Origin of the sequence: Clostridium sp. AM46-21 (assembly GCF_003480025.1) — a bacterium.
GTDB lineage: Bacteria > Bacillota > Clostridia > Lachnospirales > Lachnospiraceae > Coprococcus > Coprococcus ammoniilyticus.
This window is the reverse complement of record NZ_QUIB01000005.1, coordinates 1-183,369: the sequence shown is the minus strand read 5'-3', so window position 1 is coordinate 183,369 and position 183,369 is coordinate 1. Positions and strand designations below refer to the sequence as shown.

The 183,369-nt window shown below is 41.6% G+C and carries 206 protein-coding genes, 7 tRNA genes, 1 rRNA gene, 8 pseudogenes and 2 riboswitches; of the genes and pseudogenes, 19 read left to right on the top strand and 203 right to left on the bottom strand.

Translation table 11 applies throughout. The annotated features are described in order from the left end of the window. Positions 1-125 precede the first annotated feature (125 nt). The 49 genes and pseudogenes from DW959_RS05240 to DW959_RS04995 all read right to left on the bottom strand — a co-directional run. Positions 126-446, bottom strand: coding sequence for a type II toxin-antitoxin system RelE/ParE family toxin (locus DW959_RS05240; protein ID WP_008402216.1), 321 nt, complete (start codon positions 444-446; stop codon positions 126-128). Beyond that, a complete protein-coding gene (locus DW959_RS05235; protein WP_172681925.1) occupies positions 446-748 on the bottom strand; it encodes a type II toxin-antitoxin system RelB/DinJ family antitoxin in 303 nt (100 codons plus the stop codon). The genes DW959_RS05240 and DW959_RS05235 overlap by 1 nt, the downstream gene beginning before the upstream one ends. A 54-nt stretch (positions 749-802) precedes the next feature. Further along, a pseudogene (locus DW959_RS05230) lies at positions 803-1,180 on the bottom strand (site-specific integrase); the annotation flags it as partial. Positions 1,181-1,298: 118 nt separating this feature from the next. Next, complete coding sequence (locus tag DW959_RS05225) at positions 1,299-2,033, bottom strand: MerR family transcriptional regulator (RefSeq protein ID WP_008402212.1); 735 nt, start codon at positions 2,031-2,033, stop codon at positions 1,299-1,301. 133 nt (positions 2,034-2,166) lie between these two features. Then, positions 2,167-2,460 carry a hypothetical protein gene (locus DW959_RS05220; RefSeq protein ID WP_004853536.1) on the bottom strand — a complete coding sequence of 98 codons (294 nt, stop codon included), beginning with the start codon at positions 2,458-2,460 and terminating at the stop codon, positions 2,167-2,169. A 221-nt stretch (positions 2,461-2,681) separates the two neighbouring features. After that, the gene (locus DW959_RS05215; protein WP_015567916.1) at positions 2,682-3,152 is read right to left on the bottom strand and encodes a hypothetical protein; all 471 of its coding nucleotides are present in this window, start codon (positions 3,150-3,152) and stop codon (positions 2,682-2,684) included. 276 nt (positions 3,153-3,428) lie between these two features. Beyond that, positions 3,429-4,664: a tyrosine-type recombinase/integrase gene (locus DW959_RS05210; protein WP_118615602.1), complete on the bottom strand. Its 1,236-nt coding sequence runs from the start codon at positions 4,662-4,664 to the stop codon at positions 3,429-3,431. Positions 4,665-4,696: 32 nt separating this feature from the next. After that, positions 4,697-4,873 (bottom strand): CopG family transcriptional regulator, encoded by a 177-nt coding sequence (locus DW959_RS05205; RefSeq protein WP_077326067.1) that lies wholly within the window; start codon positions 4,871-4,873, stop codon positions 4,697-4,699. Positions 4,874-5,007: 134 nt separating this feature from the next. Further along, complete coding sequence (locus DW959_RS05200) at positions 5,008-5,220, bottom strand: DUF6462 family protein (protein ID WP_004611639.1); 213 nt, start codon at positions 5,218-5,220, stop codon at positions 5,008-5,010. Next, complete coding sequence (locus DW959_RS05195) at positions 5,204-5,641, bottom strand: type II toxin-antitoxin system PemK/MazF family toxin (RefSeq protein WP_118615600.1); 438 nt, start codon at positions 5,639-5,641, stop codon at positions 5,204-5,206. The genes DW959_RS05200 and DW959_RS05195 overlap by 17 nt, the downstream gene beginning before the upstream one ends. A gap of 2 nt (positions 5,642-5,643) precedes the next feature. Next, positions 5,644-6,015, bottom strand: a complete 372-nt coding sequence (locus DW959_RS05190) for a recombinase family protein (protein WP_004611637.1) — start codon at positions 6,013-6,015, stop codon at positions 5,644-5,646. Between the two features lie 10 nt (positions 6,016-6,025). Continuing rightward, the gene (locus DW959_RS05185; RefSeq protein ID WP_004611636.1) at positions 6,026-6,346 is read right to left on the bottom strand and encodes a helix-turn-helix transcriptional regulator; all 321 of its coding nucleotides are present in this window, start codon (positions 6,344-6,346) and stop codon (positions 6,026-6,028) included. After that, on the bottom strand, positions 6,336-6,557 hold the full coding sequence (locus tag DW959_RS05180) for a hypothetical protein (RefSeq protein WP_004611635.1): 222 nt from the start codon (positions 6,555-6,557) through the stop codon (positions 6,336-6,338). Before DW959_RS05180 ends, DW959_RS05185 begins: the two co-directional genes overlap by 11 nt. Further along, positions 6,551-6,958 (bottom strand): recombinase family protein, encoded by a 408-nt coding sequence (locus DW959_RS05175; protein WP_077326070.1) that lies wholly within the window; start codon positions 6,956-6,958, stop codon positions 6,551-6,553. Before DW959_RS05175 ends, DW959_RS05180 begins: the two co-directional genes overlap by 7 nt. A gap of 154 nt (positions 6,959-7,112) precedes the next feature. After that, positions 7,113-7,418: a helix-turn-helix transcriptional regulator gene (locus DW959_RS05170; RefSeq protein ID WP_004611633.1), complete on the bottom strand. Its 306-nt coding sequence runs from the start codon at positions 7,416-7,418 to the stop codon at positions 7,113-7,115. Positions 7,419-7,538: 120 nt separating this feature from the next. After that, positions 7,539-7,907, bottom strand: a complete 369-nt coding sequence (locus DW959_RS05165; protein ID WP_147353066.1) for a hypothetical protein — start codon at positions 7,905-7,907, stop codon at positions 7,539-7,541. Positions 7,908-8,102: 195 nt separating this feature from the next. Beyond that, on the bottom strand, positions 8,103-9,380 hold the full coding sequence (locus tag DW959_RS05160) for a tyrosine-type recombinase/integrase (RefSeq protein WP_022364659.1): 1,278 nt from the start codon (positions 9,378-9,380) through the stop codon (positions 8,103-8,105). A 79-nt stretch (positions 9,381-9,459) separates the two neighbouring features. After that, entirely contained in the window at positions 9,460-9,663 is a 204-nt protein-coding gene (locus DW959_RS05155) for an excisionase (RefSeq protein WP_009296579.1), read from the bottom strand. A 433-nt stretch (positions 9,664-10,096) separates the two neighbouring features. Beyond that, positions 10,097-10,339 (bottom strand): helix-turn-helix domain-containing protein, encoded by a 243-nt coding sequence (locus DW959_RS05145; RefSeq protein WP_004611627.1) that lies wholly within the window; start codon positions 10,337-10,339, stop codon positions 10,097-10,099. A gap of 6 nt (positions 10,340-10,345) precedes the next feature. After that, complete coding sequence (locus DW959_RS05140; RefSeq protein ID WP_005947719.1) at positions 10,346-10,777, bottom strand: sigma-70 family RNA polymerase sigma factor; 432 nt, start codon at positions 10,775-10,777, stop codon at positions 10,346-10,348. A gap of 617 nt (positions 10,778-11,394) precedes the next feature. After that, the gene (locus DW959_RS05130; RefSeq protein ID WP_118615594.1) at positions 11,395-13,887 is read right to left on the bottom strand and encodes an ABC transporter permease; all 2,493 of its coding nucleotides are present in this window, start codon (positions 13,885-13,887) and stop codon (positions 11,395-11,397) included. Next, positions 13,884-14,558: an ABC transporter ATP-binding protein gene (locus DW959_RS05125; protein ID WP_118615592.1), complete on the bottom strand. Its 675-nt coding sequence runs from the start codon at positions 14,556-14,558 to the stop codon at positions 13,884-13,886. Before DW959_RS05125 ends, DW959_RS05130 begins: the two co-directional genes overlap by 4 nt. A 68-nt stretch (positions 14,559-14,626) precedes the next feature. Then, positions 14,627-15,727 carry a HAMP domain-containing sensor histidine kinase gene (locus tag DW959_RS05120; RefSeq protein WP_347475323.1) on the bottom strand — a complete coding sequence of 367 codons (1,101 nt, stop codon included), beginning with the start codon at positions 15,725-15,727 and terminating at the stop codon, positions 14,627-14,629. Then, complete coding sequence (locus DW959_RS05115) at positions 15,715-16,392, bottom strand: response regulator transcription factor (protein ID WP_118615590.1); 678 nt, start codon at positions 16,390-16,392, stop codon at positions 15,715-15,717. Before DW959_RS05115 ends, DW959_RS05120 begins: the two co-directional genes overlap by 13 nt. 166 nt (positions 16,393-16,558) lie before the next feature. Continuing rightward, positions 16,559-17,328: pseudogene (locus tag DW959_RS05110) on the bottom strand (response regulator). 186 nt (positions 17,329-17,514) lie between these two features. After that, positions 17,515-19,893 (bottom strand): FtsX-like permease family protein, encoded by a 2,379-nt coding sequence (locus DW959_RS05105; protein ID WP_118615588.1) that lies wholly within the window; start codon positions 19,891-19,893, stop codon positions 17,515-17,517. 14 nt (positions 19,894-19,907) lie between these two features. Next, a complete protein-coding gene (locus DW959_RS05100) occupies positions 19,908-20,573 on the bottom strand; it encodes an ABC transporter ATP-binding protein (protein WP_005362411.1) in 666 nt (221 codons plus the stop codon). A 5-nt stretch (positions 20,574-20,578) separates the two neighbouring features. Next, positions 20,579-20,839 (bottom strand): hypothetical protein, encoded by a 261-nt coding sequence (locus DW959_RS05095; RefSeq protein ID WP_117715724.1) that lies wholly within the window; start codon positions 20,837-20,839, stop codon positions 20,579-20,581. Positions 20,840-20,983: 144 nt separating this feature from the next. Then, positions 20,984-23,014 (bottom strand): FtsX-like permease family protein, encoded by a 2,031-nt coding sequence (locus DW959_RS05090; RefSeq protein ID WP_117715723.1) that lies wholly within the window; start codon positions 23,012-23,014, stop codon positions 20,984-20,986. 14 nt (positions 23,015-23,028) lie between these two features. Next, a complete protein-coding gene (locus DW959_RS05085; RefSeq protein WP_118615586.1) occupies positions 23,029-23,694 on the bottom strand; it encodes an ABC transporter ATP-binding protein in 666 nt (221 codons plus the stop codon). A gap of 176 nt (positions 23,695-23,870) precedes the next feature. Continuing rightward, positions 23,871-24,902 carry a HAMP domain-containing sensor histidine kinase gene (locus DW959_RS05080; protein WP_117715687.1) on the bottom strand — a complete coding sequence of 344 codons (1,032 nt, stop codon included), beginning with the start codon at positions 24,900-24,902 and terminating at the stop codon, positions 23,871-23,873. Beyond that, positions 24,899-25,595 (bottom strand): annotated as a pseudogene (locus tag DW959_RS05075) (response regulator transcription factor). The gene DW959_RS05080 and the pseudogene DW959_RS05075 overlap by 4 nt, the downstream one beginning before the upstream one ends. A gap of 4 nt (positions 25,596-25,599) precedes the next feature. Further along, a complete protein-coding gene (locus DW959_RS05070) occupies positions 25,600-28,191 on the bottom strand; it encodes an ABC transporter permease (protein WP_227085120.1) in 2,592 nt (863 codons plus the stop codon). A gap of 1 nt (position 28,192) precedes the next feature. After that, the gene (locus DW959_RS05065) at positions 28,193-28,855 is read right to left on the bottom strand and encodes an ABC transporter ATP-binding protein (protein WP_117715689.1); all 663 of its coding nucleotides are present in this window, start codon (positions 28,853-28,855) and stop codon (positions 28,193-28,195) included. A gap of 176 nt (positions 28,856-29,031) precedes the next feature. Continuing rightward, a complete protein-coding gene (locus DW959_RS05060) occupies positions 29,032-29,448 on the bottom strand; it encodes a hypothetical protein (protein ID WP_117715690.1) in 417 nt (138 codons plus the stop codon). A 27-nt stretch (positions 29,449-29,475) separates the two neighbouring features. Next, entirely contained in the window at positions 29,476-30,507 is a 1,032-nt protein-coding gene (locus tag DW959_RS05055; protein WP_117715691.1) for a HAMP domain-containing sensor histidine kinase, read from the bottom strand. Then, positions 30,504-31,196 (bottom strand): response regulator transcription factor, encoded by a 693-nt coding sequence (locus tag DW959_RS05050; RefSeq protein ID WP_118615584.1) that lies wholly within the window; start codon positions 31,194-31,196, stop codon positions 30,504-30,506. The genes DW959_RS05055 and DW959_RS05050 overlap by 4 nt, the downstream gene beginning before the upstream one ends. Before the next feature lie 162 nt (positions 31,197-31,358). Beyond that, on the bottom strand, positions 31,359-31,481 hold the full coding sequence (locus DW959_RS14830) for a hypothetical protein (protein WP_262348839.1): 123 nt from the start codon (positions 31,479-31,481) through the stop codon (positions 31,359-31,361). 9 nt (positions 31,482-31,490) lie between these two features. After that, positions 31,491-32,141: an ABC-2 transporter permease gene (locus tag DW959_RS05045; protein ID WP_015567057.1), complete on the bottom strand. Its 651-nt coding sequence runs from the start codon at positions 32,139-32,141 to the stop codon at positions 31,491-31,493. Beyond that, positions 32,134-32,994, bottom strand: coding sequence for an ABC transporter ATP-binding protein (locus DW959_RS05040; protein ID WP_117715733.1), 861 nt, complete (start codon positions 32,992-32,994; stop codon positions 32,134-32,136). The genes DW959_RS05045 and DW959_RS05040 overlap by 8 nt, the downstream gene beginning before the upstream one ends. Further along, positions 32,987-33,370 carry a GntR family transcriptional regulator gene (locus DW959_RS05035; RefSeq protein WP_002578893.1) on the bottom strand — a complete coding sequence of 128 codons (384 nt, stop codon included), beginning with the start codon at positions 33,368-33,370 and terminating at the stop codon, positions 32,987-32,989. The genes DW959_RS05040 and DW959_RS05035 overlap by 8 nt, the downstream gene beginning before the upstream one ends. 753 nt (positions 33,371-34,123) lie before the next feature. After that, entirely contained in the window at positions 34,124-34,609 is a 486-nt protein-coding gene (locus tag DW959_RS05025; RefSeq protein ID WP_223385983.1) for an NUDIX domain-containing protein, read from the bottom strand. Positions 34,610-34,611: 2 nt separating this feature from the next. Then, positions 34,612-35,268 carry an HAD family phosphatase gene (locus DW959_RS05020; RefSeq protein ID WP_004611585.1) on the bottom strand — a complete coding sequence of 219 codons (657 nt, stop codon included), beginning with the start codon at positions 35,266-35,268 and terminating at the stop codon, positions 34,612-34,614. Then, entirely contained in the window at positions 35,258-35,899 is a 642-nt protein-coding gene (gene thiE, locus DW959_RS05015; protein ID WP_117715675.1) for a thiamine phosphate synthase, read from the bottom strand. Before thiE ends, DW959_RS05020 begins: the two co-directional genes overlap by 11 nt. An 11-nt stretch (positions 35,900-35,910) precedes the next feature. Then, positions 35,911-36,714, bottom strand: a complete 804-nt coding sequence (thiD, locus tag DW959_RS05010; protein WP_055200142.1) for a bifunctional hydroxymethylpyrimidine kinase/phosphomethylpyrimidine kinase — start codon at positions 36,712-36,714, stop codon at positions 35,911-35,913. Then, positions 36,711-37,385: a TenA family protein gene (locus DW959_RS05005; RefSeq protein ID WP_118615582.1), complete on the bottom strand. Its 675-nt coding sequence runs from the start codon at positions 37,383-37,385 to the stop codon at positions 36,711-36,713. Before DW959_RS05005 ends, thiD begins: the two co-directional genes overlap by 4 nt. Before the next feature lie 66 nt (positions 37,386-37,451). Next, positions 37,452-37,549: riboswitch (TPP riboswitch) on the bottom strand. A 59-nt stretch (positions 37,550-37,608) separates the two neighbouring features. Further along, a riboswitch (TPP riboswitch) is annotated at positions 37,609-37,708 on the bottom strand. 57 nt (positions 37,709-37,765) lie between these two features. Further along, positions 37,766-38,083 (bottom strand): annotated as a pseudogene (locus DW959_RS14505) (relaxase); the annotation flags it as partial. A 7-nt stretch (positions 38,084-38,090) separates the two neighbouring features. Further along, the gene (locus tag DW959_RS14825) at positions 38,091-38,222 is read right to left on the bottom strand and encodes a hypothetical protein (protein ID WP_279220980.1); all 132 of its coding nucleotides are present in this window, start codon (positions 38,220-38,222) and stop codon (positions 38,091-38,093) included. A gap of 232 nt (positions 38,223-38,454) precedes the next feature. Beyond that, positions 38,455-39,037 (bottom strand): annotated as a pseudogene (locus tag DW959_RS04995) (AAA family ATPase); the annotation flags it as partial. A gap of 135 nt (positions 39,038-39,172) precedes the next feature. Between DW959_RS04995 and DW959_RS04990 the strand changes: the two are divergent. After that, entirely contained in the window at positions 39,173-39,652 is a 480-nt protein-coding gene (locus tag DW959_RS04990) for a hypothetical protein (RefSeq protein WP_004611577.1), read from the top strand. 192 nt (positions 39,653-39,844) lie between these two features. Here DW959_RS04990 and DW959_RS04985 read toward each other — a convergent pair whose 3' ends face one another. After that, the gene (locus tag DW959_RS04985; RefSeq protein ID WP_004611575.1) at positions 39,845-40,060 is read right to left on the bottom strand and encodes a helix-turn-helix transcriptional regulator; all 216 of its coding nucleotides are present in this window, start codon (positions 40,058-40,060) and stop codon (positions 39,845-39,847) included. A gap of 113 nt (positions 40,061-40,173) precedes the next feature. Between DW959_RS04985 and DW959_RS04980 the strand changes: the two genes are divergently transcribed. Then, complete coding sequence (locus tag DW959_RS04980; RefSeq protein WP_118615580.1) at positions 40,174-40,482, top strand: hypothetical protein; 309 nt, start codon at positions 40,174-40,176, stop codon at positions 40,480-40,482. 50 nt (positions 40,483-40,532) lie between these two features. On the opposite strand, the gene DW959_RS04975 is transcribed toward DW959_RS04980, so the two are convergent. The 7 genes from DW959_RS04975 to dinB all read right to left on the bottom strand — a co-directional run bounded on the left by DW959_RS04975 (position 40,533) and on the right by dinB (position 44,077). After that, entirely contained in the window at positions 40,533-40,838 is a 306-nt protein-coding gene (locus tag DW959_RS04975) for a hypothetical protein (protein ID WP_021425049.1), read from the bottom strand. A 259-nt stretch (positions 40,839-41,097) separates the two neighbouring features. After that, positions 41,098-41,280, bottom strand: a complete 183-nt coding sequence (locus DW959_RS04970; protein ID WP_004611572.1) for a hypothetical protein — start codon at positions 41,278-41,280, stop codon at positions 41,098-41,100. Further along, complete coding sequence (locus tag DW959_RS04965) at positions 41,277-41,609, bottom strand: helix-turn-helix transcriptional regulator (RefSeq protein WP_004611571.1); 333 nt, start codon at positions 41,607-41,609, stop codon at positions 41,277-41,279. Before DW959_RS04965 ends, DW959_RS04970 begins: the two co-directional genes overlap by 4 nt. A 284-nt stretch (positions 41,610-41,893) precedes the next feature. Continuing rightward, the gene (locus DW959_RS04960) at positions 41,894-42,103 is read right to left on the bottom strand and encodes a hypothetical protein (protein ID WP_052536457.1); all 210 of its coding nucleotides are present in this window, start codon (positions 42,101-42,103) and stop codon (positions 41,894-41,896) included. 178 nt (positions 42,104-42,281) lie between these two features. Beyond that, the gene (locus tag DW959_RS04955) at positions 42,282-42,536 is read right to left on the bottom strand and encodes a hypothetical protein (RefSeq protein ID WP_077326113.1); all 255 of its coding nucleotides are present in this window, start codon (positions 42,534-42,536) and stop codon (positions 42,282-42,284) included. 5 nt (positions 42,537-42,541) lie between these two features. Further along, positions 42,542-42,784: a LexA repressor gene (locus tag DW959_RS04950; RefSeq protein WP_077326115.1), complete on the bottom strand. Its 243-nt coding sequence runs from the start codon at positions 42,782-42,784 to the stop codon at positions 42,542-42,544. 42 nt (positions 42,785-42,826) lie between these two features. After that, positions 42,827-44,077 (bottom strand): DNA polymerase IV, encoded by a 1,251-nt coding sequence (gene dinB / locus DW959_RS04945; RefSeq protein WP_117570083.1) that lies wholly within the window; start codon positions 44,075-44,077, stop codon positions 42,827-42,829. A gap of 234 nt (positions 44,078-44,311) precedes the next feature. Here dinB and DW959_RS04940 point away from each other — a divergent pair, with 234 nt between their 5' ends. The 4 genes from DW959_RS04940 to DW959_RS04930 all read left to right on the top strand — a co-directional run bounded on the left by DW959_RS04940 (position 44,312) and on the right by DW959_RS04930 (position 46,325). Beyond that, entirely contained in the window at positions 44,312-44,983 is a 672-nt protein-coding gene (locus tag DW959_RS04940) for an XRE family transcriptional regulator (RefSeq protein WP_347475322.1), read from the top strand. After that, entirely contained in the window at positions 44,929-45,045 is a 117-nt protein-coding gene (locus DW959_RS15050; protein ID WP_347475325.1) for a hypothetical protein, read from the top strand. Before DW959_RS04940 ends, DW959_RS15050 begins: the two co-directional genes overlap by 55 nt. 84 nt (positions 45,046-45,129) lie before the next feature. Next, on the top strand, positions 45,130-45,330 hold the full coding sequence (locus DW959_RS04935) for a helix-turn-helix transcriptional regulator (protein ID WP_004611564.1): 201 nt from the start codon (positions 45,130-45,132) through the stop codon (positions 45,328-45,330). 149 nt (positions 45,331-45,479) lie between these two features. Beyond that, a complete protein-coding gene (locus DW959_RS04930; protein ID WP_118615578.1) occupies positions 45,480-46,325 on the top strand; it encodes a MerR family transcriptional regulator in 846 nt (281 codons plus the stop codon). Between the two features lie 249 nt (positions 46,326-46,574). Here the strand turns inward: DW959_RS04930 and DW959_RS04925 are convergent. The 56 genes and pseudogenes from DW959_RS04925 to tig form a co-directional block, all read right to left on the bottom strand. After that, positions 46,575-46,943 (bottom strand): annotated as a pseudogene (locus tag DW959_RS04925) (hypothetical protein); the annotation flags it as partial. A gap of 376 nt (positions 46,944-47,319) precedes the next feature. Beyond that, positions 47,320-47,502, bottom strand: a complete 183-nt coding sequence (locus tag DW959_RS04920) for a DNA-directed RNA polymerase subunit alpha C-terminal domain-containing protein (protein ID WP_004611560.1) — start codon at positions 47,500-47,502, stop codon at positions 47,320-47,322. Positions 47,503-47,522: 20 nt separating this feature from the next. Next, positions 47,523-47,699: a hypothetical protein gene (locus tag DW959_RS04915; RefSeq protein ID WP_347475324.1), complete on the bottom strand. Its 177-nt coding sequence runs from the start codon at positions 47,697-47,699 to the stop codon at positions 47,523-47,525. After that, entirely contained in the window at positions 47,636-47,866 is a 231-nt protein-coding gene (locus DW959_RS04910) for a helix-turn-helix transcriptional regulator (protein WP_004611559.1), read from the bottom strand. Before DW959_RS04910 ends, DW959_RS04915 begins: the two co-directional genes overlap by 64 nt. A 324-nt stretch (positions 47,867-48,190) precedes the next feature. Continuing rightward, positions 48,191-48,409 (bottom strand): annotated as a pseudogene (locus tag DW959_RS04905) (helix-turn-helix domain-containing protein); the annotation flags it as partial. Position 48,410: 1 nt separating this feature from the next. After that, complete coding sequence (locus DW959_RS04900; protein WP_004611557.1) at positions 48,411-49,067, bottom strand: ABC-2 transporter permease; 657 nt, start codon at positions 49,065-49,067, stop codon at positions 48,411-48,413. Next, a complete protein-coding gene (locus tag DW959_RS04895; protein WP_004611556.1) occupies positions 49,064-49,915 on the bottom strand; it encodes an ABC transporter ATP-binding protein in 852 nt (283 codons plus the stop codon). The genes DW959_RS04900 and DW959_RS04895 overlap by 4 nt, the downstream gene beginning before the upstream one ends. Positions 49,916-49,918: 3 nt before the next feature. Further along, on the bottom strand, positions 49,919-50,290 hold the full coding sequence (locus DW959_RS04890; protein WP_004611555.1) for a GntR family transcriptional regulator: 372 nt from the start codon (positions 50,288-50,290) through the stop codon (positions 49,919-49,921). Between the two features lie 192 nt (positions 50,291-50,482). Beyond that, a complete protein-coding gene (locus DW959_RS04885) occupies positions 50,483-50,629 on the bottom strand; it encodes a helix-turn-helix transcriptional regulator (RefSeq protein WP_004611554.1) in 147 nt (48 codons plus the stop codon). Positions 50,630-50,775: 146 nt separating this feature from the next. Beyond that, complete coding sequence (locus DW959_RS04880; RefSeq protein WP_004611553.1) at positions 50,776-51,462, bottom strand: PAS domain-containing protein; 687 nt, start codon at positions 51,460-51,462, stop codon at positions 50,776-50,778. 135 nt (positions 51,463-51,597) lie between these two features. Further along, positions 51,598-52,517: pseudogene (locus DW959_RS04875) on the bottom strand (DUF6674 family protein). Positions 52,518-52,577: 60 nt separating this feature from the next. After that, positions 52,578-53,267 (bottom strand): SpoVG family protein, encoded by a 690-nt coding sequence (locus tag DW959_RS04870; RefSeq protein WP_005340521.1) that lies wholly within the window; start codon positions 53,265-53,267, stop codon positions 52,578-52,580. A 3-nt stretch (positions 53,268-53,270) separates the two neighbouring features. After that, the gene (locus DW959_RS04865) at positions 53,271-53,669 is read right to left on the bottom strand and encodes a hypothetical protein (protein ID WP_004611550.1); all 399 of its coding nucleotides are present in this window, start codon (positions 53,667-53,669) and stop codon (positions 53,271-53,273) included. Then, complete coding sequence (locus tag DW959_RS04860; RefSeq protein WP_118615576.1) at positions 53,662-54,279, bottom strand: class D sortase; 618 nt, start codon at positions 54,277-54,279, stop codon at positions 53,662-53,664. The genes DW959_RS04865 and DW959_RS04860 overlap by 8 nt, the downstream gene beginning before the upstream one ends. Positions 54,280-54,292: 13 nt before the next feature. Beyond that, entirely contained in the window at positions 54,293-54,415 is a 123-nt protein-coding gene (locus DW959_RS14820) for a hypothetical protein (protein WP_279220979.1), read from the bottom strand. Next, positions 54,400-57,561: a helicase-related protein gene (locus tag DW959_RS14500; protein ID WP_243023342.1), complete on the bottom strand. Its 3,162-nt coding sequence runs from the start codon at positions 57,559-57,561 to the stop codon at positions 54,400-54,402. Before DW959_RS14500 ends, DW959_RS14820 begins: the two co-directional genes overlap by 16 nt. Further along, positions 57,531-61,994 carry a hypothetical protein gene (locus DW959_RS14495; RefSeq protein ID WP_347475321.1) on the bottom strand — a complete coding sequence of 1,488 codons (4,464 nt, stop codon included), beginning with the start codon at positions 61,992-61,994 and terminating at the stop codon, positions 57,531-57,533. Before DW959_RS14495 ends, DW959_RS14500 begins: the two co-directional genes overlap by 31 nt. A gap of 14 nt (positions 61,995-62,008) precedes the next feature. Then, complete coding sequence (locus DW959_RS04850) at positions 62,009-62,377, bottom strand: hypothetical protein (RefSeq protein WP_055062784.1); 369 nt, start codon at positions 62,375-62,377, stop codon at positions 62,009-62,011. Then, the gene (locus DW959_RS04845) at positions 62,374-62,592 is read right to left on the bottom strand and encodes a DpnD/PcfM family protein (RefSeq protein ID WP_004611546.1); all 219 of its coding nucleotides are present in this window, start codon (positions 62,590-62,592) and stop codon (positions 62,374-62,376) included. The genes DW959_RS04850 and DW959_RS04845 overlap by 4 nt, the downstream gene beginning before the upstream one ends. 27 nt (positions 62,593-62,619) lie before the next feature. Further along, positions 62,620-63,516: a hypothetical protein gene (locus DW959_RS04840; RefSeq protein ID WP_118615574.1), complete on the bottom strand. Its 897-nt coding sequence runs from the start codon at positions 63,514-63,516 to the stop codon at positions 62,620-62,622. Between the two features lie 50 nt (positions 63,517-63,566). Continuing rightward, entirely contained in the window at positions 63,567-65,543 is a 1,977-nt protein-coding gene (locus DW959_RS04835; protein WP_347475320.1) for an NlpC/P60 family protein, read from the bottom strand. An 80-nt stretch (positions 65,544-65,623) separates the two neighbouring features. Further along, positions 65,624-66,193: a PBECR4 domain-containing protein gene (locus tag DW959_RS04830; RefSeq protein WP_006859616.1), complete on the bottom strand. Its 570-nt coding sequence runs from the start codon at positions 66,191-66,193 to the stop codon at positions 65,624-65,626. 252 nt (positions 66,194-66,445) lie between these two features. Beyond that, positions 66,446-68,818, bottom strand: coding sequence for a VirB4-like conjugal transfer ATPase, CD1110 family (locus tag DW959_RS04825; RefSeq protein ID WP_118615572.1), 2,373 nt, complete (start codon positions 68,816-68,818; stop codon positions 66,446-66,448). Positions 68,819-68,910: 92 nt separating this feature from the next. Continuing rightward, on the bottom strand, positions 68,911-69,423 hold the full coding sequence (locus tag DW959_RS04820; RefSeq protein ID WP_118615570.1) for a PrgI family protein: 513 nt from the start codon (positions 69,421-69,423) through the stop codon (positions 68,911-68,913). A gap of 12 nt (positions 69,424-69,435) precedes the next feature. Beyond that, on the bottom strand, positions 69,436-69,846 hold the full coding sequence (locus DW959_RS04815) for a DUF4313 domain-containing protein (protein WP_117831121.1): 411 nt from the start codon (positions 69,844-69,846) through the stop codon (positions 69,436-69,438). 12 nt (positions 69,847-69,858) lie between these two features. Next, positions 69,859-70,701, bottom strand: coding sequence for a hypothetical protein (locus DW959_RS04810; protein ID WP_015560911.1), 843 nt, complete (start codon positions 70,699-70,701; stop codon positions 69,859-69,861). A 52-nt stretch (positions 70,702-70,753) separates the two neighbouring features. Then, positions 70,754-71,128 carry an electron transporter RnfA gene (locus tag DW959_RS04805; RefSeq protein WP_117482436.1) on the bottom strand — a complete coding sequence of 125 codons (375 nt, stop codon included), beginning with the start codon at positions 71,126-71,128 and terminating at the stop codon, positions 70,754-70,756. A 258-nt stretch (positions 71,129-71,386) separates the two neighbouring features. After that, positions 71,387-71,803 (bottom strand): YjdF family protein, encoded by a 417-nt coding sequence (locus DW959_RS04800; protein ID WP_055068871.1) that lies wholly within the window; start codon positions 71,801-71,803, stop codon positions 71,387-71,389. Between the two features lie 253 nt (positions 71,804-72,056). After that, positions 72,057-74,252 carry a VirD4-like conjugal transfer protein, CD1115 family gene (locus DW959_RS04795; protein ID WP_118615568.1) on the bottom strand — a complete coding sequence of 732 codons (2,196 nt, stop codon included), beginning with the start codon at positions 74,250-74,252 and terminating at the stop codon, positions 72,057-72,059. Between the two features lie 6 nt (positions 74,253-74,258). After that, positions 74,259-75,377, bottom strand: a complete 1,119-nt coding sequence (locus DW959_RS04790) for a PcfB family protein (RefSeq protein ID WP_117482434.1) — start codon at positions 75,375-75,377, stop codon at positions 74,259-74,261. Next, positions 75,377-75,781 (bottom strand): hypothetical protein, encoded by a 405-nt coding sequence (locus DW959_RS04785; protein ID WP_006858865.1) that lies wholly within the window; start codon positions 75,779-75,781, stop codon positions 75,377-75,379. The genes DW959_RS04790 and DW959_RS04785 overlap by 1 nt, the downstream gene beginning before the upstream one ends. A 9-nt stretch (positions 75,782-75,790) precedes the next feature. Beyond that, on the bottom strand, positions 75,791-76,975 hold the full coding sequence (locus DW959_RS04780; protein WP_118615566.1) for a hypothetical protein: 1,185 nt from the start codon (positions 76,973-76,975) through the stop codon (positions 75,791-75,793). 29 nt (positions 76,976-77,004) lie between these two features. After that, positions 77,005-77,319, bottom strand: a complete 315-nt coding sequence (locus tag DW959_RS14485; protein ID WP_242991790.1) for a hypothetical protein — start codon at positions 77,317-77,319, stop codon at positions 77,005-77,007. A 37-nt stretch (positions 77,320-77,356) separates the two neighbouring features. Continuing rightward, positions 77,357-78,451, bottom strand: a complete 1,095-nt coding sequence (locus tag DW959_RS04775; protein ID WP_242991789.1) for a relaxase/mobilization nuclease domain-containing protein — start codon at positions 78,449-78,451, stop codon at positions 77,357-77,359. Continuing rightward, positions 78,438-78,770, bottom strand: a complete 333-nt coding sequence (mobC, locus tag DW959_RS04770; protein WP_055273077.1) for a plasmid mobilization relaxosome protein MobC — start codon at positions 78,768-78,770, stop codon at positions 78,438-78,440. The genes DW959_RS04775 and mobC overlap by 14 nt, the downstream gene beginning before the upstream one ends. A gap of 4 nt (positions 78,771-78,774) precedes the next feature. Further along, positions 78,775-79,299 (bottom strand): multidrug transporter, encoded by a 525-nt coding sequence (locus tag DW959_RS04765; protein WP_118615564.1) that lies wholly within the window; start codon positions 79,297-79,299, stop codon positions 78,775-78,777. A gap of 391 nt (positions 79,300-79,690) precedes the next feature. After that, on the bottom strand, positions 79,691-80,668 hold the full coding sequence (locus DW959_RS04755; protein WP_118615562.1) for a DUF3991 and TOPRIM domain-containing protein: 978 nt from the start codon (positions 80,666-80,668) through the stop codon (positions 79,691-79,693). A 4-nt stretch (positions 80,669-80,672) separates the two neighbouring features. Further along, entirely contained in the window at positions 80,673-81,212 is a 540-nt protein-coding gene (locus DW959_RS04750; protein WP_004611525.1) for a JAB domain-containing protein, read from the bottom strand. A 109-nt stretch (positions 81,213-81,321) separates the two neighbouring features. After that, positions 81,322-82,317: a DUF5688 family protein gene (locus tag DW959_RS04745; protein WP_005340571.1), complete on the bottom strand. Its 996-nt coding sequence runs from the start codon at positions 82,315-82,317 to the stop codon at positions 81,322-81,324. Positions 82,318-82,390: 73 nt separating this feature from the next. After that, complete coding sequence (locus DW959_RS04740; protein WP_243023340.1) at positions 82,391-86,350, bottom strand: SpaA isopeptide-forming pilin-related protein; 3,960 nt, start codon at positions 86,348-86,350, stop codon at positions 82,391-82,393. Continuing rightward, on the bottom strand, positions 86,344-87,768 hold the full coding sequence (locus tag DW959_RS14480; RefSeq protein ID WP_243023339.1) for a SpaA isopeptide-forming pilin-related protein: 1,425 nt from the start codon (positions 87,766-87,768) through the stop codon (positions 86,344-86,346). Before DW959_RS14480 ends, DW959_RS04740 begins: the two co-directional genes overlap by 7 nt. 91 nt (positions 87,769-87,859) lie before the next feature. Next, on the bottom strand, positions 87,860-88,648 hold the full coding sequence (locus tag DW959_RS04735; RefSeq protein ID WP_243023338.1) for a hypothetical protein: 789 nt from the start codon (positions 88,646-88,648) through the stop codon (positions 87,860-87,862). Positions 88,649-88,883: 235 nt separating this feature from the next. Further along, positions 88,884-89,057 carry a hypothetical protein gene (locus DW959_RS04730; protein ID WP_015516967.1) on the bottom strand — a complete coding sequence of 58 codons (174 nt, stop codon included), beginning with the start codon at positions 89,055-89,057 and terminating at the stop codon, positions 88,884-88,886. A gap of 5 nt (positions 89,058-89,062) precedes the next feature. Beyond that, the gene (locus DW959_RS04725; protein WP_008395352.1) at positions 89,063-89,512 is read right to left on the bottom strand and encodes a hypothetical protein; all 450 of its coding nucleotides are present in this window, start codon (positions 89,510-89,512) and stop codon (positions 89,063-89,065) included. A gap of 8 nt (positions 89,513-89,520) precedes the next feature. Continuing rightward, positions 89,521-90,441 carry a ParM/StbA family protein gene (locus DW959_RS04720; protein WP_118332338.1) on the bottom strand — a complete coding sequence of 307 codons (921 nt, stop codon included), beginning with the start codon at positions 90,439-90,441 and terminating at the stop codon, positions 89,521-89,523. Between the two features lie 51 nt (positions 90,442-90,492). Next, entirely contained in the window at positions 90,493-90,747 is a 255-nt protein-coding gene (locus DW959_RS04715; RefSeq protein WP_077326156.1) for a hypothetical protein, read from the bottom strand. Next, positions 90,734-90,883 carry a hypothetical protein gene (locus tag DW959_RS04710; RefSeq protein WP_227081570.1) on the bottom strand — a complete coding sequence of 50 codons (150 nt, stop codon included), beginning with the start codon at positions 90,881-90,883 and terminating at the stop codon, positions 90,734-90,736. The genes DW959_RS04715 and DW959_RS04710 overlap by 14 nt, the downstream gene beginning before the upstream one ends. Positions 90,884-91,153: 270 nt before the next feature. Further along, entirely contained in the window at positions 91,154-91,276 is a 123-nt protein-coding gene (locus DW959_RS14815) for a hypothetical protein (RefSeq protein ID WP_004611516.1), read from the bottom strand. A gap of 153 nt (positions 91,277-91,429) precedes the next feature. Beyond that, entirely contained in the window at positions 91,430-91,714 is a 285-nt protein-coding gene (locus DW959_RS04705; RefSeq protein WP_005340582.1) for a DUF6462 family protein, read from the bottom strand. Between the two features lie 3 nt (positions 91,715-91,717). Beyond that, complete coding sequence (locus DW959_RS04700) at positions 91,718-92,176, bottom strand: DUF6462 family protein (protein WP_008395356.1); 459 nt, start codon at positions 92,174-92,176, stop codon at positions 91,718-91,720. An 8-nt stretch (positions 92,177-92,184) separates the two neighbouring features. Next, positions 92,185-92,406 carry a DUF6462 family protein gene (locus DW959_RS04695; RefSeq protein ID WP_008395358.1) on the bottom strand — a complete coding sequence of 74 codons (222 nt, stop codon included), beginning with the start codon at positions 92,404-92,406 and terminating at the stop codon, positions 92,185-92,187. 238 nt (positions 92,407-92,644) lie between these two features. Further along, positions 92,645-94,258 carry a lysine--tRNA ligase gene (gene lysS, locus DW959_RS04690; RefSeq protein WP_117823181.1) on the bottom strand — a complete coding sequence of 538 codons (1,614 nt, stop codon included), beginning with the start codon at positions 94,256-94,258 and terminating at the stop codon, positions 92,645-92,647. Between the two features lie 41 nt (positions 94,259-94,299). After that, positions 94,300-94,782, bottom strand: a complete 483-nt coding sequence (greA, locus tag DW959_RS04685) for a transcription elongation factor GreA (protein ID WP_117808639.1) — start codon at positions 94,780-94,782, stop codon at positions 94,300-94,302. A gap of 143 nt (positions 94,783-94,925) precedes the next feature. After that, a tRNA-Leu gene (locus DW959_RS04680) sits at positions 94,926-95,009 on the bottom strand. 88 nt (positions 95,010-95,097) lie between these two features. Next, on the bottom strand, positions 95,098-96,252 hold the full coding sequence (locus DW959_RS04675) for an FKBP-type peptidyl-prolyl cis-trans isomerase (protein ID WP_118615558.1): 1,155 nt from the start codon (positions 96,250-96,252) through the stop codon (positions 95,098-95,100). Positions 96,253-96,329: 77 nt separating this feature from the next. Continuing rightward, positions 96,330-97,556 carry a trigger factor gene (tig, locus tag DW959_RS04670; protein WP_117823185.1) on the bottom strand — a complete coding sequence of 409 codons (1,227 nt, stop codon included), beginning with the start codon at positions 97,554-97,556 and terminating at the stop codon, positions 96,330-96,332. A 500-nt stretch (positions 97,557-98,056) separates the two neighbouring features. Here tig and nrdD point away from each other — a divergent pair, with 500 nt between their 5' ends. The 3 genes from nrdD (at position 98,057) to dut (ending at position 101,429) form a co-directional block, all read left to right on the top strand. Continuing rightward, positions 98,057-100,183, top strand: coding sequence for an anaerobic ribonucleoside-triphosphate reductase (nrdD, locus tag DW959_RS04665; protein ID WP_117823187.1), 2,127 nt, complete (start codon positions 98,057-98,059; stop codon positions 100,181-100,183). Between the two features lie 263 nt (positions 100,184-100,446). Continuing rightward, entirely contained in the window at positions 100,447-100,983 is a 537-nt protein-coding gene (gene nrdG, locus DW959_RS04660) for an anaerobic ribonucleoside-triphosphate reductase activating protein (RefSeq protein ID WP_021943173.1), read from the top strand. Beyond that, a complete protein-coding gene (dut, locus tag DW959_RS04655; protein ID WP_118615556.1) occupies positions 100,983-101,429 on the top strand; it encodes a dUTP diphosphatase in 447 nt (148 codons plus the stop codon). Before nrdG ends, dut begins: the two co-directional genes overlap by 1 nt. A 61-nt stretch (positions 101,430-101,490) precedes the next feature. Here dut and DW959_RS04650 read toward each other — a convergent pair whose 3' ends face one another. The 8 genes from DW959_RS04650 to DW959_RS04615 form a co-directional block, all read right to left on the bottom strand. Continuing rightward, positions 101,491-102,531, bottom strand: coding sequence for a peptidylprolyl isomerase (locus DW959_RS04650; RefSeq protein WP_243023337.1), 1,041 nt, complete (start codon positions 102,529-102,531; stop codon positions 101,491-101,493). Positions 102,532-102,619: 88 nt separating this feature from the next. Continuing rightward, positions 102,620-106,144, bottom strand: coding sequence for a transcription-repair coupling factor (gene mfd, locus DW959_RS04645; RefSeq protein ID WP_118615552.1), 3,525 nt, complete (start codon positions 106,142-106,144; stop codon positions 102,620-102,622). A gap of 135 nt (positions 106,145-106,279) precedes the next feature. After that, positions 106,280-106,837 (bottom strand): aminoacyl-tRNA hydrolase, encoded by a 558-nt coding sequence (pth, locus tag DW959_RS04640; RefSeq protein ID WP_117823195.1) that lies wholly within the window; start codon positions 106,835-106,837, stop codon positions 106,280-106,282. A 1-nt stretch (position 106,838) separates the two neighbouring features. After that, the gene (locus DW959_RS04635; protein WP_117823197.1) at positions 106,839-107,597 is read right to left on the bottom strand and encodes a sugar phosphate nucleotidyltransferase; all 759 of its coding nucleotides are present in this window, start codon (positions 107,595-107,597) and stop codon (positions 106,839-106,841) included. 208 nt (positions 107,598-107,805) lie between these two features. Further along, positions 107,806-108,225: a hypothetical protein gene (locus DW959_RS04630; protein WP_008400198.1), complete on the bottom strand. Its 420-nt coding sequence runs from the start codon at positions 108,223-108,225 to the stop codon at positions 107,806-107,808. Between the two features lie 102 nt (positions 108,226-108,327). Then, the gene (gene spoVG / locus DW959_RS04625) at positions 108,328-108,588 is read right to left on the bottom strand and encodes a septation regulator SpoVG (RefSeq protein ID WP_008400199.1); all 261 of its coding nucleotides are present in this window, start codon (positions 108,586-108,588) and stop codon (positions 108,328-108,330) included. A 29-nt stretch (positions 108,589-108,617) separates the two neighbouring features. Continuing rightward, positions 108,618-109,742: a glucose-1-phosphate adenylyltransferase subunit GlgD gene (gene glgD / locus DW959_RS04620; RefSeq protein ID WP_117823199.1), complete on the bottom strand. Its 1,125-nt coding sequence runs from the start codon at positions 109,740-109,742 to the stop codon at positions 108,618-108,620. 2 nt (positions 109,743-109,744) lie between these two features. Next, positions 109,745-111,013: a glucose-1-phosphate adenylyltransferase gene (locus DW959_RS04615; protein ID WP_117823201.1), complete on the bottom strand. Its 1,269-nt coding sequence runs from the start codon at positions 111,011-111,013 to the stop codon at positions 109,745-109,747. Between the two features lie 356 nt (positions 111,014-111,369). Between DW959_RS04615 and DW959_RS04610 the strand changes: the two genes are divergently transcribed. Further along, positions 111,370-112,980 carry an asparaginase gene (locus DW959_RS04610; protein WP_118615550.1) on the top strand — a complete coding sequence of 537 codons (1,611 nt, stop codon included), beginning with the start codon at positions 111,370-111,372 and terminating at the stop codon, positions 112,978-112,980. Between the two features lie 409 nt (positions 112,981-113,389). Here DW959_RS04610 and DW959_RS04605 read toward each other — a convergent pair whose 3' ends face one another. Beyond that, on the bottom strand, positions 113,390-113,785 hold the full coding sequence (locus tag DW959_RS04605) for a transcriptional repressor (protein WP_118615548.1): 396 nt from the start codon (positions 113,783-113,785) through the stop codon (positions 113,390-113,392). A gap of 243 nt (positions 113,786-114,028) precedes the next feature. Between DW959_RS04605 and DW959_RS04600 the strand changes: the two genes are divergently transcribed. From DW959_RS04600 to DW959_RS04590, 3 genes are read left to right on the top strand one after another with little or no spacing between them, the layout of a single operon-like run. Further along, positions 114,029-114,385, top strand: coding sequence for a GntR family transcriptional regulator (locus tag DW959_RS04600; RefSeq protein WP_118615546.1), 357 nt, complete (start codon positions 114,029-114,031; stop codon positions 114,383-114,385). Positions 114,386-114,412: 27 nt separating this feature from the next. Continuing rightward, positions 114,413-115,099, top strand: coding sequence for an ABC transporter ATP-binding protein (locus DW959_RS04595; RefSeq protein ID WP_021943154.1), 687 nt, complete (start codon positions 114,413-114,415; stop codon positions 115,097-115,099). An 18-nt stretch (positions 115,100-115,117) separates the two neighbouring features. Continuing rightward, positions 115,118-115,888 carry an ABC transporter permease gene (locus tag DW959_RS04590; protein WP_118615544.1) on the top strand — a complete coding sequence of 257 codons (771 nt, stop codon included), beginning with the start codon at positions 115,118-115,120 and terminating at the stop codon, positions 115,886-115,888. 108 nt (positions 115,889-115,996) lie between these two features. Here DW959_RS04590 and DW959_RS04585 read toward each other — a convergent pair whose 3' ends face one another. From DW959_RS04585 to DW959_RS04565, 5 genes are all read right to left on the bottom strand, one after another. Then, positions 115,997-117,007, bottom strand: coding sequence for an alpha/beta fold hydrolase (locus DW959_RS04585; protein ID WP_117808649.1), 1,011 nt, complete (start codon positions 117,005-117,007; stop codon positions 115,997-115,999). 41 nt (positions 117,008-117,048) lie between these two features. Continuing rightward, on the bottom strand, positions 117,049-117,507 hold the full coding sequence (locus tag DW959_RS04580) for an Lrp/AsnC family transcriptional regulator (protein ID WP_044944768.1): 459 nt from the start codon (positions 117,505-117,507) through the stop codon (positions 117,049-117,051). Between the two features lie 244 nt (positions 117,508-117,751). Beyond that, a complete protein-coding gene (locus DW959_RS04575; RefSeq protein ID WP_118615542.1) occupies positions 117,752-119,008 on the bottom strand; it encodes a Glu/Leu/Phe/Val dehydrogenase in 1,257 nt (418 codons plus the stop codon). Positions 119,009-119,215: 207 nt separating this feature from the next. Beyond that, a complete protein-coding gene (locus tag DW959_RS04570; RefSeq protein ID WP_243023336.1) occupies positions 119,216-121,339 on the bottom strand; it encodes an AAA family ATPase in 2,124 nt (707 codons plus the stop codon). A gap of 69 nt (positions 121,340-121,408) precedes the next feature. After that, complete coding sequence (locus DW959_RS04565; RefSeq protein WP_118615540.1) at positions 121,409-124,024, bottom strand: S8 family serine peptidase; 2,616 nt, start codon at positions 124,022-124,024, stop codon at positions 121,409-121,411. Positions 124,025-124,289: 265 nt separating this feature from the next. On the opposite strand from DW959_RS04565, the gene DW959_RS14275 reads away from it, so the two are divergent. Beyond that, on the top strand, positions 124,290-124,715 hold the full coding sequence (locus DW959_RS14275; protein ID WP_207660247.1) for a hypothetical protein: 426 nt from the start codon (positions 124,290-124,292) through the stop codon (positions 124,713-124,715). 93 nt (positions 124,716-124,808) lie between these two features. Further along, positions 124,809-125,234, top strand: a complete 426-nt coding sequence (locus DW959_RS04555; protein ID WP_021943146.1) for a peptidylprolyl isomerase — start codon at positions 124,809-124,811, stop codon at positions 125,232-125,234. Between the two features lie 466 nt (positions 125,235-125,700). Here the strand turns inward: DW959_RS04555 and DW959_RS04550 are convergent, their stop codons facing one another. The 67 genes from DW959_RS04550 to DW959_RS04255 form a co-directional block, all read right to left on the bottom strand. Then, positions 125,701-127,026 carry a uracil-xanthine permease family protein gene (locus DW959_RS04550; protein ID WP_117823217.1) on the bottom strand — a complete coding sequence of 442 codons (1,326 nt, stop codon included), beginning with the start codon at positions 127,024-127,026 and terminating at the stop codon, positions 125,701-125,703. Between the two features lie 245 nt (positions 127,027-127,271). Continuing rightward, positions 127,272-129,527 carry an ABC transporter permease gene (locus DW959_RS04545; RefSeq protein WP_117823219.1) on the bottom strand — a complete coding sequence of 752 codons (2,256 nt, stop codon included), beginning with the start codon at positions 129,525-129,527 and terminating at the stop codon, positions 127,272-127,274. A gap of 36 nt (positions 129,528-129,563) precedes the next feature. Next, complete coding sequence (locus tag DW959_RS04540) at positions 129,564-130,274, bottom strand: ABC transporter ATP-binding protein (protein WP_008400229.1); 711 nt, start codon at positions 130,272-130,274, stop codon at positions 129,564-129,566. 295 nt (positions 130,275-130,569) lie between these two features. Continuing rightward, positions 130,570-131,112, bottom strand: a complete 543-nt coding sequence (locus DW959_RS04535) for a histidine phosphatase family protein (RefSeq protein ID WP_021943697.1) — start codon at positions 131,110-131,112, stop codon at positions 130,570-130,572. An 83-nt stretch (positions 131,113-131,195) separates the two neighbouring features. After that, a complete protein-coding gene (gene sdaAA / locus DW959_RS04530; protein ID WP_021943698.1) occupies positions 131,196-132,059 on the bottom strand; it encodes an L-serine ammonia-lyase, iron-sulfur-dependent, subunit alpha in 864 nt (287 codons plus the stop codon). A gap of 63 nt (positions 132,060-132,122) precedes the next feature. After that, the gene (gene sdaAB / locus DW959_RS04525) at positions 132,123-132,788 is read right to left on the bottom strand and encodes an L-serine ammonia-lyase, iron-sulfur-dependent subunit beta (protein ID WP_117808656.1); all 666 of its coding nucleotides are present in this window, start codon (positions 132,786-132,788) and stop codon (positions 132,123-132,125) included. A gap of 267 nt (positions 132,789-133,055) precedes the next feature. Then, the gene (locus DW959_RS14475; RefSeq protein ID WP_243023335.1) at positions 133,056-136,460 is read right to left on the bottom strand and encodes a leucine-rich repeat domain-containing protein; all 3,405 of its coding nucleotides are present in this window, start codon (positions 136,458-136,460) and stop codon (positions 133,056-133,058) included. Beyond that, complete coding sequence (locus tag DW959_RS04515; protein ID WP_118483502.1) at positions 136,400-137,713, bottom strand: putative Ig domain-containing protein; 1,314 nt, start codon at positions 137,711-137,713, stop codon at positions 136,400-136,402. The genes DW959_RS14475 and DW959_RS04515 overlap by 61 nt, the downstream gene beginning before the upstream one ends. Positions 137,714-137,724: 11 nt before the next feature. Further along, positions 137,725-138,453 (bottom strand): hypothetical protein, encoded by a 729-nt coding sequence (locus tag DW959_RS04510; RefSeq protein ID WP_118615538.1) that lies wholly within the window; start codon positions 138,451-138,453, stop codon positions 137,725-137,727. Next, positions 138,450-141,359 (bottom strand): hypothetical protein, encoded by a 2,910-nt coding sequence (locus tag DW959_RS04505; protein ID WP_118615536.1) that lies wholly within the window; start codon positions 141,357-141,359, stop codon positions 138,450-138,452. Before DW959_RS04505 ends, DW959_RS04510 begins: the two co-directional genes overlap by 4 nt. A gap of 524 nt (positions 141,360-141,883) precedes the next feature. Next, positions 141,884-142,582: a zinc metallopeptidase gene (locus DW959_RS04495; protein WP_347465505.1), complete on the bottom strand. Its 699-nt coding sequence runs from the start codon at positions 142,580-142,582 to the stop codon at positions 141,884-141,886. 78 nt (positions 142,583-142,660) lie between these two features. Continuing rightward, the gene (locus tag DW959_RS04490; RefSeq protein ID WP_021943702.1) at positions 142,661-143,128 is read right to left on the bottom strand and encodes a hypothetical protein; all 468 of its coding nucleotides are present in this window, start codon (positions 143,126-143,128) and stop codon (positions 142,661-142,663) included. 39 nt (positions 143,129-143,167) lie between these two features. Beyond that, positions 143,168-143,482: a YbjQ family protein gene (locus DW959_RS04485; RefSeq protein WP_021943703.1), complete on the bottom strand. Its 315-nt coding sequence runs from the start codon at positions 143,480-143,482 to the stop codon at positions 143,168-143,170. Between the two features lie 457 nt (positions 143,483-143,939). Continuing rightward, positions 143,940-144,266: a leucine-rich repeat protein gene (locus tag DW959_RS04480; protein ID WP_118483506.1), complete on the bottom strand. Its 327-nt coding sequence runs from the start codon at positions 144,264-144,266 to the stop codon at positions 143,940-143,942. Next, positions 144,158-145,969, bottom strand: coding sequence for a leucine-rich repeat domain-containing protein (locus tag DW959_RS04475; protein WP_118615532.1), 1,812 nt, complete (start codon positions 145,967-145,969; stop codon positions 144,158-144,160). Before DW959_RS04475 ends, DW959_RS04480 begins: the two co-directional genes overlap by 109 nt. Positions 145,970-146,059: 90 nt before the next feature. Then, positions 146,060-146,200: a hypothetical protein gene (locus DW959_RS14135; protein ID WP_181983923.1), complete on the bottom strand. Its 141-nt coding sequence runs from the start codon at positions 146,198-146,200 to the stop codon at positions 146,060-146,062. A 214-nt stretch (positions 146,201-146,414) separates the two neighbouring features. Further along, positions 146,415-146,858 carry a LysM peptidoglycan-binding domain-containing protein gene (locus DW959_RS14130; protein WP_182427450.1) on the bottom strand — a complete coding sequence of 148 codons (444 nt, stop codon included), beginning with the start codon at positions 146,856-146,858 and terminating at the stop codon, positions 146,415-146,417. An 80-nt stretch (positions 146,859-146,938) separates the two neighbouring features. Continuing rightward, positions 146,939-147,262, bottom strand: coding sequence for a hypothetical protein (locus DW959_RS14125; protein ID WP_182429565.1), 324 nt, complete (start codon positions 147,260-147,262; stop codon positions 146,939-146,941). A 3-nt stretch (positions 147,263-147,265) separates the two neighbouring features. After that, positions 147,266-147,685 carry a phage holin family protein gene (locus DW959_RS04465; protein ID WP_118483512.1) on the bottom strand — a complete coding sequence of 140 codons (420 nt, stop codon included), beginning with the start codon at positions 147,683-147,685 and terminating at the stop codon, positions 147,266-147,268. 16 nt (positions 147,686-147,701) lie between these two features. Then, on the bottom strand, positions 147,702-148,700 hold the full coding sequence (locus tag DW959_RS04460) for a hypothetical protein (RefSeq protein WP_118483514.1): 999 nt from the start codon (positions 148,698-148,700) through the stop codon (positions 147,702-147,704). A 3-nt stretch (positions 148,701-148,703) separates the two neighbouring features. Then, positions 148,704-149,669 carry a hypothetical protein gene (locus tag DW959_RS04455; RefSeq protein WP_118483516.1) on the bottom strand — a complete coding sequence of 322 codons (966 nt, stop codon included), beginning with the start codon at positions 149,667-149,669 and terminating at the stop codon, positions 148,704-148,706. Continuing rightward, complete coding sequence (locus tag DW959_RS04450; RefSeq protein ID WP_118483518.1) at positions 149,660-150,484, bottom strand: hypothetical protein; 825 nt, start codon at positions 150,482-150,484, stop codon at positions 149,660-149,662. The genes DW959_RS04455 and DW959_RS04450 overlap by 10 nt, the downstream gene beginning before the upstream one ends. Further along, positions 150,477-152,828: a hypothetical protein gene (locus tag DW959_RS04445; RefSeq protein WP_118615530.1), complete on the bottom strand. Its 2,352-nt coding sequence runs from the start codon at positions 152,826-152,828 to the stop codon at positions 150,477-150,479. The genes DW959_RS04450 and DW959_RS04445 overlap by 8 nt, the downstream gene beginning before the upstream one ends. A gap of 96 nt (positions 152,829-152,924) precedes the next feature. Next, entirely contained in the window at positions 152,925-153,185 is a 261-nt protein-coding gene (locus tag DW959_RS04440) for a hypothetical protein (protein WP_118615528.1), read from the bottom strand. 14 nt (positions 153,186-153,199) lie between these two features. Next, entirely contained in the window at positions 153,200-153,736 is a 537-nt protein-coding gene (locus DW959_RS04435) for a sigma-70 family RNA polymerase sigma factor (RefSeq protein WP_118615526.1), read from the bottom strand. Between the two features lie 25 nt (positions 153,737-153,761). Continuing rightward, positions 153,762-154,415 carry a hypothetical protein gene (locus DW959_RS04430; RefSeq protein ID WP_147353064.1) on the bottom strand — a complete coding sequence of 218 codons (654 nt, stop codon included), beginning with the start codon at positions 154,413-154,415 and terminating at the stop codon, positions 153,762-153,764. A gap of 7 nt (positions 154,416-154,422) precedes the next feature. Beyond that, complete coding sequence (locus tag DW959_RS04425; protein WP_118615522.1) at positions 154,423-154,797, bottom strand: hypothetical protein; 375 nt, start codon at positions 154,795-154,797, stop codon at positions 154,423-154,425. A 14-nt stretch (positions 154,798-154,811) separates the two neighbouring features. Next, a complete protein-coding gene (locus tag DW959_RS04420; protein WP_118615520.1) occupies positions 154,812-155,294 on the bottom strand; it encodes a hypothetical protein in 483 nt (160 codons plus the stop codon). After that, complete coding sequence (locus DW959_RS04415; protein WP_118615518.1) at positions 155,294-155,632, bottom strand: head-tail adaptor protein; 339 nt, start codon at positions 155,630-155,632, stop codon at positions 155,294-155,296. The genes DW959_RS04420 and DW959_RS04415 overlap by 1 nt, the downstream gene beginning before the upstream one ends. 2 nt (positions 155,633-155,634) lie before the next feature. Then, entirely contained in the window at positions 155,635-156,171 is a 537-nt protein-coding gene (locus DW959_RS04410; RefSeq protein ID WP_118615516.1) for a hypothetical protein, read from the bottom strand. Between the two features lie 12 nt (positions 156,172-156,183). Further along, positions 156,184-156,354 carry a hypothetical protein gene (locus DW959_RS14120; protein WP_173783895.1) on the bottom strand — a complete coding sequence of 57 codons (171 nt, stop codon included), beginning with the start codon at positions 156,352-156,354 and terminating at the stop codon, positions 156,184-156,186. Positions 156,355-156,380: 26 nt separating this feature from the next. Then, a complete protein-coding gene (locus DW959_RS04405; RefSeq protein WP_118483536.1) occupies positions 156,381-157,394 on the bottom strand; it encodes a major capsid protein in 1,014 nt (337 codons plus the stop codon). Further along, on the bottom strand, positions 157,369-158,061 hold the full coding sequence (locus DW959_RS04400; RefSeq protein ID WP_118615514.1) for a phage scaffolding protein: 693 nt from the start codon (positions 158,059-158,061) through the stop codon (positions 157,369-157,371). The genes DW959_RS04405 and DW959_RS04400 overlap by 26 nt, the downstream gene beginning before the upstream one ends. Positions 158,062-158,254: 193 nt before the next feature. Then, positions 158,255-158,503 (bottom strand): hypothetical protein, encoded by a 249-nt coding sequence (locus DW959_RS04395; protein WP_118483540.1) that lies wholly within the window; start codon positions 158,501-158,503, stop codon positions 158,255-158,257. Continuing rightward, the gene (locus tag DW959_RS04390; RefSeq protein WP_118615512.1) at positions 158,469-160,373 is read right to left on the bottom strand and encodes a phage minor head protein; all 1,905 of its coding nucleotides are present in this window, start codon (positions 160,371-160,373) and stop codon (positions 158,469-158,471) included. The genes DW959_RS04395 and DW959_RS04390 overlap by 35 nt, the downstream gene beginning before the upstream one ends. Before the next feature lies 1 nt (position 160,374). Further along, a complete protein-coding gene (locus DW959_RS04385) occupies positions 160,375-161,115 on the bottom strand; it encodes a hypothetical protein (protein ID WP_118615510.1) in 741 nt (246 codons plus the stop codon). Next, complete coding sequence (locus DW959_RS04380; protein ID WP_118483546.1) at positions 161,115-161,891, bottom strand: hypothetical protein; 777 nt, start codon at positions 161,889-161,891, stop codon at positions 161,115-161,117. The genes DW959_RS04385 and DW959_RS04380 overlap by 1 nt, the downstream gene beginning before the upstream one ends. 2 nt (positions 161,892-161,893) lie before the next feature. Then, complete coding sequence (locus tag DW959_RS04375) at positions 161,894-163,351, bottom strand: phage portal protein (protein ID WP_182430055.1); 1,458 nt, start codon at positions 163,349-163,351, stop codon at positions 161,894-161,896. A gap of 24 nt (positions 163,352-163,375) precedes the next feature. Beyond that, entirely contained in the window at positions 163,376-164,635 is a 1,260-nt protein-coding gene (locus DW959_RS04370) for a PBSX family phage terminase large subunit (protein WP_118615506.1), read from the bottom strand. Then, on the bottom strand, positions 164,632-165,126 hold the full coding sequence (locus DW959_RS04365) for a terminase small subunit (protein ID WP_226801075.1): 495 nt from the start codon (positions 165,124-165,126) through the stop codon (positions 164,632-164,634). The genes DW959_RS04370 and DW959_RS04365 overlap by 4 nt, the downstream gene beginning before the upstream one ends. Positions 165,127-165,146: 20 nt before the next feature. Then, positions 165,147-165,377 (bottom strand): hypothetical protein, encoded by a 231-nt coding sequence (locus DW959_RS04360; RefSeq protein ID WP_118483552.1) that lies wholly within the window; start codon positions 165,375-165,377, stop codon positions 165,147-165,149. Between the two features lie 211 nt (positions 165,378-165,588). Continuing rightward, positions 165,589-166,008: a hypothetical protein gene (locus tag DW959_RS04355; protein ID WP_118615504.1), complete on the bottom strand. Its 420-nt coding sequence runs from the start codon at positions 166,006-166,008 to the stop codon at positions 165,589-165,591. Positions 166,009-166,024: 16 nt separating this feature from the next. Beyond that, positions 166,025-166,411: a hypothetical protein gene (locus DW959_RS04350; RefSeq protein WP_118615502.1), complete on the bottom strand. Its 387-nt coding sequence runs from the start codon at positions 166,409-166,411 to the stop codon at positions 166,025-166,027. Positions 166,412-166,419: 8 nt separating this feature from the next. After that, positions 166,420-166,860 carry a hypothetical protein gene (locus DW959_RS04345; protein WP_118615500.1) on the bottom strand — a complete coding sequence of 147 codons (441 nt, stop codon included), beginning with the start codon at positions 166,858-166,860 and terminating at the stop codon, positions 166,420-166,422. Beyond that, the gene (locus DW959_RS04340; RefSeq protein ID WP_118615498.1) at positions 166,853-167,293 is read right to left on the bottom strand and encodes a hypothetical protein; all 441 of its coding nucleotides are present in this window, start codon (positions 167,291-167,293) and stop codon (positions 166,853-166,855) included. The genes DW959_RS04345 and DW959_RS04340 overlap by 8 nt, the downstream gene beginning before the upstream one ends. Before the next feature lies 1 nt (position 167,294). After that, positions 167,295-167,756: a YopX family protein gene (locus DW959_RS04335; RefSeq protein ID WP_243023334.1), complete on the bottom strand. Its 462-nt coding sequence runs from the start codon at positions 167,754-167,756 to the stop codon at positions 167,295-167,297. Further along, positions 167,743-167,991, bottom strand: coding sequence for a hypothetical protein (locus DW959_RS04330; protein WP_118615496.1), 249 nt, complete (start codon positions 167,989-167,991; stop codon positions 167,743-167,745). The genes DW959_RS04335 and DW959_RS04330 overlap by 14 nt, the downstream gene beginning before the upstream one ends. Beyond that, positions 167,978-168,274 (bottom strand): hypothetical protein, encoded by a 297-nt coding sequence (locus DW959_RS04325; protein WP_118615494.1) that lies wholly within the window; start codon positions 168,272-168,274, stop codon positions 167,978-167,980. The genes DW959_RS04330 and DW959_RS04325 overlap by 14 nt, the downstream gene beginning before the upstream one ends. Continuing rightward, positions 168,265-168,504 carry a hypothetical protein gene (locus DW959_RS04320; RefSeq protein WP_118615492.1) on the bottom strand — a complete coding sequence of 80 codons (240 nt, stop codon included), beginning with the start codon at positions 168,502-168,504 and terminating at the stop codon, positions 168,265-168,267. The genes DW959_RS04325 and DW959_RS04320 overlap by 10 nt, the downstream gene beginning before the upstream one ends. Before the next feature lie 14 nt (positions 168,505-168,518). Then, the gene (locus tag DW959_RS15045; protein WP_347475319.1) at positions 168,519-169,001 is read right to left on the bottom strand and encodes a DNA cytosine methyltransferase; all 483 of its coding nucleotides are present in this window, start codon (positions 168,999-169,001) and stop codon (positions 168,519-168,521) included. After that, positions 168,998-169,549: a hypothetical protein gene (locus tag DW959_RS15040; RefSeq protein WP_347475318.1), complete on the bottom strand. Its 552-nt coding sequence runs from the start codon at positions 169,547-169,549 to the stop codon at positions 168,998-169,000. Before DW959_RS15040 ends, DW959_RS15045 begins: the two co-directional genes overlap by 4 nt. Further along, the gene (locus DW959_RS15035; protein WP_347475317.1) at positions 169,492-170,115 is read right to left on the bottom strand and encodes a DNA cytosine methyltransferase; all 624 of its coding nucleotides are present in this window, start codon (positions 170,113-170,115) and stop codon (positions 169,492-169,494) included. The genes DW959_RS15040 and DW959_RS15035 overlap by 58 nt, the downstream gene beginning before the upstream one ends. Further along, a complete protein-coding gene (locus DW959_RS04310) occupies positions 170,112-171,380 on the bottom strand; it encodes a hypothetical protein (protein WP_243023333.1) in 1,269 nt (422 codons plus the stop codon). The genes DW959_RS15035 and DW959_RS04310 overlap by 4 nt, the downstream gene beginning before the upstream one ends. A 66-nt stretch (positions 171,381-171,446) precedes the next feature. Continuing rightward, complete coding sequence (locus DW959_RS14115; protein ID WP_182430054.1) at positions 171,447-171,602, bottom strand: hypothetical protein; 156 nt, start codon at positions 171,600-171,602, stop codon at positions 171,447-171,449. Continuing rightward, complete coding sequence (locus DW959_RS14110) at positions 171,589-171,747, bottom strand: hypothetical protein (RefSeq protein ID WP_182430053.1); 159 nt, start codon at positions 171,745-171,747, stop codon at positions 171,589-171,591. The genes DW959_RS14115 and DW959_RS14110 overlap by 14 nt, the downstream gene beginning before the upstream one ends. Then, positions 171,740-172,069 carry a hypothetical protein gene (locus DW959_RS04305; RefSeq protein ID WP_118615490.1) on the bottom strand — a complete coding sequence of 110 codons (330 nt, stop codon included), beginning with the start codon at positions 172,067-172,069 and terminating at the stop codon, positions 171,740-171,742. Before DW959_RS04305 ends, DW959_RS14110 begins: the two co-directional genes overlap by 8 nt. Continuing rightward, positions 172,066-172,599, bottom strand: a complete 534-nt coding sequence (locus tag DW959_RS04300) for a replicative helicase loader/inhibitor (protein WP_118615488.1) — start codon at positions 172,597-172,599, stop codon at positions 172,066-172,068. The genes DW959_RS04305 and DW959_RS04300 overlap by 4 nt, the downstream gene beginning before the upstream one ends. Positions 172,600-172,745: 146 nt before the next feature. Further along, entirely contained in the window at positions 172,746-173,597 is an 852-nt protein-coding gene (locus tag DW959_RS04295) for a DUF6291 domain-containing protein (RefSeq protein ID WP_118483566.1), read from the bottom strand. Between the two features lie 16 nt (positions 173,598-173,613). Further along, on the bottom strand, positions 173,614-173,955 hold the full coding sequence (locus DW959_RS04290; protein WP_118615486.1) for a hypothetical protein: 342 nt from the start codon (positions 173,953-173,955) through the stop codon (positions 173,614-173,616). A 5-nt stretch (positions 173,956-173,960) separates the two neighbouring features. Continuing rightward, positions 173,961-174,368 carry a DUF1064 domain-containing protein gene (locus tag DW959_RS04285; protein ID WP_118615484.1) on the bottom strand — a complete coding sequence of 136 codons (408 nt, stop codon included), beginning with the start codon at positions 174,366-174,368 and terminating at the stop codon, positions 173,961-173,963. A 99-nt stretch (positions 174,369-174,467) separates the two neighbouring features. Further along, the gene (locus tag DW959_RS04280; protein ID WP_118615482.1) at positions 174,468-175,460 is read right to left on the bottom strand and encodes a recombinase RecT; all 993 of its coding nucleotides are present in this window, start codon (positions 175,458-175,460) and stop codon (positions 174,468-174,470) included. Then, positions 175,460-175,720, bottom strand: a complete 261-nt coding sequence (locus tag DW959_RS04275; RefSeq protein ID WP_118615480.1) for a hypothetical protein — start codon at positions 175,718-175,720, stop codon at positions 175,460-175,462. Before DW959_RS04275 ends, DW959_RS04280 begins: the two co-directional genes overlap by 1 nt. Before the next feature lie 11 nt (positions 175,721-175,731). Then, the gene (locus tag DW959_RS04270) at positions 175,732-176,592 is read right to left on the bottom strand and encodes a DUF1351 domain-containing protein (RefSeq protein ID WP_182430052.1); all 861 of its coding nucleotides are present in this window, start codon (positions 176,590-176,592) and stop codon (positions 175,732-175,734) included. Further along, a complete protein-coding gene (locus DW959_RS14105) occupies positions 176,583-176,750 on the bottom strand; it encodes a hypothetical protein (RefSeq protein WP_182427455.1) in 168 nt (55 codons plus the stop codon). The genes DW959_RS04270 and DW959_RS14105 overlap by 10 nt, the downstream gene beginning before the upstream one ends. Before the next feature lie 18 nt (positions 176,751-176,768). Further along, positions 176,769-177,419: a YqaJ viral recombinase family protein gene (locus tag DW959_RS04265; protein WP_118615476.1), complete on the bottom strand. Its 651-nt coding sequence runs from the start codon at positions 177,417-177,419 to the stop codon at positions 176,769-176,771. Beyond that, positions 177,407-177,616: a hypothetical protein gene (locus tag DW959_RS04260; protein ID WP_118483580.1), complete on the bottom strand. Its 210-nt coding sequence runs from the start codon at positions 177,614-177,616 to the stop codon at positions 177,407-177,409. Before DW959_RS04260 ends, DW959_RS04265 begins: the two co-directional genes overlap by 13 nt. A gap of 18 nt (positions 177,617-177,634) precedes the next feature. Then, positions 177,635-177,940, bottom strand: coding sequence for a hypothetical protein (locus DW959_RS04255; RefSeq protein ID WP_118615474.1), 306 nt, complete (start codon positions 177,938-177,940; stop codon positions 177,635-177,637). 95 nt (positions 177,941-178,035) lie between these two features. Between DW959_RS04255 and DW959_RS14100 the strand changes: the two genes are divergently transcribed. Further along, positions 178,036-178,209 (top strand): hypothetical protein, encoded by a 174-nt coding sequence (locus DW959_RS14100; RefSeq protein ID WP_182427456.1) that lies wholly within the window; start codon positions 178,036-178,038, stop codon positions 178,207-178,209. On the opposite strand, the gene DW959_RS04250 is transcribed toward DW959_RS14100, so the two are convergent. Next, positions 178,206-178,484 carry a hypothetical protein gene (locus DW959_RS04250; RefSeq protein WP_118483584.1) on the bottom strand — a complete coding sequence of 93 codons (279 nt, stop codon included), beginning with the start codon at positions 178,482-178,484 and terminating at the stop codon, positions 178,206-178,208. The two genes, DW959_RS14100 and DW959_RS04250, sit on opposite strands and share 4 nt — an antisense overlap. A gap of 43 nt (positions 178,485-178,527) precedes the next feature. Beyond that, complete coding sequence (locus DW959_RS04245) at positions 178,528-178,734, bottom strand: DUF739 family protein (protein ID WP_118615472.1); 207 nt, start codon at positions 178,732-178,734, stop codon at positions 178,528-178,530. Between the two features lie 173 nt (positions 178,735-178,907). Between DW959_RS04245 and DW959_RS04240 the strand changes: the two genes are divergently transcribed. The 3 genes from DW959_RS04240 to DW959_RS04225 all read left to right on the top strand — a co-directional run bounded on the left by DW959_RS04240 (position 178,908) and on the right by DW959_RS04225 (position 182,474). Further along, positions 178,908-179,291, top strand: a complete 384-nt coding sequence (locus DW959_RS04240) for a helix-turn-helix transcriptional regulator (RefSeq protein WP_118615470.1) — start codon at positions 178,908-178,910, stop codon at positions 179,289-179,291. Between the two features lie 319 nt (positions 179,292-179,610). After that, complete coding sequence (locus tag DW959_RS14270; protein ID WP_243023332.1) at positions 179,611-181,179, top strand: GIY-YIG nuclease family protein; 1,569 nt, start codon at positions 179,611-179,613, stop codon at positions 181,177-181,179. Positions 181,180-181,349: 170 nt separating this feature from the next. After that, the gene (locus DW959_RS04225; protein WP_118615466.1) at positions 181,350-182,474 is read left to right on the top strand and encodes a site-specific integrase; all 1,125 of its coding nucleotides are present in this window, start codon (positions 181,350-181,352) and stop codon (positions 182,472-182,474) included. 101 nt (positions 182,475-182,575) lie between these two features. Here DW959_RS04225 and DW959_RS04220 read toward each other — a convergent pair. The 7 genes from DW959_RS04220 to DW959_RS04190 all read right to left on the bottom strand — a co-directional run. After that, positions 182,576-182,661 (bottom strand) — tRNA-Leu (locus DW959_RS04220). A gap of 15 nt (positions 182,662-182,676) precedes the next feature. After that, positions 182,677-182,749: transfer RNA gene (locus DW959_RS04215), tRNA-Val, on the bottom strand. A gap of 25 nt (positions 182,750-182,774) precedes the next feature. Then, positions 182,775-182,848 (bottom strand) — tRNA-Asp (locus DW959_RS04210). Between the two features lie 20 nt (positions 182,849-182,868). Continuing rightward, a tRNA-Ile gene (locus DW959_RS04205) sits at positions 182,869-182,942 on the bottom strand. 12 nt (positions 182,943-182,954) lie between these two features. Further along, positions 182,955-183,027 (bottom strand) — tRNA-Val (locus DW959_RS04200). 23 nt (positions 183,028-183,050) lie between these two features. Beyond that, positions 183,051-183,124 (bottom strand) — tRNA-Asp (locus tag DW959_RS04195). Between the two features lie 157 nt (positions 183,125-183,281). Continuing rightward, positions 183,282-183,369: ribosomal RNA gene (locus DW959_RS04190) — 23S ribosomal RNA — on the bottom strand; the annotation flags it as partial.

Genomic DNA, 183,369 nt, shown 5'->3' with positions numbered 1-183,369 from the left:
TATACTACGGTTACTACCGCAATACTTATGCTGAGTACCTTTATAATCAAACCATTCATTGTGTATCTCCCTATCACTAAAAATTGGAAATTAACAAGTCGACAAATTCAAATAAACGCGTGCTTTTATAGCTCGCCTCTCAAACGTGCTTCTATATCAGATGCCGTGTATAACACATCCGTTACAATTACCCTTTCGTCACGGATTGTGTAAAATACTGAATAATTATCGACGAGCATTCTACGCAACTCCATTCTCTTTTCCGGCTCAGAATCCATAATCCTAAATCGTTCCGGGAAAGTGTCTAATGTAAGTATTTCATCAGCAATGCGATTATATTGTCCCATTGCATTATCCGGAGCAAGCAAATCTATAGCAATATAATTGTATATATCTTCCATATCCTGCAAAGCTTCTTTTGTAATCTCTACCTTATAGTGCTTCATTAATGCCTCTCTCTAAATGCCACAAACGCACTAGCTGCATCCTCAACATTTCCTTTCTCTATATCGGCATATCCTTTTTCTAACTTTTGATGAATCTGTGTAACAGACATCATATCTGCATTCACTGAATTAGCCGCTTTTGGTAATACAACAGAAAAAGGAATTCCTCCTACTAATGATATTTGTTTTAAATACATATCTATAGCAGTAGCCATTGGTATCCCTAATTGTGCCAATACACTTTCTGCATTTTCTTTTACATCTGGATTTACTCTTATATTTAATGTTGCTGTTTTTCCCATAGAATACACCTCCATCTTTCTTTTATTGTAACGTCTTTTGCGTTACAAATCAATCTATGAAATATATTTTCGATGCGATAGCTTCACATTGTTTTGATTAACCATTGCATATCTGAGCGTTGTATCTATTTGCTCATGTCCCAGAATTTTCTGTACCTGTTCAATCGGCATACCTTTCTCAATTGCTCTGGTGGCCATAGTCCTTCTGAACTTATGTGGGTGTACCTTTTCTACACCTAACTTCTTCCCCATTTCTCGTAATCGTAACTCCACACCGCTTTCAGTAAGTCTACTGTATGGTTTGTTTAACGACACAAATAACGCTATATTATTATCTGTCCTTGATTCAATATAATTCAACAAATGAATTTTGGTCTTAGCATCAAAATATGCTTTCCTCTCTTTGTCTCCTTTGCCATCTGCGATGCATTTAATACTTCCGCCATGTCATTGATGATGTCATAAATTTCTCTACCCATAAGAGCACACTCCTTTTTGAAGGAGTATATCGTAGAAAAATCAGCGTATCAACAGAGCGTATTACTGGAATTTACCTTCCGCTCATATAAAATATATCAATAGCTTTACTTGCAAACTCTGCTGTGCCAACTCCTCCAACATCATCAATATTTTCCGTAAGTTCTCCTCCACCGGCATACATTCTTCCAAGACCGCATAAAATCTTATCAGAACATGTATAAAAATGATCTGTAATGTAATCCTGAAGTTTCCTTACCTGCAACTGCACCTGTTCATCTTCTGGGTCCATTTCTTTCATTTGTCCGAATTCAACAAATAATTGCATAAACTCATTTGCAACAGTAGCTTCATCATCTTTCGTCCAGTTCTTTGTTTTCTCTTCAAACTCCTTATACTCAGAGGTTTGTCCCCATTGTTCTTTTGCTCGTTTAGAATACTCATCAATCTTTGTTGTATCAAATACTTTAAAATCCATATATTTCACTCCTATTCCTTTTATTCCTCGAGCGAAACTAATAAGATTTTCAAGATGCTCTTTTTTCATAGTAAGCAATTCAATCTGCTGCTCTAATGCTTTATTCCTGTCAAAGTTAGGGGCATCAATTATCTTTTTAATCTCCTTAAGCGGAAATTCCAATTCTTTAAACAGTAAAATTTGTTGCAGCCTTTCCAAGGATGTATCGTCATACAGCCTATAACCTGACTCTGTATATTCAATAGGTTTTAAGAGACCAATGGTATCATAATACTGCAGAGTGCGTATACTCATTCCTGTTAATTTACTTACCTCATTCACTGTCATCATTGTCATTTCCTCCTCTCGATAAACATATCGTAAACTATTACGTTGCGTAGGAGTCAATAGATTTTCAAAGAAATTTTCAAAATTAACAGCTTGATAAATTCCGATTTTCTTGATTCTACAAACTGAAATTTGCTTATTTTAACCAAATCGGACCGACAATAAATATTCCCCAAAAGAGAACTGTAATAATGACTAAGGCTTCAGATACAGACCAGTAAATGATTTTATATTTTTTTACCGTAAGAGGATATATAAAATATATCAGTACAACTAATAGCTGTAAAATGATAAATAGTATTGTTTCCTCAACCGTTGCAGATATGAAAAAGTCAGCAGCGCCCTTTGCTACACCCTTACCTATAAGCCAGATATTGACTGCCAAAAAAGAAACGATTGAAAGAATTAGCTTTACACCAAATCTATTCATGTTATTCCCCTCCAAATTCCGATTTGTATTTCTGTTTGTTTTAAAATGGGCAACTCCGATTGGAATTGCCCACTCATTGCACTAATTATGCGATTTTTTCTTGCTTGCACCGATTTCTGCATCAAATGATGTAAGTTTGATGTAAATCGCTGTTTTTTCAGTTTTTTATCAAATGAAGTACGTCCCGTCTATTTGGTAAAACGGTACATCTTTACATCATCTTAATAGAGCTTTGCACCTGCCGGAATGTGGTCATCAACCATCAGAAGATGAAGCTTTTCTTCGCCTTCTTCTTCATGAATAGCACTGAGGAGCATACCGCAAGAGTCAATGCCCATCATAGCTCTCGGTGGAAGATTTGTGATAGCAATAAGAGTCTTTCCAACCAGTTCTTCCGGCTCATAAAAGCTATGAATACCGCTTAAAATGGTTCTGTCTGTGCCTGTTCCGTCATCAAGAGTAAACTGTAACAGTTTCTTTGACTTCGGTACTGCAACACACTCTTTAACCTTTACTGCACGGAAATCTGACTTGCTGAATGTATCAAAATCAACAAATTCCTCAAATAAAGGCTCTACCTTTACCTTAGAAAAATCAATCTTTTCAGACTCAGTTTTTACATTTTTTTCAGGTGCTTCAGAAGCTGTATTATTTACATCATTTTTCTTATTTACACCATCTAAGGACTTCATTGTCGGGAATTTTTTTGATTGCTAAGCTAACTCTTGTATATCCTTGTAAACCCTTGGAAAATGGGCTTTCCCGGATTCTATATACTTGGATACTCTTGGACGTTTTTTTGACTTTTGTGCGTCCAAAAGATGTCATTCGCCTTAAAATACGTCTTTTTATTTTATGCATGTACTGCTGTGTCAAACACAACAATACTTAGCAAGTATAACATATTTGCCACAGTATGAATAGGTATATTTTTCAATCTTCAAAGAGTTCAATCGCAGGACTCTTTTCTAAAAAATATCCATATTTTTTGATAATTTCTCAATTACTGATTTGGTAACATCTGGGTTTGCTTCTGCATATATGTTCATGGTAGTCGATACATCAGCATGTCCCATTACCTCTTGAATTACTTTGATGTTGGTTTCATTCTCGCAAAATCTTGATGCAAACGTATGTCTGAAGATATGGCAGGAGAATCTTGGAATCATAATAGGTTCTCTCTTCTCTTTTTTAGCAGCCACCTCTTCCTCAGAATTATGAGTATCTACAATTCTCTTAATTGCACGATTGACTGCGGCAGGATTGTGTGGCATTCCAAAACGATTTGTAAAAGCAAAATTGGTCATACCATCTACATTCTCTATGCAAAAGCCTTCTTGCTTCTGTCTCTCATATTCTTCCTGAAGCACATCATATACCTGCTGCATCATAGGTATTCTACGATTACCAGCTTCCGTCTTTGGCAAAGATACTCTAAACTCACATTTATATGAATCATCCGCTCTCTGGTAATAGGTTAAGCTATGATTGATATCAATGATTCGATTCTCCAAATCAATATCATCCCAGCGTATCCCAATTGCTTCTCCTATTCTGCATCCAGTTCCTAACAAAAATACAAAGAATGGATACCAGTGATAAAAGAACGGATTCTTTGCTACATACTCCATGAATTTTCTCTGCTGATCCACAGTCAACGCTCGCCTTGTTTTTCTGGCACCACCATTACGCTTCTTTACTTCACAGTATGCTCCGTCTACCGGATTCTTCCTTATGATATCATCTCTGACAGCAAGCTGAAATGTAGGTCTTAATACTGTGTTAATTGTCTCAAGCGTATTAATCTGTAATCCCTGATTATTAATCAAGTCTGTATAAAAGAATAACACGTCTGAGTATTTCACATCTCTTACTTTCTTCTTGCCAAATGTATCACGAATAAAATGATTCCATGTATACAAATAATTACTGTAAGTAGTGCTACGCAATTCTGTTTTAGTTGATATGTACCTGTCAAACAAAAAGTTTACATCAGCTTTTCCTGCGACATAGATATCAAGTCCATCCAACTGGTCTTTTTGTAACTGTTCTTCTCTTTCTCGAAGCTTTACCAAAGACTTTGCATAAATGGTTCTTTTCTTGCCTAATGGATCAATATATACATATGAGTATCTTCCGTCGCCTTTTCTGTAACCCTCACCCTTTCTTAATACTCTGCCTTTACCATCTTTTCTACAAGCCATTATTCTCTCCTTTCCGGAGAAAAGAGCCTGTTCTACTGATTAGCCTGCTGCTTCATTTGTAATTCAACACCCATTCTAATCAATTGCGAAATGGATAGATTATGAGTCTCAGCATACTCAACCATTATCTGGTATTCCTCTTCTTTGAATTTAACAGTTACCTTATGATCAAAAGGTTTATCTGCTTTTGGTCTTCCAGTTCTAACCATCTGTATGCCTCCTTCATATCTTAGTCATATTATACTTTCGGTCTGACCGAAAGTCAATACATTTTTTCTCTCTTGGCTCATTTTTCTCCATACTTGTTTGTATTTCTTCTATATCAATGCGTCATTTCTCATAATTACTTATAAAACTCGTCATCTACAATATGGAAAGTCTCCAGATATTCATCAATAATATCCAGATTAACCAACACCAGCTGATTCACTTTATAACATGCCTTTGCATCCTTCGCTAACTGCATAAACTTTGACACACTCATTGAATACATCTCTGCTCCTTCTGAATATCTGACAAATCTTTTATTATTAGTCTTTTTAGTTCTGCTGTCCATTTGCTAACTCCTCCATTACCATTTTGCGAGCTACAGGTAACAGATCAAACTGTCGTATCAAAGCTCTGTCTATTTCTTCTCTCACGCCGGAATCCTCAATGACAGTTCCACTTTTTGCTCTAATGCAGCCTTTTGAAATTGTCTGTGCATCTTCAGGCATAAAATCAGATATCTTACTTAATCCAAATCCACTCACATCCTTCGGATTTAAAATCACATGTACCGGAATATCCTTTAACTTACTGCTCAAAGGGACTACTGACACCTGTAGTGCACCATCATGATTACTGGCATCACATGAAATAATTATTCCTGGTCTGATTCCTCCCTGGATGCCATGTGGATTTTTTCCAAAATCTGCATACACGACATCAAATTTGTTATACTTACCATATCTTCTTTTTTCTGTTCGTCTGCTCATATCTATGCTCCCTTCTTGATGTGCATATCCAATCTGCCCTCATCTACAGTCACCACAATGCCGCCTGCTTCAATAACCAGTCCTACCTTAAAATAAGCATCCGCAACACTGCTGGATATAGCTGCCATATTCGCAACAACTACTCCACTGATTTGCTTTTTGCGGATCATATTCACAATCTGATTCCACTGGCGATCAACATCTCTCTGCGAAAAGCCATTGCGTCTTATCTTTCCCACGATTGAATATTCTTTTCTCTTTACAAATTCATGTATATATTTGCTCTGCTTGTCTTCAAGCATATTTACTTTTTCCAATGGAGCCTGCACTGAAAGATATTCTATGCAATCCATCTTTTTAATCTTTCTTCTCATTCTCTGCCTCCTATGCTGACTTCAAAGCCTGCTCTATCATAAAATCAAATGTCTTTTTCAAATAATCCTGCTTATCTGCAGGTAACCGCTTTAGCCTCGAATCTAATGAATCCGGTGTACAGTCTATTGCAAGTAAGCTATTTGCGTCTGTTTCATAAACTTCCATAAGCATATACAAATTTTTCATGCTCAAGTTTCTTCCTCCTTGCTCCACCTGTCCAAGTGTCGAAACACTTATTCCAGTTTTAGCAGCAACCTCTTCAATGAGAAGTCCTTTGTCCTTACGGATATCACGAATCACCGGACCAATTTTATATCCTTCATATTTCATCGTCGTACCCTCCAATGTCCTGTGCCATTTCCCTAATCATCTCTACAGCTGCATCTTCTGTCTCGTACTGACCAAGCCACTTCCCACTTGAATCATGTACAACTGTTCCGAATGCAGTCTGTGTAAATCTGCAATCCTTCACAGCCGGGACTTGTTTGTCCCGACCGGAATGATTTTCTGTTGTCGCTCTACCAAAGGACTCCGTTAGCATCCAAAATCCTCTGCATGAGATACAATAATTGGCACCGGACCGACTTCAAGAGAATAGAGCCATATGCCCATATCTGTGATGGTCTTAACAAATTCTTCCAGATCATAAATGTCATCTGTGATCTCATTCAGGCTTCTGACTACTACAACCTCAAAGTCTTCCTCTTTAAGTGTTGCAAAGAAAGCATTCAGACCTTCTCTGTCATAGTCCCTTGTCATTGAACGATCACAATACGCATCATTGATTATTACTCCATTAGGCATTGCCTGATCACGCATATTCTCGACCATCTGGACTACATTAAGTTCTGCTCTGCGTGACTTTACAAATGCAATACCCTTTGCAAGCTCCTGATTATCTGTACCTTCGTTTCCTACTACGTTAAAATCTCTTTTATTCATTTTGTTATCTCCTTTACGATTTCGTATTGGAGAGTTTTGGCGCCTCCACTCTCGTGGTGTGCTGTTCCTTAGCACATGATTATGATAGAATACTTTCACTTTTTATGATTTGCCTATAAAGCCTATCTTTTCATTGTTTGTAGTCTTTAAAAGACTATTTTGTAAATGTTTCTATTAAGACCTTAATGGAATCCGCCTGCTCCTGTGAAATAGTCAAGCACTGCTTCCCAAACAGGAGGTAATCAACAGAACAACCTAGAATCTGACTAATCACATATAACTGAGGCACAGTACAATTTGCACGTCCATTCTCAATCCTAGACATCTGATTACTCTGGATATCTAGCACAGCTGCTAAATCAACAGCGGCAATCTTTTTATCTATTCTCAACTTTTGAATTCTCTGACCAATCTGTAATTGTACGTCCGAACTATATTCTTTAAAATCAGTCCATGTCATTCTGTTCACCTCCTCTCATGCAAAATAAAAAGCAGTGGTAATATTTCCTACCACTGCAATTAAAACACATATTTTACATTGATTCGATTCCCCCAATTTTAATATTAAAAAGGGGTATTCTCATTGAGGCTTTTTACGTTGTGCCTCTAGCTGTTCAATAAACTCTTTTACTCTTAATCTTTCTTCATCCGTTATCATTCCCATTCTTTTTTCATATTCTCTTCTACTTTTATTATTATCACAATATGTTTTTAGTGCTTCTTGAAATACATTTTCACTGGTGTCCCTAAAACTAAAATCTATATCCTCATCTTCAGAATCCTTCAATACCACCTCTCCCCATAGTTTCTTTTGAGTTTCATTATCTATTTCCTGTAGTCTTTCACATATAGCCTCAAATCTTGGCTGTAATTTATTGATGAAGCCATTAGAACGCAATATTTCCTTTCTTTCTAATAATAAGTCCTTATATTCCTCATTCTTGTCCAATTCTTCTTGCAACTTATGCTAATCATTTAATAGATTTCTAATTATCTCTTTAGATGTTCTTATATGCCGGTATAGCCCGTTACTTCGGGCTTTTCCGGCACTTTTCATATAGGAAGAACCTCACAAATCTTTTTATTACCCCTCATGTTTTCGCTCTCAAAAGTAGTAAAAGCAGTAGTAAATTCTGCGTACTACTTATGCCGCCTTGGTTTCCTCGGCGCTTTCCGCCGCAGGCTCCGGCTTGGCCTCTGTGGTGGTTTTTGCCTTGGCTTGCAGCCGTTCCATTTCCTCCTGTGCGGAATGGAAAGTAGCGTGGGCGTAATAGTTCAGCGTCATTACGATGTTGGCGTGTCCCATGATGTACTGCAATGCCTTGGGGTTCATGCCCGCGTTTGCCATTCTGGTACAGAATGTATGCCGCATGGTGTGCGGCGTCATCACATCGGGCAGCGGCTCCTTGTGGCACTTGTTGTACTTCTTGGCAAGGCACTTGAACATGGCGTCATAGTTGACGGCGGTTTTGGGCAGGCCGTCCCGGTTCAGGAACAGGAAGTCCTTATAACCGTCAACCTCAATGCACCTGCCGTCCCTGCGCTTCTTCAACACGCGTTCAAACGCTTCATAGGCGGCTGCGCTCATAGGCACTTGACGGAATCCGCTTTCTGTTTTTGGCGCTTCGATATAGTAGCCGTCCTCGGTGCTTCTCAAAAGCTGGTGGTCTACATTCACAAAGCGCTTCTCAAAATTCAGGTCGGCGGGCGTCAGGCCGCAGAGTTCGGAAATACGAAGCCCGGTTTCCAGCAGGATCACCACCTCGTCATAATACTTGGCATAGACGGAATCGTTCTGCATGAAATCCAAAAGCTCGTTTTCCTGTGTAGGGGTAAGCGGCACCTTTGGTACGGTATCGTCGTTGATAACCTCATTGATCGGGAAGTCAAAGGGATTCTTGCGGAGACAGTCGTCCTGTACGGCCATATAAAAGATGGCTTTTAAGGAACGCTTGCTGTTGCAGATGGTGTTGTAGGCAACGCCCTTTTCCTGCATACGCAAGGCCCATTCTTTCGCGTCGGACAGCTTCACGCTGTCAATGCTGGCCGCGCCCAGCTTATCTTCGGACAGAAGTTTCATCAACTGCTGGCGGCTCTTTTGGGTTCCTTTCCGCACATTCCCGCGCTGCCGGGTGTACTTTTCATAAAGCTGGCATACGGTCATTTTCTTGCCGATGGTGTCTATCCCGTCGTCAAGGTCTTTCTGTATCTGCTTGATTTTCTCGCGCAGGGAAAGACAGGGCCGTTTCCCGGCAGGTACTTTGTCGGTAGGTACTAACTTCCATGAGTAAACAAACTGGGTTTCTCCAAAGGTGTCAATGTATTTGTAAGCGTATCTTCCATCTGATCGCTGGCTCTCTCCAGACTTCAAAAGGCGGCCTTTGTTGTCCCGTCTTTTTTCATCTCGTTCTTTTCTTGGCATTTCGTCATGCTCCTTTCCATGACGGAAAGAGCCTTGACACGCTTATAACCTATTATAACACGCGCAAGGCCCTTTTTCACTATATTGTGTCAAGGGAATCAATGATTTTTTCAAACTGCTTCCGCTTGATCTGGATGCGGTTGCCGTTCAGGATCACCCAGCCAGCGGTGGGGTTTTCCTCGGCAAGCCGACGCAGTTTGTTTTCCCCGATCCGAAAATATTTGGACGCTTCCTCAATGGTGAGCGTGTATTTTTCCCAAATAGGCACATCGTTATTACTCATAACATGGCCCCCTTTCTTTTCAAAACAAAGGTTGTTTTTTGCGAAAGTGGGCAGAAAATAACGGACGGCTGCTGGCACAGCTCCACGGGAATCTCACCCCCGCGTGGTTCTCACGCGGCCCTGCTCGTTGCCTGCGACGCTTCAAACGCTCGGACTACGACGACAAGGGCGTATCATTGTCCTGCCTGCGCGTCGTCGCCCGCAGGCTGCCACACCTGCTTTACGGCCCGGTAAAATCGCTCCGCTTACCCCAATGAGGGAAAGCCTCTTGGCGCACCTGCCGCCCGGCTCGGCACAGACAGAATGTATCCGTCTGCCCTATGACGCGCCGCCATTGTCCTGCGGGCGTATTTGTCAAGGAGCAAAGGGGCCGCCGGGAAACAGGCAGGCGGGGAAAGGGAAAGCCGCCTGTCTATGGCCGGGGCCTTAACCGTCAGTCGCCAATGGGACTAACGATGGAATGGATCAGCTTGATTTGCAATCGGCGCTTCATATACTCGTCAATGCAGATATGAGGCTGGCCGCTGCCGTCATAGAGTGTCCGGGTACACAGCTTATTGATATAGCCGTCATAATGCTGCAAGACACGCTCCACGGCTTCGGCGTTACCGGCGCAGGCCGCGTCGATCACAAAATCAGGTAGAGGGCTTTTGCCCTTGTAACTGGATTGCTTCATCCGCGTTTAACCTCCCTCCGGCATGAACGCCATCAATTTTATACGCAGGTCTTTCAGGGTGCTTGTCCTGTGGCGCTGTACTGCGCTGCGGGACATTCCCATCAGGCGGCCGATTTCTTCGTCAGTCAAATCCAGAACAAAGCGGAGAATCAAAATACTCTGCTCGTCTTTTGGCAGGCTGGCAAACGCTTCGGCCACAAGCTCGTTGTCGATATGTAGGTCATAGCCATGCGAACTGAATATAAAGCTGTCGCAGGAATACCGATCTACGGTCGAGAGCTTGTCCCAATCAGCCGGGGAAAGAGCGTCCAGCGACACTTCACGGTCGCGGCGGCACTTCATTTCCCGCAGATAATCTATCGCCTCATGGTACAGAACCAGCTTGCAGTAGCGGTCAAACTGGCCCCATTCACCGTATTTGCGGGGGATCGCTTCCATCTTCTCACCCCCTTTCTGTGGGGGATGTGGTGGTTCTCTCCCTTTCCGCCAATAGAGCGAATGGAATCTCTCTGGCTGCCCGCTAAACGCCTCCTTTTTTCACTTTTTTGAAATTTCTTTTTGCGCCAGATAGCAGACCGCAGGAAACAACAAAATTCGCCCGGCAGGTCAAAGACCCACAGGGCGAAACAAAAAGCGATATGTTCTTTTCCTACATGGTATAGTACATACGCACAGCCGCTTGTCCCCGCTGCCGGGGGACGGCTTTTTTTGACAGGCTAACCCCTGTCAGAATTTGTCGAAGCGGTTTTCGTTGCATAGCGGCTCCCTCCTAAAGCCGCCATGCCAGAACACGGTGTAGGGGTCGTCGAAGCAAAAAGAAACGGCGGCCTTGATCTACTCAAAACCGCCGTATCAGTCAGTGATACAGGAAAGCGCACGAAATCCTCTGCCCGTCAGCGGTTTTTTTCTTTTCCCCGCTGTGGAGGCAGATGTTTCTTATTGATTTACCACAAGCATAAACTACAAATGTTACACAAATGTCCGAGGTGTCTTTGGTTTCGACAGAAAAACAGGCTGAATTGTTACAACGCTCGGACATTTCAAAAAATAGTGTTCTACTCAACCGTTTCAATCGAATCCACAATATTCATTTTTGAAATTTTCCGTAGCGGAATTGCTGTTGCCAGCAAGCAAGCTCCTACTGCCAAGAGGGTTGCTTCAAGAATGGGCATGACAGGGATTGCAACAAGCTGGATGGTGTCGCTCGTGGCCGCCTCAATGAAGATCGTACAAACATATCCCAGTACGCTTCCGATCACAGAGGCAATGATTCCGTAATATGCACCTTCCCAAAGAAAAGTTTTATAAAGGCTACCAGCGCTCATTCCAATGGCCCGCTGCATACCGATTTCTGTTACTCTGGTGTGAATATTTGTGTAAACGGTATTGATGATATTAAGAATACCGATCAGTCCAACGAAAAGGATCAGCCCCCATGCCAGCATTTGAATCTGTGCAAAGCTCTCTTTCAGTTGCTGGTCGCTTTCTTCATACGACAAGAATGTTGTCCCCGGCGTCCTATCACAAAATGCCTCGATAAATGTATCAAAAATTTCCCTGTCTGCGCCCTCGTTCAGCGTAGGAAAAAACTCTGAATAGGTATCTTTTCCCGTCAGGTGTTCATAGATAGCATCATCAACGATCACCTGAACACCATTTGTGAAACCGCCATTTCCAATACCAAGATAACCGTCATAGCCATCCAAGGTTTTCAAAACATTCAGCTCCATTCCCGCAACACAGATGCTTTCTCCGGCCTCTATATTTGTAAATTCAAGAACATCTTCGCCGTAGCTCATGGGAATAGGATTCCTTACTATACAGGCGTTCCCTGATTTCAGTTGTCCAAGCTGTTCTTCTGGTAATTGATCCCCCATAAAATAATCCCAATATTCATCGTTCAATCCGACAACCTGAAAAGTTTCACCGGGTTTCAGTTGAAATTCAAGACTGATTTCGTCGAGCAGCCCATTTTCATTTTGTTCGTAAAGCGAAAATTGTATGGCGGCTACACTTTGCACAGCTTCATTTTTCCGCAAAGTGTTCAGATCATCTGTGGTAAATCCAACACTTTCATTTGTGATCTGATAATCTCCTAAATGGTTATCTTGCAGTGCGCTTGCAGCGTTCAGGAGAGAGGAAAACCCTTGCAGCGCTATAAAAACCGTGATACTCATAACAAGGGACAAAATTGTAATTGCAGTACGGCCTTTATTTCTCTTTAAGTTCAGACGGGCATAGTATGCTTCAAAATTATGGATTTTCTTTGTTTTACGCTTTCTGCGGCGAATTTTCAGATTTGTTCCAGACATCGCCATAATGGGGGATACCCTTGCGGCTGATCTGGCTGCTGGCAATGCTGCAAACAGCGCAAACGCCAAAGTGATTGCTCCGCTTAAAACCAGTAAGGTTCCATTCAAAGAACTGTTCTCTGCTATTAGAGTTTTCAATTCAGAAGCATCCTGAACCAAGAACAATTCAGGGGAAACCAAGCCGGTAGCTGCCTCTAAAATTCCTCTGGCACTCAAGAAGCCAAGAAGCATACCAATAGGAATCCCAATCAGGCACAATAGGATTACTTCAATTACAATGATCTGATAAAGCTGTCCTTTTTCGCCTCCAATAGCCCGAAGTGTTCCATATCCCTTTATCCGTTTTGATACAGATATTTTCAGAATGTTGTAAATCACAAGACCAGCAGCCAGCAAAATCAAAGTACCCACTAATATCCCTGCGACTGTCATAAAAGAGAATCCCTTATCATTAGCGCCCTCGGAATTTGCAGTATAGGAAATTCCCAAAGCGTTCAAATATACAATATTGTAGCTGGTATCAAGCTCATGGATGTTCAATTCCTTATTGATGTCATCGACAACTGCTTGAAAACTCTTTTTATCGGCAGTCTGAATATCCACATTGTAATAAATATAAGATTCCGGTAGAAGTTGTTCAGCAGTTCCTTCCCCTACAACTCCCGTAACAGTGCCGCTTGTATATCCTAAGTAGTTATTTTTCAATATCCCTGTAAGAACAAATTCTGCTGTATAGGAATAGCTGTCCGCAATGTTGTGGCGAAGATTTTTTTGCAGTGAAAGTGTAATCTTATCTCCAATACCGCCCTCAAAGCCAAGATATTTCAGAATATCTTCCGAAAGAGCTATTTCCATCGGGGCTTCCGGCAGACGACCTTCTTCTACACTGGTACTGGATGGATAGATAGCGGCAGTATCATCCAAATATTCCATCAAACCAAGGGTAAGAGATGGGGAGAGTTCTAAACTTCCCATATAAATAGATTTCCCTACATAGGAAAGACGCTCATCTTGTTCCAGTGCGTGAAGCTGATCTGCATTCATCTGCAAAAAAGTGGCATATCGGTTTCCTCCGATAGCGATGGCCTGCTGTTCCCGCATTGCACTAAGTACGCCAATGGATTGTCCTACAATGGTTGTCATCATAGTAGACAGCACAACGGCAATCAAAATAAGAATAGAAGTGACTTTTTGGGACAGCAGTTCTTTCAATGCTAATGTACGATAAGATTTCATTTCGCTGTCACCTCCGTAAGCACACCATCTACAATCTGAAGCTGCCGGTCTGCCATTCGTGCAATACGGCTGTCATGGGTAATGACAACGAGAGCTTTCCCCATCTTTTTCCATACATTTTGAAGCAGTTCCATGACTTCGCCGCCGCTTTTGCTGTCCAGATTTCCCGTAGGCTCATCCGCAAAAATTACATCCGGCTTTGCAATCAAAGCGCGGGCAATGGCTACACGCTGCTGCTGGCCGCCGGATAACTCATGGGGCAGATGTTCCAAGCGGCCCTGAATGCCAAGCAGTTCTGTAAGTTGTTTCAGGTATGCTTCATCCGGTTTTTGCTTATCCAGCAAAAGAGGCATGATAATATTTTCTTTCGCCGTCAGAACCGGAAGCAGATTGAATTGCTGAAAAATAAATCCAATCCGTTTCCGGCGGAATGCCGACAACTCCTTATCGCTGTAACTGTAAATATCTTTACCATCGTAGGTCAGCGAGCCGGAAGATGGCTTATCCAAGCCGGAAAGCAAATGCAACAGGGTACTTTTTCCGCTTCCCGATGGCCCCATGATGGAAATAAAATCGCTGGATACAATTTCGAGATTTGCACGATCCAAAGCCACCACTCGGTTTTCACCGTCACCATAAATCTTTGATAAATTCTTTGCCTCAATATTCATAAAAAACACTCTCCTTATTTGTGGTATAAGGAGAGTGTAAATGATAAATCTCAAAAATCGCTCAAGGATTACGCGAAATAAAAAATAGCCGTTGCGGATGCACCGCCCCCGGCCCGATTTTCCAAAATCAATCGGCCACCATGTTTTTCACATAAAATTCTGCTGCTGTAAAGCCCCATTCCAAAATGTGAGGAATTACTACTTGTCGTTTCAAAGGGGGTTGGCCCATTCTGCACGAGAGACAGCGGATAACCAGCACCATCATCTTCTACATTCAAGGTCATAGAATCATTTTGCAGCGTTATTTGAATAGAGATTGCTTTTTCTGCAAATCGCGCCGCATTTCCAATCAGATTTTCCGCTACGGTAAGAAATAGCCCGTGATCTATACAAACTGTTCCGCCTGATGGGACTAAAACAGAAACTTTTTTGGATAGCGCCAACAGTCGTGCTGTTTCCTGCAATTCACTCTGCAAAACGGATAGTCTGATTTCTTTTGGCTTAACAGAGAGTTGTTCCAACTTTTGAACACTGCTCATAGCTTCTACATACTGCTCGATCCGTAAAGTGTAACTTTCCAGCCGGTCTATGGTCTGTTCGTCCTGAATACCTTGCCGCAAAAGTTTTACACTTCCTTTTAATACCGTAATCGGGTTACGCAGATCATGGGAAAATGCGGCATTGAGCCGTTTGCGTTCCTCGGCCTGTTGCCACAACAGCCGATTCGATTTCAGAAGTTCACTCCGCATTTCTTCAAAGGCAGCACATAGTTGTCCCATTTCATCGTTAGACAAAATCGGCAGCGAAAAATCCAGATCATTATTCTGAATCCGCATAATGCCATTTTGCAGGCAGGAAATAGGCTGTTTCAATTTGAGATAATAAAAAAGAAAGACTGAAACAATCAATCCGCCTACTGGAAAAAGAATACAGGAAACCGTCTGCACAATGTTTAGGGTAGCCAAAATACGCTGTTGTGACACCGTAGGAGATGGCAAAGGTACAACAGAGCCATCCGACAAGATTTCTACACCACCTAAAGGATAATGGTTTTCAATGCCTCGGCATAGGAAGATAACTGCCCCAAGCAGGAGAAATGCCACTGCCAAACAGGAGAGGGATAATAGCAGGAAAGATTTCTTTAGTCCCATATTTTTTAGGCGTTCCACCGATAACCACACCCCCAAACCGTTTCAATGTAATTATGCAATGTATGTGCTGCAAATTTAGCGCGTATTTTCCGAATATGCTCCATAATTGTATCGCTGTTTCCGTCCCCATCCAAGCCCCACACAAGCTCATAAATTCGCTCACGGTCAAAAACCTGTCCTGCATTGAGGGATAAAAGTTCTACAATCTCAAACTCCCTCTTAGATAGCGGGATGTTCTGATTATTGATTGTAACTGTTCGGGCGGAATAATCCAGTATCAATTTACCAAAGAAGCGCACTGCCGAATTATTTTGGCGTCGCTGCTCCCGGCGCAGATGTGCGGCAATACGCGCTCCCAATTCATCCAAATCAAAGGGCTTGACGATATAATCATCCGCCCCAGCCTGAAATCCAATGATCTTATCGCTGGATTCAATACGAGCAGTCAAAAAAAGAATGGGACAGGCAATGTGTTCCCGTATCTGCTGGCATACAGTCAGACCATCCATTCCCGGCATATTGATGTCCAATAAAATTAAATCTGGTTTGCAAACTACTTTTTTGAGCGCTTCTTGTCCGCTATAAGCAGTCAGAATATCATATTGTGTTTGAAAATAACTCTGTATCATATCAACAATACCGCGTTCATCATCAACGATCAGTAATTTAGGATTCAAAATCATGCACCTCCGTTCTTTATATGATATATGGTAAATCTCAAAAATTCCTCAACTTTCTATGAAACCACAGCCGCTACCATACATTATACGATATTCAGAACAAGCATTGAAGATAAAAAGGATTAAAAATGGCGGCCTTGCTTGACAAAGCCGCCGAATAAAAAAAGTTTCATTCCACAAAGAACAGAACCCGGCGGATCAGCTCCGGGATATTTACCGGGGCGGTGATATAGTCGTTCACGCCCTCATGCCGGTATTCATATTCCGTGGCAAGGTCGTTGTTCTCGGTGAGGATAAAGAACGGCAGAAGCCGGACAGGGGGATTCTTCATTTGGAACATCCCCGCCACCCGCCGTAGCGTATGAAACAGCTCCATTGCTGTGCCGTCCGGCAGTTCCAGATCGCACAAGATCAGTTCTATTTCCTTATCCTCAAAAATCCGGCGCTTGGCTTCCCAAATCGAGGAAACCAGAATCAGGTCAAAGCCCTTTTGTAGCATAGCAGCCCGCAGCACTTCGGCGCTGGTATCTTCTGCATAGACAAAGAGCAGCTTGTGAAAAGTCGGGGCCTTTTCGCCGGATAACTGCCGGTAAGCGTATTCCACCAGCTTATCTTGCAGCAGCAGCCCTTTCATTTTGTCCATGCACAGCGTCGCGCCCCGGCGTATAGCCTCTTGTTCGTAGTCGTCCCTGTCATGGCAGGACGCCAGATAAAAGGCAGCTCCTTGTCTGCGGCCCGCACCTCGTCCAGAAAGTCCATGCCGGAACCGTCCGGCAGGTCGAGATCACAGCAGACCACCAGCGGCATTTCCTCTTGGATGGCGGCCCGCGCTTCTTTCAGAGTGGAAGCCGTTTTTACCGGGTAGCCCCGGTGCTGTAAGTATTTTCGCAGACACCATGTATAGGTGTCGCTGTCGTCGATCAGCAGTATCTTTTTCATGTGTCCTCACCCCCAATATTGATTTACCACAAGCATAAACTACAAATGTTACACAAATGTCCGAGGTGCCTTTGATTTCGACAAAAAAACAGGCTGAATTGTTACAAAGCTCGGACATTTCAAAAATTTTTTGAGAAATGGCGAAAAAAGCGGGGCAGCACACGCCGCCCCGCCGATCCCATACGGTTATTCCATCGCCCGCATTTGTTCGATCAGGGATTGCTTTTTCTGTCTGCGGATTGTCCATACAGACAAGATCAGTTCCATTCCGAACAATACCAGAATGAACAGTCCCATTTCCAAAACCGGGAATTTGTAAGGCACTACATTTCCGGCAAAAGCTCCTATACTCATTTTTCTGCAAGCAAAGATGGAAGCCGGAAGCCCAACGATCAGCGTCGCCAATGTTGCAAAGAGCGCATAGCACAGCCCCTCACAGATGTTCATTTTACATAGCTGTTTTTGTGTTAGGCCGATAGAACGCAGAATACTGTTTTCCTGCTTTCGGGCTATCTGGTTAGAGAGTGTCGTATTGATAAGGTTGATAACGCCAAAGAGAAATACCAACCATGAAAGTATCTCCATACTGCCAAACGCAAAAGAATTTGTCATTTCTTCATATTCAATCACTGTATTGATTTCATCTAAGGCAATATTACTATGGCTGGCAACAATATTTTTCAATTCAGCTCCCACATAGTCCGTTTTTTTAGGGTCATTTACAATGCTCCATGAATAGTCAAAAGAGGTGATTTCCGGGTGCAGTTCGTGGAACAACGCTTCTGGTGCGAAAAAGAGTACTCCATCGAGGGCCAGTTTTCCATGCCCGGAAGGCGTCTTGTTGGAATCAAACAATCCTGATACAGTGACGGAAACAGGCGGTTGCCCCTCTCCAAAATAAAAGTCAACTGTTGAACCAACACCCATATCCTCATTCTGCTTTAGCACATTATAGTCAATTACAATACTACGGGAATCTTTTGGCATCGTTCCTGCTGTCAGAGCCGCTTCAACTGTTGCATAATTCTGGTCGGTCAGCATATCACACATACCACCGCTTTGGTAAATGTCCGTCTTAAGGGTTGCATAGAGAGATTGTCTGCTTGGAATTATATCTGTAACACCATCAATAGATAAGATTTCCTGTTTTAATTCTTCATTCAACGGATTTCCCGCTGCCATAACCTTTTCTTCTGTCATTTCAGAATCCAAATAAATTTTATAGTCGCCGTCCGGGAAAAACCGTCTTGCAAGCGCCTCTGGAGAACGCAGCAAAACAATGGAGGATACCACAAGCAGAATAATTCCGCCCAAACTCAATGAGGCTACAATAGCAACGGTCTTTTTTCGGTCACGCTTAAAATTCGCAATTCCCATTGAAACAGGATTGAGCTTGATATTCTTTTTTCGGCTTCGGATGTCCTTTTGTGCCGGGGTAAAACGGACGGCTTCAATCGGGGAAATCCCTGCCGCAATTTTTATCGGCTTACGGATGGAAACAGATACCATGATCCAACTGCTTATGAGTGTCAAAATAATCGTTGCCACATAGGAAACAGCATTAAATCCCTTGGGAAACAAAAGAAAACCGCCGCATACACCCAGCACTGTACCAATCAAAATCCCGATACTGCCGAGTTTACGCCCCTCCCGCTTTACAATCCGCTTGATTTGCTTTGGCGTTGCACCAATCGTCCGAAGCTGCCCGTAGCTCTTGATTTTGTCATTGATGGAGATACGGAAGATACTCTGGATCACAATATAGCCGCCGATCAGAACAATGGCAATCACGCCAGCCATCAGTGCAAAATCAAAGGATTTAGAAGCATAGGCAAAATACTTGCTGTTCATTTTGGGCATAGGAAGCTGATATTCCTCCGCAATCTCCCTGCAATAAGAGGTCATCAGTTCTTCGCCCAACTGGTCGCTGTTTTTGAAATGGACATAGGCGCGATAGCCAGTCGGGTCAAACCCTTTCCATCCTGTCAGGGCAGCGTTGGAAAGAATGATAGCGCAGGTATTCGCTTCTTTTTCATTTACGCTGTCCATAATGCCGGTAACGACATAATCACCATGAAAACTCTCTGTATCTAAGGTCACAGTGTCCCCGATCTTGGCATTGTTTCCATAGGTGGAAAGAAAGTATTCGCTTACAACAACTTCATTTGCTTTTTCAGGAACCCGGCCCTCTAACAACTCCATCTGCGCCTTGGCAATCTCCATCATTTGCGCGTCGCAATACACATAGGACGCATGATAGCCCTGTTCTGAAAGCTCCTCACCCAGCATATAGTAGCCGCCTACGCGCTCAAACTCCGGCAGTCCTTTCAGGGTTTCAATGTCGTTTTCCTCTACGCCCAGCCAGACCGCCTCATAAGTATCGACAACCTGATTGCGCTGCATTTGTGTCAGGGAGGTAGACACAATTCCCGTAAAGCAGATCAGAAATGCCGCCAGCGCAACGGCAATCACCACCATCAGATTCCGGCGCTTCTCGCTTTGCAAACTTTTCTTTGCCAGCTTCTTTGTAATGGCGCTGGTATCATTCTCAAAAGGCCATGTCATAGCCTGCCACCTCCTTACTCCACAATCTTGCCGTCCTCAATGCGGACAATCCGATCTGCAAGACGGGCTATGTCGTCATTGTGGGTAATCATCACAACAGTTTGCCGGAACTCTGCACTGGTGCGCTTGATAAGCCCCAGCACCTCGGCGCTGGTCTTGCTGTCAAGGTTGCCGGTCGGCTCGTCGGCCAGCACAATAGCCGGTTTGGTAATCAGGGCGCGTGCGATAGCCACACGCTGCTGCTGGCCGCCGGAAAGATTGTTCGGCATATTTTTCAGTTTATCTTCCAGCCCCAGCAGGTGAACGATCTCGTCCAAAAACTTCTGATCCACCGTGTCCCCGTCTAACTCCACCGGCAGGACGATGTTCTCATACACATTCAGGATGGGAACAAGGTTATAGTTCTGGAAGATAAAGCCGATGTTGCGGCGGCGGAAGATGGTAAGCTGCTCGTCGTTCATTTTTGACAGCTCTTTGTCCCGGACAATGACATTGCCGGAAGTAGGGGTGTCCAGCCCGCCCATCATGTGAAGCAGGGTAGACTTGCCGCTGCCGGAGGTTCCCACAACAGCCACAAACTCGCCGTCCTCCACGGAGAAGTTCACGCCGTCAAGGGCGCGGGTGATGTTCGGCTCTGTGCCGTAATATTTTTTCAGGTCGATAGTCTGTAAAATGCTCATAAAATTCAATCCTTTCTTTGTTTGTTGTAAATGCGGAACGCTGCTGCGCCGGTGGCCACCAACTGTACCAGAATCAGCACAGCGAACAGGCCGAAGCTCTCATAGTAGAACAATTCATCCCAAAACAGGAGAACATCACAGAGAGCAGTCAAGGCAACCACCCAGCGGATGTGCCGGGCCAGCCATTGCCAGAACACCAGCACAAGGGTAACGGGCGGGACGATCAGCAGCACCAGATTCAAAATCAATGTCGGAGTCAATTCCATTGCGTCGCCTCCTTGCCTTTGTTGATAAGGGTATTGTAAAACCCAAATGTCCGCAAAATGTTACAGCGACTAAGAAATTTCAATGAAAATCGGGGTGAAATGTTACGATGCTCGGACATTTTTATATTAGTCGGGTCTACTTCATTAGTCTACAATCCGTAATCTCTCAACCAACGGAGTTTTTTGTAAACTGTAAAAAGCGGAAATAGTAATCGTCAAAATAATCAGAACTACCACAATGCAATATACAGTAAACAATGTTAATGGAAATGTATATGACAAATAGAAAATCCCTGCACTTATCAAGCCTTTTATCAATATCTGCCCTAAAATAATTCCCAATATCAGAGTAAGTATCAGGCTCCCTACAGCCAGTACACAACTTTCGCATAGTGCCATTTTTCCTGTTTGTTTCCAAGTCATACCGATGGATTGAAGCATAGCGTATTCTCGCTTTTTTGTTGCTATATTTGTAATAATTGTGCTTGCAAAAGTGATGATACTAAAAAGCAGCAAGAATAGTGTTACTCCTATGATAGATATTCCTACCTGCCTGATAGTAGCTTCTTTTGAAGCAATCGCTTCCTGCATAGTCGTCAGTGTTAATCCATCTGACATATCCACTAATTTCTCTAAAGATATTATGGTGTGCTCCAATCCGGTATCATTTGCCTTTACGATCAACCTGATAGAAACATCAAAAGAAGCCGAATTTTCTGTTATCAATTCAGCAGGCATTAAAAACCAGCCGCCATAAATTGCTGTATTTGAATACAGATCACCATCTAATACGCCTCCCACCGTATAAGTTTTTTGGGTGCCATCCCCAAATGTAAATTCTACTGTATCGCCTTTAGAAATACCTTCTACACCATTTACAGCAACGATCTGGTTAGATTGAACAAGCTGTTGATAATCCAAATCGCCTGATTCTCTGAATTGCTGAATAGAGGCAAAATCATTATCGGTAATAATAGAAAGTTGATCTTTGCCTGTGCTATTTTTCCCTGCCCAACTAATATCTGTTTCAACAACTTGCTTTATATTGCTAATGTTTGGAAGCTCCATTATCTTTTGTTTGAAGTTTTCAATTTCCGAAACTTTCTCACTGTATTTACCAGTAGTATCAATCACAAATTGTCCATACTGGTAGACATCTTTTTTTACAATAGATTCGGGATCAATGGAAGCGGTATATGTTGCAGCTAAGACAAATAAAAGCCCGCTTAGGCCCAAAGAAAGCACAGAAACTAAAATGCTTTTCCAGTGTGATGTTATGCTTATGATTGCCAGCCCCAAAGAAGATAATTTTCGTTTTTCTTTGTTAGTAACCTTACAATCAAAGCGTTCCATCATATATTTGCTGGAAAGGATCGGGGAAATGCTGAGGGCTATTTTTGTAGGTCTATTTAACGATACTTTTACAACGAAATTGATGATAACACTAATGATTATCCCCCAGACTACCGCAGCGATCCAATCCCAACCATCAGGTTGCAACAAATATCCAGCAAGGCCACCAATTAGTAGACCAATCGGAACCCCAATTCTACATAAAAATTTTCTTTCGTAGCGCATGATTTTCTTTGTTTGCTGCTGTGTCATTCCGACAGTACGAAGTTGCCCAAATTGCCGCACCTGATTTACAACAGATAAATAGAAAACATTGTAAATTACTAAAGCACTCACAATTATAATGAAGATTGCCACCCCCATAAGAACCATGTTTTTCTGATTTAATAGTCCTCCGTTGGGCAAACTATCCATGAATAAGTCGTTTCTTGTTACATGATGAATGTCATATTTTGAAGATATATTATCGACCGCAGAAGAAAAACCATATTGCGTCATTTTTGTGGCATCAACAATGGTAATTGAAGCATCATATCCATTTTCTGTTTCAGTTACTTTGATGGATTCGATATTTTCCTCCCAATACAACAACTCGATTTGCTGCTGGGAAAGATCATAAAAAACAACTTGTGGTTGCCCTTCTGCCATTCTATCTTTTGTAGTTTCATATCCGCTTTCAAACATAACCAACATCATGAGTAGTGCTGTTGCAAAGACTATCGTAGTAAGCGAGAAAACTTTTTTAACTCGGTTTTTATCTATATCGTTTTTAGCAATTTTTTTCGTGATCGCACTGGTGTCGTTCTCAAAAGGCCATGTCATAGCTTGCCACCTCCTTACTCCACAATCTTGCCGTCCTCAATGCGGACAATCCAATCTGCAAGGCGGGCAATGTCATCATTGTGGGTAATCATCACTACGGTTTGCCGGAACTCCGCACTGGTACGCTTGATAAGCCCCAGCACCTCGGCACTGGTCTTGCTGTCAAGGTTGCCGGTCGGCTCGTCGGCCAGCACAATAGCCGGTTTGGTAATCAAGGCGCGGGCAATCGCCACACGCTGCTGCTGTCCGCCGGAAAGATTGTTCGGCATATTTTTCAGTTTATCTTCCAGCCCCAGCAGATGAACGATCTCGTCCAAAAACTTCTGATCCACCGTGTCCCCGTCCAGCTCCACCGGCAGGACGATGTTCTCATACACATTCAAGATGGGAACAAGGTTATAGTTCTGAAAGATAAAACCGATGTTGCGGCGGCGGAAGATGGTAAGCTGTTCATCGTTCTTCTTTGCCAGTTCTTCGCCCCGGACGATCACGGTTCCGCTGGTGGGAGTGTCCAGCCCGCCCATCATGTGAAGCAGGGTGGACTTGCCGCTGCCAGAGGTTCCCACAACGGCCCCAAATTCACCGTCATTTACAGAGAAGTTCACACCGTCAAGGGCGGGGGTGATGTTCGGCTCTGTGCCGTAATACTTTTTCAGATCAATCGTCTGCAAAACGCTCATACTCAAAACTCCTTTCAAGGCTTTCTGCCTGTTGATAAGGCTATTGTAAAACCCAAATGTCCGCGAAATGTTACAGCGGCCAAAAAATTTCATTGAAAATCGAGGTGAAATGTTACAACGTTCGGACATTTCAAAAAATTTACGGCGGGCAGCCGGAAATGGCCGTCCGCCGCGTTCTATTTTGTCGGCAGCATAATGGAAAATTCTGAACCCTTGCCCGGCTCCGAAACCACTTTGATATAGCCGCCTTGCCGCGTTACGATCTCGCGGGCCAGATACAGGCCAATGCCCACGCCCTGCTGTTCGTGTACTTCTTCCTCACGATAGAAGCGCCGGAAGATGGCAGCCTGATTGCTTTCGGAAATGCCCTTGCCGGTGTCGGCTACTTTGATCTCCACATACATTTCCCACAACACCACCGACACAGCGATTTTCCCGCCTGCCGGGGTGTACTTCACCGCATTGTCCAGCAGGTTAAAGAGGGCTTCGGATGTCCACTTGCTGTCATGGGAAAAGGTCAAATCCTCCGGGCAGTCCACGGACACAGCGATTTCCTTTTTCTCCGCCGCATACACGATCCCACTCATGGCCTGCGCCACAGTATCAAAAAGACGGCCCAGCTTCTTATCCAACTGGATCACGCCTGTTTCCAGACGGGAGGTTTTCACAAGGGCCTGAAAGAGAAAGTCCAGCTTATCCGTCTGGCTGCGGATTCCCCGGATAAAGTCGGTGCGCTCCGCCTCGGTCATAGGCTTTTCCAGCAGGGTGTCCGTCGCCATTTTCAGATTGCTTACCGGCGTTTTCACCTGATGGGAAATATCCGATACAAGGGTCTGTAACTCCTGCCGTTCCTCGTCCACCCGGCGGCGGTTCTCCTGCATGATCTGGTAAAGCCTTGCCAGCCGGTGTCCGATTCTGGCAAGCTGGGTTTCGCTGTCCTCTGGCCGCTGGGGTGCTTCATTTCCGGCGATCATGTGGTCTAAAGTCTGGCACAGGTCAGCGGTAAACTGCGACAGCCGCTTTCCAAACGCCTGCGTCAGTACAATAATCCCCACAAGGGCGCACAGTAGCAGCGCCCCGCCAGTCAGCAGCACCGCCGTCTGTTTTGTCACAAGAAACAGGGCTATGGTGATCCCGGACATGGAAAGGACAAGTCCTATTGCCACCAGGCTAAACAGCCGCTTTACCGATAGGTTTTGAAACTTCATTTTGCCTCGCCTCCCGTCCATTGATAACCCATGCCGTAAACGGTCTTGATGTAGGGCGCGCCGCCGTCGGATTCGATCTTGCTGCGAATCCGGCTGATGGAGGGTGTCAGGGTGTGTTCGTCCACAAACCTTTCGTCTATATCCCACAGCTTTTCCAAAAGCTGCCCACGGGTCAGCACTTGCCGGGGATTTTTACGGAACAGGTTCAGCATTTTGTACTCCATCGGGGATAGGGTCAGGGGCTTGCCGTTTAGGGAGGCCGCCTGCTCCGAGAAGTCCAGAAACAGCCGCCCGTCGTCGTAAATGTCCTTGGCCGGTTTGTGGTGTTCCAGCATGGCGAACATGGCTTTGATTTTCCGCTGCAAGGCCCCGATCACAAAGGGCTTTGTGATGTATGTAGTCCACCGCGCCCGCCTCATAGCCCCGTATCTGGTCGCTCTCCTGATCGTTGGCGGTCAGGAAAATTACAATGGTGTCCGGGTGCTGGGGCTTTATCAGCTTGCACAGCTCAAAACCATTTCCATCCGGCAGGTTGATGTCCAGCAGCACTAAATCAAATTCCCGGTGGCGGATGGCGTCGGCTGCGGTTCTGGCATTTAGGGCAGAAGTCACGCCGTAGCCGTCTGCGGTCAGGTTATAGTCTAACATCTTATTCAAAAAACTGTCGTCCTCGACAATTAAAATCTGCTTCATATCCTCACTTCCTTTTCTTTTTTAGTTTTTTATAAATAATTCCTGGAAAAATAATGCTGAACAATAATAAAAATACCATCAACGCAATCATTTCTTTTACCGGATAGCGGAAAGCGAAATAGGAAATCTGCATTTTCATATACCACTGCATGATACCAATCCCTAAATTCCCAAAACTCATAAGCAATCCACATAACAGTAACCAATAGAAAAGGCCCTCTGTTACAAACATTCGATATTCTTGTTTTTTTGTCATCCCTACACGTTCCAGGATTTTACACTCCCATTGCCGAAGCATAATATCCGATATTCTTGTATTTGCGAAATTCATAATTCCTATAAATATTAAAATTCCACTAATACTCATAAGCAGCCATCTACTTGTCTGAATATAGTTCTGCTCCTTTAGCAAACGTTCTGATTTAGAATCTAAATAAAACAAGTTCAATTTATCAGCGTGTCCATATTTTGATTGAAATTCCATATTATAATTGCGAATCATCTGATTCAGTCTTTCTCGGATAACTGACTCCTGATTTTTGTCAACATTAAATTGTATTTCAAAAATTTGTGGTGTTAATTTTTCTACCAGCCAATCATATGTAGTCTCTGTTACCAATAGGATATTTATATTTTTACCATCCCAGCACAATTTCATCTCTGGGAAATCATCCTCTGTTATATCCAGATAACCACAATTTACTAATTTCTCAGGAACTAAACTGCTCATTTCCGTACCAACCGGAACCAGATCATAAAATTCCATCTCTGTTCCTATATAATCCTGCACTTCTCCTGCTATATAATCTGACATCCTATGATCATGTAGCACGATTGTTCCATGATTATTTTGAAACTGCTCCCAATTTACTAGCTTATCATTTTTCTGAATAAAGTCTTTTAGTTCTTCCTGCTCCCCGATACTAACTGTCTGAATTACCGTGGATATTTTATCTCCATCGATTAGAATCTTTATATTCTCCTTGCCATTTTTTCCGACGATCGGATAAAATCCTTTAATGTTTTCTACTGAATGAAGTTCGTTTCCTATGGTCGTTTCAATATCATTCATAAGGGACTTCGGAAAAAACTTCATATTCTTTGTGTCCGGTGATGATTCAATTAAATAATTGCAAGCTTCCTCTGTAATTCCTATTTGGAAGTCCGGCTCTTTACTATAATAATTCTGTAAATCCACTCCGTTCACAATTACCGCAGAACATAATGCCAATTCGCACCCAAGCCATAATGACAAACTTGTTATCCCAAATGTTTTTTTATTCCGAAATAAATATTTCTTTGCAAGATAAATTTCAGGATGTTTTCCCCAGCAGCGGAATTTCTTTATCTTCGGTTTCTTCCTGCTTTTATGATAAGTAACCGCCTCCGTATATTTCATACACTCCAACGGACTTAATTTTCTCATTTTTCTTTTCAGACATTCCACTGCCACTCCCAACGTGAAAATCACAAGAACAATCGCTAGGATAAGAAGTTTGGGTTGAAAGAAAACCATTCTTTCTAATTTCCATGTATTCTCTGCATACATTTTTTCTAATAACAATGGCATAATACCCCATATAAACATTCCCCCTAAAACTGCTCCAGCGATACTTCCCGTAAGTCCTATTTTTAGCATCTCACGATTCATAACTTTAATATTCTGCTTTTGTTCCACACCAATTACTTGTAAAAGGCCATAACGTTGTAAATCTTTTTCCAGCGAAATATTTAGGATATTGTAAATAAACAAAAACATAGAAAGTAAAACCATAACCGAAAAAAAGACTGCAAATCCATAACTTCCCATCATTTCACTTATTGCCCGATATTCTGCTGGGTTCATACTTACAATTCTCTGTCCCTCATTCAACTTTATGTTATTTGTCAGCATATGTTCTATTTGCGAACCACTGGAATATTTCTTTGTATGATCTATTAAAATCCTACATGGCTCCCATTGAAGCCCGTTCTTCTCCATTGATTTCTCTGATATAAAAGCCACAGAAGCACCGGAGGTTTGATTTTGATACTCTGTAAAATACCCAGAAAGTAAAAAGTTCTGCATACCGGTTCCACTGGTATTGAAAATGTCATTCCAATAAAAATCCAGTTCAATTTCCATGCCCACTTCGGGATTCTTGATTCCAAGATATTGCAGAGTTTTCGTAGAAAGCATAATTTCATTTTCTTTTTCTGGATAGGTCCCTACCACATTTGTAAATGCAGGACGTATCATTTTTTCAAATCCGGTCACATCTGTAATGACGCAATCACAATATTTTATGGAATCATCTAATAATTTTCCTGCAAACTTTTCTTTCCCAATGCTTTCTATGCATGGTAGCTGTGTAAGCTGTTGTGTCATATCCGCTGTACCATTTTCAATATAGGTCGATACAGCCATACCATCGGCTTTCATATTTTTCTGAATATCAATCTCCATCTTCCCATAGATTAAAGAGAACACACTAAAAATCACGCCTACAGTAATTGTAATTACGATAAACAGTAGACGATTTCTGTTTTGATTCTTTTTCCTGGAAGCATCCATAAGCACTCTTTCAGCCGACTGATTACAATCGTAATTCTCCATCCTATACAACCCTCCCATCTTTCATCTGAATAATCCGATCTGCCATAGCTGCTATTCTTTCATCATGTGTAACGATAATCATTGTCTGGCTATATTTTTTACACATCTTTTTCAAAAATTTCATAACGGATATACTGGTTGTAGAATCTAAATTTCCTGTCAACTCGTCTCCCAAAAGTATGGTAGGATGTGTATAAATAGCTCTGGCGATTGCGACCCGCTGCTGTTGTCCACCAGATAAAGTCATAGGATTTTGTAATAGTTTTTCCTCAATTTCCAGTTCTTCAGCTATCCGCATTACTTCTTTTTTACTGATATTTCTTTCCATAAGTTTGGCAGGTAAAACTATATTTTCAAATACATTCATCTCTGGGATTAAATTAAAATTTTGAAAAATAAACCCAATATGCCATCTTCTGAAGGAACTCCTTTCCTCCATAGATAACTGTGTAATATCTACATCATTGATATAGACACATCCGTGTGTGGGATTTTCCAAACCACCTAGTAAATTGAGCAACGTGGTCTTTCCGCAACCTGAACTTCCCATAATAGCTACAAATTCATTTTCTTCAACTGTGAAAGATATATCATCAACTGCTCTTAAATAGTGTTCTCCATTAGAATATTCTTTTGTTAAAGATACTGTCTTTACTGCTGCCATATCAATCCACCCTTATCTTTTTCAGATAGTATAACAGGCAAATGTCCGCGAAATGTTACAGCGGCTAAAAAATTTCATTGAAAATCGGGGTGAAATGTTACAACGCTCGGACATTTCAAAAAATTTACGGCGGGCAGCCGGAAATGGCCGTCCGCCGAAACATACTACACAATCTTTTAGATAGATTGATTGTGAAATAATTTCAATCCAATCACCACATCTATCATAAGTTCCACAATGAGAATTATACTAATGGCAACATTAAAATTACATAGGTTATATAATCCGATATAGATTTCACAAGTAAGAAATACAACTTGCAGACACAAATTTAAGTATGTCACTAAATGCTCGTTAGTTCTATTCCACAATCTAAACAGGAACATTGTAAAAATAGGTTTTCCCGCAAAAGCAAAAAGCACTGACAATACCGGAACCCAAAATACATAGTAAGAATCTACTGCATTGCTGGGGGATGTACCTACCCATTGAATTGCTATTTTATCAGGAACAACGAAAAATAAAACAATAGATAAAATAACATTGATTATTAAGATGATTGTTGTTGCTTTGCAAAAATTGATTTTTTTCATGGTGTTTTCTCCTGTTATAAGTGTGCTTTATTTAGTCGGCAACATAATGGAAAATTCCGAACCCTTGCCCGGCTCCGAAACCACTTTGATATAGCCGCCCTGTAGCGTTACGATCTCGCGAGTCAGATACAGGCCAATGCCCACGCCCTGCTGTTCGTGTACTTCTTCCTCACGATAGAAGCGCCGAAAGATGGCGGCCTGATTGCTTTCGGAAATGCCCTTGCCGGTGTCGACTACTTTGATTTCCACATACATTTCCCACAGTACCACCGACACAGCGATTTTCCCGCCCGCCGGGGTGTACTTCACCGCATTGTCCAGCAGATTAAAGAGGGCCTCGGATGTCCACTTGCTGTCATGGAAAACGGTCAAATCCTCCGGGCAGTCCACGGACACGGCGATTTCCTTTTTCTCTGCTGCATACACAATTCCACTCATGGCCTGTGCCACGGTATCAAAGAGGCGGCCCGGTTTCTTATCCAACTGGATCACGCCCGTTTCCAGCCGGGAGGTTTTTACAAGGGCCTGAAAGAGAAAGTCCAGCTTATCCGTCTGGCTGCGGATTCCCCGGATAAAGTCGGTGCGCTCCGCCTCGGTCATGGGCTTTTCCAGCAGGGTGTCCGTCGCCATTTTCAGATTGCTCACCGGCGTTTTCACCTGATGGGAAATATCCGATACAAGGGTTTGTAACTCCTGCCGTTCCTCGTCCACCCGGCGGCGGTTCTCCTGCATGATCTGGTAAAGCCTTGCCAGCCGGTGTCCGATTCTGGCAAGCTGGGTTTCGCTGTCCTCTGGCCGCTGGGGCGCTTCATTCCCGGCGATCATGTGGTCTAAGGTCTGGCACAGGTCAGCGGTAAACTGCGACAGCCGCTTTCCAAACGCCTGCGTCAGTACAAAAATCCCCACAAGGGCGCACAGCAGCAGCGTCCCGCCTGTCAGCAGCACCGCAATCTGTTTTGTCACAAGAAACAGGGCTATGGTGATCCCGGACATGGAGAGGACAAGCTCCATTGCCACCCGGCCAAACAGCCGCTTTACCGAGAGGTTTTGAAACTTCATTTTGCCTCGCCTCCCGTCCATTGATACCCCATGCCGTAAACGGTCTTGATGTAGGGTGCGCCGCCGTCGGCTTCAATCTTGCTGCGAATCCGGCTGATAGAAGTTGTCAGGGTGTGTTCGTCCACAAACCTCTCGTCTATATCCCACAGCTTTTCCAAAAGCTGCCCACGGGTCAGCACTTGCCGGGGATTTTTACGAAACAGATTCAGCATTTTGTACTCCATCGGGGATAGGGTCAGGGGCTTGCCGTTTAGGGAAGCCGTCTGCTCCGAGAAGTCCAGAAACAGCCGCCCGTCGTCGTAAATGTCCTTGGCCGGTTTGTGGTGTTCCAGCATGGCAAACATGGCTTTGATTTTCCGCTGCAAGGCCCCGATCACAAAGGGCTTTGTGATGTAGTCCACCGCGCCCACCTCATAGCCCCGTATCTGGTCGCTCTCCTGATCGTTGGCGGTCAGGAATATTACTATGGTGTCCGGGTGCTGGGGCTTGATCAGCTTGCACAGCTCAAAACCGTTCCCATCTGGCAGGTTAATGTCCAGCAGCACAAGATCAAATTCCCGCTGGCGGATAGCGTCGGCTGCGGTTCTGGCATTTAGGGAAGAAGTCACACCGTAGCCATCTGCGGTCAGGTTATAGGCCAACATCTTATTCAAAAAACTGTCGTCCTCGACAATTAAAATCTGCTTCATATCCTCACTTCCTTTGCTTTTTGCAGATAGTATAACAGGCAAATGTCCGCGAAATGTTACAGCGGACGGATTTTTTCAAAAAATCTATCAGCAAATTATAGCTCTATTAAAAAGCAGCACCAAAGAAGATATTTTCATATTCCTCCCGGTGCTGTTTATATATTATTTCAGCTTATCCTTATTATCTTCTTGTTTCTTTTTATCCCGATATTTCCGTATGAGTTTATTACGGATAGGAACGCCAACACCAATCAAAAGCACAACTGCCAAAATTGTGAAATCCATACAATCACCTCACATTTCCTTATTCTTCATAACCCGAATGGACAAGAAGATTGAAACCGCATACATCACGACAATAGCAAAAACCGCAAGCAAAACAAGAAGTATCGGAGAAGATTCAACGACTGAAATAATTGAGTTCCCGATAGCTGGCATTTTAGAGAGAAGAAGTAAAGTTACCAAAAAACCGGCCACTGGAATATACATAAATACCCGTCCTTTGATTGAGCCGTACTTGTAATATCCCGGAATCTGGAACACGGTATAGAGTGCAAATAAGAATACTCCTGCAATAGCGGCAGTTACAATATCAAATACGCCAACTGTTTCACCCAGCACTTTCAAGACAAGCGGCTGTGCAATCAAAGAAATAATCAAGGAAAGAAGCCCCATTGCAAGGACAAAAACATAGCGTCCGATCACAAGCTCGCTTTTACGAACAGGTAAAATACCAAACAGACGATCCATACTGTTTTTTTCTGTGATGGAAAAGGTATATCCCGTCGTCATGGCAATAAAGCACATAGCAAATGATACCCCTGTCAGCAAAGAACGATTGATTGCGGCAAACACAATCGGCAGAAGCAGGGTAAAGCAAATCGTCTTAAAATATGGTTTTACCAATGCAATATCTAATTTTGTAGATTTCAAAATATTACTCATAATCGTCACCTTTCTTGCTTGTAAACACTACAATCTCATCAATGGTGGCAGGATCAACGGTCAGGTTAGGGAAACCGCTAATATCTTCGGTTTTCATCAGAGCCTCAAATCCCGTAGGGAATGTACGAATACCAGCCGCCTTATTTTTCAGATCATCGGACAGTTCCTCAATTCCACCTTTTACAATGCGGAACATATCTACAAAATCATCTTTGCTGCCAGTAAAGTACAGCTCGCCATAACTGATGTAGGTAATATAATCGGCTGCACGCTCCAAATCGCCTGTGATATGGGTGGAGAACAAAACACTATGCTCGCCATCTTCAATATACTCTGAAAGAATTTTCAAAAGTTCATCTCTGGAAACCGGATCAAGTCCACTGGTCGGCTCGTCGAGGATCAGCAGTTTGGCGTCGTATGAAAACGCACAGGCAAGCATTAACTTCATCTGCATACCTTTGGAAAGTTCTTTTACCTTTTTGGTTGGTGCAATGTGAAATTTCCGTAACATATCCGCAAATTTCTGGCTGTCCCAATTTGGATAAAATACCGAAATGGATTTTTCAACCTGCGACACTTTCCAATCATCACTGAAATAATTTGTATCGAAAACAACGCCCAGCTCTGATTTTACTTTTTGTTCTTCTGCGATATTATCCAGCTCCATCACTTTGACTGTGCCACCGGTGCGCTTGAGCATATTCAAAATCAGTTTGATTGTCGTTGTTTTGCCAGAACCATTCGGGCCAATCAAGCCCATAATATATCCCTTTGGCAAAGTAAAGCTGATATTGTGAAGCTGAAAAGAATCAAAAGATTTTGAAAGATTCGTTACCTCTAAATAATTAGTCATCTGTTTTTACCTCCGTTAAAATGTCCAAAAGGCGATGTAATTCCTCTGTGGATAGATTTGCCATTCTTGCAGCTTTTATTGCTTCAGTGAGATTGTTTTCTACTTTGCAAATAAGCTGCTCCTTAATCAGTTCTGAACCAGACCCCATTACGAAACATCCGCGCCCCTGCACATTTTTGACAAAGCCCTCTTGCTCTAATTCTGTGTATGCCTTTGTCACTGTTAAGACGCTGATCTTTAAGTCTTTGGCAAGTGTTCTAAGGGAGGGCAAAGTTTCTTCGGCTTGAAGCTCGCCAGATAAAATAGCCGCCTTGATCTGCTGTTTAATCTGCTCGTATATGGGGACGCCAGATACATTTGAAATAATCAGTTTCATTGCTGCATCCTCCGTGTGTTTTAACTGTTATGCTGTTGTGTATAACAGTATAACACAAGTGAGGATAAGATGTCAATACATGGGGCTAAACTACTGGTAAACTACTGGCAAGCAATGCAATCTTACGTAAGATTGCGTATTTAGCAGAAATCCCGTTCCCGGAATTCCTGCTAAATGCTTGTTGGTGACATATCCCCAAACCCCTGAGATCATTGCCGGTGGCAATGGCTGCGCGTTCCGTTGGAACGCTGAAAACGAAAAGCAGACAACCTTATTGACGAGATTTTTCTGTGCTGCGCTGCGGTTGTGGCGGGGAAGAAATCTCTAATAGATATTCCACATTGGCCCGAACATTGTGAAGTTCTTTCATATCATTTCTGGCCTGCTTATAGGCAGAATAGGCTTTCCGTTTTTGTTCCAGAAGATCGGTATATTCCTCCCGGAGAGATTTGACAGAGGGGAGCTTTTTGATTCCCAGCTCGTCAAAATGATTCTTCGCTGTCTGGTGCAGTAAGATTTCCGCCTCATGTGCAACACGGAATTAAAAGGCTGAGCGCCAGCGGAAAAGATACCTCCTGTCTACGCATTTAGGGCGTTAAAAGTCCACGGAAATCAAGGGTTTTTCCGCATGGCCGGCAGGCAGGTGGATAAAGTTATCCTGTTCCCCGCAAAACGGGGTTCTAAATGCGGGAAAAAGGACAAAAAAGAAGCGCCAGATGCAGAGGCTTTGATACCTCTGCGCCCGGCGCTTTTTCAGCCTATTAGCTGATCTACATAGGTAATTAGAGGGTGTAGATGTTTCAGGCGAAACATCTCAAATAACTTATCTGGATTTACCCATTGAACATCCACAACTTCTGTTTCCTGTAAACGCATTTCTTCAATCTTTATATCCTTATGAAATAGCCAAACATCGTAAAAATCCTGCACATTTTCCCGTCTGCTCTGATAAATCAATTTTTCACTTCCGGGAGTAAGCAGTATTCCTAATTCTTCTTTTACCTCTCGGATTGCTCCTTGTAAACTGGTTTCCCCGGAAAGTACAGAACCACCCGTACATTCCCAATAAAGAGGGTATTGCTTTTTCGGATGCCGCTGTGATAAAAGATACTGCCCCTGCTGGTTGACGATCCATACACTCACAGATAAATGATACAGCCCTTTGGGTATGATTTCTCCACGGCACACTGTTATTCCAGACTTTTCCCGTTTTGCATTATATAAATCCCATTTTTCCATTTTCATACCTCTTTGTGTGGGATCGGTGCTTGCCGAAAATCAAGTAAGTAAATATCCGCAATCCTTTCTATTTCTGTACGCTGATCTGCGGAATACTTATCATAAATCCCGCCTGCTAACATACGGGCTGCCTTTGCGCTTTTAATTGCTGGAAGCACATCATCAAACACAATACAGTGTTCAGGTGCAACCCCTAATTTTCTTGCGGCCAATTCAAAGACATCCGAATATTCTTTTCCCCGCTGAACCTCATCTGTTGAACATAGAGCGTCAAATAATTCTAAAATAGAATTGTTCTTTAAGCATGGAATATAGAGCTTTTCCGGCAACCCCGTAGCAACTGCAAGTTTTATTCCATGTTCTTTTAAGCGCAGAAGATAATCAAGGGCATGGGGCAGCAGACCGACATGGTTACTGTATTCCTCGACCGCCATATTATTCCATTCCTCAATAATTCCCTCTACCGTTTCTTGCAATCCCAAAAGATCAATGGTATATTGTGCGGCTTCCTCAAAACTCCTTGCACATATTTCAGTTACATAATTTTCCGGGACAGGAAGATTTCTCTTTTTCAAAAACTGAATATCTATATGCTCCCATACATCCATTGAATCCAGAATTGTTCCATCTAAATCAAAGATTGCCGCATTAAAATCCATGTTTCTTTTCCTTTCCGCAAAATAAATCTTTCAGTTCCGCAGCAGCAGCTTTTATATCGGACTGCGCTATGATGGCAGATACAACAGCCAGCCCGTCAATTCCCATGGGCTTGAAACGCCCTGTATTTCCTTTATTGATACCGCCAATAACAACGATCGGCAAAGAAACGGCTGTGCGGATTTTCTGTAATTCCTCCATTGATACAGAATCAGCGTCGGTTTTAGTTCCAGTAGGGAACATTGCGCCAACTCCCAAATAATCTGCACCATCCTGTTGTGCCTGTATTGCTTCTGCAATGGAAGATGCAGATACTCCCAACAGCATATTTTCCCCAATTACTTTGCGGACGGCAGCCGCAGGTAAATCATGCTGTCCAATATGTACCCCCGTAGCCTGCACAGCCATTGCAATATCTATCCGGTCGTTTATGATAAGGGGAATATGGTATTTATCCGTAACCTGTTTCACGGCAACAGCCTGATTGTAAAATTCTAATGAGGACAATTCTTTTTCTCGGAGTTGTATCATTGTGCAGCCTCCTAAAATTGCCTGTTCTACCGCTTCTGTCATGCTATCGCAGCTCATTAGTTGACGATCAGTAACAAGATAAAGTGTATAATCAAAGTTCATTTTGCACCTGCCTATTCTTTAGATAAACCATGCTGATACAATTCGTAGAAATGGTGCGTCGGGCCACAGCCTTTTCCAATCGCAAGAGAGTGTTCGATTGCCATTGTGACATAAGCCTTTGCAGATTCGACTGCAAGCGGAACACTTTTTCCCTTTGCAAGCTGGGAAGCGATTGCAGAAGAAAAGGTACAGCCTGTCCCATGAGTATTTTTCGTATCAATGCGGGATGTTTCAAAATGGTAGAAATTTTCTCCATTAAATAGGACATCAACAGCATTTCCTATATGATGTCCACCCTTGACAACAATCGCCTTACAACCCATGGCATATATTTTTCTTGCGGCAGCCTCCATATCTGAAACTGTGGAAATCTGCATATCTGCTATTTTCTCTGCCTCTGGAATATTCGGAGTAAGTACATCGGCCAGTGGAATTACTGTGTCTATCAAGGTGGAAACCGCCGTAGGATTCATCAATGGGCAGCCATTTTTGGCATACATAACCGGGTCGATTACGACATTTTGGGGCTTATATTGTAATAGTTTCTTTGCCACCGCTTTCATACATTCTGGTGTAGAAAGCATACCGATTTTTACTGCGTCCACTTCAATATCTTCAAATACGGCGTCAATCTGTTTTTCAATCATATCCGGGGTAATATCTTGGATGTCGATAACACGGCTGGTGTTCTCTGCAACAACAGAAACAATAACACTCATTCCAAATACACCGTGAGCAGAAAAAGTTTTCAAATCAGCCTGAATACCTGCACCTCCGCTGCAATCTGATCCGGCAATGGACAATACTTTTTTCATTTTGCATTTTCCTCCATTCTCTCGTTCCGATAGGCCATCTTCCAAAAAGCAAGCTCTAACAAACTTGCTTTTTCAAAAATATCAGCCAGATACTTTTTATTTGCTACTGATAACCCGGCACATTTATGCTCTGCAAAAGCAGACCATTCTTTGCAGCTTTCTGCATATTGTTCATCCGCATAATCTTTGATAAAGTCCCAATATCTTGACTGTCTGCTTGTAGGAACAGCCGCCAATTTGCGGAATATATAGCTGTAACTTAGCATACAGGGAAGAACCGCCATTAAAATTTCTTCATTCTTTCCATGTGACGCAATCTCAAACATGAAATCAATGTAATTTTGATTTTCAGGCAGAGGAGCGATCAGTTCAATATCATTATCCGTCATGCAAAATTGCTTTAGATAATCCTGACGCACTTCTGATTCCGTATCATTTACAAAATTCAGCATGGAATAGTAAAGCTGAATTTCTCTTAATGTATCAGCATGAAAAATTGCCTTGCCGTATATACGGGCATAGTTTTTCAGATAGATACTATCCTGAATCATATATCTCTTGAACTTTTCAAGAGGTAGCTTTCCAGTTTGCACTTCCTGCACAAATGGGGTAGCTGCACATTCTTCCCAAATGGGGATGTTGCGGGTTAAAATGTCTTTCATAAATGCCATGTTTGTTCCTCCTAAAATAAAAAAATAGAGCCTCTAAAACAATTAGAAGCTCTTTCAGACGCAATACGAGCGTAAGAAATTGCTTCCCTACGCCGGTATTAGCCGACAGGTCCAGAGGTCAGGTCTTACCTTTTTCAACTTGTTCAGTTCCCTCGCAAACACATATCATATCTTATTCAATTAAAAAGGACATTCCCAAAACAGAGAATGTCCAAAAAATACGAATCTGTATTCTTTAGCTCCCTGCGTTGGTATTAGCCAACAGGTTCAAAGGGTCAGGTTTTAACCTTCTCAACTACAAGGTAGTCCCCCTGCTTGAGTATTATTATAGTTAAGAAGTCCCGGAAAGTCAAGGTCTATAGAATTCAAGTTAGCAAACCTTATTGACGGGATTTTTCTGTGCTGCGCTGCGGTTGTGGTGGGGAAGAAATCTCTAATAGGTATTCCACATTGGCCCGAACATTATGAAGTTCTTTCATATCATTTTTGGCCTGCTTATAGGCAGAATAGGCTTTCCGTTTTTGTTCCAGAAGATCGGTGTATTCCTCCCGGAGAGATTTGACAGAGGGGAGCTTTTTGATTCCCAGCTCGTCAAAATGATTCTTTGCCGCCTGGTGCAGCAGAATTTCAGCTTCATGTTCTGTTCGGAATTTTTTGCTGTACCCGGCTTTGCGATATTCTACATAGACAGCCCGCGAATTTCTGTTATTCTGTTTCCTGCTGCGGGCAATCGGGAACTGTCAGCAGCGAAGTATCGATAACAATATCCTCTGCTGGTTTCAAGAGCTCTGTCAAATCGTGCTGCCGTCCCACGTTGGTCACATCAATTTTATTCACGCATATTCCAATCCACGGAAACTGTCTGCTTAATTCATCCATCAAATCGTATATATCAGCAGTTGCATGAAGCGTTTTGTCAAGTGCTTTTTAGAGTTATTGACGCAACATAGGCTCTTTTTTCCACGATAAAGCCCCACGCGGTCATACATGGGGCTGTGGGATTATGATTGAAGTGGCGAAGTGGCAAAGTGGCAAGGTATCTGGGTTTTGCCACTTGGATTTTGCCAGTTCACTTTTTTAGGGCGTGATACCATGCTGCGCCGATACACTTTGAGGTAATGCGCCCGTCAAGGTTTTTCTTTGCCGCCCGGACAGTACGGGCAGAAATCCCCGCGTCGGCTGCGACTTTCTCTATGCCCTCGCTGGCAAGCTCTTTTCCGTCTGCCAGTAGGTCAAGTATCAGCTTTTCAGCCTGTTCGGTTTTGGTGGCGTTGTTGCCGCCCGCACCGGACAGCAGCTCGTCGGCGGTTATATCATATTCGCTATCCACTCAAAGCCTGTTTCCGGGTCAAGGCAAAAGGCAACGGGCTTTCCCTCCGGCGCAAGGGAAGATTTGTCGTGAATGATAACACGCACATTCGGCTCACGCTTCACGCGCCCGATTAAAAGAACGCTCCTTGCTGCGGCTCTAAAGTCGATAGAACCTAAGCCCCTGTATGCGCTCTGTCCTCCGGCAGCTTTGTTAAGGTGTCCGATAAGGATAACGGCGCACCCGGTACGCTCCGCAACTTCGGCAAGGCGGCGAAAAATGGGGCGCACCTCGTTTGCCTTGTTCATGTCGGCTTTATCGCCATATACGCCTGTATGGGGTCAAAGATACTGGTATCAGCAAAGGAGCGTTCAGTTCCTATCTTTCAGGACAGTACAATCCGAAAGCCGATAAAACGGAACTGATTGCCGACTCTTTAGATGTAGACTTACGTTGGCTTTACGGGGAAAATGTGCCTATGGAAAATACTCAAAAAGATGATACTGCCTTGCAATACGTCTTTTACAACAACTCCTGCTCCGAGTATCTTCTTGATGATTTAGATGATATGTATATCGCAATGAAAACACAGTATTCTGCCCTCATTCCACGTTTTTATGTTCTTGTCAACCGAAGCGGAAATGAAATACACATACTGCCATTATTTTTAAGGGAGGATAGTTCTGAATTTTATGATTGTCCGTCTGATTTTTTCCACGCAGACAGGCACAGCATTTTCACAAGAGATTTTGACAGTATCAACGTGAAACTTTCAACTGCTACGATTTACTATTATGGGATTTATACAAAAACTTATGAGCCGAAAGTTACCATGCTTTCCTACTCACAGGCTGATGATTGCTTTTATATCGACAACGGAATACAGGACGGTCACATAAAGGCATTTGAAAAGGAACTGATAAAAGAATCACTCTACTTAAAACACATTGCCCAGTAACAGCCAAGAGGACTTGCAAGGTTTCTGACCTTACAAGTCCTCTGCTGTATCATAGTGATGTTGGCTGTGTCCATTCCGTCAAGGACTGCCCTACGGCGTATCGGCTTCGCCTTGTTCCTTGACCTCACTACGTTTTCTTTTTTTCTTGACACAACAAAAGCACGCACGAATTTTCTTCAATCTTACAGGCTCTCATTCTTTCACATACTCTATCAATTCTTCTATTCCACAATCCAAGTAACTGCACAGTTTACAGATTAGTTGTGCGTCTAATCTCTGAAATTCATTTCTGCAATAACGATTAAAGTTAGACCTCGGTATATCCAATTCCTTACAAATGGTATTCTTACTAATTCCTTTTTCTTTCAGCAGTTCCTCTATGTGAAGTTCCAAATGTCCATACTTCATTGCCTCACCTCTACATAAAAGTATATTCAATAAATCTTTATGTAGTAATTCACTATATGGTGAGGTACTATATAGTTATCCCTATAACTATATAGAAACAGAGGTATGTCAAAATGAAAAAGAAATTATTATTTGCCACTATTATTCTAGTCTTGCTTGCAGGTGTTCTCTATTACATTAGCTTACCCGATTATCTTGTATTTAACAGTATGTCATTCAGCAATGGGGCTAATCGTGATACCGAATTGCAAGTTATCGTATATCAATACTGGAATACCGATGAAGTGGTAGCGGAAATCGAAGCAGAACATAATCAAATCAACGGAACTCCCACTATCCTTACAATCAATCTATACCACTCTAAATGGTCTTTTCACAATGGATATGAACCAATTTATACCACTACTATCAATTATAATTGAAAAGCAAAAGCAGACAGTCAATCAAAAAACTGTCTGCTACAAACTGGGATTTACGAAAATCTTTTTTGAATCTTATACAGCCATATACTACAAATAACAGCTATAAATAATATAAATATAACTGCAATAGAAATAGCATAATCTTTCGGTAATATAACTGCAATCACTCCAGAGAACAAAAGACAAATTCCTATCAATAAAACAGGCTTTCCTAATGCTTTTGCATATCCTTTTCTGTCGTTTGTGGTTTCAAATACTTTGCCATGAACAGAAGAATAATTTCCTTTTAATAGAGAAAAACTAACAAATATGAGAAGAGCAGAACAGAACCACATCATTATACTAAAGCCTATCATAATATATCCCTCCATCAATTCTAATTTGTTTGTTTTTCATAATATCATACTTTGTAATTATTTGCACCATTATAATTGCAAAATAACGCAGACAATATCTCTACTATCTGCGTCATTCCTTTCGTGTCTTCTTGAAATATTTACTCCATTTTCTTTCAATCTTTATTCCAAATTTACTCCATTTTAAAAATCCGTTACGATATTTTGTGGTATTCTACGATACCTTTTCTTTGAAGAAAAATGTCTGCAAACCTTGATTTTAAGCGAACTTTTCAATATTTCCAAGCACTTTATTCTGTTGTGAGAATTTCTTCTCAATTATTTCAAATATATTAAGATACTTCTCTCGTATTTTCTTTGTGTTAAATATTTCCTTTCCCTTTTCAACAGCATCCTGGGACACTTTCTTAACAAGATCTGATAGTGTTATGTATTCAATCATAATTTTTCCTTTCCGAACATGCTAATAAGACCATTTATCGCCTCAAACTGCTCTTTACTAATAGTTATGTTCTCTTCCTTCATTTCTCCAAACAATATATAATCCGCCGATACTCCAAGGATTTTACAAATTACAATCAACTTGTAAATATCAATCCCGGCACAACCTCTTTCAATCCTTGAGACTTGATTAGCTGTTATATTTAAATAGGTACTTAAATCTACTGCTGTAATTCCCTTCTCAATCCTTTTTTCTTGTATTCTCCATCCAATTTGTTTTCTTATATCATCTGTAATGTCTTCAACACTATTATAACTTATTTGCTGCAATTTCTCATCTATCCTTTCGCTTCCGTTGTGGCTAGAAACGTTTGAAGGTCTGGAAAAACTTCTCCAACATGAAATTTTTAGCAAATAAAAAAGGACACATGAAAAACAGTTCCAGTCCTCAAACTGGTTTCTAATTTTTCATGCGTCCTTAGGATGGCACCTTTGCGTATCATCAGCTTACGCTTATTGCAGGTGTCTCCCATATCATGATGACCACTAATTTAATTGTCTTGTCCTGTTGCGGTCAAATATCTGCCGCAGCATCTGATGTCTGACTGTATGTATCAGATATAATACTTATCCTGTTCTACTCTATCCAGCAGCTCACCCTCCTTGAAATTCTTCAAGGTCATTACTCTACCACAATGGTGACATTTCATCATAACTCTCGGCAGTACCGGATAATTCCTGTTACCTGTAACCATGTATGAAACTTTCATACTCTTTTTGCACTTCTTACAATAAAAATCTATAACTTTTAACTCTTTGTTCAATTCAGTTCGCTCCTTATTCATACAAAATCATCACTATCTACAACTTTGTACTCGTAAAGGAAAGGGAAATCACCTTTGCAAGCCTTTTGCCGGGAGTTCCGATGAATGTCTGCACATTCCCCGGCTTTGCTGATCTAAAGCCAACTGATATGAATTGTGCTGTCAGCACACAATCACATCAGGCTCCGGCTCTTTCCATAAACCACATATTGTTATCTTCATAGAAAAGGAATATTTCCTTTCCATCTACCACACAGGTATAACGCTCTCCAACTCCACCAGCCCTTGTACTGGCTGCTCTGCGCTTGTCTTTTACTCGTGTAATCTCATACTTTCTGCCATCTTCCCATGTTATCTCTTTTGGAATGAGCAGTCCGTCCCTTGAAAACTCTGCAAGTACATCAACATATACCTTATTGCTCAATGTAATCACCTTCCTTACAAGATTGCTATTGCTCTGGAAGCATCCATCTTCCTTGCTATATAGCCTTTTTCTTCTAATATTTTCAGATGTGCATAAACACTTGAAGTCGATGCCACCCCTACCATCTTGCATATCTCCCTGATAGTAGGAGCATAGCCATTCACACGCTGATATTGCATAATGCTTTCATACACATTCTGCTGCTTCTCCGTCAATGGTGCTCTGTCTACCAGATTAATTCTTGCTGCTTCGCTCATGTTCCGCCTCCCTCTTCTTTACTCTATTGGCACTTCTCGTTGCTAACCTGAAAAGTACCCATGTGGATGTACTGTGTGTTCTTCTTTTGCATTGACTGCCGATAGAATCCTGTCCCGGTACATGAGTCCCCTCTGGATACTGTAAAATCCAAATCTTCTGCGTATCTCATCCACCGCTGAATCCATCTTCATCTGCTTTTCACGCTTCTCCACACTTGAGAATAAATCAATCTGTTCCCAATAATTATCTGTTACTAAGTCTGCACCTCGGACACCAACACTGCGGATTGGCTTGCTCCAGTTATAGTTTTCCTTAAATATCTGATAAGCATATGCAGCTATCTCTCCGGTGATATTCGTTGCATGGTCAATCTTTTTCTGACGGGTAAAAGAGAATAACTCATTATCCCTGACACTTATCTCAACCACTCTGCACCGGAATCCATTCTCACGAAGTCTTGCTGCAACACTCTCAGCCAGAATATAAAGAACAATCTTTACATCCTCATCGCATACTAAATCCTTTGGCGTCGTTATGCTGTTTCCCACCGATTTGATTGGAGCGTGGGTATTCTCCAGCTTGACAGGTGAATCATCATAGCCATTAGCAAACGACCATAAGATACTGCCCCTCTTTCCAAGGTGACTGTTAAGCACATCTTCATCTGCCCTTGCAAGATCACCTATGGTTTTGATACCAAATAATGCAAGCTTTCTGTTCGTACTTTTGCCAACGTATAGAAGATCTGCCACCGGAAGTGACCATGCCTTCTGCTTAAACTCACCCTTATACATAGTTGTGATTGCATCCGGCTTCTTATAGTCTGAACCAAGCTTTGCAAATATCTTATTGAAAGAAACACCAACACTTACTGTGATGCCAAGCTCTGACTTCATTCTCCTGCTGATTTCCTGTGCAATGAGCAATCCATCCCCTTTAAGGGAGCTGCTCCCTGTAACATCAAGCCAGCACTCATCAATCCCATATGGCTCCTGTCTGTCCGTATATTCTGCATATATCTCATGCGCCATCCTTGAGAACCGAAGATATAAGTCCATTCTTGGTGAAACAAATGTTATGTCCGGACAGACTTGCTTTGCCTGCCAGAGTGCCATTCCTGTTTTCACACCGTACTTCTTGGCAATATAGTCAGCTGTTAAGACAATCCCATGTCTTGCCTCCGGGTCGCCGCCTACTGCCAATGGCTTTCCTGCAAGCTCAGGATGATGCAGATGTTCAATCGAAGCATAACAACAGTTGATATCTGAATGAAGTATTACCCTGTCTCCCATCTGCATCACCTCCTGCATTTAATCTGTCATTACCATAACTTTAGTCCAAGTATATGGGTAATGTTTCTTACAGGGCATAGTATAACCCCAAGAATAATCGACTGTCAACGGACACATGTGTCATTTTTCTCATTATATTGGATTTTTAGCTTGAATAATTGGTACTGTTGCTATATACTATGGAGTGAAAAGAGACATTAGAAATCAACAAAATGAAAGAAAAGAGGCATATGTATGTACTCAATCGGAGAAATCATTTCAACATATAGAAAAAAGAAAGGCTTGCTCCAGCAGGATCTCGCTGATGAACTGGCAAAGGAAGGCATTACCATTTCCTATAAAGCCATATCCAACTGGGAGAGAAATCTTGCTGAACCAAGCGTTACCATATTTTACAAAGTGTGTAGAATCCTTGGTATTACTAACATGTATGAGGCATATTTTGGAGTAAATCCTGCCGATCCTTTCTCATCACTAACTGATGAAGGCAGGGAAAAAGCTATGGATTATATCAATCTGCTCCACGCATCCGGAATGTATGAAAAGCAGACTGCTAAGATAATTCCATTCCGTAGCATTGATATTTTTGAAAATGCTGTATCAGCCGGAACCGGTAACTTCCTTGTAGATGGACCGAAAGAGACTGTACGCATAGATGAATCTATCCTGCCGGAAGATACTACTTTCGGTGTCCGTATTAGTGGTGACAGTATGGAACCAGAATTCCACGATGGTCAGATTGCATGGATATTACAGCAGGAATCTGTTGCTAATGGAGAAATCGGCATCTTCGCTCTAAACGGAGAAGCTATATTAAGAAATTACAAAACGATAAAGACGGAATTTTCCTTATCTCACTCAATGAAAAGTATGCACCTATCAGGGTTAGTGAAAATGACCGCTTAGACATATTTGGAAAAGTTCTTGGAAAATCTGATGCTTGTGCTATTACAGGACATTGCCGATAAAATTGCAAGTCCTTTTTATCGGACACATTATTTTGCATAATTGACAATAAGAAAATATCTATAGAACTTAAAGAAGGGATTTTTATGGCGGTTACCAATAATATCAGAGAAATCCGTGAACAGCGAGGCATTTACCAGGATGACCTTGCCGCTGCTATTGGATACAGCACCAAAACTGTCGGCAGGATAGAGCGTGGGGACAGCACCCCATCTGCCGAATTTATGCTGCGGATATCAAAGTACTTTAATATGCTGGTGGAAGATGTATTCCATGTGGAAGATTGAGTCGGAGCAGCAATCCGGTTCACCTTCTATTTTGGACAGCTTTTCATGTCCTTATCAACAACTATAGTTTTTTGATAAATGCTTGACTGTAAACCTTGTTTATAGCTTATTATTAAGTAAAATAGAGTTGCTCGAAAGGAGGGCATAATATGACTATAAAAGACGTAGAAGAGCGAACAGGTTTATCCCGTTCTAATATCCGTTTTTATGAAAAGGAAAAACTTATTGAGCCTTCGAGAAATGAAAGTAATGGTTATAGAGATTATTCTGAAAATGATGTGGAAAATATAAAGAAGATTGCATATCTACGTACATTGGGAATTTCTGTTGAAGATATACGAAATATTATATCCGAAAAAGTAACATTGCAGGAAATGCTTGAGAAGCAAAAGGAAGTATTAAAAAATCAGATTACTGATTTGAATAAGGCAAAACTCATGTGCGAAAAAATGCTGGATGAAGAAAGTATTAGTTATGAAAAATTACAGGTAGAACAGTATGTAACAGATTTTCATGACTATTGGAAAGATAATCGAACTGTTTTCAAACTGGATTCAGTCAGCTTTTTGTATATATGGGGAAGTATGCTTACCTGGACTATGATTACCGCACTATGCTTGATTATTGGGGCTTTGTCTTATTCTAAGTTGCCGACAGAAATTCCAGTACAATGGCGTAAAGGAGTGGCAACATCCCTAGTTAATAAAAACTGGATTTTTATTTGTCCTGTTATATGTATCATAATCCGTTATTTATTAAAACCTTTTATCTATGCGAAATTGCAGATGAACAATTATTATGGAGAAATTATAACAGAGTATTTGACAAATTATATGTGTTTTATTGTGTTGTCAGTGGAAATCTTCTCCATACTTTTTACTTTCGGAGTGGTAAAAAGTGTTGTTGTACTGTTATTTGTGGACACGGCAATTTTTATTGGATTGTTAGTAGTTGGTTTGGTAAAAATGGATTTGAGAGGGAAAGAAGTTTTATGATTCAAATTTTATATTTCAGAAATAATAATAAGATACTATTTTTCCCACGCCTACTATGAAAACGGCGGCTATGAGATAGAAATTGCATATACTGGCGAATAAAAGAACCGCTGTTGCATGGTTTATTGGCTTCCATGTAGCGATTGAGCTGGGCACATGATACCCAGCTCTTTTACTATCTACTTTCAACATAAATTTAAAAATCACATATAATTATCCATTAAGTTATATGTAATAACTGTGTAAATCCTAATACAATTTTGCACCTGCTGGGATTGCGTCATCTAACATTACCAGATTCAGTTTTTCTTCTCCATTTACATTGTGAATTGCAGAAAGAAGCATACCACATGAATCTATTCCCATCATAGAACGTGGTGGAAGATTTACGATTGCAAGTAAAGTTTTACCTACAAGTTCCTCCGGCTCGTAAAATGCATGTACTCCTGAAAGAATAGTCCTTTCATTCTCTGTACCATCATCAAGTGTAAATCTAAGAAGTTTCTTACTCTTAGGTACTGCCTCACAATTTTTTACCTTTACAACACGGAAGTCTGACTTTGAGAATGTATCAAAATCAACCTGCTCCTCAAATAAAGGCTCTATTTCAATACCTGTATTATTTTCAACAACTGCAGCCACTTCTTCTGTTACTACTTCATTGTTATCCATTTGATTGTAACTCCTTTGCATTAATTTCTCATAATAATATGTAATGTCGGTTGAAACTGCATTACTACAAGCTAGTATACCATAAATATATTGTTTTTAGGAAGAAATATCCTATTTCATCCATAAACAGTCTTCATTTTTTTAATCGAACAAAAAGTCTCTTGTCCTTCGGGCACATCTTTTCAAGTTCCTCAATACTGTATCTTCTCAAATCATCTTTGCTTTTTATTCCCATTCTAAACGCATCCATACATAGGAAATCATCAAATCTGACTCCATGCTCCCGATCATTCAGTTCTTCTACACTGCGCAGCTTTATGCCTTACTCTTCACAAATCTGATATAATTCCTGCAGTGTTGCCTGCCCCATATTACGAAACTTTATAAAATATTCCTTTGGATATTCTCTCACTCCTTCCAATGACTCAAATCCGTTCCTTCTTAGAACATTTCGTAACCTGCTCGACATTTCAATATCATCATAATCTGTTTTTTCAGCGTACATAAAAACTCCCTTTTGTCATTTTATTTGTTGTATATCTTATCAACCTCAGATTCATACACCGATTCAGTATGAGTATCAAATAGCACCCACTCCACCAGATCAAACCAATCCGGATTATCCTGCAAGAACCTATTTACTGTGTGTACTGCAATCTTTGCTGCCAACTCAACCGGAAAACTATATACTCCCGTTGATATAGAAGGAAATGCAATAGACCTGATTCCATACTGGCTTTTGTTTTTCCGTTTTCAATTTCATTTAAGTTCTGCCTGCTAATTTGCAATTCCTGTGCCAGTCGTGATTGAGAATAATCACAGGCATTTCTCTTTTGCTTTAATGTTTCAATAAATTCTATATCATTCATGCTTCATTCCTCCAATCAAAAAGGCATATACTCATAGGAGCATACACCTTGTATCTTATATTTATTTTCTATTGATATGCTGTTTTAGACCTGTCGGATAAAAAGAATATGGTGTGAAGTGAAATAAGTTCTTATAACCTTATAAATCGTTGCATATCAGCAGTTTTGTATTTATTTTTTCTCTTGTCTTTTGTAATAGTACCCCCCTGTTAGATAACGGGGGCTTTATGGCTCGCTGACGCTCGCCCCACCGTCAGAGTGAACCAGCCGTTTGCCAGCAAAACTGGCATGGCTTGATGTCTTACGACCGCCACCACATCTGGATCACTCCGGCGGTGTTGCTGTCTTGCCTACCATTTCCTCATTTTCCGTGTACTTATATCCAACACCTCTGACAGTGACGATATAGCGTGGTCTGTCCGGCTCCGGCTCAATCTTCTTTCTTAATTTCCGTATGAATGAAGTCAGATTATTAGGGTCTGCCGGATAGTCATATCCCCATACATTTTCATAAATCTGTTCTTTGGTAAAAACCTGCTCCTTTTTAAAATTCTTTTTTGTTCATAATTGACAAACTGATTTTCATTGAAACCAATAACATCAACAAAGCGATAATAATTGCAATAGCGATAAGAACTCCCATGCTTACAGTTGGCAAATTATCTAACAGACTAACTAAATCAATATTGAAAATGGCTTCTGCTCCTTTCACGATAACGAGAGTGATTACTGCCAGACCGCCAAATGCACCAATCATAGCAATTCTTCCTTTATCTCCACCGAATTTTAGCAGAAAAGGAAGCGTGATTGCTTGAACGACAATCATAATAGGTAAAATCATCAATGAACTCTGTACTAAGTCTGTAATAGGTAATGTATCTTTCAATACAGTTGTAATTATTCCTAAAACAGTTGCCAAAACCCAAGCCATACACCCCAATAATAGACCAAGAAAGTATTTTTCACTCACATAATGATTACGTGTAATAGGTAATGTAAACAGAAACGCATTTCCATTATCAAAATCATCATAACTGATTGTGCTTACTGTAAAAAGTGATACAATGAAACTCAGAAAACCTAATGGGAATATCACATCATCAGTAAATATCATCATTCCGATTACAATCGCCAAAATGAGCAACAGAAAATTTTTCTGTAACATCATCAATTTCAAATCTTTTACGAATAAACCTTTCATTGTTCTGTCCCCCTTATCATCATGGTAATGACTTCATCTATTGTACCTTTTTCAATGGCAATTTTAGGATAATTCTCCATATAATACTGTTTCTGATTTGTCAGACAGCTATATCCATATGTTTCTTTTTTGGAACGCAATATAAACTGTTTATCCAGCTTGCTGTATTGTTCTGCGTCTACTTTTAATAAAGCATAGTCACTAAGAAGAACGTCTGTATCTTCATGCAGAATAATTTTTCCGTCATGTATCATATAAAGGTCATCACATAGCGACTCCAAATCACTGGATATATGAGAGCTGATTAAAATGGAGCGTTCTTCATCTTTTTCCAGAAATTCTCTTAACATTTCCAGCAATTCGTCTCTTGCGATTACATCTAAACCTGCTGTCGGTTCGTCCAGTATCAGCAGTTTTGCATTGTGTGAAATTGCAACCAGCACTTTTAATTTTGCTTTCATTCCTGTTGAAAATTCTTTTATCTGTTTATTCATAGGTAGTTGAAATTTCTGTACCTGTTCTATAAATAGTGATTTGTCGAATTTTGAGTACATATTCTGCAATATAGGGATAATATCTTTTATCTTCAGATACCCACTAAAACCAGAATCCGACAATACTACACCCAATTCCTCTTTATCTTTTGCTGTGAAGTCTTTTCTGTCCTTTCCAAGTATGGTAATATTTCCGCCGTCAGTTGAAATCAAACCTAATATCGCCTTAAATGTTGTGCTTTTTCCAGCACCATTTTGTCCAATCAAGCCTGTTACACATCCAGACATAAGCTCTAATGAACAATCAAGAGAAAAATTATCATAATGCTTTTTCAAGTGTTCAATTTTTAACATACATCACCCCTCCAATATCAACTCAAATAAACTTTTTATATCTTCATCACTAATACCACATCGTCTGCCTTTTTGGATAGCCTGCTCCAAATCCGCTTCCAATTCTTTTTTCTGTTCTTCCAAAAGCAGTTCTGTATTTGTAGCCGCTACATAAGTGCCTTTTCCATGTACTGTAACCGTAAAACCCTCACTTTCCAAATTGTCGTAAGCTTTTTTTACAGTTAAAGCACTTATTTTTAGTTCCTTAGAAAGTGTACGGACAGATGGAAGATTGTCGTTTTCCTTTAGTTCCCCGTTGCGTATGAGCATTTTAATCTGGTCAACAATCTGTTCATATATGGGAACCATTAGGGAAGTATTGATTATAATTTTCATTCTTTATATCCTTCCTTCTTTTCTTGATAACAGTATATAACAGTTGCAAACTGTTGTCAAGTGTTATATAGTGTTTGTTTTAAATTTTCTTTTGAAATTAAAAACATGCAAATCAATATAGAAATGCATGTTAAAAAATATAGTATTCTATTGTAATTCCTTTAACGCAAGCAGGTGTTTCATGGATTGTTTCTAATATCCTTTTGTTGGGGAAACTCCACACTCCCATTTCGATATTGTTTTATCACTGATTCCCAACAATTCAGATAATTGTTTCTGTGTATACCCTTTTGCCTTTCTTTCATCAGAAATAAACTTTCCAATTTTTACCTGATCCATTGTTTTTCTCCTTTCTGACCACAGAATAGTATATAAAATAGATGTTTTACACCCACGGAACGTAGAGAATGGTGAATATATGCGGATTCTACGCTTCGTAGATTATAAAATATCTACTGATTTCCTGTTTAATCTATATCATAATATTACCATAAATCATATTGTTTCATAGTTTCTACATTTCGATATTCATGCTTCTCATAATATCCTATCAGCTTACCTTCATCTCTGAGTGCCACCATGTAAACATCTTTATTCAGTTTCTCATTGTGAAAAGTATAGACGAAATTATGGCTTTTATCTGCTGCAAACCAGTCCACAACTCGCTGTATTTTATCCCTGGATTCCGGATTATGACAATCTAACAGACTTCTTCCAATAAGTTTATCTCCACCTCGCTTCGCACAGCTGGTAACAGCTGCCGGATTCATGTAAATAATCTCATGTTTGAGATTGCATATAACAACGGATGCCCTGTCCTGATCAACAATACTTTTATAAAAGCTGACATAGGATTTAAACTTAATTACCTTTTCATTATCCAGCCGTCTTTGAAGTTGTGGTTTCTTTCTTCGATAATAATCGTATATCTCTCCTTCAGGTATCCAGATTTGTGCCTCATTTATCTTATCAATTACAACTTCAACAATCTGCTCATCTGCTAGTAAATCAGGTACTTTATCATACTCTGTTACATACTTTCTGTATTCTTCATACACCCAGCCTGTAATCTTATCCTTCTGTTTCATCTTGAGATCACTAAACTTTTTATTCAGCTGTAAAAGCTGACCATCTATCTTTTTATGTATTTTTGTTTTTTTACTTTTTGCCAAATTTCTCCCACCTTTATATAATTAACAACTTTTGCTAATATAACGCATGTTTCGCATTTATCTTTTCACATTATAACATCTATCATATTTATCCGCATTAAAAAAGGACGCAGAATCTCTCCCACGTCCTCAAATCTATCTGGCTTTATCTTCCCTTACCTTCGAAACTTCCTTATATGCCGCTTCCTGCTTCACCTCATCCGCATCTCTAGCCTCAAATGCATCTGCATTATACTGATACTCCTGCGGCTCAGCGACCATCGGTGAATATACAACCTCTGCTTCTACTCGCTCAGCTTCTGCCCTCTCCGGCTCTGTCTGTTCCTGTGCTTTCGCATTCTCCATATGCTTTTCCTTATCAAGCTGCACATTCATAGCCAGATTATCCAGCTTATCAATAGATGCATCCAAATGAAGTTCCATTGATACAAGCATCTTTTTCACTGCTTTCATCGGAGCAAGTACTGCCTTTGTAATGGGATGTTTCTGCTCTTTCTGAGAATAATCCACCTCCGGCTTGTCAGCAAAAGTGCGGAATGCATTGGCTACTGTCTGCCCTGCTTCACGAAATCCTTTTGCAAGAAGTGCTGTCTTTGCTATATCCTTATCTGTGGTCTTGATTGCACCTCTTACATTCTCTCGAATATCCAGAAATCTTTTCTTAATTCCTAAGAACTCAGATACCCTGTATAATGCAGCTCTTCCCTTTTCCTTTGCTTCTTCGACTATGCCCTTAGCAGTAGATTTGACCTGTTCTTTCACTTCTAATACCTGTGACTTTATCTGCTCACATCTGGTATTAAGTCGCTCCTGTGCTTCTGACAATGCCTTTTTGCATTATTGACAAGTGTATCTTCCTGCATTTCTTTGATCTGGTTCTGCATGTTGGTGAGTTCTTCCGTCATGGAATCAATCTTTTTCTCCAGTCCGTCCACATAGCTGCATATCTCAAATACATCGTTTGCCTTCTCTTTCATGGCATTTTTCTTTAGTAATTCGAGAAGTTCCCTTATAACCTCCTCATTGGTAAGTGTTTTTCCTGCTTCCATATCCATTCTGTTTCCTCCATTCTGTAAAAGGGGCAGCCTTGGCCGCCCCTGTACTCTGATTACTGATTATCGAAAGGGCGTCGCCTCTTTGTCCTTCTCTTTATCGGGATTGCCATGATGTTTCTCTGCACTTTCTCTTGCCTTTTCGTTGCTCTTATCCTTTGCTTTCTCATATTCAGAGATAATCTCATTATAGAGTTTTTCCCTGAAATCCTTTGTAACCGGATAGCAGACATCCTGATAGATTGGCTTGCCCTGCTCGTCCACCTGCTTTGTCTTATAAGAAGGCATTGATACAAATATTTTCTCTTTGCCCTGCACGATATTGATGTTATTTACAATGAAACTGTTTTCAAAGTAAATACGGGCAAGTCCCTTGATGTTACTGCCTTCCCTCTCATAAGGTGTCACAGTTACTGAAAACTCCGGCATTTCCTGTGTACGCTCCTGCTTCTGTGTCTCCTCTTTCTCCGGTTCCTTGATTCTTGCATAGGCATCAAGAATATTGGTATAGAGTTCCTCACGAAACTCTGCTGTAATAGGATTGCACACATCCTTATAGATCACACCGTTGCTTTCATCACGCTCATTGGAGCGGTATCTTGGCATTGATACGAAAAGCTCTCCCTTGTCCTTATTCTCAAGGATTGCAATATTGGTGATCTTAAATGAATCACCGAATACCACTGTTGCAAATCCTTTGATATTGCTGCCCTCTTTTGCCCTTACTTCGTTTACCTTAATTGAATACTTCATATGCTATTCCTCGCTTTCTTTTTGTTCTTTGTTTTGCTCCGGTATGATAAACTCACACCAAAGCTGTTCTATCTGTTCACAAGACAATCTGCCATTTAACCAGTTGCCAAGTGTAACGACCATTCCGTCCTGCTCATAGTAGAGCCACTCCTGTGTTTCAATGTTCCCCTCATACACGATGGTCACATCAAAATCAGGCATAAATAATCCTTCCTCTGCATCCCATACACAGGCTATTCCCTGTCTGAGTGTCAGATTCAGGCTTTCGACATACACAGACCAGCCGCTTACGACTATCTGAAAGTCATCATCAATCTCAGCAATATCATCCTCGATGTCAATTCGCTCTTCCATTTCTGCTACTGCCTCTTCTATCTCACCTAACCGGTATCTTTTATTCATCCACACCTGCCTCCTTATATCTGCATCTGACCACAAAACGCATAGTACCCTTCTGTGAACAGGTAAAAAGAGTTAATTCCTTTTCCTCTCCCTGTGTCTTAATGCTGTTGTCATAAGGATTTACCACCTCTGTGTCTGTTACTTCATAGATATGAGTCTGTCCGTTTTTGTCGATAATTGTCACACCATCTCCTATGGAAATCTGATTTAGTGGTGTAAAAAATGTGCCATATCTGCTGCCATTGTGACCGCATAACACACAGTTGCCACTTTCTCCGATTCCTGCAGTCTCTTCTATATGACCAATCCCGGCATTAAGCACTTTACTTGTGGTTCCTTCCATTACCGGATACCTGATATCTAAGCCCGGTATCTCAATGATGCCGATAACACCGCCTTCTTTAAGAATGGCTTCATCCTCTTTACTAATGGAGGTTTGCTCTTCCTCCACATCTGTTTCTTCATCGTAATCATCCTCCAATGTCTGCTCAAATTCACTTATGAGCTGTTCTGTCTGTTTTTCTCCGGTTGCCCGCCAGAAAAAAGGGACTGCCATAATGGCAATCCCTGCTGTAATCAGTAGTCCTGCGACCACTTTTCTTATGCTCATATTATTCACTCTCCTATCGTGTTCTGCCCTCTCTGTCCGCTTGATAAGCACCTTTATCCTCTGCTACAATTGCTGCAGATTCCATTCTGTCATCAGCTTCTCTTTCTTCCTCCGGTCCGCTCAGGTCTGCATCCACAGCCTTTGCGTTCTCAAGGTCAAGCTGGGCATCAGTTCACACTGCCTTGACAGCTTTTCTTCCAGTTCCTTGCTGTATGCAAATGGCTTGTCATACTCTGCCTTTGATGCTTCAAGGTCATTCTGGTACTGCTCAATCTTCTTTTCTAAGAAATCAATGTTCTCATGGAGTCCATTGAACAGGTTTTCCAGCTTTACCATGCTGCCGACCGGACTTGTGGAAAGTTCTGCCTTGTACTCAGTCTTTCCACGAAGCACCATATAATTGATACCAAGGAAGTTCTTTTCCACAAGCAGCTCAAATCCATGGAACTTGCCGATTGCAGTTGTCTCTCCGGTCTTACATTTGCTGATTGCTTCAAGCATCATCGTTCCTCCATCCACACGCTCTGTGTAGGTTGCTTTGCCTATGGTAATGGCAAATTCCGGATTATCAATCAGTTCTTTATCCCTTGCCTTTACATCTTCTCTTACATTGGCAAGCTTTTCTGTTGCTGTCTTAATAAGCTTCGGGTACTTAATCATAAAGTTATCCTGCAATCCATATCTCTGATTGTCATAGGATGCCTTTAAGAGCTTTAATCTCTGGACATCATTGTCAATCTCCATCTTTTCCTTGATTAAAGGATTGCCTGTGGCAACCGCTTTAATCTCTGCATAGGAAAGTGTTGCCTCATCGATATCCTCACAGCTTCGGCTTACAGCCTTGCTTGTCATGACCTGACTGATGAATCGCTGCTTATTTTCAACAAGCGACCAGTTGTATGCATCAAAAGTTCCTTTGGTGACATATCTATAGATTGCCACCTCTTCATTTTCGTTGCCCTGCCTGATGCCTCGTCCTTCCCTCTGTTCAATGGAGCTTGGCTTCCAAGGACAGTCCACATGATGCATTGCAACCAGATGTGTCTGAACATTAACGCCAGTACCACATTTATCTGTAGAACCTATAAGCACTTTTTTCTTACCTGTTCTCATTTCCTTAAATAGTGCATCCCTCTGTGCGTCGGTCTTTGCATCATGGATAAATGCTATCTCCTCTGCCGGAATACCATACTGTATCAGTGTTTCCTTCAGATAATCGTAGATGGTAAAATCCTTATCCGGTCCCGGTGTGCCGATATCCGAAAAAATAAGCTGGCAGCCTATATGACCGTTGGCATTTCCTTTCTCATATTCTTTCCATACATTCTCCGCTACCTTATTGAGCTTTCCATCTGGATTATTTGGTGCGTCCTTATCAATCAGCCTTGCATCTGTTCCGAGTAATCTTGCCTCATGAGTAATCTTTAGGAAGTTGTCCACACTTGGATCAACTCCACCACCTCTGATACGCTCTGCCCTCACAACAAAGTCTTCCATAACCTGCTTTACATACCAGTCAGGCTCTGACTCCACTATGATAGGCTTGCCGCCACGAAGAGCCGGCACATCAAGGTCAAGCATGTCTGCGGTCTGCACATCTGCTACTTCACGAAAGATATTCATAAGCTCCGGCAGATTCGTAAACTTATTGAATCTGCTTTTAAAACGGAAACCGCTTCCCTCTACAGTAAGCTCCAGTGCTGTTGTCACTTCACCAAAGTTCGCTGCCCAGGAATCAAAGTGATAAATCCCCATCTCTTCAAGTGCCGCTTTCTGTAAGTAAAGCTGCATGACATACATCTCACACATGGTATTGGATATTGGCGTACCTGTCGCAAACACAATGCCTCTGCCATCATTTATCTCAGACAAATACTGGCATTTAAGCTGCATATCCGTTGACTTCTTCGCTCCACTGCTGCTGATACCTGACACATTATTCATCTTGGAAAAAATCGCAAGGTTCTTAAAATTGTGCGCTTCGTCAACCATGATAGAGTCCACACCAAGTTCCTCAAAGGTTATAAGGTCATCCTTCCTGCTCTCATCTGATAAGGATTTCAGCTGCTCCTCCAGCTTTTTCTTCTGGCTTTCCATCTGTTTTACAGTCCAACGCTCCCCGTTACGCTCCTTCATCTCATCAATCGCATAGCTGATTTCATCAATCTGCTCATTGAGCATTCTTTCCTTTCTCTCTGCTGAGATCGGGATTTTTTCAAACTGCGAGTGCGACATGATGATACAGTCATAGTCACCTGTTGCAATCCTTGATACGAACTGCTTCCTGCGGCTCTTTTCAAAATCACGCTCTGTGGCAACCAGGATATTTGCTGACGGATAAAGCCTTAAAAACTCTGATGCCGTCTGACCGATAAGTGGCTTTGGAACAACCATGATCGTCTTATTGGCAAGTCCGAGTCTCTTCTGCTCCATACAGGCAGCCATCATCTCAAAGGACTTTCCGGCACCAACGCAGTGTGCCAACAGGGTGTTTCCTCCAAGAAGGATTCTTGCCACCGCATTCTTCTGATGTGGCTTTAACTCAATCGCCGGATTCATTCCCGGAAACTGTAAGTGACTTCCGTCATACTCACGCAGACGGATGTTATTGAATGTCTCGTTGTAATACTCCACATATTTCTGTCTTCGCTCCGGCTCTGCAAACAGCCATTCCTTGAACTTCTCCTTGATCATGTTCTGCTTTTCCCTTGCAAGCATTGTCTCGTTCTTATTGACTTCGTAATGATATTTGCCATCACCGTCATCAATCCTGTCCCTTACTGTTACAGTTTTAAGATTCAGCGTATCCTCAAAAATAGAATAAGCATCCATGCGGCTTGTACCATAAGTCTTAGTAGCTGCCACTGAATGCTTATCCATGCTCTTATTCTCGATGAACCATTCCATGCTCATCTTATTTAAGTGTACCTGAATGCCTGTATTGTAAAACTGGCTTCTGACTGCCCTTGCTCTTCTTGGTGTATTGAGAAGCTCATAGATAAACTGCTCATAATCAAGCGACTCAATCCATGTCGTACCAATCTTTACATCAATATCCGAGGCTTCAATCCATTCCGGCTGCACCTTTTCAAGTGCTGCCACATTTCCTGCAAATCTTTCTGCCTGCGGATTGTCTGTATCAGCCGCCATAGCCTTTGCTACACGAAGTTTGTCTCTCACATTTCCCGAAAGATACTCGTCTGCTGTCTCCCAGCCGATGTCGGGATTGTTCTCGTTGTAGCGGTCTGGATTTAGGAAAACCAGTCCGTCCAGCTCTTCCACAAGGACTGCCCTTCTAGCTCTGCTAATGCATCATCACTTAGCGTTATCTCATCCACTGTCTGTCCGGACTTTTCTGCAAGTTCTTCCTTTGCATTTGTAATATCCGGCTCATAGATAGAAAGCATATAGGCAAGATTTACATATCCAAATTCATTGACGGATACATTTAATGCTTCCACAGCGGTCTCCACTCTGTCTATGACTGTCTTTGCCTTAATCGTCTGCTTATAAAACATATCCGCTTTTTTCACCTCCCCATCTTCGTTTACTTCCTCAAGACTGCAAAGAAGTGGATAATCGCTGTCATCCCTGAATGCTATTCTGTTTGCTTTTGAAGTAATGGCTCCATACTGCTTTACGAAGGCATCATATTTTACATTAAGAAGTCTCTGCTTATCAGAAAGCTCCTCCTCGCTGCAGCCATCCATCTGGATATCAATCAGCTCTCTTGTTATCTGTCTGATTTCATCAAGGCATCGGATTCGCTCCTCGGCAGTCTGTGATACTTCTTTTTTTACCATCTCGGAATTTTCCCTGTAATAGAGTTTTCCTTCAAAAAATGTGTAAGTGTAGTTTCTCACATCCGGATCAGCCGGGATAACTTCCTCCGTCTGCTCCGCCTCATCTGCCACTCTCTCAAAATCTGTCATCTGGGCTTTGATATTACCGATAGCCTTATTGAGAGTCTCATACATATTGAAGTTCTCATCATTATTCACACAGACTGTATATCTGCTGTCCTGTCCGTAAATCCTTGTGTCATATTCCATAGATCCAAGCATCATCTCCGGATGCTCTGCAAAATAAGAGTTGACTGCAATGCCATTCTCAGTTACACCAAGGTGTACCCAGTCCGGCTCAATATCAATCTTTCTCTCCCTCTTCTGCAAAAACAGGATATCTGCTGTCACTTCGGTTCCTGCATTATCTTTAAATGCAGTATTCGGAAGTCTTACTGCTCCCACAAGCTCTGCTCTTTCAGCCAGATACTTTCGGATAGTAGGATTTGCCTTATCAAGTGTTCCCTTTGTGGTGATTACTGCAACCATGCCTCCCGGTCTTACCTGATCAAGTGCTTTTGCCAGAAAATAATCGTGGATACGGAAGTTATACTTGTTGTACTTTGAATCAAATACCTTATAATCACCAAATGGCACATTTCCGACAACCACATCAAAGAAGTTATCCGGATATGTGGTATTCTCAAATCCTGTGATACTGATATTGGCATTCTGATAAAGCTGCTTTGCAATTCTTCCTGAAATGCTGTCAAGCTCCACCCCATACAGCTTGCTTCTCTGCATTGGTGCCGGCATACTTCCAAAGAAGTTACCGATACCCATAGATGGCTCTAATACATTGCCGCCTCTGAAACCAAACTGGACAAGTGCCGAATTTATGCACATGGCAATCTCCGGTGAAGTATAAAAGGCGTTATTTACTGTTGCCCTTGCAGCACTGTATTCCTCATCAGATAAAAGGTCTTTCAGCTCTGCATATTCTTTGCTCCAGCCTGCGTTATTCTCATCAAATGCCTGTGACAGTCCGCCCCATCCGACAAACTTCGACAGAGTTTTCTGTTCCTCAGGTGTGGCAAGCCTGTTCTCTGATTCAATCTGCTTTAAAGTGCGGATTGCATCCATATTCCACTGGTATCTGGTCTTAGCACCGCCTTTTTCCATTTCCCAGAGGTTATAGTGGAAATTGTGTTTCGTCTGCCCGGCAACATTCTTCTCATTTTCAAGACTTTCTACTTGCTGTACTGGTTCCTGCTTTGGTGTAAAATCTACAGTTTCCTGTGATTCTGTATCAGCCTGAATATCATCCACAGATACTGATACTGCATCATCTGAAACCACATGTCCATTCTCATCAATCTTGGTTTCCCAGCCATTCGCTATTGCTCTTTCCCTGGTTTCAAGACGATTGGCTTTTACACTATCCTCGATATCAAAGAATCTCTTATAGACCGGATTCATCTTATCCCTGTCAGCCTTCTGCTTTGTCTCCTGATAATACTTCTTCTGGTCTTCTCCGCAGTAAAATGGCTGTTTTACCATATAAGATAAGATTTCATATAACTCACGCCAATCGAGAACACCTTCTTTACGCACACCATTCCTGTTCTTATAGCTGATCTTCACATATCCGCTTCTGATTGAGTACTCCACAAGACCATACTTATTGTTGGAATATGCTTTTCTTTCTGCATTATCTGTCCCTAATGCAATATCCCTGATAAGGTCAAGTTTATTGGGTATAAATGCAAAATCAGACTGCACCACATCCATAAGGAATGCCCTAAACGGAGTGTAGCAGCTGCAATCTGTTACAAGAATCTCCGCCGCATCACGCAGGTCTTCATCAAGCTCTGCAATACGCTTGGCATAATCAATCGGTGTAATATACTTAAGCTCTGATGGATCTTTTTCAGATGTTTCAGCTTCTATCTCGGCACCATATTCTGCCTGGGTTATCATGCGATCTTCATCGGCAGTTTCCTGTGGTGTCATGCCATATGCAGATACATATGCTTCATTACTTTCCTCATGTGCATCTTCATGCGAATTTGCTACTTTTACAGATCGGTTAGAAGCATAGCTCTCTGGCTCATCCGGTATTGCATAATCATCAATCTCTGATTCTGCCTCTTCCGGTTCCACTTCCCGATATTCGGCATCAATGACCTCATCATCCTCACGGAGTCCGTCCATCGCAAGCTCATCAATACGAGGTGTCTCAGGCTGGTATTCCCCTGTAAGAATAAGGACACCAAGCTCTTTTTCGATATCTTTCCATGAAACATATCCTTCAACCTCTCCATCCTCATCTCGCCACTGAAAACGCAGTCCGTTCCCATGAAATGTGTCATATCCGTGCAGTCCCAGTCCGTCAACCGGCCAGCCTGCACCTCCCTGACCATACTCTGCTTTGATACGCTTTGCTCTGGTTCCTGCATCAATCTCTGTTTCAAAAATCTTGCATACCCTGCCCTTACCACCGATAAAACCTGTACCTCTCATAAGCACCTGTTTGATATACTCACCTGGTACTGTTGCAGACTTTTTGGGATTCAGGTAATTGTATTTACCTGCTAATGCAGCTTTTCTGTCCTGCTCGAACTGACGCATAAACTGATTATTGTTTTCGTCCTCAGTATGAATGGTGCCAATGCTTGCCTGCCCATTCTGGTCGAAAAAAAAGGAAGCCTGTGTATATTCGGCTTCCTTACTAACACCCAATGAATTGATTTCATCAAGTTCCCTATTCAGTTCTGTATCATCTGATTCTAGTGGAATCGCATCACTATCTGATTCAGTACCACTTCCTCTGCCTGCATCTTCGCCTGCTCTCTTATCTTCCACATCTCCATTGTCGATGACGGATTCTGTGGCTTGTGCTTCGCCAGATACTGCATCTCCAGCTGGTCGTACAGCTGGTTCGCTTCCTCCTCTACCGCTGACATCTTCTCGTACATCTTCCCGAATCTCATCAGCGTCTTGTATCTTGCCGGCTCGTTCTCCTTTAGATAGTTCATCGCCATCCTTCCGTATTTGCCCAGCTTCGTGAGATCCTCCGTCTCGTCCGGCATCTCTATCTGCGGATAAAGCAGTCCGTCCACTTCCTTGTAAGTCATTTCTTCTAACATATCCAATTCTCCTTTCGCTCTCGATTGCCTTTAAGTTACGACTAAATTCTCTAAGAACACTACAGGAGACATCGCATACAATGGAACCAAGACGGTAAATGATCTCTTCGTCTTTGATATTTACGATCTGACTGAAATCCTGTTCTTGCACAGATAAGTCAAATCCGCATCTCGTCCCTACAGCATACATGACACTTGCATATACAAGCTGCTCCATGTCCATTTCCTGCTGTAAGCCATTGCGTTTCTTACTTTCTTCCTTTATCACACTACCTGATAGCTGCATGAGCTCGGTCATTCGGTCTCCGAACTCTTCTTTTATTATAAGCCAAACATCTGTTCCTGTAAACTGTTTTAATATATTTTTTAGAGACTCCCTGTTGCTGTTATCGTACTGCTCAATCTGACCTTCTGATACGAGAAAATCCACATAATCTTTAAGATTTTCTCCCTCAAGGTCCCATGTCAGCTTAACATTCTTCCCTCCGGTATCACTGATATCAAATATATACCTCATGCGTGGATTCAGTGCCCTTGACGGGAAGATAGCGCAGCCTTTCGCACCACGCTTTACATATCTTCCCACCTTTTTCCAGGTATCATAATCTGCCATGAGTGTGCTTTTTTCCGGAGGTCTCTGAGCTGTTATCATAACGATATTGTCAAATTCATAGCGGTATAACTGACCTGCGACCTTTAACACATCCTTCCAGTTCTTTTCTGATCTGGTGATGTTACCAATTTCAGAATCGTATATCGCTTTGACCTTCATATCAACGCCCATACCTTTGTCCTCCTCTACTTAAACATCTCTGCAAACAATCCCTTAAAGAGCTTTAACTCATCCTTATCCAGCTCGATTGCAAATTCATTGTCGATTGCCTGTTTTTCGCATTTATCCTTTTTCTTTGCAATCTTACGCACCACACGAAGAAGCACATAGCACTCCTTGGACTTTGCAATGCTCTGTTTAAAGGTCAGCTCATCCTCATCGACTGACTTCTGTGTCTGATAGATAATCTCTTTTAACTTATCATTGATACCATCTACTTCCTCAAGGGAAATAATAACGGATGCCTTAGAAGCACCCGATCTGTCCCACTCCTTATGAAGTTCCTTTACTAAAAACTCCATGTTCTTAATTACTGTTGTTGAATCACTTTTCATCTTGCTTTTCCTCCGTTTTCTTTTAATGAAGAAGGGAGCTGACCTTCGCTGATAGGCGCAAAATCAACTCCCTTCATGTCCTCTGCTCCAAGGACTATCTGCTCTGCATAATACATATCCATTGCCTTATTGATGGCATCGTCAAGCGACTCTGCCTTTACTTTCTGTACTCGTGAAAGCACTTCTTTTATCTCAACATCAAATTCCTGTTCCATATGATATCGCCTCCTGTAAAAATCTCATCACCGGCACTTTTCTTCCTTTACCTGTCTTTCCTTAAAGCCCTCATCGTACTTTCCATCTTCCAGCCTGTCGTAAAAACAGTCCTCTTCAATCGTTCCGAAATCCTCATACATCTGGTGAAGGAAATCATTCTGCAGTTTCTTTGGCACATCATCATCCTTTGACATATCCTGATAAAAATAGAACTTCTGCTTTAGCTTTGCCCTGTAATCATAGATATCCTCTATCTTTTCCGGTGTGCCATACTCCCTCTTGTATGCCTTGAAATTCGTGGTTGAGAGTGTGGAACCGAGATAAATGCCATGCTCCCACGATACTCCGATTGTGGTATTGTCCTTTGTAGGCTTCTCATCCTTCGGATAACGCTTATACTCTGTCGCACCAAGGGCGATTGTAAGAGAACCTGACTTCATATCCATCACCACGAGATTCCTTGGTGATAATGCTTCAAGCACCATGTAATCATGGTCATTGAAGTTATGGAATGTCTGTCCCCTTTCAAATGATCTGTCCACACTTTCATAATGCAGGTTAAAATCATCCACCCAGCCCTTATCGGTCATTCCAATCTCCTTAAGCTTTGCAACACATTCAGAAGAACTGGCTTCTTTATCAAACCGAAATTCTTTGGAATCGTTATAAAGTCCCTGAAGAAAGTGCCCCAGCTGAATATCATCCAGACAGAATCTCGCAGATACAGTTACATTTGCTGCCCTGTAATACTCTGCGAAGTTATCTGCTTCACCAAGTGTCCTTCCAAGCTGCAACAAATTGTCTGCAAGCTCTGACATGTCATCAACTGCTATAAAACTCTTATAATCATCCAGAATCATCAGCATATTTGTCTCTGTTCCCCTGTCGTTTTCTGTTACCAGTATCATATCTTTTAAATCCATTCTTACCTCCAGTCTCAGAGAGGGACTATGCCCTCTCTGCAAATTTCCTGTTATGGTCTTCCTATCACAACAATCTTTCCTGTGCTTGCCACATCCCTGTAGACCACACCAAGACTTTCATTAAGTGCCTCTACCACCTTGCCATTTCCGACATATACTGCCACATGGCTGATGTTCTTATATCTTCCGTTGCTTGTAAAACTGTAGAAGATAAGGTCTCCCGGCTGTAACTCATCAAAGGAGACAGTCTTTCCGGCTTCATCAAGTCCCTGTGCCTCCGCTGCCGCTGTGGTTGCACCGCCATAACTAATATCCACGCCTGCATCTTTCCATGAATAATAGGCTAAGGAACTGCAGTCATAATAGTTACCGCTGTCTCTTAAATCCTGACTATAAGGGAAGCCAACTCTGTGAAGTGCATAAGAGCAGACTGTTTTCTGCCTGCTGTCTGTAATTTCGTTTAGGATGGCATTGATTTCATCCTCAGTCATGGAGCTTACTCCCGGACTTCCGCCTCCGCCGCCACTTCCGCTTCCGGCATATCCAAGCTGTCCCATAAACTCCGGACTCATGATCTGCTCAAGCATTTCCACATGATCAGAGTTAAACCCATAGACCGAAATCATATCCCTGTACGATTTCAGCGTTACATTCACATACAGAACAGACTTCGTGACAGTAGTCACATTGCCGTCTGCATCCGTTTCTTCCACATCCTTTGTTCCGGTGCTTGTGGTGTATGAACACATATCATTTACAACTGCCTGCAGCCAGCCTTTAGAAGTATCATTCATGACTGTTGCAGTATCTCCGACACCATGCTTGACCATATAGACTGCCATGATGTCATAGTAATTACTTGGGTTTTCTTCCATACCTTCATAGTCCACATATACAAGCTCTCCAAGATCATATCCGGTATGCTCATTCACTTTCGTGTTCACATCCCGGTTAAACTCCTGCACATAGGCACTCGTTACTGTCTGCACGGTATCTCCTGATTCAAGTGGTGGCAGGAATAAAGCAAATGGTGAATTGTAAAGGATTGCTATCACCGCTATAACCGGAACCGCAATCATGGCAACTACAAGAACAAGTAATAAAAGCACCAGTCCGATAATCGGTGCCGCTGCCTTTACCCAGGTAATCGCTTTTCGCACAATCAGATCCTTTACCAGCTTTGCCACGCTGTCTGTCTGATTCTCCTGTGCTTTCATCTTATCCAGAAAGAATTTTATCTTCCTGCTCCGGTTGGTCATCTTTTCATCCTTGACCTCTATGGACGCACCTGCCGCATATCCGGCTGCCATGCCGATTGCCGTGCCTGCTCCCGGTGCAACCGCTGTTCCTGCCGCCGTAGCAGCTGCCTTTGTAGCAGTTTTCGTTGCAACCTTGGCAGTAGTCTTTGCTGTTTCTTTTGCCGTCTCTTTAGCTACAGTCTTGGCTGTATCTTTGGCAGCTTTCTTTGCTGTCTTTTTTGCCAGCTTCTTTCCTGCCTCTACCTTCTTGATACGCTTCTTTGCCTCGGCTGCCGCCTTTTTCCTGAAAAGTGCAGCACCCTTAGAAGCAGTTCCGGTAACAGGGCGGCTTGCTTCATATGCAAGATATGCTGCCTGCGATACCTCCTGCCCGCCCTCCACCTGCTCCGTTACTGCCCCAGCTGCAAGTGCTCCTGTTCTTCCTGCAATGTGAAGATTGGTGTTCTTGGTCTTGATGGAAGTTCCTGACTCTCTGATGTTACGCTTAAACCTAGAAAGACCTTTATCCTTAGCCTCCGATTGATGAATGGTACTCTTTCTATAAGTACGCTTTCCACCAGCACTTTTCTGAAGCATTAATTTTGCAGATGCTTTTTTATCCATTTCATTGGCTTTAGCATCATGCACTTTCGGACCTCTCTCTACTGTATAGATGTTGCTGCCTTTAATCTTGGCACCCTTTGGCTCGTGGGCATGAATCTTGGCTTTCTCCTTGGTGTGAATGACCATAGGCTTATCATCCACCTTTTTTATCTTCAATGTTCTCACCTTCTTTCTACATCCATTACCCAAAAATGGGTAAAAAAATAGCCATCTGGATGATTAGTCCAAATGGCTTATGTAAAAATCTATTTAATTCTATTGTAAAGAACTGTCTCTATTCTGGTTGATAAATCAATCTTTTTCTTATAAAGAAGTGTCCACGATGCTTGATTTTTTGAATAATCCATCTTTTCCTCTGGAAAAAATGAACGACAGAAATAATTATCTCCTTCATCATTAGATAAAAACAAAAATAGATTCCTGCTCTCCACGTTGTTTTCCATAAGATAATCAGCCTCAATCATTGAATACATATTTGCTTTCTTATTATACTTAAACACAGTATCATTACTATCAATCATTTGTTCAAGCAATGGCAGGAAATGAACTCTTTGCTCTATCTTATTATAAAAATCTGATGACTCTATTTTTTCAATTGTAATTGTTCCATCTGCTATCTCATCAAATACTCTGCCTCTGTCTCGGCTCAATTCAGGTCTGTCTACCAGATATTGTAATCCCATAAGATGAAAACAATCTTTTTTATCAAATGAAATTCTTAATGTAACTGAAACACCTTTTCTCCCTAGTACAAGCTCATATTCGGTTGATAATAGCGGAATAAATGCATTTATGCAATCTAAAACATTCCTCATTACAGTTCTCCACTACATCCTTGGATTAAGAAAGGCTCTGCATAAGCAGAGCCCTTCTAACATTTTCTTTCGAGGATTAACCTCTAGCCAGATTGTGGTAAATGTCAAACCCTTATAAAGCTCATAAGGCACTGCTCTCTGGCACAACACCTTACTTTGCCGCTTGGCAGACACTCAAGTTGCCTGTCTTTAATATTATATTACCTGTCATATGAAAATATGTCAATCCAAAATTCATGACTTCATAAAGAATTAACATTTTTCATTTGCATGCTTTTTCATCTCAATTATCTCGTGAATGTTGGTATTGTACAGCTTGTACAAATCCGTATCCTTACTTATCTGATTATCAAAAGGAATCACCACTGAACCACACTTGATAAGTCCCATTCCCGATGCAGTATTGGTTACGAATCTAAGCTGTGCTTCTGATACTCCGATAACCTCTGCCATCTTGGAACTATCCGTATTAGCCTGCTTTAAAAGTGCCACAAACTCTGAGTTTGCAAGCATTGTGGTTGCTGTGTAATTCTGCAACAGATCGATGACATTCTGCGTGATACCGGTACAAAGACCTCCCTGCTTTCTTACTTTCTTCCAGAGCTGCTGCAGGTATTTTGCAGAATACTCGGAATTAAGCAGGACATGGAACTCATCAATATAGAGCCATGTTGCCTTGCCTCTCTTGCCATTCTCAACAATCCTGTTCTGAATAGACTCCATCATGACAAGCATTGTGATAGGACTAAGCTCTGTACCTAAGTCCCTGATACCATATACTGTGAATCTGTTATCCACATCCACATTTGTCTGGTGATTGAAGATGTTAAGTGAACCATTTACAAAAAGCTCCAAAGACAATGCAATATCTTTTGCCTCGTCCTCCGGCTGTGCCATAAGGATATCGTAGAAATCACTCATCACCGGGATATACTTCTCTTTGCTTCTTGCAATGTCGATATACCGCTTTCTCACACAGCGGTCAATGATTGATTTCTGTCTTGAATTTAAGCTGTCTCCGATACACTGCTCACAAAGACCAAGCATGAACTCGCCCTTTTCTCTTACCATTCCCTTGGAATCATTTGGATCAAGGCTCCATACATCCATCTCCAGCGGATTTACATAGTTATCCGTATAAGTAGACATATTTACTACAGTTCCGCCATAGGTTTCTGCAATATCAAAGTACTCATTCATTGGATCTATGACGATTATCTCATCATCACCCGACAAGAATACGCTGCCCATTTCCATCTTACAGAAGAACGATTTACCGGAACCAGGCACTCCGAATACGAATCCATTTCCGTTGATGAGCTTCTTTCTGTTGCCGATATTCACATTCTTGCTGATCTGGTTGATGCCATAATAGTTTCCTGTGCTGTCATTTAATTCCTGCACATTAAATGGCATAAGCACCGCAAGTGACTGGGTAAGAAGGATACGCATTGTCTCCACCTGTCTTACACCAATCGGAAGTGCTGTGTTGAGTGCTTCCCTCTGCTTTAAGTAGTGTGTATCAATCGTGCAACTGTTACGCTTTCCGATAGTCTCCACAGTCTCACATACACTCTCAAGCTCCTTCTTGCTTTCTGCCATAAGAATAATGGTTACTCCCACAAAGAAAAGGCACTGGTCATTCTCACGGACATCATCCATGATTTCCTCAATCTCCTTTTTCTCCGTTCTCTTGGCATATGAGATTTCCGTAGAAAAATCGTTATTCTTATTACGGACTCTCTGCTGCTTAATGATATCCGACTCAATACCAAGGTATTTCTTCTGAAGCACCTTTGTTGTCAGATCCTTGGGAACAGGCACCACATCAATGCTCGTGATGGAATGAACCGGAAGGGAAGTAATCTCATTGATGAATCTGTCTGACAAACTGCTCGGATACTTTTTGATAAAAAGCGCCTTGCAGAATTTACTCTCATCCTCAAAATGGTCCGGGAAATATTTCACCATACCATTGCACAGATCATTTCTAAAATCTGCCCCGACCTTCTTTGCCTTTTTGATATCAAAATCAAAGCTGCCCTCATCTCCAAGATGATAATAGTCATAGAGCACTTTCAGTCTCTCATTGCCATTAAGTGGTACAATCTCCGCACCAAGCTCAATGAAAGCCTTGTGTATCGTTGCCTCAAGGGTTGCAAACTGTGCCTTCGCCTCCTCAAAGTTCTTCCTCTCAATCGTGATCGTCAGATATCTCTCCTGCTCAATCCCCTGTCTGCCCTCAATAATCTTCTCCTCAATGATGTCATTGTAGATACTTCTATAATTATTGAAGCCATCGTTTTTCTCAGCAATCAGAACCTTGTCACGGAGTTCATCCATGTTTTTGTTCTTATTGTTGATCGTAATCTTATAATTACAGTCCAGCGAATTTAAGAACTTACAGTATCTCTCGAAAATACCGATCTGCTCATCCTCGGTTGCTGTCGTGTAATTGATGTCCTGAAAGCGGTAGCATTTGGAATACTTATTTTTGCTTACTTCAAAAATGCCGTTTTCAGCCACCGCCATAATCTCTATGGTTTCCTGAATGGATTTAGGTGTCTTATACAAAGGCTCACTCGCCTTCTTTAATAACTTAAATCCGTCTGTAAATAAACCCATGTCTCTAACCTCGCTTTCTTATAATGAAAGCCCGCCGGGAACTTCACCCTGCGGGCTGTGTTCCCGACCTTGCGGTCAGATACTATTCGTTTCTAATGCATTGCCTTATATACTGCAATGCCTGCTACTGCCGCCACAATGACTGCGACAAGTCCAAACAGCATGTTTCTCGTCTTTTTCTTCATTGCTTCAAACTCCTCCTGCTTCTTTACAGCCGAATCAGCTGTTACAGTCTCCGGTTCAGCCTTTCTGCCTTCCTTCTTTACCTGTTCATTCTGTTCTGCTTCTAACTGCTTTATTGCAGGCTCTCCCTCTGTTGATACATAGGTAAGTGCCCTGTTACCAAACATAAAATGCAGTTTCTTTCCCATATACTCGTAGAAATTCATCCCGTTAAAGGAATAGAATCCGCCAAGAGCAATCGGTGCCACACATGGAATTGCCACATAAGCAGAACCCGTAAGACCGATATACTTGTAAAGAAGAAGGACGATACCGCCACCAACCACTACGCTTGCAATGGAAAATATAAGCTGCCTTGCAGTAAGTCCCATTGCAACCGATTCCTGATAGCGGTCAATATCCTTGTTTACTTCGATTACCATTGTCGCTTCCTCCTATCTTGATAAATCCTTTTTCTCCGGCTTTCTTGTCATTCCAATATTCGCCTCATACTTATCCATTCCATCCGGACACAGTTCCCTAAGCTTGTCTACATTGAACAGATAAAGAGGATATTCACAGAACCCGCTCCTTTGCGTGAATCCAGTAAACTCTCCAAGGTCGTTATCTGTAATAAACTTTTCAATATCCGGCATGTCATTCACATTCAGATATCCGCAGTAATTTGGTGCTGCAACCGACAAATTCACAGTCACATCCCCAAAAGGCTCCTCATATCCATCTTCATTACACATAAGACCGATAAACATTGCCCTGTTATTCATATACTGCTGGATATCAAATGTCACCTGCGTTTCTCCGGTTATGCTTGAATTATAAGTAACCTGTTTCTTTTCATTATCCATTTCTGCCTCCTTCTATAATCCAAATGCCTTGCTTGTAAGTGTCTGTGCACCCTTCACACTTCCAACAGTCATTGCTATCGTAAATGTCATTTCACACAAATAAATAAGCGTCTGTGCCCAGTCAGCGTAACTTCCTGTAAATGCCGGAAGTCCTGCATTGATAAATGCATTACATACCACAATCGCAAGTGCCATCGTTACTGCCTCAAATACACACGAAAGAAAATATTTGCAGTAGGTAGCCATTGTATGACTGACCATTCTGTTTCCTGCCATCGTGGAACAGGCAATCGCACCGAGCGGCACAATAATCAGGATTTTTAAGAACCTGAAATACACTGTGTAGATGATAAAGAATCCACAGATAATAATGATGATTGCAAGCAAAGCTGTGAGTATCAGCATTACCAGACTCTCACCAAATCCAAGTTCCTTAATGATATCTGCCTGTGTACTGTCAATAGCAAGCTGTGTCGTTGTCCCGGCAGATATAAGTCCTACCAGATTTCCTATGGAAGTAAAAAACGCTTTCATGATCGTGACATTATTTGCAACAAACCATTCTGCAAGTCCCAGTCGGATAAGCATACGAAATATAGACTCAAACCTCATTTCATCTTTTACATCTATGCTTTCCGAGCAGAAACCGATAACAAAGAACAGCACAACGAGGGATGAACCGACCGCTACAAAGACCGGCTCAATACCCTCAATAACTGCCCAAGGACCTCCGCCCTTGAAACTGACCGGTGACTGTCCAAGCATTGCAAAGACCAGGGATATCTGATTGTTCCAAAACCCAAACACCGCCTCAAGAAGTGCAAGGATCTTGTCTCCAAGCTTAAAAATATCCATACTTGTTATTCACCTCTTTCCTTTTACTAAAAGGGGAACTTTTTCCCCCATCTTAGAAGCCTAAGAATGTCAGTACTGTTGAAATACCAGCCATCATGACACCTGCTACAATTCCTTTCAGTGCAGAGTTCATGGTAGATGAATCCTGCTGCTGGTAGGCTTGTGCGAACTCCATAACATTCTTTGCAAGAATGATGACACCAACCGCACCAATGACTGCAATGATAAGTGTCTTTAAGTTCTCAAGCGGCTGTGTTACTGCGGAAGTATCTCCTGCCGCAAAACAGGTTGTGCTCATAAGCATTACTCCCATAAGTGCCCCGGATAATGCCGGAACGAATCTCTTCTTAAAGTGAATGAATCTGCTCTTCATGCCTTTCTCCTCCATCTGATTGTTGTTAGTTGTAATAATCTGTTCTTTTCTCATGTTGTCTCTCTCCTTTTTGTTAAAAAAATAAGCCAGCAGGGATAATCCCTAACTGGCTGTTAAAAGTTACTCTATATGATCAGGCAATGCCTGTTGTAATGATTAAATCGGGCTTTCCCCGATATGGTGTGCTTCAATCACCTCCTTTCAAGGCGCAAAAAAGCACCTTAACCTGATTGGCTAAAGTGCTTATATTGGTTTGATATAAAATTGTTGTGAGTCAGACACACTGAACTCTGAGCAAAAGCCCAAGGGACTTTAATGCCCCTTATGCTTTTCTCTTTTCTTTTGCTGTTTCAACTCAAACATTCGCTGTTCTTCCGCCTCTTTTTTCTTGCGGCTTCTCTCTTTACGCACCTGTTTGTTCTGTTCCTGCTGTAATTTCAATGCCTGCTGTGATTTTGTGCCGATGCCTGTTTCCATCGTCTGCTTTTTCGCTTCTCGCTGCATCCGTTTCGGATTTCTTTTTATATCCTTTACAACAGTTTCAACAGCCGGACTGAATTTCAAACTGAAATAGTATTTTTGAATATATTCCTGCACTTCGTAATCTTTTGGTTCTGCACCAAATGTTACCTTCGCCACAGATAGTTTGCCATCTTCAATACGTTCAAATACACCTACCCAAAATGGTTCTTCAAAATATACCGTCAGTTTTCCACTTGCTTTGTCCATAAGAATCCCTCCTAAAATGAATTGAACAAAGAATGGACAACCCGGAGGGGCAGGTTACTTACCCTATTTGCATAGGACGGCTGGGCTACCTACCAGCTCTAGTACATTTTCAATGTACATTGCGTTTTTATCTTTGTATTTATAATCAAGCCATATGGCACGATTAACTTATTCGGTCAATTCCGATTTGCAAAAAGCATTCTTTTTTACATAGGCACAGTATACCATAATCCCTGTGCCTATGCGATAACATTTACTGCTTCTTCCGATATGAACTCATCCTCTCCACAGTAACCTCCGGATAGAAGTAAGTAAGAATCGTTGCTTTCGGAACTCCTGCAGCCAATGCTTTTTTCACCTCTTCCTTCTGCTCCGGCGTATATGACCAGTGCAGCATTCTGTTTGTGATAGTATCTTCCCACTTAGGCTTTTCCCTCTCAGGATTCCTTACAGGCTTAGCAACAGTACTTCCATTAGATGCATTGGCACTGTCAGCAGCATCAGACTTCTGTGATTCATCAACATACTCAAGCTCATTTGCCTGTTCTCTGTCTATCTTTGCTTTCTGCTCTGCTTCATCCTGCATGGAGAATCTTCTGCTTAATTCCGCATCACCAAGCATCATAAACTGCTCATAGGTAAGAGTGTCTATATACACATTCTCGCCCTTATCCTTCAGTTTTTCATAATACTTAACTGCCTTGTCTGAAAGAATCTCAAATGGTGGACCGATGAGATTATCTGCTCCCCTTATCTGATGAACATAAGGCTCTCCCTTGCCATCTGCTGTCTGGTTAAACATCGGATGATTGAATGGTATGAACTTATTGTCCATGATTGGATCAAAGCCACGGATAAAGATAATGCACTTCTTGTTATCCAGCTTTCTGACTTCATCGGGTGTAAACAGTTCTCTTCCTAATACATCATAGTTTCTTGAAGAGCTTCCCTGTCTGCCCTTTGTCTCTCCGCTTGACTTCTTATCAATCGTACCTTTTCCAAGCAGCTCTGACACATACTTGTGCGTACTCTGCTCATTGCCACCAAGGTAGATAAAAGTATCACAGTTGCCGGGAATTGTCTCCCAGGTATCTTTGAAAAGTGCCTTTAACTGGGCAAAGTTCTGAATGATGATAATACTTGAAATCTCACGGCTTCGCATTGTCGATAACAGCGAACAGAAGTCATCTGGCAATGCGACATTCGCAAATTCATCTAACATAAATGTCACATGGATTGGCAGTCTGCCTCCGCAGTTAAAGTCTGCCTGATAGTACAATTCCTGAAATATCTGCGTATATAACATACCGATAATAAAGTTATAGGATTTATCACTATCCGGGATTACACAAAACAATGCTGTCTTTGTCTCACCATCCCCATTTACTCCAATACCGATATCGGACAGATTAAGCTCATCTTTTGAGAGTAGTCGTAATACCTGCTTATTCTCAAGAAATGCAAGTCTTGAGTTAGCACTGATTATGATGGAACGGACTGTATCTCCTGCACCTCTCATACATTTGTTGTACTGCTTTACTGCCGGATGATTGGCTCCAAGCGGAGAACTTTCCTCTAAAAACTTCATACGCACATCCAGCTTTGATGCCTTTCCCTGCTCTGTAACCTCTGCCTCTCCAAGAAGTTTCAGTACTGTCTCGAAGTTTCTCTTTGCCGGCTGTACCTCCAGCCACACATAATAAAAGATAGACTGTAAGAACAATCCTTCCGCTTTTTCCCAGAACGGATCACTTGGTGTTGCTCCCTTTGGTGTCGTATTGCTGATAAGGTTTGTAATCAGCTTGACCACATCTGTTTCCTCTCTGATATAGGAAAACGGATTGTAACAGTCTGATTTATCCATCTCTAACAGATTTATGACCTTCACATTGTATCCGTTATTCTTTAGCATCTGACCGCAGCTTCTAAGGATTTCTCCCTTTGGATCGGTACAGATAAAGGAACAGTTATGTGGCATCTGCATAAGATTCGGCTTTACTTCATAAAATGTTTTTCCTGCTCCGGAACCACCACAGATAAGGACATTTCCATTGAGCTTGAGTCTCCTAAAATCCAGCGACATCTTCACATTCTGGCTGAGTATCCGGTTGAAATTCTCATCCTTATCTGCAAGTATCTTGTTGACCTGCTTCGGATTTTCAAATCTTGCCGTACCAAATTCCTTACCGGGCATATAGTTTCTCTGACTGGTGTAATACATGACAATAGCCATCGCATAGATACCTAATGCAATGGCTACTGCTTTTACTGTATTGGAATTGTAATAGTTGGCAAAGGGAACCGCACATACTTCATTGAATCTGTCCATAAATTCATTAAATGCTATTCCCTCTATCCACGCACCATTTATCAGATAACCAAGATACCCGGCTAACACTGCACCCACAAGAATGAATATCAGTGACGGCTTTTTCTTTGTTGTCTGCATAAGCTGTTACCTCGCTTTCTTTGTGGTAACAGTTTTCTTCTGTGTGGTCTTTTTCTGCTGCTTCTGCACTTTCTCGTAACGCTCCCTGACAGATGACTCCACCTTGTCATAGTGAGTATAAAGCTCGGTTCCTTTCTGGGTTGTCACCACACGATTCTGCTCATCGTAAAGCTTATAATCCTTGGTGGAATCAAGGAAGGTAAGCATTGTCTTTCCACCATGAATCTCCATGATGTTTTCCTTACGGAGCCATACATATCTTGCCTCTTCTCCCCATGTGCCGGGAACTCTGGTCTTAACAGCATGGTCATTCTCTTCGATAATCAGCTTCTTACTGATAGTCACATCTGATAAGTTCGCATTCTTTGATGCCGCAACCGCCCTCATTCTCTCAGCAAGGTCCTGATAGCCTCTGACACGATTGATAAATGCATCCTTGTCCATCATGACTGTATGGGTGCCATCCTCATTCTTGCTGCCAAGCACACCGATTGTCTCAAGCTGTCTGATGACACTTTCAGCCTGCTCACCATTGATGCTGAAATTCTCCTTGACCTGATCCACACTGATAGCTTTCTTTTCCATTGCAAACATTCCGACTTTCTCAATCAGTCCGTCAATGGCGGAATTAATCTTATCCCCTTCTATCGTGTGGCTTTTCTCGTTTCCCTGCTGTTTCTTCAAAAAATCCATCAGCTTGCCAAGGGACTTTTCATCTCCATTCTTCAGATAATCGTCAAATGTGGCAATCTTACCAAACTTGAGCTTCTGTATCATCATATTCACACGGGGAACTGCCTCTGTATGAAAGATTACCTCACTCAATCCGTCTTTCCTGTTACAATCCGGAAGTACCGAATACAGGATTCCATACTTCTTTGCCATCTTTTCGACCTTTTTCATATCTTCGGTATTAAACTGCAATACCTGTAAATCGCCACCCTTTAAGAGCAGCTTTCTCATAGATGTCTTACCAAGAGACTTCTCATAATCAAGCATCCCTTTTAAGAAATCTATTGCCTTCTGCATGGCAGCAATGCCGCCGCTTCCTACCTTCATGGCAATCTCAATGCCATCATAAGCTACACGGATGATCTGCACCGCTTCCTGAATCTCTTCTGCCATTATCGCACCTCCACTTTCTCTCTGACTGTTGTTTTAAGTGTTTCTGTCTCTGTAGTACGGATTTCCTCGGCAGATACATCAATACCATAAGCAGTCAAAATATCTGCTAGATGATTGATTGCTTTCTCCTCCTCGATACGGTACATTTCAAGTGCCACAAGCAGGTTTTCCACCTGTTCCACCCATGCAGGCTTCATATCATATTTAGACCTGTATGTGACCATAATCTCGTCCGACTCAGCCTTATCCGCTGAATGTGCCAAAGCTTCAATTAGAGAAATCGTATCTTCCTTGCTGCCGCTTCTGAATGCGAACTGGACTACAAAGTTTTTCTCTTCCTCCGTAAACTGATGCTCCACACCATTCATCTCTGTTACTGCTTCATTTACTACTGCTAAATTCATAAGTTCCTCCTAATCTGCCATGCTGTTTTCAAGCACAGCAATCTCAATGATCTCCTTCATCTTTTCCGCTGAAATGTTGTTGTTTATAAGCTCTACAAGCTGTGACTCAGTAAGTCCCTTTTCTATTGCACTCTTAATCTGCACAAGCTGCGCCGGAACAAGGTCTCCCGATGCAACCAGCTTTACAATGTCAGCTCTTGATTTTTTCTTAAATGACAGTCTTGCAAAAAGGCTCGCCACTCCGCTGTTGCTGCTCTTTCTCACACTTCTCTCAATCGGAAGTCTCTTCACCACATTTCCAGTACCATCAACTACCGGAATCTGATAATAGACCGGTATCCCATTTGCCACAGCCTGCATATTCTGCGGAACTGCAACTGTATCTACCATCTTTTTATCTGCCTGTGATATGGACTGGCTTTCCTGCGGCTCTGCCTTACTTTCTGCCTCTTTCTTATTCTCTGTGGCAACACTTATGATCTTATCTTCCAATGACTCTATTCTGTCTCCCATACGCTTCATCTCCTTATCCTTTTTCTCAATATCATCCCTGAGTCTTGCAATCGTACTGCTTGCCTTATTCAGTTCATTCTGCTGACTGTTGATAAGAGCATCCTTATCCTGGTTCTCCTTGACCAGACGCTCCCTGACTTCCTCATCATCTTTGGAAGTCTCTATTTCAGAAAGCTTCTTATTCAGGGCATCATACCTTTCATTCTGGTGATTGATCTTTTCAACCACTTCATCCATCTGAGAAATGAGTGCTTTCACATACTCAGACTCTTCTGGAATCTGTTCCTTGACGTTATTCAGCTGTTCCAGAACTTCCTCATATAATCGGCGCATGGTAATAGGTTTTTCCCCTTTGTCCATGACCTCCTTAATTGTCTGAACAGGTACACCCTTTTCATAAAATTCGAGAGACACCTGCATCTGATGAACCGAATACTTGGTATTCTTGATAATATCAATCACATCTTTTGGAACATCCTTATGCAGACACTCCGATAAAATCTTCATCTGTTCAATGTCGTATGACTTATTGAGATAAAGGCTGATCTCCTCCTCTGTCAGTCCATATTCATAATCACTTTTTACAAGAGCAATCGTATCTTCACTAAAATGCTTATTTCGGAGAAGCTGCAATTTTTTCTCGATTGCTATCGCACTAAGCGGTTCTCTGTTTTCTTCCATATATGCCTCCTAACTACTAAAAAAACAGCCTAACGTTCTGGCTGCTCTTTCCTGTCTCGTATTGTCTCTTTGTTGTACTGTGCATCTTTTCCATCTGATACGCTGTCTGGAATAAGACTCTTCCATATAGATTTACCAATATTCAACTCTTTGAATACTGCTCTTTCTTTTGCACATGCTTTGGAATACTCCTCTTTATAATGTTTACGCAGTGCTTCCACCTCTTCTAGGCTATATCCCTGTGATAAAAGCTTCTGTTTCAAAGTTTCCCATTGCAGATGTTCATCCGTAAAAAATACATCTCCCTGAAGGAAAGACTTTTCAGCAGGTTCTAACTCTTTCATATCATCTGCTGTATCAAAAAGTTCTCGACTTCTCTCCCTACTTATAAATGCGGCTTTTCTCTGCTGAGACTTCTTTTCTTTTATCTGTCAATGAGCTGATTACACTGACAAGCTCCTCTGCCGAATGAATGTCATGATTGACAAGGAACAAATACTCCTCCTGCAGTTTATGCATCTTACGGATATCTTCCTTATACTTCCATACCTGACTGTATGGCTTCTTTTTCAGCTTTCCTATACGGTATAGCTTTGCATAGTATCTCTTTTGAAGCCCCGACATCTTTGCCCTTCTGTATCTTCTCACCTTACACTTACACAGAACCGGTTGTACCTCTTTCTGCTGTTCCCTGTAAAATGAAATATCCTCTTTTTCTATTCTTTCTCGGATTGCCTCATCAGAATACATGTCCCCTAATGTCTTACATCTGCGAAATCTCGTCATTCCTTGTGGCTTTACCGCCAGATACTTTCCCTGCTTGACCTCGTATCCTTTGTCAGATAACAGCTCCAGAAACTGCTCATAATTTCCTGCCTGCAGGATGCAGGAATCCAGGTCTCTCTTAATCATATCTGCCCACACAAAACTGCCTTCACGATATTCGCTCCAGTCCTTATAGCTTTCATGCTCTTTTTCCTTACTGCCATCATCGACATCAATGATTGAAAGACCATATTCCTGACACAGCTTATTCGTGATTGGCTGAATATACTTTGCCCAGTCTCCCTTTTCATAGCGGTACTTTTTCCCATCCACAAAACTCACACTGTTAAATACAATGTGTGAATGAACATGTGCTGTATTATCATGCACCACATATACTGCCTCATATGATTTTCCAAGATACTCTTCCACAAATCTGCGGGTTATCTCAAATGCCGTTTCAGGATTCACTTCATCTTCCTTAAACGAAAGAATGATATGATATCCCTGCCTTTTATCAACTTTTCCAAACTTCCGTTTGGTCGCTTTCATTTGTTCAAAAGCAGAATCGACCTGACAGTTGATTGCACCGACGAGCCTTCCATCCTGTGTTTTCTCCGGATTCATCACATAATCAAGAGATCTCTTCAGATGTTTTCCGTGAAAATGCCCACCACAATCCTTCATATTAAGGATCTTACTGATTGCCAATCTTTACCACCGCCTCATCTACCTTCTGATTCAGTTTTCGCATATAAGCAATCAGCTGTGTCTTATCTTCCTTGGAATACAGTCCGGCATTATTGTTAAATACTATCTGGTTGATATTTATTCCAATTCTGTTGACTTCATTAATGAGCTCCTTCAGAATCTTCCTTATTTCCGGATAATCATTTGGTTTCTGACTGATAAGAAGACGGATATACTCAGCCTCATTCATTCCATTATCACATGCCTTTTTTGCAAGCATCTTGGCTTCCTCTGGCATTAGTCTTAGTGTTTTCCTAATACAATGAACTTTATCTGCCATAGACTCACCTTCCTCTCTTACCCGTACTATAATCCTTAATTCCTTCTGCAACTGTCACCGCAGCTTTTTCCAAATCATCCCTGCTACTTAGATGACTAATGAATGATTCCACCAATGCAGCTGCCATTTCATCAATCTCCTTTGCATAACAGGTCTTTTCAAACAACCTGTCCAGCCTCCGTTCATCTGCCTTCAAACTGTCATACTTATCCTGAAACTCACTGTAATCTTTAAAATCCTTTGGATCATTCCTGTGTACATCAGCATCAAGTATCAGTTCATAGTTCCATTCACAGACAATATCTATAACATCATCTATCGGGTATGGTTCAATTTCACCATTCTCCTCAGCTACATCCTGTCTGTACATCTTCCCATCAGAATCTATGCCAATAGCATAATCATGACCTTCCATATAGTTAAGCAATATTGCAGCATCTTCTATCGAAGGGTTAAGTAAGATATCAAATGTGTCTGCCCAGGCAATCAGTTCTTCTGGTTTTGAAAATAGCGTAACTTCTGCATCCATTGCTTCCTTGCACCTCCTTATCCGTGTTTAGTAAATATTCACCAAAGCTCCAGTCTCCGGTTAGTCCCCGGCGACTGCTAGATACGCATTAGAGACATCTCTGTCCTAATGCCATCTAGTTAGGGAGAAAATCTCCCTAAAACCCTCTGTTTATGGAAGTGGGGGCGCTTTTTGCCCCCACTTTGCTACTTTGGGGGCGCTTTCTGCCCCCACTTTGTTATTTTGGGGGCACTTTCTGCCCCCACTTTTATACTGACTTTCATCCGGATTTTGTCGTGTCCGAATTGCGGGGGCGCTTTTTGCCCCCACTTTGACATTTTGGGGGCGCTTTCTGCCCCCACTTTGCTGTTTTGGGGGCACTTTCTGCCCCCACACATTAAAATCCAAGTTCTCATGCCCTGACCGGTTCATCTGCTCTCTGATTCATTTGATTCAGATTAAGCTTTGCCGCCACAAGCCACTCGTTGTAATCCTTATATCCGGCTGGAGGCGGACAGTCTTCTACCTCATATCCAAGCTCATAATACTTTCTCATAAGTTCAGCTGCTGCTTTTCTCCCCGGCTCATCTCTATCAAGGCAGAACCGGATGGAAGTAATCTGCGGATGTTCCCGAAGAAAAGTCTCAAGTGGTGCATCTGCAAGCATCCCAAGTGCCAGCTTATTTGATTCATAATCCGTGAAGATATCCACATAACTCATAAGGTCGATTGCAGCCTCAAATACCACAAGCTCTGTACTGTTTTCATTTACCACGTTAAATCCATAGTTCTTATTATTTCCTGTGACATCACACTTGAATGGCTTGCCCTGCTTATCAAACACTCCCCGCATACTTGCAAATCTTGTCACTCCATTTTTATCATTTCCTTTGAAAACAACATTGTGGTAATGCCTGCTCTCATAAATCAGTCCTTCTTTTAAAAACAGATCTATGACTGCTCTGCTGATTCCTCTCTCCTGGTTCAGATAGGAAATAAGATAGGAATTGTCTCCTGCCGGTTCCGGTAGGACAAATGGCTTTCTCTCCTCTGTCTGCCTCTGCGATACCTGATGAACAAGTGGCTGCTTTACAGGATTCTCGATTCTTCTGTATCCTGCAAAGTCCAGAAGCCAGAAAACAGCCTCTTTTACACTCATTCCGCAGAACACCCGTAAGAAATCTATCTGTGAGCCGCCATTATTACCTTTGTCAAACTGTCTTGACCACCTGTACCAATGACTCCTGTTATAGATACGGATGGAATCCATCTCCTTTAAAGTGTGATATTTTCCAATCCTCTTTACTGTATAACCAAGACTTTCTGCGACTGCACACAGGTCAACACTCTTTGCTATGGCAAGCTCTTCATCCGTAAATCTTCCATCCATGCTCTCACCTTGCCTTTCCCTGCTCTGCTACAAGTGGTGACTTGATATCAAGTGTCCGATAATCAGTGCTAAGTGTAATCTTAGGATTATCAATCATGCCTTTTTCCCTGAAACTGAAAAATTCACGATTGTCTCCACCGACTATGATATGGTCAATGAGTGGTATTCCCATCAGTTCACACAGCTTGTTCATGCGGTCTGTCATCATGGTATCAGCCTTACTTGGGAATACGTTCCCGGATGGGTGACAATGGATTAACATCATGCTAGCCGCATTGCTTAGGATGCTTGATTTAAACAGCTCTCTCGGATGTGCCATTGCCTCATTTAAAGAGCCAACACTTGCAAAATGCACATTGATAGGTTTTAAATCTGACCTTAGATTGACCACACACACTACTTCCCTGTCAAACTGGCACATACAGTCTCCCATGACAGCAGCTATATCCGCCGGATTGTTAAAGGTATGCTCCGAATAAATCGGAGCATCCTTTACAAGTCTTACCGAAACCACATCAAGCTTGAAGTCATTCTTCTTTGGCATCAGACACCGCCTCCTCTCCAAACTCGACACGGATAACAAAGTCACCTTTCTGGCTGTTTATGAGAGCAATGAGTTCTTCCATTGTAAGTTCCTGCTCCATAACTGCCTCCTATCTGGACTTTTCCTTCGCATCATATACAAGGGGAGGTTCTGCAACGATACCATCAAGTCTCTTGTTTGGTGTATCAGTTGCAAGTGTGAGTTTTCTTAAATCCTTATCATAGTGATATACCTGATTGGAAAGTCTCTCGTCCAAAGACACCTCCTGCATATTTACCTCGACTACCATCTGTGCAAGCATCTCAGGGCTTCCCATATCTGAAGATACTGCAATAACCTCATGCACGCTCGAAGGGAGAATATAAAGGTCACTCTCTAAACTCTCTGCCAGCTCATGAAGCTCATTCTCATAAAGCATGGATGCTGCACCATTGATACCCTTTTCATTGGAAATCACCCACATCGTCTGCTCCGGTGGAATCTCGGCTATCATCATCTCTGCGATCTCCTGTGGCATCCCATCCCTTGCGAACATTTCTTTCATAATGTCATTCATGCTTCGTACTACAGGTGGGAAGAGTCTTCTTGTGTTTTCCGCTGCACACTTAAAGAGCTGTTCCTCACTCATTCCAAGTCTTTTCGCAAATTCATTTGTAATTTTTGAACTCTGCACCGCATCCTTATCGGCACTGATTATTACCTTATACACAATAGAAAGATCCTGGAACTCCCTGTGAGGCACCTGTTCCAAAAATGTTTTATTCTGCTCTGTATTGATGAGCTGGAATACAATCTTCTCGTTAGCATCCCTCATAATGCTGTCCACATCAACAACCGGAGTCTGCTCATATGCCCTTTCCATAAAGTCACATGCAGCCATAAGTGTTTGCTCAAGATCGCCACATTCCTGATACTTCTTATACATGTCATTGATATAAATCGTAGGCGAAATGTTCCTGCCTTCTTCTCTTAAGATGATGCCATCAAGAGTCACATTCACCTTTTCCACTGGCTCTGCCACAAGCTCCATTCCTTTGAATTTCTCAGGCATATAATCCATAAACTTTTCTTTTACTACTTCCTTAAAAATCTCGTAATTCATCATATTACGGTTCCTCCTTAATCTAAAAAAGCAGGGAACATAAGTCACTGGCTTACATTCCCCGCAAGGTTAATTGTTACTGTTTATTCTTTTTCTTTCTTCCACGAAGTCCTACTCCGACACCAGTAATAAGTGCAAGTGCACCGATTCCAAGATAAAGAAGCGGATTTGCATTGTCGCCTGTCTGTGGAAGCTTAGGCTCTGTCGGTACATTGACAAGCTTAAGTGTTGTTACAACAACTTCCGGTGCATTGTCATCATATCGAAGAGTTACATCGTGAGCTGTTTCATCAAGGATATATCCGTCAGCTGCTTTTGTCTCAACTACTGTATAATGGATATCTTCCTTAAATGAACCATCCTCATTGTAAGTACAGATAGGAAGCTCCTTGCTCTCTGCATGACCATTCTTGTCAGTAGTGAGTGTATCAAGCACCTTTCCGTCCTTATCCCTTACTTCAAATACAACACCCTCGATCGGCTTTCCGGTTACTTTGTCAGTTTTCTCAATGACAATCTTACCGACTGCCTGTTCATCTTTCATGGATACCTTCTGGATTTCTGCTGTCTCCTTTACTTCAAAGGTTACATCACTTGCCACCTTATATCCATATGGTGCAGATTCCTCCCTGAGTGTGTACTTTCCGACAGGAAGTCTCTCAATCATATGAGTCTTTCCTGCCTCTGATGTCCAGCTCTCAACAAGCTTTCCATCAGCATCAATAACCGAAAGCTTTGCTCCAGGCAATTCTTTCTTGCCTGTGATATCAGTCTTTGAAATTTCTACCTTGATCGGTGCATTTTCAAATGCTGCCTTAAACTCGATAACCTTTACCTTATCTCCCTGATATGAAGCATCCACATCAAAAATCTTATCAGACTTCACATAGCCCTTTGGTGCCTCAATCTCTTTGACATAATACTGTCCAAGCGGAAGGTCAGAGGTAAATGTTACTTTGCCATCCTTTCCAGTAACACCTCTCTCAATCTGTGTATCTGCTTTGACAATGACTTTTCCATCTTTATTTACGATATCCTCTTTCGCAAATAAGCCGAATACTGCACCTTCAAGAGCATTCTTCGTCTCTGAATCAGTCTTTGTGACAGTAATCTGCACCTTCTGTCTCTCATTGGTTACATCCATTCCCGCAAATACAACCTTTGTATTCTGGTCGATATAAGAAAGGTCTGCATCAATCGGTGTATCATCCAGCACAAATCCATCTAATGTCTTTGTCTCTACAAGATAATACTTGCCAAGAGGAAGGTCATCAATTCTGGCAATGCCCTTATCGTTTGTTACGATAGTTGCTACCTTTTCCCCAGCTTTATGGTAAATGCTTCCAAGTCCGTCTGCACTCACGATATCCTCCTTTGCATATACATCAAAGGTTACTCCTGCAAGACTGTCCTTGAAGTAATTGAAAATGAAATCATACCAGTGTCCCTTCATAAGAGTGGTATCTGTTACAAACTCGCCATCCTTGTTGATCACGATAGAACCAGTCGGAACCTCATCCTTCATTTCTACATGCTGCACATCTCCTGTATCCTCTACAGTAAACTGAATATCTGTTGCCTTGAGATATCCGTAAGGAGCAAATTCCTCACGAAGAGTGTAAGTCTCTCCTACGACAAGTCTCTTGATCACATGTGCTTCCTTAGCATCAGATGTCCATGTGTCTACCACATTTCCATCCTTATCAAGTACAGTAAGTGTTGCACCTGTAAGCTCTGCACCGCTTGTGATATCTATCTTTGTAAACTCAAAGGTTGTCGGAGTGTTCTTATACTCGCTGTTATATACAGCAGTCTTAACATCCTGTCCCTGATATTTTGTATCAAAGTTTACTGCTTCCTCATTTGTCACATATCCGGCAGGCTTTACAAGCTCCCTTGCAACATATTTTGCAAATGGATAATCCTTAACAAAAGCAATCTTTCCATTCTCATCAGATGTTGTCTTCTCAAGAAGTGTGCCTTTCTCGATAATTACCTTGCCATCTACATTCTTGATATCCTCGTCTGCATAAAGACCAAATACTGCACCTGCAATCGGTGTATTATCTTCTGAATCAAGCTTAGTCACTGACATATCAAGCTTCTGTCTGTCATCTGAGAAAGTAAGGCTTTCCTTGATAACAGGTGTCTTATCATCCACATATGTGAATGTCACTTTCTGCTCATTCGGATTTAATACATATCCGTATGGAGCTTCCACTTCCACAACTCTGTACTGTCCAAGAGGAAGATTCTTAGCTGTTGCCTTTCCATCCTTGCCAGTTGTAAGAGTTGTCACAAGGTCTCCCTTGCTGTAATACTTAATGCGGTTTCCGTCTGCATCCTTCTGGTTGTCTGCTGTGTAAATATCCTCGGCAGCATAAACTTTGAATTTTGCTCCGGCAAGTGAGCCTTCCTTATAAACAAACTCTTTCTCATATGAGCTTGCAAGAAGTCCACCCTTGAATCCGTCAAGTACCTCTCCCTTCTTTTCTACAGTCAGCTCTCCGACTGCAGGGGCATCGGAATATTCCACAGTAATGATTGCATCATTTGTATCACCATCTGTCTCAAATGCTGTGTCAGTATCAACAGAGATGCTGACATACTTATCATTTACAACATAGCCAAATGGTGCAGACACTTCCTCAATGCGGTAGTTACCGATTTTCAGTGCCTCCGGTAAGATTAAATCTCCGTCCTCATCAGTAAAGAATGAAGTATGCTCTACCTTTGACGGATAAGTTGTGTACTGCTTTACATATTCGTTCTTATCAATATTAAAGATCTTAAACTCTGCGTTTGGTACAAGTACTGTCTGCTTTGTATCGGAATCCTTCTTGATTACACGAAGCTTTGCAGTAAACTCCCTGTCAAGAAATACTCTCCATGTCTGAGGCTCTGTTGGATGATTCTCCTTTATCTTTACCTCAAATGGCTTGATTGTTTTCATGTTATGCGGAGTCTTTGACTCAACTACCACATAGGTTCCATAAGGAATTGCAATAGAAACTGCATGTCCCTTGTCATCGGATGCGATTGTTGTTGCTCCGTTTTCCCCGATTACCACAGGAGTAGCCTTATCAAAGTCATAACTTCCATCTGCCTTTACGGATAAAGAAGATTTTAAGTATGCTGTGAACTCTGCACCTGCCAACAAGCCTGCTTCAGTATCATCGCCATTGTCAGATACCTTGATAAGCTGGAATGGCTGCTTGATGACCTGCTCTGCTGAGGTTGTGCTTCTTGATATCTCTGCTACAAGGTCTCCCTCATAGTCGCATACTACATCGTGCTCCTCTTCGTCTAAGAGATACCCCTCTGATGGAGTGATTTCTTTCACATAATAGTTTCCAAGGTAAAGGTTATTGACCTCTGCCTCGCCATTCTTATCTGTTGTAAGTGTTGCTACAAGGTCTCCTGCCTTGAATACGACTCCTGTTGCTCCGTCCGGATGCACGATATCGTTTCTCGCATAAAGACCATAAACTGCACCTTCAAGGCTTGCATCTCCCTGGGCTACTGCCTTGCCTGATTCCTTGTCTACCTTGTAGATATGAATCTTTGCTGTGGTTCTGTCATTTACAAATGTGTAACTGAATGATGCCTTTGCCTGTGTTTCAGGTAATACATTGAAATTGAAGCTGTAAACATCTTTACTGTTTCTGATATACGCATATGGTGCCTGTGTCTCTTGGATATAATATCCGTTAGAGATTGGCAGATCCACGCTGTAGCTTGCCTTTCCGTCCTCACCTGTAGTTACTGTCTCAAGAGCTGTACCCTTTGTGACAATAACCTGTCCGGCATAGTTTTTGATGTCATTTCCGGCATAAAGTGTGTACTTGCCACCATCAAGAGGGTTCTCTGTGTCAGAGTCCTTCTTTACGACAGATACATCCGCTTTCTGTCTTGTATTCTCAATCGTAGTTGATTCATACTGTACTGTCACAGTCTGGTCCTTATACTCAACTGCTACTGTCTGAGGTGTGGTATTGATTGTATACCCGTCAATGCTCTTAATCTCAGTTACCACATAAGTTCCAAGATGAGGTCAGATAATACCACCTGTCCGTCAGTTCCTGTTGTAAGGCTTTCTGCCACAACATCGCCAGCACTATACACCTTTGTACCATCTGCCTTATAGATATCTGCTCCGGCAGTTACCTTAAAGGTTGCTCCGGAAAGCTTCTTTTTCTCATAAGTGAAATTGCTTCCATTCCATGAGCTAAGCACCTCACCCTCTTTATAGATTGTGATTGCTCCAAGCTGCTCTTTATCTGTTGCAGAGATTCCCGTTGTCTGTCCTGCTTTTACAGTAAGTGTATGAACTGTACCGGAAAGGACATATCCCTTTGGTGCGGTAATCTCTTTTACATAATAAGTGCCTGCGACAAGTGCAGCTGACTTTGCATATCCGTTTCCATCTGTTGTCATGGTCTGTACTCTGTTTGTGCATCCGCTGTCAGAATAAATTCCATAGACTGCACCGGAAAGCTTCACTCCGCTTGACTCATCTGTCTTTGTAAGCTCACCATATCCGATGTTCTCTGTCTTGACCTTGATATAGGCTTTGACAGGATCTGCTGTCGGTCTTTCAGAAATAAACTCCTGATATCCGCTCTTTCCTGTAAGCCAGAATACACAGCTTGATGTTGTCTCAACCTTGCCAGCATTGGATGTGAATGTTCCTGTTGTAGCTGTGGTATTCACACTCGTTGAAGAGATTGTAATACTGTTGCCATTCTTATCAACAGAATATCCGCTGATGCCAAAATCAAAGTCTGATAAGACACCATTGCTGTCAGATAATGTTGCTTCAAATCTCTGACTTCCCTCATTCCACTTCAGCTCATAAGTTGGTGCCTCACTGGTTCTGCGTGATGCAAAACTTGGAAGTGTTGCATTGTAGGAGCTGCTGATATTGTCCCTAAGTCTCTCATAATAGCTGTATGAAGAATCAGGACTTGGTGCTGTGTTACAGAGCTTTCTTGCTGCTGAATCACCGCTTCCGGTTCCAAAGATATCTGCTACAATAACCCATACCATTGCCTGAGTTGCGATATACTCATCGCACTGACTGTTGCTTGGTGCCGCCTTTTGTGTACTGTTAAACCCATAATAAAGGCAGTAACTTAAAAGCTTTCTCTGCTGTGCTGACATTGATGTGCTCGCATCATCGTAGCTGTTCATAAGCTGACCGCCATCTGCTCTTAATCCGAAATTCATACAATATGCAGAATTTCCGTCAAGAATTGAATACAGAATCTTGCCATGATTATATCCGGGCTTCAGCTCACTTACTTCTCCGGAATTTTTGACTGACGCATTCCAGAACGCAATATTTGCCTGCGGACTGGCTGCAAATGCTGTTGTTCCATTCGTAAAGAGTGTTCCAACCAGTGTGAGCATAGCCATAAATCCTGCCATAAAACGCTTTAGTTTCTGTTTCATGTGCTCTTTCCTCCTTAATTTACGCATAAAAAAAGAAAGACATAAGTTTATAGCTTACATCTTTCTTCCTTCTGCTTCTATTCGTTTTTATTTATCTGTGACATCGAAACTCGTAATAGTTTGTACCGCCTGTCGTGTAAACTCCATCATAACTGATGTAGAATACCGGATCTGTTTCCAAAAGTAACATACTTGCAATATATCCTGCGATTGCATCCTCAGATGATAACCGCTGTCCATCAATGGTACTTGCTTTGTTGAGGTCTGTCTCTACAAACACACTATAATAAGAGCCTTCCATACCATCGTAAGGATAATACTCATTGTACTCTTCCTGCGTGATACTGCCGTCATTCAAATGATTCTGTAAATTCTGCTGTGTGGTAATCATCCCTCCTGCCTGACACTTTGCTGTTGCAAGTGACACAACATTCTGTGGACTGTATGCCACGGATGCAGGCTGTGTATTGCTCACATTGTCTTTCGGACTGTCTGTAGTCTGACCACCATTACCTGCATTACTCTGATTTCCGCCAGCTTCCTCATTATCATTTACTGAAGCTTTCTGTTCCGGCTCGTCATTCTGCTTTGGCTTTTCTTCCTGCCTTGAAGCAGTTTCATTATCAGCAGACCGGTTATCTTCCTTATCATTCTTCTCTTCTGAATCTTTAACCTCGGCAATATCTTTCTCTGTCTCTTCGCTTCCAGCTTCGGTTGTGACCTCTGTGACAGCTTCCGTTGCCATTTCTGCTTCTTCAGTTGGCTTTACGCTTTCCGTCTGTTTCTCTGTCTGATTATCAGCCTTTTCCTTACCACCATTACAGGCAGCCATTGAAAAGACCAGTACTGCGGATAATAAGATAATACTTATCTTCTTCATAGTAATCGCCCATCCCTTCTCCGCAAGAGGGACGGGCTTTGTGTTCCGTGCCATCCACCCTTGCGGTGAACTATTTATCTGTAATGCACGGGACACATAGGACTGTCCCGTATTCTGTGCATCTTAAACTCCTTTCATTATACCAGCTCTCTTATTCTAAAGAAATACTGCATAAGTCTTCTGTTTTTCTTGTAATTTAAGAATAAACCCTTTACCTGCATACGCTCACCTCCTCTCAGAATGTGCCCATTCTTACGAATGAAAGAAATATCCTTGCCACCATAGCGAATAGAAGAAGAATTATTCTGGCAAGTCCTAAGACCAGCTTCAACGCTCCAAGAATTATCCTTAATATCCACTTGAGTATCTCTAAAATCACTGTTCCTACGGCTCCCATAACTCTTCTCATAATAATCAGTCTCCTTTCGACATCCATCCCATTGCAAGACCTGCAACATCTGCATCGTCCATAACATCTTCTGTAAGTTCTTGTGCTTCACTATTGGCTGCCTGCATTATTACCGGCTGACCAACATTCATCCCGGATATCACTCCGCCTAACAGCTTTATTACCTCTTTTCTAGCCTCATTGGTTGCTGCTTCAATGACCTCTTCCTTAATGTCATCAATATCTTCTGACCGGATATATTCAGCCCTCTCTTTTTCCTTCTTCTTGATAACAAAAGTTTCTTTTCCATAATTATCAATGTAGAACTGAATCGCATCTATAATGAACTGGTTCTTAGATTTGAAAATCTTCGGATCAAGGTTCTGAATCACATCATTGATTTTCACATGCTGAGGATTGCTCATGTTGAGGCGGACAGAAGTTTTTACTTCATATTCAAGTCTTCTTCCCATCATCTGCCTCCTTATGATAATCGCTTAGTGCTTTTAAGTCCCATCGTGGCAAGCTGCTCATATCCTCTTGCATTTGCCTTTACATCAAGGTTATAGGAAATGTTCTTTGCATCGTGACTACCAAAATTCTTCATCACAACTGCCCCGCCACCGACAAATACAATCGGTGTAGTCTTTAAGTTATACCCAAACTCACGGATTGAGTTATATACCTTATCAACAAAATCCTCTATCTCTGCCTTGATAATGGCAAAGTATTCATCATCAATATCTGACCTGCCATATCGCATGATGTTCTGTATCTCTGACTCGTCTACCTCTCCGTTAAGTTGTCTTACACATTGTTCATTGATAGAACGCATACAGGTAATAAGACCTTTTGGTATCGTCACACACTTTGATTCATCCGGTGACTTGTTGATTACCGGCATAATGTCGATTGTCCAGCTACCGATATCTACTATCAGCGTTTTCTTTGCCATTGTAGGAATCTTATCCACTACTGCTGCATAACACTGAGGGAATACTGCCACATCATCAATTTCAATATGATATGACTCATTCTCATATTTGAAATTTACACGCTTATTCTTTGTCAGGTACTTGATAAAGTCATTCTTCTCAGCTCCAAATCTTGTAAGTGGTAGTCCTACGGCAAGGAATACCTTTGCCTCTGCAAGACCTCTTCTTTTAAGTTCCTTAGCAACTGCTGCAAGAGTGAGAAGATAAAAGCTGTCATCTTCGACCTTGGTATCCTTTACTTCCTGCCTCACAGTCCCAACCTTATAGAACTTTCCTTCATACTCAAGTACATCGCCGAAAAGTGCCGGAGTTGTTGTAATCTCCTTAACTCCTGTGACAAATACCTGAGAGATTGTTTTCATCATTGACCAGCCATGATCAATGCCGATTACTTCTAACTTGTTATTCATGTGTTTTGCACATCCTTTCTTCTTAAACAGCCACTTGAACATCTTAACCACCTACTTTCCTATCAGCTTTCGCATACAAGGAAAACAATAACCATTCCCTCGATAATATGGACATCCGACACATTCCGTCGGAAGTTTCTGTTCCTTTTTCTTAGATGGTTTACAACATGTTCCATTGGCACATCTGTTGTTATGTCCCCAGAAGAATCTACAATGCATACAATCTTTTAATTCTCTTTCAAGCTTTTCTTCTGGAGATACAAACCTGCGTTTCTTATGCTTATCTCTTTTTTCAACTGTTCCCACCAGAGCTCTCCTCCCTTCCAAGGAGTGATTGCTCTCTTATCTGTTCCATTGTCCTGTCCGACTCTCCTGCCGTCCTAGCTAACGAATACAATACGATAAGAACAATAATTATTAATGCTATGCTAAATCCCATCACCACTTTATCCTCCTTCAAATTAGTTGCCATATAGACAGAATTTGAATTTGGAAGTGATATAGTCTACATGGCTATGCTTAACGCTAAGCATGTAGGTACACGCCAGTCTTCTAGACTCCTATATCGCCCCGTGTACAAAGAGGTGTTCTCACCTCCGGGAGTTACAGACGAGCCACAAAATGTGTTTCACGACGCCCTTCTGAATTATCAGAAGCACTATCTCCTCTTTTAGCCTTTTGAGGATAAGGACGAACTTCTCGCCCTCTGTGGTTAATTATCCTTACGCAACATGCCTATTCCTTTTACCAGATTTCCATCCAGCTTCTCGCCCTTCATCTTTCGATCCATCAGACTACTAATATGATAGCTGTGACTTTCATCCTCCAGGTACATACCCCGTAAATTTACTACCTACAGATACTCTGCAGTGCAAACTACTTTGCAAATCTGTAACTGATTATTCAATTGTTATGTCCAATCTCTCTTGGACAATTGATATTCTACAATGCACTTTAATTTTACGGAAGTGACACCACTGGTGTATTTTTACGAATTTTCACCAGTTTTTGGTGTATTTGTCATTTCCTTTAATTTGTTCCATGTATGCTTAGGCAGTTCTCTTGCCGGCTCTCTGAATCGTTCAAGATATTTTTCAAATAATTCCGTATTGATTAATGCTGAATTACCGACTTTATAGACTGCTCCTGCCTCTCTCGCAATTACTATGATTCTAGATTTACTTATCCCATAAATAATCGCTCCTTCCTCTGCATTGACAAATTTTTTCATAAAATCCTTTGTATCTGAATAGCACTTATATGAGTAACTCATTCATCAGTCTCCTTTCACATTTGGCAATGGATGTTTCATTTCTGTTGGCGGTTCTCTGAATTGCTCCATATAATCATCAAAAATTTCCAAATTTATTAATATAGTATTTCCCTTAGCTGTTCCAATCTTATATACAGCACCCGCTGCTCTAGCCATTTCAATAAATCTATGATGCCCTATGCTATATGTCATTGAAGCTTCCCCAATTCTTACAAACTTCTTTTCTACGATTTTGTTTGAACTAGGCACTCTTGCAAAATGTTTCATAAATTTCATCAACCTTTCCTTATGTACTAATATAATCTTTGCAAGCTGATATCTTGCTCCAGCAGCTAATGCTATATCCATTGCCTCATCTCGTGTTACATCTAATAAAGCCATTACTTCATCAATACGAATAAATCTTGGTTTTACAATTTCTTTTCTATAGGCACTAACTGAACCACTCAATGTATTTACCATAACATCACCTACTTATAAAACTCAGAATCTGTAATATGAAAAGTTTCAAGATACTTATCCAATATTTCTGTATTAACAAGTACAAGCTGACCAATCTTATAACAAGCCTTGGCATCCTTAGCCACTTCTTGAAATTTTGTCATTCCCATACTGTACATCTTTGCACCATCTGAATATCTTACAAACTTTTTTGCATCCTCATATCTATCTTTTTTCTTTGATTCATCCATTGCTGTGCTCCTTTCACTTTGACTTCATAACAAATGACGTATTTTCTCCATAACGCAAAAAGAGGACATCTTCTAAATTTCTTTAGAAAATGTCCTCTTAGTAGTTCATATTCGATTGAGTCTTATTCTTTTCAGATTGTGTACTCTTTCATACTGATGTAAATGACTATGCCAAAATACGTCTTTTAATGCGTCCTTTGACGTACTCAAATGCCTCAATCCCGCATAAACACTAGGTTTATTTATCCAAGCTCTTCATCGTCGGGAAGAGGAGCACATCACGGATTGCCTGTGAATCAGTCAACAGCATAACCAGACGGTCGATACCATAACCGATACCGCCTGTAGGAGGCATACCGATCTCTAATGCATTTAAGAAATCCTCGTCTGTATGCTCTGCTTCATCATCACCGGCTGCTGCATTTGCATCCTGTGCTGCAAAACGCTCACGCTGATCGATTGGATCGTTCAGCTCGGAATATGCATTACACATCTCCCATGTGTTAATGAACAGCTCGAAACGCTCAACCTTACTTGGATCAGAAGGTTTCTTCTTGGTCAGTGGGGAGATCTCGATCGGATGATCCATGATAAATGTAGGCTGGATCAGTTTTTCTTCACAGAACTCCTCAAAGAACAGGTTAATGATATCACCCTTCTTGTGACGTTCTTCATATGCAATATTGTGTTCATCAGCCAGCTTCTTAGCTGCTGCATCATCTTCTACCTGATCGAAGTCGATTCCGGTATATTTCTTGATCGCATCATTCATGGTCAGGCGCTCAAATGGCTTACCAAAATCAAGCTCGATTCCATTATAGGAAATCTTTGTGCCTCCACAAACTTTCTCAGCAAGATAACGAAACATGGACTCTGTCAGTTCCATCATACCTTCATAGTCTGTGTATGCCTGATATAATTCCATCAGCGTAAATTCCGGATTGTGTCTTGTATCAACACCCTCGTTACGGAATACTCGTCCAATCTCGTAAACTCTTTCCAGTCCGCCTACGATCAGACGCTTCAGATATAATTCCAGAGAGATACGAAGTTTTACATCCTCATTTAATGCATTGTAATGTGTCTCAAATGGTCTTGCTGCCGCACCACCTGCATTTGCAACAAGCATAGGAGTCTCAACCTCCATGAAATCACGATCTGCAAGGAAGTTACGGATCTCTTTTAAAATCTGTGAACGCTTGATAAATACTGCCTTGCTCTCCTGATTCATGATAAGGTCTACATATCTCTGACGATATCTGACATCTGTATCTGTTAAGCCGTGGAACTTCTCCGGAAGGATCTGTAATGACTTGCTTAAAAGTGTCATTTCTTCTGCATGGATAGAAAGCTCTCCTGTCTTTGTACGGAAGGCCCATCCCTTTACACCATAGATATCACCGATATCAGATTTCTTGAAATCTGCATAAGCTTCTTCACCGATCTGATCTCTTGCAACATATACCTGAATGTTGCCCTTCAGATCCTGAATATTACAGAAGGATGCCTTACCCATAACACGCTTGAACATCATACGTCCTGCAATGCTTACATGGATCGGTGATGCATCCATGATTTCTCTTCTCTCGTTATAATCGTTGTTCAGCACTTCCTTCTTCTGTGCATCATCCAGCCCTTCTACATCCGGTTCCTGTCTGCCTGCGAGAAGCTCTGCTTCATGTGCTGTATATGCTTCCTTTACATCTGTGCTGTGATAAGTCACATCATACTTTGTAATCTCAAATGGATCCTTGCCAGCCGCCTGTAAATCTGCCAGTTTCTCGCGACGAACCTGTAACAGCTTATTTACATCCTGTGACTTAGCCTGATTGTTCTGCTTATTCTCTGCCATCTTTGTTTAATCTCTTTCTACTATATTGATCATTCTGTTTATTAGATTGCTCTCTTGATATCTAATATTCTGTATTTGAATTCTCCGTCCGGTGCTTCTACCGTTACTTCTTCACCAACGCGTGCACCCTTTAGTGCCATACCAACCGGTGATTCATCAGAGATCTTATTCTTCATGATATCTGCTTCTGTTGAACCAACGATATGGAACACAACTTCCTCGTCAAATTCATAATCATATACTGTTACGGTACGACCGATACCGACAACCTCTGTATCAACCTCGTCCTCGTCAACGACTTCTACATTTTTCAGGATAGCCTCTAACTGCTCGATTCTTGCCTCGATATCACGCTGCTCGTCCTTTGCTGCATCATACTCAGCATTCTCAGATAAGTCTCCCTGCTCTCTTGCTTCCTTGATCTTGGCAGCAATCTCTCTACGTTTATTTACCTTCAGATCCTGAAGTTCTTCTTCAATTTTTTTAAGTCCTGTATAGGTAACTACCTGTTTCTTTTCAGCCATCGCCGACTACCTCCTAAACAATATCTGTGTTTTCCGTTAAGTTCTCACAAGTATCCTACATTATATTCCAGTTTCCCTGTAATGTCAAACCTGTATATAGAAAAAAGAAGCCTTAAAACTAAGACTTCTTTTCCTTATATCAATGCAGTTGATGGGACTTGAACCCACACCCACGTAAGTGGACATGAACCTGAATCATGCGCGTATGCCAATTCCGCCACAACTGCATGAACGTGCTTTATCTCACGCACTCGTTTAATATAGCACGTCATCTGCTTCTTGTCAAAACAAATTTTGTAAAAACGTCAACTTTTTTTATTCTGCCTCTGAAGCTGCCTCTGTTGTTGACTCTGTGCGCTCTGCTTCAGTGGAACCATCTTCCGATGCATCTTCTGAACTTGCTTCAGTAGATTCAACCTGAACAGCTGTACCCATCAGATAATCAAGAACCTTTTCCTCTGTTGCATAGAATTTCAGATCGCTCGCTGAATATTTGGAGTTGATCGTATCCTCGTCTACCTCATTATCATCCATCAGCTTCTGCTTATATGCATCAGTCTCCTTATCATTTGCGATCAGATTTTTTTCTAACGCGATCGAGCTGACAACGATCTTCTCCTGCATTACAGATTCAACTGTGCTCTGAAGATAGGAAACAAATGCAGATTCATCTGTATATCCATAGAAATACTGTAAGAATGTTGGTACGCCGATTCCATACTGGGAGGCACTGGACTCGATATTATCCATAACACTCTTGACATAGGAATCAATTTCGCCTTCCGGATACTGATTAAATGTTGTTTTCTCTTTGATTGCCTTTAATACATTTGCACGATCTGTACTGTCTGCAGTTTTGTCTGTATCCTTCTGAAGCTCATCTGTCAGATACTTGGTATAATCCTCCGTCGTTGTATATTTACCATCCGTAGCCGACTTCACAAGGTCATCTGTATATTCCGGTGTCGTCGTTATCTTGATATAATTGATCTTTATATCAAATACAGCTTCCATTCCTGCTACTGTTGTATCAGAATAATCATCCGGATATGTGATCGTGATCTTCTTCTCTGTACCAGGCTTTAATCCGATCATCTGATCATCAAGTCCCGGTGCTAATGCATCCTTGCCTATAACAACACTGGTTCCGGCTTCATCATCATTCTTATTCTTTTCCTGACCATTGATCGTTTCTACATAATTGACGTTGACATCATCACCATCTTTAATGGCACTGTCATAATCCTTTGTCTCTATATTATTATCTGTACAGAATGAATCAATCTTCTCATCGATCTTATCCTGTGTTACCTCTCTGGATGCCGGAACATATTCAACGCCATCATAATCACTTACCTCTGCACATTTTGCATACTGCTTGAATTCACTCTTTGTGCTTCCACATCCGCTAAGCACTCCCATGCCGACAACGGTTGCCAGGCAAAGGGTCATTACCTTCTTCATTTTCATAATATAATCTTTCTCCTCAAGGCTTCATCTTATTATTTTATCATCCTCATTTTAAGGATCCTGTTTCAACATCCGCTTTAGTTTGCCTCTGTTGTTACTTCTGTGGTTTCTTCAGAAGCCGTTGTTGCTTCTGTTGCAGCTTCTGTACTCTCTACCTTCTTGCCATTATCAAGCAGGAAAGTCATAACCTTATCTGCAAGTGTATAATACATCAGATCTTCAGAAGAATACTGCTCTCTGATCTGATCCTCTGTTGTAGAATTATTGTCTGCCAGCTTCTTAATATATGCTGTTTCTTCATCTGCATCGATCGTAATATTCTCTGCTTTTGCAATCGCACAGACAGCCTTCTTTTCCTTTACGGACTCTTCACAGATCTGCTTTACATATTCTGCAAATGACTCCTCATCACTGTATCCATAGTAGTAATTGATAAATGTTGCATAATCGAAATTATAGGAGCTTGCCTGAGCTTTCAGGTTGTCAATAATTTCGCTTGCAAGACTTTCAACTTCATCTTCCGGTACATTCTCGATCTGTGCTTTATTAATAACACTTGTCATAACCACATTCTGTGCAGAAGTAAGTGCTGCAGTCTCATTGCTTGCTTCCAGTTCTGCTTTGATTGATGCTTCATATTCATCTACTGTTTTATAGGAAGTATTATTGGCAACAAGTTCATCGTTGTACTCTGGTTCAACCGGAATCTTAATGTAGTTTACAGTCGTCTTAAATACTGCATCCTTTCCATTCAGTTCTGTGTTTGTTGTACTGTAATCCTCCGGGAATGTTACATTTACATCAAATGTATCTCCGGCTTTATGACCTACGATCTGATCTTCAAAATCATCAATAAAAGATTTGCTTCCCAATGTCAGATCATAACCATTTCCATCAGAATTACCACCTTCAAATTCCTTACCATCTACAGTTCCGACAAAGTCGATATTTACAATATCACCCATCTTTGCTGCACTTGTCTTATCTTCATTATAAGTAGTGCAGGATGAAATAAAAGAATCTACCTTGCTCTGAATATCATCTGCAGTTACCGCTTCCGGTGCATATTCATATTCAATTCCTTTGTACTCTCCAAGCGTAACGCCATCTGCATATTTCTCGATATACTCATCGATCGTCAAATCTTCTGCTGCCTCTGTGCTGCTGTCTGATGAAGTCGCATCCGTTTGTGTTGCATTGTCAAGCTTACCGGTTGTATTCTTTTTATCGCCGCATCCCACAGCCATAGATAATGTCATTGCCATTGCAAGAGCAACCGCAAGTCCCTTTTTCAATTTCCTCATTGTACTTACCTCTATATTATTATAAAATTAGGTATCACCTATCATAGCTTTATATCACATTTCCAATTAAAAATAAAGCTATTTTAAGTAATTCATAGAAATGTCACAAACTATGCAACGTTATTGTTAAATGCCTGATTGTTCGCAATATTTCGACAGCATCCATACTTTCAGATACAATTTCCGACAATTTCACATAATGTCAATCGCCTCTCGAACAGCAAATCACATTTTCCCATGCAACACAATATCTAGTATTATTTCTTTGATTTTTTCTCAATATTTTGTACTGATTGATATAGACAAACCAAAATGGTGATGCTATAATGTGTAACTGTCGGGGACATAGAGTTACAAAATATTCCAAACGATTTTTTAGTCTCACAGATTTTAAATCGTTCATTTTTTTGTCTTTTTTTCACACACGACGCAATATGTTGGGGTTTGAGAAAATATCGCACTCAATATCTAGATAATCAATTTTGAAGGAGAATGTAAAAATGCAGGTAATCAAAAGAGACGGTCGAGCCGTATCCTATGATCGCAGCAAGATTATCGTTGCCATCCAGAAGGCAAATGCCGAAGTCGAAGACTGCGAAAAAATTTCTGAAGAAAAAATAGAAGAGATCATAGACGGTATCGAAGCAAAAAACAGAAAAAGAATGCTGGTCGAGGACATCCAGGATATCATCGAGCAGAAGATTATGGCAGAAGGGAAATTCGTCCTTGCCAAAACTTACATTATATATAGATACAGCCGTGAACTGATCCGTAAAGCAAATACAACTGACGATTCCATTCTCAGCTTGATCCAGAACAGAAACAAAGATGTTATGGAAGAGAATTCAAATAAAAACGCAACTGTTGCTTCCACTCAGCGAGATCTGATCGCCGGTGAGGTTTCAAAGGATCTCACCAAACGACTTCTGCTGCCTGAAAAGATTTCAAAAGCACATGAAGAAGGTGCGATCCATTTCCACGATGCTGATTATTTCTTACAGCCGATCTTCAACTGTTGTCTGATCAACATCGGAGATATGCTTGACAATGGCACCGTCATGAACGGCAAACTGATCGAGAGCCCTAAAAGTTTTCAGGTTGCGTGTACGATCGTTACACAGATCATTGCTGCCGTTGCCTCCAGCCAGTATGGTGGTCAGTCCGTTGATATCCGTCACCTTGGAAAATATCTGCGTAAGAGTTACAATAAATACAAAGCGTTATATCAGGAAGAATTTGGCGAGAGATTAGATGCTGATACATTAGAGGAGCTGGTAAAAGAAAGACTGAACGATGAACTCCGTTCCGGTGTTCAGACAATCCAGTACCAGATCAACACTCTGATGACTACAAATGGCCAGTCTCCATTTGTTACCTTATTCCTGAATCTCGATCCAAATGATGAATACATTGAAGAGAATGCCATGATCGTAGAAGAAATCCTCCGTCAGCGTTTAGAGGGTATTAAAAACGAAGTTGGTGTTTATGTAACACCTGCATTTCCAAAGCTGATCTACGTTCTGGATGAGCACAACTGCTTAAAGGGCGGCAAATATGATTACATCACCCGTCTTGCGATCAAGTGCTCCGCAAAGAGAATGTATCCGGATTACATCTCCGCTAAGAAGATGCGTGAGAACTATGAAGGTAATGTCTTCTCCTGTATGGGATGCCGTTCTTTCCTCTCTCCTTGGAAGGATGAAAATGGCAACTATAAGTGGGAAGGTCGTTTCAACCAGGGTGTTGTCAGCCTGAATCTTCCTCAGATCGGTATTCTGGCAAAGGGTGATGAAGATAAATTCTGGTCACTCCTAGATGAACGGCTTCAGTTATGTTACGATGCTCTGATGTGCCGTCATAGAGCGCTGGAAGGCGTAACTTCAGATGTCAGCCCGATTCACTGGCAATATGGCGCGATCGCACGATTAAAGAAGGGTGAGGTTATCGATCCATTACTTCACAACGGCTACTCTACTCTGTCGCTTGGATACATCGGATTGTATGAAACTTCTATCCTGATGAAGGGTGTCAGCCATACAGATCCGGTTGGTGAAGAATTTGCATTAAAGGTTATGAACAGAATGCGTGCAGCCTGTGATAAATGGAAGGCTGATACCGGACTTGGCTTCGGCTTATATGGAACACCTGCCGAAAGCTTATGTTACAGATTTGCCCGTATTGATAAAGAGCGTTTCGGTACGATCAAGGATGTTACAGATAAGGGCTACTACACGAACTCTTACCATGTTGATGTACGTGAGAAGATCGATGCATTCAGCAAGTTCAGATTTGAGAGTCAGTTCCAGACGATCTCATCCGGTGGTGCAATCTCCTATGTCGAGATACCAAATATGCGCAACAATCTGGATGCACTTGCAGAAGTGGTTCGTTACATTTATGAGAACATCCAGTATGCTGAATTCAATACAAAGTCTGACTATTGCCATGTATGTGGCTATGATGGCGAGATCATCATCAATGCAGATGGTGAATGGGAATGTCCTCAGTGTGGCAACAAAGACCATGCAAAAATGAACGTTACAAGAAGAACCTGTGGTTATCTCGGTGAGAACTTCTGGAACGTCGGCAAAACAAAAGAAATGGCTTCCAGAGTATTACACCTGTAGAATTCAGGTCTGATGCATGTGGTTCAGCCATACCACAGATAAAGACATATACCACATACGATCAGAATATACCGGAATTTTTATAAAAACACTTGCTATATTGAAAAAATTGGTTTATATTAAAGCTATGCATAAAGTATTTACTTGTATGAACAGTTTACATCCGATTTTTAACTAAGTGCATTAATAATTTCAATTTGTATGGTCTGCATGTCGTAGAGGGCAATGCGGGCCATACTTTTTGTATGGGAGAAATAATAATTATGAATTATATGGATATCAAACGGTGTGATATCGCAAACGGAACCGGAGTTCGAACCTCTCTGTTCGTATCCGGCTGCACACACCACTGTAAAGGTTGTTTTAATCAGGATACCTGGGATTTCAACGCAGGTAAGCCCTTTACTCAAAAAGAAATTGATACGATCATTGAACTCTGTAAGCCGGATCATATTGTAGGGCTTACCCTGCTTGGCGGCGAACCATTGGAATTCGTCAATCAACAGGGACTGCTTCCACTTCTGGAACAGTTCAAGGCTGCTTATCCGGATAAAACGATCTGGTGCTATACCGGCTATGATTTTGAAAAAGACGTTCTGGACAAGATGTATTTCCAGTGGGATTTCACTCACAAATTCCTGTCCTATCTGGATGTTTTAGTCGATGGAGAATTTGTTGAAGAAAAGAAAGTTCTGGATCTGCGATTCAGAGGTTCTACAAATCAGAGAATATTGGATGTTCCAAAATCATTAGCTGCCAAAAAAGCAGTCTTATGGGACGAGAAAGGAAGGTACTTCTAATGACCACATTTGATATTAACATTAAGAAATTGAATGAAAATGCGACAATTCCTTCTTATGGTTCTGAATTTGCTGCCGGCGCAGATCTGTATGCCTGCATGGATGAGCCGGTAACGATCGCTGCAGGAGAAACCCAGTTCATCCACACCGGACTGGCTATCGAGATTCCGGCCGGCTATGCCGGACTGGTCTATGCGAGAAGCGGTCTTGCCTGTAAACGTGGTCTTGCACCTGCCAACAAAGTAGGCGTTATCGATGCAGATTACCGTGGAGAGATCATGGTAGCACTCCACAACCACTCTAATGTCGATCAGACGATTGAAAGCGGCGAACGTATTGCGCAGCTTGTTATCACCCCATACATTACCGGATGTTTCCATACTGTAGATGAATTATCCGATACTGTACGCGGTAAGTGTGGATTTGGTTCAACCGGAAGAAAATAAACAGGCGAAATAAAAATGTCCATGGCACGAAATGTACCATGGACATTTTTATTCTATCCCACTAATTAAACGTGATCATACTATACACATCGGTATTTACACTCTTGGAATAAGTGTAATCTTTATCAATCTTCGATACCCAGTTCGTTAAAAGGTTATTAAAATAGGCATCATTTGCCGCTTTTGTCAGCTCCGCTTTATTCGTAGCGGTTGCCTTCTCATCCGTCAGATATGTCATCTGGAAGATATGATAGCCATTCTCAGTCTCGATAACCTGTGAGATATCTCCATCCTGCATATCATATAAAGTATCCAGCACCTCCTGTCCATAGCTTTCCAGGATCTGATCCTTACTCATGGTATGGCTTCCTGCATATTGCAGGTTATTTGTGTGACCAAGGAAAGTGATATTCAGGTTCGGATTGTCCGATAACTGCTGTTTGATCGAAGTATAAGCCTCGTCCGCTTTTTGTTTCTGTTCTGCAATCTTATCCTTACTGTATACTACGATATTCCCAAAATCATCCTCATAATAACACTCAAAGAACATATCGTAAAATGTCGTCATTCTTGCCTGCTCATCGGACACCTCAGCAGAGGAATCGCTCATGACATGATCGTAGATCTTCTTTGCGAGTGCATTCTCCTGAAGAACACGGGATGGTGTATCTGCCTCCATGCCGGTTTCTTTCAACTGCTCATCGGTCAGACTGTTATAGAAATCTTCCGCTTCCTGTTCTGCCTGTGCCTGTTCTTCCGCCGTCAGACTGATCTTATATTCATCCGCCTGTGCGATCAGCGCCTTGGTCTGGACAATATTAGAGATCACTTCACGTCTTGCCATTTCCTCGACGTTCATCTCGATGCCCCCATCCGTCTCGATCGTTTTTCCCCAGATATCGTTGCCGTATTCCTTTTCGTACTCATCAATGGTTGTCTGTGCATAGATATACACCTCGTCCAGATAAATGTTGTCATTTCCGAATTTGAATACGATATATTTTCCTGTATTATCCTGACTTTCTTCTCCGCACGCTGCAAGTGTAAGTAACATCACACATGTACAGATCAAAGAAATAGCCTTTAGAATTCTACGTTTCATCCACCAAACCTCCTGTTCTTCCAGCTCACCGATTCCGGCATCTGCATCATCCTGCAAACATTACAGATTTCGGTATGCTGATCATCCTTTATTCTTCTGCAAGCTCCGCAATATCAGCTACAACTGCTCTCGCCTGCTTCCAGATTTCTTTCTCTGTGATCGTCTTCATCTTAAGCACAAAAGATGGACTGTTGCCGATCACAAATTTCATGCTTCCTCTATATTTATCTAATAACGAATCAATCTTTGCTGTGTCGATCTTCGCCTGTTTAAACATCGAAAACCGTAGCTCCGCCCCCGCCAGCATAATGCTGGTTATATAGGCACGATTTGCCTTTGCCTTTAATAAAGATACATCAAGCAGGTTCAGAACCTCTGTCGGCATCTCTCCAAATCTGTCGTTTAATTCGTCAATGATATCGTCGTAATCATCATCCGATGCGATATGAGATATCCTCTTATACAGATCCAGCTTAATGAATTCATTCTTGACATATTCAGCCGGTATATAAGCATCCACCGGAAGCTGTACGGTTGTCTCAAACCGTTCTTCAACCTTCTCGCCCATCTCCTGACGGATCGCATCATTTAACATCTTACAGTACAGATCATAACCAACTGCTTCCATATGACCGGACTGATCCTCGCCTAAGATATTTCCCGCGCCGCGGATCTCCAGATCCTTCATGGACACCTTGATTCCGGAACCAAGATCGGTAAATTCCCGGATCGCTTTCAGTCTCTTTTCCGCAGTTTCCTTAATAAGTTTATCCCGACGGTACATCAGAAATGCATATGCATTCCGATCTGAACGGCCGACACGGCCGCGGAGCTGATACAACTGGGATAAGCCAAATGTATCCGCATCATGAATGATCATGGTATTTGCATTCGGAATATCCAAGCCTGTCTCGATGATCGTCGTAGTAACCAACACATCAATCTCATGATTGATAAACCGGTACATGATGTCCTCTAGTTGTCGTTCATGCATCTGGCCATGCGCATACTCAACGACTGCATCCGGTACAAGGGATGCGATCTCCGATGTGATCATCTCTATATTATTTACCCGGTTATATACATAATATACCTGACCATCCCGCGCCAGCTCACGCTTGATCGCTTCTTTGACAAGTTCGGGATCAAGCTCCATGACATAGGTCTGGATCGCCCGTCTGTCAACCGGTGCTTCTTCCAGAACGCTCATATCCCGGATACCGATCAGACTCATATGAAGTGTACGAGGAATAGGAGTCGCTGTCAAGGTCAGGACGTCAACATTTGTCTTCATCTGCTTGATCTTTTCCTTATGTGTGACACCAAACCGCTGCTCCTCATCTATGATCAGCAGACCGAGCTGCTTAAATGCCACATCCTTGGACAACAACCGATGTGTTCCGATCACGATATCCACCTTGCCGGCCTTCAGATCAGCAATCGTCTCCCGAACCTCCTTCGGTGTACAGAAACGGCACAACAGCCGGATCTCGACCGGAAATTCCTTCATACGTTCTTTAAATGTATTATAATGCTGCTGTGCAAGGATCGTAGTCGGCACAAGATAAGCAACCTGTCTGCCATCGTATACTGCCTTAAATGCCGCACGGATCGCAACCTCGGTCTTACCAAAGCCCACATCACCACAGATCAGACGGTCCATGATCTTGCTGCTCTCCATGTCTGCCTTTGTCTCTGCGATCGCTTTCTTCTGGTCATCCGTTTCCTCATACGGGAACATTTCCTCAAATTCCTGCTGCCAGATCGTATCCTTCGAATAGCAGAAGCCCTGCGATGCCTGTCGTTTCGCATACAGGTTCACCAGCTCTTTCGCGATCGTTGCAACATGACCTTTCACCCGGCTTCTGGTCTTCTCCCAGTCCTTACTGCCCAGCTTGTTGATCTTCGGTCGTCTGCCCTCTTTATCACTGTATTTCTGGATACAGTCTACCTCAGAAGCCAGCACATAGAGCTTTCCGCCCTCTGCATAATTGATCGTTACATAATCCTTCAAGACACCATCCACTTCAACCTTCTCGATACCGCCATAGATACCAACTCCATAGCGTTCATGGATCACGCAGTCTCCCACACTGATATCGGAGAAATCTTTGATCACTTCACCGGAATACCGTGGCTTCTGATTCTTCTTTTTCTTCGTACTGCTCCGTGCAGTAAAGACGTCGCCTTCATTTATCACAACCAGCTTCAGCTCCGGGAACTCAAATCCTGCCCGAAGTCTTCCTGTCGTAACCATTACCTCTTTCTCGGAAAGAACGCGGTCGGTATCCTCCGAATAGAAGCATGCCACATCATGGCCGGTCAGATTTTCAACCATCCGTTTGGCTCTGGTCGTCGATGGTGAGATAAATACGATTCGATAATTCTTCTCTCTCCATTTTCCGATATCCGCAATTAACGCTTCAAAATTATTTCTGTAGGAATTAACCACACGGCTGTCGTAAGTTACATCATGCCGGATCGTAAAATACCGATCCTCATGATACAGAATAGAAAATGCGAGCGTCTGAAATGCCTGCATTTTCTGCACGATTGCCGGATAGGTAAATAAAATATTCATCATACCCGGAAGGATATAGCCACCCTCCAGGCGGCTCTCCATACTCTCAAGGAAGGTCGCCATATAGTTATCCGCATAATCTGATATCCTCGAGGTCTCATCTAATAAAACAACTGTATTTTTTGTATGAAAGCAGTCTAACAGTGATACGGTCTTACTGTAGAAATACTCTACATAACTGTCGACTCCTGCCATTCCATGGAACTCCGTCAACTGCTCTTTGATCTCTCCGATCTGCTTCTTTAAGCGGGCAGCTTCCTCTGTCTTGAACTCTTTCCGCAGCTTCTCATAATATGGTTTGAATTCCTGCTCCAGCTTACGGATACCCTGCGCCGTCCTGCGATCAGACAACACCATCTCGCTTGCTGGATAGATCTGGATCTCCTGCACCTGTTCGATCGACCGCTGGCTTTCCACATCAAAGCTTCGGATGGTATCGACCTCCGTATCCCACATATCGATACGATATGGACATTCCTCTGTCAGAGGAAAAATATCAATGATACCACCACGCACAGCAAACTGTCCGACACCATCTACACTGTCTGCCTTTTCATACCCCAGTTCCACCAGGCGCTTCTTAAGCGCCTCGACGTCCAGTTCTTCTGCCTCACGGATCGTCACCACATTTTTCTTAATATAGGACAGATCCGGCATCCTATCAAATAACGCATCTACCGTCAGAATGATCGTACAGGCTTCTCCCTCGATCAGTCGTCTGAAAATATCCATCCGCCGTCTGGTGATAGAATTTCCATGGATATCTGAGCTGTAAAATAAAATATCCTTCGACGGATACATATACACCGCTTTATCATAGAAACGGAAGTCCTCATATAACTGTTCCATTCTCTGTTCGCTGTAGGTTACGACCAGCCTTACATGTGCATCGGATGAAAATGCATGCATCAGATACACCCGGTCTGTTCCGTCATTTCCGGATATATTGACGATGCCATCCTGCTCTTTTAACCAGTCCTTTATCTGTATATAATTTTCGGTATGTTTTACAGGCTCATTGATTGCCTTCATATCGACGCCAAATGCCAGGCTGATACAGCCTGGCTCCCTTTCTTTTTTATTTTCTGATTATTTATACCTGTCTGACCATATGCATGGCTACACCCTGTATACGACCTGTTCCGATCAACACATTTGGTCTTTCGGTTAATTATATTTATTCATTGCTGCTGACGCACTGTCTTTTAAGATCAATGCGATCGCATCACAGGCATTATCACAGCCTGCCTTGATCTCCGGAAGTTCATCTTTTCCGAATCTGGATAATACATAATCTGCAAGATCCATACGATCCGGTTTCTTTCCGATTCCGACACGGACACGGACAAATTCCTGTGTTCCCAGATGCGAAATGATATTCTTCATTCCATTATGTCCACCGGCACTTCCCTTTTCACGGATTCTAAGCTTGCCGACTGCCAGATCGATATCATCATAAGCAACGATCACATCGGATGGATCGCATTTGTAATAATCAACCAGCTCCCGGACACTTTCTCCACTCAGATTCATAAATGTCTGTGGCATTGCAAGGATCACTTTCTCTCCTTCTATCATGCCCCTGCCATAGATCGCTTTATGCTTCTTTTCACTCAATTCTATATTATATTTATCTGCAAGTCCTACAATTACGGAAAATCCTACATTATGTCTGGTTCCCGCATATTTGGTTCCCGGATTTCCAAGTCCTACTATCAGTTTCATCTTATCTTGACCTCATTATCTCTTCTGCTTCTGCAAGCTGTTCCAGTGTATTAACACCCTTGATCTGATCTGCATCCTCCATGGCTGCCGCATCGACCGGAAGTCCCATTTTCTTGATGATCTCAATGGTATCCGGCAGATAATATTCACCCTGTGCATTATCATTTGTAATCTGTGAAAGTGCTGCCAGTAATGCATCACATTTGAAAATATACATACCGGAATTTACTTCTCTAACCGCCTGTTCTTCCTCGGTTGCATCCTTCTGTTCTACGATCTTTGATAAGCCTTTCTCATCACGGATAATTCTTCCGTATCCAAATGGATCTGAAAGCATCGCTGAGATAACCGTAACACCATTTCCTGCTGCAACATGCTTCTTGATCGCCTGCTCTAATGTCTTACCGGTTACAAGTGGTGTATCTCCGCAAAGGACAACAACATCGCCCTCTGTGCCGATAAAATCAGAAGCACACTTGACCGCATGACCGGTTCCAAGCTGTTCGGTCTGTAGTGCATAGCTTACTACATCCTGCATTTCTTCTGTCTTATCAAGCTTCGCATAAGTATCTTTAATACTTTTTTCTACTTCTTCTGCCTTGTATCCAACGATCACGCAGACTTTATCACATCCGGCAGCTCTTGCCGCTTCTATCGAATAGTATACCATCGGCTTACCAAGCACCTCGTGCACAACCTTTGGCTTTTCAGATTTCATTCTTGTTCCCTTGCCTGCTGCAAGGATGATTGCTTTCAGCATAATTACCTCCAAATAAAATATGAGATTACCACAGCTAATTTTACTTTATCCCTATTTCATTTTCAACCATATGGTGGAAATATTTCGTACATTCATCAAATTCTTCCTTACCACATGATAAACATTTCATAAATATAATCTCCTCTCAAATTAAATGAACAACTTATTTATTGAATTTCGTCTCACAACCACTTTATTAATCGACACTTTAATCACAATTCATTTTCTGAAAAGGAACAGATATCCCCATCATCGCACCAGCTAAAATCATTATGCTGGCATAAATCTCATTCAAATTAAAACATACCATAATCATAGCCAAAATAACAAAAATGGAGCAAATCCCCAGTTGAAGATTCTTTATTTTTCCTTTTTTATCCTTTTTTAACTTAACTGTTAAAAATCCTACATCCAATAAAATATAGAGAATAAAGTCTACAATGAATAAAGCAATGTTTAAATCTTTTTCATAACAAATCGCTAAAATAATATTATACAATCCCAAAGCCACAGAACATACTTTGGTTAATTTAGCGTTCCAAATCACATTTGGAATCTTCCATTTGAAAGTAGACCAAACAATCAAAAAACAACCCGAAAACAATATCATTACTCTATTTATTTCCATAAACCTTCTCTCCCCTTGTTATAGATCTTTACCATATATAAATACCAATACTAACACTAAAGCCAGCCACTGCATCTACAGTGGCTGGCTCCGTTTCACGTCTTAAGCTTCCAGTGATTCCTGATATTTCTCAAGTATCATCCGCTGCAGACGTTCTCTTGTCTCAGTATTGATTGGATGTGCGATATCTCTGTACTCACCATCTGCTGCTTTCCGGCTAGGCATCGCAATAAACAATCCCTTATCACCCTGGATCACTTTGATATCATGAACTACAAATTCATTATCAATTGTGATCGAAACGACGGCTTTCATCTTACCTTCTTTTTCAACACCCCTGACTCTGATATCGGTCACCTGCATCGTGTGTACCCCCTTGTCTTTCTTATCTGCTACAATGCGTATCTGAAATTCTTCTCCACGATAACCTTGATGTCACCCGGGCTACCCTGATGAACTGTATTTGCACGGATCGTATCTCTACTTTCTACAATACAGTTTTCAATTACACAATTATCCCCAATGTGTACATCGTTCAGAATAATAGAATTTCTGATCACACAGTTGTTGCCAATGTATACCTTCTTAAATAATACTGAATTTTCTACAGTACCATTTATGATACATCCACTTGCTACCAGGCTGTTATTCACAACCGCTTCCCCATTATACTTTGCCGGTGGAAGATCCTCCACCTTGGAGTAGATGTCAGGATGCTGCTTGAAGAAATAGTTTCTTACATCTCTGTTCAGGAAATCCATGTTTGTCTTATAGTAAGACTCCTTGGTTCCGATGTTTCTCCAGTAAGTATCCATCTTATATCCATAAATCTTCTTTACATTCTTATATCTTACAAGAATATCTCTTACAAAATCAGTTCTGCCTTCATTTGCACAGGTTTCCAGTAATTCGATGAGCTGTCTTCTCCTGATCACATAGATACCGGTTGAGATCGTATTATTGCCTGCAACCAATGGCTTCTCCTCGAAATCTACAATACGATTGTCCGCATCCATCTGTACTACACCGAAACGGTTCACATCATCTTCTCCAGGTTCGAGATCCTTACATACAACTGTAATATCTGCGCCTTTGCTGATGTGCTCTTCCAGAACCTTACCATAATCCAGCTTGTAGATACCATCACCGGATGCAATAACTACATATGGTTCATGACTTTCCTTCAGGAAATTAATGTTCTGATAAAGTGCATCTGCTGTACCTTTATACCAGTAGCTGTTCTCTGATGTAATGGTTGGTGTGAATATATAGAGACCACCCTGTTTTCTTCCGAAATCCCACCATTTGCTGGAATTCAGATGTTCGTTCAGAGATCTGGTATTGTACTGTGTAAATACCGCTACCTTCTGGATATGGGAATTTGTCATATTCGAAAGGGCAAAATCAATAGCTCTGTAACCGCCAGTAATAGGCATCGCTGCAACAGCTCTCTTTGCTGATAATTCGCCCATCTTGTTGCTATTACCACCTGCTAAAATTATACCTAATGCTCTCATCTCTATTCACCTGCCTTTATAATACTTCCGCCACTCTTTAAGTTGCCATCCGGATAATCTTCCGGAGTAGTCACACCAGATATAGCAGTATTCTTACCGATTGTTACACCATCAGGAACAACTGAGTTCTCTCCGATCGTAACAAGTCCAAATGAATAAATCTGTGGCTTGAATTCGTTGACAGCTTCTTCTCCGATTCCAAGCTTAGCATCCTTACCAATCTTAACATTCTCTGCGATGATAGCCTTGTCCATATATGCATTCTCACCGATCGTTGCGTTATTCATAATGATCGAATTACGGATGACTGCACCCTTTTCGATCGTAACGCCGGAACCGATAACGGAATTCTCAACATCGCCGTATACCTCTGTTCCTTCACCGATGATACATCTGCTTACTCTGCCGCTTGCATCTATGTACTGTGGTGGGATCGCATCTGTCTTGGTGTAGATCTTCCAGAACTCCTCATACAGATTGAATTCAGGAACAATATCTACTAACTCCATATTTGCTTCCCAGTAAGAACCAAGTGTTCCTACGTCCTTCCAGTAACCCTTGAAGTCGTATGCACAGATCTTCTTGCCATTTGAATGGCAGTATGGAATGATGTGCTTACCAAAGTCACATTCCGGCTGATCCTTCATCTTTACAAGTGCCTCACGAAGCACCTTCCAACTGAATATATATATACCCATAGATGCTTTGTTACTTCTAGGATTTGCAGGTTTCTCCTCAAATTCTGAAATAACATTGTTCTCATCTGTAATTACAACGCCAAATCTGCTAGCCTCTTCCCATGGTACCTGATATGTAGCAAGTGTAATATCAGCATCACAGGATTTGTGATATTCCAGCATGTTTTCATAGTCCATCTTGTAGATATGATCACCGGATAATATCAGAACATATTCAGGATTATAATAATCTATAAACTCCAGGTTCTGATAAATAGCATTTGCAGTACCTGTATACCATTCGCTGTTATCACTTTTCTCGTATGGCGGAAGAACTGTCACGCCTCCTATGTTACGATCCAGATCCCAAGGGATACCGATTCCAATATGCTGGTTAAGCCTCAGTGGTCTGTACTGTGTAAGAACACCTACTGTATCAACACCTGAATTAATACAGTTGCTTAATGGGAAATCGATAATCTTGTATTTGCCGCCAAAAGCTACAGCCGGCTTAGCCAGATTAGAGGTCAGAACACCTAAACGGCTTCCCTGTCCTCCTGCAAGAAGCATGGCTATCATTTCTTTTTTAATCATAATGTCACCCCTTCGTGCGTATTAATATAAATGCATTATACCACTGTTTTTGTAATAAGCAAAGTTTTTTATTGCATTTTCACAATAAAAGTTGAAAGAATATAGAAATTTTAAACATTTTTACAAAACAAACACATATTTTGCATGAATTTTTCATGTATCTTTTAACAATTTTTACTGGTTATTTTTGATTAAAAAAATTTCTTTCCTATATTCTCCGGGTAGAAATGGTTTTCTACTTGTGATAAACTCTACTTAATTATTTTACCGATATACTTTCAGGCTGTTACACAGATTTTGACCTGTCATAATCCCACAAATGCCTGAGTATACGAAGATGAAAGGAAGAAGAACTTATGGCTGAAATTTTAGTAAAAGAATACCGTGGCGATGTTGTTGAAAATGTACATTATGGATCTATTGCTATTGTTTCATCAACCGGCGAAACAATTGCTTATACCGGTGATATTGAGCGCCAGACTTATATGCGTTCCGCAAGCAAACCGATCCAGGTGCTTCCTACCCTGCTTGCAGGTCTTCATAAAAAATATAACCTGAGCGAGGAAGAAGTAACGATCTGTAATTCCTCTCACTGGGGCAGTAATCATCACATCTATGTACTTCAGAGCATCATGGAAAAAACGGGCTTAAAAGAAGAAGATATGATCATGAATCCAACGATCTCCACATCTGCAACACCGCTTGCGGACAAGCTTGCACTTGGTTCCAAGCTGAATCCTGTAGAGGGCAAGAGCCGTTTGCAGCACTGCTGCTCCGGCAAGCACTTAAGCCTTATGATGCTGCAGCGTGAACTGACAGGAAAAGTCACCGGCTACCAGCTTCCGGACTCTCCTGTCCAGAAGCAGATCATTTCATTCTTATCCATGCTAAGCCAGACTCCGACTTACCGGATCAGTCTGGGAATCGACGGCTGTGGTGTTCCGGTATTTGCACTTCCAATGCGTAATATCGCACTTGCTTATGCAAAACTTGCAGATCCGTTCAACCTGCCGGATGATATACGGGAAGCAATCACCTATAACTTCGACTGTATTAACAAGAATCCTGAAAAGATCAACGATTACTTTACACCATCTTACTATGTAAATAAGAACCCGGATCTTCTTATGAAGGACGGTTCCAGAGGTGTGATCTGTATGGCGATCCGAAGCCGGAAGCTCGGTATCGTGATCAAGCTCGAAGATGGCTGGAGCGACGAATATCAGGGAATCATTGTTGCCCGTATTTTGGAGCAGCTTCAGTATGATGATAAAGAACTGATCGAACAGCTTAAGAAAACGTATAACACAAAGATTTATAACGACTGCAAGGATGAGGTCGGACATGCCGAAGCAGATTTTGATATCCATATCGAACAGTCCTATTTCGATGAATTATTCGGAAATGCAGAACCGGAAGAAGACGATTCGGATGAATCTGATGCAGACACTGCAGACGAAAGCGCTGATTCCGAAGATTCCGATATTGATTCTTCAATCGAATACGAAGACATGGAAGAACTTGAAGATGATGAAGATACCAACGAAACCGATAAATCGTCCGGTCAAAAAAACAGCTTTGAAAGCTCCGACTTTATAAGCACTCTTTTGAATATGCGCGGCAAAAAAGCCCGGTCAAATTCCGAGCATAAGCCTGTCACAGATCATAATGACATGGATGAACCGGAAGACATCGACGAGGGTTCCGAAGCAGATGAGGATATGGAAGATGAGGAACAGCTCCCTGCAGAAGAACGTGCCAGACGCCGTGCAATCCGTGACCGCAGATCCATTCTTGGTCAGAATGTTGTCCTGCCATCATCAAACCAGACTTTCATCCAGAATCCAATGACCGATCCGATGCGTCCTGTAAAATCTGCCAAGGTGATTTCCACCATCCAGAATAATGACGCTGAGTTTGAGGTTTTCGACAGGGAAGACAATGAAGATAACAAAGAGCAGGAATAACACCATGCTTTATAACACTATCAGGATTTATATAAGATTGCATAAAATATAGCATACACATACAGCAACACCCATATGGTTGTTCCATTATAACATGACATATACGAGGATTTCGTTGTGAGCTGCACATTGTCGAATTCGAGTAAGCTACACTAACCTCAAACTACGCTAACGCTTGTTTTCGCTAAGTGTACTTACATGGCACGCACTAACCTCAGACTTCGCGCTAACGCTCGTCTTCACTAAGTGCTCCGCTCAGTTGGCACAGGAGTATTTACGAATCAGACATGTGCTGCGAACAGAAACCGCAGTAAGTCATTTATAGTGGAATAACCATATGGGTGTTGCTGTATGTGTATGCTATATTGAAATCTTATATAAAACCTGAACAACCCATCAAAGCATGGTGTTATTCCTGCTCGTTCTGACATTCAGGGCAGATGCCGACATATTCAAGATTGTGGGATGAAATGATAAAGCCCTCATCCACCAGTCTGCCTCGATCATCGATCTCAGGATCATATGGCACATGACTGTCGAAGATTCTTCCACATTTGGTACAGATAATATGATAATGTGGAACCGGATTGCCATCAAAATGTTCATTCTTATCAAATGAGAATACATTCATGATAATGCCGTCATCAACCGCATCCGCCAATACTCTGTATACAGTCGATGCACCTATATTATAACCTCTCTCCACCAGGATCTGATGAAGCTGCTGAGCAGTCGGATGACTTTTCAATTCTTTTATAACCGAATATATAACCTGTTTTTGTTTTGTGTTTCTTTTCTCTGCCATACCCATTCACTCCAATGATTTATTCCGATCTTACTTTTGATAAGTTTATACTAACACATATTTTGTCAGGTTTGAATACCTTTTTAAGAATTATTCTCATTAATTTCAACCTTTATCCGGCAATTCACCTGTAAATGGAAGTTTTTGCCGGCAAATTAATATTTATAAATTTATTTTTTATGCTTGACATCCCAAGTGTATTGGTGTACTATCCAACTAGCACAGCAGTTAGGAGGGAAGCATTTGGAATTTAAATCAAACCTGCCAATCTACCTTCAGGTCATCGATGATATAAAAAAGAAGATTATTACAGGTGCCCTGCCACTTGGCACCAAGCTCCCATCATCCAGAGAGCTTGCCATCCAATATGACATCAACCCAAACACCGCGGCTCGGGTTTATAACGAGATGGACTCTCTCGGACTGTCATATACGAAACGTGGAATTGGTACATTTGTAACAGAAGATCCTCAGGTAATTGATCGGCTGAAACAGGAACAGTTAAAGCAGATCCTTACAGTTCTGGATGAACAGCTCACCGGCATGGGATATACGCCGGAAGAGATCATCCGATTATTGCAGGACTACTATTCCCTGTAAAAACATGTATTGAAAGGAATGAATACTATGATTAAATGTGAACACTTAGTAAAAAAGTATATGAGTACGACCGCTGTTTCGGACCTGTCACTGGATATCATATCCGGTAACATTTATGCTCTACTCGGTCCGAACGGAAGCGGTAAATCCACCCTTATGAAAATGATCGCCGGGCTTTCAAAACCGACTTCCGGTACGATCACGATGGATAACCGGCCATTAGATTACAAAGCCAAAGCGCATATCGCATATATGCCTACAGAAGCCTATTTCTTCGGTTATATGAACTGCATCGATGTCGGAAAATATTACCGTGATTTCTTCGCTGATTTTGATTATGACAAATACATGCGACTGTTACAGGAAATGGATCTGTCGCCAAAGCAAAAAGTGCGTGAGATGTCATCCGGTATGATGGCAAAGCTGAAGATCGTTGCAACACTTTCAAGGAATTCGGAAGTTATTATGTTAGACGAACCGTTAAACGGCATCGATATCATTGCCCGCGAGAAGATCATTCATACAATCGTGTCTAATATCTCAGATGACACTGCCGTTATCATGTCAAGCCATCTGGTGGATGAACTGGAAAAGATCATTGATCATGCCATCTTCATCAAAAACGGAACCTGTGTATTACAGGGTAATGCAGAAGAACTTCGTATCGCACAGGGCAAATCCATTGTTGATATGTATAAAGAAATCTACGCATAAACTGGGAGGTATTGAATTATGTTAAAAATGTTAAAATATGAATTTCGCCGTGGAATCTTTCCACTTCTGATCGTAGGGATCGTCATAGCTGCCATTGAGCTTTACTTTCTCATTGGTACGTTAACCGAACATGCAGATCACTCTGTTATTGCTGTTGCCCTGCTTATTCTCGCGGCTTTCTGCTGTTACCTGTTTGTATTGATCTATGGCATAATCAGTTACAGTCAGGATCTGAAAAACAAATCGGGATATCTGGTCTTTATGGCTCCTATATCCAGCTATAAAGTAATCGGCGCCAAACTGTTATCCATCCTGCTGACAGGTGCAATAATCGTTGCTGTTATATTCGGATTACTGACCTTAGATCTCAGCCTGGCATACTCCACATATGACTCCATTGATACTTTTTATGATTTTCTAAGTAATATTCTTGAAATGGGGGGATATTCCCTGGGCGGCGTTATCTTAAGATTACTGGCATTTATCCTTGTATTTCTGATCCAGTTCTTTATGACGATCACACTTGCCTACCTTGCGGTATCGGTATGCTCCACCATTCTTCAGACAAAGAAGATTAAAGGTTTTATCAGTTTCGTACTGTTCATCGTCTTCTATGTGATCCTGTCTGTAATTGCTTCTAAGATTCCCCATCTGTCCAATCCCGGACCGGATGCAACATTTATGGAAGCCATGTATGCCATGATCCCACAGATCGCACTCTACTTCGTAGTAATGGTGGCAAGCTATATCGGAAGCTCCGTGCTCCTCGAAAAGAAGATCAGCTTGTAACGCAAACGAACAGGCGGTAACTCTCAGTCGTTCATGCTATGGTTTGAAAATGCCCCGGTTGAGGGTTACCACCTGTTCTGTTTTTATTACTAAAATGTGTTTCCGCCCCTACACCCCTATGGTGTGCAGGTCGATCCAGTTATAGATATCGTAATATGCCTGAATGTTGTTGATCTCGTTTATGACTTCGTGACGCGCATCCTTGTACAGGATGCATTTGACATCATCTGTGATATATCGGCTGTATTTGTTGTATAAGAGTTTCACATCCAGACCATAGTGACCGACCGGATCTTTGCTTCCTGATATGAATAATACCGGCATATTCTTTGGCACATTTGCCAGATTATCCTCATCCTGAATAAATTCCAGTGTTTTGAATAAAGTCTTATAACCTTTCACCGTAAAGGTATAGTCATACATCGGGTCTGCCATATATTTGTCAACCTGAACATAGTCTCTGCTCAGCCAGTCTTTCACGGTACGCTTCCGCTTCTCACCGTTCATGATCGTCATTCTGGGAATACCGAAAAGGTAAGTACCAAATGCAAGCACCTGCAACAATTTGCTTCTATGCTTCTCGCCACGGAGCATACTCTCCACTCCGGCTACCGCCTCTCCGATCTTCAGCATACACTTCGGATGTCCGCCCGTTCCCATACAGATAAAACCATCTATGCTGGCATTTTTCTGCAGCTTTGCAGGGTACTTTGGATCTTTTGCATATTCGCACATATATCTTCTTGCAATAAATGATCCCATGCTGTGTCCCATAAGAAAATACGGAAGATTCGGATATGCCCGTTTTACGCATCTGGTCACACGATGAACATCTGCTGCCATCGTCTTACTTGCATCATAAGCATACATATAACCCATCTCGGATTTATTTCTGGCTGTTAGGCCATGCCCCAGATGATCATTTCCACATACCAGAATTCCTCTGGCAGCCATAAATCTTGCAAAATGATCATAACGCTCCATGTCCTCTATCATACCATGAGAGATCTGAAGCACCGCCTTGATCTCACCCTGTGGAATCCAGACGATGACATGTAATTTATCTCTTCCGTTGGATGATGGAATATATGTCTCTTTTTTCTTTACGTTCTGTTTCATAAGCAACCTCCCATTGTTAGTATCCGCTTTCGAAAAAAAATTTATGCATTCGGCTCCTGATTTTCTTCCTTCCAGTAGATATTTCTGTGTTCTACAGAGGTCGAGAATGCGATCAAAGTCTTTGTTTTTCCAAATCTCTGCAATTCACCGATAAACAGATCCAGTGCCATCGTTGTCTCAAAGATAACCTCGATCAGCATGGAATAGTCACCAGTCACACAATTACATTCCACAACATTTTTGCAGTTCTTGATAAATGGATAAAAATCCTGTTTGTCGTTTGGCTCTACCTCTAAATTAATAAATGCTTTTGTATAATATCCCAGTGCGATCGGATTGATCTGTACCTGAAAGCCCTCGATCACCCCTGCTTCCTTTAACCGCTCTATTCTTGTAGATACTGCTGTTGATGACAGAAAAACACATTCCGCAATATCCTTTAAAGACATACGAGCATCCTTCTCTAACAGTTCCAGAATCTTCTGATCTACCTCATCCAGACAGTAAGCTGTCTCTTTTACTTCATGCATAGTTTTACTCTCCATTTTCTTATACATCTCATCTGCCAAATACCTTTATTTATATAGAAACTTTGGTATAGAAAAAGGACATCCTTCATCTGAGAAGGACATCCCTTTCATATTTCTGATATCAATGTACTTCTATCTATCCTGTCTGTATTTTACTACTAATAACAGGATAAATCCAGCACTAAAATACCATGTAGTATTGCATCTGTATATTTTACGGGAATATACCCTTGATCTCTTCCGTATGGATCAATCGTTTTAAAGCAATGATATAGGCTGCCATCCGCAAAGTACAATGACTCTTTTTGCTCTCCTCCACGATTTCTCCAAATGCTTTCGTCATGATCGTTTCAAGCATCTCATTTACCTGCGGTTTTTCCCATGTCATTTCCTGAATGTTCTGTACCCATTCAAAATAAGAAACAATAACACCGCCGCTGTTTGCAAAAATATCCGGCACAAGCCTGATACCTCTTTCTGCAAGGACCGGATCTGCATCTGCTGCCGTCGGTCCATTTGCACCCTCAACGATATAAGAACATTTTAACTTCTCCGCAACCTCTTTCGTAATCTGATTTTCAAGTGCTGCCGGAACCAGTACATCGCAATCACAGGTAAGAATATCTGTATTTGAAATATGGGTAACACCATCTTCCTGATAGTCTGCAAGCAGACCACCGGCTTCTACATAAGCCGTTACCTTATCTGCATCCAACCCAGTCTCCTTGTAGATTCCACCCGACACATCACTGAGCGCTACAACAACCGCACCTCTATGTCCAAATATTCTGGCTGTATTGCCGCCAACATTACCGCATCCCTGAATTGCAACCTTAGTACCTTCTAACGCCTTGCCATCTTCTGCAAGAAGGAGCTTGGTGCTGATCACAACTCCACGTCCGGTTGCCGATGGTCTTCCCTTGGAACCGCCAAGCTCCAGTGGTTTTCCTGTCACAACTCCGGGACAAGGTTTTCCCTTTAGCTGGCTGTATGTATCTAACACCCATGTCATGATCTGTGCATTTGTATTCACATCAGGAGCAGGTATATCGGTATCTGCTCCGATAATCGGCTCGATCGCATAGGTATATCTTCTCGTCAATGCACACAATTCCCGTCTGGAAAGTGTAGCCGGATCTACTTTGATACCACCCTTTGCTCCTCCAAATGGTATATTTGCCACTGCACATTTTAATGACATCCATGTTGCAAGTGCTTTGACTTCATTTAGAGATACGTCCTTGTGATAACGTATACCTCCTTTGAACGGTCCTCTGATATTTGAATGCTGGACTCTGTATCCTTCAAATACCTTAACACTTCCGTCATCCATCTCCACAGGAAGGTAAACCTTAGTTTCACGCTGTGGATTTTTGATGATCTCAAACATCCTCTTGTCAATTCCGCCAATGTTCATGGCTTCTTCCATCACTGCTACCACATTCTCATATGGGTCGTACTGTCTGCTCATCTTCGTATCTCCTCGTTTAACAAATATTTTATTGTCACGAGTTATCCGGTGTTACCTGTAAGGGATAAACCTTTTGACAAGAGGCATTCTAGTTCTCCTGCATTTATACGTCAATATCTCAAGTCAAAGACCATCCAAAATGATATTTTCAAGTATTTTATCTTAATAATGTATATTCATAGTAGTTCAAACTTGAAATAATCAAGTTTAATTTGTAACATCGATCACATACAACTGGTGCAGTGCTCTTGTACAGGAAATGTAAAATGCATGTCGGCTGATCCGGTTTTCCATCACATCCTGTTCATTGATAACAAACACTGCATCGAATTCCATCCCCTTTGCAAGAAACTTCGGAAGAACGACCACGCCGCCATTATAGACAGTCGACTGATTTGTAAGATATGTCACCTGCTCATATTCTTCCAGTTCTTTGTACATGGCAAATGCACGTTCTTCATCATCACAGAGAATTGCCACATTATCAAAATCATCCAGTTCTCCATAATCAAGCTTCTCTGCGATAAATCCGGCAGCGTCCTCTATGCTCTCTGCCTGCTCCGTCACCGGCTCCATGCCATGGCGGTTGAGTGGATGGGCTTCCCCCTCGTCTGACGCCCGGTCTGCTTCCAGAATCTTGTTACAGAATTCTGTGATCTCACAGGTTGAACGGTAGGCAGTATCCAGAGTCTTGATCTGGCAGCCACCTGTTCCTCCATGCGGCACAAATACCGTCTGCAATACATCCAGCACCGTTTCCTCCGGATTATAATAAAGCACCTGCAGGCTGTCACCCAGTATCGTCTTCTTACATTTAAAAATACGATCCAATACCGCATACTGGAATATATTGTAATCCTGCATCTCATCGATCACGAGATGCTTGATATTGTCATAGGACTTGCATCCATAGAAATAAATCTGCAGATAAAAGACTGCCAGAATATCTTCATAGCACACCTTTCCATACTCATTCCGGTACTGTTCGATACCCGGATACTGTTCAGCCTGACTGTTAAGAAAGTCCTGATATAATTCGATCAGGTTGCGCTCTGCATACTGATAGATCATCTCTTTTGTGATCTGGTTCTCCATCTTCTGATGCTTCTCATCCGTAAATGCCTGATCCTGTTCATCCTCTACCCGGTCTGCTATAAAATATGCGATCTTCTCAAAACGTTCATAGACCGGATATCTGGCAAAACGATTATAGAACATCTTCTCGATCTGATCCTTTGTAAATTCTGTTTTCTCAAAATGGAAATCTTTAAACTTAATATTTGCCGTATACTCTTCCAGATATTTGTTAAATGCCTGATAGAACGCTATCGATGATTTCCATGCAATATTCTTCATCTCCGGACTTTCCATATCGGGATGTGTCGTGATCCGGTCTGCCTGTTCCAGCTTTGTCTCATAATCACAGTCCACAAACAGGATTTCCTCCATCAGAGAATCAAATTCCTTCTCCGGTACATTATCCTCGCCGACCTCCGGCAGCACACCGGCAATATAATCGCCAAAGATTCCATTTGGCGACAGGATCATAACATTGTCTGCCGACATCGTCTTACGATTGTTGAATAACAGCCATGCCAGTCTGTGCATCGCAACTACTGTCTTACCACTTCCTGCCCGTCCATCCACAATAAGATTATAAGCTGTCTTATTACGGATCAATGCATTCTGTTCTTTCTGGATCGTCGCAACTACGGATTTCATCTTCGTGCCGCTGTTCTTTCCCAGTGCATCAAGCAGGATCATATCATTGATCTTCTCATCGGTATCGACTGCATTATGCAGTCTTCCATTACTGATATCAAATTGCTTCTTCTCTACGATCTTTCCAAAATATTCTTTATCGGGTGCCTGATAGGATGCCTCGCCCTTCTCATAATCATAATACATCGATGCGATCGGGGCACGCCAGTCATAGACCTTCTGATCCTGTTCATCCATCGACCAGTAGCCGTTTGTTCCGATATAGACCGGAAGAACCTGTCCATCCTCCTGATACTCAAATGCGATTTTTCCAAAATACGGACTCTCGATCTGGTGCGCCAGTACATCTACCTGCTTTGCCGCATGTTCGATAAAAAATGTATCGTTATTTACATTGTTCATGTTCTGCAGGAATTCCTCGTCGTCCATATCTCCATGGCTGTCACGCATATATTTCTTCTGCGCTTTGATCGCCTGATTCCGATAGTCGATGCTCTCCTGTGTGGTCTGAAGATCACACTGCAGCTCATTTTCTACTTCTTCAAAATATTCCTGTTCTTCTTCCAGCGTTGTCTCTCTATATGTTTCCTGAACCTGTTTCTTGTCCATTTTCTTTCCTTTCAAAACAGACATCATCTAAAATCAAATCCACCTGACTTCAAATGATGCCTGTACATTTTACTTCTTTATAATTGTGACTCTTTTTGCTGCACAGCTCTGCGCACTGCCGCTTACTGCCTTTACCGTATATACATAGCGATAACCGGATCTTGCCGTCTTATCTTTCCAGTAAGGATCCGTTGTTGTTCCAATCTGTTTCATGGAGCCTTTTTCTTCCTGTCTGTATATCTTATACTTCTTTGCTCCTTTGATTGATTTCCATTTTACTGCAACACCGTAGCTGCGTTCTTTTACCGATATTGCCGGTCTGGTCAGTCTCCGGGTTACTACCGCATCGCTGTAAGCACCAAAAGATGTGCCCTTTCTAGCCCGGATTCTATATGCATACCATGTGCCTGATTTTGCAGATGTGTCTACATAAGTCAATGTGTCTCCGGAATTGACATCTCCGATTCTCTGCCATTTTCCTTTATATGTTCTGCGATAGATCCGATAGCCCTCTGCTCCCGGTACGCTGTCCCAGGTCAAAGACAAGCCGCTCTTCTGGTTTGCTACCGTTTTCAGTTCTGCTGCTGCAAGCCGGATCGTATATGGACATTCGATCTTTCCGGTATAATTTCCGATTCCGGTCACAACACAGGTTGCACGTCCAACCTTTTTGGCATTTCTGTATGTTACCGTATAATCTTCTTTATTCAATCCGGCAACCGTCACGGACGGCTTACAGCTCTTACCCGCATACTGATATACTTTCTTTGACAGTGTTGCTGTAAGACCGGATATATCCTTCGGCGTTACAGTCAGCGTATAACTTGCCAATGTCGTTTTATATGCTGCATCTGCTCCGACCGTTGCAGTGATCGTGCAGCTTCCTACACCCTTTATCGAAATATAGCCTTTTTCATCTGCTTCCGCAATTCTGGTATTAGATGACTGATATGTCACTTTTCCCTCTGAATTGGTCGTAACTTTATACCGATATGCCTTGCTTCCATATTCTCTGGTAACTGTCTGCTTGGAAAATGCAGTCTGCGATTCCGGCTTTTCATTTCCATTTTCATCATAATCTGTATACTGGACCTTCAGACCCGACTGATCAAAATAATCATGAAGATTAACATAGCCCCAGCCATATTGTGGATCCCAGCCATAGGTTCCCTTATCAACGGCATATTTCTTAAGTACCTTCTTCACACCCTTGTAGTTCAGTGATGGCTGGATCATCTTCACATATGCCACCGCCGCTGTTATATGTGGCGTTGCCATAGAGGTACCGGACATTTTCTGATACTTACCCTTCAGATATGTTGATACAACACTGGTTCCCGGTGCGCAGAAATCAACAGTATCTCCATAGTTGGAATAGCTGGCTGCAAAATTCTCATTGCTGTTCATCGCAGTTACAGTTATTACATTTCCTCTGTTTGCAGGGTAAGTTGTGCTGACATCCGTTGCATAATTACCGGCTGCACAGCAGACAACCGTTCCAGATGTCTCTGCCTTCTTTAATACATCCTTTAATAACGTAGAATATTTCCAGAATAATCCTGTCCATCCAAGGCTCATATTTACTACATCTGCCTTTTGGGATACCGCATATTGTAACGCGCTCCGAATTGCAAGATTTGACGATTTACCTGCATCATCAAAGGTTTTAAGGATCATCAGTTTTACATTTTCCGGTGTATTATCTGCAATGATACCGGCTACATGGGTTCCGTGTCCATTTCCATCCGTATATGCCTTGTTTTTGCTTACTTTATCTTTTCCCTGAAAACAATAACTATGCTTGGTATCTATTCTGCCCTTAAAAATCTTATTCGTTGCATCCAAACCTGTATCAATAATGGCAACTGTCACTTCCTGATCGATCACATAATAATCATATTCTGCTTTCAGATAGCCAAATCCCATCACGCTGCCGCCCCAGGACAGGGAATTATGGTCTTCAATGTCCGGAACATCTGCAAGAATATCACTGTCTACCACCTGATCGATAAAACAATGATCCGTACCATAAGCATCCGCTAACTCATAATAAGCATATTCCGTATCCGCAGTTGTATCAAACTGCAGCACATATTCATTATAATCTCCATAATGAAGGATCTCGGATGCACCATAGCTGTCTGTAAGCTGCGCTCCATCCGTCAATACCATCAGACGCTTTAACTGATATTTGTCATTGGAGTCTGTACTTCCATCGGATCCTGGTTCTGTTGTTTCTGTATCCGGTACTGTGTAGTCCTGATCCCAGTTATCATTGATCAGTTCTACCACATCAGAAGCATCTTTCGCTTCTTTCACCGGAACCCCGGCAATATATTCTACCGGATCCCGATTCTCCGCACTCTCATCCTGTATATCCTGATCACAGATCTCCATCGCTTCGTCCGTCTGCTCTGTCGTATCACTCAGCCCGGCAACCGTATAATCTTTCCCATTGATCTGTACTGTATGATCCTGCTGTTCTTTCGAAGCAAGCTCACTCATATCATATGTATGAATCGTTGTATCTGTCTGTCCTGTACTGGTTCTATTGGCATCGTGCAGGCTGTCCCAGGAAAAAACCGTGCTCGCTAATATAGCCGCCATCCCTATGCAGATACCGGCTTTTTTATAATTCTTCTTTTTCCTATAAAACAGCTTTTCTCGTTTCTGTCTATTGTTCATTTCTTTTCTCTTTTCATCATATCACTTATGTTTAAATCCAATTTCCCTTTTTATTTTAAACCATCTTGCTGATAACTTCTATAGTTAATTTTCAGGTTCTGCTAATATATTTACCGCAAATATATTTATGTGTCTTTTTTTGTACATCGTTTTTTGTATTCTCTATATAACAAAAACCTGTATACATTAACCACAATTCCGTTTTTCTTATTTTTCTCTATAGACAAACGGTAGGTTGACCACATTTTCGATCGGAGGGATTCATATGTCACATTCAAATTCTAATTCGGGAGGATGCCTCCCAGGCATCATTATTTTTCTTATTATCTGTTACATCATCGGTGCTGTCAGTGACAACGGAAAGCATACCTGCTATTATATCGGATGCGACCGGGAAGTGGATAAAAACGAAACCTACTGCTGGTACCACAAAGATTACGGTCACCGTAAATCCTATAATGTTACAACGCAGGCAACGACTGAATCCAATTATCATAAACAGTCCTCTTCTTCATCCCGTTATTCTACGGCAACTGAAGCTGCTCATTCTCAGGATGTTTACGACTCCTACGATGATGGATATGATGACGTATATGACAATATGGGAGATTACGATGAAGATCGATATGATGAAGATGACGATTATCGGGACGGTGTAGACGATGCCATTGATGAATTTGGTTACTACTAAGATCTTCAGGATATCGTTTTCATGAACATTTTATAGTCATTCCTCTGATTTCATGTTAGAATAAGACATTCAATGAAATCGGAGGAATTTTTTATGAGTAACGAAGGCAAGAAATGTACGGTTCACTATACAGGAACATTTAACGATGGAACAAAATTTGATTCATCTTATGACCGTGGTGAACCGATCGACTTTGTATGCGGTGCAGGCATGATGATCAAGGGATTTGACGAAGCTGTTAAGGGCATGGCGATCGGTGATATCATCGATGTACACCTTATGCCGGAAGAAGCATACGGCATGCCGGATCCCGACAATATCTTAACTGTTGAGATCAACCAGCTTCCCGGTGCTGAGGATCTGGAAATTGACCAGAAGGTATTCCTGTCAAATCCAGCCGGACAGTCTTTCCCTGTTAAGGTAACCGCCAAGGATGATACTACGATCACCTTTGACGCAAACCATGAGATGGCAGGCAAAGAACTGAACTTCAAGATTGAACTTCTGGATGTAGAATAAACAGAAAAAAATTATGTACACCTGATATAAAATCTCCCAGACGTTCCGGATATGATATACTACGAATTTCTACTCGTCACACGCATCTATCATATCCGGAACGTCTGGGAGATTTTTTATACCAAGTGTACATAATTTTCTCCTGCCATACATTTTTCCAACTCATCCATATACCGCACCATCCTTTCAATTATCGTTGTTCCAAGTATACCACATTATATCCTCTAACATCTTCTCAACCTACATAAGCCTGAATCCAGCTTGTAATACAAAACTGCCATATTAAGACCTCAAGCGAGGATTTCTTTATGAAATGCATATACCAGCAAATGTGGGTGCCTGTCTGAGCCCAAAGGGCGAGTTGGCACAGGAACATTTGCGAATCAGGTATATGCAGTTCATCGAAACCACAGCGTGTCTTAATATGGCAGTTTTGTATTACAAGCCAATTCAGGCTTTATTCATTTTACTCGTCGAATTCGTAGTCTTTGCCCGGAAGGATTGCGTTTAAAGCAATTCCAAGGATAGCTGCGATAGCAAGTGATGTTAATGTGATAGATGTTCCTGCAACTGTGAAGGTAATACCATTACCGAATCCAAGTCCGCTGACAAGGATAACAGCAGCAACGATCAGGTTACGCGACTTTGTGAAATCCACCTTGTTCTCAACAACATTACGAACACCAATTGCTGAGATCATTCCGTACAGCATGAAGCTGACACCACCAATGATCGACGCAGGAAGTGAACCGATACACTCAGCAACCTTTGGTGAAAAGCTGAGAAGGATCGCATATACAGCAGCCAGACGTACGACTCTTGGATCGTATACACGGCTAAGCTCAAGAACACCGGTATTCTCACCGTATGTTGTATTTGCAGGACCACCGAATGCAGCAGCAAACGCTGTAGCAAGACCATCACCGATCAGAGTTCTGTGAAGTCCCGGATCCTTGATGAAATTATTTCCTGTTGTAGCTGAGATTGCTGAGATATCTCCGATATGCTCCATCATGGTTGCAAGAGCGATAGGTGCCATTACAAGGATGGAAGTAATATTAAATTTACAAAGCTGGAATGGAGGAAGATCCACCCATCCGGCATCCTTTACTGCCTTAAATGTGAAGATTGCAGATCCGTCCGGATTGTGAACACCACATTTGAAAAGAATAAATGCAACTACATATGAGATCACAACACCCATAAGAATCGGAATGATCTTGAACATTCCTTTGCCCCAGATATTAAAGATTACAATAACCGCAAATGCGATAATTGCAAGAATCCAGTTTGTTTTTGCATTATTTACGGCTGATGGCGCAAGACTCAGGCCGATACAGATAATGATCGGACCGGTAACAACAGGTGGGAGGAAACGCATAACACGTTTTACGCCAACCAGTTTTACAACCAGCGCAAGAACCAGATACAACGCACCTGCTACTACGATACCGCCACATGCATAAGGTAATTTCTCACCCATAGACATATCTTTGAAGATTCCGGTATCAAGATTTGCGACTGTATTAAAGCCTCCTAAGAAAGCAAATGAGGAACCCAAAAATGCAGGCACCTTTAATTTTGTACATAAATGGAAGAATAATGTTCCGATTCCGGCACAGATCAGTGTAACCTGAATGGATAAGCCCTCTCCATTAAAATAAGTATTTACCAGAATCGGTACTAAAATAGTTGCACCAAACATGGCAAACATGTGCTGCAAACCTAACAGCAACATTTTCGGAACACCCAGTTCCCTTGCATCATAAATCGCTTCTTTTTTCTGATTCATAATAATCTCCCTTCTTCTATTGTACCTGTTTTACTGTGATCCTATCGATTGAAATGCACGCCTTCTTTCGACAAAACCTCCAGCACACCATCTTTACGATGATAACATAAGAAGGGAGATTTGTGAACTGCAAATCTCCCTGTTTTTTATAAATTTGTTATATTTGTAAAAACTTTCGATATTAAAAGTTTTTAGGTCGTTTTTTATTTCAGATCATTCAATTTTGAACATTATGGCCAAATGACTTATTCAACATTTTTCAGCGCCTCATCCATCGGGATCCGTTTGATCCTTCTTACCTGAAAAACAGCGATGATTCCATAGGCTGCCATCGACAGGATAAAGATCGCAGGATAAATATACGGAGCAATGTAGATCGTCATCCATCCACTGATTGCCTCCTTCATCATCACATAATAGATGCCGGAGATCGCTACCTTCGAAAGAAGGATTCCAAAGATAACACATACTGCCATCACCCATGTTGTCGCAGACAGATATAATCTGTTGATCTCTTTGTTCTCATATCCAAGGATCTTTACCATGGATATTGATATGGTATTCCTCTCAATGATCAGCTTTGTAAGCAGATAAACCATCAGCATGAACATCGCCAGTGCAAATACCTCAAACATATAAAACATCTGGCCCATGGAACGATCAAGCTGTCTTGATACCTTTGTCAGATCTTCCTCTGTAACGACTGTCGCGATCAGCTTCTCATCAATATCAGTCAGCTTCTCATTTGAGAAATATCCTGAGAAATATTCATCCTCGACATCGAACATTTCCCGATATGTCTTCGCATTCATAAATACTGCCAATGCCGCAGGATATGTGCACACACCGGAAACCTTTATCTTATAAGAATCAGATGAATATTCCTTATCCAGCGTGATCGTATCCCCGTTTTTCAGTTTATATTTGTCACGAAGCCCGTCAGAGATCAGCATTTCTCCATCCGCAGGCTGTACCTTGGAATACTTGCTGTCATCCGAGATACCATAGACCATGACTTCTTCATCTCTTATATCTGTTTTATAGATCAGGGAAGTTACCAAGTATTTCTCTGCATCCTTGTTCTCTGTTTCCACAGGCATTTTCAAAACGTACTGATAATCCGCAAGCATATTGTCCAGCGTTTCATCCTGATAGTGTTTTAAAAGCGGCGACATCATCATTCCGAACATCAGCAGAACGATAGCAAATGTTACTCCGATAAATAATACGATATAGCTTGGCAGATTCTGCAGGATCACACGTATACGGAATCTGGTAAAGAAACGGAAATGTGGCAGCTTGACCGCTTTCTTTCTCTTTGACTTTGAAAGATCCCGTCTGATAAACCGAAGCGGTGACATACGGAGCTTCGAATAGATCATCCATGCTGTTATGACAAGCATCAGCACGATCGGAATAACCGTCGTTTTTACAAATGCTTCCGCATTCCATTTTGTCACATATTTTGTCAGACTGTAACTTCCATAATACATTGCCACACAGACATTTTTAAACACTGTATATCCCAGAACATTTCCGATTACAGCTGCTACTAATGTAACCAGGATCGGAAGAGAAATGTAATGTGCCAGTAATTCTCCTCTTGTGTAACCGGAGGCCCGAAGAGTACCGATCGTGCCGGCTTCCTTTACGATCGTATTGTTGATCGTAATCGCAAAGATAAATGCCATGATCACGATTATAATATAAAGCAGTGTTTCCACCATTATCGAATCACTACCCATATCCTCTCCGGTAAAATTAATTGCCTGATTCGTATATCTTGGAATAAACTTCTCCACTTCTCCATATTGACTGATCACCTTTGCAAGATCATCGGATACATCCTTCTCCGCTTTCTCATCTTCAGGTTCATCGTCATAGATCCAGGCATAAGAATAATGCATCAGCCCTTTGTCAAAGCTTTCAAACCGTTCATCCGTTATGATCGCAACACCGAACAACACGGAATCAAACATCGTATCATTATTATTCTGGAACAAAGCACTGTAATCAGATAATGCTACAAAGCCCGATACCTTATATGTCTGTCCATCAACCGACAGATCATCTCCTACCTTGATCCCATTATTTTCCGCATACATACGGTCCATTGCGATCTCATCTTCTGCCGCAGGGAACGCTCCCTCCATCAGACAAACCTTATCCACATCTGTACGATTCTTAAAAATACGGAGTGTGCTTTCATCCCCATCTTTTTCTACAATTTTCTCATAGTAATAATCCTCATACAGCTTTACCCCCTCATCTTCAATCGCTTTAATCGCCTCGGATGATGCTTCATCCTTGTACTCAAAATTACCATTCTCGATATTATACTTATCAAAGCTCTCATCATATGTAGCGATCATACTCTTACCGGCTACCAGAAAGCCGGACACAAAACCAATACTCAAGATCATAAACAGGAAAATAACCAGATACTTTCCAAGATCGGCAGCCAGCTCCTTCGGCAGCCGTTTCCATAATGGATTCTTCATATTATAAATTCTCCTTTTCTCTCTGCCACTTCTGTATTACCAGTCAAGCTCCATTGCAGGAACCTTTACATCATTTACTATATTCTTACGGATCATTCCATCACGCAGTTTGATCACACGGTCTGCCATATTCTTGATCGCATCATTATGTGTAACCATGATAACGGTATTTCCATATTTCTGATTTACATCCTCGATCAGCTTCAGGATCTCCTTCGAGGTCTTATAATCAAGTGCACCTGTCGGTTCATCACAGAGCAGGATATCCGGATTCTTAACGATAGCCCTTCCGATCGATGTTCTCTGCTGCTGTCCACCGGACAACTGATTCGGAAGCTTATGTCTGTGCTCATATAAACCAAGCGTCTTTAAGATATCATCGACATCGAGCGGTGAATCACTTAAATATGCACCAACCTCTACATTTTCCTTTACGTTCAGATTCGGGATCAGATTATACATCTGGAATACATAGCCAAGATGCTTTCTCCTGTACTGTGTCAGCGTCTTCTCATCCATATCAACTGTTTTTTCCCCATTGATCGCTATATAACCACTGTCGGCGTTATCGATTCCCCCTATGATATTCAGTAACGTAGACTTACCGGATCCGGATGGTCCAAGCAAGACACAGATTTCTCCCTTCGTCACTGTAAAATCCAGTCCTCTTAATACCTCTGTCCGGTTCTCCCCTGATCCGAAGCTCTTTTTCAGACCACTGATCTGTAAAAAATTCTGATTTTCCATTTTGTCTCCTCCATTCTCCAGTACTTTCTATCACACTGGTATATCTTTTTATGATTAACGTTTATCGCTTTGAACATTTGAATATGTGTTCATATGATTAATAGCACAAAACAACTGTATTGTCAATGGTTCTGTTGCAAATTTCAAATTTTTGTTAGTTTTAACTAACATTGTACTATTATACATCTATTCCCGGCACAGAACATGTAAAAAGCACATGCTTATTGATATATTTTTATCATTAAGCATGTGCTTTTACTGTTTTTTGTTTCTATCTGCTCTGCAAAGAGGCATTTTATCTGAAGTTATATTCCCGGATCTCGCAGTTCTTAATCCCGAAATGTGCAAATTCTTCATTTGTCATATCATAAAAATACGACTGTACGATCCTTGAAATTCCATTATGTGCAACAAGCAGATATGTCTTATGTTCAGACTCCGCTTTTATATCATCCAACAGATTATAGACACGCTGGCACAGATGCATCATCGTCTCTCCGCCATCATAATGATCCAGGAAATGGGATTTTGCTTCCATGAATTCTGCTCCATTTCTGGGTGTTGATTCAAACCGTCCAAAGTTTTGCTCCTTCAATCTCGGCTCCATCCGCATCGGAATCCCTGTCATTTCCGATATATGTCTGGCAGTCTCGGCCGCACGAACAAGTGGGGAATATAATATCTCATCGATCCCCGGCTGTTCTTCTGCCAGTTTTCTTCCAAGTTCTTCTGCCTGCCGGTGTCCCAGCTCTGTCAGCTCAATATCCGTTGCACCGCAGATCTTATTCTCCACGTTCCAGATGGTCTGGCCGTGCCTCGTAAAAAATACTTTTCCCATGTTATCTCCTTATTCTTATACTATAGAATTGGATTATATATACTATAATTTCACACCGGCTGTCAACTTTATTCCACAGGATTTCACAGACGTTCAGCCACCGCGATTCCGGTGGCGGTGGCTGCGAGTCCGCCTTTTCCGGTCTCCCGGAGATCCTTATGCATCAGGTCGCCGATTTCCCGCATCGCATCGATTACCTCGTCTGCAGGAATAGCACTTTCAATCCCTGCCAATGCCATATCAACAGCGCACAGCGCATTCATGGCACCGGACGCATTTCGCTTCACACATGGCACCTCCACCAATCCTGCAACCGGATCACACACCAGTCCAAGCAGGCTCTTTAATGCCATCGCTGCTGCCTGAGTAATGAGATGGCTGCTGCCGCTCTTTAACCATGCAAGTGCACCTGCTGCCATAGCGGAAGATGCCCCGATCTCTGCCTGACATCCGCCTCTTGCCCCTGATATGCTTGCCCGTCTTGCGATCACATCCCCGATGCCTGCTGCCACAAACAGAGCCTTTACCATATCATTTTCCGAGGTGTTCGTCATTCTTTCATATGTGATCAATATCGCAGGCACAACACCACAGGAGCCTGCCGTCGGTGCTGCCACGATCCGCTTCATGCAGGCGTTGCTCTCCGCCATCTTGATTGCCCTTGCCATGACTGCTCCGCCAAATTTACCACACATACATTTGTGTGTTGCCGCATAATCAGCCATTTTTTTACCATTTTTCCCGGACAGGCCGCTACGGGAAGTCAAACTGTCATCATACGCTTCATCTGCTTCCTTCATCGAACGATACATCTGGGTCATCCGGTTTACGATATCCATTTCCGGCTGCTGCGAGTCCCTTGCCTCCTCCCGGATCACAGCCTCCCAGAACTCACATTTATTTGTTTTCATATAAGCATCGATTTCTGCCAAAGATGAAAATGCCATTATCATTCTCCTTTTTAATTTCTTTCCTGTGCCACTGCATCCTTTATTACCTAGATTCCACGATCAATCATCTTTCAGACTCAGATAGGTTACCTTCAAGATTCCTTCCAGATGCTCCAGCCATTTCAGGGATTCCTTTGGAACCTCCTGATCACATTCCAGAACCATGACTGCATGACCTCCCGGACATGCCCGATACAACTGCATCGTTGCAATATTTATGGACTTATGTCCAAGCATCGATGTCACCTCTGTCACATGTCCCGGCTGATCCAGATTATGCACGATCAGAGTCGGGTAATCGCCACTGAAATTTGCATCCAGACCATCGATCTTACAAATGCGGATTCGCCCTCCGCCGACTGATTCCGCTTCAATATCAAGCTCTCTGCCGCTTTCTCCTGTCATATGAAGCACGGCTGTATTTGGATTTGCATGTGCAAGCTTCGCTGCATAAAAGATAACCTCCATGCCTGCCTGTTCTGCCAGTTCAAAGCTCTCAGGTACGCGGATATCATCCGGCTTCATACCGAGAAGCCCGGCAACCAGTGCTTTATCTGTACCATGCCCTTTTCCTGTTGCAAGGAATGAACCATACAGTCCGATCTCCACCTTCCGGATCGGTTCATCTATTAATTTATAACAAATATATCCAATCCTTACAGCTCCTGCCGTATGCGAACTGGACGGACCTACCATGACCGGACCTACAATATCAAAAATACTCATTTTGCCACCTTCCTGTTTCTTCCAGTATTCCTCAAATTTATAAATTTTATTCTACGACTGATCTTTAAAGCCATCCTACATAATAGTTCATGAACCGAATCATACCGCCTGTCAGTTTTGCCGCAAAAGCAAAAGCCACCGATATCTTCTGCAATTCATACAGTCCTGTATCACAAACGCTCTATGAAATAACATCTGATATTCCGGTGGCCTTTCACCTTATGTTATGAACTTGTCATATGCTGTCCATATCCGGTACAACATATTCTATTTTGCTTTCTTATAAGATACCTTTGCTGGGATATTGCTCTTTTTCAGAAGGCTTTTATAACTATTCGCCTGCTTTTTCGGTATCGTTACAACTGCTTTTTTGCTGATGCCTTTAAAGGCCTTCTTGCCAACCTTTGTGAGCTTCTTTGTTGTAAATGTAATCTTCTTTAGCTTTGTACATTTTTCAAAGCTGCTCTTGCCGATTGTCTTCACACTCTTGCCAATCGTCACAGTTGTAAGTACTTTGCATCCATAAAATGCCTGAGCACCTACGGTCTTTACTTTATCACCAATCGTGGCACTCTTCAAGTACTTATATCCCTTAAATGCCTTCTTACTGATGGCTGTAACATTAAATGTAACTCCACCGATCTTGACCGTATTCTTAATTGAAAGCTTAGTAAACTTCTTATCTGACTTCTTCTTTGTTGTACCAATTACAGTTACAGTTCCCTTACCATTTGTCGATGCTTTTGTGATCTTATACCGGATGCCCTTTACCGTATAGGTATTATTCTTAGCAACCTTGATCCGGAAAGTCTTTGTTATTGTACCTGTATACTTTCCCTTACCGATAATCGTAATCGTCGCCTTACCAATATTCTTATTATTCTTATATTTCACAGTATAATCTGATTTCGCTGACAGCGTCTTTCCCTTGACTGTCACAACAGGCGTCTGCTTCAATTTCTTTCCTGTATAAATAACAGAGGCCTGTATACCTGTAACAGAGGCTTTACTGATGTCAACCTTTGTCGTAGGCTTATTTGGTGTCGGATTCGGCTTTACCGGTGTTGGATTTGGCTTATCGGAACCCGGATCGGTCGTTTCCTCTTTCTTTGGCAGAATCTCCTGCTTCTTGTAACCACATACTGTACATTCATAGGTCATAATACCTGTAGCTGATGTAGTCGGTGCCTTTGTTACTTCTCCCTTACCAAATACATGCTCTGCCCGCTCAAGGATTTCACCACAGCTGCATTCCTTCCAATGCTGGCTGTCGTCTGACTTCCATGTATAGGAATGTGAATGCTCCTCGCTGATCACGATCTCCACACTGAATATAATTCCTCTATGTGCCTGATTCCAGCCCTTATTACCGGTCCAATCATAATTTGTACTGTCATCCGGCTTGAAGCATACCTGTACGGTGCTGTTCTCTGACAGAATGGTCTGGTTTGCTGTATACCAGTAGTAGTATCCTCCTTCTGCATCCGGAAGCTCCACATCCTTTAACACAGTGTCCTTCTTTACTGTGATCGGTGCGATCTTCTGTGTAAATTCTGCTTTTACAGGTTCTACTGTTACTGTAAGCTCTACCGCATCTACCTGATCATATACTTCTGTATTCTTTGGAATATAGCTTGCTTCAAATGTATAGCTTCCTGCTTTTTCAAGCTTCGTTGCCGGAGCTGTCCATACAAAGCTTCCACCCTCTGTTTCAGGAATCTCTACGTCTGCAAGCGTCTGTCCATAAATACCGGTCAGACCGGTTGGAACCGCAAAGTCCGGAGCCTGTTTTTCTGCTGCTACAGATATCTTTACCTTGATCTGGATCGTTCCATCTGCAAGCTCCTCATATGCACCTTCTGCAAGGTCTGCTTTACTCCAGTCATAATCTGATGTATTCGCAGGAATGAAATATGCATCATATTCTTTTGTTCCTGCTTTTTCGATCACTGTCTCCGGAGCTGCCCATTTATAAGTACCCTTTCCGGATGTTGGAAGTGTTACGCTCTCTAATGTCTTTCCTGCCAAACCGGTACACGGATCCGGTGTCTCCATAACAGGTGTGCCCTTTGCAACCTTTGTAAATGTCAGCTTAAAGCTTGCAACGGTCTGATTCTTACCGCAGATCTTGATCGTTACCGTCTGTGCTTCCGCAGCTGCCTTTGTCGGTGTTCCATAGATTCTGCCATTCTTCAGCTCCAGACCAGCCGGAAGCACCGAACCCTTGGCAAGGGAATAACCAACTCTTGCTGCAGCACTGTCAATATCGTTTGCAATCTTTAATGCAGTCAGATCATATAATGGCTTATCCTCAGTTGTTGTCACCCCTACAACTGCTGTATCTACTGTATCTTCGTCTTTATCCAGAGTGATCATAGTTGCTGTATCATTCTTCATATTAACCGTAAATACTGTAGGTTCATATGGCATAGCGGCTGTCCATGTTGTTTCATCACTCTTATTCATCACTGATTCAGAAGAACCATAAACGATGGAATCAACTGTTGTATTTTCTATCGGAATACCGGTTACTGTTACTTTTACAGAACCGTTACCACGGATATATACAGCATCATCACCTTCTATACCGGAGGTCTTCATATCACCCGTCGTGGAGGCTGCAAGCTGTACAGGAGCTGTATCGCCTTCCTCAAAGCAGAATTCCGGATAAACAAGCTCTGCTTTGTAATAGATTGTACTATAGTAACTTAAAGTCTTCATCATGGATGGTTCCTTAGAGGTAAGGATATCTCCGACTAATGTTGAAGATACCATCTGCTCCAGATCACCGTCATTGATGATTGTTCCGTTATTTGTCAGCTTACCAAATTTGAATCGTCCTGTTTCCTGATTGATAACAGAAGCACCTGCATGGATCGTCAGTGTGCTTACAGTCGTATAACTGATCTCGCCACTATTTGTAATGGTGCCGGATACAGTTGACTTTGAATATCTGTCACCCTTACACGTCAGACTGCCTTTGTTGGTCAACGTGCCATTCAGATCCGCATCTCCTGTATATACAACCTTCACACCATCTGCGATCGTGATGTTGGAATCCTTCAGCGTATGAATATCTCTGGTTTCTACATCCTTATCGATCGTGTACGCTCCACCAAGATACAGATCCAGATAGTCTTCCGCATACAGACCGCCATTTAATGTCCAGTTGTTGTTATTCTGGTAGATATAGGTAACAATACCTCTGACATTTCCGGAAACTGTACGTTTTGCCCGGATATTATCTACTATACCATTTGCCGCTACCGTATAATTATTGCGACCCGTTTTGTCAGTAATATTGATGTCTCCAACAGTTCCGCCATATGCCAGCGTACATACAGTTGTATTCTCCAATGCACCGCTGACACCAAATGAATTCGTATCAAGTAAGACATCCATATCTCCATCTATTGTAGAATTATAAGACAGGTAATTCTTACCACTACCGCCTACTTCCCAGTTACCAATGATGTCATACTTTACAGATCCATGAATGGTACTGTCACATAAGCCAAATACGGAGCTTGAACCGGTAATCTGCTGTCCATTATAATTTGCAAATGCATATCTGCTTCCGGATGCCCCAATTCTTACATTTACTGACTTATTTACGACTGCCGAGCTTGTAACATACATCTTGTAATTTTCTCTATATGCCGTCTGTGCCATCTGTGCTGATCTGTAAACTGGAATACCAGTTCATCCGCCGTTGCCACACCAAGACCATATACATACTGATACATAGTACCTGCTGTCGCATAAAGCTCTGCCTTCTTTACAACTGCCAGATTTGCTATGTATGTATTGCTTGAGATCTTACCGCCCTTGATATATAAGCTTACGGTACCATCTACCTGCGCCTGGGAACCTGTAATATTTGCTTTACCTCTTGCGCCGTACAGACTGCCAATCGTTCCACCATACATATAGATAGAGATATCACCCTCATATGGTGCAGTTGTATCTGCATATCCAATTATGGCTCGTGTACTCAGATCGTAGGATGTTGCCCCTGCAATCTTTAATGCCTTTCCATTATCTGCAATTCCATCATGGTCATCATCCGGATAGATGGATACCTTTTTGCTGTCTGATGGATCCGGAAGAATGACAACGGAATGTCCCTTCAGATCAATATCCGTATACTGCTGTACATTCAGCTCCTTCGTCAGATCTGTAATCTTATATCCTTCCTCCTGAACAGTAAATGTAATCTTACATTCTGTCGCAGATCCATTTCTTCCTGTAATACGGAATACTGCCTCTGTTGTTTCTGCATCATCCGCAAGTGTACCGACTACCTTTGTTCCTTCCAGCTTCAGACCTGCAGGAAGTGCGGAGCCAGACTTAAGCTGATACTTAACAGAGCCCCCATACTGCATGGTTGTATCATTCTGGATCTGGATCTGACTAAGATCGTACGCCGGATCAGCAGTTGTATATTGGGTTCCTTTTACTACCATTGGATCTGCATACTGTTTGGAGCATGTGATCTGCTTCGGAATATAATCAATATATAGTTCAGATGCCGCTTGTGGAAATGCCAGCTTACAAACGCAGTCCGCATCTCCTTCTACCGGTTCTCCCCCATTTACAGATATTGCCCCTGTATATCCTGTAATATTTTTGTACTTTATATTCTGTGTTTTATTTCCCGGAAGGTAATAATAGGATTTCTTCTCATCCTCTCTGTATTCGTATGCATAATCTTCTGCAGAAGAATAAGATGTGATATCCTGTAAATTTGATGTCACAGTCACGACAAAATACAGCTTCGACCAGTCACTGATATCGGTATCCTCTGCAAACGCTCCATCCACCATCCATTTTCCGGTACAGGCAAATGTCTTTGCAGACACAGCTCCTTTATGGAAGATCTGAGCAGATGTATTCTTGATCTTGATATCTTCTGCCTTGAGCACCGCATCCTTTTCTATATATACATATGCATATCCCGGTGAAAAAGTATCAATGTTACATGTACCATGAACCAGACCTTATCATAGGTTCCATTCGTTTTGAAGGTTCCGGCAGTTACACCCTTATTAAATGTTGTCTCTGTCCCTCCCGGAAGTGTGATCGCACCGGTGATCTCTACCGGAGCATTCGCAGTAAAATCCTTATACTGCGTTACCTGCAAAGAATCTCCTGTCAGCTTCTCATTTACTATATAATCCTCGACTGTGATCGCACCTGCCTGATCGATCAGATACCCTTCATAGAAACCATAACCGGATGGATTCTTAATAGCCATCTTGCCAACAGCCGCTTCTTTTCCCCGCTTCATCCTCATATACTGCACATGCGCACTGGAATCCAGTCCGTATACAGTGCTAACAGCTCCACCCTGAATATCTATAACAAGTGAATCTGAATCGGCATAGGACATAGTTGCACTCTTAACTCCAAATATACTTCCAACCGAACCACTAAGCACTGTGATCCTGATCGGGCGATCATAATCAATACCGGAAATACCATAGATCGTATATCCTGACAGATCTCCGCTATACATAGCCTGTCTGCCATCAGCCTTACCATCCCGATCATCATCTGCATAGATACCAGTGAGGATCACCCCATTATCAGATGTACCTGTCTGCTGAAGGACTGCAGATGTTCCGTTCAGGCTGATCGTCTTGTTTTCTTCATCGACCGTCAACCGTTCGATCGTGCTTTCCTGATTTTCTGTACCTTGGACACGATCACATTTAATCTCAGAACAGCTTCCGTCCCATTTCTACCTGTTACATGGATATCCACGCGTTTTCCATCTTCATATAAAACAGTCGGAGTACCAATGATCCTGCCCTCTGTAAGTGTTAAACCTTCCGGAAGACTGTATGTAGCATCCTCTTTATATGAAATTGTGCCTGTTTTTGCATCATTCATAATGATCAGTCTGTTCAGATCATATAATGGCTGTTTCTCTGTATAGGTCTGATTCAATACAGCACTTGGATCAACAGATGTTTTCTTGATATCAATCGGAATTCCTTCAAATGCTGCTGTAACTACAACCTGCTCATCCGGCATTTCAAAGCTATAGGTATTTCCTTCCTTTGCAAGCTCTGATGCCTGGGTATCTGACTGCTTCTTTACCGTTGCTGAAAGGAATCGATAGCCCTTATTTGTACTGATATATACGGTTACAACATCTCCTGATTTACAATACCGCGTATCCGGATCCAAGGATGTCTGTTCACCGCTTCCAAGCGACATACTACCCTGATTCTGATCTACCTTCATAACAACCGGATATTTTATGCCTGCTTCATTTGACTCTGTCTCAATCTGTCCATTATTCAGATAGATCGCTGCAGCAGATGAACCGATCTGCTTTATAGCTGCTGCTTTTATCGTTCCCTTATTCACTACCTGCGCAGTGTATGGAATATATACATTTTCTTTTGTAGTCACTGTGATCTTTTCCGGAATCAGAACAGCTGCATAGCCGTAGCTATAATTACCATACGATCCGAAATACACATTATCCGCCGTTACATTTTCTGTAAGAATAACCTTGCCACCATAATAAATATCATTTTTTACCTTAACAACTGCTGACGCATTCTCTGTCTGCGAAGATGCCGGAATCACATAATACTTCGATGGTAACTTACAGTCATCTGTTATCGTCATATTGAGTGTTGCCTTTTGAGGTAATGAATTGGAAAAGGTTACCGCGCTCAGCTTGCTGAAATCTGTATTCTCAATCCATACATCTGTCGTTCTCTCAGCCGAATCCGAAATACTGCTATTATTGTTTGCAAAAAGAATCTTTTCTGATGAAGTTGATGTGATCTCACTGTTTCTGATCTTATAATCTGCATTTCCATAAAGAGTAACATTATTGATTGCATAGAAATACCGTGACCGTATGCTATTTACATCTGCTGTGAGATCGCCTTTTATTGTTGGTGAATATACAATATAATAAGAGCCATTGCCCGCCGATGTATTCGTATTGATCACCGGCTCTTTATCCTTATCCAGGATCGTTGCATCATTCTCATGGGCAGATGTAATCTTTACATTTTTATCCACATATGCATTATAAATTCCGTAATAGTCATAACAGATATTTCCGGATGTCCGTATCTCACAATCATCTCCCAAATAACCATTCATAACTCCATATATGCTATTTCCTGCTGTACAACCTGTGATCGAGATCGTCTTTTTTCCATATCCTTTTCGGGTTTCGCTGTTCGAACCATAATAACCCCAGATATTACTTCCCTGGCATCGGCTGATACTGATGTCAGCCTGTCCATTTATATTTGCAGAACCTGTATAATATCCATATACATTTATGCCATTCCCTGTAAGATCTTCCATCGTGAGCTTCACAGAATGAGTCTCAACGACATCATACAGTCCATATATGATGCCCCCGGCTGAGTTCTTTCGGATCGTGATATCTGCATCATAGCTGTCGCCCTGTACCCCTTCATTTCTTAGAAAGGAACAGCCGCTGGCTCCGTAGACAGCTCCTGATACCGTACAGTTCTCGATCAGAACCTTTACCTGTCCCTTCAGACCGGAGGAACCATTTATACCATATACACTTCCAAATGTTCCACTGCCGCCAAGGATCTTGATATCCGTATCACCTTCTACATAGCTGCCGCTTTCGATGCCGTAAAATGTCCATCCGGAGCCTGTATAATTCTTCAATGATACATCCAGCTTTCCGGTACAATTTGCCGCCTTTAGTACAGTAAAGGAATCGCCTCCGAGTGCATTAACTCCATCCGCATCAAAGGTCACATTCCCCACAATCTTACAGCCGGAGTCCACTGCTGCACCTTTTGCACTTTCACGCAGCGTAATATTACGCATTGTGACATTCAGATTCTTCTTGACCTCCGCTCCTGATGTAACCACACCGATTCCATTGTAAGTACCGCCATTTAAATTCAGTGATACATCTCCTGAAACACCAGCGGTCTTAACCGCATATAATGCAGACAGGCTGCATCCATCACCTGCTTCTACTGCCACAGAACCTTCTACGGCTGCATTCTCAGCTCCTGTTACAGTTCCGATCGTTGCACCGTTTTTTATACGCAGTGTTAATGCTGTCTTGCTGCTGTCTGTGTTCAATGCTCCATTGCTCAGTCCGTATACATAGCCAAGCTTTGCACCATCTATTGTGATTGAAACCGGCTGATCATATGTCTGCTGATAAAGTCCATATATCGGCATACTGCTTGAATAAATGATATCTGCACTTCCATCTAACTTAAATGCCGTTTCACCCTGATCAACGATTCCATTCTGATTCTTATCCTCATATATATTTATATAAGGAATCTGCTCCGTTGCATTTTTCGATGTACATATGACAACTGAATTACCATTCAGATTCATTCCTATCGTACTGCCAGAGTCATTCTTTATATATGTAACTCCTTTTGACGGATCAGCTGCTGTATAACCGGAATCTGTCCCGCTGTCTCCCTGTCCATCTGTCGCCGCCTGTACAGCTAAGCCCTGTGTCATACAAAGACCTGCCGCAAGTGTCAATGCTGCTACATATCCTCTCATACTTCGTTTTCTCATTCTGTCCTCCATTCATCGCTGTCTGGAACCGCATCCCGCCAATTCCTATATATACATTGATATACTATAAATTGCCAGTTATCCAACCCCTTGGGATAACTGGCAATGTCATTATGTTTCCGGTTGTGATACCTTGGGCATATTTTTGTGTAATCTTCTAAATTATTGCACAAATCCGTATTATTTTTGTGAGAAACTATCCAAATTTATCACACCATATATATTGTAGCACATTAGCTTTATAAATACTATTCACAATTTTGCAACATATTTTTAGCTATTTTTACCAATTTTAACAAATTATTTGTATATTTTGTACTATACGCTTCTGCAACCCGAAAATTATTCTCATATATGTGCATCCATTTCTCCATATTCATCCTGTCATAAAACAAAAAAATAACCGGAAAGCTGAAAACCGGTATCATTCAATACCACATTTTTTCAGCTTCCGGTTACATTCATATCATATCCCGGCATGCCCATAAATGTGCACTCCGAAATATTAGATATTTACTTTTTAATCATCTTCTTCTGTTTGTAAGTAACAGCAAACGAACAAGCTGAAGGATTGCAGTTACCATTGCGGCTACATAAGTAAGAGCTGCAGCAGTTAACACTCTCTTGGCCCCACCAAGTTCTTCTTCTGTCATAAATCCGCCATTTCTTAAAATAGCAATTGCTCTGCCTGATGCATTAAACTCAACCGGCAGGGTTACAAACTGGAATACAACGACCAATGAAAATAACAGAATTCCCAGTGTGATACATACATCCAGTCTTGGGATCAGTAAACCGATCAGGATCAACGGCCATGATAATGTAGAACCAATGCTTACAACCGGCACGATCGCTGAACGAAAACCAAGCGGCGCATATCCTTCCGCATGCTGGATCGCATGACCACACTCATGTGCTGCTACACCAATTGCCGCTATCGATCTGGAACCATATACATTCTGTGACAGATTCAAGGTATGATCCTTTGGATTATAGTTATCCGTTAATTCTCCGGCAATCGGGCGGATCGTTACATCTGTGATTCCGGCATTTCTGAGAATCATCGCTGCTACCTGTTCTGCAGTAAATCCTGATCTGGTCGATACCTTCTCATACTTCTTATATGCTGATTTCACCTGAGCAGATGCGATCAGTGACAGAACAACTCCGATCAGAACTAATATATACGTTGGGTCAAAATAAAAATAAGGCATATCACTCATCTCTTTCTTAATATATATAATATCTGTAATAGTCTTTCCCTTTAAGTTCTCCCATTTCAAACGAAATACACCAAAGGATTATTTTTTTCTTCTCTTTGACTTTTTATCAGTCTGTTCCCCATACATTTCTCTGTACATTTCTTCTCTCGGATCGACCTCTTCATTTTTTCTGTCTGCCAAAAGAATCCTTCCGATAAATCCAAGTCCTCCAAAGATCAACACCAGAATAACCAGCCAGTCAAATAAAGTCATGGTCGTCAAATGTATATTTGTTGTCAGAATGACCATGATGACGATCAACAGTCCTGCAAGTGCCGAAAAAACCTTTGATGCAAAGGAATCTGTCATAAACATCCAGACAATTCCTATGATCAATGGAATCACTACCATTCCTGAACTGATTCTTGCTCCCCAGATGGACATCCCTCCAAATGAAGAAAAGAAACTGGACGATACGATTACTTTCTGTGATAAGATAAATAACCCTGCCACCAGCATCACGATCCCGGCAACAAATGTCATCAGCTCATGTTTTGGCTTCTTCATATACTCCTCCATTTCTACCACTGTATGTGAATCAATCTGTTATGCTGTAAACTTTACTGCCGTTCCGGAAACAAGGATCTCCGCACCACCGGCAACAATTGTTGTTGAAGCAAATCTGACATTTACGATTGCATCTGCGCCCATGCTCATAGCCTGGTTGATCATATATGAAATTGCTTTATCCTTTGCTTCTGCCATCATCTGTGTATATGCCTGCATCTCTCCGCCTACCATATTACGGAAGGATGCTCCGATATCTTTTCCGATATTCTTACACATAACACAACAGCCTGTTACTAATGAGAGTACCTGATACTCTCTTCCTGGTATATTCTCTGTATTTACTACTACCATTTTCTTTTCCTCCTGCGTTTTCCATAACCTTTTGTTTCTCCTGCTCCCTGCAGGCTTCTTTATCATACCACGAATGAACGCGACCTGTAAATCACTTTATACTACACGTTAGCATCATTAAAACATGCATTTTTTATGTTTTCTTTTCACAATTCATTGACATCCTGAACATAGAATAAACACATTTATCCAGTAATATAAATACCATCAAAGGAAAACAAAACCAAGAGGACATCACCGGAAATGCGGTCAGAGCAAGCGTTTCCGACTGAATGTCCTCAGATCTAAAAAAGTGCATACCTGAATATCAGATACACACTTTATAATTATTGCTTACTTTCATTTTTCATAGATTCCCTTCCTTCGCCCCGTAGCAATACCTGCTGCGGGGCTTTTGTTTATCTCATGTCTTATATAGCATCTGCCATATTCCGAACATTCCGGAAGACTTCTATTTTTATTTTATTTTCTTAACCTTAACGCTCTTTGCAGCTCCGGCTTTTTTGAAAGCTGATTTATATGCCTTTACCTTTTTCTTTGGCACGCTGATCGTTGCTTTTTTATTTATCTTTGTAAATGCTGATTTTCCGATGGTCGTTTTCTTTAATTTACTGCTCTTGACCGTGATTGTTTTCAGCTTCTTATCACCATAAAATGCCTTGCTTCCAATCTTGCTTACCTGCTTTGGAATCGTGAGTTTCTTGATCGCTGTACACTTGGCAAATGCTTTATCACCAATTTTTGTAGCTTCGCATCCAATGTAACCTTGGCAAGCTTCTTGCATCCGTAAAATGCACTCTTGCCAATTGATTTTACATTTTTACCAAGCTTTACGGTTTTCAGCTTCTTGCAATTCTTGAATGCACTTCCGCCAACAGAAGTAACCTTGAACTTATAGCCCTGATACATAACTGTTGCAGGTATTGTTGCCTTTGTTACGGATTTCTTTGCTCCATACAGCGTCACAGTACCCTTCTTGGCATCTGATTTTGTAATCTTATAACGCAATTTCCCAACTTTGAACTTTGTTCCAACTGCCGCAGGCTTTTCTGCCTTGATAAATTTCTGGGAATACTGATTCTTTGAAGTATCAATACCATCCTGCTTTGCTCCTGCAAAACTGTTGTTTGAAATATGGGATACATTCTTTGGAATCACCATCTCTTGGATATTATTGCAATTCTTAAATGCATTATCTCCGATATTCTTAAGACTGTCCGGCAGCTTAACTGTATTCAGATTCTGACATCCATCAAATGTACCATTCGCAATCTTTGTTACACCCTCCGGGACATCGATCACATGAAGATTATCACAGGTCTTAAATGCTCCTGTACCAATTTCCTTTAATGTCTTGCCAAGGAACTTTACTTCATTCAGATTGTTGCAGCCATAAAATACATATGCTCCTACCTTCTCCAGGGTCTTTGGTGTTATCAGTTCATGAAGATTATCACATTCATAAAATGCATAATCCGGAATTATACGGATCTTTGTCTTTGAAATATCGATCTTAATATTGACACAATATGCAAAGGAATATTTTCCAATCGATGTTACACTTGCAGGAAGTGTGATCTGCAGATTGGAATTTCTTGCAAATGCATATGCTCCAATAATCGCTGTATTAGATGTTTTTGCAAACTCGATCTGGTTCAGATTGCCGCACTGATAAAATGCATAATCACTAATCACCTTTATTGTTGTCGGTATCTGAAAACCTCCATTTAAAGCAGCGGTTTCAAATGCATATGGTGCGATCGTCGTTACCGGAACAGGGATCTTATACAATCCCTTTCCTGTATAATGAAATGCCGGAGCAAAACGATACGCCTGCTTTCCATCCTTACTGAGAAGCAGTTCACCTTGATTCTTATTCTGGATCTGTGCCTGGTTTGGATTATTTGTATTCCATGTATATGTCTTAAAATAAGCGTTTGTATCTGCTGCTGCAAATCTGCCGATTGACCGGCAGCCGGCAAATGCCCCTGTACCAAGCTTTTTCAGATTGGAAGGAATAGCGATAACTCCCATCTCAGCATATGGAACAACAACACCCTGTGCCGTTGCAGTTCCTGCTGCATCCGTTGCCGTAGCTGTATCATTTGCATCTGCTTTCTTGTAGCTGTACAGTGTACTAAGGCTCTGGCAATTCTCAAATGCCCGGTCACCGATCGTTACAATCGTATCCGGAACTGCGATCAGGGAAACCTTCTCACATCCCTTAAATACATTATTGCTAATTCCTGTTACTGTCCTGCCGTTGATCGTTGCCGGTACAATGATCTGTTCCGCATTCTTGTTTCCTTTGTATGCGGTGATCGTACCATTTGCATCACATACAAATGATGCTGCTGCACTATATGTATACATCTGTCCTGCATTATCAGCTTTTGATAAAGAGCCCGCACCCATCAGTGCCAGTATGCAAATACACATTGCTGCAGCAAGCATCAGCCATAATTGTTTACTTCTTGTCTGCTTCATAGCATAACCTCCCTAAAAAATACTGTTTCTATTTTATCATGCCATTCCACAGAAAGATAGTTTATTTCGATTTACCCTTATGAAATACTTTTATTTTTTGATAGTTGCTTTTACAACACCCTTTACAACCTTATATTTTTTATTGCCCAGTTTTACAGTGCCTGTAACCTTCTTTGCAATCTTTCTTCCTCCAATGTAAATGTGATCGTTGGATTCTTCCACTGTGTCCATCTAGAATTTTTATCCATTTTTAGACAAACGAAAAAAAGCCTAAAACCTTTCAGTTTCAAGCTTTTTGAATAATGCCGGCGACCGGCACTTTCTTAATTTTTCCCAACTATGAAAATAATTGAAAAATCTAGGTTTTAAGCCATTTTCTAGCACTTCTTATTGTATCAAATATGAAAGTAAATGAAATATTTTTGCCCCTAAATTGCCCCTAAAATCAAACAGCTGGTAATGTCAATATCTGCCCAACATGAATCGTGGTGCTTGTGATCTTCGACAGGCTCATGATCTCCCTGTACCGTGATCCGGATCCGAGATACTTTGCAGCAATATCCCAAAGTGTGTCACCTTTTTTGACCGTGTATGCCTTTGTCTTCTTTGATGCTTCGTTTGCTTTCGCATTTGTGCCCGGGATACTAAGTACCAAGCCTGGATGAATCGTTGCACTTGTAAGTGAGTTTAAACTCATGATCTCTCTATATCGTGATCCTGATCCGAGGTACTTCTCTGCAATATCCCAGAGCGTGTCGCCTTTCTTTACTTCTACAGTCTGGTATCCGGTATCATTATCTTTTATATCTGCTTTAACATTGTCGACATATGACGGCACACCATATCCTATAATGTACTTATCATCAATCCGATATATACGCTCATGCACAGCATCCGATGTATTTCCCTCAACTGTATATATATAAGGAGGACATACCTTTGTAACTATTCCGACATGTGACGGATCCGTCAGCTTGTGAGCTTTTGAAAAAATACCGGAATTCCGGGAACTGGTGTGTATGTGCCACCATAAGCCTTTGCATTCTTCCATTTTCCCTGCTTGATGAACCATTTCATTCCGGCAGTACATGATGCAAATCTTGAGACAACATCTTTTGCGATTCCGCATACGATCATAACCCATGTAACAAATATAGCGCACCACGCAACATCCATTCCGAATGTTGAACCTGTCGCTTCGTTATATATTTTAATGTACTTATCATCACCATCCGGCTCACATGTTCCAATCTGGCTCTTCGCTGTGCTTATAATCTTGTCAACAATACTCATATTCTATTCCTCACTTTCTGATTTTTTCTGCAATATATCAATAGCCTTAGTAATAACCGCCGGGAGTGGTACACCCATAAGACCAGCGTTCTCGACAAGTGATATCAGTTCGTTCGCAATGAATGCAATGATCACCGCATCTCTGATATAGTTTGTTCCGATAATCAAATCAAGCCTGTACGACACAAGAACAAATACAAGCGTCATGCATTTACGGCATAACCCTTTCCAGCACGTCTTGCTTTCAAGGCTGCCGGTGTCCGTTTTTCTGCTCTTGTGAAACACTCCTGCGACCACAAGACCTGATACATAATCAAGCCCCATGAAAATCAAAAGAGACACCAGTCCGGTGTCCCATCCTCCAAACAATGCTGCTATTCCGGAGCCAACCGCTCCGATCATTGTACATATAAACTGTTTCATGTTTTCATTCTCCTTTCTATGATCCGATCATTCCGCCACCGGGGTTTATAATACTTCCACCAGATTCTATCTTGATTTTTGCAAGATTAATAAATCCGTCATGCAGAGATGCTACAAGCGGATCAAGTAACTTTCTTACATCCGCTATTGTTGACACTTTTGTTTCATCCGGCAGTAACGGCAATGACATTACACCTGCTATATTTGTGAACTCTGCACTGTATTTGTTATCAACATTCTGTAACTTTAATACATCTGCAGACACTGTGTTGATGCTTTCCTTAACATTATTAATGTCTTCAGTATGTTTGTCAGATAAGTTCTTTATAGAAGCCTTTACGGATTCTATATCTGCGTTTACAGCATCCAGTTTATTTTTATTATCATCTATACCTTGTGAAAGTTCAGTATCTTTTTTTGACAATGATAATATGTCACTTTTTACTCCATCAATAGCAGATGTTCTTGCCTGTGTCTCCTTATCAACAGCATTTTTTATATGATCATCCGTCTCTGCCTTTGTGTAAACCGATGACAGCCTTGAATATAATATCTCAAAAAGAGGTTTTACTGTTCCTATATTAATACCATTGATATTAATCTCATACAGTGGGAAGGTATCTTCTGTTGCTCCCCAATATATACTTCCTGTCGGATATTCTGGTGTTGCTGCTGTCCCTGCAGATGGTGTACCTTTAATTACTTCAAGTGTTACATTTTCAATGCCAGTGTCTTTTTTGTACTTTGCTACAATAAGATCTTTCCGGTTGTATCCTTGACTGCCGCTGTCAATCATAAGATCGTCATAATCTCCTGCAGGGATCCGAGCATGACACCCTTTCATAACCAGATCCCCACAGGATACTCTTGCAGTATTGACATCGACCATAGTCAACTTGAACATATCTCCAACTGGCAGCACATAGTTATCTTTTCCAATGATTCCAAGATTCAACGCTCGGTCATCATCTGCCGTTACATGATTTACTCCGGTTTTTCCTGTTACTATTTTCATTACTTATCCTTTCCGTGTAGCATCACCTACACTATATGATATATCAACTGTATCATCATCTAACTTGACTATTATATTTGTGATACTGCTTATTACATAGGAATCTGTCACGCTTTCATGCCCGCCAATTATATCACCTATATGTTGCTCAGTATCACTGCTTGTAACTGCAAATGCATCAGCTCCTATTAATTCCTGCAATCTCTCTGTTCCACCAGAGACAAGGTCCTCATCAGATTCTGCAGATGTGTTCTCATAAGTACTCACATATTCCTCAATTCCATATAGACGTTGAGATGTGCTTATATTCCCATTTGCATCAGCATATAAATGCACTACAGTTCTATCCTGAAGTTCTCCTTTACCAAGACATATAAGATGATTTACACCTCTATATGTCTTCTCAATAGTGAAATTAATATCGTTCTGGTTGTATTCTATCCGGTCGGAATAATCAACTAACGGCACATATGATACATGAACTATTCCATTTTTAACGATTAAGTACAAATTCATACCTATAGCTTTACCAAGCTTAACTAACCCGGTATATAGATCTATGTATCGGTCAAACCGAAATGTTTTTACTGTGTATCCAATACGTTCGGCAGCAAATACCGCTGACAGTCCACATAAATTTATAAGATCCTGAATAATGTTTCCAGCATCTCCTGATACAATCCGATAGGCTGCCCCAGACGGAGGCTCTATGATCTTACTCATAAGTACTCCCCTGAAACTTCTGCCTGAATATCTGATCTCATTATTCTCCGTTATCACTTTTACGGAATCTACAACACCACCATACTCCGTATCATTGACATACCACCAATAGCCTCCACGCATGACATTATTCTTAATACCAACTGTGATCTCAAAATTCTTCTCATTTGCAATATCAAGATCAATATTATAATGATGCAGGCAACCTTCATCATTAAGATTTCGGTCTGTATAGATCACATCCAAATCGGTTCACTCCTTTCAGCTTTCAAAAGCAAATCAAAATTAAAATCCGCATTCCAATATATAGCCTGTTCTCCGGATTTAATTTTGTGAAATATATCATTCTTTCTGTCTCTGAATCGGAATATATTTACAGTTGCTCCATTCGTTTTATACAGCCTTATAGTCTGCCGTATTGAATCAATCTCTACTCTTTCACCAGCCTGAATAGTATAGTTTAACGCATATATATGACCACCTATTGATATAGCCGGATTCTGCGCATATCCATAGATGGTCATAATAAATTCTGCCTCATTAAAATTACTATTTGCAAACTGTGTAGCATTCCCTGGTGAAGCGGAATAATCATATTCATAACCATATGAATACCCACGTCCACTATCGTCTGATTCTATCGTTTCATATCGATACTGGAACAATTCATCTTTCACCCATGTATCTGTAATTGTTACAACCTTTAAAGATAACTTTGTATATGGCCCTGCCAAATACTCTGACTTATCACTTGCGTAAATAAAACATTCAAGGTAATAATTGCCAATATACAGTTTTCCAGGCACTTCATTGATGATATCCTGTTCAAACAGTTCAAACATATCATTCTTTACATTCCTGCATATCCTCGGAGTCGGGCAACAAATAGTGATCGGAAGCGTCTTTTCTGTAATTTTCTTTCGAAAATTCTCCACACTTTTCCGATCACTATCATAGATCCACTGATAGTCTCGAAGGTCATTTTCATTTGCAAAGATATATTTCTTTCCAAATTCAAGAACATTCCCCTGACTATTTACATATTTTATATTCTCAAGCATATGTTCTCACCATCCTTCCAAATACTCTACCATCAATCTTAAGCTTCGTGCCTTCTGTAAGTGCTCTTACCATGTATTCATACATATTTTCATCAATATGTCTTACCACATCAAGAATCAAATACAGAACCTTTGATAACTCTGATTCATTGTCTACTGTTCTTCCTGTTGCTGCTGCCATCTGATCTGCTACCTTACTGATCCATTCTGTATTCTTCTCAAGCGGCACAACAGCCTCAGCTCCATTACCTTCAAGTATACCGACCTGACCTTTCTTAAGTACACCACCTTCTGCAAGCTGTGGTGCATTCAATTTATCAAGCTTATTAATTGATACTCCCGGAATCGCATTAATAACGGATATACAAGCATTGATTGCAGATATAAAACCATTAATGATCTTTGTCGCTGTACCTAATATGCCATTGATAGCTGCTGTAACGGCTCCCTTGATGCCATCTGCGATAGCTGTTCCAACCTTGGAAAAGATATCCTTAATCTTCTGCCATGTATCTGAAAAGAACTTAACCATCGGTGAAAATGCATTCTTGATACCAGCCCAAGCCTTGCCAAAAATGTCACTAAACCATGTACCTACTGATGCATATGCACCTTTTATTCCATTCCAGATTCCACTGAAAAATCCAGTAACAGCAGACCAAACACTCTTAATTCCATTCCACGCTGTTGTAAAGATGCCTTTAAAAAACTTTCCTACTGCTGCAAATGCTGATTTTATACCATTCCATATGCCTTTAAAAAAGGCAGGTGCTGCATTCCAGACTTTCTTAATGCCTTTCCAAGCCATTGAAAACGATTTACGACAGTTGTTGATAACTGCCATAATTGCAATAATCGCCGCTTCCAATGTGATCTCAAGCATCTCGCAAAACCATTCAAGTATCGGTTTCAGCACTTCAAGTATCTCTTCTGATATCAGACTTATCACCTCAACAAGTGGAGGCAGGATCATATTGATAAGTTCCATCAATGGATCCAATATCATTAAGACCAGATTTATAATTGGATTGAGCAGATCAAGTATTGGCTGCAATAATTCCAGTACCGGCTGCAAAATCGAAATCAAAATAGGAAGGATCTGCGACACTATCTGCACAATAGGCGGCAAAAGCATATTAATCAAATTCGTAAGCGGTGGCAAAATCGTTTGAACTATCTGCAATAATGGTGGTAACAGTGTATTAACAAGGGATAATATAGTAGGCAAAATAGCTTGCAAAGTTCCGAATATAGACTGTAATGCAGATGTAAGTGTCTGCCCCAGCTCTCCACCTATACCCGGCAACAAGGTTTCAAGTATGCCAGGAAGGTTATTCACCAATTCGGACAGCAACGATGTTGCGCCCTGTATAAGTGATGGCAGTATCTGTTCTACAAGTGGCGGTATATATGGTGCCAATTTCTGTGCAAGACTTGATATACCTGCAACTATCCTTGGCAGTGTGTCTGCTATTCGTGGTACAAGGTTATCAGCTACAGCCATCACAGAATCAACAAGGTTATTGATCAGCACTCCAATGTCCTGTGATGGGTCGGCCATTCCTGTGAGCAGATTCGTCCATGCGGACTTCATCATGCCGATGGATCCCTGTATTGTAGTGGCTGCCTCTTTTGCGGTTGTGCCTGTTATCCCCATATCAGTCTGTACAACATGAATAGCCTCAATCATCTTATCGAATGACACACTATTGACATTATCTGCTGTCACAGTCATGGTGTCACCAAGTACACCAGAATCATTGATAAGCCTTGCCATCTCGGACGCAGTACCACCATAGCCAAGCTTGAGATTATCTAACATCGTGTAGTTTTGCTTAGCAAAACCCTGATATGCATTCTGTATAGATGCCATATCAGTTCCCATCTTGTTGGCATTATCAGCCATATCTACAATAGCTGTGTTTGCAGTTTCAGCCGCCTTTTCCGTGTCACCGCCCAATCCCTGGAGCAGCGACGCTGAAAAGCTTGTTACAGTGTCCATGTACTCATTCGCCGACAGCCCCGCCGTCTTATATGCATTATTCGCATACTCTACAACCTTATCTGAGCTGTCCTTGAACAGTGTCTCAACACCACCGACAAGCTGCTCATAGTCTGCATACTCGCTTACAGCCTTAGCAGTAATGCCAGCTATTCCAGTAGCCACAGCCGTTGTTGCAACCACGGCGACCTTTGCTGCCTTGAGCGCAAACTTGCCGATATTGCCAAACACAGAACTCATCTTTTTGCTTGTCTTCTCTGCCTTGTCGCCAGTCTCTTCAATTTTCTCATTCGCATCTTCATTTGATACTGCGATTCGTCCCAGTATCTTAAATACTTCCAAAAGGGTCTACCCCCTTTCCTCAATAATAAAAAAATAGAGACACACGTTCTGTGTGCCCCTATGGTTTAAAGTTCTCTATGATTGACATAGAATCCCTTATGGTTGTTTCAGTTCGCCTCTGCTCTCAAATGCTCCTGATCCGACAGGCTGCGAATTGCCACCTGATGTGCCATACAGCCTTGCCTTGAAGTCATTGAATGATATGTTCTCCCAGCACTTATGGATATACATATCCCAGAGCTTATCATCATCGTCAAGACGCACAAACGTGCATACAAACTCATCAAAGCTCTGATTGTCTATCATCGTATCAAGCAGAGTGTACGGATCCGCATATCGTTTAAATATGAGATCCATGAACTTGAGATAGCCTACTGTTTCTTCTCGAACAATCTTGAAACAACCTTGATAAAATCCGTAAAGCCCGGAAGAGTGACTGCATCATATAACATCTGTGTGAATACAGAGAGATCAAGATCTGCTATCTCATCCACAGTCATTCCTGACAGGTGTGATAAGCAGACAAATACCTCACGCTGACAGTCTGACAGCTTAGTCAGAATCACATCTGCAAGCTCGAATGCAAGACCAATACCCACATTCTCGAGGAACTTCGATGTGTCCTCATCATCCTCGCCATCACCAGCAAGCTTCTCACGTTCTTTTGCAATAAGCTCTTTGAACCCATTGCCGCTGAATGAATCTTTGAAGTCTTTTACCCCCAGCTTGCTGAACAGCTTCAGGAATGCAGCTATATCTGTAGCCTTTGGATTTCTAAGCGTATATGGTTTGATCTCCTGCACATCTTCTGTTGCCTCGGCATCTTCTACTACTTCTGCCTCTTCAACTACTTCAGCATTCTCTACTACTTCTATATCTTTGTTCTCTTTTATCTCGGTTGTTCCCATGATTATCTCTCCTTTTCTATGTCAATTAGTCTGTTGCTTTTGTACTGGAATCTATAGACTGCTGAACCTGCTCCGTTGTCGTGCCGGTAGGCAGATAGATGTGGTATGGCAGTGTATCAGCTGCTGGTGACAGATCCGCATAGCACTCCATTGTCAGCGCAAATGTGCCATTCTCCTTGTTCTTGCCCTCTATCTCAAGGCCTGATGTACAGAGAGCATTGTCAAAGATCACGATAACAGGACGACCATCTAAGAATCTTCCAATATATCCAAAGTTTTCGATATAATCATCCTTTTCAATTCTTGCCTTGGATTCGATCACATCATATCCTTCCGCTGTTGATGTGCCATTCTGCCCGATAATAGCCATCTTGATCGTCTCAGGCGACAGCTCCACCATGTTAGTATCCATCTGTGCTGTCTCGCCAGTTTTAACCGTCAAATCCTTAACCTTAACCACTGCTCCATCTACTTCAATATCCTTAAGTTCCGGCTTGATTGACAACTTCGTACCGCCGGATGTCGCACCAATCAGAGATTCAGCAAAGTTCCAAGTCTTCTTTGATGTGTCATACTTCAAACCTTTGTGAATTGTTCCAGCACCAAACACTATGTTCTTCGGTGTCTTGCTTGTGATACCTGATGACTTGAACTCTTCAAAAGTTAATGTTTCTGCCATGTTATAATCACCTTCCATTCTTATATTCTTTAATCGTCAAATTGATCTGTATCCGTTTGAGGTCTGCATCCCCTGTTGGCACTGGTGACGCATTCCCATAAAAAACGGCAACCCCCGCACCACTTGCAAGGATTGCCGTTCGTTCAATATTCTGTTCTATCTTCTGCTTGTACTTCTCCAGGCTGAACCATGAGCCTCTTGTGAATCCATCTATGATGAATGTTATTTCCTGACATCCATCCTCTTCAGGAGTATCACCCTCGGAGTATTCACCAACAAAATATGCCTCCGGCGGGTCATCCTGCCACTCCATAAATGCATATGGTATCTCAAGTTCATCTGTGAGTACACTGTTGATATATGATAATGTCTCTGTCGTCATTCGTCATCACCACCTTACTCACTGAACGTCTGATTGAGAATAGAGCCAAGTCGCTTGATGATCTTGCTCTTGGTCTTGTCAAAGGCTTTCTGTAAAGGTCTGAGAGGTTTCTTACCATAGGTAAAAACAGCTACTATATTTCCTGCCTTATCCTTTTTTACCTTACTGAATTTGCTAGCTTGTTTTAAGCTCATTCCATCAGGTCCCACAGGAGCCCACCATCCGCCTTTACGACCATTCTTTTTCAAAGCATATTCGCCTGTGCCGTATTCTTCCCAGATAGCATTCTCCCTAGGATTTCCAATTACAGCCTCGCCCTTATCTTCATCGACATAGTGAGTCCATTCGCCTTTGGTGTGACCTGTATCAACTCTTGTCTGTGCTATCTTGGTCTGAGCCTCAACCTCTACAGCAGCTTCGTACAAGAAGGCTACAATCGAATCATTCAGAGCCGCCTCAACCTTTATTCTGTTGTCTGTGAACTCCACATTTCCCATTACTGACCTCCTGTATATTTCAGATATATCTCAAGCTGCTCATGCATGCCCATAGGATCATCAATAACCATGATGTCATATACTCTGCCGTCAATCACCATGCGGCTATTCTCAGTCTTGATCATATCACTGAGCTGTTTATAATCAGCCACGAACATATGCGTGGATTCCTGCACCTTGGCATTGTATGTTGTGTACTTACTGTCACCGCCCGAGAGGTCAAGCCAGCCGGTCAAGGTATCTTCTGACACCCATGCAACTTCCTGTTCACCTATCTCGTTTCTGGTTATGCTCTTGATCTGTATATCAGCAACTGCATTTCCACCTATTCCTCTCATATTCAAAACCTCGCTTTCATATATGGCCTTAAAAAGCCAAGAAGCGACTTTGGATATCCCATGAGGGAATTGTCGCCATCCATGTTGAAATAGGTCACAGAATGCCTACTTATGGTCTCGGACTGTACACCAACCTTATCCCGGTTGTTCAGGTCCCATGAAAGCATGTTGGCTACTCCAAGCTTGATATCCATCGGATATACTATCTTTGTCACCATGGCGACCGGTTCGCTTACAAGCTCCTCATTCGCCTCTATATGTCCATTGTCCATATCCACAGCTTTGATGGTGTACAAGCCATCATTGTAGTGTGATTCTGATACCTGTACAGTGTCACCAGCCTTGAACAAATCAGACGCATACTGGAAACCTGTAGCAACGTCCACCGGTGCAATAAACCGCCTGTTTCTATCCTGAAAGTTATTATTTGTATATTTTCTGATCAGGAGTTCCAGTGCCTGAAGCTTTGCTTCAAGCACCTTATCCTTTACTGTACCAGTATCAACATACTCTTTCAGTTCATCAACAGTCATGATCATATGACCACCACCTTACTGTGCTGTAACTGTATAACCATCATGCTCCATGAACCAGTCTGCCATACGCTTAGATGTGATCTCTGCTTTGCCGTTTGCAAACTGCACACCACCGGCACCGATTCCGCAATATGATGGATTTCCATTTACTGATACAATCCATTTTGATTCCTTTACTGCTGCCATATCCTATCTCACCTATCCTTTCTAACTTACGCAATCTTGATATTACGAAGCGCACCTGCATGCTGTGTATTCTTCAGAACTGTAGCTGCGATCATCTCTACTTCAGCATCCTTCACTGTTCCAGGCTTACTGAAATCAGGCAGATACTGATCAATAACTGAACCACCATTCAGGCTGATTCCGTGGAATCCATCGTTTACATCAAACTTGACTGCATAGATATCTGTAAGACCTGTTGTTTCTGTCTGTTCAGATCCAAGTTTTCTCTTAAGGCCTTTCTTAACAACAGAATTTGCAACAGCCGATCCGCTTGATACTGTGTAATGATTCTGCATATCGATAAGCTTCACTCCATCAATCGTAGTAATACGCTTTCCGAATGCTTCCTCACTCTCTGTCCTGTATCCAAGGATACGTGCTACAGTCTGAATCTTTGTGATCATCTCTGTGTTTGTAAGCACTGCATCAGCATCTGTAGTCTTGATAAGGAGACTCAGAGCCTCATAGAACTCATCAGCGTTTGCTTTGAGTGAAGTGATAGATGAAAGATCAATAGCCTTGTCTGTGCCGTACTCTGTCGTTGTTCCGGCGATCATAGAATCAAGGCCCTGAAACTCCGGATGATCACCAGATGCTGTTGTGGTTGCATCTCCATTAATCAGCGTGTAGTGGAATAAAGACACGATTGCCTTGATATGTTCCTCGATCTGATATGCCATGTTGTCAAAGTTACCAGCAACCTTGTTGAGCACTCTGTCCATCTGAACTGCTCCGCCCATGATCGCAAGATTTGCTTCGCACTCCTGCTTTGTAGCTGCCGATGCAGTATAAGAACCGCCTATCTTTCTAAACTCCGCTGTAGCTGGAAGTACCTTTCTGAGATACTTATACTTCATTGTTGAGCCACCGCCTGATGCTGATACACAGTCATCAAATGTCAGTGACTGTAATACTGTTGACTGTCTAAGAAAGATATCCACAATCTGTGAAAATACCTTGTCACTCATACCTTTCTTAAGTTCTTCTAATGTCATTGCCATAGTTTTCACCATTCCTTTCTTTACTGGTTATTATTTGCATTTTCATACTGCTGTTTAATGCCTCTGCAAGAGTTTTCGGTTCGCTGTTATTTGCGCTCGGATCACCCTTCTGAAGCTGGTTTTCAAGGATGTTCTTCTGGTTACTTCCAGCACTTTCAAACTGGTTCGGAAGCTGTGTCTTGAGATCTGTAAGCATGCTATCCCATCCTTTGATGTTGCCATCATCGTCCAGTTTAAGCTCCGTATTCTTTTCTTTCAGGTTTGCCTTTAATTTGTAAGCAACATAATCAACATCACTTACATGAGCAGATAATAACGCAACCTTAATAGCTGAATTAACTCTCGTTTCCTCAAGTTCCTGCTGCAGTCTTGTATTTTCAACTTCATAAGTAGAAATCTTCTGCTGCATCCCTTCATCGCCTTTAGATGCTTTTTTCAGTTCCTCAATGAGCTTATTTGCATTGCCAATCTCCGTGTCTTTGCCGGTGATCAGTCCATTGAGTTTTTCAAGCTCGGAATCATACTTCTCTTTGCTGACGTACTTGCCCTCGGACAGATCTGTATATCTTACATGCTTGAGTTTATCCGTCTCTGCGCTGTTCTTCTCGTCAATCTTTGCCTGTACCTGTTTGTACAATTCTTCTCCTAACAGTTCCTTTAATTCCATTGTTCCATCCTTTCTTGGCTTTAATCGTAGCCACACATGGCAGTTATCACTCTTGCCGGAGTTATTTTATCGTCACAGTTTTACCGCCTTAAGCCGATTTTTTGGGCATAAAAAAAGACCATGTTTTTATCATGGTCTGAATTACTAATTATTTAATTGCATGAAAAAAGCACTCTGCTAATGCGGAGTGCTTTTAATACCACATATATTCTACTGTTTCAGGATAACTATCATTCTCAATACATTTTTCAATAGCCTTTATAGCTTTATTAAAATATGTCTTCAAATTAGCTTTGCTATCTTTTTGACAGTATTTATGCTCGATAACTTCATGTTTTTCTATATCATAAATAAATGTTCCAACATCCTGCTTACTATCTTCCGGGAAATACTCCGCTGATATTATATTATTCGTCTTTTTTATTTTTTCCAAGGTTACCATAATATTCATCAACTCCCTTTTGATAATCGTATTTTCTGGTAGCAATAGCATGAGCCTCAGTATGGCTCATATTTTTATTTTCTTTCTTCAACTTCATCTCATACAATTCATGCTCGATTAATACTTTATCATGATCCTTAATATCCTTACCACTCATAAGTCTTTGCCATGATTGTGCAATAGCGCAATCAGGTTCAAAAGAATCATTATTAAATAAATAATCTTTTATGCTCTGTATTTCCGTTTCCGTTTTTCCTATATTATTTGCTATATGTTTGCAATCTGTACTAAATGATTTTATTTCACGATAGTACATTTTAGCAAATGCCGTAGCCTCTTTACTATCAGGGTCCAATATTCTTGCACCTGTTATCATTTTAGCACTTGTATCCACATTTGCAACAGATTTTTTATTGAAATACTTATCAATGACTTCCAATACCTTGTTTGAATATGTCAAATCAGCACCATATTTGGGAGGTAATTCCAATTTAAGTTTAAACATTTTTGCCTGTGTAAATGCCTCGGCAAAAAATTCGTCAACACTTCTACTACTATGTTCATATGAACTGATCCATCTTGATGTATCTGATGTTTTATCAACATCTCTGTGATATTCTCTTTGTATTTTTTTTATTTCTTTCCAAAAATCTGCATCATTAGTAAGGCCGTACTTATCTGCTGCACTATTTGCAAGCGTATGTGCAAATTCATGAACAGCAGTGTTAACATGTGAATCCGATAATCTCATCACTGCACCTGACATATCAACATTACCAGCTGACTGTTTTGCCCCTGTCGTAACTTTCTGAAGCCTTGTCCTGTACTCATTTGACAGGTCTGATATAATTTCCTGCTGTTTTTCACGTAATTGATTTTTATCCTTCCAGTCAAACTGTATTATTTCTCCATTTACATTTGTAGGATTTATTTCATCAATCACTTTCAAATACTTCTCTTTGTATTCCTCAAAGTCAGAAGTCTTATCCAGACCAAAGTATTCCGCTCGATCTTTCAATCGCTGAAGCTCATCATCATCCAGCGCCCACCTTGCTCTCTGCAATAAGCAGCACCGGCAATTACAATCCTCTGCCGGATCTCCAAACATCCCAGGAGCATCTACCTGTATACCACCAGCTTCAAAAGGTTCATCTATTTCACGAATCTGTCCATCAAGCAGTCTATGCAGATCTCTTGTATTGCCATCAAGAGTGGAATCCCACTGCTTCACAATATCCGCACCTTTACTCTTTGCAACCATCTGAGCATCCAGTGCTGACTGTACCTGTATACGATGTCCTTCCGTTCTTGCAATTCGGATAGAGTTGTTATAAGCCTTTTGGAACGGAGTATTTGCCATATGTCTTGAGAGCTTACCAGCTACTTCATTCCATGTTGATCCATTGGCTATGCCTCTTGATACCTCTGCTCTGACCGCTTTCTTAAGATATGTCATATCCTCGCCCATTTTGTCGTAGAGTGACTTACTGAGCTTGCTGTCCGTCTGAATAGCTCTCACAACTGCCGCCTGATCTATCGGCATGATGATCGGAATACCTGTCTGCTGCAGGTCATACATGACACCTGTGTATCCGTCTCTATAGCACTTTGTCAGATAGTCAGACACAGTTGCATATGAGTTAGACTGCAAGTTGCTTAGAGCACCTTCAAGTTGTGCTTTCAAAGCCTCCTGATATTGTTTCTGGTATATGATGCTCTGCAAATTCTCCATGTCAGTTCTTGCAGACAACTCTCTGATCTTCTGCTCACAGTCTTTCAATGCCTGCTTATATGTATGCTTCAGACTGGCAATAGTTTTTCCCTCGTTATGTAGTTGTTCCTCGATTACTTCTTTCTGTCTCTTGTTCATATTACTCTAACATTGAATCATCAAGCTCGATTGCCCACTTCATGTGTGCTCCGCCGTCACTCGCCATATATTTTTTATTATCCAACCCAAATACATAGTGATCATCCGTATTTTTATTGATGTCACATCTGTACAGACCATCGATAATTGCATTCTTATCCTTTAATGCGATCGCCCCCATTAATACGAGATTATCAGCAAATCCATACACATTACTTAAATTGTAAGTTACTGATGTGCTATCTGACAATGAGAGCATATAAGTTCCGGCTGAAATATATCCATATACACTTATCTTTTCATCTGTTCCAATGACAGATGCATCTGCGATGCAATATGCCAGATTTACATTTTCATAATTTGTAAACTCAAAAATGGTAGCTCCGTTTTTACCTTTTGAGTAACGCAACACCAATTTTTTAACTTGTGTCGATACCGTAAATTGTACACGGCACTGTAAATTAGTGCCTGTGGTTGAACTTGTCGTTACTTGACCATTCAAGTATCGCCTTACTTCAAAATAATTTGACACGATTTGGCACAACCAACCATTATCCGTATTTGTGCCTTTGTACAACAACCATTTGCTACCGCTTGTCATGATCTGTAAATTACAGCCCAATGCTGTAGCAATCTCCTGCATCTTCTCGTCTGTTATATCAGCCTCATATTCTTCTGCACTTGATCCAATTGCTGTTTTTACTTTATACAGATTTATAATCTTGTACCCTAAGATACTCATTAACTCGCCTCCTGTTCTTCAACGGTATACAATCCGTAAATTGCAAATATTCCACCACTTGTTTCTATTGTTGTATCAATATAACCGCTCACACCATAACCGGTTGTCTGGATCTTCCTAACATTCTCAGCCATCGTAGCAAACGAATCACCGCTTGCGGTATCAATTCCTTTTTCAGTGATAGCCTCCGCAAGCAATGTCTTGCCATCACTGACAGATTTTTTTAGATTTTCTTCCGTTTCTTCTATCTTTTTCAACCAATCACCAACGACCTTTGCATCTGCCGCTTCACCGGATATGGACAAAGTAGAATCGACCTTAATCAAATATTTCACAAACTGTGCAATGATGTCTTTCTCCTGTTCACTGTCTATTGCCTTTCCAAGTTCGCAGCCGTCAAGGACTCTACAAACTGAAAGCTCTGTATTATACTCCTGCGTTATATTCGATTCCTCATCAATCTTTGTAAAGCAGATCACGAAGCCAACCATGCCTGGGACTCTGCAAGCTGTAGCACCTACAAGCCACGAAAATGTAATGTAATCTTCAGTTGAGAGCATATCATCAACGGCATAACAATCTGTTTCCTTGTCCTCATTCACATAATTGACCTTTATGCTGAACTCAGACATGTCATTATCCTGATAATATCTCGGCATTTTAAAATGCTTTCTTGTCACATTTTTATCATGATATACTCCGAGTATCTTCTCATTTTCCGGAAGTGTAATCTTTCTCAAATTGCTATCTATTTTGCAATATGTAATATTCTCCATCTTTATTCTTCACCACCAGTCTCTACATTTACCTCTTTCAACAGATCCTGCGCTTTTTTCGTATCGTCTTCTTCCTTTGCCGGTAACTTGTCTTTTATCTCCTCATAGTCAATATCTAACCAATCGCAAATAGCCTTAACTACAGTCTCATCATCAAGCACATTTGCAACGCTCAAGATCGTATTAATCTCTGCCTGTCTGGTTTGTGCTTCTGTCAGCTTGATCTGTGCATTTTCCTGCGCATTACTCATAATCTCATGGGTAAACTCAAACCGGACATCCTCAACCTGATAGGCGGTTCCATCCGCATTGTTAATCTCATCTACGACTATCTCAACCAGCTTACGCAGCATCTTCTTGAGATTTTTCTCTATCTTTTTTGCTTTCAGATCCAGAAGTGAATAGGCCGCTTTAATTGCTATATTCGTAGTTGCTGATGTATCTTTAAGCCCGGCGGTGTTTAGCCCCATACCAAACCGGTATATGTTCTTCTCGTCATGATCAAGCTTCGCCTGTCTTGCCTGATATGGGACATCAACAGTCTTGACATCCACATCTCCATTCTCACCTACACCTATAAGCTTCTTTGTCTTAAGGTTTGTCTGAAGCTCATCAAGATTGTCTCCCTCAAATCCTTTTATTGCATAGATTGGGGAATCAAAGTCAATGAGATTGTTTGACAGGCTTGATGCCATCAAATCATAGTCATCTATGAGGGGCTTAACAGGCTTAAGGCTTGAGAACTGCTTCTTGTTGTTGTCCAGCCGGATAAATGGAATATACCCAAATCCATCAAAGTAAGTAGCATCTTTCTTATCTCCTTGTGTATATAATACATGCGGTCTTGGATTTAGCTTTGATTCATCAAGCTGTATATCTCCACCATCAACCTGAGTATAGAACCATGTTTCTTTTTCATCCCATACCTGTATGCGTTTTATTATCTTTCTGCCCTTGTCGATACGTTCAATGTAATGATATATCGTATATTTGCATCCATCGTCCGCATCCTTTTCTCTGACTTCTATTACATCCAGCGCATCAGCCGCCGCAAATGCCATCTTATCTTTTGCATTTTTGTACGCATACATATATGCCCAGCCCTTTACCTGACTATCTGTGATACAATCTGATAGTTCAGATATAAAGCTATCATTGTTGTTAAAATAGTTATCCATATAGGTCTGTAGCTTCTGATCATCTGCTACAACAAACCGATCACCAGACAGCACATACTGAGTACACTGATCAACAAGCTCCGTAAAGAACGGATGCGATATCCTCACATTGCTCCGTGTTAGATCTTCTACTAACTTGCCATCTGCATTGTAGTAAAACAATCTATACTTGTTTATATCGTGATCTCCGTCATAGTAGCGTTCGCCTGTTCTGGCAAACTGCTTCTTGTCTGATGTTTTGTCATTATCAATCAATACCTTTATTTCATCAGTGGTTAACACCTTTTCCATCTCCTTCATGTTAATCTATATCAGCCATGAACGAGACTTGCGCCATCCCTCAATGCCGTACCTAAGAGCTGCCATTGCATCGTCCATTACCGGTACAGGCTCATCAAGATATTCGCCTGTCTTTTCATCTTTTTTCCATTTCCACTGTTGCAACTCCTTGATCGTGTTTACACAATGAGGGGCTACATATATCCTTCTGCGTACTGTGTGGCTTTTATCTGTCACACCTTTCAGCCAGTCTATCTGTGCTTTTACAGATCCATTTGAACCACCTTTGTTAACCCCCTTGGCTCTATATCCAGCCCCCTTCCAGGCCTTTATTCTGTCCGGTTCTGCACTATCACACCACATAATCTTATTAGTTGGGATAGCATGCTTAATTGCCAGCGGTATGATCTCCGCTGTTTCTTTCTCATGCTCATATATCTCATCTATGATGTATATGTTGTCATCCTTAATACCAAGGAGAAGGATGGCATTGGCATGATTAAATCCAAAGTCTTGGCCTATTGCTATATCATCATAATCATTAAGATTCTGAGATACCTCTGCAACTTCCCAGTTGTGCAGAATGAGACCGCCTATCTCACCCCATTCTCCAAGTCCATATATCTGATATCCCTCAGGATCAACTTCTTTCCTGCGCTCCATACGGCGGTGATATGCCGCATCTATGAAGCGATTCCCCAAATATGTGCTGTGATGTGTCAACACATCAGGATCGTATCTATCAAAAAAGACCTTCTTTATCCAGTGGTTTTTGTTCACTGGATTGAAGGTCATTCTTATCTGGTAGAACTGCCCTTGTGGCAATTCTCCACGCAATCTGTCATCTATTATCTCTAGGTCTGCCAGCGTAAATTCAGTGGCTTCTTCAAGCCATACATCCGTAAGTTTACCCCGTGGAAATGTGATTGACTTCAACTTTTCACGCTGTCTATCGTCGTTCATGCCACGGAATATAATCTGGTTTCCGTTATGTTTACATGTAAGGCTCAACGGACTTCTATTGATTTTCCAATAATTATCGACCTTATCTCCAAATATCTTATAAAGAGATCCGGTCAGTTCAGCGAATGTACTATCTCTGTTTGTTATATCAGATTTCCGCATTGCAACAAGGTTTCTGCCTTTGTCCTGCATTAGCCTCAATATGTAATTCTGTGCCGTATCAACACTCTTCCCTGATCCTGCAGAGCCTTTCATCACGATATATCGCTTCTTGCTCCGGTCTACTTCCTTGAACCCCGGATTTGCTTTTATATTAATATTCAATCAGCATCACCGCCGGCATCGTCATCATTGCCATAGTCGATGTTAATGTTGAGATCCGCATCTACATCAGCCTCCACCTTCTCGGTATACAGACCATATCTCTTACCTAAAAGCTCTGCAGCTTTCAAGCGTTCTTTCTCCGATGGTTCTTTCTCCATTGCCCTTGCTTCTGAGCACCCATCACCAGTGCCCTCAACAACTATCTCAGTTGATACGCTTTCACCACGCATCACAGAAGTGAGATACTTAAGGACTTCGTCCTGATCGGCAATTAAGGCTTTTTCTTTCTCGGCCAGTCTATTGTCTATGTACTCCCTCATAGCTCTATTAAATTTTGAACTTGGTTTTTCTTGGCTTTTTTCATTCAGCCAATCACTTGCCTTATATGCTGTTTTCTTTGAGTATCCCGCCCTTATAGCCGCCTGTGTGGCATTAAGGTCAATCAGGTATTCATCACAGAATCTCTGCTGTTTAGCTGTCAGTTTAGCCATAATGTCACACCTTCTTTCTATTACTTCTGTTTCTTTCTCACTCTCTTCGGGATCACAATCTTGTACAGCGGTTTACATACACTCTTTACTTTCACACCCAACTTTATAGTCGGCTGAAGTTTGTATATCTTAGTGCACTTAACCATCACCTTTATCATGGCTATCGGTAATGCCAATCTACCAAGTACAGGATGTATGTATTCAAAACTATATTCAGGCCTCACGACCTCAAACCTTTTAATCTCACTCATATCACACCTCAAACAAAATAGCCCAGTGGCAAGAGATTATCATTCACATTAAAGGGGTGGGAGAGGGTTTGTATAACCACTGGGCATAAAGGAAAGGGACACAACCTATGGCAACGGCTATGTCCCTTATGAATCAATACTATATAATTTTACCACTACAGTATATCACAGTTGCTAGGTGCTATTCGGTGCTAAATGGTGCTATTTGGTGTCAACTTTTCAAAATCTTTATCCGAAATGCCTCAAGAGCAACTCCATGAATATGTTTTGTCCTGTCATATGAATACTTTATTTCAGATGCTATATCCTTTAATGACTTGTACTCTATATACTTCTTAAACAGAATCTTCATGTAGATAGGATTGTTCAAACTGTGGATCTGATTGATCACTCTATGCTTGAGTTCCGCAAATCTGGCATTATCCTCCTGCAGCTCTCTCTCAAAATCAACATACTTCGCTACTTTCACGCTCAATGATTCAGATGCGCTTGTCTGTACTTTCTCCTTGGAATAGTCAAATGCTCCCAAGCCTATTGCATTGTCCTTAAGGCTATCTAATTCTATCTTCTTCTGCTGTATTTTCGTATCAAGCGTTTCGACCTGTTTCAGGTACTCTTTCGCTATATTCACTATCTTATCACCTCACTTACTTATTTTCTCTGATGGAGAACTCTATTCCGGTTTCTTCCCTCAGTGCATCTATGAAATCATCCCAGATCACATCTCCATCACATATACACTCTGTCTTCAAATTGAATCGGTCAAAGAACTGTTTGATCCTTTTCTGTCCAAATCCAAACTCATCTCTCAACACCATACAGGACATGATCAGCACAGTATCGATCGTATTCATCTTGATCTTCTCAACTGATTCTTCCAGTTGTGCCTGGTTGATCTCTAACGGAATGAACATGGCTCTCCTTGCTGCAAGCTCTTTCTTAGCCTCTTCCATGCCCTTATCCTCGATCAGCTTCATGATCCATATTGCACCAGCCATTCTTGCCTCATGTAACTTTCTATCCGACTTAGCCATGTTTTCTCCTATTCCGCTTCTGATTGAAGCCATTCAAGTGTGCATTTTTTACACATTTTTCTAATTTTATCGTTATCGAGTTCACTTTCACTAACACAAGGGCACTTTTCCAAATTCATAGAATCAATACAACCACTAAATAGTACACTCGCCAACTCTTCATCCGACATATTCCTTATTCTGTCTGCATTGGTCTGCTTATCGCTTTTCACAATTTTAAAATATTTATCAATGCAACCTAATACAATTTTTAAATCGTAAGAACTATATCCAATAGAATAGTCTTTTTCACCAACCAGTCTGTACTTCAATTCATAATAAGGCTTATCATCTATCGTTCGTACAATTATTTCTAAGCTATCGACCTTAGCCTTATTTATATTTATTGTTCTCACACTCTGTAAATCTTCCTCTTCTTTGACTGTTAGATTGCTCTGCTTATCATTCATCTTCTCCACCTCTCAATTCTTTCAGTTTTGCTTCTGCTTCGGATTTGTTCAAGAATACCGACTCACCGATTGCACTTTCTGCAAAACTTCCTGTGATACTTCCACTCGATTTTGCATAATAGAATACGACTTCTTTTGTTGTAACAGGTTCACAAATGTATTCTTCACATTCACCAAATGAAAAGGCTGTTATTGTACATGCAAAAGGTATGCCATAGTCAATATCCCATACTGTATCCCCCACCTTGCAAGGTAACTTGATAAGTCTGCCATGCTTCTCTAAGTCCTCATACTCTGCAAGTTTTTCAAGTGCCTGTATTGCCATTCCATAAGCATTTTCAAAAGAACTTCCCCATGAAGTATCACATGGAATTGCTTTACCAAGTTCATTGCAATCATATTTTAGTTCTTCGATAGCTTCACGCTCTGTCATATTATTCCTCACTTTCTAATAATTCTGGATTGTCAAATATGTTGCCAATAACTTCTATATCAACCATATGAATCCAATAACCAAAATCTTTTCTGTAATATTTAGTATACTTTCCCGACCAATCTACATAAAATCCGATATGCTCTGCTTTTGTGCTATCAAAACAGTTTTGATAACTGCCATATCTAATTGGTGCGCACGCATCACTGAAGAAATCTTTTACAATATCATTCTCCCAAATAAGATTACCATTCTTATCTTTTAAGCCTGTGCATTGGCAGATTGTGGGCGGGTCTATTTCGTTCCACCCATCTGTTTCGCCATTAGAATAAAATATTGTGGCAGGTTCAAATATTAGATGAACTTCTTTGTCATACATATCTAAACCTTTTACATAATATCCTGTAACCCATTCTCCATTATCAACTCTCTTTGCCTTGAATAAATACCTATCTTTCATCATCGTCACTCTCCTCCTCATCAATTACTAAGTCCGAAAACTCTGATTCAATCAATTCTTCTGGACTTGAATAGTTATTTTCTCCATCAGGTTGTGCATAATAAACCGTATCCTCATCACATTCACCATCCTGCTTTAATTCCCAATACAGATCATATAAATCTCCACCATAATCCTCATCATAAAGAGACGTGTCTTCTTCACTATAATGCTTGCCCTTATATTCATATATTTTCATCCACCTCAACCTCTCTTTCTGCCATAAGCCAGTTCAATGTACATTCCTGGCAAAACTTATCATGCTTGTGGCATTCTACTTCATCAAACCCTATCTCATTCGGGCACATTACAATCTGCGCAAGATCTGCATCACTGAGCGACCGGATATAATCTCCGTTTGTCATTGGCTCATAGTTATCCGTCGCATTCTTGGTACAGTGTGCGCATGGTTCATCTGTTTTATATCTGCTCTGGTATTTGCATGTCTCACAGCTCTTATCCTGTACTGGTACTATTTCCATCGAATCTCTCCTCTCCTGATCATCTCAACAATATCTATTCTGGTGAAGCTCTCCCGGTAGCCGTATTCACTCTTCATCACTATGTGATGATCGTAAACCTCCACAATGGTCCATTTCTTCCATGTCATGATAAAATTCCGCCCACTGGTGGTTTCTTTTGTATGGATCCGCACGACCTGCCCCGGTCGGCAGATCATGTTGTATGTAACGTCTATTTCAAATTCTGTCATGTGTTCTCCTTTCTCTAAACAAAACACAACTGTCCATTCTCTTCTTCGCCTATCCCCATGTTTGGCATCCTCTTTCTTACACAAAGCTCTGGAAGATTCGACCTCACCATCGCCGCCGGTATAGGTGGACAGACTGCATTTCCACATCTCTTAACCTGTTCACTTCTTGAATATGTCTTACCTGTGCTGTCATGATCTATGATGTAATCATCCGGGAACCCTTGGCATCCATATAACTCCTTTGGCTCAAGCATTCTGAGACCAATATCCACGATCTGATACTCAACACCTTTGATTGTTACCAATCCAAACCGATCTCTTGATGTCACTGTATCAAGCGGCTGTTCTATATCTTGGCCTGTACCCTCTCCGTAGTATTTGATCAGAAATGCCCGAACTTCTCCAAAATGCCCCGCAGATGTTGTCACTGTATGCAGTGGCTCTCTCTCATCCTGCCCTATCCCTGTCTTGTAAAACTTGCTGAGGAACGAAGTCACAAGGCATATCTGTTTGAGCTGTCTACTGTCATGATCGGATTCTCTATACCTTGACCTCTTACCTCATCTGGATTGGTCTCCGAATGATATTGAATAAGTGTAGGACTTATTAGACAGTGCTCATTCTTGCTGACAATAGTTGTAAGAGGTTCTCTCACATCTTTGCTACGATCTGCAGAGAATCCAGTCTGACCTATCTGAACAATATATGGTTCTACAACTCCATATCCATGCTTGCCTGTGATTGTCGGCATTGGATCTCTTATATCCTGCGGCTTTCTTTCGCCGCCATGATTGCATTGAATGATGAATGGCTCTGGATTGTCCAGAACGAACTTCTTCAGCCCTCTTGCAATCCTCTGCATAGTCTTTGGTGCCAGCGGTCTCACCGCCCGGATTCCATATTTCTCTTTGATCTCCTCAGACGTGTCAAATATACTTGGACACGGCAGACTGAAATCAAGCTGCGTATAGGCTCCGACATAAGGCTTTAATAGTCCACTCTTAACCTCTTCGCTGTCTGCCGGTGCATATGTAGCTTTGGCCACATGATCGGCACTCCGTCACATCTTGCAATCATGAAGAATCTTTTTCTCTTTGTTGGTGCTCCGTAATCAGCAGCCACAAGCTCTCTGAACTGTACCTCATATCCCAGATCATTGAGCTGCCTCACAAATTGTCTGAATGTGTCTCCCTGTTTGTTCCTGATCGGATGATGTCCCCGGTTGAGTGGTCCCCAGGTCTTGAACTCTTCAACATTCTCTAACATGATCACTCTCGGTCTTACAAGAGCCGCCCATCTGCAGGCTACCCATGCAAGACCTCTGATGTTCTTATCCTTCGGCTTGCCGCCTTTCGCCTTGCTGAAATGCTTGCAGTCAGGGGAAAACCAGGCAAGTGCCACCGGGTGCCCTTCACAGGCTTTCACAGGATCAACCGCCCATACATTCTCACAGTAGTGCCTTGTATTCGGATGATTGACCTTATGCATCCTTATGGCTTCCGGATCATGATTGATTGCTATATCAACACTGTACCCTGTAGCCATCTCAATTCCTGTTGATGCTCCGCCACCGCCGGCGAAGTTATCAACGATAAGTTCTCCGTTTATCATGGCTGCACCTCCGGGTAATCATAAATATTCATCTGTACCGCTGGTTCATCTTCCCATGCGACACCTATGTAATCTAACACTCTTCCCCAACCGAACTTCTCACCAGTCTTCGGATCCGTGCAGCACCGGTACATGTAAAACTCCCATTCCTTTTGATTCCGTTCTCTGAGCCTGTCAAACCTGTGCGGTCGTTCTTCCATGTGAATTCCAAAACCACACATACTGCATCCGGTTCTCTGTGCTCCTGTTGTCCTAAGTTCTCCGTTATCATTCACAATCTGACCATATATAGCCGGTATGATCGTATCAACCGGTTCATACGGTATTACATTTCCATCCTTGTCCTTGCTGTATGGCTGCTCATAATAAAGCTTTGCAAACACATCTGTGTGATCGTGATACCAGGCATCCATCTCCTGTGCAAGTCTTAAAATGTCATTTCTGATGTATGGTGCAAATGGTGCTGATCTCATTACCGTCTTTCCATAGTAGTTGCACCCATGATCTGTAAGTGCTTCTTCTCTCTGCCCACCTTCAGATGCCATCATTCCAAGGAACGGAAAGCTTGAATGTGTTCTTGCCCAGTCGTCACATGGCTTTTCTTTCAAATAATAGCAACAATCATTTGATACCTTGAAATTCGGTTTGTAATACATAACCCCTTCATTCTCGTTCTCATATCCGCCAAACAGATTGAGCCACTTCTGTGGAAGCTTCATACGGCTGTTTTTCTGGAAGTGTCCAAGCTCTCCACATTCCCCTGTGATAATCGCATGTCTGACGGTCTTATTGTTCTCTGTAGGGTTCTGAAGTAGGGCAATCTTGCCAGCTATTCTCTTACTGATAACCGGGAATCCAACTTCATTGAGCACTTCTACTTTTGTCTTAAGCGGCTTCAAAATCGTTACTCCAAGAGCTTTGTGTACCCTCTGTATGCTCTTATCTTCCAGAGATGATACCGATACCGCTGGAACATTGATTCCTATCGACTTCAGGAATACGTGTAGTGTGATACTATCAAGTCCACCCACACTCACATGAGCATTTTTATCTCGCTTGTCCATCTGCTCTATGAACTCATAGGCTCTTAATTTTGATCGTGCAACTTTGACCTCATACGGTTGTCTCTGTAACGCAATCATGCGATCTCTCGCTTCTTTCTTTCGCTGCTTGTACTCAGCAAGCCCCTCATCTGGCTTATCAATGTCCAGCTCTCCATCCTCGCCAAATACACGAAGGATCAAATCGTCTTTTTCTTCATTCATTTTTTAAAAGGAACCCGATATATCGTTACCCCGGCCGGAGGTTCGGCTCCTTTCTTTGATTTATTTTTATCTGCTCCGGAGTCCTTTCAACTCCTCAAGCATATCTGCGATCTCTGTATGATACTGTCTGTTTAGTTCAATAGCTGTATCATCTGCATCTTCCAATCCAGCATGTTTTGCTTCCCATCTCTCATGCTTTATAGCTTCGTCAATCTCCATCATCTGCTACCTCTTCAAAACTACCGGATCCACAACTTGGGCACACTGCTGTATGTTCATATGCCGGCTGTCCATGATATTCACCCATGCACTCTCTTTCCATGTCCGGCTCTTCAAACTCTGCCTGACAGTCAATGCATTTATACATCTTCACCGCTCCAATCTAATTTCTGACCGCATCTATCGCAACGATCAGATAATTCTCCACAACACAAGACATTATCGATTTTGGATATAATTTTTCGGCGGCACACAGGACAGCCATAATTGATATAATTTATCTTAGGGTACTTAAATATAGTTATTTTCTTCGGAATCTCTTTGTCCAAATTCTGTAACACTATGTCATAAGCACTATTCAAATCATCAATATTCTGCACGATGTCACACTTTCCACAATCTCGGTCACAATGTCTATTGATGCACTCTTTTTCAACCATCATCAGCTTCTTTGCTTCTTCAATCGTCACTCGTCTTCTCTCCCTTCCAACATCATCATGCTGTTGCTCTGTATCTTCTGTATCGCACTTCTGAGCTTTGCCGGCATCAGCGCATCCTTTTGCTTCCGCTTTGCAAGCTCCTCATAGACCATGCGGAAATTCGCCCGATCAATGTCAATATTCTCACTCCTGCAAATATTCACAAATCCGCCGATCTGTGTCACTGTCCTTGCGGTCAGATCATCAAGTGTCATCATTGCATCCTGCTGTCTGTATGATCCATATATCCGGATCGCATGTAAGACAGTCTCCCATGCTTCGCTCCATGCCGGAATCTCGCCCTGTCTGACCTCGCAGCACATCTGACGTATCTCTGCGATACTTGGAGACCATTTGTTTGTTGATACCCATTTGTTGAGTGCTGCTTCTGCCACTTCATACGGCAGATCCTGAAGCTGTCTGTACCAAAGCTCCATTGCCGGTCTATTCGGCAGTAGATTCTCTCTGGGGTAGTATGTCTTTAGCCCCATGGCGAACTTTGCAAACTCCTGTTCCGTCATTCCGCTTTACTCCTCTCCACTTTTCACACCTGCCATGCATCTGACGGATCTCGTCTATGTACGAATTATCAAGATCACAGACATGTAATACTCTGCCTGTATCTGAAAGCGTACAGGTCTGGTTGTGTCTGCAGGTGTTACATCGTTTATTTTGTTTCATGCTCATGTATGATCTCCTGTTTTGCTCTCTCTTTCGCCCAGTCTGCCATCATCTTGTATGATTCATCCAACTGATCCGCTACCCGGTTGTTACTTGCTCTTGGTGAATGGGAATACTGCTTATTCTCTCCCTTAAGCTCATATACCCCTGTCCATCCCTGCATGATCGATTGGTTCAGTATCTGTACCTGCTCATACTTGTCATGGGATAATGTCTCAAGCTTGTTCATCATCAAGGTAACTGCCCTGTCACTCATCGGTTTTTTCATACCCTTGCGAAATTTAATGAACTCATGAATAGCCTCATCCAATTCCGGCACATCACTATACACGACCGGATCTGGCTTCTTGTGTGACTTGACCGCCTTTTTTGTATGTGCGTTAGCACATATTTTTTCTGGAGTATGTATATACTCCTCATTATCACAATCATTATCATATTCATTATCACTATCATATTCATTATCGGCTTTTCTGGGTTCTGTTGGGTTATTGTCGGTTTCTTCAATAACCGTTCGGTTTTCTGAAAAACCATTCGGTTTCTTTGGGTTATTGTCGGTTTCTTCAATAACCGGCTCTTTTGCAGGTCTGCCACCCTTTTTCCCATTCTCCTTGTTCCGTTCGCACTTCTCCTCATACTTGATATTATCTTTATCCATCCGTTTCTTAATGAATGAGAAGCACATAGCAAGAGCACTACCCTTTGGCAGATCAGGGACTTCACCGGTCTCCTGATAATCAATCAGAGCTAACATCAACTCACCGATCTGCTCTGGTGGAAGCATTTCTAAATGCTCTCTATATTCGGTATAAAAGACGAAGCTCTTTTTATCACTCATAGCCACTGTACTCCTTTCATTTTCTTGCATACTCCCTGAAAGCCTGCTCATTCTTCTGCCGCATCTTCCGCACACATCTGTTACCGGCAAGCCACGGATTTGCCGCCTGTATCTTCTGTCTTGTGCGTCTCACTGTCTCGGTTGTTGGTAAGCCGAACTCTGACAGATGCAGGAAGAACTTTGGCACAGAAACATGATCAATATTGTATCCATGCTTTTCTCCAATCTGCTTACATACGAGATAGTACAACCGGTTATCACTACTTCTTGCTGCTATATCTTTTTCAAGGACTTCATAAACAACATCCTGTGTTGATATCAGCTCTTTTTTCTTCTCTTCAATGAGGTCTGTCATCATACCCTCTATACCTCCTTAATTCGTATTCCATAACGGTGGAGCATCAATTTCCGCTTAATCACATAATCTTTCGTTCTCATGCCCTTGGTGTCTTCCACGACTATATTCTCACCCTCTTTGTAGACAAAATCGGCAACATAGTAGCAGCTCTGTTCTATGACCTTACCGGGCTTATATTCGCCCTTATGAGGTCCAGCCTTGTACATCTCAGTTGATTGTTCTCTCTGTCTCGGTATAAGCTCGTATCTGACCTGTCTCTTGAGGTCCGTGATCTCTCCTGCTTTCTCAAGCAGCTTAAGCTCCATGTACCGGTTTGCTTCTTTCTTACTGTCAAACAGTATCCCATCGACCTCAACCTTTTTATTCCTGTACTTTCTGTCCAATGATGCTTTCTTTATCCACTGTGGATTCATCAATCAATGCTCCTTTCTCCCTGCCACCGGATCAGCGGCAGGGCTATATACAATGGCTTATACTGTGTGATGTGTGTATCTGCCATGAACAAGTATTATTTATGAAAACAGTGCAGCGGCGGCAGGATTCTGCTGTGTAGTCTGCGACTGTTCAATAACAGGTGCTTTTTCCTTGCCCTGTTCCGGTTCCGGTTTTGCTTCCGGTTCTGATGCAGTGGAATCAACATATTCCTCTGTATCGTTTTCCACATAGGTCACATTTCCATCTCCATCCATAGTGGTCATATCACGCTCAAATGCGCTCTGAAGATCAATACTCATAACACCCCACTTGGAAATTAACTGACGGAGCATTGTTTTATATGCCATTCCATCAAAATTCTTGTACCAGAATGATGAATACATCCACGAATCTCTCGGATCATAATTACCGGCTTCATAGTCAGCAAATGACACCTTTTCTTTCTCGCCATACTTTGTGTTAATCTTTACAGCATCCTTGCTGAAAGCCTGTGAATACTTGTCCGCATGAGCAAGCATCTGTGCCTTGCTCCAATACAATGTTTTTCTGAATCCATTTACCAGCTCAAACATTGCATAGTAGCCGATTGTCTCAGCTTTTTCACGCTTGTCCCAGTCATCAACCATAAGATTGACTTTGATGTCCTCATTGAGCGGATCAAAGTATTCAAGCTCACCTTCTTTAATGGCTACTACGTTCAGTCTCTTATACTGACCGGATCGGATTGCAAGCTGGATATATCCCTTGTATCCCATCTGGAACTGTGCCTCTTTGGTACCTGCCTTGGTATTATTGAACGGGACCATGTAATAATGTCCGAGCTGTGGAGATGGCGAAAGCTGTAAACTCTCACCAAGAAGTGCTGCTGAAAGAATCGACTGATTTGTGCACTCCTGAAGTGTAGGGTTGGTGTTATATGCTGATACGATAGCAGAAATGAAACGCTGTCCATTCTTACCACCAACTACCTGATTGATCTGATTCTTTATAGCATCCTGTGAAAGGTATGCTGTGATTCCCAAATTCTGCTGTGCCTTGCTTTTTTTCACTAAACTATTATTAACTGCCATTATTTGTCCTCCTCATTAAAACTAAAAAGTTCATGTAACAACTGATCAAGTTTTTCCTTTGTTTTCTTAATCTCCTCGTCCAGTTCCTCATCTGTAAAAGAACCAAGTTTTATAACATTGTCTAATTTCTCTTTTGCAACACACGGTGGATAGTTTTTATGTAAGAATCGTGTGTATCCTGCCAAAACAGCAGCTACCTGTGATTCTACTTCATCCTCTGAGCCTTCCATTCTCAAATGATTTCCTTTTACCTCTATCATGCTTTTTCCTCCTAAATAGCTTTAAATTCTATGCTTCTACTCTTAAAGAACTCTTTCAATGCATAAGCATCTTCCGTTGTGAGTAATACCTCAAATCTGACTACCATTCTCTCCTGTGTGCTGTCAGCACTCTGCACCGGTTCTTGCGGTGTCACAGCCTGCTCATGCGGTACTGTCTGTTCTTCTTTGATCTCCTTTGCCTTGCGTTCTTCCTCTGCCTTTCGTGATTCTTCTGCAGCTTTCTTTTTAGCCTCGGCATCAGCCTTCGCCTTGACGATCTCTGACATCCTTTTAGCCTCTGAGATAGCCTTGTTTATATCAAGCGTCTGTTTGAATACCTCTGTAGCCTCAAATCCAAACTCTGGAAGCTGGCTGAGTGTATACACATCATCGCCGATCTGATACATTCTTGCTCTCATCTGTTCCTCAATGCTTTTCATCGAAGTGGATGCATTCAGCCACTTAGGATCCCAAATCTTTTCAAGTGTAACGAAACTCTGAAAGCCCATGCCGGCAAACAGTTCTTCAATAGCTTTCTTCTTCTGTGCTTTCTGTTCATCATTGTAAGCAGCAATTCTCTCATCTATCACTGCAATAGGCTTATCAACGATTGCTATGAGCTCATTAATCTGAGACTTAAACTGATTGAACGGATTCATATATTCCTTCTCTTTTCTGATACGTTCAGAGTTCGCTGTATTCTTAAATTTGTTCAGCATTGCTCTATCTGCCTTAGCATCCTTGATCTGCTCATCTGTATATAAAAGAGATCCATAGTATTCAGCCTTATCCTTAAGTTCAGCCTTAAGTTCTTCAAAGTTTAAAACTTTAATCTCCTCCGGTATTGCTACCTCATTCACTCTTAATTCCATGTACATCCTCCCACCATAGCCAGTTCATACTGACCATCTTTGTTTATTTTCATCATGCTCATGATCCGGTCTGTCTGTTTCTGTCTCTCCTCTTCACAGTCGCATCGCTCTCCCGGATCAAGATTCGCTCCACAGTTACTGCAAATTCTGTAATACATTTTTCTCTCACCCCTTTACTATATTTCCGGTAATTTCAGTGCCGGTGCTTTTTTCATCTGTACATGCTCCCAGAACTTTGATTCTTCCTCGATCAGATACTTGATATCTTCTTCAACCTCCGACCGTTCTATCGGATAATGTCTTGTCTGTAAGTACACATTCTCTCCATATACAGATTTAAGCTGTGCCTTAAGTATTACGAAGTCAAACTCTGTAACCATCAGGTAATGCAGCACCTGTATGTAATAGTTATCCGGTATCCTGTGATCCCACTTCTCTTTCTGCATGGACTGTAAGATATTCGTGGTCTTACATTCCCATATGCCTTTACGACCACCCTGATCTATGAGCCATCCATCAAGAGATGCATGTGCCCACGGATACTTGTCATTGAACCAAATGTTATTCTCTTCATAACACACCTGATATTCCGGATAGTCCAATTTGAACAATTCCCTGAGAAGCGGCTCAGCTTCTGTTCCATATTTCACATATGGCTTATCCGATATATCCACCGGTTCAATTCCATATGCTTTTTCTTTCCAAAGCTCCACATTGCTTTTATATGGGTTCATTCCCACAATAGCCGAAGCATCCGAACCACCTATCTTTGTTGTTCTTGCCTTGAGCCATTCTTCATGACTGGATAACACTTTCATCTCAACCATGCTTTTCTTCTCCTGCCTACCAGATAAGGGAGTGTCAGCAGCACTCCGACAAATGCCTGTCCAAGGTGTGCATACCATGGTTCAATGATCTGCATATCCATGGCGAACGCAACTGAGTTTGCTGCTCCGAAGATCAGGAATAAACCAATAGCACACATGGTATAAACCGCATATCTGCACATCTTCTTTTTCTTCATTTGCTTCACTATCCTTTCTCACTGTGCATCCTGCAACACCGTCCCACCTTCTGCAACTTTCTTAGGATTGAACGGTGGTACTCTTCTGCCGGCTTTCAATTCTTTGCGGTATCGCATAAAGTCTACAAGCGCAAGATAGTTGACATATGTCACACCAAAACCATCCAATATGGTGTATTCACTGTATCTTCCTTTTGCAATGTATATCGCCAGCTCCGATAATCTGTTACATACCGTTCTTATCGATATTCCAAATGCTTCAGCAATCTCAGCTTTTGTCATATATGGACCGGCTTTTACATATCTAATTCCTGTTATATCCATTTCTTACCTCTCCTTTCTCTTGTCGTCCTCGTTATTTCACCCTATAATTTCCGTAGGTGCTACCAACACCAATTCATACGAAAGAAGGTGAAACTATGTCAAAAGATTCCTTTAAAGATGCCTTGACAAATATTGAAGACATTGCACTGGCTTACACAGTCAAGACATCAACTGCCACAACACCTGAACAGTTTCTTGACGATTATGTAAAGAATAAAATTTCATTTACTGAAATCAAGAAACAACATGGTGATAAGTGGATGATCTAAAACTCGAATCTGGCAATTGATTTAAGAACCTCTTTTGTCACATCGAGTAGGTGTAGTGAGTGCTTTACCGAGTATTTCTTTGCTCCAAGTACTTTTAAGATGTCCTTGATAACGCACTCCTCGCCGTCATACGTTTCCGACAATTCACAGTTCTTTGCGATATAATAGAAAATTATCTCCTCGTCAGTGAGAACTTTCCTCACCTCAGAGAATTCTTCTATATCTTTCGTTTTCTCTGCTATGTCTACCAGCTTTGAATTTATGCTGTTTATCATGCCTCTCCTTTCTATCCTTATTTGTTAAACACCGTTTAACTTTTTAGGCAAAAAAATAATCAGGATACTCATTTAAGTTAATATCGAGTAATTCTGCCCACTTATTCATCTCTTCCTGAGTGAATCCAGTTTTACAATTTAACTTTTTTGATACAGAATTACTTGATAAACCTAATGCATTTGCAAAATTACCCTGTGTTCCATAGCGTTCTACTATTCTTCCTCTCAGCTTATCATACTGATATGGCATATTCGCACCTCCCATCTCGTATATTTGTTAAACTTCATTTAACTTTAGTGTAAGTTTAACTCTGTTTAACTGAAAAGTCAAGCCTAAAGTTTAAAGTTTTTTAACTTTTTGTTTGATTTTAGTTAAACGATGTTGTATAATCCTATTATACTAATAAAAGGAGGATACAATATATGAAATGGCCAGTAACTGCTAATCGATTAAAACAAGCAATGAATAACATAAATATAAATGCGCAGGAACTTGCAGACAAAAGTGGTGTAAGTAAAGCATCAATAAGTCAATATGTAAATGGTAGCCATAAGCCATCTAATATATCAGCTCCAAAACTTGCTCAGGTTCTACAAGTAAATGCAATGTGGTTAATGGGATTTGATATGGAAGATCAACCAAAACCTACATATTACTTCGACGATGAAACAGCTCAGAAAGCACAAGAGATATTCGAGAACAAACAGCTCTCTCTTCTCTTCGATGCCGCAAGGGATGCCAAACCCGAAGATTTAGAGATAGTACAGCGTATGCTCTTGGCTCTCAAGAATAAAGAGAAACGATAATGTACAAAAAACATCCCACGGTATTTGTTATTGTATCTACGACTATGTTACAAGGGGGATGAGTTAATTGTATGATATAAATGTACAGATGATGGATCTGAAGACTACAAAAGTTAAAGAAACTGTTACCTGCAATGAAGATGGTTCATATACTATCTTTCTTAATACACGATTCACACAGGAACAGCTTAACGATGCTTATATCCATGCACTCAACCATATTATCAGAGCGGACTTCGAACACACTAGCTCTGTAAATACCATTGAGGCTTATGCACATGGGTTGCAAAAATAATTAACAAATGAAGGGAGAGATTCAATGAATCAAAAACAAGAAAACAAATGGTATTTAAGTACATGGTTTATTGCTATTCTATGCGCATGCTGGTTTCTTATACTTCCAGCAATCGGCGGCATAGTATTGATGATAATGAAGACCTTGGACGAAAAGGAACAAAAAGAAACCAATCAACAAATTAGTCAACAGAATGCCCAACTTGCGGCTCAGAATGCTCAGATGAATCAAGCAATGCAAGACATGAATAAGACTATGCAGGATTTAGGGGTGCATGACCATCAGCAGTCGATGGCTAAGCTCAACCAGGTGAATGCCGAAATATCCGAAAACCTTGCCACTATAGATAAATTGCGTTCAGACATTGCTACACTTCAGGCAAAAGATGATAAACTGCAAAAATCAGTTGCGACCCAAGAGCGCAAGATCTCTCGTGCTAAGGAAATCTACAGCAGTATTGAATATGCATTAGATAACTTCATTACTGCTGACATTCCATATAACGAATGCCGAATTAGCCAATCAGATATTGAGGATGCTAATCTCATTGCCCCATCTGTTATCCTTAAATTACATTGTATGGATATAAAAAGCTTGCGAAAAGCATACAGAGAAAATGAGAAATCCATTGACACTCTCAGACAGCAATATGCTATCAGATACACTACTAAAGCCAACAAAACGATTTACGACCTCATTGTCAAGGGGCTGGAATCTGAGATGCAGAACGTCTTGTACAATTTAAAATATGACAAGCTTGACAACGGTATTGAACAAATAAAAGATATCTGTGCTAAGTATCTAAAGATTGCAGCTGAAGGTAATCAAACAATTGCTGGAACTCTTACTAAGTTCATAGGTGAAATGGAATATCTTTTCATTAATGCCGCAAAGATAGAGTATAACTACTACGTCAAGAAAGAACAGGCAAAGCAAGAACAGCTTGCAATCAAAGAGCAGATGCGTCAGGAGGCAGAGGAGCGCAAAGCCCTTGAGGTCGAACGTAAAAAAGTGGAGCTTGAAGAGTCAAAATATGAGAATCAGATATCTTCCCTCAAAGAACAGGCGGAAGCTTCAGAGGGTGAAGCCCTTGCTGCTCTGCAAGCTCGTATCCTTGAACTGCAGGCTCAGCTTGCAGATGTAACAATCAAAAAGGATGAAATAGCAAAGTTGCAAAATGGTAAAGCTGGTAATGTTTATATTATCAGCAACTTGGGTTCATTTGGTGAGAATGTATTCAAAGTGGGAATGACAAGAAGAATAAATCCACAGGATAGAGTTAATGAACTTGGAGATGCTTCTGTTCCGTTCAAATTTGATGTACACAGCTTTATTTTCTCTGATGACGCTTCCGGTCTTGAAACCGAACTTCACAAGAGACTTAATGATCGCAGAGTAAACAAGGTAAATCTTAGAAAAGAGTTCTTTAATGTATCAATAGATGAACTTGAAGAACTTGTAAATGAGATCTGCCCTACTGCAGAGTTCAACAGAACAATGCTTGCTGAAGAATACAGACAGTCACTGTCAAGTTCTGAAGCATATACCTCTGAATATTCAACAGCGAATGAGACAGATGATGAGGATGAATAATATCATCTTCATATTATAAAAAATCCCCCAGATGCTACCAACACCTGAGGGAAGTTACCCACAAACCGAAGGCTTATGAATAACGCTCTGAACAAGCTACATTATATCACAAGCCTTCTCATTTTGATAGGCTTATTTTTTATGCCTATTTTTAGATAGGAGTTGATATTATGTGGTCAGAAATACAAAAGAACGGTACTGTGAAGTATTGTGAGCGGTACACGGATCCGCTCACGGAGAAGGTTAAGAAGGTCACTGTGACGATGCAAAAGGCATCACCGCAGAATAAGAACAAGGCGGCGAGAATCCTCAATGCCAAAATCGATGTTGCATTGGATTCAGTATATGCAGACAAAAAGACTACTTTAAGAGAATTGCATGACGCATATTCCGCAGCTCAATGTGTGACATATAAGTTATCTACGACCAAACGAAATAATATAATAATCAATTCTGTTCTTGATATCTTAGATGAAGATGCTATTGTCAACAATCTATCAGCTCAGTATGTAAACAGTAGATTCCTTGATAGTGGTAAGAATATATCAACGCTTAATACATATATTACGAGATTTAAAGCCATGCTTAATTGGGGATATAAAAATGACTACCACGATAATTACCGGCTTATCAGTAAACTTGAATTATTCACAGATCAGACACAGGAGGAAAACACACAGAGTAAATATCTTGAACCAGCCGAAATCACAAAACTCCTTGAATATATGCAAGATCAAAATATGTGGCATTGGTATTATGTCACTGAATTTCTTGTCTTGACTGGACTGCGTTTTGGAGAGCTTGCGGCGCTCAAAGATACTGATGTAAGCTTGCAAGACCTCACTATTCACATAGATAAAACATATGATTCAAATAACGATGTGGTTACTACTCCTAAAACGGATAATTCTATCAGAGATATTCACATTCAGCCGGAATTGATTACTGTAATCAAAAAGATACGATTATGGAGGAAAGAAAAGATGTTAGAGCGGAATCTGTCAACGACCCTATTTATTCCAGACATCTCTACCGGATCATATATATCATATGCTGCGTATGATAATTATCTAAAAAGAAAATCTAAGCTTGTGCTTAATCACCAGATATCGCCTCACAAGCTACGCCACACACACGCCTCTTTACTTGCTGCAAATGGTATGACTCCAGATCAGATTGCAAGAAGGCTGGGCCACGGTCGTAGCGATGTCACTCAGGACATATATATACATGTCACTCAGCAGGTCGTTGCGAATGATAATAAAACTATTGATTCAATAAATCTTATCTCATAGTTTTAGTATTTTGCCCCTATTTTGCCCCTACGGCATATTTTAAGGTAAAGAAAAAACCCTGAAACCCTTGATTTCTCTTAGGTTTCAGGATTTTTCTTCAATGCCGGCGACCGGAATCGAACCGGTACGGGAGGTTAGTCCCGCAGGATTTTAAGTCCTGTGCGTCTGCCAGTTCCGCCACGCCGGCATGTCCTTTGGACAATGGGACCTACAGGGCTCGAACCTGTGACCCTCTGCTTGTAAGGCAGATGCTCTCCCAGCTGAGCTAAGATCCCATATTTAATTTTGCGCTTTCGCAAGCGACCCGGATGGGGTTCGAACCCACGACCTCCGCCGTGACAGGGCGGCGCTCTAACCAGCTGAGCCACCAGGCCATATTAATTTTAAAACGTAGTGGACGTTCGGGGACTCGAACCCAGGACCGATCGGTTATGAGCCGATTGCTCTAACCAACTGAGCTAAACGTCCTCATGTTATAAATGGGACCTACAGGGCTCGAACCTGTGACCCTCTGCTTGTAAGGCAGATGCTCTCCCAGCTGAGCTAAGATCCCATATATAATTTTGCTTTCGCAAGCGACCCGGATGGGGTTCGAACCCACGACCTCCGCCGTGACAGGGCGGCGCTCTAACCAGCTGAGCCACCGGGCCATTATGGTAATCGCTTCGATGATAACAAGCAAAACTTCGTTCACATCTTACGTTTGATGGATACATGTTCTATTGTTCATGTACCTTCAGAATTTCATACAGAAAGTCTTGCGACTTCATTCTCTCCAATCTCTTCCCGCTTATCTTTCGAACCTCTCAGGATAAGTCTTCGACCTATTAGTATCTGTCAGCTGAATGCGTTACCGCACTTACACCTCAGACCTATCAACCTCGTAGTCTTCAAG

Coding starts and splice junctions, on each gene's coding strand:
- DW959_RS04575 (WP_118615542.1), bottom strand. CDS start 119,008: ATGAGCAGACAGTACGACCCATATGAGAATGTGGTAGCAGTGATGGAA.
- DW959_RS04950 (WP_077326115.1), bottom strand. CDS start 42,784: ATGAGCGAAGCAGCAAGAATTAATCTGGTAGACAGAGCACCATTGACG.
- DW959_RS04805 (WP_117482436.1), bottom strand. CDS start 71,128: ATGAGAAAAGAACAGATTATTACAACTAACAACAATCAGATGGAGGAG.
- DW959_RS04260 (WP_118483580.1), bottom strand. CDS start 177,616: ATGAAGAAAAAGAAGATGTGCAGATATGCGGTTTATACCATGTGTGCT.
- spoVG (WP_008400199.1), bottom strand. CDS start 108,588: ATGCAGGTGACCGATATCAGAGTCAGGGGTGTTGAAAAAGAAGGTAAG.
- DW959_RS04415 (WP_118615518.1), bottom strand. CDS start 155,632: ATGAGAGGAATAGGTGGAAATGCAGTTGCTGATATACAGATCAAGAGC.
- DW959_RS04410 (WP_118615516.1), bottom strand. CDS start 156,171: ATGATCATGACTGTTGATGAACTGAAAGAGTATGTTGATACTGGTACA.
- DW959_RS04505 (WP_118615536.1), bottom strand. CDS start 141,359: ATGAGAAAACGAAGTATGAGAGGATATGTAGCAGCATTGACACTTGCG.
- DW959_RS04435 (WP_118615526.1), bottom strand. CDS start 153,736: ATGGGAACAACCGAGATAAAAGAGAACAAAGATATAGAAGTAGTAGAG.
- DW959_RS04860 (WP_118615576.1), bottom strand. CDS start 54,279: ATGAGCATAAGAAAAGTGGTCGCAGGACTACTGATTACAGCAGGGATT.
- DW959_RS05055 (WP_117715691.1), bottom strand. CDS start 30,507: ATGAAGTTTCAAAACCTCTCGGTAAAGCGGCTGTTTGGCCGGGTGGCA.
- DW959_RS04840 (WP_118615574.1), bottom strand. CDS start 63,516: ATGGATTTAAAAGATATGATACTGGTAACAGAAAACGACAGGGGAACA.
- DW959_RS04650 (WP_243023337.1), bottom strand. CDS start 102,531: ATGAAACGTAGAATTCTAAAGGCTATTTCTTTGATCTGTACATGTGTG.
- DW959_RS14830 (WP_262348839.1), bottom strand. CDS start 31,481: ATGGATTTCACAATTTTGGCAGTTGTGCTTTTGATTGGTGTTGGCGTT.
- DW959_RS05085 (WP_118615586.1), bottom strand. CDS start 23,694: ATGAGCGTTTTGCAGACGATTGATCTGAAAAAGTATTACGGCACAGAG.
- DW959_RS04335 (WP_243023334.1), bottom strand. CDS start 167,756: ATGATGAAAGATAGGTATTTATTCAAGGCAAAGAGAGTTGATAATGGA.
- DW959_RS04275 (WP_118615480.1), bottom strand. CDS start 175,720: ATGATAGAGGTAAAAGGAAATCATTTGAGAATGGAAGGCTCAGAGGAT.
- DW959_RS04465 (WP_118483512.1), bottom strand. CDS start 147,685: ATGAAACAGTTTATATGTACAATGATCGGAGCGGTTGGCTCCGGAATA.
- sdaAA (WP_021943698.1), bottom strand. CDS start 132,059: ATGGCATTTTCATCTTTGGCAGAAATCGATGCTTATATGAAAACAAAT.
- DW959_RS04340 (WP_118615498.1), bottom strand. CDS start 167,293: ATGACAGAGCGTGAAGCTATCGAAGAACTAAAATATGATTGCAATGAA.
- DW959_RS04930 (WP_118615578.1), top strand. CDS start 45,480: ATGACTATAAAAGACGTAGAAGAGCGAACAGGTTTATCCCGTTCTAAT.
- DW959_RS04870 (WP_005340521.1), bottom strand. CDS start 53,267: ATGAAGTATTCAATTAAGGTAAACGAAGTAAGGGCAAAAGAGGGCAGC.
- DW959_RS04475 (WP_118615532.1), bottom strand. CDS start 145,969: ATGAAGCAGACAAGAAGTAAACAATTATGGCTGATGCTTGCTGCAGCA.
- DW959_RS04425 (WP_118615522.1), bottom strand. CDS start 154,797: ATGACGACAGAGACATTATCATATATCAACAGTGTACTCACAGATGAA.
- DW959_RS04810 (WP_015560911.1), bottom strand. CDS start 70,701: ATGGATATTTTTAAGCTTGGAGACAAGATCCTTGCACTTCTTGAGGCG.
- DW959_RS04765 (WP_118615564.1), bottom strand. CDS start 79,299: ATGGATGCAGAAGTTACGCTATTTTCAAAACCAGAAGAACTGATTGCC.
- mfd (WP_118615552.1), bottom strand. CDS start 106,144: ATGAAGGCAATCAATGAGCCTGTAAAACATACCGAAAATTATATACAG.
- DW959_RS05170 (WP_004611633.1), bottom strand. CDS start 7,418: ATGACATGGACTGATTTTAAAGAATATAGTTCGGACGTACAATTACAG.
- tig (WP_117823185.1), bottom strand. CDS start 97,556: ATGAGGAAATTGAAAAAGGGACTTGCGGTTGCTCTTGCAATGGCAATG.
- DW959_RS05235 (WP_172681925.1), bottom strand. CDS start 748: ATGGGAAAAACAGCAACATTAAATATAAGAGTAAATCCAGATGTAAAA.
- DW959_RS05070 (WP_227085120.1), bottom strand. CDS start 28,191: ATGGAGAATTACGATTGTAATCAGTCGGCTGAAAGAGTGCTTATGGAT.
- DW959_RS04330 (WP_118615496.1), bottom strand. CDS start 167,991: ATGAAAATATATGAATATAAGGGCAAGCATTATAGTGAAGAAGACACG.
- DW959_RS14480 (WP_243023339.1), bottom strand. CDS start 87,768: ATGAAACAGAAACTAAAGCGTTTTATGGCAGGATTTATGGCTATGCTC.
- DW959_RS04705 (WP_005340582.1), bottom strand. CDS start 91,714: ATGAGTTACTCATATAAGTGCTATTCAGATACAAAGGATTTTATGAAA.
- DW959_RS04310 (WP_243023333.1), bottom strand. CDS start 171,380: ATGAATGAAGAAAAAGACGATTTGATCCTTCGTGTATTTGGCGAGGAT.
- DW959_RS04725 (WP_008395352.1), bottom strand. CDS start 89,512: ATGATGGGAAGAAGACTTGAATATGAAGTAAAAACTTCTGTCCGCCTC.
- DW959_RS05065 (WP_117715689.1), bottom strand. CDS start 28,855: ATGGCAGCAGTAAAGACAGTATCTTTAACAAAAGAATATTCTAATGGA.
- DW959_RS04365 (WP_226801075.1), bottom strand. CDS start 165,126: ATGGCTAAACTGACAGCTAAACAGCAGAGATTCTGTGATGAATACCTG.
- DW959_RS04345 (WP_118615500.1), bottom strand. CDS start 166,860: ATGAATGATAAGCAGAGCAATCTAACAGTCAAAGAAGAGGAAGATTTA.
- pth (WP_117823195.1), bottom strand. CDS start 106,837: ATGAAACTGATAGTAGGACTTGGAAATCCGGGAACCAAATATGCGGGA.
- DW959_RS04820 (WP_118615570.1), bottom strand. CDS start 69,423: ATGGTAATCGAAGTAAACAAGGATATTGACCGCTATCAGGAATCGGTT.
- lysS (WP_117823181.1), bottom strand. CDS start 94,258: ATGGCAGAGAATAAGCAGAACAATCAGGCTAAGTCACAGGATGTAAAT.
- DW959_RS05225 (WP_008402212.1), bottom strand. CDS start 2,033: ATGATGACAGTGAATGAGGTAAGTAAATTAACAGGAATGAGTATACGC.
- DW959_RS04430 (WP_147353064.1), bottom strand. CDS start 154,415: ATGGCAGAAACATTAACTTTTGAAGAGTTCAAGTCATCAGGTATCACA.
- DW959_RS04605 (WP_118615548.1), bottom strand. CDS start 113,785: ATGGCAGAGAAAAGAAACACAAAACAAAAACAGGTTATATATTCGGTT.
- DW959_RS05050 (WP_118615584.1), bottom strand. CDS start 31,196: ATGAAGCAGATTTTAATTGTCGAGGACGACAGTTTTTTGAATAAGATG.
- DW959_RS04590 (WP_118615544.1), top strand. CDS start 115,118: ATGTTAAAAATGTTAAAATATGAATTTCGCCGTGGAATCTTTCCACTT.
- DW959_RS14110 (WP_182430053.1), bottom strand. CDS start 171,747: ATGTATAAATGCATTGACTGTCAGGCAGAGTTTGAAGAGCCGGACATG.
- mobC (WP_055273077.1), bottom strand. CDS start 78,770: ATGGCAGATAAAGTTCATTGTATTAGGAAAACACTAAGACTAATGCCA.
- DW959_RS14270 (WP_243023332.1), top strand. CDS start 179,611: ATGAATCAAAAACAAGAAAACAAATGGTATTTAAGTACATGGTTTATT.
- DW959_RS04720 (WP_118332338.1), bottom strand. CDS start 90,441: ATGAATAACAAGTTAGAAGTAATCGGCATTGATCATGGCTGGTCAATG.
- DW959_RS04535 (WP_021943697.1), bottom strand. CDS start 131,112: ATGGGAAAAGTATTTTTTACGAGGCACGGCCAGACCATCTGGAACGTG.
- DW959_RS04755 (WP_118615562.1), bottom strand. CDS start 80,668: ATGGATGGAAGATTTACGGATGAAGAGCTTGCCATAGCAAAGAGTGTT.
- DW959_RS05220 (WP_004853536.1), bottom strand. CDS start 2,460: ATGAATAGATTTGGTGTAAAGCTAATTCTTTCAATCGTTTCTTTTTTG.
- DW959_RS04380 (WP_118483546.1), bottom strand. CDS start 161,891: ATGGAGAATATTACATATTGCAAAATAGATAGCAATTTGAGAAAGATT.
- DW959_RS04850 (WP_055062784.1), bottom strand. CDS start 62,377: ATGAAAAGTGATTCAACAACAGTAATTAAGAACATGGAGTTTTTAGTA.
- DW959_RS05210 (WP_118615602.1), bottom strand. CDS start 4,664: ATGGCTTGTAGAAAAGATGGTAAAGGCAGAGTATTAAGAAAGGGTGAG.
- DW959_RS05155 (WP_009296579.1), bottom strand. CDS start 9,663: ATGAGTAATAACGATGTGCCTATTTGGGAAAAATACACGCTCACCATT.
- dut (WP_118615556.1), top strand. CDS start 100,983: ATGACCACATTTGATATTAACATTAAGAAATTGAATGAAAATGCGACA.
- DW959_RS05040 (WP_117715733.1), bottom strand. CDS start 32,994: ATGACTAATTATTTAGAGGTAACGAATCTTTCAAAATCTTTTGATTCT.
- DW959_RS14135 (WP_181983923.1), bottom strand. CDS start 146,200: ATGGACACAGTGGAAGAATCCAACGATCACATTTACATTGGAGGAAGA.
- DW959_RS05195 (WP_118615600.1), bottom strand. CDS start 5,641: ATGAGCAGACGAACAGAAAAAAGAAGATATGGTAAGTATAACAAATTT.
- DW959_RS05180 (WP_004611635.1), bottom strand. CDS start 6,557: ATGCTAACGGAGTCCTTTGGTAGAGCGACAACAGAAAATCATTCCGGT.
- DW959_RS05105 (WP_118615588.1), bottom strand. CDS start 19,893: ATGACATGGCCTTTTGAGAATGATACCAGCGCCATTACAAAGAAGCTG.
- DW959_RS05045 (WP_015567057.1), bottom strand. CDS start 32,141: ATGAGTAATATTTTGAAATCTACAAAATTAGATATTGCATTGGTAAAA.
- DW959_RS04485 (WP_021943703.1), bottom strand. CDS start 143,482: ATGGTAGTAGTAAATACAGAGAATATACCAGGAAGAGAGTATCAGGTA.
- DW959_RS04970 (WP_004611572.1), bottom strand. CDS start 41,280: ATGATTGAATACATAACACTATCAGATCTTGTTAAGAAAGTGTCCCAG.
- DW959_RS04540 (WP_008400229.1), bottom strand. CDS start 130,274: ATGGAAAATCAGAATTTTTTACAGATCAGTGGTCTGAAAAAGAGCTTC.
- DW959_RS04890 (WP_004611555.1), bottom strand. CDS start 50,290: ATGAAAATTATAATCAATACTTCCCTAATGGTTCCCATATATGAACAG.
- DW959_RS04865 (WP_004611550.1), bottom strand. CDS start 53,669: ATGAATAAAAGATACCGGTTAGGTGAGATAGAAGAGGCAGTAGCAGAA.
- thiE (WP_117715675.1), bottom strand. CDS start 35,899: ATGAACTTTGATTATACACTTTATCTTGTTACTGATCGTCAACTAATG.
- DW959_RS05130 (WP_118615594.1), bottom strand. CDS start 13,887: ATGAAATCTTATCGTACATTAGCATTGAAAGAACTGCTGTCCCAAAAA.
- DW959_RS04255 (WP_118615474.1), bottom strand. CDS start 177,940: ATGGATATAACAGGAATTAGATATGTAAAAGCCGGTCCATATATGACA.
- DW959_RS05035 (WP_002578893.1), bottom strand. CDS start 33,370: ATGAAACTGATTATTTCAAATGTATCTGGCGTCCCCATATACGAGCAG.
- DW959_RS05140 (WP_005947719.1), bottom strand. CDS start 10,777: ATGGAAGCGATCCCCCGCAAATACGGTGAATGGGGCCAGTTTGACCGC.
- DW959_RS04280 (WP_118615482.1), bottom strand. CDS start 175,460: ATGGCAGTTAATAATAGTTTAGTGAAAAAAAGCAAGGCACAGCAGAAT.
- DW959_RS04940 (WP_347475322.1), top strand. CDS start 44,312: ATGTACTCAATCGGAGAAATCATTTCAACATATAGAAAAAAGAAAGGC.
- DW959_RS04630 (WP_008400198.1), bottom strand. CDS start 108,225: ATGGAAATAAATAGAGTAATGATATTGTTTTCGGGTTGTTTTTTGATT.
- sdaAB (WP_117808656.1), bottom strand. CDS start 132,788: ATGAGTATTTTTGATATTGTAGGTCCGGTCATGGTAGGTCCGTCCAGT.
- DW959_RS04885 (WP_004611554.1), bottom strand. CDS start 50,629: ATGGATCAGGTAAAAATTGGAAAGTTTATTTCTGATGAAAGAAAGGCA.
- DW959_RS05005 (WP_118615582.1), bottom strand. CDS start 37,385: ATGGCATTTATGAAAGACATTTTAACCCGCAACATCCCCATTTGGGAA.
- DW959_RS04610 (WP_118615550.1), top strand. CDS start 111,370: ATGGCTGAAATTTTAGTAAAAGAATACCGTGGCGATGTTGTTGAAAAT.
- DW959_RS05200 (WP_004611639.1), bottom strand. CDS start 5,220: ATGGACAGCAGAACTAAAAAGACTAATAATAAAAGATTTGTCAGATAT.
- DW959_RS05125 (WP_118615592.1), bottom strand. CDS start 14,558: ATGAATATTGAGGCAAAGAATTTATCAAAGATTTATGGTGACGGTGAA.
- DW959_RS04350 (WP_118615502.1), bottom strand. CDS start 166,411: ATGGCTAAGTCGGATAGAAAGTTACATGAGGCAAGAATGGCTGGTGCA.
- DW959_RS05145 (WP_004611627.1), bottom strand. CDS start 10,339: ATGAAGCAATCCAGTTACAAGGGCAAAAGCCCTCTACCTGATTTTGTG.
- DW959_RS04825 (WP_118615572.1), bottom strand. CDS start 68,818: ATGGGTTTATTTACAGACGGATTTAAGTTATTAAAGAAGGCGAGTGAG.
- DW959_RS04360 (WP_118483552.1), bottom strand. CDS start 165,377: ATGAGTGAGATTAAAAGGTTTGAGGTCGTGAGGCCTGAATATAGTTTT.
- DW959_RS04785 (WP_006858865.1), bottom strand. CDS start 75,781: ATGAATTTAGCAGTAGTAAATGAAGCAGTAACAGAGATGAATGGTGTG.
- DW959_RS04935 (WP_004611564.1), top strand. CDS start 45,130: ATGGCGGTTACCAATAATATCAGAGAAATCCGTGAACAGCGAGGCATT.
- DW959_RS14125 (WP_182429565.1), bottom strand. CDS start 147,262: ATGAGTATTGTTGACAAGATTATAAGCACAGCGAAGAGCCAGATTGGA.
- DW959_RS04750 (WP_004611525.1), bottom strand. CDS start 81,212: ATGCCAAAGAAGAATGACTTCAAGCTTGATGTGGTTTCGGTAAGACTT.
- DW959_RS04615 (WP_117823201.1), bottom strand. CDS start 111,013: ATGATTAAAAAAGAAATGATAGCCATGCTTCTTGCAGGAGGACAGGGA.
- DW959_RS04490 (WP_021943702.1), bottom strand. CDS start 143,128: ATGAAGAAGCCAAAACATGAGCTGATGACATTTGTTGCCGGGATCGTG.
- DW959_RS05025 (WP_223385983.1), bottom strand. CDS start 34,609: ATGGAAAAATGGGATTTATATAATGCAAAACGGGAAAAGTCTGGAATA.
- DW959_RS05095 (WP_117715724.1), bottom strand. CDS start 20,839: ATGGAATTGACTCCGACATTGATTTTGAATCTGGTGCTGCTGATCGTC.
- DW959_RS04390 (WP_118615512.1), bottom strand. CDS start 160,373: ATGAACAAGAGACAGAAAGAAGTAATCGAGGAACAACTACATAACGAG.
- DW959_RS04700 (WP_008395356.1), bottom strand. CDS start 92,176: ATGGTAAATACATTGAGTGGTTCAGTTAGTGCCTATAGAAAAGAAATT.
- DW959_RS04570 (WP_243023336.1), bottom strand. CDS start 121,339: ATGGACAAGAAACAGGTTCAGGAAACATATAGAGAGACAACGCTGGAA.
- DW959_RS05185 (WP_004611636.1), bottom strand. CDS start 6,346: ATGAAATATGAAGGATATAAAATTGGTCCGGTGATTCGTGATATCCGT.
- DW959_RS04800 (WP_055068871.1), bottom strand. CDS start 71,803: ATGGACAAAGCAAGTGGAAAACTGACGGTATATTTTGAAGAACCATTT.
- DW959_RS04910 (WP_004611559.1), bottom strand. CDS start 47,866: ATGAATGATATAGAATTTATTGAAACATTAAAGCAAAAGAGAAATGCC.
- DW959_RS15035 (WP_347475317.1), bottom strand. CDS start 170,115: ATGATAAACGGAGAACTTATCGTTGATAACTTCGCCGGCGGTGGCGGA.
- DW959_RS04250 (WP_118483584.1), bottom strand. CDS start 178,484: ATGATAAACAGCATAAATTCAAAGCTGGTAGACATAGCAGAGAAAACG.
- DW959_RS04635 (WP_117823197.1), bottom strand. CDS start 107,597: ATGCTGAAAGCAATCATCCTTGCAGCAGGCAAGGGAACAAGAATGAAA.
- DW959_RS04285 (WP_118615484.1), bottom strand. CDS start 174,368: ATGAATCCACAGTGGATAAAGAAAGCATCATTGGACAGAAAGTACAGG.
- DW959_RS14495 (WP_347475321.1), bottom strand. CDS start 61,994: ATGGGCGTTGATATGAAGGTCAAAGCGATATACGATTCTGAAATTGGT.
- DW959_RS04780 (WP_118615566.1), bottom strand. CDS start 76,975: ATGGAAGAAAACAGAGAACCGCTTAGTGCGATAGCAATCGAGAAAAAA.
- DW959_RS14275 (WP_207660247.1), top strand. CDS start 124,290: ATGTCACATTCAAATTCTAATTCGGGAGGATGCCTCCCAGGCATCATT.
- DW959_RS04895 (WP_004611556.1), bottom strand. CDS start 49,915: ATGTTAAAAATTGAACACTTGAAAAAGCATTATGATAATTTTTCTCTT.
- DW959_RS04480 (WP_118483506.1), bottom strand. CDS start 144,266: ATGCAAGAAGCTTGCCAAGGTTACATTGGATGCGAAGCTACAAAAATT.
- DW959_RS04815 (WP_117831121.1), bottom strand. CDS start 69,846: ATGGATAATGAAAAGAAACAGGTTACTTATAATTCAAGCATAACCGGA.
- DW959_RS04290 (WP_118615486.1), bottom strand. CDS start 173,955: ATGATGACAGACCTCATTGAAGAGAAGAAAAAAGAGCTGATATCAACA.
- DW959_RS04405 (WP_118483536.1), bottom strand. CDS start 157,394: ATGGCAATGACATTAGAAGAACTTAAGAAAGGTATGAGTGACAAGGTA.
- DW959_RS05175 (WP_077326070.1), bottom strand. CDS start 6,958: ATGAATAAAAGAGATTTTAACGTAGTAGGAAACGAAGGTACAGATAAT.
- DW959_RS04830 (WP_006859616.1), bottom strand. CDS start 66,193: ATGAGGAATGTTTTAGATTGCATAAATGCATTTATTCCGCTATTATCA.
- DW959_RS04545 (WP_117823219.1), bottom strand. CDS start 129,527: ATGAAGAATCCATTATGGAAACGGCTGCCGAAGGAGCTGGCTGCCGAT.
- DW959_RS05060 (WP_117715690.1), bottom strand. CDS start 29,448: ATGAAAAAAATCAATTTTTGCAAAGCAACAACAATCATCTTAATAATC.
- DW959_RS04675 (WP_118615558.1), bottom strand. CDS start 96,252: ATGAAAATGAAGAAGGTAATGACCCTTTGCCTGGCAACCGTTGTCGGC.
- DW959_RS04920 (WP_004611560.1), bottom strand. CDS start 47,502: ATGTACGCTGAAAAAACAGATTATGATGATATTGAAATGTCGAGCAGG.
- DW959_RS04495 (WP_347465505.1), bottom strand. CDS start 142,582: ATGAGTGATATGCCTTATTTTTATTTTGACCCAACGTATATATTAGTT.
- DW959_RS04325 (WP_118615494.1), bottom strand. CDS start 168,274: ATGGAAATAGTACCAGTACAGGATAAGAGCTGTGAGACATGCAAATAC.
- DW959_RS05190 (WP_004611637.1), bottom strand. CDS start 6,015: ATGAGAAGAAAGATTAAAAAGATGGATTGCATAGAATATCTTTCAGTG.
- DW959_RS04980 (WP_118615580.1), top strand. CDS start 40,174: ATGAAAAAGAAATTATTATTTGCCACTATTATTCTAGTCTTGCTTGCA.
- DW959_RS14475 (WP_243023335.1), bottom strand. CDS start 136,460: ATGGCACAGACGGCATATAGAGAAAATTACAAGATGTATGTTACAAGC.
- DW959_RS05090 (WP_117715723.1), bottom strand. CDS start 23,014: ATGACATGGCCTTTTGAGAACGACACCAGTGCGATCACGAAAAAAATT.
- DW959_RS05205 (WP_077326067.1), bottom strand. CDS start 4,873: ATGGTTAGAACTGGAAGACCAAAAGCAGATAAACCTTTTGATCATAAG.
- DW959_RS14100 (WP_182427456.1), top strand. CDS start 178,036: ATGTCAAAAGATTCCTTTAAAGATGCCTTGACAAATATTGAAGACATT.
- DW959_RS14815 (WP_004611516.1), bottom strand. CDS start 91,276: ATGTACCTGGAGGATGAAAGTCACAGCTATCATATTAGTAGTCTGATG.
- DW959_RS14120 (WP_173783895.1), bottom strand. CDS start 156,354: ATGGCAGCAGTAAAGGAATCAAAATGGATTGTATCAGTAAATGGAAAT.
- greA (WP_117808639.1), bottom strand. CDS start 94,782: ATGGCTGAAAAGAAACAGGTAGTTACCTATACAGGACTTAAAAAAATT.
- nrdG (WP_021943173.1), top strand. CDS start 100,447: ATGAATTATATGGATATCAAACGGTGTGATATCGCAAACGGAACCGGA.
- DW959_RS05160 (WP_022364659.1), bottom strand. CDS start 9,380: ATGCCAAGAAAAGAACGAGATGAAAAAAGACGGGACAACAAAGGCCGC.
- nrdD (WP_117823187.1), top strand. CDS start 98,057: ATGCAGGTAATCAAAAGAGACGGTCGAGCCGTATCCTATGATCGCAGC.
- DW959_RS14485 (WP_242991790.1), bottom strand. CDS start 77,319: ATGAAAGAGTTAGAACCTGCTGAAAAGTCTTTCCTTCAGGGAGATGTA.
- DW959_RS05115 (WP_118615590.1), bottom strand. CDS start 16,392: ATGATTTTGAATCCTAAATTACTGATCGTTGATGATGAACGCGGTATT.
- DW959_RS04265 (WP_118615476.1), bottom strand. CDS start 177,419: ATGGTTGAGATGAAAGTGTTATCCAGTCATGAAGAATGGCTCAAGGCA.
- DW959_RS04790 (WP_117482434.1), bottom strand. CDS start 75,377: ATGGCAGAAGAGATTCAGGAAGCGGTGCAGATCATCCGTGTAGCTTAT.
- DW959_RS04735 (WP_243023338.1), bottom strand. CDS start 88,648: ATGAAGAAGATAAGTATTATCTTATTATCCGCAGTACTGGTCTTTTCA.
- DW959_RS04555 (WP_021943146.1), top strand. CDS start 124,809: ATGAGTAACGAAGGCAAGAAATGTACGGTTCACTATACAGGAACATTT.
- DW959_RS04975 (WP_021425049.1), bottom strand. CDS start 40,838: ATGATAGGCTTTAGTATAATGATGTGGTTCTGTTCTGCTCTTCTCATA.
- DW959_RS04270 (WP_182430052.1), bottom strand. CDS start 176,592: ATGGAATTAAGAGTGAATGAGGTAGCAATACCGGAGGAGATTAAAGTT.
- DW959_RS04460 (WP_118483514.1), bottom strand. CDS start 148,700: ATGAAAATAGTAACAGGAAAAACCGGAGTAAATCATGTAACGGCAGAT.
- DW959_RS05080 (WP_117715687.1), bottom strand. CDS start 24,902: ATGAAGTTTCAAAACCTATCGGTAAAGCGGCTGTTTAGCCTGGTGGCA.
- DW959_RS04900 (WP_004611557.1), bottom strand. CDS start 49,067: ATGAAAGGTTTATTCGTAAAAGATTTGAAATTGATGATGTTACAGAAA.
- DW959_RS04585 (WP_117808649.1), bottom strand. CDS start 117,007: ATGAAACAGAACGTAAAGAAAAAAGAGACATATATTCCATCATCCAAC.
- DW959_RS04695 (WP_008395358.1), bottom strand. CDS start 92,406: ATGGATGAATCAAAGAAAAAAGATAGATATGAGGATGCAAAAAAGTTT.
- DW959_RS04440 (WP_118615528.1), bottom strand. CDS start 153,185: ATGGATCTCATATTTAAACGATATGCGGATCCGTACACTCTGCTTGAT.
- DW959_RS05020 (WP_004611585.1), bottom strand. CDS start 35,268: ATGGATTTTAATGCGGCAATCTTTGATTTAGATGGAACAATTCTGGAT.
- DW959_RS14115 (WP_182430054.1), bottom strand. CDS start 171,602: ATGATGGAGATTGACGAAGCTATAAAGCATGAGAGATGGGAAGCAAAA.
- DW959_RS05100 (WP_005362411.1), bottom strand. CDS start 20,573: ATGAGCATTTTACAGACTATCGACCTGAAAAAATATTACGGCACAGAG.
- dinB (WP_117570083.1), bottom strand. CDS start 44,077: ATGGGAGACAGGGTAATACTTCATTCAGATATCAACTGTTGTTATGCT.
- glgD (WP_117823199.1), bottom strand. CDS start 109,742: ATGAGAGCATTAGGTATAATTTTAGCAGGTGGTAATAGCAACAAGATG.
- DW959_RS04240 (WP_118615470.1), top strand. CDS start 178,908: ATGAAATGGCCAGTAACTGCTAATCGATTAAAACAAGCAATGAATAAC.
- DW959_RS04990 (WP_004611577.1), top strand. CDS start 39,173: ATGGAAAATACTCAAAAAGATGATACTGCCTTGCAATACGTCTTTTAC.
- DW959_RS04395 (WP_118483540.1), bottom strand. CDS start 158,503: ATGGTAACCTTGGAAAAAATAAAAAAGACGAATAATATAATATCAGCG.
- DW959_RS04730 (WP_015516967.1), bottom strand. CDS start 89,057: ATGAGAAGAGTTATGGGAGCCGTAGGAACAGTGATTTTAGAGATACTC.
- DW959_RS05240 (WP_008402216.1), bottom strand. CDS start 446: ATGAAGCACTATAAGGTAGAGATTACAAAAGAAGCTTTGCAGGATATG.
- DW959_RS04400 (WP_118615514.1), bottom strand. CDS start 158,061: ATGGAATTAAAGGAACTGTTAGGAGAAGAATTGTACAAACAGGTACAG.
- DW959_RS14105 (WP_182427455.1), bottom strand. CDS start 176,750: ATGTATTACAGAATTTGCAGTAACTGTGGAGCGAATCTTGATCCGGGA.
- DW959_RS05215 (WP_015567916.1), bottom strand. CDS start 3,152: ATGAAGTCCTTAGATGGTGTAAATAAGAAAAATGATGTAAATAATACA.
- DW959_RS04595 (WP_021943154.1), top strand. CDS start 114,413: ATGATTAAATGTGAACACTTAGTAAAAAAGTATATGAGTACGACCGCT.
- DW959_RS04420 (WP_118615520.1), bottom strand. CDS start 155,294: ATGGGAAATGTGGAGTTCACAGACAACAGAATAAAGGTTGAGGCGGCT.
- DW959_RS04300 (WP_118615488.1), bottom strand. CDS start 172,599: ATGACGGAACAGGAGTTTGCAAAGTTCGCCATGGGGCTAAAGACATAC.
- DW959_RS04795 (WP_118615568.1), bottom strand. CDS start 74,252: ATGCAGACAACAAAGAAAAAGCCGTCACTGATATTCATTCTTGTGGGT.
- DW959_RS04845 (WP_004611546.1), bottom strand. CDS start 62,592: ATGGAACAGGAATTTGATGTTGAGATAAAAGAAGTGCTTTCACGAGTA.
- DW959_RS04320 (WP_118615492.1), bottom strand. CDS start 168,504: ATGACAGAATTTGAAATAGACGTTACATACAACATGATCTGCCGACCG.
- thiD (WP_055200142.1), bottom strand. CDS start 36,714: ATGAAAAAAGTATTGTCCATTGCCGGATCAGATTGCAGCGGAGGTGCA.
- DW959_RS04245 (WP_118615472.1), bottom strand. CDS start 178,734: ATGCCATATCAGTATGATAAGCTGAGAGGAAGAATAGTAGAACGCTAT.
- DW959_RS04295 (WP_118483566.1), bottom strand. CDS start 173,597: ATGAGTGATAAAAAGAGCTTCGTCTTTTATACCGAATATAGAGAGCAT.
- DW959_RS04385 (WP_118615510.1), bottom strand. CDS start 161,115: ATGAGTATCTTAGGGTACAAGATTATAAATCTGTATAAAGTAAAAACA.
- DW959_RS04985 (WP_004611575.1), bottom strand. CDS start 40,060: ATGAAGTATGGACATTTGGAACTTCACATAGAGGAACTGCTGAAAGAA.
- DW959_RS04225 (WP_118615466.1), top strand. CDS start 181,350: ATGTGGTCAGAAATACAAAAGAACGGTACTGTGAAGTATTGTGAGCGG.
- DW959_RS04745 (WP_005340571.1), bottom strand. CDS start 82,317: ATGATGAATTACGAGATTTTTAAGGAAGTAGTAAAAGAAAAGTTTATG.
- DW959_RS04550 (WP_117823217.1), bottom strand. CDS start 127,026: ATGAATCAGAAAAAAGAAGCGATTTATGATGCAAGGGAACTGGGTGTT.
- DW959_RS04565 (WP_118615540.1), bottom strand. CDS start 124,024: ATGAACAATAGACAGAAACGAGAAAAGCTGTTTTATAGGAAAAAGAAG.
- DW959_RS04450 (WP_118483518.1), bottom strand. CDS start 150,484: ATGCTTGAGAATATAAAATATGTAAATAGTCAGGGGAATGTTCTTGAA.